The sequence below is a fragment of the Adhaeribacter swui genome (genome assembly GCF_014217805.1).
Lineage (GTDB): Bacteria > Bacteroidota > Bacteroidia > Cytophagales > Hymenobacteraceae > Adhaeribacter > Adhaeribacter swui.
Genome location: NZ_CP055156.1, coordinates 3,056,584 through 3,287,269, shown reverse-complemented (window position 1 = coordinate 3,287,269; position 230,686 = coordinate 3,056,584). Strand labels below are relative to the sequence as shown.

Below are 230,686 nucleotides of genomic sequence, written 5' to 3'. Positions count from 1 at the left end.
CAGGGTACCGCTCCCGGCCATTCCATTGTTGAAAGCCAATAAACTACTTAGTCCACTAAATCTCAAGCGCATTTACCCGGGAAGCTTCCCAGCCAATGATAACTTTTTTGCGGGTAGTGCCCCACATATAGCCGCCCAAATTACCGGAAGCCTGAATAACCCGGTGGCACGGAATTAAAAAGGCCACCGGATTGCTGCCAATAGCGGTGCCTACCGCTCGCGAAGCATGAGGCAATTCTACTTGCCGGGCAATAGAGCCGTACGTAGCCAATTGACCCAGGGGTATTTTAAGCAAGGCTTCCCATACTTTTAACTGAAAAGGCGTGCCTTTTAAATGCAGCTTTACCTGGTTTAGTTGGGTCCAGTCGTGGTTAAAAAATAACAAGGCATTTTGCTGTACTAAATCCTGATGTTGCCGGAAAGTAGCGTTCTGGAATTTTGCTTGTAGTGCCGCCAAAGACAATTTTTCGTTTTCGTGGAAAGCCATATAACAAACCCCTTTGGCCGTGGAAGCAATAATCATATTACCAAATAAAGTTGCCGCAAAGCTGTAATTAATCGTGAGGGTTTTTCCGCCGTTTTTATACTCGGCCGGAGTCATGCCTTCGATGTTTACAAATAAATCGTGCAGGCGGCTGGTGCTGGATAAACCCGTATGGTAAGCTGCATCAAAAAGCGTAACCTGGTTTTCGGTGAGCAATCTTTTGGCATAGTTTACGGTAGTATACTGCAAAAACTTTTTGGGACTGGTGCCGGCCCATTCGTTAAAAACCCGCTGAAAATGAAAAGGACTTAAATGCACCTTTTCGGCTACTTCTTCCAGGTTAGGCTGGCTTTTAAAGTTGGTTTGGATATAATCGATTGCTTCGGCAATGCGGTTATAATGTAACAGGTCTTGCGCGTTCATCTTTTCTGGATTTTATAATTTAAAATTCGGAAAATTTTAGCCAGCATAAAATCCGAAACTTGCTGATGTTAATTTCAGAATTTACCCGATCTGGAACTCTAAAATTGTGAATCAAAAATCAAAAATTTTAAAAATTCAGTTTTCGGGCAAAGCCTATTTCCATTTTAATCAAAGAAGAATACATCCCGTTTCTAGTAAACAACTTTCTGTATCAATCATCGTCGTCATCTTTTTTCTGTTCCAGCTTTACAAACCCACTGCGGCGGGGCGCCGGCATTACAGAGTCTTCGCCTTTCACCGATTTCCAGACCACTTCGTTTAAATCCAGGTCCGGGGCGGCATCTTCTTTTGTAAAGTTAAATTTTTCGGAGCGTTCGGCGCTTTTATTCCAAGCTACGTTGCGTTCTTCTAAATCTACCTGGGCGGCTTTTACCTGGTAAGGCGTAAGGGTGGGTTGAGCGGTAAAGCAATCAAACAACGGCAAAGCAGCGGCATCGTACTGGCTCATGGGCGGCAAGCCTAAAATTAATTCCATGGTACGCAGCATGCCCGAAGTAGAGTACATGGTATGGTTCACGGAATTGCGCTTGGTATAGGGGCTAATCACAAAAGCCGGTGAACGGTGGGCATCTATGTGGTCCGGACCATTCTGAGCATCATCTTCTAACACAAAAATGGCTGTTTCGGCCCAGATAGAACTTTTAGAAAGATGCTCCACCAATTGTCCCAAGGCTAAATCGTTATCGGCTACGGCAGCAATGGGCGTAAATTTACCTTTTTTCTGGCCGCTGGTATGGTCGTTGCCTAACCGGATGGTGTTGAATTGCGGCACGGCATTTTGGGCCAGTAACGAGTCAAAGTCTTGTTTCCAGATGCGTACCCGTTCAATATCTTTAATATCCATATCGAACCCCGGCGATTTTTTGCTAGTGTGGCCTTGCAGCGATTTTAAGGTAGCTTTACCATTGGCGGCAAACTCGCCGTAGCTACGGTAACTAATGCCGGCCCGCTGGCAGTAATCCCAGATATAGCCATCGCGCGGGTAAGCAATTTTGCGGCTGCCTTCGTAATCGTAAGTACCGCCCCGGCCGCCGTAGCTGGTAGGCCAGGTTTTTTCGGTGTAATCGGTGGCGTAAGCGGCCATGCTCCAATTATGGCCATCGGCGCTAACTTCGGCATCTACGTAAAAATTATCGAGTAATACGAATTCGCGGGCTAAAGCATGGTGGTTGGGTGTTACTTTCTCCGGAAAAATACACAGCGTAGAATCGCCGTTACCTTCTTTCATGTCGCCGAGAACCTGGTCGTAGGTGCGGTTTTCTTTGACTACATAAAACACGTATTTAATCGGCGACTTCTCCCCTACTTTGGTGGGCACCGGGTTACCCACTTCGCCGCGGGCTTGTACTTCCATTTGCTTGGTAAACGGACTGTTGGCGTAAACCTGCTTGGAGTAATTTTTTAATTTTTCTTCGTCGGGGCGATCGATAAAAGATAAGGTTCCTTTAAATAAACCACCAATGTATTGTACTTCCTGCTTATTAGTAACGCCCGTGTGGGAACCACTGTTATCCGAAACCTTTATGGGTTGCGGCCCACCCGGATTGGGTAACGACGAAAACCCTTTGCCATTGGCTACCAATATTTTCTTTCCCAGCGTTTTTACGTTAGTCGGGTACCAACCCGTAGGAATAAAACCCAACGAAGAACTTTTACCGGGTACCGATACGTTAAAAACCGCTACACAATTATTATCGGCGTTGGCCATGTACAAGGTTTTCTCATCCGGAGAAAGGCTTAAAGCATTGGTAGTAGAACCGGTTAGTTTGGTAGGGTAAAGCGCCGCCGAAATAGTTTCCATAACCTTGCGGGCCTTAGTATCAATTACCGAAACGGAGTTATCGTTGGCGTTGGCTACAAATAAATATTTGTTGTTTTTGGTAAGAACTAACTCGTTCGGGTGGTTTTCAGTGGCAATCTCGCCGGTTATATTGTTGCTCTGCGTATCGTAGATAACTACTTTATCGCCGCCCCAAAGTGTTATGTACAAAGTTTTTTTATCCCGGGAGAGCAAACAGGCGTAAGCTTCGTGGCCCAAATCTACCTGATGCCGGGTAGTTTTGGTTTTCAGGTCGAAAACGTACAGGCTGTTATTTTCTTTGGTAACCACGTACAGTAACTGACGGGCATCGTCGAGTTCCAGGCCGGTAGGGCCAATCTTTTCTTCTGGCCAGGCTTGGCCTAATCGTAAGGTATCAGTAGTAGTAAATTTATTATTTTGTATGCCATAAGCCAAAACTACGTTATCGTTGCCGCCCGAGGCATACAATTTTTTACTATCGGGACTAAACTTTAAGCCGTACCACGATTTCGCAATAACTTTTTCGTCGAGTAGTTTTTCATTCACCGGATCCAGGAGTTGCACTGTTTGTTTGCTTTGCCCGTTGTTAGTAACGGCCAGCAATTTACGGGAAGGAGATAATTGAATATTTAAGGGCAAATCACCTAAGGGCAAAGACTGGCCTACCGGGCTAAGCGACCAACCATTGGGTAATAAAATCTGCGCCGCTTTTGGATTGTTAGTAGGCTGTGCAATAGCCTTAAAAGCACTACTGGCGGCTAAACCCCAAATTACAACTTTCAGAAAAGTTTTCATATTAGCTTACTGGTAAAGAATAGGTGGCGAAAGTAAATCTTACTTTCTAAAACGAAGAATACAAGAAGAAACTTAACAATTATTTAAAATAATGTAAATCCGGAATAGCCGGTAAATCAAAGCAACAGAACTACTTATAAAAAACGGACAGCCCCAGAGAGAAGCTGTCCGTTTTTTAAATTTTTATATGAAGCGGTAGCTATTTACCAGAAAGTTTTATCTCCGCCACTACGGGCAAATGATCGGAAGCGTATTTTTCGGGTACTACCGTGTTTTTTATCACTTTAAACTTCTTGGCTGGGGTGTAAGCAATAAAATCAATGGCTTTGGTGGGGTTCTCTACCGGAATAGTAGGTTCGCAGGTTTGGCAAGTTCGGGTAAAATGTTGGTCCAGGGCTTTAATACTCCCCGATTCCGGCGAAGCGTTAAAGTCGCCGGCAATAATAAAGGGCAGTTTTTCGGTAGCGGCTATCCGGGCAATTTCGGCAATTTGCAACTGCCGGTTCACAGAATCTGATTGGGCATCTAAATGCGTTGACCCAAACCGGATAGTCGTGTTATTGGGTAATTTAACTTTGGCCGTGGTTAGTACGCGGGGCTCGCCATTGGTTTCGGGTTTGGTAGGCAGGCGGTGCACGGTAGTTTCGGTGAGCGGGTATTTCGAGAGAATGGCTACCCCGTAATCGCCGCCACCATGGTCAATGGCTTTCCCAAAAAAGAATTTCATGTTTAACGCTTTAGCTATTTCTTCTGCCTGGTTAAATGCCCCGGAGCGTTGGGTATTTACATCTATTTCCTGCAAAGCAACTAAGTCCGGGTTTTGCGCCTGAATAGCTTTTACAATAGCCGGTATGTCTATAAAGTCGGGCTTAGAAGGCGGGTTACAATGGTGTACATTATAAGTCATTACCCGTAGAGTTATTGACTTAGAGGCTACCGCCGTTACCGGATTTTCAGCAACGGAATTCATTGCCAATAGCTGATTGGCGAAGGCAACAGCCCACAGGGCAACCGCGGCCAGCAAATAAAAACTATATTTTTTCATGCGGGTTATATCCATTTAGTGCGTAAGTATAAAACCTATAAGCTAAATTTTAAAAAATAAAACAACTTAGAGCAAAATATAAACTATCCTATATTACCGTGGTACTATAAACAGAGCATCTTGCTTTTCTAATGTTTCTGATTTTAGGAGGTAATATGGCAGAAATACAGGCATACTTTTTATTAAAGTAAGGTATTAAACACGCAAACAATTAATCAACTTACTAAAAATAAATACGCCATGAACGCTACTTTTACTACTAATATTGCCGAAACAACTTCTTTAACTGCGGCCCATTCTTTTAAAGCGGTGGTGTTGGTTAACCCAGAAGAATCTTTGGTGCAAGTAAGTTGGTCGGAGGCTCCTGCTCCCCACGAAGTAGCAGCATGCGCCGATTACGTAGCTTCCATCATCAGCCAATATAACTTAAACCAGCTTTTACACGATGTTCGGCAAGTAGATTATGCAGCAATTGACTTACAGCGGTGCTTAACGCACGAATTTTGCCCCAAAGTAATGCAAGCCGGTATTACAAAACTGGTGCATTTAGCCAATTATACTTTACCAGAATTGTTTATCATCGACCAGATAACCGATATTGTAAAGCAGAAATACGTTAAAAACCCCAATACCCATTTCGAAATCTGCACTACCCCCGAAGGAGCCGCAGCATGGTTTAAAAATAATATTTACAGCCAAAAAGAAAAAGCCGCTAAAGCACCAGAAACCGTTAAATTACAAGCTCCGCAAGCAGCCGTTTTAAATACAGTTTCTCCGTTGCAAACCTTGGTTAAGTCGTATAAAGAAAAAGCAAACCTGCTTTATAAAATGGCATTTAAGTCTAAAAACTTATACCCTAATATTTAATACGTTACCCCAAATTCATTATAACTTCCATTAGCAATATTTAGAACATAATCCTTTCGCCCAAAAACGCACTTAAAAATTTAACCATTTAAAGTGCTATAACGTTTAATTAATCTACCAGGCAGGTTTCTAGAACAACAACCGTTGTACTAGAAACCTGCTTGATTTTTAACCAATCAGTTGCTTGTTTTCCTTATTTTTAAAATTTCGCATTAAACATTAGGGTAACCGGTAAACAGCTTATCCTTAAATTTAAACTTAACCAAAAGGATTAGATTCGCTTACTTGCTTTTTAACCTGATGGATAAATTTGGCTTTGTTTTACCGCAAATTTTCTGGCGGGCTGGTTGGTTTTTCCGGGGGTAGTTATAAAACTGAAGTACTTGGCTAAGATTAAGTAATGTATTACGGTAATCAGATACTATTCTAAGCTGTTTATAAGCGCAAAAGTGTAGCATCTAATATCTTGATACTTTTGCCAGTGAGGTTATTTACTTTTATTCTCAGTTGGTTAAAATGTAAATTTTTAAAAATTCTTAAAAGTACCGATGCATCAAATTATGTACATAAGTACCGCGGTTATTTCTGTACATGAAGCAGAACTGCAGGAAATGTTAGCCCGTTTTCGACGCAACAACGAACGGGACAATATTACCGGCATGTTGTTATACAGCGGCGAACATTATGTGCAATTAATTGAAGGAGAAGAAGCTGCTTTAAGAAAGCTATATGCTAAAATAGAAAAAGATTATTTACATACGAACATTATTAAACTAGCCGACGGCCAGATCAGCCACCGCTTGTTTAAAGATTGGAGTATGGGATTTAAAGGAGTGACCGAAGCAGCCTTAACCACTCTACCGGGTTATATTAATCCGGCTAGCCCGGTTTTTCTGAACCAACTGCCGGAGCCAGAAGAATCTGCTTCATCGGTATTACAGCAATTTGTGCGGAATAATATGATGTGCCCCTAGTAGGCAATTCCGGTATTTTGTAAAAAGTAAAAATTTAAAAAAAAGCCTCCGCTTAAAGCAGAGGCTTTATCATCAACCTAAACCTCTTTTCTTTCCTCTAAAGTTTTTAACCAAGCTTCTGCCTCCTCTAAAGTTGGCAACCCGCCTAACTCCCGACACAAAGCCCCAAATTCAGGTTCATACGCCCGGTTAATAGTAAACATTGCAATTACTTGCTGATTGGTATCCAGACATACCGGTACCCGAATAGTTTCTATGGTCTGCACTGCCATGCTTAATTTTACTTCTTTTTGTTGTTAGTTTAAGCTCTTTTACTCGTTTGCAGCCCGAAAGATATACGGAATGTTCCGGCGTAAATACTCATTTTATTTTTCAGAAATTGGCGATATTTAAAGTACAAATGTCAATTATTATTTGAAGGACCCCACCACTGTTAGATTTTACTTCTAACGCCCGCATAAATCCAAACAGAAAGCAATTTAAAACAACACTCTTACCGTATTTACACCTATATTTTATGGTATTAACACGGATTAAAAATTGCAATTTGCAATTACTACGGACAACTATTAATTAATTTAAGATAATTAAGACAAATAAGCCGAAGCTTACCTTGAGCTAAAAACCAGAGAACCAGGCGGCATTTGATTCTGTAAAAGTGTTCCCGGGTATATAAATTATGCAACAAACTTCAGCTTTAATTAATGGAGCGTTAACGAAAAGTGCTAATTCACCTTTAATTTATTAAATTTTTTTACTTTTCAAATTTTAATATTCTACTTGTTACATATTTTTCCTAATTTGAAAAAGCAAAGCCTTAAACGCGGGTTTTTGATTTTAGTTACTGTATTATTACTATAAACATTAAAATATGATTTTACCTGTACGCTACCTCCCCTGAATTTTTGTTCTTTAATGTATACGCTAAGAGCATATTGCCCTCCCGAGCTAATTGCACACACCTGATTTTTTAAATTATTTACTTTATTAATCATCCATGAAAACAAACTTTTACCCTTTTATTCCAAAAATTATTTTACTCTTTCTTGCCTTTATGCCATTCTTAACCAAGGCGCAAACCGAGCAGGATGCTTTGATGATGGGCACCCGCAAGCTTTGTATAGCTGGCTCAGTGGGTTATAATAGCTGGACAAATTACTGGGAAGGCACCTTTAAACGCGATAACGATAACCTGGGCCAGGTTTCTACTAAGTCGGCCATGCTGATGGTAAACTACGGCATTAAAGATAATTTAAACGTGATGGCTTCTTTGCCTTACGTAAAAATTCATGCCACCCAAGGCACTTTAAATGGTTTAGGCGGCTTTCAGGACCTGGGCGTATTTGTAAAATGGCGTCCCTGGCAACAACAATTTGGCTCACAAACCATTTCGCTGTTTGCCGTAGGTGGTTACTCTACGCCATCTAACAAGTATAATATCGACTTTTTACCCATGTGCATTGGTTTAGGCAGCCGGGTTTTAAGTGGCCGCTTAATTGCCGATGTAAAAGTGAATAAGCTTTTTGTAACAGTTTCGGGCGCTTACATGCACCGCAGCAACGTAGAAATAGACCGCCCGGCTTATTACACCGATCACCAGATTAATTCGCACGAAGTAGCAATGCCCGATGCCGGTAATTTTCAGTTGCGCACCGGTTACCGCACGCCCCGCCTCATCGCCGAAGTTTTCGTGGATAACATGACTACTTTCGGCGGGTTTGATATCCGGAAAAACGACATGCCTTTTGTGAGCAACCAAATGAACAGCACCAAAGTAGGCGTGGAAGCCAAACATTACCTGGCTAAAATTCCATCTTTAGGTTTTCATGCCAATGCCTGGCATACCGTAGCAGGCCGCAATGTGGGTCAGGCTACCGGTTTTATGGCCGGCGTTGATTATATTTTTAATTTATCTCCTAAATCCGCCAACAATTAATTTTTACATCCAGAATGAAAAAGGTTTTTATTTATATAAGTACTTGTTTTTGCTTGTGCTATTTAGCTTCCTGCGATAAAGAAATTGAGGAAACAAACGCCGCTTATCCGGCCTTACAGCCCTCCAAAACCGATGCGGATGCCGGCACCTGGACTACCATGATTGCTGCTTCGGCTACTGATTTTCCGGTACCTGCCCCCCAGCCTACCAGCTCTGCTGACTACCAACAAGAACTGCAGGAATTAAAAAAAGCCACCCAAAACTTAACCAGCGAGCAAAAACGCATTATTAATTTCTGGAAAGCCGGCAGCGTCCTACGCTGGAACGAAATTATGCGTGAGTTGGTAGCTAAACACAATTTACCGCCGTACCAGAACGACGATAATACCTATCCGGTACCGAGCGCCGCTAATCCTTTTGCTTACCCCATATTTCCGTTTTCCAATCCACCTTATGCTGCCCGGGCTTACGCCTACGTAAGCATTGCGCAATACGATGCTTTGGTAATGGCCCATCATTTTAAAACCGCATTTAACCGGCCAGCTCCTTACCAGGTAGATAACGCCATTCAGCCAATGGTGCCGAAAAGTGATTTGGCCGCTTACCCCTCCGAAGATGCGGTAATAGCGGGAGCCTCCATTGAAATGATGAAGTTGTTATTTCCGGCGGATTTGGAATATTTAAAAAAAATGGCCGAAGAAGAAAAAAATTACCGTTTATGGAGTGGCGCTAATGTGAAAAGCGATATTGCTGCCGGCGATTCTTTGGGCCGCTGGGTGGCCCGAAAAATTATTCAGCGCGCCAAAACCGATGGCATGGGCGCGGCTGGCGGAAACCCGGCCCTTTGGACCAAACTAGAAGATGATTGCAAAGCCAAAGGCGAAACGCCTTGGTACTCTCTGGAAACCCCAAAACGTCCGCCCATGCTGCCGTTTTTTGGCAACGTAAAACCGATCCTTTTTGGCACAGATGCCGTGCCTAGTTTACGGCCCGGCCCGCCGCCATCAGCTACTTCGGCAGAAATGAAAAAAGAATTGGACGAAGTATTGAATTATACGGAGAACCCTACCCGCGAACGGATGCGCATTGTTAACTTCTGGGCCGATGGCGTTGGCACCTACACCCCGCCCGGTCACTGGAATGCCATTGCCACCGAAGATTTTGTAAAAAAAGGCTACAGCGAAGTACGTTGGGCTCGAAATTACGCCTTATTAAATGCCTCGATGATGGATGCGGCCATTATGTGCTGGAATACCAAATACCATTACTTTAATGCCCGGCCCTGCCAGTTAAATCCTAAGATTAAAACCTTGACCGGGGTGCCTAATTTTCCGGCATATATTTCGGGCCACTCTACTTTTAGCGGAGCGGCTGCCACTATTCTGGGTTATTTAGTTCCGGAAAAAGCGGCCGAGTACAAAACCATGGCCCTGGAAGCATCTAATTCCCGCATGTACGGCGGCATCCACTATCGCTCAGATTGCCAGGCCGGCTTAGATACCGGCGGTAAAATTGGTGATTACGCCATAGCCCGGGCCAAAACCGATGGCGCTGATTAACTTATTTTTTAAAATTTTAAAATAATAAAAAAGCCAGGGCATGTCCTGGCTTTTTTATTATCCCGCTATTAGCATCGCGCTCATTTATGTTTTAAATTTTTAAAATTTAAGTGGCGCAGCTTTATTCAATGATAGTAAAAAACATTAACTTTTTGCTTCTTCGCGCTTCGCCTGCCGTTCTTCGCGTCGTTCTTCCCGGCGCTCTTTGCGTTCTTCTTTCTTTTCGGCTTTTTTCTCGTCGGCTTTTTCTTTGGCGGCATCCATTAAGGTTTTTAATTTCCCGGTAGCATTCAGGTTAATTTTACTGTCTTTAATTACGTCTGATTCCGAAGTAAGCTCGGTTTTTAATTTTACGTTGTAGTTTAAGTCTTTGCCTTCCCGAATAAAATCCAACACAGTTTTGCCCATTTCTTTAAAAGTAAGCTTTACCGGAATGGTAAAATTTGCAGATCCTTTGGCTGGTATTTTAACAATGCCGGGCTTGTTGCCTTCTACGGGTTCGTTATCTTCAATCTGCACGGTATAGGCCAGGTCTTTAAAACTAATCGGGAAAACGTTGCGGTTCCGTACGGCGGCTTCTACTTGCATGGTAGCGCCTTTCAATTTTAAATCATTCACTTTTAAATTGGTAATTTTTACATCGGGCACAGTTATTAAAGGCAGCTTTTTCTCTACTTTTAAATTAAACTCATCTTTGGGTAGTAGTTTGGTAGCAGAAAAAATGGTGGCATTTATCTGGTACTGCACACTGTCCTGGCCTTGGTTTGCTAAGCGGTCGGTTAGGTCTTTTAGTTTATCGTAGTATAAGGTAAGCGGCAAGGTAAGCTCGGTACTGTCTTTGGCTTTTAACCGCAGGGTATCGGGGTAAGTAGTGCGGGCTACTTCCTGGTCAGCAATAGAAATTGTATAATATAAACTATCGATCTTAAACCCAATGGGTGCCGGGTTATCAATAATCATCCGCATTTTCACATCGGCCCGGTTTTGGGTAAGGTTGGTAAGCTGCATTTGCCGAAACGACAACTTTGGCACAATGTAATCGGCCACTTCCTTATCTGATTTTTTAAATTTTACTACTGCAAAAATTACCGCTATGATGGCCGCCAAAATAATTAGCCCGATTATCCAGGAAGTGTTTTTCTTTTTACTATTCATCGTCGTACAAATTTTCTGGGCTGCATGCGTTGGCCTGTTTTAGTTAAAGTGCGCCAGAGCCTTTGTACTACCCTACGGGATTTTTTTGTTTTAGCTAAATAAATTATTAAAAATCAGGGCAATAAAAATCAGTTAACTCTTCTTTTTTAAAATAACCTCCGCCTTTTTACTTAGCTATATACAGCAAATAGCAGCTACCCCTGCGTATTATTTATTAAAGGAGCATTCTATTGTTTTATGGGCGAAAAGAGTGGTTGTGGTCTATATTTTCTGAAAAAATACTGAAAAAATCAGTAAAGCGGGTTTAAAACAATAATGATAAAATGCGCTCACTTTATTAAAAGAAACAACAAAGAAAACAGGCTTAAAAACAACATTTTCAGGATAGTTATTTACCCACTTCCAGTTTAAATTTTAAAAAACAAGCGATGGCCGAGCAAGTACAATACACCGTAGAACTTACCATTTCCCAGGCAAAACAGAGGAATTCAGAAAGATTATTCAAAATTTTTTAGAAGCCATTCAGAACAACGAACCTGGCACAACTGCTTTTCAGATTTACCTGAACCACGATGAAAGTAAAGCGTACCTGACAGAGAAGTTTCAAAATTCAGAAGCAATTCTAGCTCATTTCGCGCATGTTGGCCCCATGTTACCCGAGCTTTTAGCCGTTGCCCCGATTACCCGCTTTGAAGTGTTCGGCAACCTAAGCAAAGAGGCCGCGGAGGCCGTGCAACATTTAGGAGCCACTATTTTCCGCTACCATGCTGGCTTTGTTCGGGAAGCATCTTCTTCGGAAGCAAAAACAGAAGAAATGGCCCGTATGCAACAGTAAAAACAACAACGACATTCCGGCATTTTTAATTTTTAAGAAATAGCGTTGCTTTACCGGAGTAATTCTACGCGGCGGGTAATCACCCCGCCTTTACCGCTTATTCGCAAGTAATAAATGCCATTGGCTAAATTGTTTAAATTATACGGGGTAGGCCCGGTTTGGTAAGTTACCTGCGTAAATACCTGTTTACCAATAGCGTCTAGTAAAGTTACGGTTATGCCGTTGGTAGAATCAATGCCTTCGGATATGGTTATGGTTAAGTTTTGCCCCGTAGGAATGGGAAATATTAAAAAATCGGAAGCCTGCCAGGTTTGTATATAATCCGCGTATTTAATTTCTACGTTTTTGGTCAGGGAATCGACGCAGCCGTATTGGTTGGTTACGCGTAAGGTTACCGGGTAAATTCCGGGCTGCGTAAATTGCGCCGTGGGGTTTTGCTCCTGACTTTGCGTTCCGTTGCCAAAATCCCAATGCCATTGCTTTGCCAGTAATGTAGAATCAAAAAAACTGATGCGGCCTTTAACGCTGGCAGGTACCGGATCGGGCGAAAAAGCAAAATTAACGGTACTAATGGCTGGCACAATGGTGACGGGAGTTACCGCACTCTCGTACAGCGAATCCACGTTGCTGATGTAGTAGGTAGCTGCTGTTTTAACCGGAGGCATAGTAAACGTTCGCCCGGTATTTAATAGCGTGTCTTTTTCCGGATCAGCGTAAAACCGAAACTTCTGCCCTCCTGCTGGCTGGATGGTGGCGCTTGTGCCGACGCAAACCGAATCTATTTGTTTTACGAGCACGGGACCGGTTTTTATTTGCTGGTATTTATGAAGGGCCGCCCGGGCTTGTTCTTGCAGGTTCGGTAACGATTCGGCGCCTAGTATGGCAAAAGCCAAAGTGGTGCTATCGCCTGGCGCCAAGAATTGTAAGTTTGCCCCAACCACTTGCGCTACATCACTGCCTTTAGATCCCGAGTTTTGAAATTGCTTTGCTGTATTCTGGAGAGCCGTAAATTTATCTGCATCCGTAAAGCCATCGGTCAGGTTAATAGCTTCGGGGTTATCGCTGGGGTTGTTAAGGGCGTAGGTGGTAACTGGCTGCGGTGTTAGCAAGGAAATACCCGCGTAAACGTTTTTCAGGTTAGGTTGATAGGTATAACCTGTGCGGGTTACCGAATCCCACTCGGCTACGTTGTTGGCGTAGTTAGCAATATCCCAGTCGGCAAACAAGCCCGCGTGCAGGTTAGTTAAAGAATCCGGGGTAGTGTTGGTAATTTGATATTCCAGAATCACGTATTGATTATCCGGGGCATTTTGCCAGGCAAAAGCCCTTTGTTTTACTTTTACCCCAACCATCCCTTGCGCCGGATATTTATCCCGGAAAGCGCCTGCAGCTTCTTCATCGGCCCGCTTGCCTTCTTCTACAAAGTGCACCCCCGCCAAAGAGGTAAAGTTGTTGTCGGATTTTAAAGCTTCGTTACGAATGTTATCCGACACTTTTTCCGGCGAAGTACCAATCAGTAAGCCGCCTTCGCTCAGCAGGGAACCTAAATTTTTAAATTTTACCCCTTCGCCCAAACCCGGATCCAGATCGTTGTAACCAAAATTACCTTCGCTGGCTACCGTTACCTGTAAATCATTTATTTTTAAAGTAACATAGTTGGGGTTAAGATTCAGGGTAAAATACTGGTAATCGGTGTAGATGCCATCCGAATACCCGTACCGGAAAACAACGGGTTGATTAAAAGGAATATCCTTGCTAATTAAAACCTGAAAAGGCTGTTCAGAATTAGTTTTTGTACTTAACGTAGCCATAGCGCCGGCCACAAAGGTGCTCCGGATAACCGATACGTAAGGCGAAGCAGAAGATAAGGTAATAAATAAATTATTGGTAGGGCTTAATATATTTTGAAAAGTGCCGGTTATGGGCATTACATTACCAGCAAAAGCTTTTTGGTAGTCTGCGTTATGATTAGTATTCCGAACGGCTTTGGGGGCAGACGCAGTTAGAGCCCGGTACACATTTACCCGGCCGTAACCCAGTTTTTCCGGGTAGTTTTGGTTAGTGCCCGCCCCGTAATTATTATCGGCCATTACCCGCAGTTGTTCGGCTATTTGGCGAGCTGTATAATCCGGGAAATGGTGCCGGAGCAAGCTGGCCGCTGCCGCAACCACTGGCGAAGCAAAAGAAGAGCCCCCCACGGCCGCATAAGCATTATTGCTATTGTTACTGGTGGTAGTTACGGCTATACCGGGCGCCGTTAGGTCGATTTGGTAATTATAGGTTTGACTCGGGTCTTTTACATCGTTTTTGTTAACAGCACTTACCGCAAGCACATTTTCGTAGGATGCCGGATAAAAATAAGTTTCTTTGGGTGTGTTGCCGCCGGCCGCCACTACCACTGCATTTTTATTGATAACTGCGTAGTTAATTACGTCCTGCTCAAACTGCGAGTACGGGTTTTCGCCGCCCCAGGATAAGTTTATAACTTGGCAACCATGGTCTGCGGCGTACACAATGGCTTCGTAGCCTGCAAAATTCCCGTTGGGTTTAGAGGGAAAAACTTTAATGGGTAAATACCGGCAATTAAAACCTACTCCGGTAATGCCTGTGTTATTATCGGGGCTGCCAGCGGCCATACCGGTTACAAAAGTACCATGTCCGTTAGTGTCGGTTGGGTCGTTATCGTCATCGGCCAGGTCCCAGCCCGAAAAGTTATCTACAAAACCATCCTGATCATTATCCAGGCCATCTATGGGGTCGGCGTAATTATGCTTCAAGGAACTTTGCAAATCTTCATGGCTCAGGCGGTTGCCGGTATCTAAAATCCCGATAACGATCGAGGAATCTCCTTTTTCGATGTTCCAGGCTTTATACGCCTGAATTTGCTTTAAATAAAATTGCTTACCGGTAACTGAGTCGGCTAAAGGGTCGTTGGGTTGATACAAAAGCTGGGGCTGATAAACCGGTTCTACGTGGTCGATTACTCCGGTAGCTAACAGCAGTTGCCGCAGTTGCGTTAAGGTAAGATCCGGCCTTTGGTATTGCACTTGGTACCATAAAGTTAAATCTACCTGACCGGGCTTTGAATAAGACGAAGATTGAGGCCGGGGAAATTTTGGCTGAAAAGTACTGGCTTTTATTTGCGATAATACTTGCTGCAACGGATTAATAGCCTGGTTGGCTTGTCGGCTTAGATTGGCGGCTCCAGAGTAACCCGGTTTAAATTTAATTAATAGCAAACCCAGCGCTGTAGCCGATTTTGCCTGAACGGTATCAGGTACCAGTCGCTTTTGCGCGCTACTCCCATAAACTAACGCGAAAATAAAGCAGAAAAGAAGTAATCGTGTAATCATTCGCCTGACAAGAGAGCTATATGAATAACCAGAGAAGCCGCAATGCGTAGCTAAATCTGGTTATAATTTATATAACGCAAACTTAAAGCAGCGGCTTCTTAAAAGTGTATTTTTCTGTGGTAATTGCCTAATAATTATAGCGGATTTAGTAAATACAACAGAACTAGCTTTTATAAATTTTTAAAAAATTTTATTTCCAGAAAAGTTTAAAGCAGTTGATTAGTGAAAAGAATCCTTGCTGCGCCCAGTCTGTAACATGCATTTTATAACGCTATACGAAATATTTCAGAATTATTTGGGAGTTACCCCGGCACCGGTGTAGCACGGGTGCCGGGGACTAGCCGCTTAATTATCCGAAGGGTTTAGATCAATATCTTCCAGTTCGTCTACATTCTCTTCCAGGAGTTGTTTTAATTCTACGTCTACATCATTCATCACCAATAAGGCAAAAAAAATTGCTTCATCGCCTTTTACACCGGCTTGCGTTAAGTTAGCCGATATTACTTTCCAACCGGCTTTAGCCAGCGTGTTTAGTTCCGTTTCAAAAGATTCGGCGGAAATGCTTTTTACAGCTTTATATTTTTTCATGAGAGGCGTTTGGTTTAGGGTCCGATATTTTGCAGTATTCTGTACGATAAATTTATTCCGGGAGTCTAAAAGTCAAATAGCTTTCTATCAAAAAGTCCCCAACAACAATCTGCCCGGTTAAGTAACAGGCATTAACTTTTACTTACGTAGGCAAAAGTAAGCGCGCCACCTTCTCTCGGCCTGCGCAATCACCCCAGAAGCATTCACTTAGTTTTTACGGGCCTACTTTCAAATTTAGATTTTTTAAAAAACTGCAGCTTTCAGTTAAAAACTATTACTAGAAAAGTTCTAGAACTACGTATAAACGTATAGCCAAATAAAAAACAATATACTTAATATAATAGCTTAAAATTTACCTTATATTTTAAAAATTTAATCATTTTTAAAATATTACAGATAAAATTAAAAGCACAAACCCCAAATTTTAATAAAAATTAATTACTTTCACCTAATTACAAATCCATACCACCAACAGAATGAATAATGTTCGGAATTTTGAAATGTACAAAGGCATTTTTCAAGACTACCACCTAAATCCCGCTTTTCTGGATGAAGTTTTTAGCTTGGATGGAGAAGTGTTGCCGCATTATAGATTGGTGCTGGACCAGTTCAAACACTTTACCGCCGATGATTTTAAAGAATTGAATGAACTGGCTAAAGTTTCTTTCTTTAACCAAGGGGTAACGTTTGCAGTTTACTCCGATAAAGCCCGCGGCGTAGAACGCATTTTTCCGTTTGATTTATTTCCCCGCATTATTTCGGCCCAAGATTGGAGTCACCTGGAGCGAGGCGTTATTCAGCGTAACATGGCTATTAACCTGTTTATTCAGGATATTTACCACAAAAAACAAATATTGCGTGATGGCATTGTACCGCCGGAATTAATTTTTAGTTCGAGCCACTATACCAAAGCCATGCTGGGGTTTAACCCGGTAGGCAATATTTATAACCATATTTCCGGAACCGATTTAATTAAACACCGCGACGGCCAATACTACGTGCTGGAAGATAATGTGCGCTGCCCTTCGGGCGTGAGCTACGTGCTTTCGAACCGCGAAGCCATGAAAAAAACGCTTTTTAATCTTTTCCGGAAGCATAATATTTTGTCGGTGCAGGATTATCCGCAGCAATTACTGGCCATCATGCAATCGGTGGCACCCGAAAGCGATAACGAACCCAATTGCGTGGTTTTAACCCCAGGCGTTTATAACTCGGCTTACTACGAACACGCTTTTCTGGCCCTGAACATGGGCATTCCGCTGGTAGAAGGCCGCGATTTGTTTGTGGATCGCAATTACGTGTACATGAAAACCATTTACGGCCCGCAGAAAGTAGATGTCATTTACCGCCGCATCGACGACCCGTTTATCGATCCTCTGGCCTTTAATCCGGATTCGGTGCTAGGCATACCGGGTATTTTGGGCGCTTACCGCGAAGGCAACGTTACCTTGCTGAACGCCCCCGGCACCGGTGCCGCCGACGATAAAGCCGTTTACAGCTACGTACCGGCCATTATTAAATATTACCTGGACGAAGAACCTATCCTAAATAACGTGCATACCTACCGTTGCGAAATTGATTCGGATTACCACTACGTGCTGGAACACATGGAAGAGTTGGTGGTAAAACCCGTGGATGAATCGGGAGGCTACGGCATTCTGGTGGGCAGTTCTTCTACGCGGGAGCAACGCGAAGAATTAAAAAGAGCCATTAAAGCAAATCGCCGCAAGTACATTGCCCAACCCATTATGTCGCTTTCGTTACATTCTACCTTTATCGAAGACGAGAACAAGTTTGAAGGACGGCACATTGATTTACGCACTTACACCTTACTCGGCAAAGACAAGCAATTCGTGTTAAAAGGCGGATTATCCAGGGTAGCGCTTACGAAGGGCAGTTTAGTCGTTAATTCATCGCAAGGCGGCGGCTCCAAAGATACCTGGGTGTTGGCTCCTGGCCCATAGTCGATGGTCCATGGTCCACGGACCACAGTTTTGATTGTTGAGTAGGTTAATTTATAACCTTTCAACTTTACAACCTTCCAACTTTTAACCAACTTTCAAACCATCTAACCAACACATGTTATCAAGAATTGGTAATAGTTTATTCTGGCTGGGGCGCTACATAGAGCGGGCCGAACACGTGGCCCGGTACACCAAAGTGCATTACGTTTCGTCGTTGGATGCTCCCCTGGCCCAAAACAAAGAAATTGCCCTAGAGTCTATTCTGGATATGGTGGGCGTGCAAGCGGCTTATTACCAAAAACACTCCCAACTTACCGACGATGATATCTTGTATTTCATTACCCTCGACGATACCAACCCTTTTTCTATTGCGACTAACATCAACGGCATCCGTGAAAATGCCCGGGGCACCCGCGACAGTATTTCGATTGAGTTATGGGAAGTAGTAAACCGGTTTTATCATAATGTAAATAATTACAACGCGGCTAAGTTTCAGCACAAAGGAATTTTTAATTTTTCGCGCGAAGTAGAAGAGTTTTGCACTTTAGCCAAAGGCTATGTTTCTAATACCTTAATCCGGAACGAGGTCTGGATGCTGATTTCGTTGGGAATTCACCTGGAGCGCGCCATGCAGCTTTGTAAAATTATCAATACCAAGTTATACGATATTGCCAAAATTGATCCCGGTAAATTGGGTGGCCCCATCGAAAGTTACCAGTGGACCATGCTCCTGAAAAGCGCCGAATCTTTTGATATGTTCAACCGGCATTACAAAAATAGTTCTTCGCGCCGCAACATCCTGGATTTTTTAATTTTTAACCCGGCTTTCCCCAAAGCATTAACTTACAACCTTACTTATTTGCAAAACAACATTCAGGCAATCGGCTTTCAGGAAGGGGCCAATACCAAAGGCTCTCTAACTTTTAAAATAGGGAAACTTGCGACGCAACTGCAATTTTTAACGATTGAGGAAGTAGAAGAAAATGCCGCGGAATTTATGACCAAAACCCTCGATAAACTGTACAATCTGGCTCGCCTCCTGGAAGAAAAATATCTGGTGTATTAAAAATAAATCTTGCTACTGCCCCAAACTATGGCTACCGAATACCACATCAACTACCACACGCACAACAAATACGACGCCCCGGTAACCGAAGCGCTGTTTGAGTTTATAGTGGCTCCCTGCCAGGATGCCACGCAAAAAATTACCAGCTTATCTTTCTACAATTCGCTGGGGCAGGAATTATATACCCACAGCAACCCTTTTGGTTTTCAGGTATATTGCCTGCGGTCTACCAAGCATTTCAGCGATTTTAAATTTTCGATGCGGGCTACCATCGAAAAAAGCCGACCCTGGCTTAGCGTTAATTCTTTGCCTATTTCGGAAGAACAAGTCCTGCTGGCCAACCGTAACTTTTACATCGACCATCATTTATACCTGGGCTTTACCCGTTATACCAGCATTCTGGAGGCCTACCACAGCAAGCTCTTAAACCGGCCCTTAAAACAACCCGTTTTTGATTATTTAACTACCTTAAACCAGTATGTATACGAGTTGCTGGAGTTTGACCCGGTGCCTACTAACGTGCATACAACGGCCAGCGAAGTTTTTCATTTGGGCAAAGGTGTTTGCCAAGATTATACGCATTTGTTTTTGTCTATTGCCCGGCTCAACCGCATTCCATGCCGCTACGTTTCGGGTTATTTAAACCAGGGCGGTAACTTAGTAGGCTCAGCAGTGATGCACGCCTGGGTCGAAGCTTTTATACCGGGCTATGGTTGGTTCGGCTTTGACCCCACCAATAATCTTTTAGCCGGCGCAGATCATATTAAAGCCGCGCACGGTATCGATTACAGCGATTGCAGCCCGATTCGGGGAATTCTTAAAACCCAGGGTCAAAATCATACTTCTTACTACGTAGATGTATTGGTTAATCAAATGCAAGAGTCGGCGCAGCAGTAGGGAAAAGTGGGTTATTTTGGCGAAGCACCGGTTTTTGCTTTCGTCTGTTATATCTATGGTAAGGATTTACTTCTTACTGCAGTTGTTTCATTGCTGAGGGATTTGTTCTTTTTGTCTGGATATAAATACCCTTCCGCCTATGGCACCTCCCTAAAAACAGGGAAGGAGATGCGGTTATTCTGGAATAGTTATTTTGAAATACACGATAGATCCAGACGCTAAAAAACGGTGAACAACAGAACAGTTTAGCCTCATTGCTTGCACCTGGCTCAGGCTAACTATTGCATAGCGGGTGAGTAAAATTTAAAATTTTTAAAAATTTGAAATTCCGCAGCTAAGTTTTAAAAAATCACCTAATCACAAGTATAAGTTTGGGCTGGTGTGGGTAAATCTATTGGTTGCTTATCCGTGCTTTTACTTTGGACGGGTTACTTTAAAGCTAACGGCTGCTCCACTACCTTAATTATACCTTTCATGACTCGCCAGTGACCGGGGAAAGAACAGATAAAGGGATACTCGCCGGGTTTAGCCGGTGCTTTAAAATCCAGGCGAAAAGTTTTACCGGCATTTACCAGCGGGGTAGCATATAATACTTCGGGTATGGAGGGCACAAAGTTTTTTTCGTAGCCGTCTTTTAAAGTAGCCATGGCATCGGCAGCCTTTCCTACTTTCTCTGTATTGCCTGGTTTTACAATTACTACATTATGTGCCATCTGATCGCGGTTATTAAAAAGAAGGGTAATGTTTTTTCCGGCCGGAATGGTAATTGTAGTTTTGTCGAATAACATTTTTCCCGGTACAGAAGCAACCTGTATTACAAATCCCTCTGGTTTAGAGTTTGTAGGTTTAGGAGTTTTAACCGGTTGCACTTGGTCGTCTGCCGGTAATTCGGGCAAGCTCTTCCGGAACCGGGTTACTGCGGGCACATTGGCTAAAGCAGCGTAATCTTCCGGCGAAAGGGCCCGGTACGAATAGGCATGCCAGAGCGGATCATCTTTCACAAAGTATTCTGTGGCATTTAAATCTTTTTGCGAAGCCAATGGCTGCAGCAAACGAGCGGCTTTTTCGGGTTCATCGGCCAGAAATTGTTGGTTATTTTTAAACATAGCCATCCAAACAGGTTTTAAATGTTTAAAAGATTCGTTTAAAGCGTAGTTGATGTAATCGTCGGAGGGCAACGCTGTAGCGGCCAGTAAAGCTTTTACACTGGCTTCCGTATTAAAATGACTCAACCAGGCAATGGCTTCTACCCTTACCCGTGGGGCAGCATCGTGTGCCATAGCAATAAGCTTGGCCTCGGCATCTTTTATATGTTCGCGCCAATAAAACAACACCCGGGTAGCCGCCGCCCGTACGTGATAATCCGGGCTTTTTAAAAGTTCGTTCAACAGTTTTTCTTCCGGCTGATTAAACTGCTGGTAAACCCACAGCCCTTCTAGTTTATGGTACGCGTAATCTGCGTCTTTGGGGTTGAGCCCGGCAAGCCACTTGGCCAAAGCTGGCATTACTTGCTCCGCAGCAAAAGTTCTTAGCTGCATTCTGGTGCGGTACCTGGTACGGTCTTCATAAACTTTTAATTGATCCAGCAGCTGGCTCAGGTTTAGTTGGGTCAGGTCAAGGGGTTTTAAAGTGTTTTTGTTTTTGTAGGTGATGCGCCAGATACGGCCGCGGGTATGGTCCCGGAGCGAATCGCGGAAAGCTTGCTCGCCATGCTGGATAATGGCATCGTACCAATCCAATACGTACAGGGCTCCGTCGGGGCCAAATTTAATATCTACCGGCCGGAAATTAGGATCTTTGGATTGCAAAAGCGGCTCTGTTTCCTGCGCAATAATGCCGCTCCCGTCCTCGGCTAATTTATGCTGCTTAATGCCCTGAAAACCAATGAATGTATTAAAAAGAATATTACCTTGCGCGCTTTCCGGAAACTGCCGGCTCGAAATTATTTCTAAACCACATGTTTTAGGTCGTTGGGGCGAAGTAAGGAAATCTTTCATCTCCTTGTGCTTAATCGGATAGTTAATGGCTACGGTAAGCGGCGGCGCAAAATAATTCATGCCGGTAGATACATCGCCGATAATATGGGTGCCGGTGCGGGTAAATACATTGCCCCACGGATTAGCGTACGGATAAGAAACGTAGGGCTCTAATTTAAAGGTGCGGGGTTCGTAGCGCCAGGTAATGCCGTTGGCACCTCTAACCGGGCCATAAGGAGTTTCTACCTGCGAATGCAAAAAAGTACCTTCGTGCATGTATAAGGCTCCGTCGGGGCCCCAGGTGTAATTACTGATAGCATGGTGCGAATCTTCGGCTCCGAAACCCGTAAGTAAAATTTTTTTCTGGTCGGCGTGGCCGTCGTTGTTGGTATCTTTTAAGAAAACAAAATTAGGCGCCTGGGTTACGTAAGCACCGCCATCACCCAGCTCAAACCCCAACGGCAGGTACAAGCTATCGGCAAATACGGTGTGCTTATCGGCTTTCCCGTCCTGGTTGGTATCTTCCAGAATAATAATTTGGTCGTCGGGGGGACTGCCGGGGTAATAGTGCGGGTAAGCCGGCATGGTACCTAGCCACATTCTGCCCTGCGGATCAAAAGTAAACGACACCGGATTGGCTACCGGGAAATCCAACTCAGAAGCAAATAAGTTAATCTCATAACCCTCCTGTAGTATAAACTGGGATTTTGCTTTTTCCAGGGCTTCTCTTGATTCTTTCAGAGGCGTATACTGCCGGGCAAACTGAATGGCGTTTTGCACTTTTTGCATATCCGGTGCCGGGTTGCCCGATGCCCCTGCCCAGATAAGACTGTCGAGTTGCAGTACGATTTGGTCTATCTGGGGTAACTCTGCCGGCAGCGCTTGCCCGCCGGCCCACTCTCGCCGCCGGCCATAAATATACTCTTCGTTGCCAGCCCTAAACCGGTAAAAGAAATGTTGGTTCTTTATCTTGATTACTTTCCGGAGATTAGCAAAAGTAGCATCCGAATACCAGGTGCTCACCGGTAAATCCAGCGCCTGAGCCATTATTTCGCTTACTTGCCGGTAGCCCCGATCATTTAAATGAATGCCGTTGCTGGTTAAGGAATCGGCATTACTTGCCATGAGTTGGGCAGTTGGTTCGTATAAATCAATAAAAGGAATTTTTAAATTTTCGGCAACTTGCCACATTCCTTGGGTATATTTTTTCAGATTTTGGTTGTGCGCCGCGGGGTCGGGTAAAAAGCCGACCAGTTTTTCGTGCGCGATCGGCGAAACCAGAATAACCTGGGGCGTGGACCGGCCGTTGTATTTTTGCTGTTGCAAATGGCGAAGAAACTTACTTAACTGTTGCTGAAAACTTTGTAAGCTATCCGGCCCTTTAAAGGCTTCGTTTAACCCAAAACAAGCGAAAATAACATCAGCTTTTTGATTTTGCAGGTGCTGGTCCAGGGAGCCGAAATTAACCGGGCGGGGCTGCAAATTTACTTCATCGGCGCTCCAGGCCAAATTCCGGATGGTGAGGTTTTTCTCCGGAAAGCTTTTGTACAAGAAAGTTTCCAGGTAATTATTTTCTTGCAAAGCCACCGCAAAAGTATTACCCACAAAAACAATATGGCTGTTTGGCTCCGGATTTAACGGATAAACCGCGGCTTTTCTTCCGCAGGATAAAAACAAGAACAGCAGTACGCAGAGTGGGAAAAAGAATAACTTTTTGTTCATGGTGCCAGTGTTAGTACGCGCTTGGTGCAAACCGATATTTTATTCCGGTTGCAGGCTCTATTTATTTTCAGGACGAAACCAGAATAAAACCTTTTATCTGAAACTTACCGGAAAGCTAATTTTTTAAAAATTAAACCGATAATAGTTAAAATTTAAAATTTTTGCTCTATTTATTTTCTAAAACTAACGAATCTTATAGAACTGGCAGCTACTAGTAAAGCAGCATGGAGCATGTGGTCATAGGAGTTAATCGGACTACGATGACAGGTATTCTCCAGGTCAAAAACACGCATCAGGATAACAGAAGCTGATTCGCTCTAAGCTCATTTCCGCAAATTGCGTTTATCTTTTAAGAGCAGGAGTTTGCTTTTCATCTTACTGCGAATTTTGGTGATAAGGTGAAATTTCTGCTCATAGAACTGCTCAAACAAACGCGTCAGATGTTCCCGATTGCCTATGGGGCTAAGGGCTAGGTAATTTGATGTTTGCACTTCCTATTTCTATCTTTTTGGAACGTATTGACTATTTACAATGCTATTGGTGCATAAAAAAAGGAAGACGCTATACGCATCTTCCTTTTTTAATTTTATGGCCATAATCTTAAGATTACTTCGCCATTTTAGAACTAAATTTTTAAAATTTTTTACTTCCAGCCACCACCCAGCGCGGCATAGAGTTCCGTTACCGCATCGAGTCGTTGTCTTCTAACAGCGGCCAAGGTTAGTTCACTTTGCAGCACGTTGCTTTGGGCGGTAATTACTTCGAGATAATTGGCAATGCCACTTTTAAATAGCATGTTGGCGTTGGCTGTGGCTTGCCGTAGGGTTTGCACGCGCTGGATGGCAGTGGCCTCCTGGGTTTTTAACTTATCTATTTTCACCAGGGCATCCGACGTTTCGCCCACTGCTACCAGCACCGATTGGCGGAATTGCAACACGGCTTTATCGCGTTCTATTTTGGCAACTTCGTACTGGGTCCGTAATCTCCGGGACTGCAGAACCGGCTGCAACACACTCCCCGACACAATGCCAAATAATGAAGCCGGTACGTTAAACCAATTACTGCTGCTAAAAGAATTAAGCCCCCCGGTCGCCGTAATACGAAGTGCCGGATACATGTTGGCTTTGGTTACCCCAATCCGGGCGTTGGCCGCGGTCAAAGCAAGCTCATAACTTTTTACATCGGGCCGGCGACTCACCAGCGTGGCCGGAACGCCAGCCGACAACTCTTCCGGAAACGTTAATTGGTCCAGGGAAATGCTGCGTTCTACTTTATCCGGTAGTTCGCCGGACAGAATTTTTAAAAAATTCTCCTGGATAGCAATATTCTGTTCGAACTGCGGCAAAAGTTGGGTAGCTACCTGTTGCTGGGCTTCGGCTTGTTGTACCGCCAGGGCCGTTACCTGGCCGGCTTTGTATTGCAACCGGATAATAGCCAAGGTACTATCGTTTAAGGCAATGTTTTTTTGCGCAATTTTTAACTGGGCATCCAGCATTAACAAATTATAAAAGCCTTTGGAAACGGCCGCTACAATATTGGTTTGAATGGCTTTGCGGGCCTCCTGGGTTTGCAGATAAGCCGCCAGCGCTGCTTTTTGCTGATTCCGGATTTTGCCCCAGATATCCGCCTCCCAGGATAAGTTTATTCCGGCGGTATAATCGTTAATGTGTTTAATCCCTAAATCAAACTGGCTTAAGTTTAAACCGGTTATACTATTTTCAGAGGGGTTATTCGTGCTGGTACTCACCTGCAAATTTACTTCCGGCACGTAGTTCCAGCGGGTTTGTTTGAGCTGGAGATTAGCCGCTTCAATGTTTTTAACGGCCACCTGCATATCGTAATTTTTAACAATGGCGCTGTCAATCAATCTTTGCAGCGTAGCTTCGGTGAAAAAGCTTTTCCATTCTAAATCGGCAATGCTGGTGGTTTCGGTAGTGAGCGCATTCCGGAATTGCTCCGGTACCTTGGCCAGGGAACTTGTTTTGTCCTCGGATACTTTGCAGGCAGTAACAATAAGCACCGCGAGCATGAAAGGCCAACTTGTTATATATTTTTGCATGATTTTTTAAATTTTTTAAAAACCAGGCACCGGCATCCAGCAGGAAACTGGTGCCTGGCTTGATAGATTAATTTGTTATGGATTGCAGAGCATTTAGGGGAATATGTTCTTTGGTTTGCTCCGGCAGAATGCGGACCGGTTTGCCGGTAATTTTTTCCTGGAGGTGTTGGAATATCACGAACAGCACCGGAATAACAAATAAGCCCAGAATTACCCCGGATAACATACCGCCGGCGGCCCCGATACTAATGGAGTGGTTCCCTTGCGCCGAAGGCCCGGAAGCGAACATCATCGGCACTAAGCCCACCACAAAGGCCAGGGAAGTCATGATGATGGGGCGTAAACGCAATTTACTGGCTTCCATGGCGGCTTTCGCCAAAGGCAATCCCGCGTGCCGCCGTTGCAGCGCAAACTCCACAATCAGAATGGCGTTTTTCGCGAGCAAGCCCACGAGCATAATTAAGGCTACCTGCACGTAAATGTTATTCGAGATTCCGGCAAAACCAATAGCCACAAACACCCCGAATATACCGGTTGGAATAGAAAGAATAACTGACAGCGGCAACAAATAACTTTCGTACTGCGCGGAAAGCAGGAAGTACACAAAGATCAGACACAAGACAAACACCACCGCCGATTGGCCACCCGAAGAAATTTCTTCGCGGGTTTGGCCCGAAAACTCGTAGGTATACCCGTTGGGCAATTGCTTTTCGGCTACCCGCCGGATAGCGCTGATGGCATCGCCGGAACTAAAGCCGGGTTTCGGAATGGCATTAATCTGAATGGAGTTAAATAAGTTGTACCGCGATACGTTTTCGGAGCCATACACCCGGGTTAGTTTTACCAACGTATTGAGTGGCACCATGTCGCCGGTATTATTTTTCACAAATACCTGATCAATGGTCGAAGGATCGGCGCGGTTAACTTTATCGGCTTGCACAATTACCCGGTAATATTTTCCGAAGCGGTTAAAATCAGAGGCCTGGGCGCTGCCGAAATACACCTGCATGGTTTGCAGTATTTCTTTCGTGTTTACGCCTAGTTGGTCGGCTTTCTTTTCGTCGACTTCTAACTCAAACTGGGGATAATCGGCTTTAAAGGCGGTAAAGGCAAAAGCAATTTCGGGTTGTTTCATTAACTCCCCGATAAAGCCAGTAGAGATACCACTGAACTTATCTAAGCGTCCGCCGGTCTTATCCTGCAATACCAAATCCAGGGCATCTACGTTGCTGAAGCCCGGCACCGTTGGGAAAGTAAAAACAAAGAAATCGGCGCCTTTGATGGCGGCAAGCTTTTGCCTTACCTCATTCATAATGGCGTTAATATCTTTTACTTTTCCTCGTTCGGCGGTTGGCTTTAAAAGAATAAAGGCAATACCGGAAGAAGGGCTGGAAGATTGGGTTAAGATGTTAAATCCAGACAAGCCCATCAGGTATTTTTTAGATTCCAGCTTATCCAGAATAGCTTCCTGCTGCGCCATTACGGCCGTGGTGCGTTCTAAAGAAGCGCCAGAAGGCATGGTAAGTGAAATCGCAATAAAGCCCTGATCTTCGGAAGGTATAAAGCCCGTTGGCGTGCGGTTAACCATCCAGGCCGTGGCCAGCGTTACCACCACCAAACCGCCTAAAGCCAGCCATTTGGTCCGGAGTAAAAACCGGATGCTGCTTACGTAGCGCTGCGTTAAGGATTCAAAACTCGTGTTAAAGCCGGCAAAAAACTTTTCTTTAAAGCTTCTTTTCTTTTGCCCGTTAAGAGCGGGAGGGTGGTTATTTTTTAAAAATAAAGCGGTAAGCGCCGGCGTGAGCGTTAAAGCATTCACAGCGGAAATAACAATCGCGATGGCCAGGGTATAGGCAAACTGCCGGTAAAATACACCAGTAGAGCCTTCCAGAAAACCAACCGGTATAAACACCGCTGCCATTACTAAGGTTATCGAAATAAGGGCGCCGGTAATTTCCTGCATGGCTTCTACGGTAGCGGGTTTAGGGGCCAGGTGCCGGGCTTCCATTTTGGCGTGCACGGCCTCCACCACCACAATGGCATCATCCACCACAATCCCAATGGCCAGTACCAGGGCAAACAAGGTGAGCAGGTTAATGGAGAAGCCAAACAATTGCATGAAAAAGAAAGTACCAATAATGGCCACCGGCACCGCAATCGCCGGAATTAACGTAGAACGCCAGTCTTGCAAAAACAGGAATACCACAATAAATACCAGAATAAAAGCTTCGAGTAAGGTATACTGTACTTGCTTAATGGAAAGATCCAGCGAAACTTTGGTGTTGTATAAGGTCAGATATTTTACGTTTTTCGGGAAGTCTTTTTCGGCTTTTTTCATTAACTCGGCCACCGCAATCTGGATGTCGTTGGAGTTGGAACCGGATAATTGCTGTACCGCGATGTTTATGCCGGGCTTGCCGTTTACGCGGGTAAAGTTGCCGTAACTAAACGAACCAAATTCCAGGCGCGCCACATCTTTCAGCCGCAACACCGAACCATCGGCATTTGAACGAATAGCAATGTTTTCGTACTGACTGGTTTGGGTTAACTTGCCTTTGTATTTAATAACGTACTCAAAAGACTCGGCGCTGCTTTCCCCGAATTTACCAGGGGCGGCTTCCAGGTTTTTGTCCTGAATGGCGGCCATTACTTCTTTGGGAGTTACCTGGTACGCGGCCATTTGGGCCGGATTGAGCCACACCCGCATGGAGTAATCTTTATTACCGCCAAAAATAATCGATTGGGCAACACCAGGTATCCGCTTGATTTCCGGTAAAATATTGATTGCCGCGTAGTTGGCAAGGAAAGTCTGGTCGTACGTATTCGGGTCTTCCGAAAACATATCAATTACCATAATCAAACTGTTTTGCTGTTTGGAGGTGGTAATACCTTGCTGAATAACTTCGCTGGGCAACTGGCTGGTAGCCTGAGCTACCCGGTTTTGCACGTCTACGGCAGCCTGATCGGGGTCGGTGCCCAGTTTAAAATACACGGTAATTATGAGCGAGCCATCGTTACTGGCCGTGGAGCTCATGTAGGTCATGTTTTCTACCCCGTTAATGGATTCTTCCAAGGAGGGCGCCACCGACCGTAATACGGTTTCGGCGTTGGCGCCAGGGTAGTTGGCAATTACCTGAACCGCCGGCGGGGCTATTTCAGGAAATTGCTCCAGGGGTAACCGGGTTAAACCCAGAATACCCAGCAGCACCAGAATCACGGAAATTACCGTGGCTAATACGGGCCGGTCAATAAATTTTTTAATCATGGTATTATCTGATAAAAGAGGTGCGGTTTAAACTATCTTGAGTTAATTTTTCGGGCTGAATAATCTGGCCTTCCTGCAAATGGTCAAATCCATTATAAACAATGCGGTCGCCTACTTTCAAGCCATCTTTCACGAGGTAAGCACTGCCGCTTTTGCCGGCTACCTGAATGGCCTGGCGGCTCACTTTATTGCTGTCGCCGACGGCAAAAACAAACACTTTGTCCTGCAATTCTACGGTGGAGGCGGTAGGTACCAGAATGGTGTTGGGGTGGTTCAGGCTTAGCCGTATTTTACCGGTATTACCCGACCGCAGGAAACCTTCGGCGTTGGGGAAACTGGCCCTTACGGTAATCGCGCCGGTATTTTTATCAAACTGCCCATCAATCATGTCGATTTTACCCTGGCTGGCAAAAGTGCTTTGGTCGGTTAAAATTAAATCCACGGGCGGCAGCAGGCGGAGCTTTTCGTTTAAATTCCGGCCGGGGTACTGGTTTTTAAAATTAGTAAAGTCTCTTTCGCCCAGGGAAAAATAAACGTGTACCTCGTGCACATCCGAAATCTGGGCAAGGGCCTGCGGATCGGTAGGGGCCACCAGACTGCCTTGTTTCCGGAGCAAACGGCCCACGTAGCCACTTACCGGGGCTTTTACGGTGGTATAACCCAGGTTTATTTTGGCGGCGGCCACGGCGGCTCTCCCCTGCTCTACCCGGGCTTTCGCTAATTGATGAGCGGCTTGCGCGGTTTTAAGCTGAACATCCGAAACTACTTTATTCTGAACCAGTGGCTCCAGTTTATCTACTTCCAGTTGGGCGTTTACCAGTTCGGCTTCTGCGGCGTGCAAACCGGCTAAGGCCGTATTTAGTTGTTCTTTGTAAGGCAGGTCGTTTATTTTAAACAAGGGCTGGCCTTTTTTAACATAGGCGCCTTCATCTACATAAACCTGATCCAGGTAGCCGTTTACCTGCGGCCGGATTTCGATGTTGGTTAATCCTTCTACGGTAGCCGGATATTCCTGGTAAGTAGTTACGGCGTTGGCCTCCAGACTTATAACGGGCAAAGCCGGCGGTGGGGGCGGTGCAGTTTGGGCAGTTTCTTTGGAGCTGCAGGCAGATACGAATAGCAGCGTTACTAAACCAAGCACCGCAACTGAATGGGTATATGATATTTTTTTAAGTTTTTTCATGATGAAAAAGATTTTAATATAAAATGTTAAAATGTAAGTAGGCCTTTTGCCCCGAAGCTTTTCTGGGAGTAGCACCTAAAATTTAAAAGAGTCGCCGGAATAGCATCCGAACGATTACTTGTATTTGGGAATTTGTTACCCGGAATAACCTTTGGCTATTTTGGTAACTTGTTTTAAGGATTGGCTGAAAAGTTTTTAAACTTGTAAGGAGGAATTGTTCTAATAAAAGGTATTAAACATGAGATTAATTAATTTGTAAAGGTTTGTCTATATTTAAGGGTGTTGGTGAGTAAGTATTAACAATAAGTTGGTTTAGCCAGCCACTCTGACTTAGGGCGGTTATTTTTGATGGCTTTGTAACCTGCTTTATAGAAGCTTTTGATTAAAAAATGATTGATTTTGTTGGCATTAATTGTTCCCATTGTAGTAGTGTTTTTTGTAACAGATGAATAATTGACAATAGTTACAAAAAGATACTATTAATTGTTTTAAAAATAAACTATTTATTTTTTTAAGTGTTTACATATAGAGAACTTCTAATGCCGGATTATTTAATAAACAATAGCGCATTCAGGTTAAAATACCGTATAAAACCTTACTTAGCTGGTGAATGCTCTTGTTAGTAGAAGCCAGAAATTTTAAAAATTTAAAAAAATGAGAGACGATAGATTTTCGGGAGAAAGTTGCCCCATGACCCGGGCGATGGCTACTTTAGGAAGCAAATGGAAACCAATTATTATTCATACCTTAAATACCCAAAAGCTCCGCTTTGGGCAATTGAACGACTTAATACCTTTAATTACCCGCAAAGTGTTAACCGAGCATTTAAAAGAAATGGAAGAAGATGGCATTTTACTCCGGGAAGCCTTTAGTGAATTGCCCCCGCGGGTAGAATATTCTCTAACCGAAAAAGGCCTGGCGCTTTTACCCATCTTAAGATCGGTGTGCGAGTGGAACGCGCAATTCGGAAGTACCGAGGACTGCAATCTGGAAAATACCACTATCCAGACTGCCTCTAAAATAAAAAAATAGAGTACCAGGAAGGTGTAATTCTATTCACCAGCCTGGTACTCTATTTAAAAAAATATTTTACCTGAAAAACTCAGCTTCAAAGCATAAAATTATTTTATTAAACTAATTCAGGTTTGTTTAATAATGTGTGAAGCAGGTCTATTTGGCACCTTCAAACGAAAGGCCTTGTACCTGTAGGGTAAGGGTGGCAACCTGCTTGTTTGGATTGCGGCCAAACTTTATAATAGTGCCGTTGCCGCCGGCAAATACATCGGCTTCGGCACCAGGAGTAAGTTCCCCTTCGTTGCCACCAGCACTCATCAGTAACTTTCCTGCTTTGGGAATAACTTCAATGTACTCGAATGGTAAGCCCGACATTTTGTACTTCCCGGCATAGGCTTCCAGATCTTTAGCGGTAAGTTTAGGAGCAGCGCCCATAGTTGGGTGGGTACCGGCGTTTGCGGATTGGCTATTCTGAAACTCTACATTGATTACCACAAACAACGATTGACCAGCCGGGGCTTTATCATTTTTAAAAACAAAGTACACGTCATGCATACCGGAGACATTCGCCAATTTAGCTGTTATGGCGGGTGGCATGCTGGTTGGGTTGGCGGCTTCCTGGGTGGCAATAAAAGGAGTTTGACCTATCAGCTTTCCGGTGGGTGCGTCTAAGTGCACTTCAATGAAGCCACCAGCCGCATTTAATTGGGCTTTAAGCGCGGCCGCATTAAAAGCTATCAGACTGATATTGGTTAAATCTACGTTGCTAAATCCAATGCTGGAGTTATTTACAGAGGCAATGATTATGGTACCATACTTCATCACACTCTCTACTTTATCGGCTTTGCCGGCGGGTATTCGGGCATTCCGGAGCAACAACGTTTTTTCCGCGGTAATGGATGGAACTCCCGCACTGCCTTTGTCTTTGTACGCGGCCCGTACCACAAACCTACCTTCGCCTTTGTCGCCGGCCGGAATCGCCATGGTATAGCTGCCTTTTACGGGTAAAGACGGAACAGCTTGGTTTTCCTGGGCCAGACTTAAAACGTACTTCACCATTTCGGTAGCATCAGCGGAAGTTAATTGCGGATGCGCACTCATAGCTACTTCGCCCCACACTCCGCTGCCGCCCGAAATAACCTTTTTGGCCAATCGTTCGGCGGCGCCCGCATCGTTTTTGTATTTAAAGGCAACCTGCTTGTAAGCCGGGCCAATTGATTTTTTATCGATGCTGTGGCAGGCTTTGCAATCGCTGCTTTCGATTAAGCTGCGGCCTTTTACCACGCCTGCTGCAGCATCGGCACTGCGGTGGCCTTGCGCAATGGTTACGAGGTCATACCCTTCCGGCAAATAATCAATGTTCATGGCTACTGCCTCCGGCTTAATTTTACCGTTCGCTAAACTACCATCTTCCTTATCACTCACTTTTACTTCGTACTCAAATGGTTGATTCGGGAAAAAGAAAGTTTGATTACTGTTCTTTGTTTCGAAGGTTAAAACCGGTTCTTCGTTGCCCGCCATAATTTCCAGGGAACGGGAACTGCTGCCTCCTTTAGTATCGGTTACAGTAAGGGTGGCTTTATAAACACCGGCTTTATCCAGGGTAATGGTTGGGTTGGCTTCGTTATATGTTTTAGCGTTACCACCATTCTGAGGAACTACTTTCCAGGTGTATTTTAAGGCATCATTATCGGCATCCTGGGTACCTTTAGAAGAAAGCTGCGCTTTAAACGGAACAGCACCGCCTTTTTTGCTCGAGGCAATTTGTACCACGGGTTTGCGGTTACCCGCATTGTATTCAATGCGTACCAGGCGGGCATCATCGTTTTGCGTGAACCAGCCGCTGCCGTATTCCAGCATATATAAGTCTCCATCCGGGCCAAACTCCAAATCAGAGGGGTTCGAAAACTTGTAACTGGGCATAATCCGCTCCATGGAACTGTAGTTGCCGTTGGCGTCTAGGGTAACTGCCATGAGCCAGCCGCGCATCCACTCGTAGATTAAGAGCTTGCCATCGTAGTAATCGGGAAAAGAACGTTTGGCGTTTTTAAATTGGTCGGCGTAAAATACCGGTCCGGCCATGGCCGAACGACCACCCGCACCTACCAACGGAAACTCTTTAGATTCGGCGTAAGGATACCAGATAAACGCTTTTTGGGCCTGAGGCAACTGGTTTAAGCCCGTGTTATTTACGGAATTGTTAATGGGTTTTTCTGGGTTGTAAAGTTCGCCGGATTGGTTAGTAGCAAAATCATACTTGTAATATGGTTTATTATCGCCGACAAAATAAGGCCAGCCGTAGTTACCAGCTTGGCGGGCCTGGCCCACTTCGTCCTGACCGGCTGGCCCCCGTTTTTCGTTTGCCTGCGCAGCATCCGGGCCAATATCGCCCCAGTACAAATAATTGGTTTTGGGATCAATGGATATTCTAAAAGGGTTGCGGTGGCCCATGGTGTAGATTTCGGGCCGGGTTTTAGACGTTCCTTTCGGAAATAAATTGCCAACCGGGATGGTGTACGAACCATCCGCCTCCGGGTGGATGCGCAGAATTTTACCCCTTAAATCATTGGTGTTGGCCGACGTCATTTGGGCGTCAAAAGGCGAACGTCCGGGCCGTTCATCCGAAGGGCTAAAGCCGTTGGATTGCTGCGGGTTAATGTTATCGCCCGTAGAAATATACAAATTACCTTGCGCATCGAAAGCCAAAGAACCGGCAGCGTGGCCGCTAATTTCCCGTTGGGTAGGCACCTCCAGAATTACTTTTTTAGACGCCAGCACCAGCTCATTATCTTTAAACTCGTATCGGGCTAAAATATTTTTAGCCTCCCTTCCTTCGGGGGAGTAGTAGAGGTAAATCCAGTTATTTTTTAAAAAATCAGGGTCTTTGGTGATGCCTAGCAAACCGCCTTCGTCTTCGCCTACTTTGCCTTCTTTATCGGTAACTTTGGTGTTTACCGGAATTTTAGTAACAACTTTAGTTTTGCCGGTAACGGGGCTGTACATTTTTAAATTTCCACGGCGCTCCACAAACAATACCCGGTTATCCGGCAAAACCGTTAGCTCCATGGGTTCATCGAGTTTTTCTTCCAGTACCACTTTCGAGAAGCGGTTTTCTTCCGGCATTCTTTTCACCTTGGCTTTGCTGTAGTTGAGCGGTTTAGGGGCATCGCCGCCCATTACATAATGCAAACCGGCGTACAAATGTTTAAGGAAAAGCGGCTCCGCGAAAGTAGCATCGGTGTGCCCGCTCGCCGTGTAAAAAGACCGCCCTCCGTCAAACTCCTGGTACCAGGCCATGGGATGATTATCGCCGTTGGTGCCGCCACGGTAAGTTTTCTCGTCTATTTTCAATAAAACTTTTATATCGGGGCTAATATTTTTGTAGGAGTAAAACTCATCGATCCGTTCCCATTTTTCGGGTAAAAAGCTGGTCGCCGGGTGCGTTTTATCTTGCACGATAAACGTGCCTTTTTGTACGTTATCCGGGTTAGGGTGGCTTTCGAACCAGGCGCCAGCTAATTTGTTGTACCAGGGCCAACCGTATTCGGTATCGGCGGCTGCATGAATACCCAGGTAACCGCCACCCGCCTGAATGTAGCGTTCAAAGGCGTTTTGCTGAATCGGATTAAGCACATCGCCGGTGGTATTGAGGAATACGACAGCACGGTATTTTTTTAAATTTTCTTCGGTAAACCGGGCAGCATTTTCGGTAGTGTCCACGGCAAAGCCGTGTTGCTGCCCCATCTGCCGGAAAGCTTTTTGTCCGGCCTCAATAGAAGCATGCCGGAAAGCCGCGGTTTTACTGAATATTAAAATCCGAGGAGTTTCTTTAACTACCCGGTAAGACCACAGTCCTAGGGTAAACAGACAAAGGATTGCCGCTCCGAAAAATTTCCGGAGCGGTGAAAGAAATAAAGACCTCATAAATGGGTGCGATAAGAATAAAATACGCAAGAATAGATTTACTTGGCCTTTGTTCCTTGCACATTGAACATATCCATAATGCTACCGGTAACGTTGGTATCATCTTTCTTTTCCAAAGTCATGTACACATCCATTTGCTGTTCTGGGGCGATAAAATTTACCTGTAATTTATTACCTTGCTGAGAGACACTGGTAAACGGATTTGCCACTTTGTTGCTGGTCGGGTCCACAAAACCACCGCTGAGTTTTCCATCCTTTTTTTCAATCATGATAACCAAATCTTTATCCCCATCCGGTAAACCGAAAGCTTTCACGTTCCAGGTACCCACAAAATAATCTCCCGGTGTGGTTTGAGCCTGTAAACTGAATGCAAATAAGGTTAGAGTAATAAAACTTAAAAAGAACAAGGAGCTTAACTTTTTCATAATAAATAAGGGTTTAAAGGTGAATGATTAAACAATAAGAATGGAATGACTCTAAATTTTTAAAAATTTAAAAATATTATAACGTAAATTTTACGTAATAAAGATAAGCTCCTATTTTATATTCTGTATATTTTACAGAATAATTATTTTTAAATTTGTAGTATGAACACGGAAGAAGAAGTAAATGACTTTGTGCACCATGGTCACCAGGAGTACCTGACACACCTGAGCATCGATTCGGTAATATTTGGTTACCACGAGCAGCAGCTCAAGATTTTACTCCTGAAATGGAAAGGCTATGATGGATGGGGTTTGCCCGGCGGATTTATAAAAAAAAGAGAACCTTTAAGCGACGCTGCTTACCGGATTTTAAAGGAAAGAACCAACCTGAGCAATTTATTTCTGCAACAGTTTTACGTTTTCGGCGATTCGCCGTACCGGGTTAAGGAAAGAAGCCCGCACGAATTCCGGGATAAATTTAATTTACAAGTAGAGGATGATAATTGGCTGTTTAAGCGAACCCTGGCTATTGGCTATTTTGCGTTGGTCGATTATTCAAAGGTAATTGTGCAAACCGATTTTTTTACCGAATCATACCGGTGGTGGGAAGTGGATGCCATTCCCCCGCTGTTATTCGACCACAACGATGCTGTAGATAAAGCTTTGCTGACCTTACGTTTACAGATTTATCACCAGCCCATTGGCTACAACCTGTTACCCGAAAAGTTTACCCTCCCGGAAATACACTCGCTTTACGAAACCATCTTGAGCAAAGAACTGGATCAACGTAACTTCGCCAAGAAGCTGGTTACCCTGGGTTTAATTCAAAAGTTAGATGAACGCCGGTCTATTGGGGCGCACCGCTCGCCTTATTTGTACCAGTTTGTAAAAGAAAAATACGAGCAGGCTTTACAAGAAGGCATTGTGCATACCTATTAACTCAATTCAACCAAGTTTAAAGTTTAATATCTCTTTATACCTATTGATAGGTTTTTAAGGCTTCGGTTTCACCCATAGCTTGTAAAATTTTTTGCAGGCCGGTCATATTCAACCGCAAACCTTCTTCCGCGTCCGGAGCGGTATCTTCGTTGATAATGCTGATGGGTCCGGTGTACCCGCTTTCTTTTACCAGGCGCATCATTTCCTGCTCGGCGTTGCCTTGCCCCACCGGCACTACTTTGGCTCGCGGGCCTTTAACTAAACCCATTAAAGTTACCGTCATCAGGTGGGGTTTTATCAGGGGTAAAAACTGTGGGAAACGTTCTACATCGTCTTCGGCGTGGTGAAAATTGTAAACAATGCCCAGATTGGGCATTTTGAGGTAATCGATAAGCTGCACCTGGTTCTCAGGCATACCATACCAGCCGCCATGATTATACAAACCCACCGAACAGCCAATTTTAGCAGCTTGTTCGGCAATGTAACGAAGCGGTTTGGCGTGGGCAACTACTTTTTGCTCCTGCGTCATGGAGTCCAGGCCTTTGATGTTTACCAGCATACACCAGATCTGGGTTTTCACGTTGTGGCGCTGAAGTACATCCAGGATAATTTTTAAATTTTTATCTTTTTCCGGCTCCGGACCCGACATGTACCAGAACGATTGTAATTGAATGTTGTGCTTTTTCAAAGCTTCCAGCTCGGCATCGAAGGTAGAAATGTGTTTTTCGCGCCAGTCGTAAGCCAGTTTCGTAATGCCTAATTTGTTCAACATTTGCGCCCGTTCTTCCGGAGTGCGTTCTTTTACATCGTAAGGTACAATGCACCAAGCCACCAGGTTGTCGCGGGAGTAAATGCTTTTGGTTGCCCCCGCTGATTTGCTGGCGCTTTTCTCAGTTTTACACTGTATACCTAACAAGCTTACAAACACCAGCAAAGCGATCCACGAAATCTGAAATCTACTTTTAACTAATTTTTTAAAAATTCCGGAAGGCGAGAACATCGATTGGGTTTATTATTTTTAATTTTCTTTTTAGGCTACATTCTTACAAAATGACTTTGAATTTACGTATTCGGCAAAGCAAAAGCCAATATATTTGCCTGACTTACCACCATTAATTGCCGAAATAACCACCTACCTTAGAACTCAAGGGCAAGGGCAATGTAAGATAAAGCTGGTCAGAATAAATAGTAAGAATCTACTTCTGTTATTTTATTACCCACACATTCAATATAATCAGATTCTGTTAGATATTTAATAAATTAAACTATACATTAATTACCCAATAATTCAGGCATGAAAATGCCTGATTTTATTATAGAAACCGGTTAACCCTGACAAAAATTCTTCCGCACAAAGTACCGATAAGCGTATGTTACTTGTTATATCCGGTAATTGGCAGCCATACAGAGAATAAGAAAATGTATAAATCCCTGACTGAACAAGAAGTAGGAACCTATTTAAACCAAGGTAAAACTATTGAAGTCTTTCTTGGAAAAATTAGCGATGACAAAGAAATAATAAGTTGGATTGACTTACAAAAGACAAAAGGTAACCTTGTAACAGTAACTTATTATGAAGTTTTTGACGAAGGTAATTTAGATTGGTTAGACCTGTATGCTTTTTCTTTTATTGACCCAGATATGGATTTTGAAACCAAACAATTTGAATCAACAGAAAAAGCGATAAAATACGTAAAAGAAAAATATCGATTGACTGAACCAAAGTTCTTATTAAGAGGTGGAATCCAAGAAGAATACGAAAAATTAATAATTTCAGAGGGACGGCAATAAAAGTACAACTGCCAACAAGGTATAAAAATCATTGTTCGGCCGATGGCCTCACACGCTTTTTATACTAGCTGTTAGGCAAAATTTTTAAATTAAAATCGTGGTTCGATCAAAATTTATAAAAGACATTTTAACTCTACTACTGGATGGAGACGAGGAAGGAGTATTTGCTAGAAACCAACTAAATTATATAACTGAAAAGGAGGTTGAATATACAGGAGCTGGAGTTTTTATTTACTTCAAATACGCGAATGGAATTGAGAAATTTCAATTAGAAAATAGGACTCTGATTCTGGATGGAGTAAAAATTATTTCCACTGAATTAACGGCTGACGCAGATGCTACCCTGTTTTATAAGAATGGACTTATAGACTATTTAGAAGTTTGGTCTCATAACGGTGAATATCCAAAAACAGAGCTTAAGAATTACGTCCTCAAACAGGATTGGAAAAGCTCACCAAATAGAATAATAACACATAACTAAAAAGAAATACATTGTCCGACAAAAGCTGAAAGCCATTAAAATGTTTTTTAGCCCAACCATTAACAGAAATAGAGAAATCTTGAAAGGCTTACCGCAATTACATTTTTCATTAAACACAAGCCGAAATCCCCCGAGCGCACCAGCCAAATCAAAAACCAAAACATTTTAATATATCAGCGGCAAGCTGAGATTAGCAAAATTTTGGTACTCCGGCCGGTTTTGCCTATACTCGTTGTTTGTCTCCAAATTACTGCCACGGTATGCTGCTCGCTCAATTACAAAAAGTAGAGGAAATAGCCACGAGCTCTAAGGTATCCCGGTTGCTGGCGCACCCCTACCGTTACCTGAAAGCTATTGGCTACCGGCAATTTTTATATCCGTTTTTAAAAAAAGGTTGGCGGGTGCAGGCCCAAACTTTCTGGCAGGAACCTTTTTGGGTAGATTTACCGGCCGGTACGGATATTTACCTCACGGGTGGCAAGGCCGATGAATCGGAAATAAGGCTGGCCCGTTACCTGATTAAAACTTTAAAACCCTACGACACCTTTATTGATGTAGGCAGTCATTTTGGTTATTTTTCGCGGCTGGCCCTGCAAATTTTAAAAAATACCGGAAGCGTAGTGGCCGTAGAACCGTCGAAGAAAACGTTTGCTTTGCTCCAGAAAAATTTGGCCGGTTACTCCCGCGCCATTGCGGTACACTGTTTAATAGGCGCTGAAAATAGCCAGAAAACTTTTTATGAATTTCCGGTAAATTACTCCGAATACAACACCGCCTTTCCGGAGCAGTTTGCCGAACACGGTTGGTATAAAAAAGCGGCCATAGATAAGTACACCTTGGATTGTAAAACCCTGGATAGTCTGGTAGCCGAACACAACCTAAAGCCCCAGATTATTAAAATAGATACCGAAGGCTCCGAACACGAAGTTATTCTGGGGGCTCAAAAACTGCTCACCGGCAATAAAACCGTAGCTTTGGTAATGGAGTATCTTAGTAAAGCCCGCCACAACCAAGCCCACGTACAAGCTACCGCTATTTTAAAAAATTTAGGTTATTTGCCATTTGTTATTAACCCGGATAGCACTTTAACTAGCTGCCCCGATGTAGAGCAGCATCTCGAAAAAACCAAGCGCGAAAGCGATAACATCGTGTATCGCTACCAGAATTAAACAAAAGCTGCGTAACAATAAGCTAACCGTAGCCGAATCCGGAATAATCCCTTTTACAGTTTTCCCACCCTAAGTCTTTAATCCTTCATCTACCCAAAAACAGACACATAATTTCAGACCTATCAGTAGGTAAAAAGATCTTCTTTTCAGAAAATAGCTTCTTTTTTAAGGGCATTTTTTAAAATTCAGTTTATTCTTTCTAATTTTAAACCAAACGCTATAAATCTGCCGGGTACTTAGAAAATTATCTATGAAACTACTGCTTTGCTTTATTTTTTCTATCAGCCTGGTTTTAACTACGGCTATTTCCTCGGTGCTGGAAGAAATTCGAACAACAACTTCCGCATCCAACCAACCATCAACTTACCAGACAAAGGCTTTGCCCCGCATTGCCATTGCCGGTTTGGGCATTGAGTCGAGTACTTTTTCGCCGGCGCTTACCACCGAAGAAGCTTTTCATGCGCGCTACGGCACCGATGTTTTTACACCTTATCCTTTCTTTGCCACCGATTCGGTATTACGTAAAAAAGCAACCTGGCTGCCCAGTTTAGTGGGGAAATCGTTGCCCGGCGGCGCGGTAACCCGCGAGGCTTACGAATCTTTAGTAAAGCAAACGTTGGATTTTTTAAAAAAGAACGGACCTTACGATGGCTTATTCTACGATATCCACGGAGCCATGAGTGTGGTGGGGCTCGACGATCCGGAAGGTGATTTTATTACCCGCATCCGGCAAGTAATCGGCACCAAACCCGTAATTTCTACTTGTATGGATTTACACGGTAACGTTTCCTGGCGGCTGGCCCAAAACACCGATTTAATTACCTGCTACCGCATGGCTCCCCACGAAGATGCCATGCAATCAAAAAGACGGGCCGTGCAAAATTTACTCACCCGCCTGGAAAGTGGCAAGGGCAAACCGGCCTATAAAGCTTGGATTCCGGTGCCTATTTTACTACCAGGCGAAAAAACCAGCACCCGCATTGAGCCCGGCAAAAGCGTTTACCAGGCCGTTGCCCCGGCCACCGTTCAGCCCGGCATTATTGATGCGGCCATCTGGATTGGCTACGCCTGGGCCGACGAACCCCGCAACCACGGCGTAGTAATGGTTACCGGCGACGATAAAACCAAAGTAACCCAAACGGCCGAAAAACTGGCGAAAAGTTTCTGGGATGCCCGTAAACAGTTTGCCTTTGTGGCCCCTACCGGTACGTTGCAAGAATGCCTGGATAAAGCCTTTCCAGCGACAAACATCCTTTCTTTATCAGCGATTCCGGCGATAACCCCACCGCCGGCGGCGCCGGCGACGTAACCTGGACCATAACCCAAATACTAGCCCGACCAGAATTTAAAACCGAAAACGGCCCTTCGTTAATTTACGCGTCTATTCCGGGACCCGAGTTGGTACAAAAAGCCGTAGAAGTGGGGGTAGGTGGCAAAATAAGCGCTACTGCCGGCGCCCAGGTAGATGCTCGTTTTGCGCCGCCGGTAAAACTAACCGGTACCGTTACCGCCATTGAACACGGCGATAAAAACGCCGAAACTGAAGTTGTCGTAAAAGTGGGTAACGTACACGTAATTGTTACCAAAAAACGGAAACCCTACCACAAAGAAGCTGATTTTACCCGTTTGGGCCTAAACCCGCGTAAAGCCGATATTGTGGTGGTTAAAATTGGTTACCTGGAGCCGGAACTCTACGCCATGCGTGCCGATTGGCTAATGGCCTTAACCGTGGGCGGTGTTGACCAAAACCTGGAAGGATTAACTTACAAAAGAATTAAACGCCCCATGTTCCCGTTCGATAAAGATATGAAAGACCCCGACCTGACGGCAAAACTGGTACCCGCTTCGGATAAGCTGTAACCCGCAATAGAAAAGGCAGCAAATAGAAATTTTTAAAAAATTTTATTTGCTGCCTTTTCTATCATTTATTGTTTGTACCGGAAATGCTTTTATCGAACGCACGTTAAATTAAAACCTTAACTGCGCAACGAAAACCGCCGCAACCAATCTTCGGCCTTTATTATGTCGTTAAAAACCTTGGCCCGAAAAGATTTTAGGTTAGCTTTAAAAGTTGATGCCGTGGAGTCGGCAAACGATTCGGGGGTAGATACCAGGGCAAAATATTTTAAACCTGCCCGCGAAGCCCGGGGCGCCCATTCGTTTATCACCCACTCCAGCGAATGGTCCCACCCCCCTAAAATCTGACTGGTATCGTTTAACACACAATGCAACTTTGCGTCGGCCATGGTTTGGGTATAAGCCAGAACACCGGTCTTAATATTGTCTTCGGTTAAGTAGCCCGTCCAATTTACCGATACCCATTTATTTTTATGGTCTACCTCAATGGTTAGAAAAACCCGGCCGAATGCATTCTTAAGTTCTTGTTTCATCTAGGGTATTCTGGGTAAATAGCTTGCATCAATAAAAATTACCTTAAATATGCTGTAAGTTCCTCCTAAAAACCAATTAGTAAATTACTATTTAATTATCATAATATTTACTCCGTTAAAAACACCATTTTTTCTAAAATTCTACTGAATAATGCATAAATTATTTCTTTTTGATCCGCACATTAACATCTCTTATAACACGGTAACGGATATTTTGTACGCCGATTGGACGGGCAACCAAACCAAGGAAAGCGTAATAGATGGTTGCGAAAAAATCTTGTACTATCTGCAAAAAGAAAAATGCAAAAAAGTATTAAACGATAACACCCGGGTTTCCAGCATTTGGTCCGATGCGGCGGAGTGGGTAGCCGTGGATTGGTTTCCGCGCATGCACCAAGCCGGTTGCAGCTTTTTTGCCTGGGTTTACTCGCCCAATACCTACAGCCGCCTTTCTACCGACGCTACTTTAAGTTTTAACATTCGCGATGTAATGGCCATTACCTTCGACAGTTTTGAAAACGCCGAATCGTGGCTAAAAGCGGTTTAAGTTTTTTTAAAAAAGCTTATTAATCAACACTTTAAATACACCAAAATTATTTACCAGATGCTATTTGTGGATTAGTACGAATCATAAAGTATGGTTAAACCTGATTTATCCGGCTCAAGATTTTGGATACCAGCATTAAAAGCGTTTTCTTCTCTCTTTCATTTTATTTTAGTTTCAGTATCTTACCAAGTCTTTTACCTGTTCAGCACCTACAATTACGCTATGAAGAAAACGAAACTTCCCTTTCTACTTTTATTTTGCGGCAGTCTTTTCTGGGCCGGCTGTCAATCAAAAACAACCGATACGACCAATACTACCGATTCATCAACTAAAACAGCGGACGCCGTTCAGAAAAAACCTTTAAAAATTATTCTGGATAGCGATATCGGGCAGGATTGCGACGATGCCGCCGCCATGGCTTTACTGCACCAGTTTGCCGATAAAGGCGAAGTAGAAATACTGGCTACCATGTTCCCGATGCAGGACCCCATGGGCGCACCGGCCCTGGATGTAATTAACACGTATTACGGCCGCCCCGATATACCCATTGGCACCTACAAAGGAAATTTTAAATATTTGGGCGAGTTGTGGGACCATTACAATACCAAGCTGGCCAAAAATTTTCCGCACGATTTAAAATCCGGCAAAGACGCCCCGGACGCGGTTAGCTTATACCGGCAAATTTTAGCTAAGCAAGCAGATACCAGCGTGGTAATTGTAGCGGTTGGCCCGGAACGCTTACTCGCCGATTTGTTAAAAACCGGTCCGGATAGTTACAGCAATTTAAGTGGCCCTGATTTGGTGAAGCAAAAAGTAAAAATGCTGACGGTAATGGGCGCCGGTTTCCAGAAAGGCCACGAGTGGAATATTAAAATTTCGCCGGATGCCTCTAAACTGGTGGCCGAAACCTGGCCTACGCCTATCGTTTACAGCGGCTTCGAAATAGGCGAAGCCATCCGTACCGGCAACCGTTTACTCACCGAAGCTCCTAAAAATAGCCCCGTCCGGGCTTCGTTCGAAAACCATCCTTTCGTAGACTCTACCACCCACGACCGCCAGAGTTGGGACCAAACGGCCGTGCTGTACGCAGTGCGTGGCCTGCAAAATAACTGGAAACTGGAAAGCAATGGCTACAATTTTATAGATGAAACCGGCAAAAACGAATGGCGCCAGGATACCGATAAAAATCACAGTTATTTACTTTTAAACCGGCCTGCCGCCGAAGTAGCCCGAGAAATTGAAGATTTAATGGTAGCGCCCCCCATTAAAATCCACTAGCTGAAGCTAGTGGCAATTCAGGGAGAGATTTATTTTAAAAATAATCCAATTCTGCATCATTTACTCCCTGAATTGCCTCCATCTTCAGATGGAGGATTTATATGCATTGCCGCTATCTTTAGATAGCGGCTTCAAAAACCATACAAGCGTTTAAAATCTTCTTGCTCTTCTTGGTAAGATTTTAACTGATGATGGGCTTCCTGATTTTTGATATACTCCCGCACCTTGTTTACCATTGATTCGCTGACGGATACTGCAAAATATTCATCCTGCCATTCAAATTTAGCGAGGCAAAGATTATTCTGATTAATCCAAAAAGCAGATTCGCCTTTGATGAGCTGCATCACTTTAGCTACATTTTGATTCAACCCCAAGGAAACCAAACAATGGACATGATCGATATGGCCATTGATAAAGTCAATGTAAATACCCTTTTCTTGGGCGTTTTCTCTGATATGCCGAAATATCTGGGTCCTGATTTCTTTTGTTAAGTAGGGCTCCCGGTTTTTAGTAGACCATACAAAATGAATCCAAACTTTTATATAAGGCATAGGCTAATAATTTATTTTAAAATAATCTAATCCTGCATCCTACACTGCCTAAATTACCTCCATCTTTAGATGGAGGTTCTATTGATAGCGGCAATGCTTCTGCCGTTAATTTTTATACTTCAAACAGAGAAAAGCCAGTAAGGTGCAGCCCCCCATCATACCAATCATAGGATAGGCGGTGTGATTATGCAGCAAACTGAGCAAGGAAGTAATTAAAAAGGCCGACAAATAACTCATAGAACCTACAAGCGCCGAAGCCGAGCCGTTGTAAGCCGGAACTGCCGCCAAATACAAAGCCGTGGCATTGGGCAAAATAAGCCCCAACATACTCAGGAACAAAAGCAAAACGCCTACCAACGCAATTAGTGGACCTTGATAAAAAATAATGAAAAAGCCCGCTAGCCCGGCCAGCATCTGAACGATAATCCCGAACCGGGTAATGCTTTTTACCGGGAAACGCTTGAGTAAAAAAGTATTGCCAATGCCCGCCAGAATAATGCCCAGGGCCAGACCCGAAAACATAAAACCGTATTGCTTTTTACTTAAATGGTACAGTTGGGTAAACACAAACGGCGAGGCCGTAACAAACGAAAAAGCCGCACTGTTGCTGATAGCCCGCACCAAAGCGTAATTCACAAATGCCGGACTTATAATAGCTTGCCTGTACCCCAACCGGATAGTGGACCAGTGCAAACCTTTATTTTCGGCGGGTGTTTTGCCGGGAGGTAAAATAGTGTAACACCCAAGCAACGCCACCCCCGAAATTAGCGCCATAATCAAAAACAGGTATTTCCAGGTAGCCGCCTCGGCCAAAAAACCGCCAATCATGGGTGCCAGTATTGGCGAAATGCCCATAATAATTTGGAGTAAGGTAAAAACATGCGCTGCTTTTTTGTCGCCGTATAAATCATTCACCAGAGCCCGCGCAATAACCTGGCAGGCACTTCCGGCCAATCCCTGCAAAAAGCGCCAGATTAAGAAAGAGGTAAAGTTGCCCGTAAGTACGCTTGCCGTAGCGCATAAGATATATACCAGCAAGCCAGCTTTTAAAGGCCTCATCCGGCCCCACACATCCGATAAAGGACCCAGAAATAATTGCCCGAAAGCCATTCCGAAAAGAAAAATCGTAACCGAATTTTCCATGCGTACCATCGGCACATTAAAATACCGAGCCATTACCGGAAAAGCCGGCAAATACATATCAATGGATATGGAGCCTATGGCCGTAAGAATGCCTAAGGTCAGAATAATTAACAGGGTATATCTGCTGGTTGTGCTGGGAGCAGTTGCTTGGTATAACAAAATAATATTTTTAAAAAACCAGAAAATACAAACCTGCTATTACGGCTCAGGCAATAATTCTGATTTACCAGTTCTATTAAATTTTAAGAATTATAGTAACCAAAATCGTAATTACCAGCGGGCTGTTCTTTTTGCTTATTATCTGGAGAATGTCTATTTATCAGGCCGCCCAAAATAACCTTAACAGGTTAATGGTTAAGCCATTTCACTCGGTTATGAATTTAAAATTATTCTTAAACGCTCCTGTTTGCATTATTTAAGAAAAATTTTAAATTTATAGAATTACAACCTTTCTTATTAATAACTAAGTAGTTGCAAAAAATAAGTGTTTTTTAAAAGCATTTATTTTTAAGCTGCCTTCCCGACCGAGCTCATCCAGTTTTAGAAATCTTTTTGCACCCGTTGAATAAAAAGCAATTAAACTATTTATCCACTAAATTTAAAACAACCCATGAAAGCACTATTACTTCCGCTGGCTGTAGCCACTTTATTAATGGGATTTATGCCGGGCCAGGCGCATAGTCAAAGCAAGCAACCACCGCGCATTTCCGCCGCTCCGGGTGATTCGGTTTGGGTGATTGTGAATTACGTAAAGGCTGATAAACGTGCTCAATACGAACGTTTTGTGCACGAAATTTTCTGGCCGGGAGCTAATAAATTAAGCAAAGACGAACAAAAAGTTTTTCGCCAAACCCGCATTTTACATCCTACCGCCGCCGAGCCGGATGGTACCTACGCCTACTTTTTTATTATGGACCCGGTAATAAGGAAAGGTAATTACGACATTGAAAATTTACTGGTTAAAATGTTTGGCGAAACCACCGCCAGGGAACATTTTAAATTATTTACGGATGCTTTAGCCAACGATGGCAAACAATACCAATTAGTACAATCGCGGCATTAACTATTAAAAATGATGAAGGCCTTTAAAAGCTCTGGCGCGCAAGCAGCTTTTAAAGGCCTTCAGTAAAAAATTAAAAAAAGGAAGCAAGATTTTCCTTGCTATAAACCTTTACTTTTTAACTTCATAAGCCACTACTTTATTCGCGAAAAAAGTAGGTACTAACAATAAATTTTGCTCGGGAATATATTCAATATCGGCGGCATTTACTTTTTCGGCTTTGGTATCGAGCAGTTTGGTTACCTGGCCAGCCGCCGTAACGTAGTTGATTTCGCCGTTCCAGTTGGAAATTATAAAATCTTTACCGTACGGAATAATGCCATCTCCGCCGATTAAGCCTTCGGCAATTTTGCGCAGTTCTTTGGTATTTTTGTTTACTTCGTAAAAAATGCCGGCAGTCATATCAATCATGTAAAATTTGTTCTGGTGCGCCAGCAAACCGTTCGGTTTTTGGAAATGGTCTTTTTCCAGCCATACTTCGGCCTGGTTGTTATTAAGACGGTACACCCGTTTTTTATCTGAATCCGACACATACACCACGCCTTGCGCATCCACGGTAATATCGTTTAACATGCCGGCATCTTTTACCGGAATGGTACGCACCAGTTTGGCCGTTTTAACATCAATTACCACTACCTTAGTTAAATCGGCTACGTACAAAAGCCCTTTCGATAAACCCAAACCTTTCGGCGAATCCATTCCACCTACTACCCACTCTACTTTCTCGATTTTGCCGTTTAAAGCAATCCGGGCGATAGAACCATTGCCATCGGCGTTGCCCGCCGGGTTGTTAATGTTAGAAGCATAAAGCACCTTGTTGGCTTTGTCGTACAACACCGATTCCGGTTCTTTTAGAGTAGCGGGGGTCTCCCATTTTTTAACCAGGCTTACGGTTTGCGCCACCGCCAGATTGCTTATTTGCGTAAAACCCAACAACAAAGCGCCCATTAAACAAGATTTTACCAAGTGATTTTTGTTCATAGTATTTGGTAATTAGGGGTTATCAAAAATTTAAAAAGTTTAAAAATTCACTATTTTAAACAACTACTTAACCGATAATTTATACACGGTAGTAGATTGGTACGTTTCGCCGGGCCGGAGCGTGGTACTCGGGAAATTTGGGTGGTTCGGCGAATCCGGGAAATGCTGCGTTTCGAGGCACAAGCCAAAGCGTTTGGTATACGGCACGCCTTCTACCCCCTGAATTTTGCCGTTTAAATGATTGGCGGTATAAATTTGCACGCCTGGCTCGGTAGTATACATTTCTATGAAGCGGCCGCTTTGGGGCTCGTACACGGTAGCGCCTAATTTTAATTTTTTAGATTGATCGGTAAAAACCCAGCAATGGTCGTAGCCGTGGCCGTATTTAATTTGCGTATGGGTGGTGTCGTTGATGCGGTTGCCAATAACAGTAGGTTTGGTAAAATCAAAAGGCGTTCCGGCCACCGGCTTTAACTCACCCGTTGGTATTTGAGAAGCATCAGTCGGCAAAAATTGATCGGCTTTTATCTGGAGTTGTTGATTTAAAACATCACGTTTCATGCCGCTTAAATTAAAATAAGCGTGGTTGGTCAGGTTGATTATGGTTGGTTTATCGGTGGTGGCTTTAAAATCAATGCGCAGGGCATTATCTTTTTGCAGGGTGTAGGTTACATCTACGTTTAATGTGCCAGGGTAACCTTCTTCGCCGTCCGGGGAGGTGTAATGCAATTTTAAGGCGGGTTCGATTCCGTTTACCGGGGTAGCCGCCCATAATTTTTTATCGAAACCTATTTTGCCGCCGTGCATGTGGTTGCCGCTGCCATTGGTGGTTAAGGTGTATTCTTTGCCATCCAGGGTAATTTTACCTTTGGCAATGCGGTTGCCGTAACGACCAATAATGGGCCCAAACGCTGGCGTTCCTTTTACATAATCTGCGAAGGTTGGCACGCCCAGGGTAATATTTTCCTGCTTGCCTTTTTTGTCGGGAGCCGTCCAGGTTACAATGTAGCCGCCATAGTTGGTGATTTTTACTGCCATGCCCGCCGCATTAGTAAGCGTAAACAAATGCGCTTCCCGCCCGTCCGGCATCTTCCCGAAAACCGTTTGGGTAATGCCCGCTTTTTGTTTTTCCGGTAGCGGGTTAGTAAAGCTAATAAACAGAACGCAACACAAGCAAAGCAACAAGCCACCGGTTTTCATAGCGCAAGTTTTAGATAAAGACCGGGTAATATACTAATTTTTTATTAAGGATAAAGAAAGTGTTATTTCCGGAAGAAATTTAAATTATTAAGCAATTAACGTGTGTTCCAGCTAAGAAAAGAATCAAATAAAAAGAAAGCTTCCTTATTCTATTTCCGTCATCCCGGAAGAATTTAAAGAATTTCAGAGGGATTTGATCCATTATCTGCTAGTTAGATTCTTCCGGGATGACGAAAATAGACTGCAAAATTTGAGATTAAGCGTTTTTTTATTGGTTGTTTAAATAAGTTAATGCTTTTCTTTAATTAAGTTACATTATTGATTGGTTGCGTAATTTAAGTAGTCTGCTTCTTGACTGTGAATCTGCGAGCCAGGGATTTAATTATTCTACTACAAGCACATTGGTAATGGTCTGAGCGGCAACATGGTCTTCCCAACTCCATACCAGATTGTTCTTGGCATCAAATTCTACGGCGTGCGGCCCGGTGCCCTCATTACCATCGCCGAGCCAATTGGCTATAAGAATATTATTGTTACCCGGCACAACGCTATAACCGGAGAACTTTCTTAATCTGGCATTGGGATGATCGACCATTCCGCCCCAATACTTAACTATGGTGCCGGTTGGGCTGAGTTGTAGTAACTTGTTATCATCCTTACCCGCCTCGTATAAGTCTTCCACCGGCCCCATTGTAGCTCTAGTATCGCCGTTTTTTAAGCGGTTGGCTACGTAGCCTTTACCGCCATATAGCAACTGTTGCCATACAATAGCTCCGGTTGCATTTACCTCAAATACTTTAAACTTTTTATTACCGTTAGTATCGCCAGTAATCAGAGTATTACCGTTCGTTAACCGTCTGGCCAAACGGAAGGTGGTAATATTATTAATCGTAACCCGGGCAACTTCCTTACCTGCGTTGTTTACTTCCGATAATACTACTTTAGCAGGCGTGTTTCCGGAGGCTGCCCTTGACCAACCCAGCAGGGTATTGCCATTAGCTAAACGCTGCGCCGTAGAAACACCCGTGTAAGTGCTTACCGACCAGCCTTTAGCGCCCGTGGTACGGTCGTATTCAGCGGCTCCGTTGCCGTGGCTCACCAGTATCTTATTGTTAGCCACCAATTGCAGGTCGCGCGAACCATCCGGAATCGGAACGGTCCAATTTTTAGAAGGATCTTTCTGATTTAGGAAAAGAAGCTTACTAAATCCGTTATCAACCAGGTACAGCAGGTGTTTGAAGCTACCGCTACTATAATTTAGGTTATCCAGGTTTGGCCCATTATAACCAATAGTGGTTAATCGTACTTTGTTTTCTCCCGCCATTAAATACACCGATGTAGCAGAAAGAGACCATTGGGCCCAACCACCGGTGGGGACAAATGCCAGATTGGAGGCAACAGTTTCTCCATTTACCTCTAGTTTTAAGGGCCGGTTCGTAGTTCCGCCATTTGCATACCTAAACTGAAACATGAAGGAACCCGCTGTAGTAGCATTAACTGTCCATTCAATGTAATCGCCGGAAGCTTGCACGTAATCGGCAAAACCAGTGCCGGTGTAACCCTCCTGATTATTGCTTTCGACGGCCCCGTTTAAAACCGCTTTTTCCGCTTCGAGTGTTCCTGTTTGCGCCAGGTTGGCTTCTATTACCAGATGATCGATGTTTGGTCCGTTAGAACCAGTGGCGGTTAGTCTTATTTTGTTGGCTCCTACTCTTAAATCAGCATTGGCCGAAGCTATGGACCAGGTGGCCCAACCGCCAGTTGGGGTGAAATCTTGTTTAGCCGCAACGGTTAATCCATTTACCTGTAACAGGAGTGGCCGGTTGGTGGTTCCGCCATTGGCATACCGGAACTTTAGCGAATAAGAAGTAGCCACCGTAGTATTTACGGTCCATTCAATAAAATCAGTGGTGGCATTTACGTAATCGGCATAACCCGTGCCGGTATAACCCGATTGGTTTTTGGCCACTACCACCCCGCTTAAAATAGCTTGTTCGGCTTCGTAAGTATTAAGGGTAGTAAGATCGGAGCTTAACGAGTACTTACTAGTTTCGGGCACGTAGGAGAAATCTTTATCGCAACCCAAGAGCAGCAGCGTAGTTGCTGTTAGAATAAAAGAAATAAGCAGATTGGATTTAGTGCGAAAGTAATTTAAAAAGATCGAGTAGTTTTTTAGGGGTTCCATATTACTTTAATTTTAAAAATTAAAAATTATGTTGAGGATCTGAAAAACAGTAACTTGTTTACCATACAGGTAAGCCAAGGGGCGGTATCTGACGCTAAAAACTCGATCACACTAGACAAACTTAGTGCTCAGTAGATTTGGGAAGATGGTACGTGTATTTTGTTTGGAACTAAACGGTTTCAATAATTATAGCTGGCAGCAGGTAAATCTTTATAATGCCTTACACTACGTGTAAATGGCGATGTTTCTTTGCCTTACAGCATTAAACTCGCAAAAGCTCCCTCATTTTTGTTAATCCTTTATGAATTGAAATAGGAAATGGTAATCAGGTCCAAAGTAGCTTATTTCGGGTTAAGAATACCTTATTCAGCCTTCACGCATAAGGAAGCAATAAGCTATAAATTAATAATTTAGAACTACAAAATCAAGTAGAACCAGCTGCCTGCTTTAAGTAAAATATGATTAATTACTCATCCCGGATGAAGATTTCGGGTATCCTGTTTCTCTTTATAGGATAGATTTTGAAGTGCCCGCGATCATGCAGCTAACCTGCCACTAGAGGAAAGTTTAAGCTACTTAAAACAGCCGGTTTTATTCCTTATTTTTGGAGTTAAGTCGTTAAAAATTCAACCTAATGTACTTCAGGTTAGTATACTATTGTATTCTAATACCTTCGGGTTCGCGCCCATTTAAAATACACGACTATGAATGAAAATGATTTAATGCAGGATAATTTAACCGGTCAGAATCAGGAAGGAGGCAACGCCAACTGGCCCGTCCGGATTTTAACAGCCACTTCTATAATCGGGGATCAGGTAGATAATCCGCAAGGAGACAACCTCGGAAAAATTAAAGACATTATGCTGGATATTCACAAGGGTAATATTACCTACGTGGTGCTGGAACAATCCGGTATTCTGGGAATCAACGAAAAGTTATTTGCGGTGCCTTTCCAGGCCTTACAACTCGATCAGGCCAATCAGAAGTTTGTTCTGAATGCCTCAAAAGAGCAATTTGAACAAGCCCCCGGCTTCGATAAAGATCACTGGCCCGGCACCAACAGCCACGAATACTACTCGGGAGTGGGTTCTTACTGGGGCAATTTTTTAGGCCCGAATAGTGGTGCCGCCTTTACCTAAACTGTTTTTAAATAAAAATAGAATCCTGGAAATCTAAAAATTTAAAAAATTTAAAATTTTAGACCCAATCATTAATTGAATGGAGGTACCAAGCAGTACTATAAAACAGAAAAAGGCCGGTTAAAAGTAAGCAATAGGGTTTACTTTTAACCGGCCTTTTTTCAAGCTCAGTTGCTACAGGCTACACTAATTTAGGTTCCCAACCGGGTTCGTATTCCCGGCGCCACAAAGCCATGGCTTCTTTATCGTTTACAATGTGGCCGTTTTTGGGGTCGCAGTTTAATACCCGGCCGGTGCGCTGGGCAATGTTACCGAGTTGGCACAACAACACACTTTTATGCCCAATTTCAATGTCGCCGTTCGGGCGCTTGTTGTTGCGTACGCTGTCGAGGAAGTTGTTAATGTGGTAGGCATCCAGTTTATCGCCCGGACCGGCCGGATCGGTGGTGTTGGTTTTGGCTTCGTCCTGCACTTTTTTTACCACCTTGTTATCCATGTTGTAAATGGTATAATCGTTGTCGCCGGTGGTTACAATCGTGCCTTTGTCGCCGTAAAAAATAGCACCGCGGGGGCTACCTTCTACGGGATAATTGTTGCAACTACGACCTTCCCAGGTCATGGCTATGCCGCCGGGAAATTCCATATTAATTACTTGCGTATCGGGCGTTTCCCAGTCGTCTTGGTAAGCGTAGCGCCCGCCGAAAGAAGTTACCCGAGTGGGGTACTCTACCCCTAAACCCCAACGCATCACGTCAATCTCGTGGGTACCATTGTTTAAAGCTTCGCCGGTGCCCCAGTTCCAGAACCAATGCCAGTTGTAATGAATTAAATTATCCTGGTACGGTTTGCGCGGAGCGGGTCCCTGCCAAAGTTCGTAGTCGAGATTAGTGGGTACGGGCACCTGCTTGCCTTTGCCGATGGGTTTGCGGTTGTTGGTGTACCAGCCTTTCGCGAAATACGCTTTGCCAATAGCGCCGGATTTTAGCTCTTCCATGCACTCCATGATACGCGGCCAGGAGCGCCGCTGGTTGCCCATTTGCACAATGCGATCGTATTTGCGGGCGGCTTCTACCAGCAACTCGCCTTCGTAAGGGTTATGGCTGCAGGGTTTCTCGACGTACACGTGTTTGCCGGCCTGACAAGCCAAAATAGCAGCCGGCGCGTGCCAGTGGTCCGGAGTGGCAATGTATACGCCATCCAGGTTTTTATCATTTAATATAGTGCGGAAATCTTTAACGCCTTTTGGTTTCTTTTTGCTGATATTCTCTAAGCCCGCAATGGTTTTGGCCATAGCCGTGGCATCTACGTCGCAGACGTACACTACTTCGCAACCCACTTGCCGGGCAAAGTTTTTGGTCATGCCATTGCCGCGGCCGTTCACGCCCACAAAGCCCATCCGTACCCGGTCGTTGGCCCCCATAATGCTGGCGTAGCTCTTAGCGCTCATCCCGAAGGCTAAACCTACTGAGCCTAAACCTGCTTTCTTTATAAATTCCCGCCGGGAGTTATTGTTACTGTTTATCATTGCTTCTCTAAATTAAAAATTAGAAATTATGAATTAGAAATGAGAAAATGCCACTTCCACTCCTTTTTGAATCATTTTTTTTAAAAAATTCAATTAAGGAGATTGTAAAATGCAGAACCTCAAAATTCTATTATTTAAAATCAGCATGATTAATCGGCTAAATTCACTTAAAAAAATAACCGAAATACTGATTCTATTAAATATTACCAATGTGCAGTTTACAAATTTTCGGTGGCAATTGCATGCATTCCCGGCCAGAAGTTTTCGCTGATACTGAGGTACTCCCGAGCAGAAAGCAACGCTTACTCCGCAACCTGTACCACCACTTTGCCCACGGTTTTACCCCTTTGGAACAAGTGGATGGCCTGGTGCATGGCATTAAAATCAAATACGTGCCCGATATGCTGGGGCGTTAATTGCAGACTTTGCAGTTTTTGCAGGAGTTGGTGCATCAGGTCGGTTTGCTCGTAGAGGTAAATTAAATTAAAACCCATCAGGGATTTATTTTGGGTTGGTAAGCGTAGCGGATCTATTTTGGGGCGCTGTAGAAATTTCCAGAAAAGCTGCGGATAGTTAGGCCGGGCACTGTGGCTGGAGAAACTCGCGTTGCCGTATACCACCATGCGCCCCATAGGGGCCAAAGTGTTCCAGCCTTGCTGCAAGATTTTACCGCCTATGCATTCCATAATCAGGAGCAACGGCCGCTTGCCTAAGGTAAATTTCAGTTTTTTTAAAAAATTCTTATCCCGAAAAATAATGGCATCGTAGTTTTCTTTCTCTTTTAAGAATTGTACCTTATCTACTTGCCCCACGGTTCCAATGGTATAAGCGCCAACTTTTTTACAGATGCGGTTCGCCAAAATTCCAACCCCGCCCGCCGCACTGTGAATGAGTACCGTAGTATTGGGTTGTAAATTGCCCAAATCCAGCAAAGCATAATAGGCCGTGAGGCCCTGCACCAGAAAACCGGCTCCCTCGGCAAAGCTCCAGCCTTCGGGCAGCGGCACCACGTACCGGTAATGGCTATTCAGGTGCGACGCGTACCCACCGAACTTGGTTACGCCCATTACTTTATCGCCCACCTGCCAGTTGGTTACCGCCTCTCCCACCGCTATTATTTCACCAGAATATTCTAAACCCGGCACAAAAGAACCTTTGGGCGTAGCGCTGTACAATCCTTGCATGGCAAAAACATCGGCAAAGTTTAACCCAATCGCTTTTACCGCCACGCACACTTCGTCGGCTTTCGGCGAAGCCAAGGCTTCGGTTTGCAGTTTTAAATGATTGATAGACCCCGCTTGGGGCATGCGATATACCTGGCGTTGTATCATGCAGTACAGAATAAATTTTTAAAATTTTTAAATTATACTCTAATTAGAAGCGCCGGATAATATTAAATTTAAAACTTTAACCTTTCCGGAAAAAATTAGGGAATATTACCGGTTTAGATCTATTCTTTTTTTTCTAAATAAACGAGGCATGAAAACCCAAAAATGGCTGGCGGCCTGGCTGCTGATTGGTTTTAGTTTATTTTCCTGCGCCGGTCGCTCCGGTAAAAGCATTTCCGGTAACTCAGAGAATGAGTTGAAAGCCGATATTATCGTGTACGGGGGTACTTCTTCGGCAGTAGCGGCAGCGGTGCAAGCTACCCGGTTGGGCAAAAGCGTGATTGTGGTTTCGCCGGACAAGCATTTAGGCGGATTGGCGGCCGGTGGTTTAGGCTTTACCGATACCGGCAAAAAAGAAGTAATTGGCGGCATTGCCCGCGAATTTTACCAACGCATTTACCGGCATTACCAGCAACCCGAGGCTTGGGCCTGGCAGAAAAAAGAAGAGTACGGCAATAAAGGCCAGGGCACGCCCGCCATGGACGGCGCCGACCGCACCATGTGGATTTTTGAACCGCACGCGGCCGAAGCCGTTTTCGAGGATTTTGTAAAAGAAAATAAAATACCCGTTTACCGCGACGAATGGCTCGACCGGGAAAACGGCTTGGTTAAGCAAAATGGTAAAATTACTTCCATCAAAACGCTGAGCGGAAAAACGTACCAAGGTAAAATATTTATTGATGCTACCTACGAAGGCGATTTAATGGCTACAGCGGGTGTGAGTTACCACGTGGGCCGCGAAGCCAACTCGGTCTACGGCGAACAATACAACGGCATCCAGACCGGCGTGTTGCACCACGATCATTATTTTAAGAAAAACATCGACCCGTATAAAATTCCGGGTAACCCGGCAAGTGGTTTGTTGCCGTTAATATCACCGGATAGTCCGGGCGAAAAAGGGCAGGGCGATAACAAAGTGCAGGCTTATAATTTCCGGATGTGCTTGAGTAATCACCCGGATAACCGGGTTCCCTTTCCTAAACCCGACAACTACGACCCGGCGCAGTACGAATTGCTGGTGCGGGTTTTTGACTCCGGTTGGCGGGAATTGTTTCAAAAATTCGACCCGATTCCAAACCGCAAAACCGACACCAACAACCACGGCCCGGTCAGTACGGATTACATCGGCATGAACTACGACTACCCCGAAGCCAGCTACGAACGCCGCCGGGAAATAATTAAAGCCCACGAAAATTACCAGAAAGGCTTACTCTACTTTATGGCCACCGACCCAAGAATTCCGGCCGATTTGCAAAAAGAATTGAATACCTGGGGTTTGGCCAAGGATGAGTTTAAAGATAACGGCAACTGGCCGCACCAAATTTACGTGCGCGAAGCCCGCCGCATGATAAGCGACTACGTGATGACAGAAAACGAAACCATGGGTAAAAAGCCGGTAAATAACCCTGTGGGCATGGGTTCTTATTCTTTGGATTCGCACAACATCCAACGTTACGTAAAACCCGACGGCTACGTGCAAAACGAAGGCGACATTGGCGTACATTTAAAAGAGCCTTACCAGATTGGCTACGGCGCTATTGTCCCGAAAAAGCAGGAATGCCAGAACTTACTGGTGCCGGTTTGTTTATCCAGTTCGCACATTGCTTACGGCTCTATCCGTATGGAACCAGTTTTCATGATTCTGGGCCAAAGTGCCACCACCGCGGCTGCGCAGGCCATTGATAAAAAACAAGCAGTACAGGATGTGGATTATACGGTGCTTAAAGCGCGGTTAATGCAGGATAAACAGGTTTTGGCTAAGCCCGGTTCTAATTTTTAATTTTTTTAAATTTTAGCAATTGTATGACTTGGGTAAAGAATTTTATTTAACTGGCGCAATTTTGAAAACTTGGGCCCACTTATAAGTTAAAGTCTCTGACTTTACTCCGGCTAAAAGCCGGAACCCGCATCTGCTTTACGAAGCTGCTAAAGCTATTATAATAGTATTATAGGCTAGTTCTACCGTACTTACTTAGAAACTTTTTAAGTTTCTATGCTTTGGTGCTATCTAACTCGTAAGCTTTAAGTTTTGCCTCGTGGCCGGCGGGCCTCGTTTGGTTCTTTCGGGCGGTCTAAGCTTCCTTTCCTCGACTCCGTCTGCGGAATGTGGCTTTGCCACACCGGAACCTTAGAAGGCCCTCTAGAGCCAAACTGGAGTCTTTGCTTGTAGTTACTGTTTTATTTTAGGCAACTATTTTTTAAAATTTTTCCTATCCCGCTAGTGCGAGCTTGCAGCTCGTACTTTTAATTCGCAATAAACTATCATCAACTTAAGTCAGAAGTACTTGCTTTAGGTTTTTAACTGCTTCCATCTAGTTATAGACTAAGTACCTGACAAATACTAAATCAGGCTATAATCCTTTATATCAATAAACCATCATATCATTAAATTTCTCAAGCTTTAAAACCTGAACAACCAACAACTACCTACCATCCCGGTCTACCATTTTCTCGCTGGCTGCGTCGTAGCGGTTGCCGGTGTTGGGGTATTGGGCTAGTAATGCCTCGATTTGCTGCAGGTTTTGATTGGTTAATTTTACGTCAACGCTGCCGGCGTTGTCGGTTAGTTTGCCGCGTTTTTTGGTGCCCGGTATGGGGATAATGTTTTCGCCTTGCGCCAGTACCCAGGCTAGAGCCAATTGCGCGGGGGAGCAACCAATCTGGTAAGCTAAATCGGCGAAGGCAGCGGCTAGTTTTTGGTTGTTGTCCTGGTACTCTTGCTGGTAGCGCGGCAGCTTTTTACGGAAGTCCGTATCGGGTAATTCGCTTAAGTTTAAGGTATTTGTCATTAAACCCCGGGCCAGTGGGCTAAAAGGCACAAAGGTGATCCCTAACTCTTTACAGGCGGGTAATACATTATTCTCTACGTCGCGGGTTAGCAAAGAATATTCGCTTTGCACGGCACTGATCGGGTGTACCGCGTGGGCTTTTTTGATTGAACTTACCGATGCTTCGGATAAACCTAAATAACGCACCTTGCCTTCTTTTACCAGTTCGGCCATAGCGCCTACCATCTCTTCCACGGGCACGTTCGGGTCGATGCGGTGGGCGTAGTACAAGTCAATGGTATCGATTTTTAATCGTTTTAAACTGGCTTCTACGGCATGCCGCATGTATGCCGGTGAACCGTTAAAAATCATATTGCCGCTGGCATCCTGGGTAAAACCAAACTTGGTGGCAATAAAAATCTTATCCCGGTTAGGGACCAACACCTTCGAGATTAATTCCTCGTTTTTACCGCTGCCGTACACATCGGCGGTATCCCAAAAGTTAATACCTAAGTCCAGGGCGTGGTGCAGCGTGGCAACGGACTCTACATCGTCGGGCACCCCGTACGCGTGGCTCATACTCATGCAACCCAGCCCAATGGCCGATAGCTGCTCATTATTTCCTAATTTCCGGTATTGCATTGTTGTAATTTTTTAATTTTTTAAAATTTTGGTGGGCTTCGCATTTGTCTACTCACCCTTTTCCCTCCAAGCTTGTACGGTTCTAAAAATAGATAGATTGCCGTAAAAATTCAGCGTTCTATACCTGCAAAAAATTTAGAGCGGGATTATACCGGCGAAAAGTATTTTTATTGCCCGCTATAGTGTATACTTAGGGTGCGAAATAGTCTTTTGCCAAATAGTTTGCCCTTTATGCACCGAAGAAGTTTTATTAAAACCACTGCCGTTGTGGGCGGCGCTTACGCTTTAGCCAGTAAAGCCGCCCTGGCCGAAATAATGCAGCCGAAAGAATTGCCCTGGTTCGACCGCTCCATGCGTTGGGCCCAGATTGCCTTCGTGGAAACCGACCCGGAGAAATACGATCCGGATTTTTGGCTGGCTTATTTTAAAAAATTGCACCTGGATGGGGTTTTGTTAAGCGCCGGCGGCAGCGTAGCTTTTTACCCGACTCAAATTCCGCTGCATTACCGGAGCGCTTGGCTGAAAGATAAAGACATGCTCGGATACATGGTAGAGGGCTGCCGCAAAATGAACATGTCGATTATTTTGCGCACCGACCCACATGCCGCCCGGCAAAAAGTATATGAAACCCACCCCGACTGGATTCATACGAACGAGAACGGTGAAAAACGGCGGCACTGGGCCAACCCGGACTTATGGGTAACCTGCGCTCTCGGGCCTTATAATTTTGACTTTATGAAGCAGGTAAACCAGGAGATAATGACCCGCTACCAACCCGACGCTATTTTCTCGAATCGCTGGTCGGGCCACGGCATATGCTACTGCGAGCACTGCAAACCCAGCTTTAAGGCATACTCGGGCTACGACCTCCCTCCTACCATTGCGGTAAATAATAGCACCGCCATGGCTCCCGGCGACAAAAACAGTCCGGCTTACCGCAAATACATTACCTGGCGTACTGAACGCTTACGGGAACTCTGGTTTTTATGGGACAGCGAAATCCGGAAACAAAAACCCACCTCCCGTTTTATTCCGAATGGCTTCCCGGATAAGCTGGCTACCGGTAAACAATCCGATTTCTTTTTCGCCGACCAGCAGCAGCGCACCGGCTCCATTCCGCCGTGGTCGAATGGCAAACACGCTAAAGAGTTGCGGGCCACCATGGGCATGAAACACCAGGTAGGTATTTTTGGCGTGGGCATCGAAGAACAATATCGCTGGAAAGCTTCGGTGCAAGATAACAACGAAATAAAAATTTGGGTATCGGAAGGTACGGCTAATGGTTTACTGCCGTGTTTTGTAAAATTCGGCGGCGAAGTACATGATAAACGCTGGCTTACTACGGTAGAGCAATTATACCAGGGTTATTACAAAAGCGAAAAATACCTGCGCAACACCGCTCCACTGGCTCGCGTGGGCGTGGTATATTCCGAGCAAACTTCTAAGAATTACGGCGAAAAAGCCTGGCAGAAAAACTTTGCCGATCATGGCAATGGTATTTACCACGCGCTCATCGAAGACCGTCTGCCTTTTGAAATGGTGAATGACCAATTACTGGATGCTGCCACGTTAAAACCATTTAAATTACTAATTCTGTCTAACATCGCGTTTTTATCAAAAAAGCAATGCGACCAATTGCGACAATTTGTAAACAATGGCGGCAGCCTGATAGCTACTTACGAAACTTCGCTCTACGACGAAACGGGCAAAGAACAACCGGATTTTGGCCTGGCCGATGTATTTGGGGTCAGCTACGCTAAAAAAGTAGAAGGACCCATGAAAAACAGCTACCTGCGTTTAAAAAGCGATGCCACCACTGGTAAGTTTCACCCGGTTTTAAAAGACTTGGAAGATGCCTACCAAATTATAAACGGAACGCACCAGGTACAGGTAAACCCCAAAACTACCTTCCCGAGTCCGGTTACATTAGTTCCCACCTACCCCGATTTGCCCATGGAAGACTTGTACCCCCGCCAACCCGATACCGATACCCGCGAACTGTACCTGCGCGAAATAGGCCAAGGCCGCGTAGCCTACTTTCCCGGCGACATCGACCGGACCTTTTGGCAATACCTGAGCTCCGACCACGGCAAATTGCTGCGTAATACGTTCCGGTGGGCATTAAACGAAGAACCTCTGGTGGAAGTAAAGGGCCCGGGCATTATTGATGTAACTACCTGGCAGCAAAAAAGCTCTATGACCGTGCATTTAGTAAACCTTACCAACCCCATGATGCTCAAAGCACCCTTCCGAGAGCTGATACCGGTAAATGCACAGGTAAAAATCAGGGTTCCGGAAAATAAAAAATTAGCAGGAGTAAAGTTGCTTTTGAGCGGGCAAAAACCTGGGTATAAATTTAAAAATAATGTGGTGAGCTTACAGGTAAATCAATTAGCTGCCCACGAAATTATCGCCTTGGATTTAGCATAAACTCATTCACAAACAACCACTTATAACAAAACCAAAATAAATAAATTTAAAAAAAAAGACAATCTTGGTTAAGTCTTATTGTAAAGTAAACCAGAACTAAAAAATCGATATAGCATTTGCATAAAATACCAAACCAGTATTAACCAGGATGCGTAAAAATTACCAGCTTGATTTATATAAAAATTTAAATTAATTTTTGTATAATCAAAATAATTTTATATTATATTGCAGTTGTTGATTCAGCTTTGCAGACTTTATTTTTCCGGAATAATTACCCTTAAGGCTAGTATAATGTTAACCTGGCGGTTACTATTTTCTGTACGCATCTTTTTACAGAAATATGAACCAAACAATAAGCGCAATTAACAGATTACGTTTTTAGTAAATTAATTCTATTATCTAAGCTATTAAATGCTCCCTGGTAAAACTGTGGTTTAAAACAGTTTATTCTTCTGGCTGCTCCTCCTGGTACTCCGGATTTCAAGAAATCAGAAAATCTGGCAGGTTCTCATTACTTCCATTTTAAAGAACCAGAAAAGTCGGTGTCTTATTTTATTTGCCTTTGCCTGATCTGCCGGAATTACAAACCCATTCCGGATCTTAAAATTTGCTGAAGGCGCTGTGGAATAATGCCGCGGGCAACCCTAAAGTTTGTGTTTGCTTTTTCTACTTCAAAGAAAGTGGTGCTATTACAAACTTTGAAATAACGCGCTAAACCAACTTATTAGGGAAGAGTATTTTGAGTAATTCTTACGTTTAAATTAAGCTTTACCGTTATGAATAAAAATATCAATCCCCCATTCTGTTGTACTTAATTCTTAAGATACAATATTCCTGGTTAAGCATTCCGCACTCTGTATTTTCTAAATTTAAAAAATTCAAGCTCTGTTTTTTAGCTTTTCGGGCGCAAGCCGTATTTCTAAACTGCTTCTAAATTTTTAAAATTTAGCTAGCTGGTGTAAAACTGCGCCTTTTATTAAATGCGGAATTACCACTTAACCCAACTACCGCCTTTTATTATTACCTACCCTTTTGCCGAAACCGGCTATGCCGGCGGTATTCCCCTGCTTTATTTTTTAAAATTTTAGAATTGGGTTTATTAAAGATTGTGATTAAACCGTAAAAATTAAGAAGATGAAAAGACTTTATACTTTTTATTGCTTTCGTATTTTCTTTCGCGTACCAGCTATCTTTTTTCTGGTTTTACTTACTGGTCAAACCAATATACATGCGGCTCCGCTATTAACTCCTTCGCCTAACAAAGAAAGTTCTTTTAAATCAATGGCGAAAACCTTAGCTGAGGATCAGATTACCAGCTTCTCGCTAATCAATGCCGATAACGAGAGTACCATCCGAACAATTACGAACAACGCTACCATAGACCTGGCTACCTTGGCCACCAATAACCTAAACATCCGGGCTAATACCTCCCCGGCCGAAGTAGGAAGTGTGCGCTTTACTTTATCGGGGGCTGCTTCGCGTACGCACGTCGAAAGCACAGCGCCATATGCGGTTTTTGGCGAAAATGAAGGCAATTATTACTCCTGGACTCCCGAACCGGGCAAATACACCTTAACCGCTACCCCTTATTCTAACCAGGATGGTACCGGTACTGCCGGAACTTCTTTAACGCTAAACTTTACCATAAAAAGCAGTACTCCACCACCTAGCAGCTCTTTGGTAACTAACGTAAAAGCTACTACAGGCAACAGTTACAAGTTAGGCCAATTAACCAAAGGCACCGTTTTTTATACCGACCGGAATTACCAGATTACTTCGGTACCCACTACCCTGAACAATGCTTTGTTTATAAAAACCCCCAACGATGATAAGTACGTAACGGCTACTTCGGTGCTTTCTTTTTCCGTTAATAAAACGGCTACCGTTTACGTAGCCTACGATCCATTAGCCACCAAACTGCCGGCCTGGCTCAGTACTTGGGAAAAAACCGCCGATCGGATTGGTATTAACGATCCCCGCATCAGCTTTTTACAGGTCTACCAAAAAAGGTATCCGGTCGGTACCGTTAAATTAGGGGGCAACCTGGCCAGCCCGGCGGTGGGTTCTAAAAACACGTACCTGGTAGTAATTAAGCCCGGTGGTAGCGTAGTAAATAAAAGACCTTATGCGAGCGCCGTACGCCCGGCCGATGGCGCCACCAACGTGGCCCTGGACAAATCTATTTCCGTGGATTTAGAGTATCCGGGCGGCAATGCCATCAACGGAAAAACCGTAAATACTGCCACGGTAAAATTATTTAAAATAAGCAGCACCGGTTCTAAAACCCAGGTGGGTGGCACAGCTGTTAACTCTTCAGCGGCCGGCGATGCCATTACCTTATCCGCCACATTGGCCCGAAACACGGTTTACGAATTTCATATTACGGACCAGGTGAAAGATGATAAGGGTAACGCTTTTATTCCGTTTACTTCCCGATTCTCGACCAGCGGCGCCAGCCCGGGCAGTTCAGAAGGCATTGCTTTTACCGAAAAAACACTGATTACCAATTCGTTTGGCGCCAATGGTTTCACAACACTGGTGGTAGGCCCGGATCATCGCCTGTACGCCACTACCTCGGCTGGTAAAATTGAACGTTGGGATATAAAATCTGATGGTACCATTACCAATCACGTTACCATTTCTCCTTTTGGGTCGTCGCGGCGCTTGTTAATTGGGTTGTGCTTCGATCCGGCCGCAACCAGCAGCAATCTGGTAGCCTGGATCAGCCATTCGTCGCCGCTTTTTGTGAATGCTCCCGATTGGTCCGGCAAAATTTCCCGGATTGTACTCAATAAGCCCTCTAATATTTCGATAAAAGATTATGTCATTAATTTGCCGCGTTCGTACAAAGACCATTCTACCAACAGCCTTGCTTTTGGGCCCGACAAAGCCCTTTATTTTCCGCAGGGCAGCAATTCGGCCATGGGGGCAGCGGATGGTGCCTGGGGTAACCGGCCCGAAAGGTTGTTATCGGGCTCCCTGTTGCGCTTAGATATTGCCAAAGCGCAGCGGCAAAGCTTACCTATAAACGTTAAAACCCAGGATGGCGGCAATTACAACCCCTACGCCAGCAGTGCAGCTTTAACTATTTACGCTACCGGCATCCGTAACGCTTTTGACCTGGTGTGGCATACCAACGGCCAACTATACGTACCAGCCAACGGTTCGGCGGCGGGTGGTAATATTCCGGCTTTAGCATCGGGAGCCAAGCGGGCCGATGGCACTACTTACAACGGGTCTACTATTCCGGCTATTACGAATGTACGCGACACCCAAAACGATTATTTGTTCCGGGTAGTAAAAGGCGGTTATTACGGCCACCCGAATATTTTACGAAAAGAATACATTTTAAACGGCGGCAACCCCACCTCGGGCACCGATCCTGGCGAAGTAGTCTGGAAAGCCAATGGCCAAACCTTTGGTTACCGGGTAGGCACGCAAAAAGAACCGAACTACCGCGGCTGGGCTTTTGATTTTGGTTTAAATATGTCGCCGAATGGAGTAATCGAATACCGCAGCAATGCTTTTGGCGGCAAGCTTAAAGGCAGGCTCTTGGTATGCCGCTTTAGCGGAGGCGACGACATTATGGTACTGGAACCGGGCGGCACCAGCAAAAATATAGTAAAGGCAACCGAAGGTATCAAGGTTCCGGGTTTCCGGCGGCCATTTGCCAACCCCCTGGACTTAACCGAAGATCCTAAAACCGGCAACATATACTTATCGGAGTACTACGATGGCAACGGCAACGGCAAGCCCCGGATAACTTTGTTAAAACCCGTCCAAACCAGCAGTAGTGCGGCTACAGAAATGGTAGCCTCGGCAGTTACGGAGGTAAAAGAAAAATCGCTGGAGGTATATCCGAACCCCACTACCGAAGACGCTATTTTTGCGGAAGCGAAGAACTTTACCCCCCACGAAGAAATTACCCTTACTTTATACGACTTAGCCGGTTTACCTATTTACTCGGCACTTATTACTGCTAACCACGAAGGTACGGCCAGTACCGATATAAGTCCGGAAAAAAACTTAAATCCAGGTGTTTACATTTTGCGCGCTACCGCTGCTTCCGGGGAAAAACAAACCCGCTTGTTTATCCGCTAGGCTAATTTTTTAAAAATTTACAAAAAGGCTGCCTTACCAATGGTAGCCTTTTTGTATTTGCAGTAATCTCAGCTTGGTACTCCTACATAGCCTGTTCACCGGTACCTTTTTAAAGAATCAAATGGAAGAAGTTAACTTAAGTGAGATTGAAGAACTTAGGCGACTTACCAAGGACTATGGTGCAGAAAAAAGAGCTACTTTAATTATTGAAAAAAGCGTAGCAGAACGAGATTTAGGAGTGGCAAAGGCAAAAATAAATGAATTGAATAATGCGATAGAAGAGCTAAGTAATACTAAAAACTAGTTACTCGGCATATCATTAACTTTAGTATTGCTTTTAATCATTTCGGTCTTTACAGGTTTAAGAATAAAAAAAGACAAAATACAACACAGTCCCTAGTTTATGCTTCGACTACGCGTTGCTCATACTAGCAGAACACGTTTCCAGCCATTTCCGATAAACCATAGAAGCCCGGCCCTTTTTGCCAAATGACAAATCTCAAACAGACCACGATTTCTAACTTTGCCAAATGGAGAAATTTATAGAATACATTTTACAGTTTGGCAATTTAAACAAACAGCAAATTGACCTTATTAAAAGCAAGGCGACGGAAATAGAACTGCACACAGACGACTTTTATTGGGAAGCAGGAAAAACAGTTAAACAAATTGGCTTTCTTACTGATGGTGTTCTTCGTGTTTCTTATTATAACAACAAGGGCGAAGAAATTACCCGTTACTTTATCGACGAAAACCATTTGATTTTATCGGGAAATACGATCGACGAACTGTATACGCCTTCGGAATACCTGTCAGCCATTACGGATTGCAAACTGGTTGTTTTTTCAAAAAAAGACTGGAAAGAAATCTCCGAAACCATTATTGGTTGGGATACTATTCTACAAAAAATAGTAGCGAAATACCACAGCGAAAAAATAACCCGTAGAAGCGAATTAATTTCGCAAGACGGAACGGAACGCTATCTTGATTTTATTCAAAAATTTCCGACATTAATAAACCGGGTACCTTTGTCCTACATTGCTTCTTATTTGGGAATCACCCAATCTTCTTTAAGCAGAATAAGAAAAAATATCCGCTGAAATCACTTTTTGCCAAATGGCAAATGCCTTCATTTTTTATTGAACAACCTTTACGCTGTTAAACTTAAAATGAAGAAAAATGAACAAGAGAAAATTAGGAAAAAGCGAATTAGAAGTATCGGCATTGGGCTTTGGTTGTATGGGGTTAAGTTTTCCAAATGCCCCAACAAAAGAAGAAAGCATAAAGTTAATTCGTGGGGCAGTTGAACACGGCATTACGTTCTTTGACACGGCACAAGGTTATGGCGAAAACGAACTTTTAGTTGGCGAAGCGCTTGAACCCTTGCGTAAAGAAGTGGTAATTGCTACCAAGTTTGGTTTTAAAGAAGGTAATGTGCGGTTCGGCTTAGACAGTCGGCCTGAAACCATAAAAGCTGTTGCCGAAGCATCTTTAAAAAGATTGAGAACCGACGTAATTGATTTGTTTTATCAACACCGGCCCGACCCGCATGTTCCTATGCAAGACGTTGCTGGAACCGTAAAAGATTTGATCCAACAAGGAAAAGTAAAACATTTTGGACTGTCAGAAGCCAATGCCGAAACCATCCGAAAAGCACACGCTGTTTGCCCGGTAACGGCTTTGCAAAGTGAATACTCTATGTTTTACCGCGAGCCTGAAAACGAAATTATTCCAACCTTGGAAGAATCAGGAATTGGTTTTATTCCTTTCAGTCCGTTGGGTAAAGGATTTTTGACCGCAACAATCAACGCCGACGTGGAATTGGATAAAGAGGATACAAGAAATATGTTGCCCCGTTTCAGTAAAGAAAACCGAAAAGCAAACCAAGCCTTGGTGGACTTAGTAACTTCCATTGCGGCAGAAAAAAACGCTACGCCAGCACAAATTGCCTTAGGTTGGTTGTTGGCTCAAAAACCTTTTATTGTACCCATTCCGGGAACATCAAAATTACATCGCTTACAAGAAAACATTGGTGCCACCAACGTTTCATTGACAAATGATGAATTGAACAAAATAAATGAAGCATTAACGACCATCAAAATTGTAGGCGAACGCTATCCGGCCCACTTACAGGGCACTGCAGAAAGAAAATAGACAAGGGAACAACCAACAGAAATACGGCTGGTAACAAGGGCTTGGCGTTCGGGCGGTACGAAGTGCTTCGTTTAACGCTTTTTACTATATTTAAGCTTTGGTTCTTCACTTCAAGTTTAGTGCAAAAAATCCCGCCCGAACGGTTAGCAATTATTTAAAGCTCAAGCATTAATAAAGTAAGATGGAAATAAACGAGGCACTTATATTAAATTCCGGAGAGGGTAGAGAAATAAAAGTTGGTACCTCCAGGCTATTTTTAAAATTGTTTAGTGAGAGAACTAATAACAAGTTTTCAATAACCGAATATGATTTACCTCCCAACTTTCCCGGGCCTCCGTCGCATAAACACCGGAATTACGAACATGCCTGGTATGTTTTGGAAGGAGTACTTAGCGTTGAAGTAAATGGTAAAGAAATGACTTTGGTAAAAGGGGACTTTATTTTTATTCCCAAATACGTTGTCCATGCCTTTTCCAACAAAAGCGACTCGGCAGTAAGATTACTGGCAATTGATACTCCCGGAGGTTTTGAAAATTACTATGACGAATTGGAAACGGCTTTTACAGATGGAAAACCGCTCGATCCGAATACGTTCCGGGAAATTCAACTTAAGTACGACACGTATCCACCTGACTATTCGTTTGAATAGAAACCATACATAAACAACTGCTACTATGTTTTTTTTAACAACAAAAAGCCCGGTATTTTAAAATACCGGGCTTTTTGTTGCGACTTAACCTAAACTATTAATAACCAAACGAGGAAGCCGGATTATACCAACTGTTTTGGTAGGCATTGCCGTTAGAGTAACGCAAACCACCCGAAACCGAAAAGTTATCGGTTACTTTGTAGCTCGCCCGGATAGACATGCCGTTGCTGCCGCCGGGCATTAACAAATTAACCGGTCTTAAGCCAGGGTTTTTAGATAAATCGCGCCAAACGCTACCGGTTAAATTTAAACGGTCGTTTACCAGGTAATTGCCCCCAGCGTGCACGATGTAATGCTGGCTCCAGCGATTATTCAGGGCAGCAGCATTATCTTGCCCGAACCGGTTGGGGTACGTATTAAAAGCCGAAATCATACTCACGGAAGCAAAGCCGCTAAACCGCTTGGTAATGGGTACCAGCACGCTGGGCTCCAGGTAAGTAGCGGTGCCGAGCAGTGGGCTATACTGCGTACCCATAGATAAACCATAAGAAACTTTGCGGGCCGGCTTTACGGATAAATCTTTAGTAGCATTGGTAACAACAGGCGGCGTTATAACCGGAGTTTCTATTGCCGGAGGCGCACTGTTTAGTTCGGTGGGCTGCGCATTAGTTGTTTGAGCCAAACCAGCCCAACTCCAACTTAAAAAGCAAAGTAATAAAAAAGTATGTTTCATTGCGTTGATCCTAAATAAGCGATAACCCTGTGGGTATATTCGTTTAAATTTACGTAAATGGGCTTTAAAATGCTACTTTCTTAACATTATATTTGGTTTAAAGATAGCTATAACTTACTGAATCACCGCCAGGTAGCCGAATTTATAAATTTGCGTTTTACGTATTCTTTCCAGAAGAAAAGCCGAAGGAGCATGTTAAAACAAGCGTTAAAACGGCTTAAATTTTTAAAATTCAGACATTATCGCCGGTTAATCTGGACCGGGAACAGGCGGTAATCGTTTAAGTTAAGGGCGTACAAAAATCCTTCCCAATGAATGATAGGCACTAAACCGGTAGGCTGCGAGCCATTGTTATTTGCAATAGAAACCAAAGCATTGCCCATGTACGCAATACCCCGGATACCCAAACAAGCCGTAACGTGCTGCAAAAAAGCGGCCTTTTCTAAGTCGGTGGAGGTAAAGCCAATTTCGCGGGCAATCAGGTTTTCGTCGGCGTCTTCTTTGTAATAGGTAATAGTGGCAAAGGTATTGATAGAAATACTGGGTACGTTTAACTGCGGCACCGGCGCCAACCGGTTGCTTTGAAACAAAGATTCCGGCATGGCTACCGGTTTCACCAATTCCAGACTACGGTAAGTTTCCTGGTTTTGCTTGTTTTTAATAAATTTTGATTTTTCGGGCAAGCCTCCCGGTTTAGCAGACCGGTTGGCTCTGCTATTACTTTCTTCCTGCTCCTTTTGGTAAGCCTCCAGGATAATGCGGAACGTATTAATAAAATGCTCGGTATTTTGCAGGTGAAAAATTTCCAGTTCATGTACCCTTTTCTTTTCTACCAGGTACGCGTGGATTTTTTTCGTTTTTTCGTGAACGGCTTTCAGCTTAGCTTCGTGCGGCGTGCCGGTATAGCGGTTTACTAACTGGCTTAATTCGGTTAAGCGGTCGTTGGAGTTTTTAATTAGGGCTACGGCTTTTAAATCTACGTCCACTGGTGCTCCCACCACGGTCCGGTTATCCGTTGCATCTCCCCAGCTAAAAAGAGACCGCATAAATTGTATCATTTAGTAAGTATTCTTTTCAGATGCAGCGTTTCGATTTCTACCTGTATTTTTTCCGATTCTTTTAAACTTTCGAAATATGCATCTAATTTTTGAATGTACATATCCAGAATAAGGTCCTGCTCTTCCGTCAGGACGCTATTCTCTTTTTCCTCAGCACGGTATTTGGGTGCCGTTGCCATTATTCTATTTCAATTTGTTTCGATTTACCGAAACTGCCAATCACTTTGCGGTTTAGTTCTTCCTGCACGGCAGCTAATTCTTTCACGGCTTCGGTTCTTTTGCGGCTGCCTTCTTCCGAAATTTTAATAACCGCATCCAATGTTTCTACCATGTCGCGGTTTACTTTTTTCAGGGTTTCTACGTCCACAATGCCTCGTTCATTTTCCTGGGCGGCCGTTACCACGTTGGTTTTTAAAAGCTGCGCGTTTTTCAACAGCATTTCGTTGGTGGTATCGGTTACTTTTTTCTGAATTTCCAGGGCTTTACGTTGTTTTTCCAGGCCCAGCGCAATGGCTACCTGCTGCCGCCAAACCGGTATAACCGTTACAATCGAGTTCTGGATTTTCTGCGCCAGCACATCGTTGGTGGTCTGAATCATCCGGATTTGCGGCATAGATTGCGTGGCAATAGTGTGTGATAACCGGAAATCGTGTACCTTCTTCTCCAGGCGTTCTTTAAACCCGATCATGTCGCTGAGGCGCTGCACGGCAATTTCGTCCTGGTTGCTGTTTTCTACCTCGGCTTGCAGCTTCGGGATCAGCTCGGTTTCAATTTCTTCAATTTTCATGAGGCCAGCCGCAATCACTGCCCGCACTTCATAAATATAATCTACGGCCTGCTTAAACATTACTTCCAGGCTGGTAGAATCTTTGAGTACGCTCTGCCGGGTTTTTTCCAGCTTTACTACTACATCGTCTACGTTTTCGGAGATGGAGTTGTACTGGCTGGCTATTTTCTTGGTTTTATCGGCAATTTTATTCACAAAAGGTAAACGCGAGAAAAAACCGGGTTTCTCGGTTTCGTCTACCTTAATCATGTTAATTTGACCCAACAACTCGTTGATAGCTTCGCCTACGTCGCCGGAATCTTTGGCTTTTACCTTGGTAAGCAGCTCGTTGGAGTAATTACCCAGTTTGCGTTGGGTTTCTACCCCAAAGTTACTCAGGCTTTCGGGTTTAGTAGGATCAATGGTTTGCGAAAGCGCTAAGGCTTTTTGCTGGACTAATTCCTTGTTATCGGCGATTGATATATTGTTTTCTTCCATAGGTTTAAGGTCAAAGTAGGTTGTAATGTGTTAAGGTAACGGAATTTAAGTATTTTTTTATGTTTTCGTGCCTTTCGTTGGTTTCATACCACTCAATTTCGTTTAAAGGCAGGTAATCACCCAATAAACCTTGTACTTCCCGCAATAAAGCTTCTCCTTTACGGGTCCGGAATTCCGGATTTTTGTAGTAGGCACTTAAGTACTGCACTTTTACCTGGCCGCTCTGCGTAACTGCCAGTTCTTTTACTTCTACTACCAGCTCCGACGATTTTTGATTATTGTCCGAAACCACAGTTTTGTAAACTCCCCGGTTGCCTTCTTCTAAAGCCGCGACGCATCTTTCGCGTACTTCGCGCACGGCTTGCCGCAAGCGTTTCTTCGGACGGATGTGATATCCATAAATATAACCCAATAAAGCTCCTAAAATAAATAACCAAAACATACCAAATCCCATATATAAATTTCCCTTTAATGTGATACACTAAACATTCTCTATACGGGGAACGCTGTTACCCGGACGAGCATTGTTTTAAACTTCAGAATAACTATCCGCGGGTTATTTTTTTAAATTATTTCAATTTAATCATGCTTAAACCAACTTAATTTTAAACTGCTAAAAAGCTAATAGATACATTTTTAACCAACGTTTCGCGTATTTGTTCCGAATATATAAGTTCGAAAAACCGGGCACAAGTAGCAAGCAGACGACATTGCCGGAATTACCGGTAAAAAGCAGGAAAAAATCGGTAAACTTTCTGGTTATTTTTTTCGCCTGATGGAAGTTTAACAGGCTCAAGTCTGGCTATATTAATGGATATTAACGCATCAAGGCAGTTTTAGAAATTCCTGGAACCACCCACTGGTTAAAACCGGAACGGCTTGTTGTGTTTGTGAAGTTTTTATCAGTTTGTATAGTTTTAAATTCTGACTCTGGATTGAAGAAATAATTAAAATTTAAAAAATACTTTATTTACGTACATGCCATTTTTTATAGAAACTGAAAGGTTAGTTTTGAGGGAACTTTTACCCACCGATGAAGCTGGAATGTTTGCTTTAGATGCCGACCCGGAAGTACAAACTTATTTAGGCAATAAACCTATTACAAGTTGGGCGGAGGCCCAACAAACTATTGCACTAATCCGGCAGCAATACCAGGATAATGGAATTGGCCGCTGGGCCATGCTCGAAAAAGCTACCGGAAATTTTATGGGTTGGGCGGGCTTAAAGCTGATTACTACGCCCATTAACCAGCACGTGAATTATTATGACTTAGGTTACCGGCTGCTGCCAGCATACTGGCACCAAGGTTTTGCCACCGAAGCAGCCCGCGCCAGCTTGCATTACGGGTTTACTACCCTGCAACTAACCAAAATATACGCCATGGCCGATACCCGGAACCTGGCCTCCAAGAACATTTTAGAAAAAGTAGGTTTTACATGTTCCGAGACTTTTATTTACGAAGGGACACCGCATTATTGGTTTAAAATCACCAGAAAATAAATATTAACCGGTGATTATTAAACCAGTTTAAAAATTTTTAAAATTTATTCTTTCTAAGCAGCTATAACTACCTTAAACTTAAAATACAATAGTTAATCCATTTCGAAGGAAGCTTGCCGTTCCTGGTCGGTAACGGTGCCTGATTTTTTCTCTTCTTCGTTGGTTACATCCAGTACTTCCAAATCATCTTCCGTCGATTCGGCGGTTTGGTCAAAGGTAAATTCATCGCCTTGATCGTCGGTTATTGTTTTGCCTTTTTTATTTTCTTCTGCCATGGTATTCGCGTTTAAAATTTTGTATTTTTTAAATTTTACTCGTTTTCCGGGTAAAAAGTTTAAGCCATTTACCAGATTGCCTCGCTTAAATGCAGAATAAACCTAAAAGTTATAAAACAGAAAAGCCCGCTTAATAAACGGGCTTTTCTGTTTTAAATAAATATTTTTATTAACCGGCAGCGTGCAGCCAGTCTTTTTTCGCTAACAAGTCTTCCTCGCTTTCCCGGTAGTCCGGGTCATCAACGCAGCAATCTACGGGGCAAACGGCCGCACACTGCGGTTCTTCGTGAAAGCCCATACACTCGGTACATTTATCGGAAACTATGTAGTAATATTCGTCAGAAATAGCAGGTTGTGGTGCATTGCCGGCCACTACTTCGCCGCCGTCAATTTCGACTTCGGTTAAAGAAGTACCGCCTCCCCAGGTCCATTGCACACCGCCTTCGTAAATAGCGGTGTTGGGGCATTCTGGCTCGCACGCACCACAATTAATACATTCGTCGGTGATCATTATAGCCATAATCGTGTCTTCTGTTAATTTTTATATAATTTTGTAAATCTAAACGCCGGTAAAATTAGAACAATCCGTAATATCATTCAATACTTTTCCGGTTTAATTCGAAATTCGTCAATAATAAATAATAATGACTTTAGAAAATCGTTTGCAGGCTTTTATTAAATTAGGCCAGCAACTGCAATCCCTTTCGCCAGACCAGGTACAAGAGCTGGCCCAACAAGCCCGCCGGTACAATGCCTGGTTCGATGAACCCAATGTGCAACAAGCGCTTACAAGTATTGCGTCGCAGTTAAACGAGGCGCAGCTACGCGCCTGGTTAGCCAACTATCCGGTAACTACTACGGTACAACCCCGCAAAGTTGGCGTGGTTATGGCCGGCAATATTCCGTTAGTGGGTTTCCACGATTTGCTCACCGTACTTTTAAGCGGTAATTACCTCTACGCGAAACTCAGCTCCGAAGATACTTTTTTACCAAAATGGCTCGTGCAACAATTAATAAGCATAGAACCCGATTTTAAAGATTTTGTTTTGTTTGTAGATCTTTTAAAAGACGTAGATGCCGTAATTGCCACAGGCAGCGATAATACCGCCCGGTATTTTGAATATTATTTTGCTAAAAAACCGCACATTATTCGCCGGAATCGCAGCAGCGTGGCAGTTTTAACCGGTTTTGAGAGCCCCGAAGAATTAGCCAAGCTGGGCAATGATATTTTTCAGTATTATGGCTTGGGTTGCCGCAACGTATCTAAAATGCTGGTACCGGAAGGTTTTACCGTAGATACTTTATTAAAATCGCTGGAGCCATTTAAATGGGTGATGCACCACCACAAATACGCCAACAATTACGATTATAACCGCTCTATTTTGCTCGTAAACCAAACGCCACACTTTGATAACGGCTTTTTATTACTCACCGAAAACAAGCAACTGGTTTCGCCGATTTCGGTGGTGCACCTGGAGTATTACCAAGACCAGAAAGATTTAAAACAAAAGCTGGCGGCTCAGGGCGATAAAATTCAATGCGTAGTTTCGGCTTTGGGCTGGTACGAAAACAGCGTACCTTTTGGCGAGGCGCAATGCCCTACGGTAAATCAGTACGCCGATAACGTAGATACCTTGGCTTTTCTGCTGAGTCTGGACCACTTGCCGGAAGCTTCTTAAATTTTAAAAATTTAAAAAATAAGAGCCGGATTAATTATCTGGCTTTTTACTTCATTTTCAATATTTTAATCAATCGTTTATTTAAATTACTAACATTTGCAGCCTTAATCGGTATATATGTGTAACTGATTCCGGAAAATATTTAATTATTATATATTTCCATTTTCCGGAAAACGTTATCTTGATACAACCTAACACACATTAATACTGGATTATGGAAACAAGCCACCTGCACCCGCATTTAGTTGATAAAGAAGACATTCCTCAGCTAAAGTTTGCGCACGAAGATGTTCTTACGGATAAAATTGAAAAAGTAAAACGCCTGCACGATTTAAAATGGGCGGCACATTTGGGCAATGAGTACCACGGTAAAGTAAATATATTGTTTCAAACGGAAACCGGCGACGTAAAAAGGGTTGAAACTACCATTTGGGCCTACGACCAGGATTTTGTTACGTTAAAATCCGGCACAGTAATGCCGGTGCGGTGTATTATCAGCATTGAACATATTTAATTATTAATTTTTTAAAATTTTAATTTTCAGCGGTTTACTTCAACTAATAATCGCTTACATTTATCCGGTAAAAACCAACCAAGCACCAAAACAAGTAAAGCAAAAAGGGGCAACTACCGTTGCCCCTTTTTGCTTTGTATTAGCCCTATCTTTATTAATTATGCTTTGGCAATAGCGGCTATCCGATCCAGGGTTTGCACAATCATGGTTTCAATGGTTTGGTCGGCGTTGTAGTCAAACTGCTTGGTTATCCGGTTTACGATAATGGCATTGAGCGATACTACTTCATGACCCAGCATGCGACCTAAAGCGTAATAACCCGCCGTTTCCATTTCAAAGTTAGTAAGCCAGAAATCTTCTACGTTAAAGCGGTTAAAGTTATTAATCAGTTCGCTGTCTTTTAAATCCAGGCGCAGTACCCGACCTTGCGGGGCGTAAAAACCCGGACAGGTTAAGGTGTTGCCCGCCACGTAATCGTGCGCTAATTGCTCCCGCAAAATATCCGAACCCCGCACGCAGTACGGCTGAAAGCTGAGTTGCAAATTTTCCTGCAAAGCGCTGCTAATCGTGTTTTCGTAACCGGTTTGCACCAAGGGGTAAAACTGCATGAGCGTATCCAGGCCTACGGCGTACTCGCTTACCAGCAAACTACCTATTGGGATAGATTCCTGCAAAGCGCCCGAGGTACCCAACCGAATAATATTTAAAGGAATATGTTCCTCGTTTATTTCGCGGGTTACCAGATCTATATTTACCAGCGCATCTAACTCGTTCATCACAATTTCCACGTTATCGGTACCCATGCCCGTAGATAATACCGTAAGCCGTTTGCCTTTGTAGTAGCCGGTATGGGTTACAAATTCGCGTTTGGCAATTTGCACTTCAATAGAATCAAAATATTTACTGATGCGCGGCACCCGCTCCGGGTCGCCTACAGTTAAAATAGTGTCGGATATATGCTCGGGCAGCAAATTTAAATGGTACACGCTTCCATCCGGGTTCAAGATTAATTCTGATTCGGCAATAGGCATAGCTTTCTGTTTAAAGGTGTTTGTTGGGTAAAAGTACGCGCAGATGCAATTTGTGTTTATAAAAAATAAAACCCGATAACTTTTTCGGGTTACCGGGTTATTAGAATTTTAAATTTTTAAAATTTTAATTGGCTTTGGCGCGCTTTAAACCTTTGAGCGGGTTATAGCCGTTTAATTCTTTTTGGTAATATCCCGTGCCATTGTAAGGTCGTACTTTGGGGTGCTCTTTACAGGTATCAGAGCAAGCGCCGTGCATGGTTTCGCCGCAGGCTTCGCACATGGCCACGTGAATGTTACACTCCGGGTTCGCGCAGTTTACCATGCGGTCGCTGGTTGTGCCGCACACGTAGCACGTAGAAATTACCGTAGGATTTACTTTGTTTACGTCTACGGTTAAGCGGTTATCGAATACGTAGCATTTGCCTTCAAAATCTTCGCCATCGGCTTCAAAACCGTATTTAATAATGCCCCCGTGTAACTGGTACACGTTCTCGAAACCTTGGTCCAATAAAAAAGCGCTGGCTTTTTCGCATTTAATACCGCCGGTGCAGTAGGTCAGTATTTTTTTGTCTTTGTATTTTTCTTTTAACTCATCAATCTTCTCCGGAAAGTCGCGGAAGTTCTCGATGGGTAAGGTAACGGAATTTTTAAATCGACCTACCGAATGCTCATAATCCGAGCGTACATCCAGTACCACTACATCGTCCTGGTCTTTCATTTTTTTAAATTCCAGCGGTTCCAGGTGAATGCCGGTGCGTTTATTCGGGTCGATGTGGTGCAGTTTGCTGTGCACGATTTCTGGTTTGTGGCGCACGTGCAGTTTGGCAAAAGTGTGCTTATCCGAGGCATCTACTTTAAAGTCAATTCTGGCAAACCGCGGATCGGCTTTAACCGTTTCCATGTACTTTTCGCAGTCTTCCCGCAAACCCGATACCGTGCCGTTCAAGCCTTCGGCGGCTACAATAATGCGGCCCCGCAAATTTAAAGATAAGCACAGCCGGTGATGTTCTTCCCGGAAAGCTTCCGGATCAGCAATAGGAGTGTAACAGTAATACAGTAATACAGAATAATCTTTCATACAAAGCTTGGTTTCAGACCGAGTGTATTTTTTTAGATGATAGATATTAGACGTTGGATGTTAGACAAAATTTTAAAAATTTGCTTCCATCTACATCCTTTTAAATTATGCAAAGTTAAGGTGCAAACAACAGTTTTTCAAACAGCTTAACTGCTTGCGTAAACAACGGTTTTATACTTTTTGTGCCGGATTACCGAAAACAGTTTGGTTGGCGGGCACATCGGCTACTACTACGGCACCAGCACCTACACGGGCTTTTTTACCGATTTTAATACCAGCTACTATTACCGCTCCAGCCCCAATAAAGGCACCTTCTTCTACGGTTACGTCGGCACTTACAATAGCACCGGCTCCTACCTGCACGAAATCGGCCAGCTCCGCGCCGGATTCAATCAGGGCACGTGATTGAATAATGCAATAGTTATTGATGCGGGCATTGGCGTTAATTACGGCTCCGGCGTTAATTAAATTCCCGTGACCCAACCAGGCGTTTTCGGATACGGCCGTAAATTTATGGATGGCGTTTACCGGGGTAGCCTGGTATTCGTCTTTAAGTAAATTAATTAAGCTTTTGCGGGTGGCAGTTTCTTCGGCAGCTACAAACACTTCGCACTTTTTACCTAAAATTTTTAAAAATTCCGGGTCGTCGGTGGTACCCATTACTGTAATGTTGTTTACTTCGGTTTGGTGCAACTTTACTTCGTCGTCCAGGAAGCAATACACAATTACGTTGTTACTTTGAAAAATATCGAGAGCCGCGGTACCCAGTTTCTGAGCGCCGAGAATAATTACAGGATTCTGCATAGGTTACTAAAAAGTTTAATGTTGTAAGTTATACGGAAGCAAAGATTGGTTTGCACCACCTCCAACCAGTTTAACTTTCATCTGCAAAGGTACAGCTTTCCGGGGCGGCTTGCAATGCTGGTTTTAAACTGAATCTGAGATAAAACAGTGGATAAACCTTTTTCCCAGCCAGTTCATTATTTTTTGATTCAGGCCGGTTTGTAACAATACGTATAGCAAAAACGGCATAAAAGCTACTTTGTACCGGCTTACCGAACCCAGATTAGCCGTGGAATAACCAATTAAAGCCGCCACCACCAATGAATAAATAAGCAGCGAAAGCACCAGGGTAGATGGTAGCGTCGGTAGGCTTCTCCGAAAAGTAAACAAAGCCGATAGGGTTATTATTAGTACGAGTAGATTTTCCAGGCCAGCTAAAAAATAGGCTGGGGTGTTGATTTCGCCTATAAAAGGCCGGAATAAAACGCTGCTGATTGCTTTTGGGGCGTAGTAAATTAAACTTTGGTAAGTGGGTTGCAGGTCGGGTAAATGAATATAAGCTTCCCGGGTTGTCATAGCCCGGGTCATCTCGTAGCTTTTTATCATTTCTTTAAAAAAGTACTCGGGCGTAACTGCTTCGTGTAAGAACGAAGCCATAATACCTAACACCAACAAAGCAACCCCGTAAAAAACCAGCTTTTTACTTTCTGAAAAATGCATTTTTCGCCCGAAGTGCTGGAGCAAGGCAAAGCTGGCCAGCAAAGGAAAATAAGCCACCGCAAAATAAAACCTAATTTTAAAGCAAAAATAAGCCCCCACTACCAACATTAGCAGCGAGGCAAATGTTGTATTTACTTGATAAAGTAAGCGCAAGGTAGCTGCCAGGAGTAAAGCACAACTGCCCACAAGAATACTTTCTTTTAACACCCCCGAAGTCCAGAAAACAACAGTCGGAAAAAATAAAAAAGCAAAAGCCGCCGCCACTTTGGTATCCGGAAATAGTTGCGTTAAAGCTTTGGTAAGCTGCCAGCATCCCCAAAAACTAAACAGCGAAAAATAAAGGCTATTCAGGTAATAACTGTTATGCGTGATAAAATTAAAAAAATGCAGTAACAGCACTATAAAAAAAGAGTTAGAATACCCTCTAAAACGCATGGCATTGTACAAGTATTCGCTAGGATATTCGCCGGTGAAAATAAAATGCAGGTAGTTTTTAGGCTCCTGCAAGGCGTAAGCATTCAATATTTCGGCCTGCTGCTGGTATACAAACGTATCGCCACCGCTTAAATAATGCTGGTATAACCACCCTACCAGCAACCCCGCTCCTACTTTTAAAATTATGGCCGGCCAAAAGAAAATCTTTAAAAAATTAGGCTTAGCCGATCGCCATAAAACAAAAACAAGCCCGCCCAACAGCAGCAGGTTGCCCAACAGATATAGTAAATTCATTGGGCTAACGGATTTTGTTTTAAAATATAATTACCGATGCGGCAATGCAAACATTGCCGGGGCACGCAGTAATGCTGGTTTAACTGCAGCAAGGCCTGCGAATCGGCGGCTGTTTTATGGTAGAAATCTAAATCGGTGTACAAGCGGGTAATGCGGTTATCTTCCGGAGGTAACTGTTCCAGTAAAGCAATGGCTTTGTCCACGTAAACTTCGTCGTTTTTGTATCTTCCGTATGCTACCAGTAAAGGCGCTACCGCATTTATCAATAACAAGTCAATGCTGCTTTTACCCATTCCTTTTGGTGCCCGGGTAGATTCTTGGCCCGGAATAACGTGATTTTGCCAGTAAGCGGATGGTTTTGCCTCGAAATAAGCTTGCCACTCTTTAAAAGAATTAGCCGCCAGCAAATCCGAAAACAAATGCACGTGCTGATGCAACAAGGCGGCAAACTGAGCCAAACGTACCGGCGGAAAATTAGCCGGCCGCAGCCGCAAAAAATTCCAATCTGCTCGGTGCAGACCGGGAGCCAAACTGTATTTGTGCCTCAAGTATTTAAATTCCTGCTGTAACGGCCGCACGTATTCGTCTGGCGTATCTAAATTTAAAAATCCGGCTTGCCCCAAAATTAAGGCTTCGAGAGTTGGTAAGTGGTGTTGGTGGCGACGCAACACCGCATATGGTAACAGAGCGGCCAATCGCTGCATACCTACCTGGTTAATTTTAAAACCAAAGTTACTCAGCAGCCAGGCATAACAAGTTTCCTCCCAGTTATTTCCCGTTTGCGCCAGCAAGGCTAATACCCGACCGGCTTTTTCGTCGAGACGTTCCATCCGGACGCGTTCCTGCATGCTGGTTTTAATCAAACTAGGTACTTCGGGGGCAAAAGGCCGGCACGGAATTTCGTGGCGGTTAGTTAAAAATTGCTGGTAAGTATTAATTAAATGTAGCGGAACACGCCCGCGTAATGCTAACGTTGGAATTTCACTTCCATCAGCCCGATGTACCGGTTTGTCGTTATCCCAGACTACGTGTAAAACTACCTGGTTGTATTTCGGGTCGTTTTGGTGCGTGTGTTTTTCCCAGTCCGAGGCAAATACGTGTATTTCAACGCTGCCATTCCATTCTTCGGAGCCAATCCGCAGGCGGGCATTCGTAAAATCCGGGCCGGCATCAGTGTTATAATAACCGGGTTTTAGCACCACCACGGCCTTGTTTTGAGTAGTAACTAAACCGGTTTTATCAAAATATTGTTGCTGCCACACATAATGCAGAAAATCTTCTTTAAAAAGATTGGTTGATTTCACGGCAACAGCTTAAATTTTTAAAAATTGGATGTATAACCAGTTTTTACGCTACCCCAAATATTGATTTAAATAACCGGCCATTTCTTGTTGCACCAATAAAGCCGCCGAACGGGCTTGCTCGGCAAAATCAGTACCTGAGGATGCGTATATGATGTTACGCGACGAGTTAACCAATAAACCGCAATGCGGGTTCATGCCTAAGCGTGATATTTCGGCCAAACTGCCGCCCTGAGCTCCTACCCCTGGCACCAGTAAAAAGTGATGCGGCACGATGTCGCGCACGCGCTGTATAAAATCCGGGCGGGTAGCGCCTACTACGTACATAAGCTGTTCATCGGTAGCCCACGCTTTGCTGGTTTCCAGTACATTCTCGAACAGGCAGCGGGAGTAATCGGCGGTGCCGTCGTCGGTTTGCAGCAATTGAAAATCGGCACTGCCGGGGTTAGAGGTGAGCGCCAGCAAGATTACCCATTTGCCCGCTTGCAGCAAAAATGGCTTCACCGAATCTTCGCCCATGTAAGGCGCTACGGTAATCGAGTCAAAAGTTAAATTTTCAAAAAACGCCCGGGCATATAGTTCCGAAGTATTGCCGATATCGCCGCGTTTGGCATCGGCAATGGTAAATATATCTTGAGGTATATAGTTTAAGGTTTTTTCCAGACTTATCCAGCCTTTTGGGCCTAAGGCTTCATAAAAAGCAATATTGGGTTTATAGGCCACGCATAAATCGGCGGTGGCATCAATTATTTGGCGATTAAATTCAAATACCGGGTCTTCGGTATCGAGCAGGTGCGCCGGAATTCTTTTCAAATCAGTATCCAGACCCACGCATAAATACGATTGTTTTTTTTTAATCTGGGTAAATAATTCCTCTTTGGTCATGGGGGCTAAAGTTAAAATAACAGCAGGTGGACAAAACTACTAAAAATAATTTTCTGCCTTTAGCTCTAGCGCTTCAATTCCGGATATAGTTAAAATATATCCTTAGTGCTATTCTTCTCTATTGGGTTTTACTATTACCTTTACTGTTTGCAGGAACAGGTGCAGGAGAATTGATTATTTTTAAAAAGCTATTTCGGAATACAGTACTTAGCTCCTTTTTTAAATTTTGTATTTTTTAAAGTAAATGCCTTCGGAAAAACGTATACTATTCTTGTTCTTGCTGTGGTTGGGGAGCTTGCTGCCCGGCTACGCGCAAAATTCCGCTTTTAACGAGGTAGTTTTAAAAGTAGATACTACCGTTTACAGCCGCAGCCAAAACACGATTTACGCCAACGGCGAACCGCAAATGGCATTTACTTACGACAACGACGACGAAATTGCCGAAGTAAACTTATACGCCAAAAACATGGCGGCCATTTATAATCTTTCGCTGGCCAACTCCGCTGACTACAACCTTCTGGATTCGGTAGTAAACGTGAATGACCAGTATTTTAAAGTTAAGGTTAAATTTAAAAATTTAACGACTTCGCAGTTTTTAAACTTTACTTTTTCCATTCAGGATACCACTGCGGCTCCGCCCCGGGTAGAAGTAATTAAGCTTCTTCCGGTAACCAATACCACCGTGCAATTTACGAGCAACGATACCGATTTGTATGTGGGCGAAGAGAAAACTTTTGAACTAACTACCAACAATTTAAAAAACATACGGCTACAAACCGACTGGGTAAAAAGCGATGGGCTGGACTATCGTTTATCCGAAAGCAATGGTACGTTGCGCTTGCACATAATGCCCAACGCCTTAGGAAGCAAAATTTTAAATTTGCAACTACAAACCAATAAACCCACTTTAAACAAATACCAAAAGCCGCAATACCATTTGCCCGTTATTCAAAAAACGTTTACGGTAAAAGCCAGTCGCCTGAAATTTATTAACATTGATAAAAAAGAAATTACTTCTGATGAAGTAGCCCGCACCAAAGGTGTGGAAGTAATGATTGAAAATAACTGGGCCATTAACCTCCAGAAAACCTACCGCATCGAAGACCAGGAACAACCCGGCGGCGTATTAATTGCCGAATTATTTACGCGCAATACCGTTACTAATAACCGAGTGCTTTGCTGGCTGCGGGTTTATAATTATCATCGGATTTCTGAAGGGTATTTGTACATTAAAGATGGCGACCAAACTAAGTTTATTACCAACTTCTCGATAACGCCCAATACCACCGTAAAAAACATTCTGGTTCTGCACGAAGGCGGCGACTGGACAAATAACTTAACCGTAAACCCCGGCGAAATTATTAACCTGCGCATCGAAGGCGAGGGATTACACAAAGCCCGTTTTCAATTCGACGACTTAACTGATATTACTTCGGATTCGTCGCTGCGCACCGAAACCGCACGGGTGTATAAATTAGAAGTGCCCTTAAACATTAAACGCAAACGCATTGGCATTTACAACCGGGCCATTAATACCAATTTTGCCTTAACTGTGCGCGAATACCAGCGACCCCGTACTTTTGATTTTATATCCATAAACTACGGCGACCAATCGCGGGTAGTAGCCGCGGTGGTAGATGGGCCTTTGTTTCACGATCGGGTTTTAAAAGACGTGGTTTTTTCGTTTAACCCCAGCATCATCGACCGCGATGCAACTTTGTACGGTCGCCAATATTTAGACATTGATATCCGGGTAACCAATAGCCGCAACGACCTGATTGACCAGCGGCGAATTGAGGACATTGTGATTTGCCCTGGCGAAAATTCGCCGCGTTATGCTTTTTACGGCGGTAAAGATTGCACGCTCGGCGACATTAGTTTAAACAATATTCTGGGCCGAAAAACCTACGATTTAGACGAATGGTCGCGGATTGAGATTACGATCCGGCACGATAAAGACAAATACGGCGGCGAAGGCATTGTAAAAAAAATGGATTTAGTGCTTCGCCGGCGAACCAAGTTTGATATTGATGTGTCGTTTCCGGCGGGTTTACTCGTGAAGAAGCAAGGCGAATCGGGGTACGGCGATTTAGGGGGTATTTCCATGGCCATGATTGCCCAGATGAGTTTTTATCATCCGGAAAAAATTGCCCGTTACCGGCCATATAAAGTTGGCGCTGGTTTCCTGGCGCTAAACGCTTTTAACTTTAGCAGCAGCCCCGACGTAGACCGCGACATTGGCGCTGTAATTATTGGCGCCATCTACCCCACTACCCGCGATTCTAAACTTACTTTTCCGTTGTATTTGGGTGGTGGCTACTTTATTTCTAAAAAGACCGATCCTTGGTTTTACTTTCTGGGTCCAGGCATCCGGGTGCGATTTTAACGCTTCAGCTATTTATTTACCAGCTTAGCCCAATTGCAAAAAAGTACATTTATCGTAGCCGTCTAATTAAATACTATTTTCTCTTTTGCTAAATTTCGCCTTTTAACCTAATCTGATTTTACGTATGCTTACTGTTTTGGAGTTAAATCATGTGGCCCTGCACGTGCAGGATGTGGCGGTTAGTTGTCGTTTTTACGGCGAGTTACTGGGTTTTCGTGCTTTGCCCCGCCCGGCCTTTGATTTTCCAGGAGCCTGGTTTGCCTTGGGTCCGCACCAGGAATTGCATTTAATCGGCGATCGTGCATTAGCGGTGCACAGCCATCACCGGGGCAATCATTTTGCCTTAAAAGTAGCAACTATTAAAGAAACCGAAGAACACTTACGCGCTGCTGGCTTAACTTTTATGGGCCCTAAAAAACGCCCCGATGGTATGTGGCAAATTTTCCTGACCGACCCGGATGGCCATGTACTGGAATTTACCGAACTGCCGGATTGAGTTAAGACCATGTTGGTTTAATTTTTAATTTTTTAAAAAATCCGTGCGGATGGGCGTAAAAGAATCTACCAACCGTGCTTGCTCCGTTAATAATTGAATGCAATGTTTTTGGTTGGCGGGCACGTAAAATACATCGCCGGCCCGTAAATGCGCTGGTTCCTCCCCTTCTGCCATAAAAAGTACTTCGCCGGAGGCCACGTAGCAAGTTTGCTCGTGCGGGTGGGCATGAAAAGGATCAGGCTCGGTTTGTGGGCCATTGCTAAAATCAAGAATTACCGTCATTAAATGGGGCGTGTAAACCAAGCGGCGGGTTACCCCGGGCGCAATATTTTCTACGGGAGCAGTATGGTAAGTTTGTACGGGCATCAGATTCAGAAAAATTTAAAAAATCAGGTTTATCCAGAATTACTAAACTATTGGCATTTAGTTATATAAAACCGCTCTGATTTTTGTTTCAGCATAAAACCAATAGTTACTTTTAACAGTAATAAATAAACAACCAGAACCATTTACCAATTTTGGTTTGTAAATTAATAGATTATATTTTTAATTTAGTAACCGTCAATTTTTAAATTCCTCCATGCGCGCCTTTTTACGTTTTTCTTTTTTCTGTTTTTTGATTACTGGTTTTGCCGGACAAGCGCAAGCCTACGACGATGGCCTGAAAGCCCTGGAAAAGAAGAATTACGATAAAGCTTTAACAATTTTTAACCAGGCACTGGCTAAAAACCCCGACGATGTTGCGGCTTTATATGGTTTAAGCAAGTTGCTGAGTCTACCCGAATTTGCCGCCCGCGACTTAGAAAAAGCATACGTGCACATTATTGATGCCCGGGGCGCCTACCCAATGGCCAGCGATAAAACTAAAAAAAAGTTGAGCAAATTAAAAATTGATGAGCAGGCCATTGCCAACCAACAAACCCTGATCGATTCGGTAGCTTTTGTGCAGGTAGCCGAGCAAAAAGACTTGGATGCTTTGCAAGAATACATGGATGTGCATAAAACCTCGGTTTACCTCGATAAAGCAGAACAGTTAAAAGAGGACTTGGCCTTTGAAGAAACCATCCGCGAAAACACCGATAAAGCTTACAGCGAATTTTTAAAAAAATACCCTAATTCCAAGAACAAAGAAGCGGTTAAAAAAAAGTACGACAAGTTAATTTACACCAAAGCCACTGAATCGAAAGATTATAAAGCCTATAAGTTTTTTATCGATAATTACCCCGAAAGTCCTTACATAGAAGAGGCCAAGGAAAAGTACGAAGTAGCTTTATTTAAACATTTAACCGCCGACGATACCGAAACCAGCTACGAAGCTTACATTGATAACTACCCCGATAGTAAGTTCGTAAAAATTGCCGAAGACAGTATTTTTGCCAAGTACACGTCCTTTCCTTCTATTCCGGAATACGAGCGGTACATTCAAAAATACCCGAACAGTAAAAAGATATACGAAGCTTGGAACAAGATTTATATTTTATACACCGAAAGCGGCGACCCCGAAGTATACACCCAATTTTTAACCAAGTACCCCGATTACCCTTATAAAAACGACGTGCAAAACGACGTAGAGCTGGCTACTTTCGGGTTAAACATGATTTTAAATAATTTTCAGGGTTTTAAAGACGACCAGGTAGACGCCTATTTAAAATTAGCCGCTCCCACCGACCAGGCGTTAAAAGTGCTTTTGTTAAAAGTGCAACCGTTGCTGGCCCGCAACCAACGCCAAAAAGCCATTGATGTATTAGAACTACACCGGGCTGAGTTTCAAAACAAAGGCTATAAAATAGATAATGCCATTGCCACCATTAAAAAAGGCGGTAAAATCCTGGTTTCGGGCAACGTTTCGTTACGCTCCGAAGCGAATACGGCCAAAGAATAAGCAAGCTGAAGCACCTCATTCAGCTTCAGTTAAAACTACTTTCGCTGAAGAATCCGGGATAAACTTCGCCGGTTCTGTTGTTTTCCCGTAAAAAGAAAGAAAAAGCTTTTTATGGAAACGAACAAAACCGAACCCGTACAACCACCCGCAGATAACGAACTCATTACGAACACCGACGAAAGTAACGTAATTTCCAACGATCACCTGGACCCGCTGCAAAGCAACCAAACCAATACCGATGTTTTTGACCGGGAATACGAAGGAAAAGAACAGGCGGGTAACGTGGGCGCCGAAAACGAGTGGGACGCCGAACAACTGGACGGCAGCACCGCCAACAATCTCCGGACTAAATAAAACTTTTATTTAGCTTTTTAACTACCTAAAGCACCTACTGGCACTTTGATAAGAACGGGACAACAGCAATTTTTAAAATTTTGTTGCCCCGTTTTTTAATTATACTCCACTTACTTCGGCATTTTTCCTGCTTTTTTCGCCTCGTTAATTACCCTGGGGTCACGTTCATTAGATTGAACTTTAATTATACCCCATTAGGTTTAATCAAGATACTATTCTTTTTCTGGACAGTAGTTGGCATGGTTTTTACTGAATAAATAAAATATTCTGCATTAACAATATTGTTCCGGTGCAGCGTAGTATGATTACTTTAATTTTAAACCCTTATGAAAAATTTACTTTCCGTTCTCACCCTTTTAACTTTACTGGTATTTGGCGGCTGCAAAAAAGATGATGAAGTAAAGCCTATTCCAACCGGCGACATTGATCTAGGATTTTTTAAAATTTCTGCGGATCCAGCTACCGGTCAAACCACCAATACTCCCATTCAGTGTACCATTTGGATGTGGAAAACAGATAACCGGAATTTAGATTTAACTTCTTCTGGCTCTGAAATATACCTGGGCCGCATTTTAGATAAAAATACGAATAAGTATGTGAGTGCCGAATACGGCGCTATTGGCATTAACATGCGGGAAAAAGTAGAAACGGGCAAGTACCTGGTTTATGTGTTTATTAATAAATCTGATCAGAAAGGTAGCCTGGCTTATACTTACACGAACGTAGAAATTAAAGAAGATAAAAAGGTAAGCCTCCGGAAAGTATTTAGCCAGGATATTGGCACGCAACAATACGAAGCCTGGAATACGAACAAATAAGTTCTATAATATTACACGAGTAAAAAAGGTAGATTCTCTAATCTACCTTTTTTATTTGTAGATTGCCCCATGTTTCACCTGTTCTACCCTAAATTGAACCATCTACCTAAAACTATGCTTATGAGCATAGACACTTATTAGTCTATTTTTCATTTTCCAATACTTTCATCTAAGCCGGTGATTGATAAAAAATTTAAAAATTACCCTGGCTTACCAAAAAACAAGAATGTTATTTTCCGATTTACAAATAATTGAGCCTATTTTAAAAGCGCTCCAAACCGAAGGATATACGCATCCCACTCCCATTCAGGAAAGATCCATACCCGTTGTTTTAAACCAACAAGATTTGCTGGGTTGTGCCCAAACTGGCACCGGCAAAACGGCTGCGTTTGCCATTCCGATTATTCAACTGCTGCATAACCAGCAAAAGCCAACTAAAAGTTACCGGCCCATTAAAGCCTTAATTTTAACGCCTACCCGCGAGCTGGCCATTCAAATTGGCGAAAGTTTTGAAGCTTACGGCCGCCATACCAATTTGCGGCACCGGGTTATTTTTGGTGGCGTACCGCAAAAAGCCCAAACCGATGCGTTACGCGCCGGAGTGGATATTTTAATTGCTACCCCAGGCCGTTTGCTCGATTTAATGAACCAGGGTTTTATTAGTTTGCAGCATTTAACTTTGTTTGTGCTGGACGAAGCCGACCGCATGCTGGACATGGGTTTTGTGCACGACGTTAAAAAAGTAATTACCAAACTTCCAGCCAAAAGGCAATCTTTATTCTTCTCGGCCACCATGCCGCCCGAAATCACCAAATTAGCCGACACTATTCTGGTAAATCCGGTGAAAGTAGAAGTTACCCCGGTTTCGTCGACGGCACAAACCATTGAACAAGCGGTGTATTACGTCGAGAAAAACGATAAAAAGCCTTTGTTGCTGCACCTGTTAGCCGATTCTTCCATAGAAACCGCGTTGATATTTACCCGCACCAAACATGGTGCCGACCGGGTAGCCAAAGACTTAAACCGGGCTGGTATTGGCGCCGAAGCCATTCATGGCAACAAATCGCAGAATGCCCGCCAACGTGCTTTAACTAATTTTAAAAACCGCCAAACCCGGGTGTTGGTAGCTACCGATATTGCCGCCCGCGGCATCGACGTAGAAGAACTAACGCACGTAATAAACTTTGAATTACCCAACGTACCCGAAACGTACGTGCACCGGATTGGCCGTACCGGCCGGGCGGGCGCTAACGGCATTGCCTGGTCTTTCTGCGACGCCGAAGAACAACCGTATTTACGCGATATTAATAAGTTAATTGCCAAAACCATTCCGGTAGTACACGACCATCCTTACCCGATGGTACCGGCCGCCAATCCTACTTTAGCGCCGCCCACGCAAACCCGCACCGGAAACTCCCGAAACAATAACAATTTTAAAAAATCTAATCGCCGATGGGGTGCCCCGGCCAAAGCCAAAAATTAAAAATTTTAAAAAACCTGATCTTTTCAGCCATACAGCCGTCGTTACCTAAACGACGGCTTTTTTATTACCTCCGGTTTAATATTATCCTAAACTTAATTCTGTATTGGTAGCTGAGTTATTAAAAACATTTTAGCAATTTCCGGGTTAGATTAACCGTAATCTTTTCGTAAAACCATGAAAAGGTTTTCTACCCGGGGCAACTCCAGTTTTTAAAATTTAAGTAAATTACCCACTACAAACCGGCAAAATAGAGTTTAATCTTCAGTAATTTTCCGACCTTAAGCCTTACCTTTTAACTACGGCAAGCCTGGGTATTAAAAAATGAGCGGCAACTCCGTAAAATAGCTGACGCCCAGCTAAAAGAATTTTACAAAAGCGCTTAATTTTTTCTTTCAAACCACCCATTTTTCAATTGCTCCTATTATATTTAAAGGTTTATGTACTTTTAACAATAACTACTATGAAATTATATCGGCTTAAAACCGGCATCCTCATCGAAGAAGATCAAAATTTTTACCTTTCGCAGGATACCGACTGGGATAAGTTTATTAACCAGGAAAATTTGTACCAGGTATTAAAAGATGAAATCAGCCGGCTTCGCCCGGAAGCCAACGGCGCCAAATTGTTAGAAGAAGAGTTACTAGTGCCGATTGTGCGCCAGGAAATTTGGGCGGCGGGCGTTACGTATTACCGCAGCAAAAATGCGCGCATGGAAGAATCGAAAGATGCCGGAGGCGGCGATTTTTACGATAAAGTTTACGATGCCGAACGGCCCGAAATATTTTTTAAAGCTACCGCCGCCCGCACGGTAGGCCACCTAGGCACGGTACATATTCGCAAAGACTCTACCTGGGATGTGCCGGAACCCGAATTAACGCTTTTCATTAACAGCAAAGGCCAGATTGCCGGTTACACCATCGGTAACGATATGAGCTCGCGCAGCATTGAAGGCGAAAACCCCTTGTACTTGCCGCAAGCCAAAACCTACGACAACAGCGCTGCTATTGGCCCATGCTTGTACCTCACCGACACCGAGATTAATAAAGAAGGCAATATTACTTTAGAAATTCTCCGGAAAGAAAAAACTGTATTTTCCGATACCATCAGCATCAACCAAATTAAACGTTCGCACCAGGAACTTGTCGAGTTTTTATTCCGGGAGTGCAGCTTTGGTTACGGCGCGTACCTCATGACCGGTACTGGCATAGTACCACCTAACGATTTTACCTTAAAAAGTGGCGACGAGATCCGGATTAGCATTGATCCGATAGGAACTTTAGTGAATTACGTACGATAAATGAAGTAGACTTTACTGCTGCCGAATTTAAATTTTTAAAAATAAAAAAATGACAAATAACGAAATGCTGGCAGATGCTGCTTCCGCAAAGCCTAAAACTTTCCGGGGCTTTAATCCCGCCAAAGGCGAATACCTGGCGCAGGAATTTACCGAAAGCACGCCGGAAGAAATTGCGGCGGCCATAGAACAAGCCGAAAAAGCGTTTACGATCTACCGTAAAAAATCCGGTGCCGAACGCGCCGACTTTCTGCAGAAAATCGGGGAAGAAATTATGGCCTTGGGCGATCCTCTTCTAACTCTGGTGCAGGAAGAATCGGGTTTACCAGCGGCCCGGTTGCAGGGCGAACGTGGCCGTACGGTAGGTCAATTAAATTTGTTTGCCGCTTTACTCCGCGAAGGTTCCTGGGTAAATGCCACCATTGATACGGCCATCCCCGATCGGCAACCTTTACCTAAATCCGATATCCGGCGCATGAACATTGCTTTGGGCCCGGTAGGAATTTTTGGTGCCAGTAATTTCCCGTTGGCCTTTTCAGTTGCGGGCGGCGATACGGCTTCGGCATTGGCCGCGGGTTGTACAGTAGTTGTAAAGGGTCATCCGGCGCATCCGGGCACGTCGCAGTTAATCGCGGAAGCTATTTTGCGCGCCGCTAAGGCTACTAATATGCCGGACGGTGTATTTGCCATGGTACACGGCGAATCAACGGCCGTAGGGATGGCCATTGTGGAACATCCGTTAATCAAAGCCATTGGTTTTACCGGCTCTTACCGCGGTGGCAAAGCTATCTTTGATGCCGCCAACCGCCGCCCAGAACCGATTCCGGTTTACGCCGAAATGGGCAGCACCAATCCGGTATTTATTTTACCCGGCGCCCTGCAAGAGCGAGCCGATAATCTGGCCCAAGGAGTAGCCGCTTCGGTAACTTTAGGCGTAGGCCAGTTTTGCACCAATCCGGGTTTAGTAGTAGCTCAAAAATCTGCAGAAGCCGATCAATTTGTAAATAAAACCACCGAAGCTTTTTCCAGCTTAGCCTCCGGCACCATGCTCACACCGGGCATTAAAAAAGCATTCGATGCGGGAATTGCCCGGCTCACCGAAACCGCAGGTATTTCGGTATTAGCAAAAGGCATTGTAAACGATAGCGTTTGCGGCGGCACCCCGCATTTCTTACAAACCGATGCCGCTACATTTTTGGCCAACCCGGAAATTGGCGAAGAAGTATTTGGCCCGTCAACGGTTTATATTTCGGCTAACAGCAAAGACGAATTGCTAGAAATTGCGCACGGTTTGCACGGGCATTTAACCGCTACCTTGCAAGCCACACCCGCCGATTTAGAAGATTACGCCGATTTGATTCATGTTCTGGAACGGAAAGTAGGCCGTTTACTCATTAACGGTTTCCCAACAGGAGTGGAAGTTTGTGCTTCGATGGTGCACGGCGGCCCATTCCCAGCTACCACTGATTCCCGCAGCACTTCGGTGGGTACCGCCGCTATTTACCGCTTCAGCCGCCCGGTTTGTTACCAGGATTTCCCGGATACCATACTCCCGGCGGAACTGAAAAACGATAATCCTTTGGGCATCTGGCGCAACGTTAACGGAAAACAAACCCAGGAGAAAATTTAATTATATAATTTTTAAAATTTTAAAATTTTGAATAAGTGCCGTTTTAGGCAGATTTGATAGTTATGGGTAGAGTTCGCGTTAGCGGTCTCTACCCATTTTTCGTTCAGCCAATCTCCTGATTGGCCTTTATCCGAATGCCCTATCCTATTTCGCCAATCCGAGATAAGTGCTTAGAGCGCTGCGCTAACTCTAAGCACAACTAAAGGGCTAAACTGGTGTTAGCTACATTAAGCTACGACTTTCCTTTCTTCCGGATTAAACAGGAGCTACTCCCAACCGATCCCAGTTTGGCTGTTGAGCACCTGCTAGGGTTCCGGTTTTGCGCAGCAAAATTCCGCAGACGCAGTCGAGGAAAGGAAGGCTAGCGAGTGCGAAATAGCTAAACGAGGCCCGCCGGCCATGAGGCAAAACTTGAAGTCAGCAAGCTAGATAGCACCACAGCATGGAGGCTTGAAAAGGCTCCAACGAAAAACAGCAATAGCAACTGCTTCTTCCTATGTAGTATAAACACAACAAAAGAAATTTTTAAAAATTAGAAAGCCCATCCAGAGGGAATGATGATCATTGACTCTAAATGGGCTTTTAGTTTACTGCCAAAGCAACTTTAGTAAAGGCGCATTGCGACTAGTGCTTCACTCAAAAAAGAAATTTTTAAAAAATTAAGCGCTGACCCGGTGTTTTAAACGGTCGACTAAAACGGCGCCCACGATTATAAACCCGATGATAATTTCCTGCACGTAGTTGGGCAAACCAAGCATGTTGCAGCCATTGCGCAATACCGCCATAATTAAAGCGCCAATAATAGAACCTAAAGCGCTGCCTTCCCCACCGCTTAAAGATCCACCGCCAATTACTACGGCGGCAATAATATCGAGCTCCATGCCGTTTGCGGCCGTTGGGTCGCCTACTGTTAAATTACTGTACTGCATCACCGAAGCAATACCGGTAAACAAAGCGCTGATGGTATAAATCAAGGCTTTATTAAAATTTACTTTAATGCCGCAAAGCCGGGCGGTCAGTTCATTAGAGCCAATCGCGAAAATGTGCCGACCGAATACGGTATATTTTAAAATAATGGCCAGCACCGCAAATAACAGCAATGTAATCCAAACGCCCGGGGCAAAAATTAACCAGGAGGGTTCCGGGTCCAGGAGCATCAAATCCTGCAAGCCGTTGGGCGGCGAACTGATGGTTTGTTCTTTCGCAATCCATTTGGCTACGCCGCGGGCAATTTGCATCATACCCAGCGTTACAATAAAGGGTACAATGTTAAACTTTGCGATAAACGAGCCAATAATTAAGCCGCACAACGCACAAGCCGCAATTGCCGCCAAAGCCGCCATAAAAGCCACCATTCCGCTTACCTCCGTAGCATCGGGGCCTGCGCCCAGGTTTATAACCGTAGCAATTACCACGGTTCCCAAAGCAATTTGCGAACCTACACTTAAATCGATACCACCCGAAATAATAATCATGGTCATGCCGAAAGCGGCAATGCCCACAATAACGCTTTGCGTAAGAATGGTTTTTACATTGTCGAAGGAGTTAAACTGCGGCGGACAAAGAATAGTGAAGAGAATAATTACAAACAAAAGCCCGAAAAAAGGCCCGAACTTGGCTAAAACTTTATTCATTTTTTAAAAATAATAGGCACCAGTACGAAAATTCTGCGCTTGCTTGATAAGCAATTAATTAATTTTTAGGTAAGAGCAAGTTTAGTTTTACTTTACAGCTCAAGCACCCACGCCAGCTCCGGAAGTAGCGTATAACATAATGTCGTGCTCAGTCCAGGCGGGTATCGGCTTTACCTCCGACATTTGCCCGCGGTACATCACGGCTAAGGTATCGCATACGCCCAATAATTCCGGTAAATAAGAACTCACCACCACAATGGCTTTGCCAGCTGCTGCTAAAGTTTGAATCAAGCGGTAAATTTCGGCTTTACTGCCTACATCAATGCCCCGGGTAGGTTCGTCGAGGAAAAAAATATCACTGTCGTGGTGCAGTAACCGGGCAATGCATGCCTTCTGTTGGTTTCCGCCCGATAAACTACCAATGGCTTGTTTCGGATCGCGGCATTTAATGCGCATTTTCTCCGACCACTCCGCCGCCGTATCGTATTCTTTTTTTAAATTTAATATACCAAACCTGCTGTATTTTTTAAGCGCCGATAAGGTAATATTAGCCGCTACCGATAAGTTTAATGCCAGACCTTCTTCTTTCCGGTTTTCGCTGAGTAAATCCAGGTCCGAGGCCAAAGCTTTGCCCGGATTCAGGTATACTGCGTTCAATTCCGGGTGATTTTTAATTTGTACTTGTCCGTTCTTCACCAATTCTAGCCCAAAAACACTGCGGATGGTTTCGGAACGCCCCGCACCCACCAGGCCCGAAATACCCAAAATTTCGCCGCGCCGCAACGTAAACGACACTTCTTTACAATAAGGCAAGGTCACCAATTTATCTACTGTAAGTACCGGCTCGCCAATTTCGTGCGGAATTTGGGGGTACAAATCTTCGACGGAGCGGCCAATCATGTGTCGGATAATTTCCGGAATAGTTACCTCGGCCACATTACCGGACGTAATGGATTCGCCGTCCCGGATTACGGTATACCGGTCAGCAATTTCCATTACTTCTTCCAGAAAGTGGCTGATGTAGATAACTGAGATGTTATTTTCTTTTAATTTCCGGATTACGCCAAACAAAGCCTGGGCATCTTCGGCGGTTAAAGAACTGGTGGGCTCGTCCAGAATTACAATCCGGGAATCGATTACCAGAGCACGGGCAATTTCCACGAGTTGTTGTTTACCCAAACTTAACCGGCTCACCGGCATGTCCATATCCAGATGGCCTTGCCCGAGCCAGTTTAACGCTTCTTTTACCCGTTGCCGTTCTTTTTGCACAAACCCAAACGACGAGCGTTCCAGCCCCAGCATAATGTTTTCTTCGATGGATAAATGCGGCGCCAGCGTGAGTTCCTGGTAAATCATGGCAATGCCGGAATTACGGCCCGCCGCCGGGGAAGTCGGCGCATACGGCTGGCCGGCTAAATGCATGGTACCACCATCGGGCGTATAAGCGCCGCTCAAAATTTTCATGAGCGTACTTTTACCGGCCCCGTTTTCCCCGATTAAAGCGTGCACTTCGCCTTGCCCCACTTGTAAACTCACGTTTTTTAACGCCTTTACCGGACCAAAGCTTTTGCTTATATTTTCTAAAGAGAGCAGCAAGAATTTTTAAATTTTAAGTAAAAACTTACTAGAATGTTCTACACCCAAGCTAACTACCCAATTATTTTCCGTGAACCATCAGCCATGGACTATGATCTATCCCTTATTCGTTCAGCCAGGTTTTTAAATCGGGCGTAAGGAGGGCTTTAATGGCCGGGTCGTTAATGTTTTCTTTTGTTGCCATCGAAATGCCGGTATCTACCAGTTTTTCAAATTTTTCGCCTTTAATAACGGCTACTGCGGTTTTAACGCCTAAATAGCCCATGTTAAACGGATCTTGCAAGGCTAAACCCTGAATAGTGCCCTGATTAAGCGCAGATACCAAAGTTTCGTTAGAATCAAAGCCGACTAATTTAACTTTACCGACTTTACCGGCAGTTTGCAAAGCCCGCAGCATGCCTTGCGTAGACGATTCATTCGGGCAGAAAACCCCGTCTACAGTAGCAAAGCGGTTGAGTAAGTTCTGCGATGCTTGAAACGCTTTTTCCATGGTGGCACCCGCATATTGGTTCGACGAAACAATTTTAGCGTTAGGGGCATATTCTTTCATGCCGGCCAAAAAGCCTTCTTCGCGGGCGTGGGTGCTGGCGGAGCCTTCGCTGTAGCGCAACAAAATAATATTGCCTTTACCGCCGGTTAGTTCGGCCATGCGTTTGGCGCATAATTTACCACCGGCAAAGTTATCGGTAGCAATGTAGCTGGCGTAATCTTTAGCGGCCAGGTCGGAGTCGAATATCACCACCGGAATTTTTCTCTTAATGGCGGCTTTTACCGGCGGCACCAAACTACGCTCGTCCAGGGGGGCCAATACAATGCCATCAACGCCCCGGCTAATAAAATTTTGCACCACTTGTATCTGCATTTGCCGGTCGTCTTCTTTTTGCGGCCCTTGCCAGATTACCTCTACATTGCCCAGTTCTTTAGCGGCTTTCATGGCGCCGGCGTGCGCGCTTTTCCAGTACGTGTGGGTGGCCCCTTTGGGAATAACGGCTATTTTTAACTGTTCGCCCGAAGCTGCACTGGAGGCGCTACCACTTTCCTGGGTAGAAGACGAATTATTGTTACAGGCAGTAAAAGCGGTTGTAACGGCCATCAGGCCCAAAACCAGTGTTTTTTTAAAAAAATTGTTTCGATTAATGATCATTTTAAATATTAATTATTAAACCTTAGGAGCACCTTTTATAAGCCACGGGGCAGAATAGCAAAATTTTAAAAATCAGCCTTATTCCTTACAATTTTGAGCAAGATCAGAAACCATTATTTTATTAATTAAAATGGGACAGTCTTGTTTAAACCCAGCTCATCGCGTGGTGAAAATAGGAAAATAAATTTTTATTAAAACGATTCGGCCATTTTTTATTGCCGGGCAGATTGGCGCCACCAGACTTCCTAATTTTACACTCCCGCATTTTACTCGCTGGCTCGGCTTTATTTCAAAATTGGGTTAGAGCTTAATTTTTAACATACAATTTGCCGGGTTCGCGTATACGGGACAGAAAACTTAATGCGGCTTTAACATATGCGGATGGATAATGATATTCTGGTAAAATCATGGGAAGAATTACAAAACGCGCTGTTTCACGATTCCTGGGACGATAAAATAAACCGCTACCGGTCGTCTTATGTGTACCGGGGCATGTGGAATAAAGATTTCGAATTATCAACCAGTTTAATCCGGCTGGGCGGCGATTACCCGAAACTGGAACCGCACTTACTCCGCAACTTCCGGAAATACGCACACCGCGACGCGGCTCCCGGCAATTCGCTTTGGAACTGGCTAGCCGTAGCCCAACACCACGGTTTGCCCACTCGCCTCCTCGACTGGACGTACTCGCCGTTTGTAGCTTTGCATTTTGCCACCAATAACTTACTTAACTACGATACCGATGCCGTAATCTGGTGCGTAAACTACGTAAAGTCAAACGCACATCTGCCGCCGGTCTTAAAAGATGCCATATCAGCCGAAGGTTCTAACGTTTTTACGCCCGAAGTACTGGAGCCCGTATGCAGTTCTTTAAAAGAATTAACCGCTTTTCAGGAAGAAGATTACGTTTTGTTTCTGGAGCCGCCTTCTTTAGACGGCCGCATTGTGCACCAGTTTGCTTTGTTTTCGATGATGTCGAGCGCCACAGCTTTACTCAGCGATTGGTTGGAAGAACGGCCCGATTTGTATTTCCGGATAATTATTCCGGCCCGGTTAAAGTGGGAAATCCGCGATAAATTGGACCAGGCGAATATTACCGAGCGTGTATTGTTTCCGGGCTTGAATGGTTTAAGCGAATGGTTGCGCCGGCATTATACCACCATTTAAGTAAAAAGAAATAACTATCAAGATATTAGATATTGGACTTCTGCGTAATTAACGGAATGCTCATTTTTTAAATTTTAACTTTTCTAACTTGCAACCTGTAACTTGCCACCTGCAACTTAACTATGAACGAACACGAAAACCCCTGGACTACCCTATCAAGCAAGCCTATTTACGAAAACCCCTGGCTAAGCCTGCGCGAAGACCAGGTAATTAACCCTAAAGGCGGCCGCGGCATTTACGGCGTAGTAGATTTTAAAAATATGGCCATTGGCGTAGTGCCCATCGATGCGGAAGGCAATACGTATTTGGTGGGCCAATACCGCTATCCCTTAAACGAGTACTCCTGGGAAATACCGGAAGGCGGCGGCCCGCACGGCATTGATGCCCTGGAATCGGCGAAGCGGGAATTAAAAGAAGAAACCGGTTTTACCGCCGCTACCTGGACTAACCTGGGCCGCATTCACACGTCAAACTCCGTTACCAGCGAATTTGGTTATTTGTACCTAGCCCAAAATTTAACCGCTGGCGAAATGGAACACGAAGAAACCGAAGAGTTGGTAATCAAAAAAGTACCTTTAAGCGAGGCGGTACGCATGGTTATGGACGGCGAAATTACCGATGGCTTAAGTATTGCCGGCATTTTAAAAGCCGATAAAATTATTAATCAGGTGAAATAATGTAAATTGAGCCACCTATAACCGAACGAGGATTTGAGATTTACAATTATTTAAAATTTTAAAAATTGGTGTTACTGCGTTAACAGTTAATGGAAAAATACACCCCAACCGTGAACTTAAACCGAATATTTGTACTTTTGCCTTCATGAAGCTGCTGGTTAAAATAGTACGGGCAATTTACGCGGGCTGGTGTGTTATCTGGTTTGTGCTTCCGTTCTTTCTAATGTATCCTTTGTTTTGGGTATTTATCCAGAAGCCTCGCTGGTACCGGTACGCGCATAATTTAAACCGTTTCTGGTCTTTTACGCAATTGCGCATGTACGGCTTGCCCCTTACCATTATCCGTAAAACCAAGCTTAACCGCAACACGCCCTATATTTATACCCCCAATCACAGCTCCTACATCGATATTCCGTTGCTGTTAAACAGCGTGCCCGGTTATTTAAATTTTGTGGGCAAAAGCTCACTGGCCAAAGTGCCGCTATGGGGGCCTATTTACAATAAGTTGTATATCTCCGTCGATCGCAGAAGTGCCGTAAGCCGGGCTAAATCGTATATTCAATCGGGGCGCACCATTGATCAAGGTCGTTCGGTGGTAATTTTTCCGGAAGGCACCATTTCGGAAAATGCCGGCTACGATATGTTGCCCTTTAAAGACGGGCCTTTTAAATTAGCCATCGAAAAGCAGGTGCCCATTGTACCGGTTTCTATGCCTTACAATCACATTTTTTTACCCGACGTAGATGGTAAATTTATTGTGAAGTGGCACCCTTTAAAAATCACCTTTTTTGAACCGATTTCTACGGTTGGATTAACTTTGGCCGATTTAGAAAATTTAAAAAATAAAGTATTTAATATAATTCAAGCCGATTTAAGTTTACATAACCATTATGAGCACCGATATACAAACGATCCGGAAGTTAGCACATTTAGCCCGTCTGGAATTTGACCCAACCAAAGAACAGGAAATGCTGCAGGACCTGAATAAAATTCTGGATTGGATGGAAAAACTGCGCGAACTGGATACCTCGGCCGTAGAGCCGCTGCTGCACATGAGCGAAGAAGTAAATGTGTTGCGCCCCGATGTGGCAAAAACCATTATTACCCACGATGAAGGCCTGAAAAATGCGCCGCGCAAAGATTCTGACTATTTTAGAGTACCCAAAGTGTTAGACTAAGCGTTTAAATCCCTAAATGGCAGAACAAAATCTACTGGGCGGCCGGCGTAAAGGCGGCCCTTTTCTTTTATACTTACTGGTTGTTTTGAGTATAGCTGCCCTGGCAATGGCTATATTCCACTATTTTACCGGCAGCGACCGGGTTATGCCCTGGCAACCCGAAGCGGAATTGTTTCCTGTTTCGGCTACGCTCACCCGGTTTAACAGTCTTTACCAATCTTTTCAAATTCCTATCACCGGCTTTTTAGTCTCAGAACGCTTTGATGTGGGTTTGCCCGTGCTCCAACCGGAACTGGCAAGTGTTTTTCTGGCTATTCTGAGCTTAGCCTTAGCGGTATACTTTACCATTATCAGTGCCTTTTCGCGGTGGCCTTATATTATTTGTATGGCGTTGGCCATGATATACCTGGCCACCTTTAACTTTGATTTACTGCGCCTTAACCAGGAATACAATCAGATTTTATTAGTAATAGTACTGGGGGTACTGGTACTGGTGAGTTACGGGTTCCAGGCTTTTTTTACCCGGGTAAAGCTAGCCATCCGGTTTCTGGTGTTTTGCGTTCTGCTGGGTTTGATCGCAATTATTATCGGCAATCAGTCGCAGTATTCGGCAACTTTATCGGCTATGCAATTGGTAAATTACAGCAGTTTAGCAGCTTTTGTAGCCAGCGGCTTGTTTATTTTTTTAATTGCTTTTGAAAATATTCATGGCCTGCTTTGGATTAATACCCAAGGACCTTCGCCGCAACGGCGCTTTGGCTTGTGGCATTTTGTATTAATCGGGCTGTTGTACCTTGCAAACTTACTACTGCTTTATTTAAAAAACGCCGATATTATTCAACTGGATTTTTACTACGTCGATCCGTTTATTATTCTTTTGCTTTCTATTATTGCCGGCTACTGGGGCTGGCAACGGCGCGAAATACAATACCAACGGTATTTTACTTTTAAAAATGGGGTTGCCTACTTGTACCTGGTGCTGGCTATTAATTGCTTACTCACCATTGGTTATGCTTTTGCTACGGCTAATACGCCCCTCATATCGGCCTTTACCGATGTAATTGTTTACACCCACTTGGCTTACGGTTTTTTGTTTTTCCTGTACATCCTACTTAATTTTTACAAGTTAATTCAACAGCGGTTAGCGGTGTACAAAGTGGTGTTCGACCCCAAGCAAATTCCTTTTTTTACGGTGTATATTATGGGCAGCATGCTGTTGCTGGCCCTTATTTTCCGATCTACGTTTAGCGTGTACCACAAAGCCGAAGCAGGTTATTACAACTACCTGGGCGATTTTTACAAAGCCGCCAGCAACAATTTACTCGCCGAACGCTTTTACACCGAAGGTACCATTTACAGCCACCACAACGTAAAATCAACGTATGCTTTGGCCGGCCTTTACCGGGAACGCACCTACACCACCGCCGAAATTAACTTACTTAAGGATGGCTTAGCCGGCGGACCAAACGAGAAACTTTACGTCCGGATGGCGGCTACCCAAACCGATAAAAAAGATTTTTTCAACCATTTGTTTTTGCTGAATCAAGGGTTACAGGCGATTCCCAATAGCCCGGCTTTGCTTAATAATAAAGCTTTGCTCTACGAAACCACTACCCTTTCGGATTCTACGGCCTATTTTTACAATCAGGCGCTGCAAGCCGCCTCGGGTAAATACAAAGATTTGGTACAAAGTAACCGGTTAGCATTTTTTTTAAAAAACAGCGATCCCCAACAAGCTTTAGCCGTGGCTGAACAAACCGGGGAACAAAGCAATGAGCCGGCTTTAAAAAGCAATTTAACTTTACTGCAAATCTTACAGGAAAAACCGGCACCCGCCCCCACCTCAGCCGAACTAACGCTAAAAGCATTTTCGGCTTCAGAATTTGCCCTTTACTACCACCGTACATTACAAAATATAATTAAAGCTACTCCGCAAACAGTAAAACAGCTAGATCAATTAATTAAACTGCCGGGCAATGCGCCTTACCAAGAGAACTTAATTTTATTAAAAGCCCTGGCGCAATTTTATTCAGGCCAGATTTACGCAGCCCGCAACACCCTCGAGAACCAGGCATTGGCTTCGGAAAGTACGGCCGGTTACTACTATTATTTAATTGGTACCTGGCTGATGGAGCAAAAACTATATCCGGCAGCAGCCAGTTATTTTCAAAAAGCCCGCGAGCGGCGTTTACCCGAAGCGGAATTGCCTTATTTGTACGCTTTAGCACATACCCCCGATAAAAACACGGCTTATGCCGCTGCCCAAGAAGCCAGCAACAATTTAACCGATCCGGCAGAAAAAGCCCAGGCAAGTTTCCTGGCTAATGTTTTAAATTTAACTACCAGCAGTGTACTTACCGCTTCTGATTCTTTAAAAGTAGCGTACCTCACGTTGTATCGCCCCGAGCTAACCACCCCGGAATTTGAAAAGGTGATTAATACCTTATCGGCTGGTAAATTTAAAGCCTTGGCGCAAGCCGAACTGGCGCAGCATTACATTCAGACTAATAACCTAAATGCGGCGGCCCAAACTACAAAAACGGCCTTGGCCTTGGCCCAAAAAGATAAAAGCATTACCCCGGAGTTAAATCGGTTACAAGCTACCATTCTGGTTAAACAAAGAAATACGGCGGAGTTAAACAAACTAGTACCGGAGCTGCGATTGTCTTTGGCTCACCAGAACGAAAAATTGTTTTTCCAAGCCGTTGCCGCAGAAAAAATTAATCCCAAACAAGCCGCTGCTTTGTACCGGCAAGTTCCGCAAGCTTTAATTTACCAGGAAGATGCCGTTCTGGCTGCCGCCAATTACTTTAGCCAGGCTCAGAAAAACGATAATCAGGCTTACGAATTGCTTTTGAGCAGTATTAAATACAATCCGTTTTCGGCGCGTTTGTACCAGGCTTACGTTTTTACCAGCCTTAAACTAGGTTTTATTGATTTTGCGCAAACCGCCGCCGAAGAGTTAAAAAGCTTGCTAAGTCCGGAGGAGTATGCTATATTTCGCAGCAACTACGAGCAAAAACTAAAAGAAAAACAAGAGTCTTTTCCGGATTGGAACTAACCCCTTAAGGTTATTTTTTAAAATTTTAAAATCAGGAAATGAGCGGTTTAAACTACAATGCTTGCTTTTGGTTACACGTTACAGTAGCCACATGGCGTTATGTATTAGGTTAACTTCCACGATCTATGAGTATCATTATTCAAACTAAAGACATATCCCGGGTTTACCGGATGGGTAGCGAAACCATACATGCGCTAAAAAGTGTATCTATTGAGATTAACCGGGGCGAGTACGTGGCGTTTATGGGCCCTTCGGGTTCGGGTAAATCTACGCTCATGAACATTGTGGGCTGTTTAGATACGCCTTCCGGCGGCCAGTACATATTAAACGGCAAGGATGTAAGTAACATGACCGATAACGAGCTGGCGGAAATCCGGAACAAAGAAATCGGCTTTGTTTTTCAAACGTTTAACTTGCTGCCGCGCTCTACCTCTTTAGATAACGTAAGTTTACCCCTGATTTACGCGGGCTACGGCAAAAGTGCCCGGGAAGAAAAAGCCTTGCGGGCGCTGGAAAGTGTAGGTTTAGGGCCGCGGGCCAAGCATAAACCCAACGAATTATCGGGGGGGCAGCGCCAGCGGGTAGCTATTGCCCGGGCTTTGGTAAACGATCCCAGCATTATCCTGGCCGATGAGCCCACCGGTAACTTGGACACCAAAACTTCTTACGAGATTATGGAGCTTTTTGAGAACCTCCATGCTAAAGGTAATACCATTATTATGGTTACCCACGAAGAAGACATAGCCAAATACGCGCACCGGATTGTGCGCCTCCGCGACGGATTAATTGAATCGGATGAAATTAACACCGAAGTAGTTCGTCATTCCATGCCGGTTTAACGATTTAGCTTAAGGACACCTTTTCGGCCGGAATTTTAAAATTTGATCTTTTCCTCATGAAAATATACACCAAAACCGGCGACGAAGGCTTAACCAGCTTAATTGGCGGCACGCGGGTAAAAAAATCGCACCTGCGCATTGATTCTTACGGCACCGTAGATGAACTAAACTCTTACCTGGGTTTAGTGCGCGACCAGCCGGTAAACCAAAACCGCAAAGAGCTGCTGCAGGAAATACAAGACCGATTATTTACCATTGGAGCTTCGTTGGCCTCCGACCCCGACAAACCTACCCGCAAAGTGCCCGATTTACACGAAACCGATGTGCGTTTGCTGGAAGAAGAAATGGATAAAATGGATGCCGTACTTCCACCGTTGCGGGCATTTATTCTGCCCGGGGGGCATCCGGCTGTTTCGTTCTGCCACGTAGCCCGATGTGTTTGCCGCCGCGCCGAACGCCTGGTTATCTCTTTGCAGGAAGAATCGTTAGTAGAGCCTCTCATAATCAAGTACCTTAACCGGCTTTCAGATTATTTATTTGTGCTAAGTCGGCAAATGGCCCAGGATCTGCAAACTGAAGAAATTCCCTGGAAGCCGCGTTTGTAATTTTTTAAAATCTAGGCGCTTCATTCCGTTTCCTTTTTACTACTTCCGATCAGGTAATTCTGCTAAAATCAACTTATTGGCAAAAAAATTATTACTTTTGCTCCAGTTACGCGTTATATAAAGAAGAAACTATTCTTTTTAGATTTCGAATTACCGTTTTTTTAAATTTTTACTTTTTTGTTTATGCTCGATACCCAAACCATTCAGATACAGAAAACAGCTAACTCCCGGTTATCGGCCGTAGATTTTAATAATCTCGATTTTGGAGCCGTGTTTTCTGACCACATGCTCGTTATTGATTACGCTAACGGGGAGTGGCAAACGCCTACCATTGTTCCATTCGGCAACTTTAGCTTAAGCCCGGCTAATCCGGCGTTGCACTACGGCCAAGCTATTTTTGAAGGTTTAAAAGCTTACAAAAATGAGCAAGGCGACATTTCCATTTTCCGGCCGCTGGCTAATTTAGAACGGCTGAATCTATCGGCGGAACGCTTGTGCATGCCCACCTTGCCCGAAGAACTGTACATGCAAGGTCTAACGGAATTACTGCGCCTCGATGCCGATTGGATTCCTGCGGTGGCTGGTAGCGCTTTATACATTCGGCCGTTTATGTTTGCAACCGGCGAGTTTCTGGGCGTACGCCCAGCTACCGAATACCGTTTTGCCATTATTACTTGTCCGGTTAACGCCTACTATTCGGCGCCATTACGGGTTAAAGTAGAAGAAACTTACGTACGCTCCGTAGAGGGAGGCTTTGGTTTTTCTAAAGCGGCGGGCAATTACGCAGGGTCTTTGCTGCCGGCGCAAAAAGCCTTGGAAGCAGGTTACCACCAGTTACTCTGGACCGATGGTAAAACCCACGAATACTTCGAAGAATCGGGCACTATGAATTTAATGTTTGTAATTAACGGTACTTTGGTAACCCCGGCTTTAAGTACTTCCATTTTAGCAGGCATTACCCGCGACAGCATATTGCAGTTGGCCAAAGACCAGGGCATACCCGTAGAAGAGCGCAAAGTATCTGTGGCCGAAGTAATGGATGCTATTAATCAAGGTACTTTACAGGAAGCTTTTGGCTGCGGCACGGCGGCGGTAGTTTCGCAGATTGTAACTATTGGCTATCAAGGTCAGGATTTTGATTTACCGCCGGTTAGTGAGCGCAAATACTCGCCGCTGTTGGCCCAGTTGTTGGATGATATCCGGACCGGTAAAAAAACCGATACTCATCATTGGATGGTACAGCTCTAGATTTCTAGATTTTAAATAATAAGTTGTAAGCCGTAAGTTGGTAAGTAAAGGCTACCATTTACGGCTTACAACTTTTTTATGGTTCCTACCCTCGTATCTACCTTTCTTAATTTTTTAAAATTTTTCATTTTTATCCGTAAAACTTACTACCTAAAACGTTTAACTTAACCATGACCACCGAACAAATAAAAGATTTAAAGGCCCGCGTTGATGCCTTGAGGAGGTATCTTTGACTACGATACCAAGAAAGCGGAAGTAGCCGAAGCCGAAGAACAAACTACAGCCCCTGGCTTTTGGGACGATTCAAAAAAAGCCGAAGCTACCTTAAAAGAAATAAAATCCGTTAAAATCTGGACCGACCAGTTTGAGGAAGTAGCTACCCGGCTCGCTGACCTGGAAGTATTATTTGATTTTTACAAAGAAGGGGACGTTTCGCCGGAAGATATAACCCGCGAGTTTACTGATACTCAGGCTTTGGTAGAGCAACTGGAGTTTAAGCGCATGCTCAGCAACGAAGAAGACCAGCTCAGTGCCATTCTGGAAATTAACCCCGGAGCAGGTGGCACCGAAAGCCAGGATTGGGCCGAAATGTTGATGCGTATGTACATTATGTGGGCCGAAAGCCACCGCTACCAGGTACGCCAGTTAAACTATCAGGCTGGCGACGGAGCCGGTATTAAATCAGCTACTTTAGAAATAAACGGGGACTTTGCCTACGGTTATTTAAAATCTGAAATTGGGGTACACCGGTTAGTTCGCATTTCTCCTTTCGATTCCGGCGGACGGCGGCATACGTCTTTCGCCTCGGTATTTGCCTACCCCTTGGTAGATGACACCATTCAGATTGATATTAACATGGCCGATATTGAATGGGATACTTTCCGGTCGGGTGGAGCGGGCGGTCAGAACGTGAATAAAGTAGAAACTGCCGTGCGTTTAAAGCATAAACCATCCGGCATTATTATCGAGTGCCAGATAGAACGCTCGCAGCTCATGAACAAAGAACACGCTATTAACATGCTGCGCTCGCGTTTGTACCAGATAGAAGTAGATAAACGCAACGAAGAACGGGACAAACTCGAAAGCACCAAAAAACGCATTGATTTTGGCTCCCAAATTCGAAACTATGTTTTGCACCCCTATAAATTAATAAAAGACATTAGAACCGGGGTAGAACGTACCGATGTACAAACGGTTTTGGACGGCGATTTGGATGAATACATTAAAGCTTTCCTGATGCAGAGTTAAATATTTAAATAGTATTAATTAAATTCATCCCTTATTTCAATTAACTAAACTTAATCAAGCATTGGTATAGTACAAATTCAAATTTAAATTGGAAAATAGGCTTCTTCGGAAGCCTATTTTTTATAGCAATGCTAAGATGCTTGGCGGTTACAGGATATTCAATGTAGAATATATTTTTTTAAAATATTTTCAATTCTTACCCTTTTAAACGATAATATTTAAAATTTAAAAAATAAGGCAAATTTATTTTAATTAAAAAGGCAAAAAATATTTTACAATTTTTAATTTTTTTCTGCTAAGCCAAAATCTCCTTTATTTCACAAACTACTAAATTTCAGCAACTTAGAATCCTTGTTACTAGATACACGTATATAACACTGCAAACTATGGAATGTTATGATTTTGTTAATTCGTTGAAAATCTTTAAAATTGAACATAGTTTTTATATTTTTTTACAAAAAACCAAACTAAAACCAACAAAATGAAAAAAATTCTACTGATGAATTTTCTTTTTGTGCTAACACTTTTTCAAACTGTTTTAGCACAGGATAAGAGAATTTCGGGTCGGGTTATCGACGCAGCGTCGAACCAGGGCTTACCAGGCGTAACCGTACTGGTGAAAGGTACTTCAACGGGTACTGCCACCGATACGGAGGGCAATTATGCATTAGACGTACCAGCTACTGGTACGTTAGTATTTAGCTTTATTGGTTACACCACACAGGAATTGCCAATTGGAGCTTCAACAACCATTAATGTTACGTTGGCTTCTGATACCCGCCAGTTGAACGAAGTAGTGGTAACCGCTTTGGGGGTAGAAAGAACCCGTAACTCTTTACCTTATGCCGCTACCCAGGTAGAAGGTGCTGATGTTACCAAAGCACGTAACCCTAACTTTGTAAACTCTCTGGCTGGTAAAGTATCTGGCGTTAACATTAAGCAAAACAATAACCTGGGTGGTTCTACCAACGTGGTTATCCGGGGTACTAAATCTTTGTACGGTAACAACCAGGCTTTATTTGTAGTAGACGGTGTGCCAATTAGTAATGCCAACACCAATACATCTGACCAGTATACCGGCCGTGGTGGTTACGACTACGGTAACGTAGGTGCTGACGTTAACCCCGATGATATTGCCTCTGTTAGTGTTTTAAAAGGTGCTGCTGCTACCGCGTTGTATGGTTCGCGGGCATCTAACGGTGTAATTTTAATTACTACCAAAAAAGGCAGAAAAGGTAATGTAAACGTAACCCTGAATACAGGTGCTACCATGGGTTTTGTGGATAAAAGCACTTTTGTTAAATACCAGGATAAATATGGCGCTGGCTACGGTGCTTATTACGGCCCTAACGAAGACGAGTACTTCCAACAATATAACCGTCCAGGTTTCCAGCCTGGCTTGTACGTTCCATTTACCGAAGATGCTTCCTATGGAGCAGCTTTTGACCCGAATTTATTAGTTTACCAGTGGAACTCCTTAGATCCAACTTCCCCTACTTACGCTCAAAAAACTCCGTGGACAGCCGCTAAAAATGGCCCTAGCTATTTCTTGCGGGATGCAGTAGGTTTTAACAATAACGTTACCATTGATGGTGGCAGCGAAACCGGAACTTTTAAATTAGGCTATACCAATACTTCTGATAAAGGTATTCTGCCTAATAGCAAGATCAACAAAAACATGGTAAACTTTGCTGGTGCATTAAATTTAACACCAAAGTTAACTACCAGCGCTAACATTAACTTTACTAAAATTGATGGTTTAGGCCGTTATGGTACCGGTTACGACTCTTGGAACCCCATGCAGCAATTCCGTCAGTGGTTTCAAACCAACGTTGACCTAAAAGAATTAAAAGACGCTTACAACCGGAACCAACAAAATATTACCTGGAACCCACGTAGCGCTACAGATTTACGTCCAATTTACTCAGACAACCCATACTGGGTACGTTACGAAAACTACGAAAACGACGAACGTTACCACTATTTTGGTAACATTATGGCTACTTACAAATTCACCGATTGGTTTAACGTAATGGGTCGGGTTACCCTTGATTCTTACGATGAATTACAAGAAGAAAGAAACGCTGTAGGTAGCACCGGTACGGCATTTTACTCCCGCTATAACCGCACTTCCCGCGAAGCAAACTACGACCTGATTGCGAACTTCGATAAAAACATTACCGAAGATTTCAGCTTTAAAGGTTTATTAGGTGCTAACTACCGCAGACAAATGATTAACACCATTTTTGCACAAACCAATGGCGGTCTGGTAGTACCACGTATTTACTCTTTATCTAACTCAGTAAACCCATTAAACCCTCCTTTTGAAACCGATCAGAGATGGGGTGTTGATGGTTACTTTGCCAGCGCTACTTTTGGTTACAAAGAACTAGCCTTCTTAGATTTAACTGCCCGTAGAGACCAATCTTCCACTTTACCAAAAGGAAATAACATTTACTACTATCCTTCAGTAGCTGGTAGCTTTGTTTTCTCTGAATTATATAAAGATTCACCGTGGTTATCTTACGGTAAAGTACGCGTAAACTACGCAGAAGTAGGTAGCGATGCTCCGGTCTACTCTATTTACAACGTGTACGGTAAACAAGATCAGGAAATCAACAGCTCTACTCGTCCATCGGTAGGTAGCTATGGTTCTATTCCGTTGTTCTCTCTTACTAACACCAGAAACAATCCAAACCTGAAACCCGAAAGAACTAAAAGTTTTGAGGCAGGTTTAGAAATGTCTTTCTTAACAAACCGCGTTGGTTTTGATGTTACTTATTACAAAGCCTCTACTGTAGACCAGATTATTCCTATTCAGGTATCTACTACCAGCGGTTTTAACTTTGCTTACGTAAATTCCGGTGAAGTAGAAAATAAAGGCTTTGAAGTTACTGCTTTTGTTAACCCTATCAAGAATGATAACTTCTCATGGACTTTAAATGCGAACTGGACCCGTAACCGTAACCAAGTTATTTCTTTAGCCGAAGGAACAGAAAACTTAGTAATTTCTACTTACCAAGGAGGTGTTTCTTCTAACGCTACTAAAGGCCGTCCTTTTGGTATGCTTCGTGGTACTGGTTATGTTTACAATGCTAACGGCGAAAAAGTAGTTGGTTCTAACGGTTTGTATTTACAATCGCCATCTACTACCGAAATTGCTGATCCAAACCCAAGCTGGATAGGTGGTATTTCTAACACTTTAGAATATAAAGGTTTATCTTTGTACTTCCTGTTAGATGTTCGCCATGGTGGCCAATTGTTTAACCTGGATACTTACTACGGTTATGGTACTGGTATGTACCCCGAAACTGCCGGTAATAACGACTTAGGCAATCCTTCCCGTACTCCAGTGGGTGAAGGTGGTGGAATTATCTTCGACGGTGTAAAAGAAGATGGTACCCGCAATGATATCCGGATTGATAACACCGAAGGGGTATACGGCTATAACCAACCGCGCCAAATGCACGTGTACGATGCCGGATTTATTAAATTAAGAGAAGCTACTTTAACGTATTCGCTGCCTGCTAATGTTATCAGCCGCTTAAAACCGTTTAAAGGAGTTGATTTCTCTTTAACTGGTAGAAACTTATGGATCATTAAAAAACACGTACCTTATGCTGACCCAGAAGATAACTTAGGTTCTGGTAACTACGGCCAAGGCTACATGTCTGGTTCTTACCCAACTACCCGTAACATTGGTGTTAACTTAAGATTTAGATTTTAATTAAGATATAAAATGAAAAAAATACTTTTATTATGCATCCCGGCTATGATGTTCGCCACATCATGCAAAGATTTGGATGATTATGATAATTTAAACCCAAAAGCTGCCACTACGGTACCTGCCGTTAGTTTAGTAAGCAACGCCCAGCGGGTATTAGCCAATACCATTAATACACCTGATTATAACATTAACCCATTCCGGTTTTATGTGCAACATTGGGCAGCAACTACCTACCCCGACGAAAGCCAGTTTGTAATCGAAACCCGGTCTATCAACCGGTTCTTCTGGGATCCGTTGTACCGGGACGTATTAAGCGATTTAAATGAAGGTAAAAAACTGGTAACAGCAGATGCCGTTTTAGATCCAAAAGTAAAAGCGAATCAACTGGCGGCCATTGAAGTACTGGAAGTTTACGCTTGGTCGGTGTTGGTAAACACTTTTGGTGATATTCCTTACACCGAAGCTTTAAACGCAGATAACGTTTTGCCTAAATTTGACGACGATGCCGCTATTTTCGCGGATTTAACCACTCGTCTAGATAAAGCCATCGGCATGTTTGATGCATCTGCAAGTGGTTTAGGCACCGGTGATTTGTACTACAACGGCAACGTAGCAAACTGGCTAAAGTTTGCCAACTCATTGAAGTTACGCTTAGGCATGACTTTAGCCGATGTAGATGCGGCTAAAGCTAAAACAATGGTAGAAGCAGCAGCGCCTAATGTAATTACTTCCAATGCGGAAAATGCCAAGATTACTTACTTATCTGCCTTGCCAAACCGCAACCAGTTGTATGAGTCATTGGTGCAAAGTGGCCGGTCTGACTTTGTGGGCGCTAGCACCTTAATCGACCCTATGCTGGCTACCAACGACCCAAGATTACCTATTTACTTTAAGCCGGTAGCTGGTAGCTCTAACTTTAAAGGCGGAACTGCCGGTACTCCTAATAGCGCAACCAACAACTCTACCCCTGGTGCAGCCTTGGAAAATCCTACTTTACCAGGTATGTTATTAACTTACTCTGAAGTGGAGTTTCTGTTAGCAGAAGCAGTAGAAAGAGGCTTTGCCGTGGCTGGAACAGCAGAAGCACATTATAATGCTGCTGTTACTGCTTCAATCACTGAATGGGGTGGTTCTGCAGCTGATGCAGCTACTTATTTAGAAAAATCAGCGGTGGCTTACAATACCGCTGCCGGCGACTGGAAACAGAAAATCGGTACTCAAAAATGGATAGCTTTATACAGCCAGCCTACTCAGGCCTGGACCGAATGGAGAAGATTAGATGCTCCTAACCTGGTAAAACCAGCAGCTGCTATTTCCGAAATTCCATTACGCTTACCTTACCCAACTACGGAAGCAAACTTAAATACTACTAATTACGCAGCTGCAGCTTCGGCGATGGGCGGCGATGTAGTAACCTCCCGTATATTCTGGGATAAGTTATAAATCACACAAACCTATCGAGTAGAAAAGGCGAACCATGGTTCGCCTTTTTTTTTAAAAATATTACACTAATTTACTGAATTTAAACGTAATAGCAACAAAACCTTACGTACATAGTAAACTACTCAAATCAGAACACGCGTGCCTCCAAAACAAAGATACAAATCTAAAATCTTTTGTTTTCGGCCAGTTTTAAGTAAATTGTACCATAAAATTATTTTAATCACAAATTATCACAAATGAAAAGATTTTTATCACTTAGTCTTCTTCTTGTGGCCTTTTTCCAGCAGGTTATGGCGCAAGACAGGACAATCACCGGCAAAGTGACCGATGGCTCTACGAGCCAGGGACTTCCGGGCGTAACGGTTGTAGTAAAGGGCACCCAGGTTGGTACCGCTACGAATGCCGATGGAAACTATAGCTTAACGGTTCCGGCCAGCGGTACCACTTTAGTTTTCAGCTTTATTGGTTACACAACCACAGAGCGCCCCATTGGCAACTCCAACACTATTGATGTAAACTTAGCTACCGACGTAACACAGTTAAATGAGGTGGTAGTAACTGCTTTGGGGGTAGAACGGGAAAAAAGAACTTTGGGCTATGCGGCACAGAATGTTGCCCCGGAGCAAATCTTAACTTCCCGGGAGCCTAACATTGTAAACGCACTGGCGGGTAAAGTAGCCGGGGTACAGATTAACAACTCTGGCGGTCAGGCAGGATCTTCTTCCCGGATTGTAATCAGAGGAAATACCTCTTTAACCGGTAACAACCAACCGCTTTTTGTGGTAGATGGTATTCCGATTGATAACAGTACCAACCGGGGTATTGGCGAAGCCACCGAAAGCGCTTTATTTAGTGGCTATGCCGGCAACCGCGGTATCGACATTGACCCTAACATTATCGAAAACGTAACCGTTTTAAAAGGTGCTTCTGCTACTGCTTTGTATGGTTCGAGAGGCGCCTTTGGTGTTATTTTAATTACCACTAAAAAAGGGCAAAAACAGGCTAACCGGAAGTATCCCCGGGTTGATATCTCCTCGAACGTAGCTTTTGATGATGCCATTACCAAGGGTTATCAAAATAAATATTTACAAGGATTGAATGGTATGTACCGGAATGGTTTGCCTTTAGGTGAGGGTGGCTATGCACAAACGCCGAATGGCGCTACACAAGGAACAACCAGTTGGGGCCCTCACCGCGATTCCGTTGACCAAGCTGTGATTGATTCTATTGGCATGCCCCGTGTTTTTGACCCGAGAAAAGATTTTTACCGGACTGGCCGGGTATGGAATAACTCTATATCCTTAAGCGGAGGTGGCGAAAAATCTACTTACATATTAACTTACTCTAACTTAAATCAGCAGGGTATTGTGCCTAATAACACTTTTACCCGCAATAGCTTAAAAGCCAACTTTACATCGCAGGTAAGCGAAAAGTTTAATGTAAGTACTTCGGTAAACTACATTAATTCCGATAACCAAAGAATGCCCGAGGGAAATACCAAAAGATCGTACCTTTACTCTTTAAATTTTGCGCCTATCAGCTTTGACAATAAAGCCGCTTACGACGAAGCTGGCAACCGGAGCTGGACGAACGAAACTGGTTTCAACAATCCGTTTTGGCTTACCCGCAATTCTACCATGCCTACTACTGTAGACCGGATTATTGCTACCAACGAAGCTACTTTAGAGATTTTACCCTGGTTAAAACTTACCAACCGGGTTGGTTTAGATACTTACACCGAAAACCAACGCGAACACGTAAATATTGGTACTATTTCGGTACCTAACGGCCGGATGTACGAGTCGTTGATTAAAAGAACCCAGGTTAATAACGACCTCGTTTTAACCGCCAACAAAAACTTTGGCGATGATTGGGTATTAAACGCCTTAATCGGGCATAACATCAATCAACGGAAGTACACCAACCGGACCATGCAAGGTTTTAACTTAGGGCAACCCGGTTTCTACGATATAACCAATACCGAATCAAACAAACCTTTCCAAACTGATTCTGAAAGAAGATTGATCGGTCTTTATGGTAGCGCTACATTAGATTACAAAAATTATTTATTTTTAAATTTAACTGCCCGTAACGACTGGTCTTCTACTTTACCAGCCGGCAGAAACTCTTATTTCTATCCATCTGTTTCAGTAGGTTTTGTTTTCACCGAAGTTCTTGGTTTGGCTAATAACACTTACTTCCCTTACGGTAAATTGCGGGTATCTTACGCCCAGGCCGGTAACGATGCAGAAGAATACCTAACCAACCAGACTTACCTGCAAGCAAATCCGGGCGACGGCCAAAGAGGTAATATTCTCTTCCCGTACCAAGGTGTAAATGCTTTCCAGACCAATACCTTATTAACCAATAACCGATTAATTCCGGAAATTGTAACCGAGAAAGAAATTGGCGCCGATTTGAAATTTTTAAAAAATCGGTTAGGGGTAGATGTTTCTTTGTATGACAAGGTAAGTAAATCTCAGATTTTAGAACAAGAGATTAGTTCTTCTACAGGTTTTGTGAGCCGGGTAATTAACGCTGGTGAAATCCAGAACCGGGGTATTGAATTAACTGTTTTGGCTACCCCAATTACAGTAAAAGATTTTACCTGGGATATTCAATTTAACTACGGTAAAAACCGGTATAAACTTAAATCCATTGCCGAAGGGGTAGATAATATTTTCCTGGGTGGTTTTGAATCGCCACAAATCCGGGCTGATAGAAACTATGGCTATGGCGTTATCTGGGGACAAGGTTTTAAACGCAACGAAGATGGCAAACTAGTAATTGATGACGATGGATTACCCATGTTAGCCGATGAATTAGGCCCCATTGGTAATGCTACTCCCAAATGGGCAGGTGGTTTAAGAAACACCTTTACCTACAAAGGTTTATCTTTATCGGTGCTGTTTGATGCCCGTAAAGGTGGCGATATCATGAACATGGACTTATTCTATTCTACGTTCTATGGTACCGCTAAAGTTACCGAGCAAAGAAATACCACCATCGTGTATGATGGCGTGAAAGAAGATGGCTCGCCGAACACTACCCCGGTTCTACGGGATCAGGATTACTTCTTAAACTGGTACTCCTCTATTGATGAGAATTTTGTGGAAGATGGCAGCTTTATTAAACTAAGAGAAGTTACTTTAAGCTATGCCTTGCCGCAATCATTATTAGCTAAAACTCCTTTCCAAGGGCTTAGCTTCTCGGCTACCGGCCGTAACCTGTGGCGCAAAACCGATTTCAGCTACGGCGATCCCGAAGGTAATTTGTTAGGAAATACCAATGCACAAGGCTTCTACCACGCGGTAACTCCTTCTACAAAAGGCTACACTTTTGGGGTAAACATTTCATTTTAATCACCTGAGTACATCATGAAAAGAAAAATATATTTATTTCTATTTATAACGGTATTTTCTTCTACTTTTTATAGTTGTGAGAACTACTTAGACATTAACTACGACCCCAATGCCCCAAAAGAGGTAACCGAAAAATTAATGTTGCCAGCTATTTTGAGTACGTTTTCGTACGAAGTGGCGGGCGGTTTTCCGGTGCGTATTTCTGCCAACTGGACTAAATACATTGCTTATGCAGGTACTGGTCCGCACGAAGGCCAGTACCGTTTAACGCCCAACGAAACCGATAACTTCTGGCGGTATTCTTCTTACACCGATATTATGAAAACCAGTACCGAGCTTATTGCAAAAGCCAATCAGAACGGTAACCCGGCTTACAGCGCTATTGCTAAAATTATGCTGGCCTGGAACATGTCTTATGTAACAGATGCCTTTGGCGATGCCCCTTTATCCCAGGCATTTCAGGGAGAAGCAGGCGTAAACAAACCTACCTACGATAAGCAGGAAGATATTTATAAGCGCATTCAGGTGTTATTGGATGAAGCAATTACGGAAGCAGGCCAGGATACCGGACTTCAGCCCGGAGCCGAAGACTTTATTTATGGCGGGGACATGACCATGTGGCAAAAACTGGCTCGAACTTTAAAAGCTCGTTTTTATCTGCGCTTATCTAATGCTCCCGGTTATAATGCCGCTACCCAGGCCGACTTAGCCTTACAAGCATTAAATGCCGGTGCTTTAACCAGCAACAACGAAATGCCGAAGTTTAATTACGTTAATGCCCCTAACGCTGAAAACCCTTGGTACCAATACACCATCGACGGCAAATGGAGCACCGCTTACAAACCTTCTGTTTTCTACCTGGATTTATTAAATTCTAAAAATGATCCGCGCTTAGAATACCAGGTAGATCCGGTTCCGGCCGGCGCTAACGCAGGTAAATACGTGGGAGTTACCAACGATGCTACTCCTACGGCTCTTACTAACTATTCTGCTATTGGTAAATTTTATAGTGCAGCCGATGCGCCTTTATACATGTTAGTGTATGCTGAAGTTCCTTTTATCCGGGCAGAAGCCGAATTTTTAAAAGCGGGAAATACGGTAACTCCGGCCGTAATTACGGCTTATAACGAAGGTATTGCGGCTTCCATGAGCATGTATGGCATTGGTGCGGCTTCTATTGCTACTTACCAGGAAGCAAATGTATTACAGCCAGCAACTGCTTATGAGCAAATAATGACCGAAAAATACATTGCTAATTACCTGCAGTTTGAGTCTTACAACGACTTTAGAAGAACGGGTTACCCTAACCTACCTTTAAATACCGAAACCTATCCGGATACCGAATTAGAAGTAGGCCCGGTAATTGAAAGTATTCCGGTTAGATTCCCTTATCCTTCTTCCGAAAGATCGTATAACCCGGAAAATATTCCAGCTGAAGTACCAGCGGCTTTTTTACAAGCGTTACAAGTACCAGTTTGGTGGGATAAACAATAGTAAAAACTTTTATTAACAAAAAAGGCAGGTAAATTACCTGCCTTTTTTGTTAATAAAATAGTAGTGCAATTTCAAACCTTTTTAAGTGGTAGCTATCAAAAAGTTTATTCTGTAAGATGATTCTTTATTCAATCGCATCTATCCGGAACACTACCTCCAGAAACTCCTCATAGTGATCCAGCAGTTTAGTTATTTTCGTTGCTATTGCTTCAGGAGACAATAATTGACCCGTGTTTTTTAATTCCTGAAAGCGCTTGGCTTCGCTGAATTGGGTGGCATCGGCTTGGCGCAGGTGTTCCTGCATGGCGGTATCTACTACGCCCGGCGATAAAGAGAAAACCCGTACATTGCTGTTTAACAGCTTTTGTTCTTCCTGCACCGTTAACGAGAGCATATCTAAAGCAGCTTTAGAAGCGCAATAAGCCGCCCAACCATCTACCGGTCGCTTACCAGCACCCGACGAAATATTCAGAATAATTTTGGGGCAGGCTTCGGAGTGATAAGCGCTTAAAAAAGTATTAGTCAGAATAGCCGGTGCCATTACATTTACGTCGAACACGTAGGCAAAATTGTGGGTTAATTGGCTGCCCATGTAGGCCACCTCTCCTACTACTCCGGCATTATTCACCAACACTATTTTCTCGGCATCTTTTAACACCGGAAATACTTTGTGCAGGTTATTTTCCAAAGCCACAATATCCGATAAGTTAAGTGGCTGATGGTGGTAGCGCGGATGCGTAATGGAACAATTGCGCGACACACCGTACACGTAATTTTGATCGTTCTGCAGCAGTGCTTCGGCCAGGGCTTTACCAATGCCTTTACTGGTGCCTGTGATTATGTAGTAGTTCATACAGAATAAGCAAATGTTTGGGGTACATACGCAAGCAGCCTGGGTAAACGCCGAAATTTTTAAATTTTTATCGCGCGGGCCGCTTGTTGATTTAAGAAAAACTGAATGATAAACCCAAATAGTAACACCAAGCCACAACCAATTGGGTTCCACCACAAATAAGCCATATCGCTGGTAAGAGAAATAATAACAACACCCGCTTCGGCTAATAGAGCGCCCCAGAAAACCGCATTAGACTTTATATACTTTACGTAAAAAGCCGCGATAAATATTCCCAGAATAGGCCCGTAAAAGTAAGAGCCCAATAAGTTTACCGCCTGAATTAAATTCTCCAGTTGGGAAGCCAAAGTCGCAAACAAAACCCCAAGCACCGACCAGGCCGCCGTAAATATCTTGGACATAAAAACGTAGTGCCGCGAAGAAGCCTCCGGTTTAATAGTGCGTTTGTAAAAATCGATGACGGTAGTAGAACCTAAAGAATTCAGCCCCGCTGCCGTAGACGACATGCCGGCGCTAAAAATAACGGCAATTAACAACCCAATTAAACCGTGGGGCAGATAGGTAATAATAAAGGTGATAAAAACATAATCTGTATCGCGGGTTTCTCCTTTTGGGTCTACTTGCTGCAGTAATTTACCTACTTGGCCCCGAATGGCTTTGCCATTCGCTTCGGTGGTAGCCAGCGCTTGCTGGGTAGCGGCAATCCGGGCGTTGTCTTCTTTTTCAAGAGCGGTTACTAATTGGTTTACCTGCTGCTGTTTTTCTTTAAAATTAGCCGTGTACTCTTCTTTTAACTGTTTTAAAGCAGGTCCTTGCCCAGCGACTTCTATTTTATTTAATTCTACTTGATTAAAAAATACCGGCGGCTGATGAAACTGGTAAAATAAAAACACCAACACCCCGATAAATAAAATCAGGAACTGCATGGGAATTTTTAATAAACCGTTAAACAACACACTCAAACGACTCTGTGCAATAGACTCGCCCGATAAATAACGCCCTACCTGCGACTGATCGGCTCCGAAGTACGATAAAGCCACGAACAAACCACCCAACATCCCCGACCAGAAATTATAACGGTCGTCCCAATTCAGTTTAAAATCAATCAGGTTTAGTTTACCCATTTTGCCGGCTACCTGCACCGCCTTGCCGAAAGAAATATTTTCGGGCAAAAGGTACATGACCGTAACGCCCGCCAGCACCATGCCGCACAACATAATCGCCATTTGCTGCTGGTGCGTAACACTTACCGCCCGGGTACCGCCCGAAACCGTGTAAATAGTAACCAGCACGCCCATTACCAGAATGGTCATTTGTAAGTTCCAGCCCAGGATAGTAGAAAAAATAATAGAAGGCGCGTAAATGGTAATGCCCGTGGATAAGCCCCGCTGCACCAAAAACAAGAAAGCAGCCAGCAAACGGCATTTTAAATCAAAGCGGCTTTCGAGGTATTCGTAGGCGGTATAAACTTTTAGCCGGTAAAAGTTGGGGATTATGGTAGCGGCAATAATAATCATGGCCAGGGGCAAACCCAGGTAAAACTGAATAAACCGCATGCCGTCTTCGTAGGCTTGGCCGGGCGTAGAAAGAAAAGTAATGGCGCTGGCCTGCGTTGCCATAATAGAAAGCCCCATCATCCACCAGCGCTCGGTGTTATCGCCTTTTAAATAGCCTTCCATGTTTTTATCGGCTTGCCGGGTTTTCCAGACGCCAAAAATCACAATAAAAGCCAGGGTTCCGATAAGTACTATCCAGTCAATAGTACTCATTTATAATATTCGGTTAAGAAATAAAACAAAACAATTTGAAAAACTAACCCGGCCACCACCAGCCAGTACATTCCACGCCAGGATTTAAAAAAAGGAGGTTTGTTAATGGTACTTTCTGCGGGCGATTGTTCAGCCATGTATTTTTGTTTGGAATCTGATTCTAAATAAAAGGCAGTATAACTACTACGAACAAAGTAGAAGGATATTGCTTTTGCCTTAAAGGCGTTTTTTAAATTTTTACTTTTTACCTAAGGACAGCAGGTTACTGAACAAACGGTAAGCACCCGGTACGCCGGCGGGTAGTTGCCGAAACCAGGCATAGCCAGTATACACGTAATATCCTTTCCCGTATTGGGCAACCAACAGTCCCCCTTTTTGGTCGGGCTCTCCGGGATCGTGGGCGGTTAATATCGCCTCGTAATTTTTATCCCAGCTATTGGCGAAATACAAGCCCCGCTCCTGCACCCAACCTTCAAAATCTTTCGAGGTGATTTTATTGGGTGCATTTAATACCGGGTGCTGCTGATTTAAAAATTCAACGGGCGCATTTTCGTCGCTTACCCGGTCGCGGGATAAAGTTAAAGGATAAGGCCCTAATTCATTCGTTACTAAACCATTATTTACGTTGTATTGCACAATCAGCGTGCCGCCATTTTTCACGTATTCCATTAACTGGTTTTTTAAAAATTTAAGAGGGTCTTGGGTGTTAAAAGCCCGCACGCCCAATACGACGGCATCGTACTTAACCAATTCTTTCGCGTTAATATCCCGATCCTGCAACATGGTTACGCTGTAGCCGATCTGGGCTAAACTCGTTGCCACCTCGTCGCCGGCGCCCATGAGGTAGGCAATTTGCCGGCCTTTTATTTTTAAATCTAACTTGGTAACCCTTGCCGAAGCTACAGGCAAAATGGTTTGCGCCGGAATGTGGGCGTAGTTAATCTGCACTAAACTCTGCTGGTAGGTTTTGCCATCCACCAGAGCCGTTGCCCTTATTTCGCCGTCGCTTTGGTTTTTGCTGGGGTATACGGTAAAGGTAAAGTTTACTTCTTCGCCTTTTTGCGCGAGCTTAAACGGCAAGCGGGCGGGTTCTACGCGCCAACCCGCGGGTACCGCCAAAGTAGCCTCGCCGGAAATTGCAGCCTGCCCCGCTTTAACTCTTACCGTAATTGGCTTGGGCTGGTCGTCGGCAAATACAAAAACTTTTTCGCTGATGCTTACAAATACGGGTGGAGTAATCTCAAACGGGCGGTAAACTTCACCAGCAACCGGATCTGTGCGCTTGTAAATTACCGGTAAGGTAAACGTAAAAGGTTGCTTGCCAATAACTAAATCGCAAACTACCGTAGCGGCCGGCGCGTTTTCCGGACGACCGATTAAGTTAGTATCTTCTACGGTAAACATCCCGGTAGTGCCGGGTTTCTGTAACCAGTAAGGTTGTGAGTAAGGCGTATTAGCCGGAATAGTGATTTTACTTTTTAAAATTACATCCTGGTTGTTGCTTAAATTCAGATTTAAGGTAGAGTCTTTGCCAGCAGGTAAAATTTTAATTTTTTGCCACTGCACCGGAATATCCGAGCGGTTTATACCTTCTAGCGTTAATTGGAGCGTGGCTCCGGGTGTGGTGGTAGGTTCGGCGGCAACAGCTTCTAAGTACAAACCCAAACACGCTTTAATAATAACATCCAGTTCGGTTAGTTTTAAATCGCGGTAGTATGAGGCCGGTAAAGCTTGCATAGTTTGCCGCAAACTTAATAAATCTGGTACGCTGGCGGCGGGTTTGGCGGCGTTAAAGCCAGTGGTAATTTTTGTTAGTTGTTTGCTTATTTTTTCGCCGCCGGGTACCCGTTTCCAGGTCAGGTCAATGCCTTCGAATAAATCTTTGGTAGCTTTATCGCCTTTTAAATTTTCAAAATATTCTTTTTCGCTGCCGCGGGCACCACTGCTGCCAAAGCCCTGGCTTTTATGCATGCTGCGGCTCAAAGCAGACAGTTCGCCGTAAGATTTACCCAAAGCAGCATTATAACCACCCACATCCACGATTACTTTACCCGTTTCGTCGAACTTTTGATTTTGACCATAAAAGAAGGTAGAGGTGTTCCAGAGAATGCGTTTGGGCTGCCACACTTCCACTGTTTTTAATTGCTCCGGAAAACGGTTTTTATCGCCGGCTGCCGAAAAAGCTTCTACCGCCAAAATAGCCGAAGTAGTATGATGGCCGTGCGTACCACCGGGTTTCGGCGAAAACCGGGTAATGAGTACATCGGGCCGGAACTTACGGATAGTCCAGACCATATCGGATAAAACCTGTTCTTTATCCCAGATACGCATGGTTTCCTGCCAGTCTTTCGAAAAGCCAAAATCGTTGGCCCGTGAAAAAAACTGTTTACCCCCATCGATGCGCCGGGCCTGCAACAATTCCTGCGTGCGAATTACCCCGAGTTGCTCCCGGATCTCCGACCCGATCAGGTTTTGGCCGCCGTCGCCGCGGGTGAGCGATAAGTACCCGGTATTCAATAATTTCTCGTCGGCCAGCCAGGCAATCAGCCGGGTATTTTCATCGTCGGGGTGGGCGGCTACATAAAGCGCCGAACCTACTACATTTAACTTAGCAATAGCTTGCTGAATATCGGCGCCGGTATAAGTTGTTGGAGCCTGGGCCCATAAAAACGGGGTAGTAAAAACCAGAAAAAAACTACTCAGAATAGATCGAAGGTGATGCCGCTGAAACATAGAATTTTAAAAAAACAGGAAAATCTGTTCCGGGTAATTAGCCCAAACGCCTTTTACTGCAAGCCGTTCGGATTGCCCGTTCCCGTAAATCTACTTAAATAAAAGAAAAAGTAGCAACACTCCGGCATGAAAAAAGCCCGGAGGTAAGCCGGGCTTTCATTCTGAGTAAAATTTATATCATGTAATGTTATTTTGTTTTTGGCGCTTTTAAAGGATCGTGTCCCCAACTCATTAAGGTGTAACGCCAGATAGAATCGGTAATATCCCCTTCCGGACGTTCGGCTAATTTTTTCGGTATATAAGCAATTACGCGTTCCATGTGCTCGAAATTGCCTTTTGTTAACTCAATCCGCTTTTTGCGTAAGATTTTAATGGTGCGATCGCCTGCTTTTCGGGCAGAAATGTCTGATTCCATCGGCTCGGCATCTACTAATTTAGATTCTTTGGAGTAAAGAAATTTCCCTAGTTCGCCCGACCCCATATTTATTAAATCCCGGAACTCCGCGTAGATCTGATCTTTTGTTTTAACAACCGTTTTAGAAAGTTTGAGTAGATGTAACATACAACCTTAAGTTTAGTGTGGGTAAAAGAATACAATCCGATTAATTAGCAAAAGCTATTTTTCTCTTAATAGTTCAATTTTAATCATTTTTTTATCATAGCAATTATAGGCAATAATCTGGTCTAAAACTAACAAATTAAGCATTACTTCTGCAATACCAAGCATTTTTAAATCTTTTTAATATTCAACTAAAATATACCAATTACATTTATAATTATTTTAAGTTTATTAGATTTATTCTAAATACATTCCTATCGGTTTTAGCAAAAAATTTAAAAATACAAATAGAAACCGCCTAATAGGATGGAGAAATAAGGGTGTTTACCCCAAGAGTAATCTTATCTTAAAATGATTTTTACCCGCAGTAAGTTTTTAAATACCCGAAAAACCAGGTTAATAAAATTATAAAAACAAGTACGGTGTATTTTTAAACCGATTAAGTTGAACGCCGTATGCGGAATGGCTTATATTTGCCAAAGTTTAAACTTATTTTTAATTTATGAAAACCCGGATTACTGTAAATAGCAATGGTTCTTTAAAAATTCAAGGCGACGATTTTGAAATTGTAGATGCCCAGGGTAATGTGTATGATTTAGGTGGCCGCGAGTTAGTGTCTATTTGCCGCTGCGGTTTATCGAGCAATAAACCTTTCTGCGATGGTTCGCACAAAGGCCATTTTGAGCACGTAGCCGAAGCTTTTGCTTTACCACCACGCAAAGTTTAATCTGTTTATATAAAGTAAAATCCGGTACCAGATTGCCGCCTAAATTTTAAATTTTTAAAATTTACCAATTGGCAGTTTGTTTCCGGGTAATGCTTTTTTGTAATATCCGCCATGGCTTCTTCGCTTGTTTTAACCGATATTTATATCTATCCCATTAAGTCGCTGGGCGGCGTGCGCGTAGACCAGGCCACTGTAGAGCCCCAAGGCCTGCAATACGACCGGCGCTGGTTACTCGTAGACGAAAATAACCAGTTTATTACGCAACGGGTTTTCCCCAGGATGGCGCTTTTGCAGGTGCACGTGCAAGCCAGCGGTTTATTGGTAACGCATAAGCAAAAACTAACGGAGAGCTTATTTATTACTTTCGATAACCAAACCTATTCCAGAGATTCCGTAACCGTTACCATCTGGGATGACCAGGTTACAGCGGTAGAAGTAAGCCCCGAAATAAGCGCCTGGTTTAGCCGGATACTGGAAATAAACTGCCGGCTGGTATACATGCCGCCTGCTACCCAGCGCCCCGTCGATCCGAGGTATGCTCTAAACCACGATGTGGTAAGTTTTGCCGATGCGTATCCGGTTCTGGTAATTGGTCAGGCCTCTTTAAATGATTTAAATAGCCGGTTAGCCGTGCCCGTACCCATGAACCGCTTTCGGCCTAACCTGGTTTTTTCGGGCGGTGAACCGTTTGCCGAGGATACCTGGCGGGATTTTACGATTGCCAACTACCCGTTTACCGGCGTAAAACTTTGCTCCAGGTGCGTACTAACCACCGTTAATCAGGATACGGCCGAAAAAGGAACCGAACCGCTACGCACTCTGGCAACTTACCGGACCATTAACAAAAAAATAATGTTCGGCCAAAATGTATTGCCTCGCACCACCGGGCAAACCTTACGCACCGGCGACTTAATCTCGGTTCTGTCGTATCAGTAATATTAAGAACAAAAGCCCGAAGCCATGCGACAAGCACGCCAAAATTTAATTTTTTAAAATTTCCTTTATTAGGAAGTCGCTGATCTTTAATTACAACTTATTTAAAACTGTAAAAATTGATTTCTAACGCTAAAGCACCTTATTAATAAGCTTCATGAATGCTGATTCTTCCGGCAAAAGCACCGATTTTATCATCCGACCTGCCCAATTCCCCGACGACCTTCCGGCTATTTTATCTGTAGCAGAACAAACCTGGGCGCCTACGTATCAATCCATCTTGTCAGCGGAGCAGATTGCCTACATGTACCAGGAAATTTACGACCCAAGCGCTTTAGAAAAACAAGCCAGCGAAGGGCAGCAGTTTTTACTTTTACTGCATAACCAAAAACCGGCCGGCTTTGCGGCTTACTCCCGCCAAAAAGAAGCTACTGTTTTTAAGTTAAACAAAATTTACGTTTTGCCATCTTGCCAGGGACACGGTTTTGGTTACCAGCTAATAAAAGCCGTAGAAGATGCCGCGAAAAGAGCCGGGGGCACTACTTTGTTGCTGAACGTAAACCGGCACAACCCGGCCAAAGCCTTCTACGAAAATTGCGGGTACACCGTAGCCTACGAAGAAGACATCCCCATTGGGCCGTATTTTATGAACGATTACGTGATGCAGAAAGAACTGGAAGTATCGTTTGATTAATCTTCTACCACAATTTTGCGTTTTAAAAGTTTACGCACTACGGGCAACAACAAAAAATAAAAAAATAAGGTAAGCGGGGCAGCCAGCACCAGCCATAACAAAATACCAGCCAGGTTAGCCAGCCAAATAGTTTTCAGAGCCATTTGCCAGTCGCGTTTAAACAAATCGGTTATTTCGCTCAAGCTTAAGTTAAAAGTAGTTAATGGAAATACTTTTAATCCTACTTCGATAAACGGAATGTATAATACCAAATGCAAAGGTCCCATTAAATAACAGATTAAGAGTAAGGCCGGCAAATTTAACCTAAACCGCAGCGCAATGATGGTGCATAAAAAAGAAGTTAACCCAAACAAAGGCAATATACCCAGAACCACCCCCAAGGCACCCGTAATGGCTAACCTTTGGGGGGTAATCCCCATGGTAAGCAATTTGGCTAAGGGATGAACAACTTTTCTTCTAAAATAAGAAACTTTATGCGGATGCGGTTTCAAACAAAATTTTATTAATAATGGTACCGGGGCTGGCCCCTGGAACGGCATAATCCGCAGAATTTAACCAGCTTGACAAAGCTACTATTTTCAGCATAAAATGAAAGGTTTATGTTGGCGCATTCGTAAAACAAGCTAAAAATGCCTGGCCCGGTATAAAATGCAAAAACCCGGCATTTTGTTTAATTAAATAAAATGCCGCGAAAAGTTCTTACCGGATAATACTATATTTACCTTCGTCGGTTTTACTGATTTGTTATGCGGGCATGGCGGAAGCATACTTTTTAATTTTGTTTATTTTTTTAGCGGTTCTGATTTGGATGCTGGTGCGTTTGCAAAACAGAATGCAGGAAATGCAAACGGAACTGCGACAACTACGACAGGACCTTACGCGTGCCGGTCAGTCTGCCCCAGCGGCGGCCCCGCATCAAACCGTAATTGCAACAGATCAGGCGCCACTTTCTGTTTCCGATTTGTCCGATACTACCTTTGCCGCGCCAGATAAAATACCAACGCAAGCAACCAATCTATCAAAAAAACCAGGAACTCCCCGGACTGAGTTTTTCGAGCGCATTCCGGATGTAGAAAAGTTTATCGGCGAAAACCTGGTTAATAAATTAGGCATTGCCGTTTTGGTGCTGGGCATCGGGTATTTTATAAAATTTGCCATCGATCAGGAGTGGATTAATGCCTGGGGCCGGGTGCTCGTTGGTTTTGTTTGCGGCTTTGGGTTGCTAGGTTTGGCGCACCGGCTGCGCGGGCAATACGCGGCTTTTAGCTCGGTTTTGGTGGGTGGAGGTTTAGCCACGCTGTATTTTACCATTGCGCTGGCTTTCCATGAGTACCATTTATTGCCGCAAACCCTGGCCTTTATTTTAATGGTAGCAGTTACGGGCTTATCAGTGTTTATGGCTATGCTGTATAACCGGCAAGAGTTGGCGGTATTGGCCCTTTTGGGTGGTTTTGCCTCTCCCTTGCTGGCCAGCTCCGGGGGCAATAATTACCAGATATTATTTATCTATATCCTTATCCTGAACATCGGCATGCTCATTTTGGCTTTTTTTAAAAAATGGCCACTTATCACCATCATATCTTACGTAGCTACCGTAATTTTATTTGGCGGCTGGCTGGCAGCCAAGGTTATTGGGGAACAACAGGCGCCTTATCTGGGTGGCTTTGTATTTGCCGTTTTATTTTACCTGGTATTTTTTGCCATGACGGTAATTTACAACCTAAAACAACAACAAAGCTTTCGTTTATGGGAAATCATTATTCTGCTAAGTAATACCTTGTTTTTTTACTTGTGCGGACTGTATCTGCTAAGCCAGTTATCTGGGGGCGCTTACCTGGGGCTTTACTCGGGTATATTGGCCTTTTTTAATGGCGCAGTGGCCTGGCAATTGCAACGCCAAAAAACCACCGAGGCCAAACTGCGCTTCTTGCTCGGCAGTATGGGTTTGTTGCTTTTGTACCTGGCAATTTTACTCGAACTTACTTATCGTCTGGGCAGTACCACCACCGAGCTGCGTACTATTAAATATCTGGTAGTGGCGGCTTATCATTATTTGTCGGCCATTATTATTATTTGTTTTTTACTGCCAGCCCCGCAAGCCCGCTGGCCCATTTCCGAAATTTTAACTATACTGGCTTTTACTTCTTACCTTTTTCTGGTGCAGCCATTGGTGCAATCGGCCCGTAATTACTATTTATTGCAAGCAAATAGTAGCCTGGTTCCGTTTGCTTTGCATTACGCCGCTATAGTTTTATTATTGGGGCTGCTGTACCAGGTTTTTACGTATTACCACAAAGTTTACGGGCTGCGCTCCAAAAGAATGAATGGCTTTATTTGGTTTGGCTGCACGGCATTGGTATACCTGGCCAGTACGGAGTTAGATCATTTGGTGGTAATTACCCAATACGCGCCCGGCAAAAACGTAAGTGCTTTGTTGCAGCAGGAGCATAAAATTGGTTTCCCAATATTGTGGGGCTTGGCTTCTTTTGGCTTTATGCTGTTAGGGATGCGTTATCGATTAAAAACCTTACGACTGGTATCGCTTACTTTATTTTTTATTACCCTGGTTAAGCTTTTTCTGTTCGACATCCGGAACATCCCGGCCGGTGGACGCATTGCGGCGTTTATTTCGTTAGGTATTTTATTGCTGGTAGTTTCGTTTTTGTACCAAAAATTAAAAAATTTGCTCCTGGATGATGTACCAACCGAAAAAGCTAAGGAGTAAGTACTAGCTTCGCCTATTACATTTCTGGATAAAGTAATTGGCCGTTAAATTTTTAAAATTTTGAATTTACATTCTCTGTTCATATGAAAACATTCCGGTTTATTTCTATTAGTCTGGGTTTGATGAGTTGGTTGCTTTTGGCAGCTTGTTCCGGTAAATCCAACAAAGCCGATTTAGGCACCTACGAAACCCTCACGGATGCCAATGTGGTCGAGCAACTCACAAAATTTGGTCAGGAAAACCCCGAAACCAAGGTAACCATTAGCACCAGCATGGGTGTGATAAAAGTGCGCTTGTATAAAGATACGCCCTTGCACCGGGCCAACTTTGTGCGCCTCGCCAAAATGGGTTTTTATGATAATACCATCTTTTACCGCGTACTGCGCGATTTTATGATACAAGGCGGCGATACCCGAGAACGGAAAATTAAAACAGACAAGTACGGCGTACCCAGCGAAGTGAAGCCCCAGTACTTTCACAAACGTGGCGCGCTTGCCATGGCCCGTTACGACGACGAGTTTAATCCCAAGCGTTTATCGTCTTCGCATAATTTTTACCTGATCCAGGGTGTAGTACACAACCAGGAAAGTCTGGATGACATCGCGCAGAGTAAAAAAATCACTTTTTCACCGGAGCAAATTAAGGCCTACACCACCATTGGCGGCGTTCCTTCTTTAGATACCAAGTACACGGTGTTTGGGGAAGTAACCGAAGGCTTAGAAGTAATTGATAAAATTGCCAATGTACCCGTTGACCCCAACGACGTGCCCGTGCAGGATGTGTTTATGACAGTAGAAGTAGAAGAATAATTTTTTAAATTTTTGATTTTCTAGAGTCAGTTTTTTAATCTTATTTCTCGCTTTTGGCAAAAGTTTTCCAATTTCGGCTCAATCACTTCTGGCGCAAGTTTTTAAACTTGTGCCTACTGGCAAAGTAAAGTCTCTGACTTTACTCCGGCTAAAGCCCCGGAACCCTGAACTACTTTGACAAGCTGCTAAAAAGAAAATTTTAAAAAATTTAGTATTTTACTGTACTTACTTGGAGCCGGTTCCCGTCTCCATGCTCAGGTGCAATCTTATTTGAACAGTACCCAGTTTGCCTCCTGGCCGGCGGGCCTCGTTTACCCCTCCCCCCTGCGGGTACCTCCCCTAAAAACAGGGGAGGAGATGCCGTTATTCTATTCCCTGGACTACGTCTGCGGAATTTTGCTCCGCAAAACCGGAACCCTAGCAGGTGCTCAATAGCCAAACTGGTGTCTATGCGCTTAGCTACGGTTTTTAGATTAACTAAAATTTTAAAAATTATCTATATTACAAAAATGAAGAACAGAATTAGCTTAGCGGAGGCGCAGGCCGCTTTACAACAATCGGGTAAGGAGTTTAAATTGTTACTGGAACACGGCACTTTAGCAGTAGAATTGTACCACCCGCACGAAATCGACAAGCAAATGCCCCACGAACAAGATGAGGTATATGTTATTGCCACTGGCGAAAGCAAGTTTTTTTTAGAAGGCGAAATAACGCAGGTAAAGGCCGGTGATTTTCTGTTTGTACCCGCCGGAGCCGAACACCGCTTCCTGGATTTTACTCCGGATTTTAGCACCTGGGTTTTGTTCTATGGCCCGAAAGGCGGCGAACAAAGCGAGGTTAAAAATTTGACTAATCAATAAGACCCGTTTAAACAAAAGAGCTTCCTGATAATCAGGAAGCTCTTTGTAAATTTTAAATTTTTAAAAATTTACCAGATTTTAATTTGTTCAGTTGCTGGTTTCACCATTTGGTCGCCGGGTTTGCAGCCGAAAGCTTCGTAAAACTGCGGCATGTTCATCACCGGTCCGTTAGTACGGAAACGGCCTGGTGAGTGCGGATCGGTTTGCACTTGTTGGTTAAAATACTGCTCGGTAGCATTTACCCGCCAGATTTGCGCCCAGGCTAAAAAGAACCGCTGCTCCGGCGTAAAGCCCGCTATTTTCTCTTTTTTCTTGCCCGCTAAAGCTTTTTGCAAGGCGGTATAGGCAATGTTTAAACCACCAATATCGGCCAGGTTTTCGCCCAGGGTAAGTTTGCCGTTTACTTTTACGGCCGGTAAAACTTCGTACGCATCGTATTGACTTACCACCATGTCGGCACGTTTGGTAAATTGCTCGGCATCGGTTTGGGTCCACCAATCTTTCAGGTTACCTTCGGCATCGTACTGGCGGCCTTGGTCATCAAAACCGTGGGTTATTTCGTGACCAATTACCGCGCCCATACCGCCATAATTCACCGCATCATCCGCTTTGGGGTCAAAGAAAGGAGGTTGCATAATACCCGCCGGGAACACAATCTCGTTCATCGATGGATTATAATACGCGTTTACCGTAGGTGGCGTCATGCCCCACTCAGTCCGGTCGATGGGTTTGCCCAGTTTATTTACGTTGTAGTTAAATTCAAACTCGTTGGCGTGCAGCACATTTACCACGTACGAGCCGCGGGTAATAGTTAAGGCGGAATAATCTTTCCACTTATCCGGGTAGCCAATTTTTACCGCAAAAGCATCAAGTTTAACCAAGGCTTGTTTTTTGGTAGTTTCGCTCATCCAATCCAGGGTTTGCACGTGTTCCTGAAAAGCATCGCGCAGGTTTTTCACCATTTCCAGGGCGCGGGCTTTAGCTTCGGGGGTAAACGTTTTTTCGACGTATAACTGGCCCATAGCTTCGCCGATAGCGGCGTCGGTGGTGCGCAGTACGCGTTTCCAGCGGGGCTGCAAGGCTTTGGTTCCGCTTAGTACTTTGCCGTAAAAATTAAAATTTTCCTCTACAAAAGCTTTGTTCAGGTAAGGTGCCGTAGAATGAATTAAATGCCAACGCAGGTAAGTTTTCCAATCGCGCAAGGGCGTAGATTTTACGATGGAATTAAATTCTTTAAAAAAGTCGGGTTGCCCCACAATTACCTCATTAACTCCTTTGGCACCCATTTGGGCTAACAGAATGTTCCAATCCGTGGAAGGGGTTAATTTTTGGAGTTGCGCTAAGGTCATTTTGTTGTAATTGGCCTGCGGATCGCGAAGTTCCACGCGGGTACGCGAAGCTTTGGCCAACCGGGTTTCCAGCTCCATTACTTTGGCCGCATTTTTCCCGGCGGTAGTAGTGTCGTCGCCCAGCAAAGCAAATAAGTTTTTAACGTGCTTTACATATTCGGCACGGATGTCCTTGGAGCGGTCATCTTCTTTCAGGTAATAATCCCGGTCCGGTAAGCCTAAACCTCCCTGATTTAAGAAAATAGCGTATTCGGTGCTTTTTTTATCGTCCTGGCCCACATAAAAGCTAAACCCGCCACTAATTCCGGATTTTTTAAATTGCGCGACGGTAGTTAACAACGTTCTCACATCCCGGATAGCGGCTACTTTATCCAGATAAGGCTTTAATGGCGCAGCTTCTAACTTTTCAATGGCTACGGAGTCCATGCCGGAAGCGTAAAAATCACCTACTTTTTGGGCATTACTGCCTTTTGGAGCCGTACGATTGGCAGCAGCTTCTGTTAAAATAGCGTGTTGTACGGCGTAATTTTTTTCTTGTAGTTCGTTAAAACTTCCCCAGCGGCTCTCGGCGGGTGGCACCGGGTTGTTTTTAATCCAGCCTCCGTTGGCATACTGAAAAAAATCAGCGCAAGGCGATTGCGTGGTATCCAGGTTTGCCCGGTCGATGCCTACGGGTTTCGGTTTATTTTGCTTGGGAGTTTCGGTGGTAGCGGTAGTGGTAATTGCCGTAATGTGTTCGGCAGAAGTAGTGGATTGGGTAGGCGCCGTACTGCTGCAGCCAGCCAGGTAAAACCCAGCCAGTGTAAAAGCGCTTATCCAGGAAATCTGTTTTGTCATTTTAAAATTTACAATAAGTTTACAAAGTATCTTACAAATATACGGTAAGAAGTGCAGGAAAGTATACTTTAACAGTTTTCCTCTGGTAATCAGGCCAGAAACAACCCGCTACCAGGTTTTATAAACACCGCTCCATTTATCAGGCTGCTATAAAACGATGAGCAGAATTTATTTTTTTAAAAAATTCACTTTTTGCTCAATTCCGGATGATGGCCTGTTGCTGTAACGGGCCAGGTACAACTACAACAGTTCTTTGGCCGGGTTCCAGAATAGTTTTTCAAAATCGACTACTTTATCGTTTTCTACCCGTACGCCTTCGCGCTCCAGGCTGGCTTGCATGGCATCCGGCGATTCAAAATGCTGCTTGCCGGTGAGCATGCCGGTGCGGTTAACTACCCGGTACGCCGGAATGTTACTTTTCGCGTGCGAGGCAATTAGAGCCCATCCTACCATGCGGGCCGAACCTTTGCTACCCAGGTAACTGGCAATAGCCCCGTAAGAAGTTACCCGACCCGCTGGAATAAGTTTTACTACTTCGTAAACATTTTTAAAAAAATTTTCATCGTTACCTTTTGCCATTGGTGTTGCTATTTGCATGATCTGGAAAATGAATAAAATAGTTGATTTAACGGCTTAATTAAACAATCTGGGCTAAAACTTCAGAATTGAAACAGAATCAAAAGCTAAGTTGCGTTTACTTAAAAAACTTATTCGCCGGTGGCAGGTTTATCAAATACCAGTACCCACCCGGTAAAAGTTTAACAAAAATACAGCTTTGCTTTGAATCTGAAGCAGTTAAAAAAGAGTAAGTAAAGGAGTAGTTCGCACCTACGATATACCAAAACAAGTTTAACTATTTAAATAATTTAAAAATTTAATTTTTCGCGCTTGCGCCCATAACGTTTTAAAACACCCATGAAAATTAAGTATTTTGTTTATGCTTTATTAATTATCGGATTTGCCTCGCTGGTGGTTTACCGGATTTCGGCCAACAAAAAAGCGGCCGGAGGTGGACCTGGAGGTCCGGGTAGTGCAGCCGGCAAAGGCCCGGGCGGCCCGGGTGGCGCGGGTGGTGGCCGGGGCGGCACGATGCAGGTAGATGGGGTGGTAGTACAACCGCGCGAATTTGCCAACAAATTGGCCGTAACCGGATCTATTGAAGCAAACGAACAAGTACAAATCCGGGGGCAGGTATCGGGCTTAATCCGGAGCATTAGTTTTCAGGAAGGGAGCAACGTAAAAGAAGGGCAGGTATTATTAAAAATTGATGATGCTGAATTACGTGCCCAGTTAGCCCAGGCGCAAACGCGGCAGAGCTTAGCCGCCGAGAACGCCGAACGGGCCGCGCAATTATTTAAAAAAGAAGCCATCAGCCGCGAAGAATTTGATATTGCTACTGCCGACTTTAAAACCTTACAATCCCAAACGCAGTTAATTCAGGCGCAATTAGCCAAAACTACTATAACGGCTCCGTTCTCCGGGCGCATTGGTTTGCGCAACGTGTCGGTGGGCGGCTATTTAACGCCCGAAACCGTGGTGGCTAACTTAATCAGCACCGATCCGGTAAAAATAAATTTTTCGGTACCGGAAAAATACGCCAACCAGGTAAAGGTTAACACCAAGCTGCAAGTTTCGGTAGCGGGTTCATCTAAAAAATACAGTGCCACCGTTTACGCCATAGAACCGGCCGTAGAAGCTACCACCCGTACGTTACAGCTCCGCGCCCGGGCTGCAAACCCGAATAACGAACTGTTGCCAGGCTCTTTCGCCAATATTGAGTTTCCGTTGGCCTCTATCCCGGATGCTTTATTAGTGCCTACACAAGCCATTGTGCCTATCCAGAATGGTAAAAAAGTATTTGTAGCTAAAAACGGCAAAGTACAGGAAGTAAAAGTAGAAGCAACTACCCGCACCGAAAAAGAAATTTTGATTACCTCGGGCCTGCAACCAGGCGACACGGTGTTAACCACCGGAATTATGACGTTGAAACAAGATGCCCCGGTTAAAGTCCGGTTACCTAAAGCTTGATTAATTAATTAAAAATGAGTTTATCTACCACCAGCATTAAGCGGCCGGTTTTTACCATTGTAATTAACCTGATTCTGATATTATTCGGAATTATTGGTTATACGTTCCTGGGTATCCGGGAATATCCGTCCATCGACCCGGCCATTGTATCGGTGAGCACCAGCTATACTGGGGCGAATGCCGATATTATTGAATCGCAGATTACCGAACCTCTGGAAAAATCCATTAACTCCATCGATGGCATTCGCAATATTTCGTCGTCGAGTAATCAGGGCCGGAGCAACATTAACATTGAGTTTAACCTGGAGAAAAACCTGGAAGAAGCAGCCAACGACGTTCGCGACAAAGTATCGCAGGCAGTAAGATCTTTACCCCAGGACATTGATGCCCCACCGGTAGTTTCTAAAGCCGATGCTGACTCCGAACCGATTGTAACCATGACGGTGCGCAGTAAAACCCGCAGCCAACTGGAACTCAGCGATTACGCCGAAAACGTGTTATCGCAGCGTTTGCAAACCATTCCGGGCATTAGCAGCGTGCAAATCTGGGGGCAAAAAAGATACGCCATGCGCTTGTGGCTCGACCCCATGAAACTAGCTTCGTACGGCCTTACCGTAGCCGATGTGCGCACCGCGCTCAATCGCCAGAACGTAGAATTACCTTCGGGTAAAGTAACGGGTTCCAACACCGAGTTAATGGTAAAAACCTTGGGTAACCTCTCTAACGAAGAACAGTTCAACGACTTAATTGTAAAATCCGAAGGTGACCGCATTATCCGGTTCAGCGATCTAGGCAAAGCCGAATTAGGCCCCGAAAACCTGGAAACCAAAATGACCGAATCCGGCGTGCCGATGGTGGGTTTGGCCATTGTACCGCAACCGGGTTCTAATTACCTCGAAATTGCCGGTAATTTTTACGACCAATTAGATAAACTAAAAAGCGACTTACCCAAGGACTTACAACTGGATATTGTAATGGACAATACCTTGTTCATTAAAAAATCGGTAACGGAAGTGGCCGAAACCATTCTGGTGGCCCTGATACTGGTAATTTTAATTATTTACCTGTTCTTCCGCGACTGGAGCATTGCTTTCCGGCCCTTAATTGATATTCCGGTTTCTTTAATTGCTACCTTCTTTATTATGTACCTGGCAGGTTTTTCGGTAAACGTATTAACCTTGCTGGCCATTGTACTGGCTACCGGTTTAGTGGTAGACGACGGAATTGTGGTAACCGAGAATATTTTTAAAAAAGTAGAAGAAGGCATGTCGCCGATTGAAGCGGCAATTAAAGGCTCCAACGAAATTTTCCTGGCGGTAATTTCTATTTCCATTACGTTGGCAGCGGTGTTTTTACCGGTTATTTTCCTCGAAGGTTTTGTGGGCCGCTTGTTCCGCGAATTTGGGGTAGTAATTGGGGCAGCGGTACTGATATCGGCGTTTGTGTCGTTAACGCTTACGCCCATGCTCAATGCTTACCTCATGAAGAAAGGCGGGCATAAAAAATCGCGGTTTTATAATTTTACCGAACCTTATTTCGAAAGTTTAAACACGGGTTACGCACAATCGCTGGGCCGGTTTATGCAACGCAAATGGTTGGCCTTCCCGATTATTGCGGCTTGTTTGGGATTAATCGTGTTTTTCTACATCACCTTGCAAAAAGAAACCGCTCCTTACGACGACCGTAGCATGTTACGGGTAATGGTTACGGCTCCCGAAGGGTCTTCTTTTGAATACACCGACCGGTTTATGGAAGAATTAACCCGCTTAGTAAACGATTCGATTCCGGAGAAAAAAGTAGCTTTAGTAATTACTTCTCCAGGTTTTGGCGGAGCGGGTTCGGTAAATAACGGTATGATGCGGATGACTTTGGTGGACCCCAGTGAGCGGGAACGCTCGCAAGCCGAAGTAGCCGAAAGGTTAACCAAACTAACGCGGAAATACCCAGAAGCCCGTACCATTGTATCGCAGCAACCTACTATTTCGGTGAACCGGCGCGGGGGGCAGCCCATTCAGTACATTATTCAGGCGCCTAATTTTCAAAAATTGGAAGAGAAAATTCCGGAGTTTTTAGAAGAGGCCAGCAAAGACCCCACGCTATCAAACCCGGATGTAAATTTAAAATTTAATAAACCGGAGATTAACATTACCATCGATCGCGAAAAAGCGCAAAGCTTAGGTGTTTCGGTAATTGATGTGGCGCAAACCTTACAGTTATCCCTCAGTGGGCAGCGGTTTGCTTACTTTATCATGAACGGTCGTCAGTACCAGGTAATTGGCCAATTCGACCAGGCCGACCGGGATGATCCCTTGGATTTAACTTCGTTGTTTGTGCGCAGCAGCACCGGGCAATTAATTCAGTTGGATAATTTGGTAACTTTGGAAGAACGCAGCAGCCCGCCGCAGTTGTTCCACAATAACCGGTACATGTCGGCTACCATTTCAGCGGGTTTAGCGCCGGGCAAAAGTATCGGCGACGGCATTGATGCCATGGACCGGATTGCCGCCAAAGTGCTGGACCCTACTTTCTCAACGGACTTAGGTGGCGAATCGCGCGACTTCGTGGAAAGTGGTTCTAACACGGCTTTCGCCTTTGGTTTGGCTTTATTGTTAATTTATTTAATTCTGGCCGCCCAGTTCGAAAGCTTTATCGACCCATTGATTATCATTATTACCGTACCTTTAGCGGTAGCCGGAGCGATGCTGTCGTTGTGGTTATTCGGGCAAACCTGGAACATTTTCAGCCAGATTGGTACCATTATGCTCATTGGGTTGGTAACGAAAAACGGTATCTTAATCGTGGAATTTGCCAACCAGCTCAAAGAAGAAGGAAAATCCAAGGCCGAAGCCATTCTGGAGGCCGCCGAAGCCCGCTTACGCCCTATTTTAATGACTAGTTTGGCCATTGCTTTGGGTGCTTTACCGATTGCGTTGGCTTTAGGAGCCGCTGCCCAAAGCCGCATGGGGATGGGTATTGTAATTGTGGGCGGTACTTTATTCTCCTTAATCTTAACCCTGTACGTTATTCCGGCTATTTACGCTATGTGGTCGCGGGAGTTTAAACGCAATCCGGAACTCGAACAAGCCAAAAAATTTGAAAAAGAAGTTCTGGAAAGTGTGCACTAACCTTTATTTGCCAGTTACCAGTTATCGTCTAGTAATTTGATAACTGGTAACTTTATAATCTTCTAAATCCCAACCTGCAATTTGTAACCATTATTATGAAGTACATTTTTGTTTATCTGGTAACCCTGTTTACTTTTTTTATTTCGCTACCGGGTAAAGCACAAGAAACTTTAACATTAGAAGATGCGGTGCGCATTGCCCTCGAAAAAAACTATGATATTAAACTAGTCGCCAATGATTTAGCCATCGACCGGAATAACGTAAACCGGGCTAACGCCGGCATGCTGCCTAATTTAGGCGCCAATATTACTAACGGCAACAACATCCAGACCGGCCGCCAAACCCGCCAAACCGGATTACAGGAATTTAATAACGTTAAAAGCTCGAACACCAGCTACGGCACCGATTTAAACTGGACTATTTTTGATGGTTTCCGGATGTTTGCCCGCTACGAGCAATTAAAAGAATTTGCCAACCTAGGCGATGCCGAGTTAAAACAAACCATATTGACCACTCTGGGCGATGTGATCAGCACGTACTTTGAACTGGTAAACCAACAGCAACAATTACGGGCTTACGACTCGGCCATTGTTATTTCGCGCTTACGGGTACAAACGGCCCAAAACCGGTTTACTATTGGCAAAGCGGCCCGCCTGGAAGTATTAAACGCCCTCGTGGATTTAAATACCGATACCACCAACTTTGTGCAGCAACAAAACCTTTACCGCAACACCCAAATCCGTTTAAATGAATTTTTGGGCCGCGATGTAAACATTGTTTTTGAAGTGCCCAATACTTTATACATTGATAATAAACTTACTTTAGGCCCTTTATCGGATTTAGCCGTTCAGCAAAATCCGGCTTTAAAAGTAGCCCTGGTAAACAAACGCATTGCCGAACTGAATTTAAAACAAGTACGGGCCAACCGCTATCCCACGTTGGGCGTAACGAGTGGTTACACGTTTAACCGTTCCGAATCGGCCTTAGGGTTTGCCACGCAGGCCAATAACCGCGGCTTAAATTACGGACTATCGGCTTCGGTAAACATTTTTAACGGCTTTTTGCAGCGCCGCAACGAGCAAAATGCCGAAACTTTAATCCAAAGCGCGCAACTGCAATACGAAAAAGCCGACCTGAATATTAAATCGCAACTGGCCGCGGCTTACCAAACTTACGCTACCAATTTAACGCTGGTTACTTTAGAAGAAAACAACCAAAAGATTGCCAAACAAAACCTGAATATCACTTTAGATAAGTACCGCTTAGGCAGCATTGCTCCCATAGAATTTCGGGATGCGCAACTAAACTACCTGAATGCCCGGGTTCGTTTTAACAATGCGCAATATCTGGCGAAGCTGGCTGAAATCTCTTTAAAGGAAATTGCAGGTGATTTAAATTTGTAAGCTAAAAATGAAAAAAATTAAAAATTCCGGTTTTCAGGCCGGATTTTTTGTTTGTGACCATTTATAAATACCCTTTCGCCTGCATCTCCTTCCCTAAAAACAGGGAAGGAGATGCAGGTATTCTGGAATGATAGATCCAGCCGCTAAAAACTCGCTGAACAGCAGAACAGTTTCTTTGAATACCCACCAGCTTAAGCTGGTGGCAATACATTGCAGAAAAGTAAATACAACGTAAAGTATGACGACCGGCTTTGTCTTTAAGCCCAACGCGAATCAGCTTCTACATTATAGTACACTTTACTCTTGGCTTTGCTTTATTTTGAGCCAGTAATACTGCAGCGAATCGGGCGGTTGCACAGGATAAGGATTTTCTTTAATCATGGCCTGAATAGCTTGCATGCGGGATTCCAGAGGTGGGTGGGTGCTTAGAAATTCACTGGGTTGGGAGTTACCGGAGGCTTTTTCTGCTTGCTTTAACCGTTGAAACAGTTGTATCATGCCCCGCGGATTAATGTGGTTTTGCTGCAAAACACTAAAGCCAAACTTATCGGCGTCTTCTTCTAAATGGCGGCTGTATTCTAAATTTTTAAGCACGCTGGCATTTTCTACCAGAACCGCCGACACTCCCAAAATATCGCCGAACAAATAAGACACAAACAAATAGCTGCCTAAACTCCGGAATAAGGCGCGGGTAGCGTGTCGGTTTTGTACGTGCCCGGATTCGTGCCCCAGCAAAGCGACTAATTCCTCGGGATGCTGCATTTTTTCCAGGATACTGTGGTGCACTACCAAGTAGCCACCGGGCAAAGCAAAGGCATTCACGTTCTTATCCCGGATAATGGTTACCTGCAGTTGATAGGTACTGGGCACTTTTAATTGCCGCAGAAACCCTTTCACGTATTGTGTAAGTTCGGGCTCGGGTTGGGCATCTTCCAGTACTTGCTGGTACACCCTTTTGCCCACGTACTCATCCGTCGACTGCGGAATAATCCAGGCCGCTTTATCTGCCAGATACGACAATCCCCACATGTAAAAACCAAAAATAGCAGCCAGTATCCCGATCCCACTCAACCAAAACCACGTGGGTACTTTGCTTACCGGTAATACTTCGGACGGTGGCTCTGCCACTACGGGCGGGTATTGTTTTTCCAGGTAATTTTTAAAATCCGGTTCTGGTATTTCTAGTTTTTGTGTAGCGTTTTTTCCGTAAGTAAGCACGGTAATTTCGGCTGCTGCATCTGCATTTGATTCAATACGGGAGGGTTGCCAGTACACTGCAATGGGTACCGATTGATTTGGATTCTGGTAGGTGATACGTAACTGCCCAGGTTCCAGATGTACCTGGGCTTGGTAAGATTGGTCTGATTTACCATCGTAATAAGTGCCGGTAAATACCAGATTCATGGTTATTGTATTTGAATTAAGCCCAAATTTAAAATTTCTGCCTTGTTTTTGAGGTAAATATTACCCAAAAGCAGGTTTAAAAATAAAAAATCACAGATCCGGAAACAGAAGTATTTAGTTTACCAGATCTGTGATAGTGTATGTAGGGCGGAGTTAACTCGTTGTTTTATTCAGATTTCTTTTACTACATCGCCGCGGCTTTCGCTTTTTTCTTCGGCTTGCCTTTTTTTAAATTTTTACCTTTAGCGGCGGCTTTTTCTTTTACAATATTCTGAATAAAAGCTACTTCTTCGGCTTGGTATGGTTCGCCGTTGGGCCGGTAAATATCATGAAACCACAGTTCCGGCTCGCTGGCGTACACTTTTTGCCAGGAGTTCCAGGGGTAAATGGTGTTGGATTTACCGGCTACAAAACCCCAGTTAATCATGGCTACGTTGTGTTTGCTGGCTACCGGCAACGAGCGCTGAAACACACTTTTATTGCCTCTGGACATGTACTCGGTGCAGATTAATGGCCGGCCGTATTGCTGCAAATACACAATGCGTTTTTCCAGTTCAGGCGCATCGTCGTAGTTATGAAACGAAATAACATCGGAGTTTTCGACCTGAATTTTTTCAATGGGTTTTAATTTATCCGGCGTAGACCAATCGCCGGCCCAAATGCCGCAGGTTAGCGGCTGCGACGGATTACCGGCTCGTGCCCAGGTAAACACCTGCGGTAATAAATTAGTTACCAGTTCTACTTTGTTGGCGGGTTCCCACCGGAAATAGCTCGAATTATTCATATTATCGGGTTCGTTCCAAATATCCCAGGCCAGAATGCGGGCATCGTCTTTAAATTGACTCACCACGCCGGTTACATAATTTTGCAGTTGTGGATATTGGCTTTGATCTTTTAAAACATCGGCTCCCGGCCCTTGCACCCAACCCGAATTATGCAATCCTTGCACTGGCTGATGCTGCTTACCTAAACGAGGAAAAGGATCCCAGCAAGAATCGAACAACACAAACATCGGCCTAATTTTGTGTTTAGCGCAAATATCTAAAAACTGGTTGATGCGCTGCGTAAAACCGGCCTGGTCCTGGTTCCAGAGTTGATCGTGCAAAAACACCCGCATGGTATTAAAGCCTAAGTCTTCGGCTAGGGCCATTTCTTTTTCCAGGGTTGCCGGGTCAAAGGTATCGGCTTGCCACATTTCTAATTGGTTAATGGCATTTACCGGCACGTAGTTCGCACCGAGTAACCAGGGCTGCTGCGCGTACCAGGCATGGGCTTGTTCTTTGGTCCAGACGGAGCGCTGGGCAAATAAGCTGGTGGTAATAAATAAGTAAATAAAAAGAAGTACGTATTTAGTCGATCGCATGGGGTTAAAGATTTTGGGCAAATTTTAAAAATAGTCGTTAAGCTGTTATAAATTTTAATATGAAGCATTTATAAGACGCCTGCAGGATACTAAAAAATAAAAAATTTAAAAAATGGCGGTTGCCAGTACCTGTCCCATTCGCTGCTGAAGCGTTATTTTTAATATTGTTTCGGATGCAGATGATCGCCGTCGCGCATTTTTATGGTGCGTTTAAGCGGTACTTGCATGCCCCCGGAGCTTTCGAGCCAATCGTAGAGTTCGCCGGCCATTTGCTTAATTTGGTTCTGGTGCTCGGGTTGCGCAATTAAGTTGTTCATTTCCAGGGGGTCTTGCTGCAAGTCAAAAAACTCGTTGGTATCCCAAATGCCCTGGTACCGGATGTATTTATAACGGCCGTTGCGCACGGCAAAAACCGTAGGCGTTTGCGGAAAGTCGTACTCCCAGTAATATTCGTAAAAAGCTTTGTCGCGCCAGGCTATTTTTTGGCCTTGCAACAGAGGTAAAAACGATTGCCCTTGCATTTGCTTGGGCATAGGTTGGCCCGCTACCGCCAAGATAGTAGGCGCAATATCAATGTTCTGAATTACCTCTGTGATTTTAGTACCGGGCTTAATCACATCGGGGTAGCGCATTACCAAAGGCACCCGCATAGATTCTTCGTAGGCGTGCCGCTTGTCAATCAATCCGTGCTCCCCGAACGAAAAACCGTTATCGCCCATGTAAATAACCAGGGTATTTTTATCGATGCCGGCTTTTTTTAAATAATCCAGCACCGAGCCAATGCTTTCGTCTACGCTGAGTAAGGTTTCGCAGTACTGGCGGTAAAAATTATCGAACTGAATGCGGCCATGATACATGTAATCTACCCCGTGCCAGCTATAGCGTTGTTTTTTCACCCACTCTGGTATGCCAGCCAGGTTTACGATTTGCTTTAACTCCGGATTAATAGCCACCTTATTGCGTAAAGGCCAGGTATTGCTGGTATCGGTGGCAGTTAAGAACATGGAAGCCGGGTAATGAATTGGCATGTTTTTATAGCGGCCCCGGTGGCGTTTGGCCGGCTGAAATTCGGCGTGTACCCCTTTATGCGACAAGTACAGGAAGAAAGGCTTTTTCTTGTCTTGTTGCTTCATCCAATCTACGGCGTGCTGGGTAAGTAAATCGGCAATGTAGGCGCTGTCTTTGTACTCTACTTGCTTGCCATTGATGTTAAACGTAGGATTGTAGTATACGCCCTGCCCCCGGAAACTTTCCCAATGATGAAAACCCGGCTGCGGTTCGTCTTCGGTATTGCCCATGTGCCACTTCCCGAAAAACGCTGTTTGATAACCAGCTTGCTGCAAATACTGCGGGAAAAACGTTAAACCTTTCGGTAGCGGTGCCTGGTTATCCACGATGGTGTGGGTGTGGGCATACTGGCCGGTTAAAATAGACGCCCGGCTGGGCGAACATAAAGCCGTGCTCACAAAAGCATTCTGGATGTGCGCGCCTTCTTTCGCCAGACGATCCATGTTGGGCGTTTGCAGACCAGGTACTTTGCCGGTAAAGCCCATAAAATCGTAACGGTGGTCATCGGCCAGAATAAAAATAACGTTTTGCGGTTTGGCTGTTCCGGATTTGTTACCCGCTTTTTGCGCCCAGATGCACTCACTCGTTAAGCAAATCAACAAGAGCAAAATGCTCCTCAATAATCTATTCATAGGGTAAGTAAGTTGCCGTTAATAATGGGTGATGAAACAAATAAAATATGAGGCTCCCCAAAATGAAAAATTTTAAAAAATCGGGTTAGTGCCGGACGTAATTACTAAAGTTTAGTTATTTATGGAAGCGGGTAGCGTAATTTTTAAAATTTTAAATGTTTAGCTGCAGTTAAGAAGTGACAAAGATTACTATTCAAATTTTTGTTCTTTAATTTTAGCCACTATGCTTCCTACTCCAATTAATTTATCATGATTATTCACACATAATAACCATTCGTACTTTTTGGAAATCAGATAGTATTCAAAGCTGTAATGATTTTGCAGGATTTTTTTAATGGACTTGATATATCCTTGAAAGAGCCAGAATTTACTGAAGTCCCGGTAAGAATCACAAGCCACAAACCATATTTTTTCCTTTTCATCAATCAATTGAGGTAAGTATTCAAAAGGCTTCGTATCACCTGCATTTACTCCGAAGGGTTCACCTTTTAAATGTTCCCACCACCAGTTAAATTTTGTATTAGAATTCTTTTTGATGATAAAAGTAGCCTCAATTTTCTTCATGATCGAGGGCCATTCATGAATTCCAATTGGGGCAAATTCATCAACCGGAATGGCTAACATATTTGCCAGTTTAATTAGATTATCTTGAAAGCCGTTCATTTCTATTAATTTATAAACTGCTTATTTCAAAGCATCCAACACTTTGTACATTTTAGGCACCAAAGTACCAGCCGAGCCATTGTAATTGTTTACCAGAAAAGAAAACAGGTACTGATGGCCATCCCGACCTGTATGGTAACCACAAAATCCTTTAGCGCCGTGCAGCGTACCACTTTTCATTTTTAAATTATTTAACTGCGGCAAAGAGGCGTAGAAGCCCGAGAACCAGGGTTGTTGTAGGGCATATTGTAAAACCCGAACCTGGGCCTGCGTAGTTACGCGGTTTAAGGGCGAAAGCCCGGAACCATCTACCATATTTAACTCCGAATTAGGGATGCCGTTCTTTTTCCAGAAATCGCGGATAAATTCCAGGCCCTGACTGGTGGAACCAGTTCCTTCTTTTTTTACTGCCAAAGTTTTAACTAAAGCTTCCCCGTACAGATTAATGCTTTTGCGGTTTAACCAGTAAATCACACTATCCAGCGGTGGCGAAGATAGCGTTAACAAGGTGGTATAACCAACCGGTAAGGTCTCCTTGGTAATCCGGACGGGCGCATTTTTTAAAATTTTGACGCCGTTACGAGCCAAAGTATCGAGTAAGGTGCGGGCAAATTGCTGCATGGGGTCCGGCATGGCTCCCGAAATTTTAAATTTAGGCTGATTTACCGGAATGGTACCCCGGATAGTTCCGGAAGCGGCCTGTAGCGGGAAATAGATGTAGGCCTGATCGCCGGAATTAGCCGCCGCAGCGGTTAGTTCGGATTTTAAGGTATAGTTGTAAATAGCCGGCGAAATGCGCACAATGCTTACCGGACTTTTTAACTGACTGCCCGATTTTAAAATAACATCAAACTGATTTTCGCGCCAGTTTAGCGGGCTCCAGCCGGCCCCGTAGTAATTGCCCAAATCCTGCCAGATCCAACCATCCGGTATAGTACCTTCTTCCCGGTTTTTAGTTTGAATAATAAACTCGTTAATGGTAGTAATACCGGCTTTTTGAACCGCTTGGCTGATTTTTTTAATTATTTCATTTTCGGAGGTAGCAACCCAGCGCCAGCTGCCCAAAGTAGGATCGCCGCTAGGCAAAATAAGAAGCGAAGCCTTGTTTTTGGCGTAGGCGAAACTAGTCTGAAATTTAAAATTTTTACCCAGTAAGGCGTAAGCGCTCGCGCTGGTAATTACTTTTTGCGTAGACGCCGGCACCAAACCAATTTTACTGTTCTTCTCAAAAATAACTTTACCGGTAGTAGCATCCAGCACACACACCGACGACAAGCTGCTTTGCAGTTGGGCATCGGTGGTAAAAACCTGGTAGGCCGTAGCCAGCTTAGCGGCTACATTTTGAGGCCAGGCTAGGCCGGGTAAACAAACAATTATACAGAAAAACAATATTCGAATAGCCGCCACAAACACGCACGTAAAAAAGGTAAAAACAGAAGCAGTAAGTTTAGCGGAAAATACGGTTTTTTAAAAATTTGCTTTTTCAAGACATCAACTCTTTGCTTGATTCTGCCTTTAGCGCTTACATAGTTTCGTTAGAGGTGCTAACCAGATAAAGCTTGCGAATGATACTGATTTGACCACGGTGGTAAATTTCGTCTTCTACCATGTGGTATAATGCCCAGGCCAGGTTGCAACCGGTATCCGGATCGTACTCTTCGATCTTTTGCGTGAATTGCTCAAAGGTTAGTTCTTGCAAAGCAGCTAAAAGCATCTGCCGGGCTTCGGTTAGCTCTTTCTGGTACGTTTCCGGGGGGTGATTCTTGATTAACTGCGGCAGGTAAGGCCCCATGTCCAGGGCGGGTAGCCATTTTTGGTTTTCTTCTGCGGTTAGCTTCCGGCCTTCTACAAACTCAATCCGGAAATAATGCTCTAAAGCGGTGATATGCGCTAACAAGGCGCCAATGGTATTCCAGCCCGGTTGGTATTGCCAATCCAGCGCCGCGGGTGGTATTTTGGCGATAGTCTGTAAAGTGGTAATCCGGGCATCTTCCAGAATGCCGATGAGGTAATCGAGGGCATGATCCGAAGCTCGCCCAAAATCAATAGTAAACTTTCTTTTTAAAATCAAGGCGGTGCAGGCTAAGGGAAAATTTAAAAATTTAGGCTGTTTAAAAGAAAACCTGGTTGATGATTGCTTTTTGTTTTCCCCAGGAATTGTCAAAATTAAAAAAGCTTTGCGTTTACCAGACTAAACAATAATCCAGTAACCACAAAGCTTTATTTTTTAATTAAATCTAGCAAGAGAACTGATATAGCTAAAACATAACATCTGCTCTGAAATAGGGCAATTTGTTTTAAGGATTTCTTAAGATGTCTCTTGTTTCCATCAACGCAAACCCAAGTAAATTAAGGCCCTCCCACTTTTCGGGCTTGCTGGCTCTTTCATCATCGGCGGCAAGCCCTATCCCCCAAATGCTGTCGACTGGGCTCGCTTCTACTAACACTCTTTCCTTCGTGTTCAATAAAAACGCCTTTAAGTCCGGATGTTGCTGAAACTTGGCCAGATTTCCGTTCACTACTATCGGGTACCGCTCCTTCTCCCAGATTGCCTGATCAAAGTTTTTAACTTTTCTTCCGAGCGCTTTGGCCTCGCCTGGTGATTTACTCTGAACTATCTTATCGTGAATTTGTTCGTCACCAAACAAAAGTGCCTTCTGAGCCATCATCCAATGTTCGGCTGTTTTGTAAGTAGTATTAGCTACTACAAAAGGAGCTTCCCACCACTGGCTAAAGCAGGAAGAGGTAATTTGACCATTCTTGCTTGGCCGATGGCCCCAAAAGTATAGGAACTTAATATCCTTTCCTGCTTCTAAACTTTGAATTAGCCAGCTACAGTTGTACTTTATCATCGCTAATTTACCCGAGCAAACAGGTTAACTTATCTACTTAAAAGATTTATTATAAGAACCTGTCTTTAAATTCTAGACTGCTCCTGTTAACAGCGGAATATTACGACTAATTTTAAACGTTTAACCGTTTAAATTATAGTAGTTGTTTTATTTAATGCGATTCTACGTATTTTTTAAAATTATCCAGAATGGCCTGCCAGCCGCTCTTTTGCATTTCTTCCGAATTTTCACCTTCAGCTTCAAAGGTTTCTGTTACTTTGGTTTCGTTGCCGTTACCGGTAAAGTTAATTTCTACTTTACGGCCATCGGTTAAAGTATAGGCAATCCGTTCGTGTTCTTTTACGTCGTCGTAGGTGCCTTCAAAGTTAAAACCAAAACTGCCGTCGCGGGCTTCCATCCGCGACAGGAATTTACCACCTACCCGCAAATCGTTTTCGTTGGTGGGGGTATACCAGTCTTCGGAAGCGTTGTTCCAGTTAACGATGTGTTCGGGGGTGCTCCATAGTTCCCAAACTTTTTCAACGGGAGCCTGCACGGTAGCTTCTATGGTAATTTTGGTTTTGTTTTCTGTTGCCATCTGCTAGTTCTTTAGTTTATAAGGTTAATAATAACTGGATTATCTTTTTCTTTAACTAATTAACGTTAAGTATTTTTCCCGGTTATCTGTATTATCAAAAGTCCGGTAACTCCAAATGGAAGCCAGTAAGATTTGGGTTTAAAGAATTACATTGTTTCCTTTAAACCGCGCTCTAATTTCATTTCCAGAATAGGGTAATCTTTCCCGGTGGCATCTTTTTCGGTGCGGTTAAAAGGTACAAAATTAAAATTACGGTAAAACTGTACGGCTGCGGTATTTTGTTCATTCACGTCGACGCGGTTTACCTGGAGTTTTTGTAAAGCAAAAAGCATCAGCTTTTTACCGAATCCCTGGCCAATATAATCCGGATCTAAAAACAACATTTCCAGTTTACCATCGGCTACACCTAAAAAACCTAAAACCCTATCGCCCTGCATCAGGCAATAAACCTGAAAAGTCGTAAAATCAGTATTTTTTAAAATTTCTTTATAAAAAGCAATATCGCCGGGTTTTAAGAAATGGTGGGTAGCCTTTACTGATTTTTCCCATATGGTAATTAGCTGATTTTTAAATTTTTCGTGGTACGGAGCTATGGCAACCGGTAAATTTTGCACGGAATTCTTGGATAATTAATGATAAACTTAAAATAAGGTATTTATAAAAACAGCATTGCCTGAACACCCGAAGTAAAAGAATAAACTACTTACAATGTTAAAATAAACGTAGCGAACCTAAAAGGTGCACGCAGCAAACAATTAATCAACGTTAAAAGTAATACCCAGCATTTCTTCGGTTAAATCCCACAGGCGCTTGGCATTAGTTTCATCTACCGCATACGGTTTTACCCCATCGCTTATTCCTTCCGCGGTAGCTAAGCCGGCAACGTCAGCATCTTCGCAATACACGCCGCCCAGGTTGTTGAGCAAGGGGCTGGTAGCGCACCAAATAGTGGTTGCAGCTCCTTGCGGAATAGTTTTAAGGGAGGCGGCAAATTCCGGTAAAAAATCACCCTTTTCATCGCTTAAGCCCAGTTGATGAAATATCTCGGGAGAAGCTTCGCGGGCTAATTCGGTACCCATTATGTTACCGGGATGCAAGGAGTAAGCTCTTACCTGAAAATCTTTGGCCCGATTATCTAATTCCAACGAAAACAAATTTATAGCGGTTTTGGATTGTCCGTAACCCGCTAAAGTTTCGTACTCCCGGTTTTCAAAATTCGGGTCTTCAAAATCAAAAGGGGCAAACTGGTGCCCGAGCGAAGATACATTTACTACTCTGGCGCCATTCGCTTTTTTAAGGCCGGCCATAACCTGGCCGTTAATTGAAAAGGCGCTAAATAATTGGTTACCAGCTGCGATTCAAAACCCCGGTTATCACGACGTAGCGGCACAAACATAATACCGGCGTTATTTATAAGTAAATGCAAGGGCCTACCCGAAGCCAAAAATTCAGCGGCAAACCGATCTATGGAAGTATGGTCCATTAAATCCATTTCGGCTAACTCCACGTTGGCTATGCCGGCTAAATTTTGCTGGGCTTTTTGCATACTTCGGGCGGGCACAATTACAGTGGCGCCGGCTGCCGCCAGCGTTTGGGTGGTTTCTAAACCAATACCGGTGTAACCGCCAGTTACAATCGCAACTTTCCCGGTCAGGTCAATTCCCTGGATTACTTCGCTGGCCGTTGATTTGGCATGAAAGCCGGAGCCCAGTGGTTTTTGCCAGGCTCCGTTATAATTATTATTTTCCATGTTAATGCTATTTATTTAGGTGAATAAGAATGATAAATTCCTGATTTTAAAAATATTAACTTTTAGGTTTGAGAAAATTTTTATTAACCTAAATTAACGTGAGTTCGATTTAAGTACATTTTAGGTTTTCCTTATCCATTTTGGTCATCCTGAAAGGATCTAACCAGTAGATAACCGATTAGATCCTTTCAGGATGACGTATTTAAGAATGAATAGCCCTGTTTTCTTTTCTTATCTCGAACTCACGTTAAATTATTTCATCAAACTGATATTGGTGAGACCACCGTCTGATAGAATTTCGGTACCCACAATAAAAGCGGAATCGTCCGAAGCCAGAAACACCGCCGCATTGCCTATATCCGAAGGAAGTCCTTGCCGGCCCACCGGGGTAATATCTACCCACAATTGTTTTACTTGCTCCAGTTGTTCCGGGGGTACTATTTTCCCGAAAACCGGCGTATCAATAGAACCCGGCGACAAAGTGTTTACCCGGATTTTTCTGGGTAACAAATCCAGCGACAATCCTTTGGCTAATGAAATAATAGCGGCTTTGGCTGCTCCGTAAATGGCCATTCCGGGAGCAGCCCGGTGCGCTGCACTCGACCCAATGAGGATAATGGAGGCCCCGTCGTTTAAATAGGGCAGCGATTTTTGTACCGTGAAATAGACGCTTTTTAAATTTAAATCCATGTAGCGGTCGTAATTGTCTTCCGTTACACTGGTAATAGCGGCCAGGGGCATACCGTCTACAATACCGCCGGCATTTACTACCAATGCATCAATCTTCCCGAATTGCTCAAAGGTCTTTCGGAAAATATTTTCTAAATCATGGAAGTTGGTTACATCACCTTTAATACCGATAAAGTTTGTTCCTAACGCTTCTATTGCTTGGTTTAAGGTTGCCTCGTTTCTGCCGGTAATGGTGCCCACGGCTCCTTCTTTCTCGAACGCTTCGGCAATACCGAAACCAATGCCGCTATTACCGCCGGTAATAACCACTACCTTGTTATGTAATTTGCTCATTTTTTTAAATTTTTTGATTTTATAAACCGTAAATACCGCCCGAAACAGAGATCTTCTCGCCGGTAATCCAGGCTGCCTCCTCGGAGGCCAGAAACACCGCTACTTTGGCAATATCTTCGGGCTGACCGGTACGGCCGAGCGGCGTGTTGGCTACTAATTTTGCTTCGAACGCACTCCCGATAAAGCCGGCACTGTGCGAACCTTCGGTTTCTACCACCCCGGGCAGAATAGAATTAATGCGGATATTTCGGCCGGCAAATTCTTTCGACAAAGCAACGGTAAAGGCATCTAAAGCCGTTTTGGTAGCAGAATAAACCGACCCGGTGGGCAAAGGCGTATTACTGGCCCCGGAACTAATGTTAATAATATTGCCGCCTTTATCGCCAAACAGTTTTAACGCGGCCTGAATAGTTAGAATAGACCCTAAAACATTGATGTTAAATTGTTGATGAAAAGTTTCTGCGGATACCTGTTCAATGGGTTCGTATAGGTAAACGCCGGCATTGTTTACCAAAACATCTAAAGTACCAAAAACAGCTTTTGTTTCTTCAAACAGCCTGCTTACATCGGCTTCTTTCGATACATCACCTTGCACCGCAATGGCCGTTCCGCCATTATCCGTAATGGCTTTCACTACATGCTCTGCCGCTTCTTTACTCGACGCGTAATTTACGACCACCTTGGCACCTTCGGCGGCAAAGTATTTGGCAATACTGGCACCTATTCCTTTGGAAGCCCCCGTTACCACGGCTACTTTATTTTTTAATTTGCTCATTTTATTTGCTATTTTTTTCTGTTAGCGAGACAAAGTTAGGTGAGCATAATTTATTTTGGTAACTTTGTAACAAAAAGTAACTATAACCTCTAAGTAACTCAGTAACCTTTAAGAAACCAAGTATCATGATGGAGTGCCAGGTAAAAGAATTTCAAAAGGAACATAAAAAAGAAATGCGGGCGATCCAGGATTCGATGGACGTGCTCAATGGGAAATGGAAAATAGCCGTTATCTCCTCTATTTGTTATTATAACAAAAGACGATTTTCCGACATTTTAAATGATGTAGCCGGTATTTCGAACAAAATGCTGAGCAAGGAATTAAAGGAATTGGAAGTAAATAAATTGATAAAACGTACTGTTCTGGATACGCAACCTATTACCGTGCAGTATGAGCTCACCGAACACGGCAAAACGTTGCAGACGATTATTAATAATCTTACCGCCTGGGGAATAGAACACCGCAAGAAAATTATCGGGGAATAAGTTCTGCTGTAGGTACTTACAATTAAGAACGACCGAGTTTTGCCAACTTGACGATGTTAGGGTGCTAGGAAAAACCTATTTGGTCATCGGGTTAATACCGGGACAAATGTCAGCGTGGAGGGACCAGAACCCCACTAAAATCCCGAATGTATTTCTGCCCACAAGCAGACTCGTATAAAGATGGTTCAGCAGCCTTTAACTAGCCAGCACGGAAGTTATTTTGTTTACTTTTCCAGGAGGAAATACAAAAAGAACTCTTGCGGATTACTGGTGGCCATGTTGCTGCTCTTCATTTCCCAACCCCGATCCTGGTATTCTTTCACAATTTTAAGTACCCCCGAGTAATCATACATTTCCTCACTCTTAATCAATCTTTGCCGTCTGCTAGTACTCGCATCTACGGAAACGGAAAAGTTAACGAGTTTATCCTTGCCCCTATTGGTAGCCATAATGGTAATTATCTCCTTCGTATCAGCCTTTTGCTCATACTGCTTAAAACTGAATAATGCCGCTGCAGCTATCAGCAAAATTACTACGATGAAACTGTTGAGTCTTTTTACCAATGTTTTTTTAGTTTAGCAATTAGAATATGTAAAGGCTAGGTTATTGGCCATGGCTTATGCACTTATTTGAATAGTCGTTAATTTTCAGTGATAAACAAACCTTTGTTTTCTCTGATGAACTGAATCTTTTTCTGTTTTAAATATGCTGCAAGCTTAAGCCTTTCCGCATCATATTCTTTATCTAAATCATCAAAGTCTTTGGTGTTTTTTGTAATAAAATATTCCTCTGCTATATTCCAATTGTGAGGCACGCCCATAAATTCTTCTATTTCTCCGCGTTTTCTCATTTTTAGATAAGTTCCCAGGCATTGCTCCAGTACTTCTACCATCTTCCTATTGTCCATTAGTCGATAGCCATTGAGGGTATCAACAGCAAAAGCTCCGTTATTCTGGTAAAAGAAGTCCCAATAGCTACCATTAAGACTTAGGTCACTTTCAAAAAGATGTGTGGCAAATACGGCTTGTACGCCAGTTGGTAGAGTTTGCAAAACTGACCGTTCCCATTCCATCAGGTTCTTGCCCTTAGGTGGCTTGCCTGCTTCCTTAAACCTGTTGTAAACGTAATATACTATATTTTGCTCTAGCTCTTCGTCAGCCCATTTGTTAATTTGCTGGGTATTTATGTTTGTGATTTGATGTATTTTCTGATCTAATTCCGACAGAAACATTAAAACAGGATCAGATTTTTTCTGTTCCTGCTTATATTCCTTTTTTAACTCTTGTCTTCTTTTTTTATCCACTTTTAAAATGTTGCACCTCGTTGGACGTATGGGTGATGGTTGAGTATTAAAAAAACGTCAGCCAAAATTTGCACAAGAGTTCAATAGAATTACCAATGTTGCGTTTATAACTGCCGGCCCCACTATTGCCGTACGTTATTGTAAACAGTTTTTATCTTATCATACTTTTTTAAGTTCCATAAGAATAGACTGTAAGGTGTTAATCCCCCAATGCTCCAGGTATTTTCCGTCTTTCAGCCTTACTATGTCAATTACGTCAATTTTAATTTGTTTGCCGGTAGGTTCTATTCCCATCAGCACACCTTGGTGTGTTCCAACAATTGCTTTTCGAGTGGTAACTTTATCGTTCTCTGCAATTTGGTCATAGATTTCTACTTTCAAGTCAGGAAAGGCAGGTCTCAAAATATTATAAAAAGTATTCCACATTCCGTCGGCACCATTAGCGGTTGGCGGTGCGGTTTGGTTTATGAAATCAGGATCTATAAGGGTATTGAACGTTTCCCGATTGCCTTGTTCAATAACTTCCTTGTTGAATTGCCTTACTACTGATTTGTTTTGTTCTAAAATATCCATTTAATAATTAATTGTTTAATTGCTTTGTCGTGTGCAGTTTATAGATGTGCCTGCCTATATACAATTGTCCTGTTTTTTATCGTTTCGCTGTCTTTCTAAATTGCCTTCAACGTACTGGGCTATGGCACGCTTTAGTATACTTTAGGTGTTGTTGTGCAAAGTTTTCACCCCGTAATGTAATTGAAATGCTTTTCAGGATTTTGGCAAATATCTACTAACCTTTCATAGTCGGTATGTGTTGCATAATATTGGTCTCGACTTATTTTTGAAAATGAAAATTTAAAATTTTCATAATTGTGGTCTTCTTTTTTGTCTTGAATCTCTTTTACATTTTCATTTAAATAACTTGCAATAAACTTTATATGATGAAATTGTTGAATCTTTGAGTTGGAGCAGTTGGCAATTACATCGTCTTCTATTTTATCTATAAACATAATTATTGCATTAAGTCTTTTTGCAAAAATTGAAAAGTTTGTCAAATTTCTTGCCTGGTCTGCATGAAGGAAGCCATCCTCTGAAATTTTAGGATAATACTTAGGTGGAGGCGTAGAGTTTTTAATTAAACTTATGAGATTAGATAGTTTTTTATTTGTTTTTCTTTCTTCTATACTCCTATCGACTACTGCTTTAAGGTAAATAGCTATTATACCAAGCAGGAAGGCTATACAGGGACCTATCGCAGAACCATAATCTTTGAAAAATTCTTTCATACAAAATTTGCACAACGGACTTGGTTAAACGACGGGCTAGGCCATCGGCCGCTAACTGACGTTTAGGTGTTGTGCGTGTTGCACAACAAGTTGAAGATATGCGTAAAAGCAGATATTAGCAAATCTTTAGCAAGATGCAGGGTAGAAAGAAATTGGAAGATGAGAAAGAGCTGCATTTTTTACTTTCCGCACATGTACCGGCCCATAACTTTTACCGTTGGCTAAAAGCGCGATTGAATCTTAATTTTCTTTATGAGTTGACGGCTACTTATTATGGCCGTGGTGGGCAGCAGTCGATTGATCCGGTGGTGTTCTTCAAGCTCTGTTTAATTGGCACCAGGAGAACATCATCTCGGATAGGAGACTGATCGAACCTTGTAGTCTGCGGTAAAGGGATGTTGCTGGCGGCTATGGCTTATAATCTCCAGAAATTACAGCATTTTACCGCTAAAATGTGGCAAACTGCTGTAATAGCCTTCCTCCAACCTCTTGAAATTTATTTTAGCTGTTTTTGGAGCAGAAAATAATAAGAACTTGGAAAACGGGCAAAAGCAAATTGGGTAGAACTCTGTTATTCGTAAGTTGTGCAACAGCTACCATTGTTAGGTGCATGCCTTTTCAGATTTGTCTGTTTAAAGATAATTTTTAAATTTGTCGGTATGAGAATGACCGTAATGTTATAAGTATCCTCTCCGAGCTTAGTTCTTAAGCAATGCGCTATATCTATACATGGCGTACCTAATTCTTTTATTCATTTCATTTATTAAAAAACAATAACCCAAGTCCACTGGTCAACAAGAATCTGTTGCCCTGAGGTTGGTTTTCAGTAACAAAAAATCATGTCAGACTTTTTAAGTAAAAAGGAAATAGAGCAATTTATTCAGGACGGTTATGTGCGCCTGGATAGCGCCTTTACTAAGGAAATTGCTAATGCTGCTTTAGATATTCTATGGAATGACCTGCCTTGCGACAGGTCAAATCCATCGACCTGGACGGAGCCCGTTATTCGTTTGGGGATGTACACCCAGGAACCTTTTGTGGAGTCCGTAAATACGCTGAAGCTGCATAATGCTTTTAACCAATTAATTGGTAAAGACAGATGGCTTCCTTGTCGGAATGTAGGAACGTTTCCAATTAGGTTTCCATCGGATAAACAGCCTAATGACACCGGCAAACACGTAGATGCCAGTTTTCCGGGTAATGACCCGAACAACTATTTTGAATGGCGGGTCAATGTCAAATCAAAAGGCCGGGCCTTATTAATGTTAATTTTGTATTCGGATGTTAGCGAAAATGATGCCCCAACAATCATTTATAAAGGCTCTCACTTGGACATGGCAAAACTATTGTCTAAAGAGGGTGATTTAGGCCTTTCTTTTATGGAACTGGCAAACAAGTTAGATGCATTGCCCCAAAGAGAGGAAGTTTATGCCACTGGTAAGGCGGGAACGGTTTACCTATGCCACCCATTTCTGGTTCATGCTGCTCAACCGCACAAAGGAAGTACTCCTAAGTTTATGGCCCAACCACCCTTGTTGTTAAGGGGTGAATTATCAATTTCAGATTCTGAAGTCGGCTATACTCCCGTGGAAAAGGCTATTCGCTTAGCGTTAGATTAACCGGAAGAATGTTGAATCTGAAAAGAGGTTGTTTTTAGCAACCTCTTTTTTTGGGTTGTACATAACGGACCTGGCTATGCGGCTGCGGAGCTGCCGTATAGGTGTTGTTATCTACAGGGCTTTTCTTGGTTAAACATTCCACGTTTATACGCTTCTTGATATAGTTCTGAAAGCCTTTTCCTGTCTCTCTTTCTTAGTCTTTCTTCCTTTCTCGGGGTTACAAAATCATAAATAGCATCGGGAAGCAGAATTATTTCAAAATAGTCACAGTCACCAGTTAGTTCAATTTCTTCGGGATACATACCTATCCAACCAATCGTAAAGGTTTGAATATTAGCTAGAACTTCCAATTCAAATATTCCATCTTGGTCAGCAGTTCCTAACTTTATAGAGTCATTACCAATTACCACTGCGTTAGGTGCCTTCCAAAATTCATGTTCAGCTATATTATTCTCTGATGGAAAATTTGAATTGATAACCTTACCTCTGATTAATTTTGTTTGTCCATAGGTGGCAAGACTAAGAAACATGAACCAAAAAGTTAAAAAGTAATTCATATTCATTTGTTCTTTGCCTTGTAGATAACTACCGGATAAACAGAGTTGTCCCGGTTATCTGCATAATATTATACTCTACTACTCCGTATATCCGCCCAAAAACAACCGATAACCGGAACTTTGCAATATACAACTTTTTAGATATTATCTCACCCCCTGAATACTTCGGTAACAGCTTTAACTAAAGGTAAAAAAAGCAAAACCGCACTTCCCCTTTTGTAAAAAGGAAAAGTGCGGCTCATGTCAAAAATTTTAAATTTTTAAAAATTAAAATAATTCTTGGCGTTGTAGTAGCAGATATCCTGGATTACTTTACCGATCCAGGGCAGGTCATTGGGGAGTTCGCCGTTTTCTACGTCGTCTCCGAACAGGTTGCACAAGATACGGCGGAAGTACTCGTGGCGGGGGAATGACAGGAAACTGCGCGAATCGGTGAGCATGCCCACGAAGCGGCTGAGCAAGCCCATGTTGGAAAGCGCGTTGATTTGTTTGATCATGCCGTCTTTCTGGTCCAGGAACCACCAGCCGGAGCCAAACTGAATTTTACCGGGCACGGAACCGTCGTTAAAATTGCCCACCATGGTCGCCATAAGTTCGTTGTCGGCGGGGTTCAGGTTATACAGAATGGTTTTAGCCAGCCGGTCTTCGCTGTCGAGGCGGGCCAGAAATTTAGATAAAGCCTGGGCTTGCCGGAAATCGCCGATAGAATCCCAGCCGGTATCGGGGCCTAATTGGCGTAACATGCGCGGATTGTTGTTGCGCAAAGCGCCTAAATGGTATTGCTGCACCCAGCCTTTCTCGTGGTCCCAGAGGGCAAACTGAAACAACATATCCGACTTAAACTGCAGTATTTCTTGCGGCGTAAGCGCCTGCTGGTTTTTAATTTTTTTAAAAATTTGCGCTATTTCCGCAGCGGTATACTCTTCGGCGTACAGTTGCTCCAAACCGTGATCGGATACTTTACACCCATTCTGGGCAAAATAATCGTGGCGTTGTTTTAAAGCCGTCAGGTACGCATCGTACGAATCAATATTGGTGTTGGTGAGCGCTTCCAGCCTTTGAATGTAAGCCGCAAGGGCGGGTACATCTTCGGCCTGCATGGCTTTATCGGGCCGGAAAGCGGGCAATACTTTTATCTCGAAGTTGTCTTGTTTTATTTGCTGGTGGTATTCCAGGGAGTCCAGCGGGTCGTCGGTGGTGCATACGGTTTCTACGTTCATGCGGCGCAAGAGTGGGCGCACCGCGTATTCCGGGGTTTGCAGTTGGGCGGTACAGGTTTCGTAAATTTCGCGGGCGTTTTGCTCCGATAAAACATCGTGCACGTTAAAATAGCGCTGCAGCTCCAGATGCGTCCAGTGGTACAGGGGGTTGCGCAGCGTGTACGGCACGGTAGCGGCCCATTTTTCAAATTTTTCGTAATCTGTTTTATCGCCGGTAACAAACGCCTCGGGCACGCCGTTGGTGCGCATGGCCCGCCACTTGTAATGGTCGCCGTACAGCCAGATTTGCGTTAGATTTTGAAACTGGTGATTGCGGGCAATTTGCTCGGGCGGCAAGTGGTTGTGGTAATCAATAATGGGCATATCCCGGGCAAACTCGTGGTACAGGCGTTGGGCCGTTTTGGTTTGCAATAAAAAATTCTCGTCTAAAAACTTTTTCCCGTTTTTAATTGCTTCCGGAGAAGCCGCGAAGGATGCCTGGTTCATGCTTTTTACGGTAAAATTTTAAATTTTTAAAAATTGATAGCGCCGGCAACTTTAGTTGCCGGCAATGCAATGGGTGATTAAATACTTAGAAGTGGTTTTACATTTTTAAAATATGAATTCAGGTTGATCTTCCGGCGGGTTTTCACCGCCCCCGACTTGGGCGCACAACTGGTTGGTGAGAACACCAACCAGGGCAAATTTTTTAAAATTATAATCTGGCAACTAAAGTTGTCGGCAATGCAAAGAGTGATTCGTAATTGAAATTCATTATTTACGAAACAACTGCTTTCTTAGAGACTACCTGTTGCAGCACCGCTTCTACGCCTTTCTCTTCTATTTGAATTAAGTAGTTTGTAACGGCGGCGGCAAAACCGGGTAAAGTTGTTAAATCTATGCCCCATAGTTCTGGGTTTTGTAAAACGTTTCTGGTTACTGCCGCTGGAGTTTCTTGTTGCCAATACTCTTGTAAAAGCGCCGCTTGGTCATCGTTTATCAGGTATTCTTCCTCAGCTAGCTTACCGTAATACTTATTGTTCTCTACTCGGGTTGCCCGCATAAAGTGCAGGTAAGCCGCAAAACCAAAAGCTATTTGCTCTGGTACCTGGTTAAACCGTTCGTAATACTTTAGTAAAACCGGAATGACCCGCATTTTCAATTTGGCGGTATAGTTCATGGTTATACTGAGCCACTGGTGTTCCAGGTGCGGATTCCGGAAGCGGTCGAGTACTTTCGTGGCAAAATCCAGAGCCACCCGCGGCTCTATCAGGTACGGAATGGCCGGGGCAATTTCGTTTTGCATTAAACCGCCGATAAAACCCGCCACTAACTCGTGCGCCATGGCTTGTTTTACGGTTTCCAGTCCGGCCAGAAAAGCTACGCCGCAGCTTAAGGTGTGCGTGCCGTTTAAAAGCCGTAATTTTAACTCCCGGTAAATATCAATATCGGGCGCAATAATTACCCCGGCATCTACGGGAGCAAAAGATAGAACTTGCTGCACTTTTTCGTCGCCCGCAATGGCCCACAACCGATATACTTCCGACATGGTGAGCAGTTCGTCGTGGTAGCCTAGTTCTTGTTCCAAGCCCGCTAATTTTTCCGGATCGGGTTTGCCCGGCACAATGCGGTCCACGAGGGTATTACAGAAAATTGTGCTGGTATTTAGCCAATCCAGAAAACCCGGTTCAGTTACTTGCTCTTCTGCGAGTTGGTACACGATTTCTTTTAATTTCGAGCCATTATCCGGAATCAGTTCGGTGGGTACAATCACCAAACCTTTACTCGGGTCACCGGCAAATGCCTGGTAGCGGGCCCACAATACCGCCAGCAATTTACCGGGGAAAGAAACCGGCGGCTGCCCCTGAATATTATCTTTTACCAGTTGAATGCCTACTTCGGTGGTGTTGGAAATGATTACGCTTAAATCCGAGCTAGCCGCAAATTTTAAAATTTCGGGCCACTGCGAACCTGCCGAAACTACCCGGCTAATGGCCGAGCAAATGATATTTTCTTCTACCGTTTGTCCGTTTTCGATGCCCCGCACGCAAATTGTGTACAAGTTATCCTGCTCGTCAAAAGCCACCGTATCGCCGCGGTCCGTGGATTTCACGACGACTACCCGGCCGTTGAAAATACCCGCCTGGTTAGCCTGGTGAATGAAGTAATCGGGTAAACCACGTAGCAAAACGCCGGTTCCGAACTGCAAAACTTTTTCGGGCAAATGCAGGGTTTCGGGTTTGGGTACCTGCACCTGGCTGGTAATAATATTTTTTAAATTTTCCTGATTTAGGAGCATCGTGCATTTCTATTTAAATGAATACCGGAGAATAAAACCACCTGCTTCGTTCCGGACGGGGCTGAATTCGAGGCAAAAATTTAAAAATTATCGGTTAAATGTCACCTTAAACTAAATCTTAAGAATGCAACGTAAAGCCGATTGAATTGGATAAAAACCGCCGTTAATTCGCTAATATAGATGATTATACTTTTGGAAAGCAGTAAAAAAGTTGCATTTTTTACCGGTAACGATACCGATTAAACCGGCAACGATGCCGGAAATACTACTTTGCGATGTAGTGCGTCGCCTTTTATCAAGTTTGATTTTGAAAGACTTCACCGTTATCTGTTTGCGGAGGAAATAGCTTTACTGGTAGCTGAAAATAGAATTACCCGCGGCTTGATCAACCGTGGGTATTTTTCTAAAAAATAAAATTAGCTTTTCTCCTATCGCGAGCGTCCACGTTCGTGATGATTATCGTTCGGCCACAGGCCAGTAGGAATTTGTTGCCAATTGGCTTTTTGATTAATGTTTAGCTGTTTGCCTGCTGGCTAGCTGCCGTTTAATAACCTTAAAAATTACTTCTGGTCATCACGAGCTCGTCGAGGGAACTAAAGGGACCGTCATGAACGGTAGTATTTAGATTCTTCGCCGGGCTTAGAATGACCGGGAACTAAGGATTTTTAAGATAACATGCCTATTAGCTTTTCCGGGTAGTACTCTTAATCAGACTTTTGGAAAGAAATTTTCCTGCCTAATCTCTTTTAGAAAAAGCTTATTCGCTCGCCCGGCCAGAGGGCTACCGGATAGTAGGCACGAGCGTTGACGCTCGCGCCAGGAAAAGTTATTTTTTAAAAATTACCTAAATCGCTTTACTAAAAACCGGGCTTGTAGCTGGTTGGCTGTTGCGGAGTTTGCCATCGAACACCATGGCGATATTGCGAATAAAGGCTTTACCCCGACTGGTAACCCGCAGCTGATCGGCTTTATTTTGAATTAATCCTTCGGCTTCCATTTGGTTTAACTCAGCAAACGCCTCGTCGGGCAGCAAAGAAATTAATTCTCTGGTCCAGGTTAATTTGCCGGTACAGGTAATGGCCAGGATGGCTTCTTTTAAAATTAAATCTTCCGGACTCAATAAATGGCCTTTAAAAATAGCTAAGCTATTATTGGTAAGGGTAGCTTTATAATCTTCTACTTTTTTCTGGTTTTGCAAATAAGCGTAGCGGGCATCGCTGATGGAGGACGCACCCAGGCCAATGAGTAGATCGGTGTGGCAGGTGGTGTAGCCCATAAAGTTACGGTGCAGGGTGTTATTTTGCCAGGCGTGGTACAGCGGGTCGTGGGGTAAGGCAAAATGGTCCATCCCGATGTCGGTGTAACCCAAAGCCGTTAGTTGTTGCTTACCTAATTCGTACAGAGCACGTTTTGCGTCGTTGTCGGGTAAGTCTTTTTCGGTGTAGCTGCGCTGGCCGGGCTTTACCCAGGGCACGTGGGCGTAGGAGTAAAAAGCAATGCGGTCGGGGCGTAAGGTGGCTACCTGGGCAATGGTAGCGGTAATAGTTTCGGGGGTTTGGTAAGGTAAGCCGTATATTAAATCAAAATTCACCGACTCGTACCCGATTTCGCGCGCTTGTTCGGTTACTCTTAGTACGTTTTCGTAGGGCTGCAAGCGGTTAATGGTTTTCTGCACCCGTAAGTCAAAATCCTGGATACCGAAACTCACGCGCCGGAAACCGCAATCATACAATACCTGTAAGTGCGCTGCTGTGGTATTGTTGGGGTGGCCCTCGAAACTAAATTCCCGCTCCGGATGAATAATTGCGTCCTGGGTAATGCCGTCGAGCAACATTTTTAAATTTTCGGGACTAAAGAAAGTAGGCGTGCCGCCGCCCAGGTGTAATTCCCGAATTATGGGCTTTTCCGGAAACTCGTTCAGGTACATGTACCATTCCTGTAAAACCGCCTGAATGTAGCCCAGCTCGACTCCGTGATTTTTGGTAATACGGGTATTGCAACCGCAATACGTGCACAAAGCTTCGCAGAATGGCAAGTGAATGTACAAGCTTATTCCTTTGGCGGTGTTCGATTCCGTAAACGTACGATTCACGACGGTAAACCATTGTTCCGCGGTGGGCGCTTCTTTATCCCAGAAAGGCACCGTGGGGTAGCTGGTATACCGGGGAGCCGGCACATTGTATTTTTGAATCAACCAGGAAGGCAGCGTTTCCATTTTTTTAAATTTTTTATTTTTTGGTATGCTCGAATAGGCCTAATTCCCTATTTCCAGACAAATTATTTTTTTACAACTGGATTGTTACGGGTTCAGCCGCCGCATGCTGTTTCTTACAGAAGCTGCAATTGCCGGCGCAGGATTTCTTTTTAGCCTGGTACAGGTTCAGCAGCGGAATGGTATGGTTACAGGCCAGGTATTGGGAATAATCTGATTTTAAATACTGATTCGCCAGGTAGGTGTCGCGGGTAGCCACCACGAACAAGTCTATGGGGTTATCCTGAATAAATTCGTCCAAGCCTTTTACCAGGTTTTCTTCTTCTTTCAGGAAATAAGGGGTGCCGGCCGGGGTAATGTAGCGGTGCAGCAAATCGCCTTCTTTTTTTATTTGCGGTACCTTGGCCCGGTCTTTCGGTGCGTAAAAATGGAGTAAGGATACCTCGGCTTTAAAAATACCGGCAAACCGTTTTACCTGCTCAATGGTGCCGGGGTCCTGGTCGGTAAAATCGGTGATAAAGGCCAAATTACGGATGGTTTGATAATTGGCTTTTTCGGGTATCCATAGCAGCGGGTATTGCTCCAGTAATTCCAAAGCCAAAGTTTTTCCCTGAACTTCCAATTGATCCAGTAGGCCGGAACCCGCAATAATTAAATCGGGTTGGTGCACGTTCACCAGCAACGGCAAAGCTTCGGGCCAAGGGTCGTTGGCAATCAAACACTCGGGTTGCAAATTGCTTCCTTCGGTGCCTGAAAAACAAACGTAGCGGTTAGCAAAACTTTGCAGTTTTTGGGCTTGCTGCAAATGGTTGGGCAGTGACAAAGCTATGCCGTTGGTGCTGTAAACCAGTTTAATGGTAGCCTGAACCTGACCAGCCAACTGAACGGCGTATTGATAGGCATTGGCACTGTTTTCCGTTAAATCTGTTAAAACTAAAAGCGTTTGCATGATTCCTATTTTTATATTTTTAAGTCCCAGCCGAGATTAAACCCAAACCAGAATTCTTGATTTTTTAAATTTTAATGACAGTGCGCGGGTGCTGCGGCCGTAGTGGTTTGGCTTTGCCCCAAGACGGGGCTCACGTACGGAATCCCTAAGTTTAAACCGCGCAGAATAAATAATAAGGCTAAAAAGCTGGCGGCATATGGCACCGCCCGATTGAAGAAATGGCGGATGCGGGGTTGCATAAACTTGCCGGTTAAAGAGATTACCAGCATCAGCGGAAAAGTACCCAGGCCAAATAAAAACATATACCCCATAGCGGTGGGTACCGTGGGCATACTTAGCGCCCCGGCCAAAGCAAAATACACAAAGCCACAGGGCAGCAAACCGTTTAATAAGCCCACCACTCCCAAAGACCAGATATTGTTTTTACCAAAAAAGTAGCCGATGCTTTTTTTGATGTATTGCAGGAGTTTGCCTAGGCCGGTAAGTCCCCGGAACTTGGCAAATATGGTAAGCGGCAGCACCAATACCAGCAAAATCAGCACTCCGGATACTACCGATAAGGTTTGCTGAAATACGGCTATCTGCAGGCTTTTCCCGATTAATCCGGCTAAAGTACCCAACAGCGTGTAAGTGGTAATGCGACCCAGATTGTACAGGAGCCGGCCAGCCACATACGACCAGCCAGTGCCCCTGCCCACCGGCAGTGCCAAAGCAATCGGGCCGCACATCCCTACGCAATGGAAACTGCCTAAAATCCCGAAAACAAATCCTGCCCAAATCATGCTATTCCAGGGTTATTTCTTTTTGAAAATAATATGCTTTATCACCAGCCTGCCAGTTTATCTGTACCCGCCACAAACCTTTCTTTAGTTGGCTGGTAGCAATGTGCTGCTGGCGATCAGCGTTTAGTTGCACTGGTAGTTCAAAGTCGAGTTTAGCGCTGGAGGGCCGGAAGAAATGAATGGTGCCGGTTACTTTCTGGTGGGCGAAAGTTTCCGGAAAATCCAGGCTTAACTGCCCGGCCGCCGGCGCCAGCACAAACGTCAGCGGCGCACTTAATGCATTGGTTTCTTTTACCTGGTTGATGTGCTGCTGGTAAGCAATTTCTTTTTTGTAATAATCCTGGCTCACCAGATCCACGTCGGTTTGCATGGCCTGGCGCACCATGTAGCCGATGAAGAAAGCAAACAAAATAAAAGTCGCGATGATGAATTTGGGCCACCAACTGGTGTTGTTTTTATGAATAGTTGCTGTGTTCATTTTCTTGTTTTTTATGGAGTAGTTGCTTTTTGTTAATGCAACTCATAACTCTAAACTTTTAACTTTTAACTAACTTTCCGGTCTCCCCGGCCGACGGGCCGCGTTTGGGCTGTTCGGACGGGCTAAGGAATCTTTCCTCGTTTCACTGCGGAATGCCTCGTTCCTCAGCACCGAATCCTTAGCAGGTCCTCTCAACCCAAACTGGAAAAGCTTTTATTGCAAAATGTTAATAGGAAATAATTTTAAATTTTTCTCTTTTTTCTATTTCTGGCGCGAGCACGTCTCGCTCGTGTCTCACTGTCGTCCGGCCTCTAGCCGTTGGATTTTTTAAATTTTTCATTTTCTACGCTTCCCTCCTTGGCTAAGGAGGGGTTGGGGGTGGTTGCTTTTACTGCCCCGGACCCAGGAACTTGGTTTTTTCGGTGGTTATTAACTTATCGCCGCTGTACACGCCAATCTTAATTTCGGTGCTGGTGCCGTGTAACGCTTTCTGGTCAATTTCCGCAAAAAATACGCCTTCGGTTAAGCCTTGCTCGGGTAATACCAGGTTGTCGCGCACCAGCTTGATATTGCCTTGCGGCTCCAGGAGCCGGAGCGTTATCGGCATTTTCTGCTGGGTTTTGTTGATGATGGAAATGTTGTACAGGTTGCTAATCTGGTTATTTTCTTTTTTCTGGTACAACATGCCCGGCGTGCGCAAAATAGTGGCATCTACGTTGCTGCGGGTTACCAGTAAGCTTACAAAGCCACCCAGTAATAACACCAGTACCGCGCTGATGCTTTTCATGCGGCCGGTTACCCGGAAAGGTTTGTTCTCGGCAATGTTTTCTTCGGAGGCGTATTTAATCAAATCTTTCGGCTTGCCAATCATTTCCATGATGTTGTTGCAGGCATCGATGCAGGCGGTGCAGTTAATGCATTCCATTTGCTGCGCACCGTTCCGGATATCAATGCCGGTAGGGCACACCTGCACGCACTGATGGCAATCTATGCAATCACCGGCCGTACGCACCTGATTTTTGCGGAGCTTTTCGCGGGGTTCGCCGCGCACGTAATCATAGGCAATTACGGTGGTTTTTTTATCCATCATTACGCCCTGCAAGCGACCATAAGGGCACACAATGGTACACACTTGCTCCCGGAAACGGGCAAATACCCAGTAAAAAATACCGGTAAAAACCAGCAAAGAACTTAAGCCACCAATATGGTTTTTCGGGGAGTCGGTAACGATTTCTTTTAAAGCATCTACGCCAATAATGTAGGCCAGGAAGGTATTGGCGATTACAAACGAGATGAGCAGAAAAATGCTGTGTTTGGCCGATTTTTTTAAAATTTTCTCTTGATTCCAGTCGGCTTTATCCAAAGCTTTTTGCTTCATGTGGTCGCCTTCAATCCAGTATTCGATGCGCCGGAAAACCATTTCCAGGAAAATAGTCTGCGGGCAAACCCAACCGCAGAATAAGCGCCCGTACACAATCGTGAACAGGATGATAAATACCACAAAAGCCAAAAACCCGAGCAGCAGCAGAAAGAAATCCTGGGGCCAGAAAATCATCCCGAAAATGATAAACTTCCGTTCCGGGAAGTTCAGCATGAGCAAGGGTAAATTGTTTATTTTTAAAAAGGGCCCAGTAAATAATAAGGCCAGAAAGCCGTAACTGACTAACTTGCGGTACTCATAAAATTTTCCGCTGGGCTTTTTGGGGTACACCCAAACGCGTTTTCCTTCTTTATCTACGGTGGCAATCGAATCCCGAAAGGCTTCTTTATCCACTACTGCCTGACTCATTGTGCTAAATTTTAAATGTGCGGTTTAAAATTTTTCGGCCATGTTTATCGCTTGGCTTCGTTACAAAATTCTGGTTTTTGCTTCCGGATAAAGATGACGGGGATCATGTTGTTTAGTGATTGTTCTCAGAGGAGAACGGGTAGTTTCCCGTTCTCCTGAAGGGCTTTCGCAATTTCAAGAGTATTGTGATTGCTTGTATTTGGTGCAAGTTTTCAAATCCTCGCTGGTTCAAGTTTTCAAACTTGGACCTATCTATAATGTAAAGTCTGTGACTTTACTCCGGCTTTAAGCCGGAACCTGAATCTGCTTTCGTAAGCTGCTGAAAGTCTAATATTTGCGGCTTTTAGAAAGATCAAGGAATGATCGTTTTTTACTGCTTGCTTTTAGAAAGATTTCATCTTTCTATGTAGAAGTTCCATCTTATTTGAACGGGCAGAGTTTGCCTCGTGGCCGGCGGGCCTCGTTTGGCTCTTTCGGGCTGGTCTAAGCTTCCTTTCCTCGACTTCGTCTGCGGAATTTTGCTGCGCAAAACCGGAACCTTAGAAGGCCCTCAATAGCCAAACTGGTGTCAGTTGCTCTTAGCTACTGTTGATCTATGCTCAAACATTATAGTTAGAATGCGCTTATAACAATCTTTTTGACACAACTATGGCGCGGAAGTTACTTCCGTGACTTTCTCTCGCTAGCTTTTTTAAACACCCAACCCTAGCGCAAGTCTTAGCGGAAGGAGACTTGAGACTTATGGCCAAATGCTAGTCTCCCGCCTGGCGAATTGTAAACCATTTTACTTCAGTCAGGAGGCTGACCTGAGCTCTTATGCACAAGTAACGCTTTGCTTAACACCTGCGCGAGCAAATGTTGGATTTGCACAGCTGATACAATACAGCTTATTTACCAGGCAAAGAGGAGATGAAAACCAATCAAAATTTTAAAATTTAATTTTTTGGGAGCAAAGGATGGTTGCAGTATAAACAGAAAAAGGTGAGGGAAACCCTCACCTCTTAGATTTATGAATAATTAAACTACTTTTCTTTTTCACCTTGCGGGGCCTTCGCGTTGGGCGGGTTGGTGCCTTTTACGCTCAGGATATAACTGGCTACTTCCAGAATCTGGTCGTCGGAAAGTTTGCCTTGCCAGGCCACCATGCCTTTGCTGGTTACCCCGTATTTAATGGTTTTAAAAACCGCGTTCACGTCGCCGCCATGCAACCAGTATTCGTCAGTTAAGTTAGGGCCTACTATACCTTCCGCTTTTTGACCGTGACAGGCGGCGCAGTTTTGGGTAAAAGTTGCGTGACCGGCTTCCAGTCGGGGAGCTTCGATTAAAGGTTTATAATCGGTTTTTTCGTTGGCATTTCCCGTTAAATCTCCCGGATGCAGCAAGGCGGCTTGTTGCATTTCGGTTTCGTATTCCTGAATCTGCAATTGTCCGTTCTGGAAAACGTGGTAGTTAAACAGGTAAATCACCCCAAATACCGCCGTAGCATAGAACATGGCCTTCCACCAGGGCGGCAAATCGTTATCGAATTCGTGAATGCCATCGTAGGAATGGTCTTCCATTAAAATATCGTGGGCTTTACCGGTGAAAGTGGTCGTGTCGCCGCGGAACAAACCGATGAACCGGGCCATGGCCGTATTTTGCCTAGCCGGATGGTCGTAGAAATGAAACAACAAGGGCAAAGCCTGAATAAAAACCGCTGCCATAAAACCCACAACCACCAGGAACAGAAATACCATTAACACCAGGGGAAGCAAAGTACTGGCCGGTAATTGCGCTGTTTTTTCAGCTGCTTTCGTCGCCTCCTGGGCGTGGGCGAAGTGAGAAAGTACCAGCAAACTACCCAGCAAAGTTGTTCTTAACCGGTGATTAACAAAAAAATTAAAATTTTTCATGACGCCAGCTCTCCTATTCCGCCCTGCGGATTATTCTCGTTTACTAAAGGCATTTCGCTCATGGCCGCCACGTGCTTTTTATCCACGAAGATGACGTAAAGCGTTAAGCCCAGAAAAAAAACAAAGAAGATGACAAAGGAGATCAAAGGATAAATCTCGATGCCAGCGATGGATTGTAATACGTTTTTATACATGATTCTTTTGGGTTGCAGGTTGCAGGTTGTATTGATTTCAGGTTACAGGTGGCAGATTGGTAGTTTTTTTGTCCCCCTTAGGAGGGGGCAGAGGGAGGATTCTTTAGCCGTTACTTTCCACTACAGCTAATCTACTTTCAACCACCCCCAACCCCTCCTTAGCCAAAGAGGGGAGCTTGCGCGAAGGCAATGTTCTTCTTTTAAAAGTATGCTGGCTGAAATTTTTCCGGGCCTTTATCCTTCCCCTACCCCCTCCAAAGGGGGACTTTTTTCTTTATTGCCAGTCTTCGCTCACTTTCTGCTATGGTTCAACCTCTGTCTGATTATTTTTTTAAATTTTTCATTTTTCCCAGCTCCCCTCCTTGGCTAAGGAGGGGTTGGGGGTGGTTGATTTTATTTGTTTAAGATGTGAAGAACTCTAGTTCAAGCTTCTGCTGCCTCTCCTCCCCTGTTCTTAGGGGAGGTGCCGCAGGCGGAGGGGTTGATCAATTGGTTTCTTTCACTTTTATATCTGTTCCCAGGCGTTGCAGGTAGGCAATCAGGGCGACGATTTCTTTATCTGGTTTAACCTCTATTTTTTCCAGGGCTAGTTCTGCGGCTATTTTTTCGGCTTGTTTTTGCAGGTCGGCGTTGGCCTGTTTTTCGTAGCCTTCCGGATACGGGGTGCCTAGTTTACGGAGCGCGTTTATTTTGGCTTCGGTAGTCGAGATATCCAGGGTTTGATCAAACAACCACGGGTATGGCGGCATAATAGAGCCCGGTGACATACTAGTGGGGTCGAGCATATGGTGGTAGTGCCAGCTATGCGGGTACTTGCCGCCTACCCGGTGCAAATCCGGACCGGTACGTTTCGAGCCCCACAAGAACGGACGATCGTACACGAACTCGCCGGCTTTGGAGTATTCCCCGTAGCGCTCGGTTTCGGAGCGGAACGGCCGTACCATTTGGGTGTGGCAGTTCACGCAGCCTTCCCGGATATACACGTCGCGACCTTGTAATTCCAGCGACGTATAAGGCTTCACGGCGGCAATGGTGGGTACGTTCGAGTCGATCAGGAAAGTCGGGATCATTTCCACGGCTCCGCCAATCAGGATGGCAACGGTTGCCCAAACAGCCAGTTGTATCGGACGGCGCTCAATCCAGCGGTGCCAGTGCCCATCGTGGTGCGGACCTTTTACGGCTGGCATTAACGGCGCAGCGTGCGCTTCTTCGTTGGCTAATAATTTACCGGCTTTCACGGTTTTTACCACGTTGTAAATCATGATAAACACGCCGGCTAAGTACAACACGCCACCAATACCGCGCATGTAATACATGGGTACCAGTTGCAGCACGGTTTCCAGGAAGTTAGAGTATTGCAGCAATCCTTCTTTGGTAAACTGTTTCCACATCAAACCTTGCGTGAAACCGGCCCAGTACATCGGGATGGCGTAAAACAATATACCCAGGGTGCCTAACCAGAAGTGGGTATTGGCTAATTTTTTAGAATATAATTTCGTCTGGAAAATGCGGGGCAACAACCAATAGAGAATACCAAATGTCAGGAAACCGTTCCAGCCCAGGGCGCCTACGTGTACGTGGGCCACAATCCAGTCGGTGAAGTGGGCAATAGCGTTTACGTTTTTCAAAGAAAGCATCGGGCCTTCGAAAGTCGCCATACCGTAAGCCGTAATAGCAACTACCATAAACTTCAGCACCGGTTCTTCGCGTACTTTATCCCAGGCACCGCGCAGGGTTAACAACCCGTTAATCATCCCGCCCCAGCTTGGCGCAATCAGCATCACCGAGAAAACGACACCTAAACTTTGCGCCCAGTCCGGTAAAGCAGTATATAACAAGTGGTGCGGACCGGCCCAGATGTAAATAAAGATCAAGGACCAGAAGTGAATAATAGATAAGCGGTAGGAATATACCGGGCGGTTAGCGGCTTTGGGTAAGAAGTAGTACATCATGCCCAGGTAAGGCGTGGTTAAGAAAAAGGCCACCGCGTTGTGGCCGTACCACCACTGCACCAGCGCGTCCTGCACCCCGGCGTAAGCCGAATAACTTTTTAAGAAAGTAACCGGCATTTCGAAAGAGTTTACAATGTGCAGCACCGCTACGGTTAAAAAAGTAGCAATGTAAAACCAGATACCCACGTACAAGTGGCGTTCGCGGCGTTGCAGAATAGTACCAAACATGTTCCAGCCGAATACGACCCACACCAGCGTAATGGCAATATCAATGGGCCACTCCAGCTCGGCGTATTCTTTAGAGGTGGTGTACCCAAGCGGCAAGGTAATTACCGCCGACACAATAATGAGCTGCCAGGCCCAGAAATGGATTTTACTGAGTGTATCCGAGTACATCCGGGTTTTGCAGAGGCGTTGCAGGGAGTAATACACTCCCATAAAAATACCGTTGCCCACAAAGGCGAAAATTACCGCGTTGGTATGCAGGGGCCGTACGCGGCCGAACGTGGTATATTGGGTACCCATATTTAGTTCGGGGCGGGCCAGCTGAAAGGCTATAATGACCCCGATGAGCATACCGGCCACCCCCCAAAAAAGGGTGGCATAACCGAAGTCGCGGACAATCTTGTTATCGTAAAAGAATTTATCCAGCAAACTGTCCTGCTCGGCGTAAAGCGGCTGATTGGGAAGAGTAATTGTTTGCGTTAACATGTGCGTGTTAGTTTTAGAACACCACAAATATCCGCAAGAGGCTTAGGCTAAAAGATGACGTACGTCAGTTTAGGGGGTGATTGTTGTCAGGGGGAGATTATAAAAAAGCTTAGCGATTCTAGAGTTTTCAGTAATTAGACTGTTTTAGGATTAGGTATACAATACATTTAATTCAATGTATTTATAAAATTTTATATACTGCATCTAAAAATCCTTTTAAATTTATAAATTAAGAAGCAAAAAATATTTACAAGCTATTTTCCCTTATTAGAAAATTTTATGATCGAGAACAATTGGTGGGATCCTTTATTAAGTAGTAAAGAAGCTGATTCTGAAATAATCTCAGCAGCTCAAAAAAGAGAAATAAAAAATATTTTAAAATCCTACGTAGGAATGTATGATTCGTTTTCTGAATTAATACAAAATGCTATGGATGCCGTCGATAAACGGGCTGCATTAAAACTGGATTCTAATTATTTTAAAAAGATTTGGCTAACAATAGATTTATCGGAAAATTCTTTTTCTATAACAGATAATGGAATTGGTTTCAATGAAAAAGAATTTAAATCTTTTTTAGCGCCTAATATTTCCTTTAAAGGAGATAGTGAATCAAGGGGTAACAAAGGTGTTGGCGCAACATATATTGGATATGGATTTGATTATTTGCAGTTTGGAACTAAGGGTAATGGTCATACTTATTCAGGTGAATTGATAGGGGGAAGAGATTGGGTTGAAGATTACAGAGGTATCAAAACTAGACCGATTGTTAAACCTGTTAAGATAAATAACGAGGATTTTGATAAAATTGAAAGAGGGTCTACTTTTAAAATAAAGTTTGGTGGAGAAAATACTAGACCCAAAGACCTTTCCTGGTACACGGCCACCACTCCAGACCAGTGGATGTATTTATTATTAGTTAAAACCCCACTAGGAAGTATCGATTACCTAACTGGTGGCAATTCATGTATTAAGTTTGATTTAAAGGTAATAATGAAAAGCGGTGAAGAAAATACCTTAACAGACATAGAAGCTAAATATTTATACCCCCACCTTAAAATCAAAGCAAGTGTTAATTTAAAGGAAGTTTTAACAGCTCAACAGACACTTATAAAACAAGGAAAGGATGCATCAAAGATCCCTCAAAAATTCTCTAAATCTAATGGCCTTTATGAATTTTTCACTACTGAGGAGTTAAAAGAATTAAGAAATGGCGAAAAGGAATTTGAAAATCATATAGAAGAATATAAAATTGAGGCATATGGCTATTTTACCTATTCAACTTCTGTATGGGACCAATTCAATGATTCAATTGCCAAATTAAGAAGAGGGTATAGAGTACTAAAAGGAGGGCTTCAATTGGCTAATAATCATATGCCTCAAGGAGAACTTATTGCAATCCCTTTAACTTCCAATATTGGATACCAGAATCAATGCCACGTAATTGTTCATTTCAAGGATGCGGATCCAGATTTAGGGAGGAAGGGCTTTCAACCTGAATTAAAAGAAACTGCCGAAAAGATTTCAGTTTCAATTGTAAATAGATTTAAAAAATGGAAAGATTTATTAAAAACAGACACAGGTGTAAAACCGGACATTGTTAAAGAAGTTGAATTGCATGAATGGATAAAGCAGCAAGAATACCACGAGAGTACTAAGCCCCTGATTTTAAATAATAAGAATTTTTTTGCACCAATTAATGAAATTTCTATTACATCGGAACCTCAGTCTGAACAAGATGTAATTGTTTTATTTAATCAATTAATTGCTGGTGGCGTAATAAGAGGAATTAAGCTTTTAGCAACAAGTCAGACAAAACAATATGATGGAGTATACAAATTTGTAGTAAAGGAACCAATATCTAATCACGTGTTTGATAAAGAACTTAATCCTTTAGGAGTCGAAGAATTACATTTTAAAACTGAACATACTAGTCCTCCAAAAATATTGGAATACAAATATAATCTTGACGCTCTTATTCATGAATTTGAAAGTGGATATAAAAATGAAAAAGATATTCATTTAGTAATTACTTGGGAAATGGGAACTGAATGGAGAAAAAACTATGAAGCAATTTCATTTCTTGATTTAGATAATTTGCATCAACGGGACTTTCATGGGCTTACTCATGTACTCAATTCCGGTAATACTAATTTTTATGTCATTGCATTAAAAGAACTTATAATATTTCTGAATGATGTAGATAATGTACAAAGCTATCACAGAGAATTATATGGAGAGAATATTTTCTTATAGAAATCAAGATAACCTTCAGCTAGTAGTTTTCTCAATTATGCATAGGGTCCGAGTTAGCGGCTCCATGCATAACTGAGGAAAGCCAATTTCCTGATTAGGACAAACCAAAAGTATAAAGCAAACAGTAAAACGCCTGCCAAAACGAGCCTGCCTGCTTGATCAGCGGAAACTAAGACCCTCCTTATTCTTTTTTCTACTTGGCTTTTTCTCTTCTTAGAAACTTGGCTTGACTACCATTCACCGTTATTATGAGTGCTTTCTATCCTATTATTCTATAATTAGCCATGGAGGTAACTTCCACACCATAGTTTGGTGCTATCCCCAAATTTCCTCATCTTAAAAGTTACTCTCCAAATTAAAACCCATAAGTTTGTGTACCTAAAACACGCTTATGGAATTACTGCACGAAGAAGAGACTTTTGATAAAATTGATTTTTTGGGGAAGAAGCTGGCGGGTATCGAGTTTAATGCCTGTACGTTTAAAAACTGCAATTTTGCCGAAAGCTCTTTTTCCGGGGCTTTGTTTATTGATTGTACTTTCGAGACCTGTAACCTGGGTTTGGCGAACCTGGACCAGGCCAAACTGCAAACCGTGGCTTTCCGAAATTCCAAGTTGCTGGGTTTAAACTTTAGCCGCTGCGATAATTTTTTGTTTGCCGTTTCTTTTTACCACAGCAACCTGGATTTTACCAGATACGTGGGCAAAAAATTAAAAAAAACCCTCTTCGATACCTGCAGCATTAAAGAGGCCAACTTTGCCGAATGCGATTTGAGCGAAGCAGCATTTCTAAATTGCGATTTATACCAAACCTTGTTCAACCGCACTAATCTCACCAAAACCGATTTCCGGACGGCTTATAATTACGCCATTGATTTAGAGTTAAACACCGCAAAAAAAACAAAATTCTCGTCGGCGGGCTTAAGCGGCTTACTCGCCAAATACGACCTGGTGATTGAGTAAAATTTAGAATTACGCGAGCGTCCACGCTCGTGTTGCTCATCGTCCGGCCTCTGGCCGATAGTAATTTAACTCCAAGTCTTTTAATATATGTACATGGGTTATCCCGGCCAGAGGCCTCCCCGATAATCTTCACGAGCGTAGACGCTCGCGAAAGTGGTATTTATCAATACTTAAAACTCTACGTCCGAAGAGGTACTTTTTACTTATTTTGCAAAAGCCTATTTTGTTCTAAATAAAAGCCTGCTCCAGAACTAGGAGCAGGCTTTTCGGTTTTTAAAGATCGGCCGGGGCGTATCCTTCTACAAAAATGGGTTTCCCGGTTTGTGAACCTTCTACGGCTGCCAAATAAGCTTCGGCGGTTTTCGCGGCGTTGGGCCAAGGCGTAGGGTCCATACCGAGTTGCTCCGCCGTTTCGGCTACCCAAGGCGGGTGCACAATAACAATCCGGCGACCTTCGGTAAAATCCAGAGCGGCCGCTTTGGCAAAACCTTCCAGACCGGCATTTACCATGGCAATCATGCTGGTTTGCGGCGCGGGGGCGTACGCCAGAAAACCGCCGGTAATTACCGCCACTCCATTCGGGCGCAGTTTGGGTAATCCGTGGCGCACCAGATTAATCTGCCCCATCAGTTTACTCGTTAAACTCAACTGAATTTGTTCTTCGGTTAAATCTTGTAGCGCCACAAATGCCGCGCTTCCCGCCGCACTCACAATGGCATCTACCTCGCCTACTTGCTCAAAAAAAGCCGGAATACTGGCCGGATTTTCAATATCTACCGCTGGCTCCGAAGAACGGGAAACGGCAATTACTTCATGGCCTTTTTCCCGAAACAACTCCGCTACGGCTTTGCCAATGGTACCGGTGGCACCCAAAACAACTATTCTCATCAGGTCTGTTTTAAATAAGTTAGTTTTATAGTTTGTTATTGGCTTACTAGATAAGATTTAAATCAGGTTCGGCAAAACAATTTTATTTATAAAACTACAGAACAGGTTCCTGCCATCAGAATTCAGGGTCGCACCAATGTTCTTCTAATCCTTTTATGATGCTTATGGCTACCTTTGTTTTTTAATTATTATTGGGCGCGGGTACCTGGCTAAGCAAATAGTTTAATAAATCGGTACCCGCTTCAAAATTCTGGTACTCGGCCGGCAGCCGGCGGCCATCGGTGTACTCGTTGTAGAGCCAGGGATCGCCTACGGCAAACACGGTACCTTTGCCTACCTTAGCCACCGCCATTACTACGTCGCCTTTGTGATCCAGAACAGATTTGGCGGGCGCTTTCAGGGTTAAAGTACTAATGTCTTTCATAAAAAGCTGACGACCTGTTTTGAAAATGGAATGATTGGCCGGCACCACAATTTTTCCCATTTCAAACTGATTGCCTACCACTTTGTTTTTAGTTTCTTTTTTGAATTCTATCCCGAATGCCTGAGCCAAAGTATTAAACCGGTCGAATTCAGCATTGGGTAAATCGTTGCCCATGAGTAACAGCACGCCCCCGTTTTTCACCCAATCCGAAATAACTTTTACGTGCGCCGGTTCTACATAATTGGGCTGGGCTGTTTCTTTTTCGGTATCTGGGTCCACGATAATGTAAACACTGGCTTTTTTTAAATTTTCGGTGGTGGGCGCTTGTTTTAGTTCTAAAGTTTGGGCACCCCGGTAGCGGGCGTGGTCGCCTAGTAAAGAAAAGCCGTTATTCCCTTGCTCTTCCCACTTGTAATGAAACGGAATGGTTTGGCCGCTGGCATCTTTCATAAACTCGTTATTAAAATACCCGTCCAGTAAAATGGTTTTTCCTTTGCCCACCGCAGGAATAACCCGCAGCTCCATTTCATTAGCGGCTAGTAAGAAAGCGCCCACGCCTTTGGGATCATTGACTACCCGCTTTTCACTGCGTAAAAAATCAGAACTTTCGTCGCGGTAAGGACTTCCGCCTGGATCCGCAACTTTAACGGTACCATGCAGATTTACCTGACCCGCTTCATCGGTTTTAACAAATTCTTTCGTAATTCCGGCGTAGCCTTTTTGCGCCACCGCTTCGTATTTGATCGGTAAAAATCCCAATCTCACCCCTTTGGCCAGGGTATAAACCAGCATATTAGACGCCGAAGCTTCCGGAAAGTTGTGGGGAGCCGTGGGTTTATCTAAAATATGGTACCATAATCCTGATTGGGGGTCCTGTACTTTTTCTACGGCCGCGGCAAAACGCCCCAGCATTTGCAGTAAAGCGGCCCGTTGTGGGTGATTCGTCGGAAAATACTCCAGCACATCTACCAAGCCCATGCCGAACCAGCCCATGCCGCGGCCCCAGAAATCCGAAGCTGCATTACTGCTTTTATCCGTGCCCGTTTGCTTTCTCGATTCGTCCCAACCAGGATGTAATAAGCCGGTCTTGGTATCCCGCACGTGTTGCTCTAGGTTAATAAACTGGTTCGCAATGTCATCGAAAGCCTCCGGCCGATTAAAGGTGGCCGCGTACTCGGCGTAAAAAGGCTGTGCCAGGTACAAATCTTCGAGCCAGGTTTGATAAGGATATAATTTCTGGTGCCAGAAGCTACCTTCTTTGGTGCGGGGCTGGGTGGATAATTGTTGACGTAGTAAAGTGGCTGCCTGGTAGTATTTATTCTGCAGGGTTACTTTATGCAGGGTTAATAAAATCCGGCCATTTTTTAAATTATTTAGTTGCTGCTCCGCGGGGTTGTACCGGGCAATAGAGCCGTCGTTTTGCACAAATCGGTTCATACTGGTCTGCATGAACTTAAAATATTCGCCTTTAGCGGTTCTTCGCCAAATGTTTGTAAAACCTTCCAGCACCAATCCTTCGTCGGAGTTCCAGGTAACTGGTTTACCAGGCTGTACTACCAGCGAATCTTTCCAGATCGTCATGGCTGTAGTGGCCATTTTATCGGACCAGGCAGGGCCTGGCGTCTGGCTGTAAGACAATGATACCGGCACACAATGGCCGGCTATTACTAACACCAAGAATATATACTTTTTCATACTGTTTGCATTTAACTTAAACCGTAAATTCAAATGATTTTTTAAAAAACCAGGCTGAGTTGTTTCCTCATAGCTTAGTCCAGCATCCGGTTAGCTTCCACAGAAGTTTGTTTAAATGATGGCACAGAAACTATTTTACTCTAACTCAGATAATATACTGCTGCAGAATTTGAAACAGAGCCTGAAGCTACAAAGGTAAGCCCCTTCGCTACCTTATCGCTTCCGCTAAAGTTGGTTTACTTCGCTAGCAGCAGCTTTAATTGTTGTTTTTTAGTAGCCGATTGCAGTTGCAGAAAATATAAACCCGCTGCTTTTTTACTTGCCTGCCAGTTTAATTCATAGGTTTGATGGGCTTTTGCTTCTCCCTGGAACAAGGTGGCGATGGCTCTACCCTGGCTATCATAGATAAGTACAGTGGCAGGTTGGGTTTCGGGTAAAGTAAAGCTAATGGCTAATTGGTCGCCAAATGGATTTGGATAAGCGTTTAATTGCATGGGCGGTGCTTCACCTACTTCTTCTACCGAGCTAATTTCCCGGCTGGCTACAATGGAACTGGAAACCGGGGCTATTTTCACGAGCCAATAATCGGTACCTCCCTGGCTGGGCTGGGTTCTATCGCCACTCTCGCCAGAGTCGGAGCGGCCGCCCAGTAAGTACCCACCATCGGTGGTAGGTACTACCGCCCGCAACTCTTCTTTGGCACTGCCTCCAAAGCGCTGATCCCATTCTTTCTCTCCTTTATTGTTGGTTTGCAGTAACCAGTAATCACTCGCTCCCTGACTATCTTGACTTTTATTGCCATTTGCTCCGGAAGTAGAACTACCACCTAACAAGTAACCGCCAGCGGCGGTAAGTCGGATCGTGCGTAATTCATCATCGCCGCTACCTCCATAACGATTATCCCACATTTTTTTACCGGTGTCAAAAACCTGGAGTATCCAGTAATCTTTCCCACCCTGGTTCGGCTGGCTCTTGTCTCCGCTTTTACCCGAGCTGCTCGTACCGCCTAAAATGTAGTTACCGGTGGTTGCTCCCGTACTAGCCAAAGCCATGAGTTTGTCTTCGCCGCTACCGCCATAGGTTTTATCCCATACTTTCTGGCCAGTATCACTGATTCGTACCAGCCAGTAATCGCTGCCTCCCTTACTGTTTTCGCTTTTGTCTCCGCTGTTGTTAGAATCAGAAGATCCTCCTAAAAGAAAGCCTCCGTCTTGGGTTAACACTATACTTTCCAAAGTTTCATCCGCACTTCCGCCAAAGCGCTTGTTCCAAAGGTGCGTGCCCGCAGAATTAATCTTGATCACCCAGTAATCTTGTTTGCCTAAGCTGGGCTGCGAAATGTCGCCGGTAGCAGGAGAGTTGGTGGTGCCGGCCAATACGTAAGCGCCAGATGATAATTGCAGGACTTGTTTCAGTTCGTCGCTGCCGCTGCCGCCATAACGTTTGTCCCACTCTTTGGTGCCTTGTTGATCTACTTTTACTACCCAATAGTCCCGGTCGCCTCTACTGGTCTGGCTTTTATCGCCACTCTTTCCGGAATACGTGGAACCGGCTAGTAAGTACCCGCCGTCCGCGGTTTGAATTATCTTGTTTAAGTAATCATCTTCCTGGCCCCCGAAGCTTTTTTCCCAGAGTTTTTTCCCGTTTTTATCTGATTTCACGATCCAGTAATCGTTTTTACCCTGGCTCGCCTGGCTTTTATCTCCGCTCGCTCCTGATGTGGTAAATCCGCCAAATAAATAACCGCCGTCTTTTGTTCTAATAGCAGTTGTAAAGTTGTCTTTTCCCGAACCGCCGTAGCGCATATTCCATTGAGCTGTTACCAGGGTAGTTAGTTTCACTACCCAGAAATCAAATCCGCCTTTAGAATCTTCGGTTTTATCCTGGCTTTTCCCGGAAGAAGAAACACCTCCCAGAATGTACCCACCATCGTTTGCCTGGATTAGAGCAGATAAATAGCTTTCGCCGTTACCACCCATGGTTTTATCCCATTCTTTACTCCCATCCGCTCTTAATTTTACTACCCAGAAATCGCTAGTTCCTATACTGGCCTGGCTTTTATCACCGCCTTTTTCTGATTTAGAGCTTCCTCCCAGCAGATACCCGCCACTAGTAGTTTGTTGGAGAGAATACAAATAATCATTATTCTGGCCCCCGAAAGTTTTGTCCCAGACTTTGTTGCCGTTGTTATTTAGCTTTATTATCCAATAATCATTTTCACCTTCACCGGCACTTGTTTTGTCGCCGCTTTTTTCAGAACGGGAGTGACCACCGAGAATAAACCCACCATCCTGGGTTTGTTGTAAAGTTCTTAACCGGTCAGCAGCATTGCCGCCGTAAGTTTTATCCCAGGCTTTAGAGCCATCTTGGTTTAGTTTCACTACCCAATAATCCGTGGTAATACACTCGAAATTGCCACAATCGCCTTTATTGCTTTGCGTTTTGTCCCCGGTTTTGCCCGAAGCGGAAGTGCCACCCAAAATATAACCTCCATCGTTGGTCTGCTGAAGAGCGTACAATAAATCGCTATTGTTGCCGCCAAAACTTTTATCCCATTCTTTGGTACCATCGGCCTTTATCTTCACTACCCAAAAATCAAAGCTTCCTTTAGATTCCTGAGATTTATCGCCGCTTTTTCCCGATGAAGAATATCCACCTAGAATAAACCCACCATCGCGGGTTTGTTGAATAGCGGTTAGATAGTTTTCTGCATTTCCGCCGAAAGATTTATCCCAATCTTTACTTCCATCCGCTTTTAACTTCACTACCCAGTAATCATTATGACCTTGGTTGCTTTGGGTTTTATCGCCGCTTTTGCCCGAAAAAGAAGTACCGCCCAGAATATACCCGCCATCCTGAGTTTGACGCAACATAGCTAAATCATCGCTGAAATTACCGCCGATGGTTTTATCCCATTGTTGGTTGCCATTAGCATTTAGTTTTACTACCCAGTAATCATGATATCCTTTACTGGATTCTGATTTATTACCGCTTTTACCGGAAGCAGAATAACCACCCAAAATAAACCCACCATCCAGGGTTTGTTGGAGCGAGTATAAATCGTCGTAACTATCGCTCCCAATAGTCTTATCCCATAATTTAGTTTGAGCAAAAATAGCTACCGGCAAAACTCCTTGAAGAAGCAAGCTAACAAAGAAGCAACGCCAACTTTGCTTCCGGTTCCAGCATAAATAGCTCCGGTAAAAACGATGTAATCGTAAATACATAATTCTTGGATTTTAAATTGTTTGATCAACAAAATGGAAGAAAGGATTGTGGCAACGGAATATTTAAAGGTAAATGGCACTTGAATTCCGCTGGCCCGAAAGAAGAGTCTTTAAAAATAGATAATTATAAATGATAATACAAAAATATATTTACTAAATACAAATTTGCCATTACCAAAATGCTTCTATCTTTTTTGCAATGGATCTGCCTGAAAGGCTATCGAATTTTGCAGTAGAATGCCCTTTTAGCTTAGCCCGAAACGGAAATTAAAAGGATTTAATCCTGTTTTTTCAATCAAGTTCCCCTTCGCCCAATAAGGTACATCCCGCTATTTACCCGGATTAAACCCGTATTTACCGCCTCAACTCCCGGAGCATTCGTCCGTTAAATTCTTAGATGAGTTACAATAAATCCATCGTTACATCGGGCAAACGTGAAACTTAAGGTAAGTTATCGCTTCTTATTTGCTTTCCTGCTGGTAGCAATTAGTCGTGTTTCAGCTATTGGGCAAGGCTTAACCGCCGAGGTGTTTGCCGGTACTTCCTGGAGCTTGCCTACCCCGTTGCGCATCGAACAACCCGGCCAGGACGCGATCCGGTTGCGGGCCCGCTACCATACCCGCCCCTGGCACGGCTCGCCGTATTATGCCTACCGGGTAGGTTACCAAAAATGGAGCGCCGAACTGGTGCACCACAAAGTGTATCTGCAAAATCCCACCCCCGACATCCAGCATTTTGAAGTATCGCACGGCTACAATCTAGCCATAATTAGCCACACTTTACCTTTTAGAAACTCACCCAGTATATTTCGGGTAGGTTTGGGCCTAGTGATTGGGCACCCCGAAGGACGCATCCGCGGCCAGGCCATTAACCCGGTTAAAAGCTTTTTGGGTGGCGGTTATCATATTTCTGGTATATGCGTGCAAGCGGCAGTTGGTCCGCCTTTAAGCGTAGCCGAGCATTGGTTCTTCCGGCCCGAAGTAAAACTCACTGCCGCCTGGGCCCGCATGCCTTTGCTGGATGGCGGCACCGCTACAGTGCCCAACATTGCCCTGCATACTTTGTTCGGTTTTGGTTATCGGGGCAAATAGGGTACGAGCTGCAAACCTTATCCTGTACCATAAGTTTTCTGTTGAGCGAGTTTATACCCGTGACACATGCTGGTGAAAATATGCCAAGCTCTCCAGATGGTTTTTTCTCCGGGTAATGGCTGCTTTTTAGAGGGAGTAAACCCCGCCAGAGCCGCAATGGTGATCAGAGCTACCTTCACGGAAAGTTTCTTTTGGGCTGTTTGCTTTTCCAATAGCTCCACTTGCAAGGGCTCAAAGACTTGCTCGGCCTTCATGTCCGGGCTTTGCCCCGCCAGTTGCTTGAGCCACAGCAACTGCCAGGCAACAATCGAGAGCAGGGCAATAGCCTGGGACAGGCGTTGAAAGGTGTTAAACTGCAGCCGCTCCACCTGTAGTCCGTCCTTTAAAACCAAGTGCCAGCGCTCAATAATCCACCGTTTGCGGTAGTAGTCGAGCAATAGTAGCGCCGTGGCTTCATCCCCTACGTTACTGGTGGTGAGCAGATACCAGGCCACCGGCTCCTCTCCCGGTGGCGGGGCTACTTCGATCGCCTTCACTAGCCACAGCACTATTGCTGCTCCTTTTTTATCCCAGGAGGGCGGGCAAACCAACTCGCCCCAACTCACCTGCAACTGGGCAGTGCGCTCCTGCCGCTGCTTGGTTGCAGGTAACAAAACAGACCGGCTAACCGCATTACGACAACTTACCTGCCCCAGTGGCAGGCGCTCTGCTTGGTAATAAACATACCGCTGCAGGTGGTGCACCCGATACAGCAACTCCACGTTGGCCGACCGGGGGGCGGATAGATACTCGTAGAAGTCCGACTCGCTGTCGGAAACCAGCACCACCTGCTGCTGGGCACAGCGTTGCGCCGTTTGCCGGTAATGGCCACAACTGAGGTCTACCTCCTCTTTGGAGAAGATGCGCCAGGCGGCCCGGCGCAAATTACTACCGGCCGCACTGCTAAAAGCCAGCTCGGGATGCGCTAGCAACCGATCGGCTAACAAAGACAGGCTGTGGGCTTCTCTTCTATCTTCCACGGCACAATCTTGGAACTCTCTGCTACCCCAACTCTCTTCCATATTTCTAGCTTTCTTTCTGCTTTCTTTGTTTCTACGTTTTTTATGGAACAAGATAAGGCGAAGACGCTCGCGCCAGCGGAGAACCAACAGGAATAAGTTTAAATTTTTAAATTTCTGCTGGATTTAGTGTCCCCACTACTGAAAAAACCAGGGTAAAGTCTTAAACTTAGCCCATAATACTATTACTTGCCACTAAATACATCATTCTTAATTTTACTTCATGAATTTTAAATTTTTAAAATTTTGGCTTGTTCTACTGGCTATCACTTGCCAAATAAATCCGGCTTTAGCGCAAAACAGCGGAGCTCTAATCTGGTTGAAATCCGGGAACGCTTTTGTGCAGCAGGAAGAAGGGAATCTGGTAAAATTTACGTTGCCGGCGCGCGAAAAACAGGTAATGCTAGCAAAAGAAAAGTTAATCCCGACGGGCCAAACTACTCCCCTGGCTTTCCGCAGCTTTTCTTTTTCGCCGGATGAGCAGAAGATTTTGCTTTTTACCAATACCCGCAAAGTGTGGCGGGCACATACCCGGGGCGATTACTGGGTGTATGATTTAAAAAACCAAAGCTTAGCGCAAGTAGGTAAAAACCAGCCAACGGCCAGTTTAATGTTCGCGCAGTTTTCGCCTGATGGCAACCTAGTAGCCTACGTGAGTCAGCACAACATCTACGTGGAAGATTTATCCGCCAAAACTACCAAGGCTCTTACTACCGATGGCACCCGTAAGTTGATTAACGGTACTTTTGATTGGGCCTACGAAGAAGAGTTTTTCTGCCGCAATGGTTTCCGGTGGAGTCCCGATGGGAAAAAGATTGCTTACTGGCAAATCGATGCCAACCAGGTAAAAGATTACTTTATGTTCAACCTCACGGATTCGGTGTACTCCCAGATCCAGCCCGTGGAATACCCCGTTGCCGGCGAAGCGCCGTCCCCTTACAAAATTGGGATTGTAGACGTAGCCTCGTCCAAAACCACCTGGCTGCAAATCCCCGGCGACCCGCGCCAGCATTACGTGCCGCGCCTGGAATGGACCGCTAACCCGAACGAGGTTATTTTGCAGCAACTCAATCGCAAACAAAACACCAGTCGTTTGTTTATTGGTCAGGCTGGCACCGGCAAGGTTACTCCAATTTACGAGGAACACGATGCCGCCTGGATTGATATTTTACCTTCCTGGGATCAGAAATACGCCACCGGCGGTTGGGATTGGCTCAGTAAAGGCCAGGAGTTTTTGTGGGCCAGCGAGAAAGACGGCTGGCGCCACTTGTACCGGATCAGTCGCGATGGTAAAAAAGAAACCCTGGTTACCCGGGGCAATTACGACGTTATGGAAATTGTAAAAATAGCGGAGCCCGAGGGAATGGTGTATTTTATGGCTTCGCCCGAAAATGCCACGCAAGCGTATTTGTACCGTACCCGCCTGAACGGTAAAGGCCAGGCCCAACGCCTCTCGCCCGCTACCCAACCCGGTACGCACGACTACGTGTTATCACCCAACGCCCAATTTGCCCGGCACCAGCTTAGCAACTACTACACGCCTTTGGCTACCGAATGGGTAAGCCTGCCCGACCATAAACCGCTGGATAAAACCAGCGCCGTAGCCGATGCCTTGGCCAAAGCTGACAAAGCAAAAACCAACCTGGAATTTTTAAAAATTAAAACCAGCGAAGGCGTAGAAATGGATGCCTGGATGCTTAAACCCGCTAATCTGGATAAAACTAAAAAATACCCGGTAATATTTTACGTGTACACCGAACCTTGGGGCCAGATTGTGAAAGACGAGTACGGCATTGGCAGCAACCGTTTGTACCGTGGCAATATGGCCCAGGACGGCTACGTGTATGTAGGTATGGATAACCGCGGTACACCGGTGCCCAAAGGCCGGGAATGGCGCAAAAGCGTTTACCGCAAAATTGGCTTAATCAACATTAAAGACCAAGCCCTGGCGGCAAAAGAAATTTTGAAAATGCCGTTTGTGGATACCTCGCGGGTGGCGGTTTGGGGTTGGAGCGGCGGTGGCTCGGCTACGTTAAACTTGTTATTCCAGTACCCGCAGATTTATAAAACCGGCATAGCAGTAGCCGCCGTGGGTAACCAGCTTACCTACGACAATATTTACCAGGAACGTTACATGGGCTTGCCCCAGGAAAACAAAGAAGATTTTGTAAAAGGCTCCCCCATAACTTACGCCAAAAACCTGCGCGGCAATTTACTTTACATCCACGGTACCGGTGACGACAACGTGCATTACAACAACGCCGAGCAACTGATTAACGAGCTGATTAAACACAACAAGCAATTTCAGGTGATGCCCTACCCCAACCGCTCGCACAGCATTTCGGAAGGTATCGGCACCCAGGAACATTTATCTACGTTGTACACCAATTATTTAAAACAACATTGTCCGCCGGGGGGAAGGTAAAAAAGAGAAAAATTTAAAAATTTTGATTTGTCGGAGATAGAAACAAAAAAGCCAGGCGTTTTAAGTCTGGCTTTTCTTTTTACTAAAGCATTTCTACCTTAGTTCGTTTACACTATGTTTATACGGAGCTACTTTCTAGCAGGTTACAGGCAACAGAATAAAATTTATCTAGTTATTGATTTTTCAATTTGCCTTACCATTTCCTGTAAGAGCTATTTCTCTTGATGAGATATTATCTTCTTTTATTTATAAGCATAAACTTGTTAAACGTTATTCTTTGGAGCCTTTTCAGGGCTCCAGGCTCAGGTGCTATCTAGTTTGAGATTTCAAGTTTTGCCTCGTGGCCGGCGGGCCTCGTTTGGCTCTCTCGCACTTGCTAGCCTTCCTTTCCTCGACTCCGTCTGCGGAATTTTGCTGCGCAAAACCAGAACCCTAGCAGGTGCTCAACAGCCAAACTGGTGTCAGTGGCGCTTAGTTACCGTTTTTAGGGCGCACAATAGTTTAGATTAATAATCTGTTAAGATTTATGACTGAAGTTTTTAATGTTTACGATTGGACCAACCTATTGCTCAATAATTAAAAAGTCCTGTTGAGCCTGTCGAAACACCTAATACATACCATTTTATAGGCCCGATAAATCAAGGCAGTATGCTTTGGATTTCTCGTCAGACTCGAAAAGACACGATGTTCTAGAAAAATAAGTTAGTAAAATGGTAGAATTTCCAATGCTAAGCGCAAAGACACCAGTTTGGCTATTGAGCACCTGCTAGGGTTCTGGTTTTGCGCAGCAAAATTCCGCAGCGGAGCGAGGAAAGGAAGGCTAGCAAGTGCGAGAGAGCCAAATGAGGCCCGCCGGCCATGAGGCAAAACTTGAAATCTCAAACTAGATAGCACCTGAGCCTGGAGCCCTGAAAAGGCTCCAAACAACAACCCGCCAACTACATAAAACTATCCGAAACAAAAACATGATAAAAATCATGTTCCCAAAAGATTCGTATCATATATAAAACATACCGCCGAATTTAGTTTTGTAACTAACCGGTAAAAGCAGTTACAGCTTTCCAGTTTTTTTAAAATTTTAAAAATTCACTTAACTGATAAAGCGATGAAAACAATTCTGGTACCAACCGACTTTTCTGAAAACGCCCAACACGCTTTACAATACGCTGCTGGTTTAGCGCAGGAACTCGCCGGAAAAATAATTTTGGCGCACGTCATTGCCCGGCCCATAACGCCCCTGGATGGCAACCTCACCATGCCCGTAGACTGGAACCTGCCGGAAGATTATACCGCTGAGTTAAACCAAATTTCCGAAAATTTAAAAAAACAATACCCAGGGATCAACATTACTACCATTTGCCAGCACGGTTACCTGTTCACGGACCTGAACGAGCTGGTGAAAGTTAACCAGGTAGATTTAGTTATAATGGGCACTAAAGATGCCGGCGATTTTGTCACCAATTTAATTGGCACCAATACCTTCGGGTTTATGCAGGAAGCGCACTGCCCGGTTTTAGCAATCCCCATGGGAGTAACTTATAAGGGCATTAAAAACATTGCCTATGCCTCCAGCTTCGAAAACACCGAAAAAAATTACCTGCAACAACTATTTGGGGTAGCCGCAACTTTTCAAGCGCAAGTATCTATCGTAAACATTAAATCAGAGCGCCAGTTAGATCTGGTAGATGATGCGCAAATAATTAAAGAAATTCAAAAACAATTCCCGACAAATGCTTTTTGCGTGGCACAGAAAAAACAAAACAACATTAAAGCAGGTATTCAGGAATTTATACAGGAAACGCAGGCCGATGTTTTAGCCGTGGCTATGCAGGAACGTCCTTTTCTGGAAAAATTATTTCATAAAAGTCTTACCAAACAATTATTGCATCAAACTTCCTTGCCGCTACTAAGCCTGCCGGCAAAACCGTATCGGATACCCGTAACTAACCCCGCCTAGCATGGCCGGAGTAATCTCTTAAGTTATCCTTTCGGAGAAGTGCTGGTACTTTTAACCCATATTAATTAAGTAACGATCACTAACAGGTGGCTAATTTTTAAATTTTAAAGCCAATAAAGGCTTTTTACTACCACCTTTTTATTGAAAACGTAAAAGCAAGGTGTTTATCTTTGTACATAAGAACTCTTGCTAAAAACCTGAACTTTGGAGCAAAACATAGATGATAAAACGCGGTTGCAAGCTATTATCAACACGGCCATCGATGGCATTATTACCATCGACCGCCGCGGCATCATAGAAACTGTAAACCCGGCGGCAGCGCGTATTTTTGGGTACGAACCATCCGAAATAATCGGGCAAAATGTAAAAATGCTGATGCCGGAACCCGACCGCAGCCAGCACGATAGTTACCTTGAAAACTACCACCACACCGGAATAGCTCAAATAATAGGAAAAGGCCGCGAAGTACTGGGCCGCCGCAAAGACGGCACCGTGTTTCCGTTTTTACTCAGCATCAGTGAAGTAAACCTCCAGGATAAGCAAATTTTTACGGGCATTATTCACGACATCAGTAATTTAAAAAAAGCCGAAGCTGCCCTGCGCGAAAGCGAAAACAAAATCACCTCTATAATTCAGGCGGCGGTAGATGGCATTATCACCATTGATATCCGGGGCATGATCGAAATGGTAAACCCTTCGGCGGCCCGCTTGTTTGGCTACGAAGCCCAGGAGTTGCTGGGGAAAAGCATTAACGTGCTCATGCCGGAACCCGACCATTCCCGCCACGACGGCTACATGCACAATTACCACACAACCGGCCGCAAAAAAATCATTGGGATTGGTCGCGAAGTAACCGGTTTACGCAAAGACGGCACCACCTTTCCTTTTTACTTAAGCATCAGCGAAGTAGAACTAGCCGACCGCAAAGTATACACCGGCTTTATTCACGACATTACCCAGCAAAAACTCAACGAAGAAAAACTGCGCCGGTACGCCGCCGAGCTGGAGCGCAGCAACCTGGAACTCCAGGATTTTGCCTACGTTTCGTCTCACGACTTGCAGGAACCTTTGCGTAAAATTCAGGCCTTCGGCGACCGCTTGCTTACTCGCGAGCACGCCAACCTCAGCGACCAGGGCAAAGATTACCTGGAACGCATGCTCAATGCCGCCTCGCGCATGCAAAACTTAATTAACGATTTGCTGGCTTTTTCGCGGGTTACCACCAAAAGCAAACCTTTTGTGCGGGTAAGTCTGGATAAAATTGTAACCGAAGTACTGTCGGATTTAGAAATAACGATTGAGCAAACAAACACCGACATTCAAAGAACCGCGTTACCCGAAATTGAAGCTGAACCCACGCAAATGCGGCAATTGTTTCAAAATTTAATCAGCAACGCCATTAAATTCCGGAAAGAGAACACGCAGCCGGTGGTAAAAATATATTGGCGCTCGTTGCAACGGCAGGCCCATTTAACCGCTACGCCCGGCGACGAACAAGTAGAAATTTCGATTGAAGACAACGGCATTGGGTTCGACGAAAAGTACCTCGACCGGATTTTTAATATTTTTCAGCGCCTGGAAGGCCAGAAATACGAAGGTTCCGGCATTGGTTTAGCCATTTGCCGTAAAATTGCCATCCGGCACGGCGGCGACATTACCGCCCGCAGCCAGGTGGGGGTTGGCACCCGTTTTATTATTACTCTAGCCACTAAACAACCTCAGGAATAAAAATTAGACGATGAGCGCCCGCAAAAAAAGTATTGTTATTTTAATTGCCGACGATGATGCCGAAGACCGGATGTTGCTGAAAGAAGCCTTAGAAGAAAACCGGTTGAAGAACACCATGCAGTTCGTAGAAAATGGCGAAGAATTAATGGACTACCTGCATAACCGCGGCAAATACACCGACAAAGACCAGTATACCACGCCCGGCTTGATTTTACTGGACTTAAACATGCCCAAAAAAGACGGTCGCGAAGCTTTAAAAGAAATAAAAGAAGATGCCCATTTGCGCTGCATCCCGGTGGTGGTATTAACCACTTCGAAAGCCGAAGAAGACATCCTGAACACTTACGATTTAGGCGTCAGTTCTTTCATCACCAAACCTGTCACGTTTAACTCCCTGGTAGATACTATGAAAAAGCTGACGCAATACTGGTTTGATATCGTGGAGCTGCCGGTGATTAAGTAGTTGCTGGTTGTTGGTTATTCGTTGATGGTTTTTGGTTATAAGTTAATGAAGATGGTGCATTAAAAAAATCAACCACCCCCAACCCCTCCTTATCCAAGGCGGGGAGCTTTTTCCAATTACCATTTACCAAGTACCAATGACCATAATATTTTCGGGGGAGATTGATCCTCCCCCCTCCAAAGATGGACTTTATATTCTTAACCTGTTTCGAACTCTCGCGAGCGTCCACGCTCGTGATGATTATCGTCCGGCCTCTGGCCGGTTGGAATTTGTTGCTGATTAGCTTTTAAGGAAAAGTTGATTGGTTTGCCCGGCCAGAGGCCTAGCAGATAGTAGACACGAGCGAGACGCTCGCGCCAGCATAAATTAACACAAAGAAATTTTTAAAAATTTTAAATTCTGAAATTATACTATGCAACAAGTAGCCGTTCCAGGTGCAGAAAGTGACGCTAAACTGTTTGAGCGGTCAGCGAGTTTTTAGCGTCTTGACTTTTTTGGTTCTTTTTGTGTCAAGACAAAAAGAACAGAACTTCAGCAATGAAACAACTCCACTTAGATATTACAACTAAAATCGTAGCTATGCAAACGAGAACTTTTTAAGTTAACTTGATTCGAAAGGCACGGAAGTAAATCCACGCAAATTAAGCGAATAGTAATTTTTCAGTTTTACCTTAACAGATGTCTGAAAAAATAAAAATATTACTGGTAGACGACGATGAAGACGACTTTATCATCACCCAGGATATCATAAACGATATTCCCGGCAACCCCTACCACCTCGACTGGACCGCTTCTTTTACTGAAGCGTTAACGTTGATTCAAGAGCAAAAACACCAAGTATATCTAGTAGACTACCGCCTCGGAGCCCACGACGGATTAGAGTTAATTGCCATGGCGATACAAAGCGGGAGTCTGGCTCCATTTATTTTACTAACTGGCCAGAGCAACCGCGAAACCGACGAAAAAGCCATGCACATTGGCGCTTCGGATTATCTGGTAAAAGGCACCTTCACTCCTTTCGACCTGGAACGCTCCGTACGGTACAGCCTGGAGCACGCTAAAAATTTGGCCGAAATTCAAAAGCTAAATACCGAACTAGAGCAACGGGTAATGGTGCGCACCCAGGAACTGGCCGAGGCCGTGATCAAACTGGAAGAAACCAACAAAAGCTTATTTGAGGCCCAGCAGGAAATTAAAAAAGCGCTGCAAAAAGAAAAAGAACTCAACGAACTCAAATCCCGGTTCGTTACCATTGCCTCCCACGAGTTCCGCACGCCACTGAGTACCGTGTTATCATCGGCCTCGCTGATTGGTAAATACAAACTTACCGAAGACGATGAGAAACGCCAGAAACACGTGAACCGGATCAAATCAGCGGTCAGTAATTTAACGGGTATTTTAAACGATTTCCTGTCGCTGAGCCGCATCGAAGAAGGCAAGATTTACAACGTACCTACCAGTTTTGCTTTAGAGCCTTTTGCCGCCGGCATTGTAGAAGAAATGCAAGGATACCTGAAGGTGGGCCAGCAAATCCACTTTCAGCACCAGGGCCAGCCCGACCAGGTAACGCTGGACAAGCAATTACTCAAAAACATATTGCTCAACCTGCTCTCCAACGCCAGCAAATATTCCGCCGAAGGCAAAAACATTTATTTAACTACCACTATAACTCCGGAAACTATTATTTTGCGGGTGCAGGACGAAGGCATTGGTATTCCGGAAGCAGATCAAACGCATTTATTTACGCCGTTTTTCCGGGCGCAGAACGCTACCAATTACGAGGGTACCGGTTTAGGGTTGAATATCGTAAAACGCTACGTAGACATCATGCAAGGCACTTTGACCTACGAAAGTATTTTGCAAGTGGGCACCACATTTACCGTTCAATTTGGGAGAAACACAACACGATGAAGAAAATTTTACTGATAGAAGACAATCCGGAGATCCGGGAAAACATAGCCGAAATTTTAGCGCTGGCCGATTATGAAGTAGTACAAGCCGAGCACGGCAAGGCCGGCGTAGTGCTGGCCCAAACCGAAAAACCCGATTTAATTATTTGCGATATCATGATGCCGCAACTGGATGGCTACGGCGTACTGCACCTGTTAAGTAAAAACCCGGCCACCTCGGGCATTCCGTTTATATTTTTAACGGCCAAATCCGAGAAAGAAGATTTCCGGAAAGGCATGAATTTAGGCGCCGATGATTACTTAATCAAACCTTTCGACGATTTAGAGCTGCTGGACGCCGTGGAAATGCGCCTGAAAAAGAATAGCATTGTAAAAGCCGAATTCCAGAAAAACGCTGAAGGCTTGCAGGATTTTATTCAGGAAGCAAAAGGTTTGCAGGAGCTCAATAACTTAATCGCCAACGAGCGCAAGCTTACCCATTACCAGAAAAAACAGCAATTGTTTACTGAAGGCCAGTACCCGCAGGCTTTGTATTTTTTAAATAAAGGTAAAATAAAGACCTACAAAACCAACGAAGAAGGCCGCGAGTACATCACCAACCTGTACAAAGAAGGCGATTTTATCGGTTACCTGGATTTACTCGAAGATAAAACCTACCGCGAATCGGCAGAGGCCCTGGAAGATGCGGAGGTTTGTTTGATTCACAAAGAAGAGTTTTTTTCGTTGTTGTACCACAACCGCGATGTAGCGAATAAATTCATAAAAATTTTATCGGATAACCTGGCCGACCGCGAAGAACGTTTACTGAAGCTGGCCTATAACTCCGTGCGCAAGCGGGTAGCCGAAGCCTTATTGCTGGTCGAGAAACAATACCAAAAAGACAAAGGCAAAAACTACCAGGTAACCATGTCGCGCGAAGATCTGGCCAATATTGTGGGTGCCTCCAAAGAAACCGTGATCCGCACCTTGTCGGATTTTAAAGACGAAAAACTGATTGACATTAACGGCGGCAAAATTACCATTGTAAACTCCGATAAGCTGGCCCGCATGCGTAATTAAGTAGTTACGAGATGCTAGACGCTAGACTTTAGACACTAGACTTTAGCTACTGGATACCATAACGGTGAAGCATTTTCGTAATTTAAATTTTTAAAATTTCAGAATACGACGGAATTAATTATTCAGGCGCTTTTGGTGGTGTCTTCACTACCAGCAATGTGGCTTCTATCTGGGTGATAACAATCTCCGGAAAGGATGATTTTTGTCATATTGAGAGCCGCAACTATTCCGGAATTTTGCATAGTAAACTTACCGCTATGCCAAACCAGTTTCGAGCCATTTCTTTATCCTACAAAAATGCACCCATTGCCATCCGGGAGATGGTGGCTTTAAACGAGATGGCTTGTAAAAATCTACTGCAGAAAATAAAAGAATACACACCGGTTTCCGAAGCCTTGGTGCTTTCTACCTGCAACCGCACGGAGGTGTATTATACGGCCGATCAGGAGGTAGCCCAGGATATTATTAAACTGCTCGCCATCGAGAAAGGATTTATTGCCGCCAAAGAAATCGAGCCTTATTTTACCCGGTTACCAGAACCAGACCAAGCCATACAGCACTTGTTTCACGTAGCTTTAGGCTTAGAATCGCAGGTAATCGGCGATTTCCAGATTTTAAACCAGGTAAAAAATGCGTATCAATGGTCCGCCGACGCCGAAATGGCTGGTCCATTTTTGCACCGCTTGCTGCACACCATTTTCTTCACGAATAAACGAGTAACCAACGAAACAACTTTTCGCGATGGAGCAGCTTCGGTAGCGTACGCTACCGTGGAATTGGTAGAAGAAATTACCCAGTTTATCAAAAATCCGCGGGTACTTCTGATTGGGCTCGGCGAAATGGGAGCCAATGTGTGCCTCAATTTTAAAAAATCTAAAATCAATAACCTGGTGATCGCCAACCGCACGCCACAAAAGGCCATAGAACTAGCCGAGCGCACCCAGTTTGAGGCAGTTGCCTGGGAAGACCTACCTGCGGCCATATCAACTGCCGATGTAGTTATCTCCTCGGTGCCGGGCGATTGTTTTTACATCAGCCAAAAAGAGGTGGGCAGCCTGGGTCCCATCCGGCACAAGTATTTCGTCGATTTATCAATGCCACGTAGCGTAGATGATACGATAGCTACTATACCGGGCGTAGAAGTTTATAATATTGATACGATTAATAACCGGGCTACCGAGGCTTTAACCAAACGACTGGCAGCTATCCCCCAAGTACAAGCTATGGTGGCCGAAGCCCAGCAGGAATTTAAAAACTGGCGGCGCGAAACCGCTATTTCTCCCGCTATTCAGCAGTTTAAAAACCAACTAGAGCAAATCCGGCAGCAGGAAGTCGCGCGGTATGTAAAAAAACTGAATTCCGATGAACAGCAACTTGTGGAGGCTATTACTCAGAATATTCTGAATAAGATTGTAAAACTGCCGGTTCTGGAATTAAAAGCAGCCTGTCAGCGGGGAGAATCCGATGCTTTACTTTCGGGTTTGACGGCGTTGTTTGGTTTGGAGAAGCAAGAAGCGTAGTTTTTTAATAAAAAACGTTGTCAATTCACAGCCATTCTGTAGAGCCTGTTTCTATCTCTATGCTCATTCTCTGGCGCAAGTTTTTTAACTTGTGCCTACCAATATGGTAAAGTCTGTGACTTTACTCCGGCTTTCAGCCGGAACCTGCATCGGCTGAAGCAAGCTGCTAAAAAGTAAATTTTTAAAAATTTAGTAATTTACTGTACTTACTTGGAGCCTTTTCAAGTCTCCAGGCTTTGGTGCTATCTAGTTTGAGATTTCAAGTTTTGCCTCATGGCCGGCAGGCCTCGTTTAGCTCTTTCGGACGGTCTAAGCTTCCTTTCCTCGCTCCGCTGCGGAATTTTGCTGTGCAAAACCAGAACCCTAGCAGGTGCTCAATAGCCAAACTGGTATCAATCGCGTTTAGCTACTGCTATTCATTTTGCTATCAATCTTGAATTATGGCACAGGAGCTATGGCGCGGAAGTTACTTCCGAGACTTAAACTTCAACTTTCCTCGAGTAAAATTATAAGCAAAAAAAGGCACGGAAGTAACTTCCGCCCTATAATTAATTTTTATCTTAAAATTTTTAAGGCTTATTATATATAAAATTAGGTTTAGCAGACTAAGAAATACAGTGATTATAAATTAATCTTCCTGGCTTTTAACAGTGGGGATGGCGGGTTGACGGCCTTGGATGATTTCGATTTTGTTGGAGAAAATACGGGCGATGTTGGCGGCGCGTATTTTGGCCTCGTCGGCGATAGGGCCACTGAAGTTCTCGTTTACGGTTTGGTAAAACAAGTGCAGCCACTGGGCAAAATGCGTGGGGTTTACCGGCAAAAAAGCGTGCTTCGGAAAAGGTTGTCCGGCGTAGGTAAAGGTGCCTAACAAAATAGAACTCCAAAACTGGTACATTTTGGGTAAATGTTTTTCCCAGTCAACTTTTGCAAAATCGTTAAAGATAGGCGACAGCATAGCATCCTGGTTTACCTTTTCGTAAAAGCGATCGACGAGGGTTTTAATATCGTCCTCGGTAGTAATATCAACTAAAGCTTTTTGCATTATTTTTAAAATTTGCGAAACGGTTTGGTATTACGACCTTACTCCCGTTCCTGTTATTTCCTTTGTATAAAAGTTAAATTCTCGACTTACTTGATTGATTAACAAACTTATCCAGCTATAAATGCTTCTATAACAGGATTTTTTAAAAATTCACATTTTCAGCAGTCTCCAAAACTAATTTTATGGGTAAATTTTCATGAAGTTGCCAAGTTAAATTAATGCCTAATTTCTAATTACAAAAAACCCTAGTTCATTACGGCTTGTCTTCGGGCGGGTGCAGGTACAAATTGGTAATGGTAAACCGCCGAAGCTGCGCCGAGGAGCAGTCCTAATTTAAAAATTTCGAGGGTTACGTACACCAGGTGAAAGTAACTTGGTTGCGGTATTCTACCGGCCATTATCTGCAACGCCCGCGCATCCAGAGCGGGTAAAAGCCAGGTGGTTTGCAGCATTAAAACACCCAACAACAGTAGTACCGGCAACCAAATCCGGAATGGTGGGCGATTAAAAAACAACCCAAATACCACTAAGGCTCCCAAAACCAGTTCCACCTTATTCAGCCAGCTAAACACTAAACGGCCAATACCTAAACCAATCGCCAGAGTTACTTGCGGCGCGGTAAACTTTAGCGGCGCTTCCAGAAACGAAATACCCGCTACCATGCCGGCCCACAGTAAAAGGGCAAACAAACTTAACTGGTTAAACCGAAGATCCACATCATTCCGTAAAGTGCGATTCATGGCTTTAAAAATTTATTTTTTTAAAAATTGATCTGCTTACATTCCTTTGCAAACACTGCAAAAACCTTTTTTTATCCCTAACATTTTCACAGAGGTTATTCAGGAGGAAACTATTCAGGTACGTAGCCAAATAGCTTCCTCCTGAAAGTCAAACATTTGGTTCGAGCTTTTTTTATTGCTATATAACTAAACCGAAAGCTGCGCTTCCATTATCTCTGAAATTTAAGCCTATTCTACAATTCGGGCGCGGTATAGGTAAAAATCCGCCGGATTTTATCGGCCAAGGATTGCGCTACATTGGCGGTAGGTCCGGTAAAATGTTCTTCTACGGTTTCGTGAAACAGGTAAATCCATTCTTTTACCTGCGCTTGCTCGGCGGGTAAAAAGGCGTGCAAAATAAGCGGGTGCCCGGTAAAAGAAGCAGATTTGAGCAACACCGAATTCCAGAAGTTTTTCATCTGAAAAAGGTGTTGGGTCCAATCTCTAGGACTTAGCTGATCGAACAAAGCGCACAAATAAGGCTGAGCTTTTATTTTCTGATAAAAGGCTTCTACCAGTTCGTTAATATCTTGGGTGGTAACTATATCGTTTTTTAAAGTTTTCATAACAGTAGTACTAATAAGGTTTGGTTAGATTGGTCAGCAACCCGGCCATTTTTTTAGTTTTTAGCTTGCCTGCGGGTTAAATCCGACTTAGTAGATTTATTGACCGGCACAAATATGTAGTCCTGGCTTTTTAATCCGCATGAGATAAATCAATGCGGCCCATGACTTCTATCATCTGTAACGCTCCTGCCAGCAGATAATTTTGTAAAAGACTAACAGAAGAACCTACCATGCTGGAAACCGCACATCCCCTGGTAAAAGAACAGTGTTACCACTGCGGCGACGATTGTACCCGGACGCCCATTTATGCCGACGAAAAAGTTTTTTGCTGTACTGGTTGCAAATCGGTGTACGAATTGTTGTATGCCAACAACTTATGTACCTATTATAACCTCGATGCTACTGAGAAACCGGGCCTAACCCAAAAAGCCGAAGAGGTGCAAGCGGGTCAGTTTACGTACCTCGATCAGCCGGAATTTAAAAATCAATTGCTCCAGTTCCAGAGCGAAACACGGGATAAAGTTTTATTCCGGATACCTAATATGCACTGCAGTTCCTGCATCTGGCTGCTCGAAAATTTGTTTAAACTCGACCAGGGTATATTGGAGTCACGGGTAAACTTTCCGAGGAAAGAAGTAACCATTTCGTACCATCCGTCAAAAACCAAGCTAAGCGCTGTGGTTACCCTGCTCCATAAAATCGGCTACGGCCCTACGCTTAATCTGGAGAATTTAACGAAGGAGAAATCGAAGCGGAGCTTTGGTATAAATTTAAAATTAGGTCTGGCGGGTTTTTGCTTCGGCAATACCATGCTGCTGAGTTTCCCGGAGTATTTTGCCTTTACCGACGAGATTAAACAAGAATTTGGCTCTTTTTTCGGTTACCTGAGCATTGCGCTGGCTTTGCCGGTATTTTTGTACAGCGCCCGCGGCTTTTTTACTTCGGCGTGGCAATCGTTAAAACAACGGCACATTAACCTGGATACGCCCATTAGTCTGGGTCTACTGTCGTTGTTTGGCTTGAGTTTGTTCGATATTTTAACCGGATCCGGTCCCGGCTACCTCGATTCGTTTACCGGTTTGGTGTTTTTCATGCTGATTGGCAAATACGTGCAGCAAACCACTTACTATGCGTTAACCTTCGACCGCGATTACAAAGCGTATTTTCCTATTTCGGTTACCGTGCTGGAAAAAGGCCAGGAACGGGTAATAGCTGTGAAAGAACTGGTGCCCACCCAGCGCATCCGCATCCGCAACCAGGAACTCATTCCGGCCGATGCAATTTTGCTGCGCGGTGAAGCTTTTATAGATTATTCGTTTGTTTCCGGCGAATCGGTGCCGGTACCTAAAGTTGCCGGCGAAATTATATACGCCGGAGGCCGCCAGATGGGCGAAAGCATTGAGCTGGAAGTAGTAAAAGATGTATCGCAAAGCTACCTCACGCAATTGTGGAACAATACCGTTTTCGAGAAAGAAAAAAGTTATTTTGGGGTGGGCACCTACGCCGATAAGGTAGGCAGTTACTTTATTACAGTTACCTTACTCATTGCCCTGGGCTCGCTGGTGTACTGGGTTCCGCGCGACACCGACATGGCCATAAAAGCTTTTACTTCGGTGCTGGTAATTGCCTGCCCTTGTGCTTTGTCGTTGAGTACACCGTTTACCTTATCCAACACGCTTAAAATATTCGGGAAACATAAATTTTATTTAAAAAACGGCGACGTAGCCGAAACTTTAGCCAAAGCCGACACCCTTGTTTTTGACAAAACCGGCACCTTAACCGAAAGCGCCCAGACGGATATTACCTACCAGGGTTCAGCGTTGAGTGCCGAAGATGAAAGTAAAATTAAATCGGTGTTGCAGCACTCTACCCACCCGCTCAGCCAAAGCTTGTATCAATCGATAATTGCTCCGGTACAAGCGGTTACGCAATTTCAGGAATTATCCGGGAAAGGCGTGCAAGGATTGGTGGCTGGCGAGCTAATCCGCATTGGCTCGGCGGAGTTTACGGGCATTGCCAGCGCCCATACCATCGAAACGTTGGCTACCCGGGTGTACGTGCAGTTAGGCCAAAAGCAATACGGCTATTTTACTTTCCAAAACCATTACCGCGAGGGTCTGAAACCTTTACTCACCGAACTGCAACAGCAAGGCAAAAAATTAGCGGTATTATCCGGCGATAATGCCTCAGAAAAAGAAAACCTGCACCAGTATTTTGGCAAAGCCGCCGAACTCCGGTTTAATCAATCGCCGGCAGATAAACTGGCGTACGTAGCAGGTTTAAAACAACAAGGCCACCGCGTTATTATGGTGGGCGACGGCCTCAACGATGCGGGTGCTTTAAAAATGAGCGATGCCGGTATATCGGTAACCAATTCCGTCAACAACTTTTCGCCGGGTTGTGATGCCATTCTGGATGCCGGTAGTTTTACGCAACTGGCTAAATTTTTAAAATTTTCGCGTTACAGCCTTTACGTTATTCTGGGTTCTTTTGGGGTGTCGTTCGGGTACAATATTATTGGCTTGTCGCTGGCCGTCATGGGTCAGTTTTCGCCGGTAGCGTCGGCTATTCTTATGCCAATCAGTTCGTTGAGTGTGATTCTGTGTTCGGTGTTGGGTGTAAGGTTAGTGGCGTGGCGGATGGGGTTGAACCGGGGTTCTGAATAATTTTTTTGATGTAACTAGCTGTTTTGTTTTTTGTACTATGGCTTCTACTATGGCGCGGATTTACTTCCGTGACTTGCAAATTCTCGTTCGCATAGCTTCTGTTTTAGCTTTGGTTGTTTAGTGAAGTTGTTTCATTGCTCAGGTCTTGTTCTTTTTGTCTTGACACAAAAAGAACCAAAAAAGTCAAGACGCTAAAAACTCGCTGAACGCTCGGACAGTTTAGCGTCAATGCTTGCACCTGGCTAACGCTTTCTGTTGCATAGCATACATGAGGTTAGTTTACTGCACTTGGCTACTGTTGTTTGTTGCATAGCTTGTGTGGGAATTAGTTTAGTTCTATTATCGCCCTGGTTGGTGTCTTCACCAACCAGCTATGTTCCAAGTCTGACGGCTTGCTGTTGGAAGCATACAGGAAGAAAAACGGCATACCATATTTCTTAAATGAATAATACGAAGTAGCTTTTGGGTTTACTGGAATCAGCCCGCAGGCTGATTTTTTAAAAATTTTAAATTTTTATCTCTTTCAATCATGACTATTATATTTCTTTTAATCGGGATTAGCTTAACGGTGGCGGTATTGTTTTTGGGTTCTTTTATCTGGGCAGTACGGTCCGGACAGTACGACGACGATTATACACCTTCTGTCCGTATTTTATTTGAGGAAGAAACTAAGGTAAAGGAAAATACCCCGTCTTAACTTTTACCAAATTTGAAATTTTTAAAAGTTCAGCTGAAATTTATGGCTCGGGCTTACTAAACGCCAACTCCAGGTACTTCATTATTGGTTATTGCTGTTTTAAAACGGGCATTTTAGATTAATCCGTAATAAAAAAATACCCAACCCGTCAACCATTCAGGTAAAATGCAGTAGGTATTCGTACCGAAAACTTATTCCTGCATTATGGCGGCTTCTAAAGTTCCTTTATATAGTGCCCTAGCGGCTAATTTGGCAATTGCAATTACGAAGTTTATTGCGGCCGGTGTAACGGGCAGTTCTGCCATGATTTCGGAAGGCATTCATTCGGTAGTAGATACCGCCAACGAAGTACTGCTGCTCTATGGTATTCACCGGAGCAATAAACCCGCCGATGCTCGCCGGCCGTTCGGCTACGGCAAAGAATTGTACTTCTGGGCCTTTATTGTTTCTATTTTAATTTTTGGTATTGGTGGGGGCATTTCTTTTTACGAAGGTATTTCGCACCTGCAACACCCCAATTTAATTGAAGACCCCAAATGGAATTACATTGTACTGGGTTTTGCCTTTTTGTTCGATGGCGCTTCGTACATTACCGCGCAACGCGAATTTACCCGGCAACGTGCCGGCACTCCTTTCTGGCGAGCCGTGCGGCAGAGTAAAGATCCATCAACTTTCGTGGTTTTGTTTGAAGATGCCGCCGATTTACTAGGTTTAACCGTAGCTTTCCTGGGCGTTTTTTTGGGCCATTATTACCAAAACCCGTACTTCGATGCCATGGCTTCCATTATTATTGGCCTTATACTTACCACCATTTCGGCTTTGTTGCTTCGCGAAAGCCGCAGTTTACTGATGGGCGAAACGGCCGACGAAACTTTACTGGCGCAAGTAGTGCAACTCGCCCTGGAAAATCCGGCAGTAGTGCGGGTAGATAAACCGCTTTCCATGCACATGGGGCCCGAAGAAATCATTGTGTTAGTACCACTTACCTTTCAGGAAGATATTTTGAGCCGGGAAATTACCGTTGCCATCAAAGATATCCGCCAATCCATCCAAAGTCAGTTACCCAACATTACCCAACTATACATCGAACCCCAAATAGATGATTGATGCGTTATTTTTGCGGCAGCTAAAAAAGTAAATTTTTAAAAAAATAAATTCTGACGTCAGAAAAAAATACGCTTCTCCCCCAATCGCTAAAACAAACAATTTTTTTCGGTAGACATAAAATAAATTCCGGAGAATAGTTTCTAACTTCTCCTTCCGGATTTTAAAATATTTTAAAAATTTACATCTCTCTGATTTTTAGCGCTATACTTGCCAATCACTTACTTATTATAACGTGAGTTCGACATAAGGATGGAAAAAATAAAAAGAAAGCCTTCTTCTTCTATTTCCGTCATCCCGGAGGGATCTAATCCATTACCTGCTGGTTAGATCCCTTCGGGATGACTCTGATAGACAGCAAAAAACTGCAAAATCATAGTTTCACTGTTATTCGGAGTACTCCTGCCGGCTGCTTGAATAAGAATCGCTTATGTCGAACTCACGTTATTATAATTATAAAACAGCCCCAGCAACTTTTACCGGGGCTGTTCTTTTTTATAAAAAAGCAGGCTGTTTTAAATTCCTGATTTCCCAAACAAAGGCAACCTTAAAGGCCAGTATGCTGGATTAATTTTAGAAAGTTTTAAATAAAAGCTTTAATAATTTGCTTGATTAATTACTACATTTAAAACTTTTAAAATTATAAAATTCCAAGCAATCAGCTATTGCGCTTGATTTTAAAATAAAAAACAAAAAATTTTAACCCCGGAATCCAGGTTGGGCAACGCGGATTTTGTACCTAAAAGCTTAAAAGCATTTTCCGCATACGGTTATTAATGTACGTTTTACCTGTATTGTATAAAAGTAGATGGATGTTTTAAAAAGAAATAATGTTAAAGTAATTGGTCAGGGCAAAACGCCTATGCTCCTGGCGCATGGCTACGGCTGCGACCAAAACATGTGGCGGTACATTACGCCGGCGTTTATTAACGATTACCAGATTATTCTTTTTGATCACGTTGGGTTTGGCCAGTCCGATGTTTCGGGGTATACGCCGGCCAGATACCAGTCGCTTCAGGCCTACGCCGACGATATACTGGAGATTTGCGCTGCCCTGCACCTGCAAGATGTGGTATTTGTGGGCCACTCGGTAAGCGCCATGCTGGGCATACTGGCCGCCATTAAGGCTCCGGATCTGTTCCAGAATTTAATCTTAATTACGCCTTCGCCGTGCTACATCAACGAGCCGGGTTATACGGGTGGTTTTGCCGAAGCCGATATCAATGGCCTGCTGGACTCGCTGGATAGTAATTACCTGACCTGGGCGGCGGCCATAGCGCCCGTGATTATGGGCAATGCCGATCGGCCGGAACTAGGCGCAGAACTGGTAAAAAGCTTTTGCCAAAGCAACCAGGAAATAGCCCGGAATTTTGCCCATCTTACTTTCCGGTCGGATAACCGGGCCGATTTAAAAAAACTTTTAAAAAAATCCTTGATTTTGCAATGCCAGGAAGACGTTATTGCCCCTTTAGAAGTGGGCCAGTATATGCACGACAATCTTTCCGGAAGCACGCTGGTAACTTTAAATGCCACGGGGCATTGCCCTAATCTAAGCGCCCCCGACCAAACCATTAAAGCCATTAAGAATTTTCTTGCCGATGATACGGTAAATCTTTAAACAATAAGTATAGCCCGTTTTTTACGCTGCGTACCATACCACTACATGGATAAAAAAGAATTAAAAAAAGCCAACGGTGATCTGTTTTTTGAAGCAGAACGAAAAGCTGCTAATTCTTTTATTTATGTTAACTGGATTGGTATTCAGTCGCTCGAAACCATTATGCTGGGTGCCAACCAAATTTTAAGTATTCTGCGGCAAAATCCGTGTCCGGCTATTCTGAACAGCAACAAAGAACTCATTGGCCCCTGGGACGACGGCGCTTTATTTATGGGGGGCAAATGGGTGCTGGAGGCCAATATGTTAGGCGTAGTTCATTTCGCGCATGTATTAGCGCCGGGCATTTACGGCCAGCGTTCTTTTCAAAAATTTTACGATCTGGCTCAGGATTACCTGCAAATAGAAACTTTTAAGAACGACGTAGAAGCCGAAGCCTGGTTGCTAAGTTAAACTTCCCGTATCTATCAACTTTCATCTGTATGTGCTTGCCGGTACCTGACAAGCGGGCGGGGTAAATGCAAAATTTTTAAAAATCAGAATTTCTCGCCTACCAACTCCCTCCGCCTTTTAAACCATTCCAGCTCGCTCCGTTCCTTCCCAGTTCGTCCGGGTATAGTTGCATTAATTTATCGGATTGCCAAACTTCCTTGGTATCCATATCCATTACAGAAAGGCAACCCGTAAAAGCCGCTCCGGTATCCATCAAAATTAAATTACCCATTACTAAAGGCAAAGTTTGTTTTTTATTTAAACTGATGGTTGGGGTATGCCCCACGTACACTTCTTTGTAATGAGGCACCGGAGCTAGCTCTTTCGCGAACAATTGGCTTTTGTTTTTATGGTAAGCGGCGTATTGTTTCTGAATAAAATTGCGGTTCCAGATTAAGTATTCGGTATTGGTATTCTGGATGGGAGTTTCCGGATCAAAACCGGCATGCACCAGCAAAATATTGTCCGGGGTAATGTGGTACGGTTTGGCTTTTAACAAAAACTGCAAATGCTCGGGCGGCATGTCGGTTTGCACCCCGTACGATTTTAACGTAGCAAGTCCGCCTTGAAAAAGCCAGGCATCCAGCTCTGTTTCGTATTCCGAATCTGTCTCGTAAAATTCGCCGGTGTAGTATTTAATTGCCCATTGATCGTGGTTGCCCAGTAAATAAACTAAGTTCGGGATAGTTAATAAATAAGCAATACTTGCCTTGGTTTCTGACCAGCCATCTACCACATCGCCGATAAAAAACAGTTGATCTTGCGCCGGGTTAAATTTGCACCGCTCCAGGCACTGCAAAATAGCCTTATATCCCCCGTGACTATCCGACATTACAAACCGCTTCATGCCCCCTTATCTGTTTTAAACCATTCACGACCTACCAAACCCTTATACTAAATTAGAAATACAAAGTTAATAAAGGAGCACCAGCAGAACCGGGAAGCAGCCGGTAACCTACTCGTATAAAAACGGGGCCGGACTAAAACTAAGAATAAAAATAACTACGGTAATCCAGCCCAGAACTTTGCGGCCCGTAGAAAGAGGCGCTTCGTTGGGCGCCGGCGGGTGAAACACGCCTAATAAACGCGACAAAAGCAAGCCAAATACCAACCAGCCCGGGTAGCCTTTTATTCCCGGAATCAGATAAGCCAGGCCCAGGTGTATGCAAAAAACAATTGCGGCTAAGCCCAGAGCCATGCGGGGGCTGGGCAATACTTTTTCGAAGACTACGAACAAATAACCCGCGTACAACAAATATTGCCAATAGCGTTCATCGGGGGGGGTATGTGGGCCGATAATGCCTAAACCCGCGTAAAAAATAAAGCCCACAAAAAATACAGGCGAAAGCCGGTTAAAATTACGATAGCCAATTAAGCCGTACAAAATATGCCCGCCATCTAATTGCCCGATGGGCAGCAGGTTCATGGCGGTAAAAAACAATGATAAAAACCCCGCAAACAAAAACGGGTAGTGCATTAGTTCGTAGCGGTTGGGTACTAAAGCCGGGTCTGGCGCCACAAATTTTTCAAAAAATAAAAATAACAGGTTCTTGCCTAAAGCCATAGAACCCTCCGGATTGGCATAAGCAGTTTTGGCGTAGTCGAGGCCCAGTTTTTTGTACTCCGGGTGAATGGTAAAAATATGTTCGGGAGCGGGTAAATGCGTAAAACCGTACCAAAGCAACGGAATAGCCACCACAAAACCTGCCAATGGCCCGGCAATGCCCACATCAAAATATTCTTTTTTTGAAAAAATACGGTCCCGGATTTTTATTACGGCGCCCATGGTGCCAATGGTGGGCAGCAACGGAAACCAAAACGGAATGTAGTACGGCAGCGTAACCCGGATGCGGTAATAACGCGCCACAAAATAATGCCCGAATTCGTGGGCTGTTAATACGCCTAAAAACGGCAGCGAGTAATATAAACCGCTTAAAACCTGCGGTTTGGTGAGTAGCCGAATAACTTGCCAATCGGTGGTAACTACCAGCAAAGGTTTAGCGGCCATCCATTCGGCCCCCGCAATGGTAGTGGTAATTAAAGCAAAGCAAAATAAAACAAAATGAAACAGGTATTCCCTGATAGTTGGGCTAGCGTGCATTCCGGAAAAATTCGTTGATCGTAAGCGGTGGCTGCAGGTGCAGCGTTTGCAGGCCCACCTTCTGGGCACCTTCAATGTGCTGAATACTATCGTCGATAAATAAAGTTTCGTCGGCCACCAGGTTGTTTTCTTTTAAAATCCGTTCAAATACAGGGGCGTGCGGTTTGCGCAAACCTACCAAATGCGAGTAATACGTTTTTTCAAATAAACTATCGAGGCTAGGCAAACCCGAAACTTCCTGTACGGTTTTGTTAAACCGCTCGGCATGAATGGCATTGGTATTACTGAGTAAAAATAACCGGTATTTCGTACTTAGTTTTTGCAGCAGCTCAATCCGTTCGGCCGGAATATCCAGCAGCATGGCATTCCAGGCTTCGTCCAGGGCCTGGTCTTCGCCCACAATGCCGTAGGTGTCGCGTAATCCTTGCCGGAATGCTTCGGAAGTTATTTGTCCGGTTTCGTATAAGTCAAAAAACTCGGATTGCACCTTGGGCGTAAAATCAATGGCGCGTTGCTCTATGCTTAATAAGCGCAAAGCCTCTACTGAATTTTGAAAAGCCAGGTTGATGATAACGCCACCCAGGTCGAAAATAATATTTTTTATGCGCGATAAATCCACGGGATTTTTTTTAATACTATTTGGAAAATGCGCTGCAAATATGTAAAATTGCACTCCCAAAATCAAAAAGTAGCAAAACTCTTTTTGACGGGCCTATAGCTCATTCGGTTAGAGCAACTGACTCATAATCAGTAGGTGCCTGGTTCGATTCCAGGTGGGCCCACTTCAGTATCAAGCACTTACACAGAGAAATCTGGTAAGTGCTTTTTTATTTGCACACAATTTGATAAACATTGTGGGTTTAGGAAAAGTAAGTAGTTAATGTGAATTATTAATTTGATTAGGTCTTAGGATAAAGATTTCTGTACAGAGAATATTAAAATCTTTAGTAAACCCTTCAGCAATCTATTCAGTAGCATTAGGTTTCGGGATCCATCTTGCAAAGATGGAATTGCTGGTACTACAAAATCCGGTTATTGAAGTATTATCGACCAAAAATATCTTTGCATATGACGCTACTCGAAGATCCCCATTAAATAAAACGGCAACTAGCCGAAGTTCAAGCGCAGCAGCAACACTGCTTCAAAACAGTACTGTTTTTTCCAGCGTATAGACCCCAACTATACGGGTGTGATAAGGGGCAAATCGATACCTAATTTTAAGTATGTAGTGGGTTAAAACATTCTATTCAAAAAATATTTAATAAGATGGATATTAAACAAATTTTTAAAAACAATGAAAAATGGGTGCAAACAAAGCTTAGCACCGAGCCCAATTACTTCCGGGATCTCTCCAAAGGACAAAAGCCCGGTATCCTTTACATTGGCTGTTCCGATAGCCGGGTAACTGCCGAAGAACTGATGGGGGTTTCACCGGGGGAAGTATTTGTGCTTAGAAACATCGCGAATATGGTTCCCAATACAGATCTCGGGGTCATGTCCGTGGTGAACTATGCCGTGTTACACCTGCAGGTAGACCATATAGTGGTTTGCGGTCATTATTATTGTGGAGGCGTTCAAGCTGCTATGAAATCAGAAGATTTGGGGATATTAAATCCCTGGTTGCGAAATATTCGGGACGTATACCGAATGCATAAGGATGAATTAAACGGGATTGAAGACGAAGAACTACGCTATAAAAGATTAGTAGAACTGAATGTTGAAGAACAATGTATCAATATCCTCAAAACGGCCGAAGTACAAAGAGCTCGACGGGATCGTGATCTTACGGTTCACGGCTGGGTTTTTGATGTCCATTCGGGAAAATTGATCGACTTGCGCATTGACTTTATAAAGCTATTAGAAAACATAAAGGAAATTTATCATCTCGATTAAAATAGAACGGAAACGTGTTTGGCTGATTACTTACCTAAAACCTGGCTGGGGGAAAGAAAGCTTCCCACAAAAAAAACATGGAAACTTTCTTTTCCTTCACTGTTAGGTTGGTCTTCTTCTAATTTCACTAACCAGTAATCATAAACTTTTTCCCATTTTATCACCGCTTACGTCAGAATCGGAAAATATTACTCTGTTAAGGTAAAACCAACTTCCTGCACGTCGCGGGAGTTGGTGCCGACAAAAACTTTAAAATCGCCGGGTTCATACCCGTACTGCAGTTGATTGTTGTAAAACTTAAGATCTTCGCTGGTAATTTTGAAAGTAACGGTACGGGTTTCGCCTTTTTTGAGGAATATTTTCTGAAAGTTTTTTAATTCTTTTACCGGACGGGTTACCGAGCCAACCAAATCCTGAATGTATAATTGCACCACTTCTTCCCCGTCGAAATTGCCGGTATTTTTAACATCAACTTTTACCTCCACAGGCTCATTGGGCCGAAAGGTTGTTTTATTTAGTTGCGGTTTGGAATAATTAAAAGTGGTATAACTCAAGCCAAAACCAAAGGGGAACAACGGTTCGTTAGATACATCCAGGTACCGGGATTTGTATTTATCCAATAGCTCCCCACCGTAAGGCCGCCCGGTGGTTTTATGGCTGTAGTAAATAGGCACCTGCCCTACTACTTGCGGAAAAGTAGCCGTAATTTTTCCGGAAGGATTGTAGTCACCAAAAAGAACATCGGCAATGGCATTGCCGGCTTCGGTGCCGGCAAACCAGGTTTCCAGAATAGCATCGGCATTATTTTGTTCCCAGGGCAGAGTTAATGGCCGACCGTTCATCAGAACCACTACCAAGGGTTTACCGGTTTGTTTTAATGCTTTTAATAAATCGAGTTGCCGACCGGGTAAACCTATATCGGCGCGGCTCGCGGCTTCGCCGGTCATGCCCTGCGATTCGCCCACTACGGCTACTACCACATCGGCAGTAAGGGCCACTTTTACGGCTTCCTGAATCATTTCCTCCGGTGCTCGTTTATCTATTTTCAACTCGCCCCCGTGGGCATTCAACCGCCGGATAAGTAAGGTATCGTCGGTAAAGTTAGCGCCTTTGGCATAGGCGATGTTCACTTTGCCGCCGGTTACAGTTTTAATGCCTTGCTCTACCGAAACGGCTCTTTTCCAGTCGCCGGCAGCGCTCCAGTTACCAATCATATCGCGCTGGTTCCGGGCTAATGGTCCAATCAGGGCAATAGTGCCGGATTTTTTCAGGGGCAATACGTTCTTTTCGTTTTTAAGTAAAACCATACTCTTACGGGCAATGTCGCGGGCATCCGAGATAAACGCCTTTTTTAAAATTGTCGCTTTTGCGCGTTTCTCATTGGCGTAGCGATACGGGTCGGTAAATAAACCCAACTTGTACTTAGCTTCTAAAACCCGCTGACAAGCCGCATCTATTTGCGCAGTACTTAGCTTACCGTCTTTTACCAGTTTGCCCAAGTTTTTCAGGTACACCTCGCCCACCATATCCATATCAGAACCAGCAGCTAGGGCTTGTTGCCCCACTTCGTATTCGTTTTTACCAATGCCGTGCGCTACCAATTCGTTAATGGCGGTATAATCTGTTACTACCAAGCCCTTAAAACCCCATTGTTTGCGGAGCAAGTCATTTAACAGCCAGGGGTTTGCGGTAGCGGGCACGCCGTTTATTTCGTTAAAAGAAGTCATAACGCTACCTACGCCGGCATCAATGGCCGCTTTGTAGGGCGGCAAATATTCCTGAAACATGCGTTGCAAACTCATATCTACGGTGTTATAATCGCGGCCTGCTTCGGCGGCACCGTACAAAGCAAAATGTTTCACGCAGGCCATTACGGTATTATCGCGGGCTAAATCGTTTTCCTGGTAACCTTTTACCATGGCTTTGGCGACTTGTGCGCCGTACCAGGTATCTTCGCCGGAACCTTCGGCAATGCGGCCCCAGCGCGGATCGCGGGCAATATCTACCATGGGCGAGTATACCCAGTTTAAACCGTCGGCACTGGATTCTTCGGCGGCTATGCGGGCACTGCGCTCAATGGCTGCCATATCCCAGGTAGCCGCTAAACCCAGCGGAATGGGCAATATGGTTTTATGGCCGTGCACCACATCGTAACCAAACAAAAGGGGAATGTGCAAGCGGGTTTGCTTAACGGCCAGTTCCTGCAGTTTACGCACCGCGACCGGGGTAAACGTATTAAAAACGCCGCCCACTAAACCTTTCCGGATATTTTCTTCTACGTTCTGGCTCACAATCGGCCCGGTTACATCAAAACCCACCGAAACTAAATTGAGTTGGCCAATTTTTTCTTCCAGCGTCATTTTGGCCATTAAATCGCGCACAAAGGCATTCATGGCCTGTTCCGGGTTAGCAGCGGTGGTTGGTTTCTTTTTCTGGGCTTCAGCAGAAAAAACGAGAAGGATACAGGATAATAGAAGAAACGAAAAAGACAGTTTCATAAGCCGCACATTTAAATAATAGAAATACCGGTTAAACCGGTATTCTTTATACCGATTTTAAACTGGCGGAGGTTATGCGGCTTTTGTTTTTATGGTATGGATTTGCTGATTTATTCTTTTAGATTATCGGGCAGTTCTTTAATGGCAATGTTGCGGAAGCGGTGGGTAGCGCCCGGTGCCCAGGAATCCAAAATATTCCAACCAACTACCGTAGACGAATACAAGGCGGTCCAGTGCGATTGTAGCCCAATCATTCCCTGCGTAGCGCCGGCAATAAAATCATTTTTAGGTTGGGTAACGTCCCACATTTGCACGCCATTAATCCACAAAGTAATATGCGGCACCTCCCCTACCATCCGGATCCGGAACGAGTTCCAGTCATTGGCCCGCCATACTTTTTCGCGTCCGGCAGTTTTTGCTCCGCGACTAACCGGCATACGCTCGCCGAGCAAATTACCGGTGCTGCCAGCGCTTTCGTCTAGCTCAATCTGGTAGGCAATTCCGCTTTCGGAAGAACGGATAAAAATGCCCCCATTGGTAAACGAATCAATCTTAGCTTCGAGGTACAAATCAAAATTTTTAAATTTTTTATCGGAGAGCAACACGCCGCCCTGCCCATACGGATTCTGCCGGATTACAATTGCGCCTTCTTCTACCCGTATATCAGGGGTAGTGCCCTGGTGCGTGGTGCGACTGATATGCCAGCCTTGTAAGTCTTTCCCGTTAAAGATAGACTTATAACCCGCTGGTACTTGCGCCCAGCTATCCGGCATTAGAAAAGTTGTTAAAACCAGGATTAGGATACTTTTTATTTGCATGATTTATTTAGTACAGTTTTAGAAACTTAAAATATTGCTTCAGAATAGAATCAGAATGAATGTTTTGTGGAAATCTATCAGCAACTTCCGCCAGTTACAAACTGGCAACTATATGTAGACACCAGTTACGCTCCGCTAAACTGGCGCCAGAGAAAGTCAGATAAATTAATATTTTAAAAATTTTAAATGTAAGACGCCAATACTCCCACTTAATCCTTAGTCCAAACATTCAGTAATTCCAAACTTTTAACTTATAACTTTTAACTCATAACTTTTAACTCATAACTCTTAACTCATCAACGTTTTTCCATTACCAACCGCACTCCTACGTCAAAACCATTGCCGGGTCCGGCGGCATGGGTCATGTACGTGGCGTTTTTAACATCGCCGGTAAAAGAGGCGCCTTTCAAAACGTGTTCTTTTCCGGACTTAGGAGGTACTGGGTCGGCAAATATTTTCTCGTTGTAGTAATCCTGCACCCACTCCCACACGTTGCCGAGCATGTCGTAAACTCCCCAGGCATTTGGCTTTTTCTGCCCAATCGGGCTGGTGGTGGTACCGCCTAAAACCGCTAGTTGGTTAATATCGGACCAGGCAATATCTTCTTCAGCTCCGGCTCGTGCGGCGTATTCCCATTCAAATTCGGTGGGCAAGCGGTAGGTGTGCTGCTTATCCAAAGCATTTAATTTTTTAACGAATGCCTGAGCATCCTGCCAGGTAATGTTTTCGACGGGGTGCCTGGCGGCATCATCTTTTACTTTATCTTTTTTAAAAAAAGCCGGGTTACTGCCCATTATTTTCTGCCATTGCTCTTGGGTTACTTCAAACTTACCGATGTAATAAGGCTTATTTAGCTGAACCGTAAAGCCCGGCATTGCTGCTTTTTGCGACATTTCGGCGGCTGTTTTATACGCGCTTGGTGGCAAGGTCGGGCGGTTTAATTTCTCTTTAGGCGGCTCCCCTACTCCCGGCTGAAACTTACCCACTACCATACTGCCCGGCTTTATCAACACGAACTCCATTCCGAACTTATTCGTGAAAGTAGCGGGTTGGGCCAGGAGTTTTATTGGTAACAAGAGAAGGATTAAACCAACTTTAATTACCGGTTTGATTAAGAAGTTAGATTTGATTGATGAAGTAAGACAACGCATTTGTAATTTTTAAAATGATTTAACTCTAAGCTCCCCTCCTAGGATTAGGAGGGGCAGGGGTGGTTGACTTTTCTCTATTTTACTCGGAGCATTTGTCAAGTTCCCGGATACAGTACTATCTAATTTGCTTTCCTTTGATTCACTGTTATTCACTGGCGCAAGTTTTTAAACTTGGGCCTACCTATAATGTAAAGTCTGTGACTTTACTCCGGCTTTAGCCGGAACCCGCATCGGCTTAAGCAAGCTGCGAAAAGTAATTTTTTAAAAATTCAGTCTTTTACCTTTATTACTTAGAGCCTTTTCAAGTCTCCAGGCTTAGGTGCTATCTAACTTGCTGGATACAAGTTTTGCCTCGTGGCCGGCGGGCCTCGTTTGGCTCTTTCGGGCGGTCTAAGCTTCCTTTCCTCGACTCCGTCTGCGGAATGTGGCTTTGCGCCACACCGGAACCTTAGAAGGCCCTCAATAGCCAAACTGGTGTCGGTTGCACTTAGCTACAGCTTTTAATTACTATTACTTTCGATATAATTAATTATTAAATTTTACAAAGTGCTACAGACTTAACTATTACCATCTCCTTTCAGGTCTAGTGCTGTTTAGAATCTTAAAAATAAATTAGCTAGCTCCCTTGCCCTGGTTGGTGTCTTCACCAACCAGCCATGCTTTTAAGTCGGACTACTTGCTGGTTAGTGAAGACACTAACCAGGGCGAAATAGCTTTGGAGCTTGAATTACCACACATTCATTTTTTGAAATTTAAAAATTGGATTCGGGATAATAAACCTTTGCCTTTTCCCAACAACCTAAAACCTACAACTCAAAACCCATAACCTACAACTTGCAACTTGCAACTTGCAACCTGTAGCCTGCAACTCCTACTTCGCCCAGTTGGTGTTTTCGTTGCGGCCTAGTTTAAAGATTTCGAGCATTTGCAGGGTCATGCCTTCGGGAATTTTGGGGGTGTTGGCGCGCACTTTTTTCACTTCTTCGGCGGTTACGACGGAGGCATTATTCCCGATTTCGCCACTGTTCCGCACGTAGCTCAGCACCGAGGCAATCCATTCGTCGTCGTTATGGCCCATGGCCGGCATAATGTCCGGATAGGTTTTGCCGTCTACCGGCCCTTTTAAGCCGTTTAATAATAATTGAATCAGCAGAATTTTATCGCCTTTTACCCGCGGTGAACCCGCTAATGGCGGAGCGGGCATTTGGCCGCCACCCAAAGACCGGCCTTTACCATCCGGACCGTGGCAACTGGAGCAAAGTTGTTTGAAAATTACCGAGCCTTTGGCTACTAATTGCCGGTCTGCGGGGCTCAAGTTTTTAGACCTGGCTTTTTCGGCGGCTATGGATTTCTGCGACTCCATAAAAGTGGTGTAGGAATATTGCATTAACTCGTTGTTCGGGTTAGCCGCAATTAAATTTTTAACCGTAGTTTGCGCCGCTTCAGTTTTATTTGTCCGCAGGGATAAGGCCAGTTGAATCCGGACATCAGCGCTGGGGTCGTCTTTCAGGGTGCTTAATTTTTGAATTACTTCCGGATCGTTTTTCGCCAGGAATTTCTCACTGATCCAAACGGCAGCTTTTCTTACCTGCGGTTCTTCGTCGGCCAAAGCCTGAAACAATGTGGCTTTATCTATCGCATTTAAACCTTCTAACGTCCACAGGGCATGAATGCGGGCCAGGTGGTTGGATTGTTCTTTAGCCGAGGCCATTTTCTTTAAAGCCGGTACTACCGATTGATCGTTGCGCACAATCAATGAAATCTGCGCATTATCGCGCCACCAACCGTTCGGGTGATTTAAGTATTTTACCAGTTGGCTACTCGGTTCGTTTAACATTTTCGGCAGGTTGGTATCGGGTTTAAAATCTTTGTGTACCACGCGGTAAATGCGGCCCATGCCCCGGTTTTTATCTAAGCCTTTTTCGGCAATTACACCACCTAAGTAAGACCCAGGACCCGACCACTCGCTTTCCTGAATAATGCCGTGGTACATATCTACAATATAAAAACAACCATCCGGACCCGTATTGGTATTAACCGGTCGAAAATTCATATCGGCGGAAGCCAGCCAATCTTTTTTCTCGTAGGCATCTTTGATGTAAATCTTACCCTCTTTGTTCGATACTTTACCGCGTTTAATTACCCGGCCTACCGGTTCCGGGATAAAGTAATCGCCTTGCATGTCGGCGGGTAAACGATCGCCCCGGAAAATAGATTGGCCGCAACCGGAGGTAAAATGGTTAAGCGTATTATCTTCGGGCCGCAAGGCTTCTTTTCCGCCTTGCGCATCTACCGTACCAATAATCGGCCACGGAATCGCAAATTCAGGCGTATATTGATCTTTAAAATTTAACGCGCCATACGCCGGCATTTGTTGAATTTGCACGGCGGGTAAACCTGGTCCGGCTTCGGAGTAAAACAAACGTCCATAATTATCGGCGGTAAGTCCCCATTGGCCAATCATGTTATCTACCAGGGTATCGGCGATTAACTTTCCGTTCTGGTACTTGTAACGCAAATTGTCGCGGGTGGGGTAAATCCAGTTGTCGAGGTTCCAGAGCAAGCCTCCATTTTGGTGTTCCAGGTTCCGCACGTCTTGTACATCATTCCGGAAAACCATTTTCTTTTCATCGGCTTTGCCATCATTATTGGTGTCGCGGTAACTCCAGATGTGCTGCACGTTGGTTTCCTGCACCAGCAACTGATCGCCAATTGGCAGTACTACCCGGGGCAAAAGCAGACTATCAATAAAGATGGTATATTTATCCATTTTGCCGTCGCCGTCGGTATCTTCCAGGCGTTTGATACGGCTGGTACGATCGTACTGCCCAGAGCCCAGAGCGTCCTTCATGTACGTATTCATTTCGGCCACGTACAAGCGGCCGTTTCCGTCCCAGGCCATGGCTACCGGCTCCTGCACCATCGGTTCACTCGCCACTAATTCCAAGCTATAACCGGGCGGCAACTGTACTTTTTTCATGCTTTCTTCCGGCGACAACGGAGCTACCGGCGGATCTTTATCTACCACCACACGCTCGAACGGCGGCTCGGGCGTTGCCTGGCTTTTAGTAACTGAATCTTTACTACCCGAAGAACAGCCGTTTCCCCAAAAACTTAGGGCTATTATCACCGCAAAAAAAGACTTAGGCGCGATATATTTTTTAAATTTTAAAAATACGGACATACCAAAATTTACTAATTTAATAATTTACCAACGTTTTAAGGCTTAAACCTTATATGAATTGGATTATATTTCGAGATTTAGACAAAAATGTATATAAACTATTTGCTGCTTAAAGGGATAGCATGGAAATTTAACTTATGAACAAAAAATGCAATATTGGGCAATGAATATTTTAATAATCTGAATTTAGTTTGTTCATCAATCTTGAATTTATTATTACCAAACTATTGATTGCAGGCTGAAGTATTTCTATTTGGTTTGGATGATAACCTTTCTCTCCATGGAACAAATTACAACGTAAATTATATAAAATAATTAGTAAGGATTTAAGTTGTTCAAAAGCATCAAAAGAATTTAGGCCATATAATAAATCTAAATCTTTTGCTCTTTGTGGTTCTCCATAATATAAATCAATATAAAATTTTTCTTCTTTAATAATACTCTTAAAAGTGTTTATCTCTAATTTCAAATCATTGATTATCAATTCAGTTTAATCTTTCAAATAATAAGCAATGCATATAGTTGCTGCTTGATTATCCAAAACTTTTTTTCTTTTTTTATCGATTAGCCCGAGACTTTTTAATTCAACAAGCTTTCCTTCTTCATTGAGAATAACTTCTACTACATTGTAAACTCTATTATAAATAACAAAAAGTGAGAAAAACTTATCAAATACATCATTAAGATTTTGAGTTGTATATGAATTAAGTTTTTCATTCCACCTTTCATAGAATTGTTGTAATTCAAATATTTTTATCACTATCATAAACATCCATTTAATTAGCTATTTGTCCTGTTAAAAATAAGGTGCTGCTATTTTTTTTCTAATCTTACTTCAACTCCGGACTTTGAAAACCTAACTTTTTCAGACCTTGCTGCACATCCGGCGAACTCATAAATAATTTCCAGATTAAACCGGTGCGGTAGTTTTCAATCATCACGATAATGGGGCCCTGATCAATAGCTAAGTGCGATTTGGCGTACCAATTTTCGGTTTCGTTAAAAGCATCCACAAAGCCGTATTTGCTCCAGATTTTATCGCCTAAATCGTTGTAAAAATGTTTGAGCGCCTGCATGGAATACTCCGGCGTGTACGGGAAAGCTGAAAGCGCAGCGGTAGGCGTTATTACGCCTAAATCTTCGGTAGGCGAATGCGCTCCGTAGCCTTGATGGTTGTCGCTGGCGGTTAAACCCCAACTGTTGGGGCCGTAGCCTTTAAACTTTTTCGGGTTCTCGAGGCAATAGGCCCGGTTAATTAAGGTATGATTTAAATTTTGCTGCCAGTAATCGGCGTATTGATCTTTTAATCCTTTCGGGTTGAGTCCCAGAAATGAATAATGTGTAAAGAACAATGGCCCGCCGTAATCAAAGCCGAGTGGCAGTTTAATACCCAGAAACTCCCGGTCGTTGCGGAAGAAATTACTGCTCGTCCAACCCTGGTGGTAAACTTTTGGATCGATGGGGTACTTAGGAGACGAAGCCGCCAACACGTAGGTAATTAAACATTCGTTCCAGCCCCGGATCTGGTGGTTCATGCTCCAGCCCTGGTTGGGGCTCCAGTGCCAATACAACACATTCTGTCCGCCCTGCGTGTGCCAGTTCCATTCTACGCCTTCCCACATCCACAGAATTTTATTGCGCAGTTGGCTTTCGGTGGGGTTATTTTGGGTGAAGTACTGGCGGGCGCAAATGAGGCCTTGGAATAAAAACGACGTTTCTACTAAATCGCCCCCATCATCTTTCTGGCTAAACCGAATTACTTTGCCAGTAGCCCCATCGAGCCAATGCGGAAACACGCCGTGAAATTGATCGGCTTTCCAGAGAAAATTTACTATTTTTAAAGTACGTTCGGCGGCTTGCTGGCGCGTAATCCAGCCCCGCTCGGCAGCCACAATAATCGCCATTAACCCGAAGCCCGTTCCGCCGGTGGTTACTACTTCGTCGCCGTAATCAAAAGATTTATTGCTGCGTTCGCGGGCCATGCCGCTTACCGGGTGCGCAAAATCCCAGAAATAAGCAAAAGTTTGTTTCTGCACTATATCCAGTAATTGCTCATCCGATAGGTTTTTAGGTCGGGAGCTGTCGAAAATATTGGTTGTATTTTTAGATTTATTTTTTTGCGCCAGGAGCAAGCCCGGCATTGTTAAAAAACAGATTAGAACTAGAAAAACGTTTTTCATAAACTGATTTTTTAAATTTTTAAAATTTAGTGCAGGTAAACGGCTAATATTTTCTCGCCGGCCGCACTACTGAGTTTTAAAGTATATTTTCCGGCCGGTACGTTTTCGCCAAAATTAACGGGGTATAAACCGGGGCCTTTTTGTTCTGTTTGCCAGATTGTTTCCGCCATTGAGCCATCTTCTTTTTCTAAAGTTAAAGTAAAGTTTCCGGCTGCTTGTATTGCTACATCTATCGGGTATTGGTTTTGGTCGGGGTGTTTTAACAAGTCGTATACACCGGATCTGATTTCCGGAATGGCCAGATAAAAGCCGGTCTCGGAATTTGGTTGCTTTATGTTGGCTTTTGTTAAACCGGTTTGTATTTCGGGTATTTGATGAAATAAATCCCAGAGTAATCCGCTCCGGTAATTTTCAATCATTATCACAATTGGCCCCTGGTCAATGGCCAGATAATCTTTGGCGACCCAGCCCCGGGGTTTGTTATAAGCATCGTAAAAGCCGTATTTGCCATAAACCTGGTTATTTAAAGTGGTGTACATATAGCGCAGCACCTGCATGGAATAATAGGGTGTGTAAGGCATAGAACTGATAGCCGCTGTTGGGGAAACAGTACCATTATCATCCATCGGCTGATGTGCTTTGTACCCCTCTGGGTCGTCGGAAGCCGTGAGTCCCCATAGACCAGCTTGATAACCGTAAGCCTTTGGCGCTTCGTATAAACAATAAGCGCGATTAATGAGCGTATGCTTTACATTGTGCTGCCAATAGTTGGTGTACTGGTCCTGCATCTGGCGTGGGTCTAATCCTAAAAATGAATAATGCGCGAAAAATAAAGGTCCGCCATAACTGGTGCCGATATTTAACGCATAACCCTGATATACCTGGCTGTTGACAAAACCTGATCCTTGAAAAGTATTTTGATAAACGGCCGGCGAAATGGCGTGCGTAGGAGAACTTAAAGCCAGGATGTAGGTAATCAAACATTCGTTCCAGCCCCGGATGGGCAGGTTCATCTCCCAGTTGTATTCCGGACTCCAGTGCCAGTATAATTGGCCGTCGCCACGCGAAGCGTACCAATCCCATTCTACGGTTTCCCACAGTTGGGTAATCTTTTGGCGCAGTTCTGTTTCTTTCGCATCGGCCCCGTTAAAGTAAGCCCGGGCCGTTAATAAGCCATTGATTAAAAAAGATGTCTCTACTAAATCGCCCCCGTTATCTTTGGGGCTAAAAGCAATTGCTTTTCCGGTACTGCCATCCAACCAATGGCTCCAAGCGCCATGAAAACGGTCAGCATTTTTTAAAAATTCGCACATTTTAGTGAGGCGATCTACGGCTTCCGCACGATTAATCCAACCGCGGTTTACCCCTACAATTAAAGCCGAAATGCCAAACCCGGTGCCGCCACTGGTAACTAAATCACCAGAACCGGTGCGTTCGCGGGCCATGCCCGATACCGGGTGCGCGTATTCCCAAAAATATTGCAGGGTAGCTTGTTGTACCTTGTCCAGTATTTCTTTATCCGGGGTAGTCGGAGTTACCACCGGGGGTAACACGGGCAGAGTTACAACTTCTTCTTCCTTTGCCTTGCAGGAAATTAAGGTAATTATGAATAACAGGTATAAATAAGGCAAGCGGGAGTAAGTCATTCTTTACTGGTATAAGGGCTTTTAGAATAAAAATCAGGAAGCCAAATAGATTGACTTCCTGATTTTTTAAATTTTTAAAATTTTAGAATTCTAGTAACCTGGGTTTTGAGTAAGGGTACCGCCGCTTAAAGTAATTTGGGTTTGCGGAATCGGAAATAACTCGTTTTTACCCGGCACAAAAGTTTTTCCGATGTTTTGGAAAACCTGTTGAGCTTTGCCTTCACGCACTATATCAAAAAAGCGGTCGCCGTTTTCGAGGGCTAATTCTACCCGGCGCTCATGCCAGATTTTTTCTCTTAAATCTTCTTTGGTAGTAAAGGTTACCGGATCTAACTTGGCTCTTTGCCGCACTTGGTTTAAGGAATTTAGCGCTTTATCGGTTTGACCTAGTTCGTTGGCAGCTTCGGCGTGCATTAACAAAACATCAGCTAAACGAAGTATCCGTACGTTCTGGTCTCGGCCATAACCGCAATCCTGGGTTACGGTGCTGGGCACGTAAGCTTTTTGGTTGTATCGCGGGTTTGGAGCCGTTGCTTTAATCTGGTCTCCTTCGGGGGTTAACTCACCCCGGTAAAGAATGGTAGCGTCTTTTCTTACATCGCCTGGTTCAAAGGCTTTTTCTAGATCTTCGGTCGGGATAGAGAATCCCCAGCCAAATTGCTCTCTTACGCCTTGTACTTCGGCCCACTGGCTATTGGCGGCACCGCAATTTCCGGCTAAAGTCTGCGATTGAATTTCAAAAATAGACTCGCTGTTGTTTTCGCCGGAAATTCTAAATATCTGGTTAAAATCCGGTGTTAACGAATAGCCTAAACCTTGCACTTGTTCTGTCAGGTTTACGACATCGGCCCAGGCACCCTGGTATAGTTTTACTTTGGCCAACATAGCTAAGGCAGCGCCTTTGGTAGCACGGCCGCGGTTTGCAGCATCGTAGGTGGCCGGCAAAACCTGAGAAGCCTGGGTTAAATCTTCCGTGATAAAAGCATAAACTTCTTCTTTGGAGGCACGCACCGGATTTAATTCTTCGGCTGTTTCGGGTTCTTTGGTAACTAAAGGTACGCCACCAAAAGTCCGCACCAGATTAAAGTAATGATAAGCCCGGATAAATCTAGCTTCGGCCAACAGACGGGTTTTTAGATTTTCGTCCATGGAAATGGCCGGTATTTTATTCAGGGTTTGGTTACACAAGTTAATGCCTTGGTACTGCCCCGACCAATACCCATTGAGAGTACCTTCGGTGGAAGTAAAAGTTAAGTTATCGTATAAATCTAAGAAACCAGCATCCCCGGGTACGCTGCCTTTCTCAGCATCGTCGGAGCTAATGGTAGTTACCGCCAAATGGGCAAAGGCTATTACATTCCATTCGCGCAAATTGCCATAAATAGCATTAACCGATTGCAAGGCGTGCTCCTGCGTGATGAAGAATGTTTCCGTAACGGCTTGACCTTCGGGGGGAACATCCAGAAAAGATTCTTTACAAGAATATAATCCTCCAACGGTAAGCGCACTGATTAAAATAAATGATTTACGTTTTGTATTATAAAATATATTTTTCATAAACAGGTTTCCTAATAATTAAAAAGTAACATTAACACCTAAGTTATAGGTAGCTGATAGCGGATACACGTTGCGATCGATACCGGCACTAATCGGCGTTCCACCTACTTCGGGCGAGAAACCATTGTACTTAAAGATGGTAACCGGATTTTGGGAGTTTAAGAAAATACGTAAGGCTTGCACTTTCCATTGCTTCATTAAGCCGGCAGGTAAATTATATCCTAACTGTAAGTTCCGGATCCGGACATAATCGCCTTTTTCCACGTAAAAACTGTTAGGATCTAAGTTCGTACCGGTTAAATCGGCGGAAGGATAATTGGTGGAAGTACCTGGTCCGTGCCAACGGTTTTCGAAGAAATCCTGTGAGTAGTTTTCGTTTCCGTACCGCACGTTGCGGTTACCGTTATATAAATCTACATCAGCTACCCCTTGAATATCTAGTTGTAAATCGAAGCTTTTGTACGAAAAACCAGTGGTAATACCATAAATAAAACCAGGATTAGGATTACCAATAATGGTTTTATCATTAGCGTCTATCTTATTATCACCGTTTAAATCGCGGTAACGGAACGAACCTGGTTTAGCACCGGTTTGTGCCGAGGCTGCTACTTCTTGCTCGTTCTGGAAAATACCATCAACTACGTAGCCGTAATAAGAACCAATCGGATCGCCTACCCGCGAAATGGTTACTTGGTAGCCGCCCACCGGCAAGTTACCATTGTACAATACCGAGTTGCCCGTAGCCAGACTTACTACCTGGTTTTTGTTTCTGGAAAAATTGAAACCTACATTATACCGGAATTCTGATCCTACTTCGTCGTTCCAGCGGGCAGCAAACTCAAAACCCCGGTTACGGAAAGTAGCGTAGTTGCCTAAAGTAGTACTGCTGGAGGTTCCTTGCGAACCCAGAATTGGCACTTCAAAAATGGCGTTTTCTGTTTTCTTATCGTACCAATCGGCTTCCACGTTTAAGCGGTTATCCAGGAAAGCAAATTCAGCACCTAAGTCGGTTTCTTTTACTACTTCCCACAATAAGGTGGGCGGCACTACGGTAGTAATACTGGCCCCCACGTAAGGTATGCCTCCGTAGAAAGCGGTATAACGCGGATCGCGGTTTACGGTTTGCGTGTAAATGTTAGACGGAATGTTGTTGTTACCTAATTTTCCCCAACTGGCTCTAAGCTTAAAATAATCAAAGATTTGCTGTTCTTTCATGAAAGATTCTTCCGAAACAATCCAGCCTAAACCCGCCGATGGAAAGTAATCGCGCCGGTCGCCCCTCGGGAACTTAGAGGAACCATCGTAGCGCAACGTAGCCGTTAATAGATAACGGTTTTTAAACGTGTAGTTAATCCTACCAAAATAAGAATTAAAAGTAGACCGATCGCCGGTATTTACAATATTATAGGTTTCCGGATCACCTAGGCCTAAATAAAGATTCGCTTCGGTTTCATAAACCACGTCGTTTACCGAACCGGTAAAAACTTCTGAACGGTCTTCCTGCGACGAAGTACCTAATAAAGCAGTCACGTCGTGATCGCCAAAAGTACGCTGGTAGGTTAAGGTATTTTCCCAAAGCCAACTGGTAAATTTGCTCCGGAATTTTTCTAAGCGGCTGCGGCGGGCAATTTGGGTTGTGGTTAAAGAGTCTTTGGATAAATAATTCCGGTACTCATTCATGCCATAGTTTAAACCCAGGCTAGTCCGGAAAGTAAAATTTTTAAAAAAATTCCATTCCCCGAAAACGTTACTGGTTAACCGCTGGCCATTTGATTTTTGGTTAAACCAATCCAAAGAAGCTTGCGGGTTAGAAAAGTTACCTAAACCTACATCGGCCGGATCGCCGTAATTACCATCAGCCCGCCGCACCTGGAGCACGGGTGGGGCCACAAAAGCCTGGTAAAAAATATCACCCGGAATATCTTTAGACTTATAATTATTAAAAATGGCGTTATAACCTACTTTAATGCGGTTACTCAATTTTACATCGGTTTGTAAACGGGCGGTAATTCTTTCGTAATCATTGCCTTTTACAATACCTTGCTGGTTTAAATAACCTCCGCTAACGCTAAAGGTTACCCGTTCTGAACCGCCCGAAACGGTTGCCTGGTGGTTGTGGATTTGCGCCGTCCGTAAAACCTGGTCGTACCAATCAGTAGTGGGTAAATTAAGCGGCACTGTATTGGCACCGGTTTTTTCGTTTACTAAAGTGGCATAATCCTGCGAGTTCGTCATTTCGAGTTTGTTAGTCACTTTTTGAATACCGGCAAAGCCGTTATAATTTAAAGTAACCTGACCTGCTTTACCTCTTTTGGTGGTAACGAGCACTACCCCGTTAGCGGCCCGTAAACCGTAGATAGAAGCGCTGGAAGCATCTTTCAGGATTTCCATGGATTCAATATCGGCCGGGTTTAAAAAACTTAAATCCGATACGAAAGTACCATCTACTACATATAGCGGCTCTACCCCACCTTGGGCCGAGCCAGCTCCCCGGATCCGGATTTGCGGCGAAGCTCCGGGCGCACCGGAGTTAGTAATTTGCACCCCAGCAACCCGCCCCTGTAAAGAGCTCACCGGGTTTTGCGACGATTGCCGCACAATTTCCTCGCTTTTTACCGAGGCAATAGAGCCCGTTACATCGCGCTTTTGCTGGGTACCATAACCCACTACTACTACTTCGTTTAATTGGGTAGCATCGGTGGCTAACTGAACGTTAATGGTGGTGCGGTTATTAACCGGTACTTCTTGTTGCTGGTAACCAATGTAGCTAAATACGAGAGTGGCATTGGCAGGGGCATTTACGGTAAAGTTACCGTCTACATCTGTTTGAGCGCCAGAAGTGGTTCCTTTCACTAAAACGCTTACCGCAATTAAAGCTTCGCCCGTTTTGGCATCAGTAACCCGACCCGAAATAGGCGCAGCATCTTGGGCATAAAGCAATGGAACACTAAACAGATAAAATAACAGTAAAAGGTATTTTTTCATACTATTGTTTTAAGATGGAAACAGATATTTTATACCTCCTGTATACGCCCATTTTAAATTTTGATAACCGGAAAACTTAGTTTTTTTGCGTTTTAAACAAAAACAAACGTTTTCTTCTTGTCGATCAGGACTTTTTATTTCAGAATTTTTAAAAAATTGTTTTGTGGGAGACCTCAGATATTTACTCTGGGGCAGAAAATACAAAAGCCTCCCACGGGAGGCTTTTGCACGATAAGCGTTTTACTTTAATTAAAGCGGCGCTTTTTCTCAGCTAATTAACTCTTAAAGCTATAGCCCTTTAAATAACAATTTTTAAAATTTTAAATTTTCAACCTGCAACTTGTAACATACAACCTAGAATGGTGGCTCTTCGGTGTCGAAGCTGGATTTTGGTAAGGAGTCGCCGTTCATTTTGCTGGGTAAGCGCACGGCGTTGCCGCCGCCAAACGGATCATCAAAATTGCTCGGTGGTAAAGCATTGCCCCCAAACGGATCCGCGCCAAAATCGCCTTCTAAATCACCGAACTTGGTAAACTTACCGATAAATTTAAGCGGCACTGTAGCCAAAGAACCATTCCGGTGCTTGGCAATAATTACTTCGCCCACACCTTGGGTTGGGTTACCTAATTCATCTTCGGTAATACCGTAATATTCAGGACGGTACAAGAAAATTACCATATCGGCGTCCTGCTCAATAGACCCGGATTCCCGTAAGTCGGAAAGCTGCGGTTTTTTATCGCCGCCGCGGGTTTCCACGGCCCGGCTTAGCTGCGAGAGTGCAATAACTGGTACGCTTAGTTCTTTGGCTAGCATTTTTAAAGCCCGCGAAATCGAAGCAATTTCCTGCTCCCGGTTACCACCACCGCCTTTGCCTTCGTTCCCGGTCATCAACTGCAAGTAGTCAATGATAATCATCTGGATGTCGTGCTGGGCTTTTAAGCGGCGGCATTTGGTACGCAATTCCCGGATAGATAAACCCGGGGTATCGTCGATAAAAATAGGCGCTTCGGAAAGTTTGGAAATTTTATGATTGAGCTGCGCCCATTCGTAATCAGCCAGGTTCCCTTTTTTAATTTTTTCACTTTCCAGCTCCGCTTCCGCCGAAATTAATCGGTTTACCAACTGCAAAGACGACATCTCTAGGGAAAAAATAGCTACCGGTTTACTAAAATCCACGGCCGCATTACGCATCGCCGATACTACGAACGCCGTTTTACCCATCGCGGGGCGGGCGGCCAAAATTACTAAATCCGAAGGTTGCCAGCCCGAAGTTACCCGGTCCAAAGCAGTAAAGCCACTGGGTACGCCGGTTAAACCTTCTTTCTGGTTTTTCTTTTCTTCGAGTTCCTTAATGGCTTTGTGCATTAAAGAACGCATATCGTCGAAGTTTTTGCGGATGTTGGCTTCTGATACTTCAAACAACGATTTTTCGGCGTAATCGAGCAAGTCAAACACGTCGGTGGTATCTTCGAAAGCGCGTTTTTCTACTTCGCTGGAAATCGAAATTAAGTCGCGTTTAATGGAGTTCTCGGTAATAATCCGGGCGTGAAATTCTACGTTGGCCGCCGAGTTAATCCGGGTAGTTAAGTTCATGACGTAGTACGGGCCACCCACAAACTCCAGTTCCCCGTCTTCGCGCAATTGCTGCGTTACCGTTAAAATATCAATCGGTTCTGATTTATCAAAAAGCGCCAGAATAGCTTTAAAAATTTTCTGGTGCGCATCTTTGTAAAAGCTTTGGGGCTTTAAAATATCAATAACCGTGGTTAAAGCGTCTTTCTCGAGCATTAAAGCCCCCAATACGGCTTCCTCTAAATCCAAAGATTGCGGCGGCACTTTGCCTAAACCAACAGCAAAGCCACTTTTGCCATTGCTATTTCCATTCCAACGGGCGGTTTTCCCATCGCGCGAAAACTTTACTTTACTTTCCTCCATACACAAATCTAACAAAGTTCTCGATTGGCTTATTAACAATTTATAAACGTTTTCGTCCACAAAGCTTTGGAGGCTGGTACTGAACGAATAATAATTTTTTAAAAATTCATCTTAAACCAACCGCTTATTTCCCGGATTTTTCTAAAGAAGCGAGACTGAAAAAAATTTGTACATTTGTTTTCTGACTTACCCCGATTACATGCAAACAACGCAATTGCAACGCATTCATTTAATAGCTGTAGGCGGCAGCATTATGCATAATCTCGCGCTGGCGCTTCACCAGAAAGGACTCGATATTAGTGGTTCCGACGACGAAATTTTTAATCCGGCCCACGACCGCTTGCAGGCAGCCCGAATATTACCCGCCGAAATGGGCTGGTTTCCCGAGAAAATTACGCCCGAGTTAGATGCCGTTATTCTGGGTATGCACGCCCGCGCCGATAACCCGGAATTGCTTCGTGCCCAGGAATTAAACATTCCAATTTATTCTTTCCCGGAGTTTATTTACCAGCAATCCATCAACAAACAACGTATTGTTATTGGGGGCAGCCACGGCAAAACTTCTATTACCGCCATTATCCTGCACGTACTAAAATACCACAACCGGTTATTTGACTATGCCGTGGGCGCGCAACTGGAAGGCTTTGATTTAATGGTGAAGTTAACCGAAGAGGCGCCCATTATTATTATCGAGGGCGACGAGTATTTAGCTTCCCCAATTCAACGGGTACCTAAGTTTCATTTATACCATCACCACATTGGGGTAATCAGCGGCATTAGCTGGGATCACATCAATGTGTTTCCGGACCCGAAGATGTACCGCGAACAGTTCCGGATTTTTGCCGAAATGACTCCTAAAGCTGGTACGCTTATTTACAACCAAGACGACGAACAAGTACTGCACGTGGCCGTGCCGCGTAGCGAAGTAGTAAAATACATTGGCTACACCGTACACGAGCATCAGGTACACAATGGCATAACTTACCTGCAAACCAAAAAAGACGATGTTCCATTACAGATTTTCGGGGAGCACAACTTACGGAATATTTCAGCGGCCAAAGAAGTTTGCAAACAATTAGGCATTAAACCGCAATCTTTTTACGAAGCTTTAAAAACATTTAAAGGAGCAGCGCGGCGGCTCGAATTTTTAGGCGGCAATCATAGTGCCCGGGTGTATAAAGATTTTGCCCACGCTCCATCTAAAGTAAAGGCTACCACCGAGGCTTTGAAAAATCAGTTCCCGAACCGCAAACTGGTAGCCTGCCTGGAATTGCATACTTTTAGCAGCTTAAACAAAGAATTTTTACCGCAATACAAAGGCGCTTTTGGCCGGGCCGATGTACCTATTGTTTATTTCAACCCCAAAACCCTGGAGCATAAACGCATGCCTGCCTTGCTGCCCGAAGATATCAAGCAAGCCTTCGGCAACCAAGACATTCAGGTTTTTAACGACAGCCAGCAATTAACGGATTATTTAAAATCGCTTAACTGGACCAACCAGAATTTACTATTAATGAGTTCGGGTACTTACGACAACCTGGACCTGCAAGCGCTTACGACCCACATCTGCCAGCAATAACCCGACTATGAAACTGAACCTGCGTAAACCACTTGTTTTCTTTGATCTGGAAACTACCGGGGTAGATATTTGCCGCGACCGCATCGTGGAAATTTGCCTGTTAAAAATAATGCCTTCCGGCGAAGAAATAATTCGTACCATGCGGATTAACCCAACCATTCCTATTCCGCTGGAATCCAGTTTAATTCATAACATTTACGACGACGACGTAAAAGACGCCCCTACTTTCGCCAAAGTGGCACACCAAGTAGATGCTTTTTTAAAAGGCTGCGATTTAGCGGGTTATAATTTAATAAAATTTGATATTCCGGTACTGGCCGAAGAGTTTTTACGGGTAGATATTGATTTTGACATAACCAACCGCTCTATTGTAGATGTTTGCCGGATTTTCCACCAGATGGAGCAGCGTACTTTATCGGCCGCTTACAAGTTTTACTGCAACAAACCACTGGAACACGCGCATACCGCCGAAGCCGATACTATTGCCACTTACGATATTTTAAAAGCGCAACTGGATAGGTACGAACATGTAACCGTTACCACGCCCGATTGCAAAGAAGAACACCCCGTAACTAACGATATTCCGAAGCTGCATAAGTTTACTTTTCAGAACACCGCCGATTTATCGGGTAGGATTTTATTTAATGCGGCTGGTCAGGAAGTATTTAATTTTGGCAAGCATAAAAACGTACCCGTGGAAGAAATTTTTGCCAAAGATCCGCATTATTACGATTGGCTCATGAAAGGCGATTTTCCGCTGCAAACCAAAAAAGTGTTCACCCGCATTAAACTCCGCAGCTTTAAAGGCAGCTTTAAGATTGGGTGAGGTTAGTTAAAAGGTTTAAAAGTTGGAAGGTTGAAAAGTTTAGAAAGTTGGATTTCTAAAAATTGATTTAAATAATTGAATCAGAAACTTATAAATTCAAATTTTAAAGTGTATTAGATCAAAACTTTTCAACTTTCCAACCTTTCAACTATTTCGCTTTATCTGATTTCAACACCAAGGCCAGCGTAAGTGCGGCAATCCAAAACAATTTCTTTTTCATAAATTTTAAAAATTAAAAAAGCCTGGTTGTTTATACGCAACCAGGCTTTGTATTTATACACGTAAGCTGTTATTGTTTTTTATAATACTTCATGGCATCCGGTAAATGCCTTTGAATATCGGCAATCCGGGTTTGGTCAGAAGGGTGGGTAGATAAAAATTCCGGTGGAGCTTGTCCGCCTTTACCGGCCGCCATTCTTTCCCAGAAAGGCACGGCTTGCTGCGGATCATAACCCGCCATCGCCATAAAAATCAATCCCAACTCATCCGCTTCCGATTCCTGCTTCCGGCCATAAGCTAATAAACCTAGTTGCGAACCGGCGCCGTAAGCGGTTAAAAACAAGTTATTGGTTAAACTCGGGTTAGAGCCCATAGCCGCTTGCAAAGTTGCGCCGCCCAACTGCTGCAATAACCCCTGACTCATGCGCTCATCACCGTGCTTGGCAATGGCGTGGGCAATTTCGTGCCCCATAACTACGGCTAAACCAGTTTCGTCGCGGGTAACCGGAAGAATGCCGGTATAAACAGCCACTTTACCACCCGGCATACACCAGGCATTTACCTGCGGATCCTGAATTAAATTAAATTCCCAGGCGTAACCGGCCAGTTGATCACTTAAATTATTCTGCGCCATGTATTGCTCCACGGCTCTTTGAATACGGCCACCCACCCGTTTTACCATGGCGGTATTCTGCGAACTATTAACAACCTTTGCTGTATCCAGCACCTGTTTGTACGATGCATAACTCATTTGCTGCATTTCAGCGGAGGGCACTAAAGATAGTTGCCGACGGCCGGTAATTGGCACGGTAGCGCAACCCAGTACCAGTAAAAAACTGCTGTAAAGAAATATTTTTTTTAACATACACTTAGCGAATTATAGGTAATCTTTTTTGGTGTTACAACGATGTATCTGCTAACGCAAATACATAAACCGTTTTTTTAAAATAAGCATAATACATGCCAGTTGGCTTTATACGTCGGGGTAAGCCCGAAATGTTCTGCCTTTGTTCTGGTTTTATTTTAGCTTTTTCTTAGCCCGCAAATTTACTTTTTCTCAGTGCCGCTCGGCATTTTAGAGTAAAACTATCCGGTTTTTTTCGCCGGAAACTTCTCTAAAAAAATTATTCAGCTAATTTTGAGTAAAACTACTTGCCGCATGAAAATACTTTGCATTGGCCGAAATTACGCCGACCACATTGCTGAATTGCATAACGAAGTACCCGACGAACCCGTTATTTTTTTAAAACCCGACACGGCCTTACTCAAAAATAACGACCCTTTTTATTATCCGGATTTTACGCAGGATATACATCACGAACTGGAAATTATTTTGCGCATCAGCAAAGAAGGCAAAAACATTCAGCCCCAATTTGCCAAAAATTATTTCGATGCCATTGGTCTGGGTATTGATTTTACTGCCCGCGATTTGCAAAGTAAAGCCAAAAGCAAAGGCTTACCCTGGGATTTGGCCAAAGGGTTTAACGGTTCCGCCCCCGTATCTGAATTTTTACCTTTAGCCGATTACCCGGATTTAAAAAACATAAACTTTACTTTGCGCTTAAATCAGGAAATAAAACAACAGGGCAATACCAGTTTTATGTTGCATCCGTTCGAAAATATAATCAGTTATATTTCGCAGTTTATTCTTTTAAAGAAGGGCGATATTATTTTTACTGGTACCCCCAAAGGAGTTGGTCCGGTGCAAGTGGGCGACCGCTTGGAAGGATTTTTAGAAGACAAAAAAGTTTTAGATTTTGAGATTAAGTAAGTTTTTTCTTTTCAGTACCTTTACTAGTTTGTTTTTTTCGGGTGCTTCTGCCCAAAACCCCGAAGAAGCGGAAGGTTACTTTTTATTTCCGATTCACCCGGGCCGTCAGAATTTTTTATCCGGCAGCATGGGCGAAATCCGGCCCAACCATTTTCACGGGGGCATTGATATTAAAACCGATCAGGTAACCGGCTTACCGGTTTACGCTGCCGCCGACGGGTACATTTCTAAAATCGAGGTTTCGAGTTATGGCTACGGGTACATGTTGTACCTTACCCACCCCAATGGTTTAACCACCACCTACGCCCACCTCGAAAGTTTTGCCCCGGCCATTGCCCAGTATGTTCTGGAAATGCAATACGCCAAGCAATCTTTCGATGTAAAACTAACGCCGGCCAAAGATCAGTTTGTTTTTAAACGCGGCGATGTGATTGCGAAATCGGGCAATACGGGAGGTTCGGCGGGGCCGCATTTGCACTTCGAAGTACGCGATGCCAAAAATAACCTGCAAAACCCGTTAAAATACGGCTTTAAAGAAATTCAGGACGATGTAGCGCCCGAAGTACAAGCCGTGGCTTTAAAAACCATGAGTATTGATGCCCGCATTAATCAATTGTTTGGCCGCCAGGAATTTGCCGTTTTAAAAACCGGGCCCAATGCGTATACTTTAAAAGATACTATTCGGGCGAATGGCTTATTAGGTTTAGAATTTAACGCCTTCGACCGGTACACCGGCGCCTGGAATAAAAACGGCGTGCAGCAGGTAGATGTTTTAGTAGGTGGCAAACCGCATTACACCCATCTACTTGATAACATTCCGTTTGATTACCAGCGCATGGTATCGTGGCACGTAAACTACGAAAATTTAAAATTAACCGGTAAAAGCTTCCAGAAATGCTACATCGACGATGGCAACACCTTGCCTCTGTATAATACCGGCGCGCACAAAGGGAAATTAAAAATTAACCCGGGCGCCAGTTACCCCATTACCATGTTGTTTAAAGATTCTTACAACAATACAACCACGCTGCAATTTGTTATTCAAGGAGAACAACCCGTAAGCAATCATACATTTGCGGATCTTGTTAAAAAGAAAAAAATTAATGTAGAAGTAGCCGAAGATATTTTAAAAATTTCGGCAGCGGATACGGGTAGCACGCCCAAAAACATTAATTTGTTTATCCGGAACAAGCGCTACGATTTAATTCCGAGCTACACGGTGCAATCTACGTCGGTGTATTTGTATGATTTGCGCGGTGGTTTACCTGATTCCATTATTTACAACGGCACTACTCAAAAATTTAATTTCCGGCAGGCCATACCCAATAATACCGATTATTCTTACGCCGATAATAACTTAGCGCTGCAATTTTACCCTTTTACTTTGTTCGATACCCTATATTTACGCTCGAACTACGAGAATGGTGTCTGGACGATAAACGATGTTACTACTCCCCTGTTTCAACCATTACGAGTAACGATAAAGCCCGAAGTGCCAATAACTGATAAAACCACCGCCGGAGCGGTTTGGCTGGGTTGGGGCAAAAGCCGGGCTTTCATTAACGGCGTCTGGAAAGACGATCAGTTTACTTTTACTACCCGAAATTTGGGCAAGTACACCATCATGAACGATACCAAACCGCCTACCGTGCGTTTGATTTCTAAATCTCCGGCCATGGTGCGCTTTAAAGTGGGCGATGATTTATCGGGCTTAGCTTCTTACCGGGCCGAGATTAACGGGCAGTTTTTGTTATTAAAGTACGAACACAAAGCGGCCATGCTGTACTCCGAAAAATTAGATAAATCGGTACCCTTAAAAGGCGATCTAACGGTGTGGGTGAAAGACGCAGTGGGTCACGAAACTATCTTTAAAACAAAAATTTAAAAATTTATCATTTCCTTATAAAAGAAGTAATTATATCTGTATTATTGTAAAAAATACAATAAGTATTTTATCCAAAAACTATGAATTTACAAATCGGCGACGAAGCCCCGGATTTTGCCATTCCTGATCAGGACGGCATTGTGCATAAACTATCCGATTATCAGGGCCGCAAACTGGTTATTTACTTTTACCCCAAAGACGATACCCCCGGCTGCACCGCCCAGGCCTGCAACCTCCGCGACAATTATTACGACCTGCGCCAGAAAGGTTATGAAGTAATTGGCGTGAGCGTAGACAGTGAAAAGTCGCACCAGAAGTTTATTAAAAAATTTGAATTGCCTTTCACGCTTCTATCCGATATCGACAAGAAAATGGTAGAAGCTTACGGCGTATGGCAGGAAAAAAGCATGTACGGCCGCAAATACATGGGCACCATGCGTTATACCTTCATCATCGACGAAAAAGGCATCATTCAAGACATCATCACCAAAGTAGATACCAAAGACCACGCGAGCCAACTTGTTGGCTAGTTAAAAGTTAAGAGTTATAAGTTATGAGTTGGTAAACACCTTAGAGAGAGTAAATCGCATTCAAATAAGCTTTACCAACTTTTAACCTTCTAACTTTTCAACCTTTTAACTTTTCAACCTTCAAACCAACAACTCATAACTTTCAACTCTTAACTCTTATAATGAACCCATTTAACAAGAATAAAGTAGAATTAACCACCATTGCGGCGCAGGTGCGTCGGGATATTTTACGGATGGTGCACGCGGTAAATTCCGGGCACCCGGGCGGCTCTTTGGGTTGTACCGAGTTTTTTGTATCGCTTTATTTTAAAATAATGGATCACGATCCAAAATTTAACATGAGCGGCGCCAACGAAGATATTTTCTTTTTATCCAACGGTCATATTTCGCCGGTTTGGTACAGCGTTTTAGCCCGGTCGGGTTATTTTGAAGTAAGCGAGCTAGCTACTTTCCGGAAATTAAATTCGCGGCTGCAAGGCCACCCGGCTACGCACGAGCATTTACCCGGCATCCGGATTGCTTCCGGCTCTTTGGGCCAAGGTTTATCGGTAGCGATTGGCGCCGCGCAAGCTAAAAAGTTAAACGGCGACGATAAACTGGTTTACGTACTCATGGGCGACGGTGAATTAGACGAAGGTCAGATTTGGGAAGCTGCCATGTACGCCCCGCACCACAAAGTAGATAACTTAATTGCCACCGTAGATTACAACGGCCAGCAAATTGACGGCCCGACCGATGCCATTATGAACCTGGGTAACTTGCGGGCCAAGTGGGAATCTTTCGGCTGGAAAGTTTTAAACTGTACCGATGGAAATAATTTCGACGAATTACTGCCGGTATTGGAAGAAGCCAAATCATTAACTGGTCAGGGTCAACCGATCATTATTTTAATG

General features: G+C 44.0%; 178 protein-coding genes, 1 tRNA gene and 4 pseudogenes (1 of these 183 cut by a window edge). 85 read left to right on the top strand and 98 right to left on the bottom strand.

Annotated features, from left to right (window positions below; all coding sequences use genetic code 11):
• Positions 1–55: 55 nt before the first annotated feature.
• The 3 genes from HUW51_RS13920 to HUW51_RS13910 all read right to left on the bottom strand — a co-directional run bounded on the left by HUW51_RS13920 (position 56) and on the right by HUW51_RS13910 (position 4,608).
• Positions 56–907, bottom strand: a complete 852-nt coding sequence (locus tag HUW51_RS13920; protein WP_185270245.1) for a bifunctional helix-turn-helix domain-containing protein/methylated-DNA--[protein]-cysteine S-methyltransferase — start codon at positions 905–907, stop codon at positions 56–58.
• A gap of 211 nt (positions 908–1,118) precedes the next feature.
• Complete coding sequence (locus tag HUW51_RS13915) at positions 1,119–3,563, bottom strand: bifunctional YncE family protein/alkaline phosphatase family protein (protein ID WP_185270244.1); 2,445 nt, start codon at positions 3,561–3,563, stop codon at positions 1,119–1,121.
• A gap of 199 nt (positions 3,564–3,762) precedes the next feature.
• Complete coding sequence (locus tag HUW51_RS13910; RefSeq protein WP_228466625.1) at positions 3,763–4,608, bottom strand: endonuclease/exonuclease/phosphatase family protein; 846 nt, start codon at positions 4,606–4,608, stop codon at positions 3,763–3,765.
• A 240-nt stretch (positions 4,609–4,848) separates the two neighbouring features.
• On the opposite strand from HUW51_RS13910, the gene HUW51_RS13905 reads away from it, so the two are divergent.
• On the top strand, positions 4,849–5,475 hold the full coding sequence (locus HUW51_RS13905) for a hypothetical protein (protein WP_185270243.1): 627 nt from the start codon (positions 4,849–4,851) through the stop codon (positions 5,473–5,475).
• Positions 5,476–6,035: 560 nt separating this feature from the next.
• On the top strand, positions 6,036–6,449 hold the full coding sequence (locus HUW51_RS13900; protein WP_185270242.1) for a BLUF domain-containing protein: 414 nt from the start codon (positions 6,036–6,038) through the stop codon (positions 6,447–6,449).
• Between the two features lie 77 nt (positions 6,450–6,526).
• Here HUW51_RS13900 and HUW51_RS13895 read toward each other — a convergent pair whose 3' ends face one another.
• On the bottom strand, positions 6,527–6,721 hold the full coding sequence (locus HUW51_RS13895) for a hypothetical protein (RefSeq protein ID WP_185270241.1): 195 nt from the start codon (positions 6,719–6,721) through the stop codon (positions 6,527–6,529).
• A gap of 725 nt (positions 6,722–7,446) precedes the next feature.
• On the opposite strand from HUW51_RS13895, the gene HUW51_RS13890 reads away from it, so the two are divergent.
• Complete coding sequence (locus tag HUW51_RS13890) at positions 7,447–8,385, top strand: hypothetical protein (protein WP_185270240.1); 939 nt, start codon at positions 7,447–7,449, stop codon at positions 8,383–8,385.
• 14 nt (positions 8,386–8,399) lie between these two features.
• A complete protein-coding gene (locus HUW51_RS13885) occupies positions 8,400–9,944 on the top strand; it encodes a phosphatase PAP2 family protein (RefSeq protein WP_185270239.1) in 1,545 nt (514 codons plus the stop codon).
• 144 nt (positions 9,945–10,088) lie between these two features.
• Here the strand turns inward: HUW51_RS13885 and HUW51_RS13880 are convergent, their stop codons facing one another.
• Entirely contained in the window at positions 10,089–11,099 is a 1,011-nt protein-coding gene (locus HUW51_RS13880) for an NDR1/HIN1-like protein (RefSeq protein WP_185270238.1), read from the bottom strand.
• 445 nt (positions 11,100–11,544) lie between these two features.
• Between HUW51_RS13880 and HUW51_RS24920 the strand changes: the two are divergent.
• Positions 11,545–11,724, top strand: a pseudogene (locus tag HUW51_RS24920) (antibiotic biosynthesis monooxygenase); the annotation flags it as partial.
• 24 nt (positions 11,725–11,748) lie between these two features.
• The gene (locus tag HUW51_RS24590) at positions 11,749–11,934 is read left to right on the top strand and encodes a hypothetical protein (RefSeq protein WP_228466623.1); all 186 of its coding nucleotides are present in this window, start codon (positions 11,749–11,751) and stop codon (positions 11,932–11,934) included.
• Between the two features lie 50 nt (positions 11,935–11,984).
• On the opposite strand, the gene HUW51_RS13870 is transcribed toward HUW51_RS24590, so the two are convergent.
• A complete protein-coding gene (locus HUW51_RS13870; RefSeq protein ID WP_185270237.1) occupies positions 11,985–15,287 on the bottom strand; it encodes a S8 family serine peptidase in 3,303 nt (1,100 codons plus the stop codon).
• A 345-nt stretch (positions 15,288–15,632) separates the two neighbouring features.
• Complete coding sequence (locus tag HUW51_RS13865; protein ID WP_185270236.1) at positions 15,633–15,875, bottom strand: hypothetical protein; 243 nt, start codon at positions 15,873–15,875, stop codon at positions 15,633–15,635.
• Between the two features lie 476 nt (positions 15,876–16,351).
• On the opposite strand from HUW51_RS13865, the gene HUW51_RS13860 reads away from it, so the two are divergent.
• The 3 genes from HUW51_RS13860 to HUW51_RS13850 all read left to right on the top strand — a co-directional run bounded on the left by HUW51_RS13860 (position 16,352) and on the right by HUW51_RS13850 (position 19,802).
• Positions 16,352–17,839 (top strand): circularly permuted type 2 ATP-grasp protein, encoded by a 1,488-nt coding sequence (locus HUW51_RS13860; RefSeq protein ID WP_228466622.1) that lies wholly within the window; start codon positions 16,352–16,354, stop codon positions 17,837–17,839.
• 115 nt (positions 17,840–17,954) lie between these two features.
• The gene (locus tag HUW51_RS13855) at positions 17,955–18,905 is read left to right on the top strand and encodes an alpha-E domain-containing protein (RefSeq protein WP_185270235.1); all 951 of its coding nucleotides are present in this window, start codon (positions 17,955–17,957) and stop codon (positions 18,903–18,905) included.
• 27 nt (positions 18,906–18,932) lie between these two features.
• Positions 18,933–19,802, top strand: coding sequence for a transglutaminase-like domain-containing protein (locus tag HUW51_RS13850; RefSeq protein ID WP_185270234.1), 870 nt, complete (start codon positions 18,933–18,935; stop codon positions 19,800–19,802).
• A gap of 428 nt (positions 19,803–20,230) precedes the next feature.
• On the opposite strand, the gene HUW51_RS13845 is transcribed toward HUW51_RS13850, so the two are convergent.
• The 5 genes and pseudogenes from HUW51_RS13845 to HUW51_RS13830 all read right to left on the bottom strand — a co-directional run bounded on the left by HUW51_RS13845 (position 20,231) and on the right by HUW51_RS13830 (position 30,007).
• A complete protein-coding gene (locus HUW51_RS13845; protein WP_185270233.1) occupies positions 20,231–23,500 on the bottom strand; it encodes a PVC-type heme-binding CxxCH protein in 3,270 nt (1,089 codons plus the stop codon).
• Between the two features lie 221 nt (positions 23,501–23,721).
• Positions 23,722–23,955 (bottom strand): annotated as a pseudogene (locus tag HUW51_RS24975) (transposase); the annotation flags it as partial.
• A gap of 188 nt (positions 23,956–24,143) precedes the next feature.
• Positions 24,144–25,559, bottom strand: coding sequence for an efflux transporter outer membrane subunit (locus HUW51_RS13840; protein ID WP_185270232.1), 1,416 nt, complete (start codon positions 25,557–25,559; stop codon positions 24,144–24,146).
• A gap of 67 nt (positions 25,560–25,626) precedes the next feature.
• Positions 25,627–28,824, bottom strand: coding sequence for an efflux RND transporter permease subunit (locus tag HUW51_RS13835; protein WP_185270231.1), 3,198 nt, complete (start codon positions 28,822–28,824; stop codon positions 25,627–25,629).
• 4 nt (positions 28,825–28,828) lie between these two features.
• Entirely contained in the window at positions 28,829–30,007 is a 1,179-nt protein-coding gene (locus tag HUW51_RS13830; protein ID WP_185270230.1) for an efflux RND transporter periplasmic adaptor subunit, read from the bottom strand.
• A gap of 654 nt (positions 30,008–30,661) precedes the next feature.
• Here HUW51_RS13830 and HUW51_RS13825 point away from each other — a divergent pair.
• Positions 30,662–31,039 (top strand): winged helix-turn-helix transcriptional regulator, encoded by a 378-nt coding sequence (locus tag HUW51_RS13825; protein ID WP_185270229.1) that lies wholly within the window; start codon positions 30,662–30,664, stop codon positions 31,037–31,039.
• 138 nt (positions 31,040–31,177) lie between these two features.
• Here HUW51_RS13825 and HUW51_RS13820 read toward each other — a convergent pair whose 3' ends face one another.
• Positions 31,178–34,945 carry a ThuA domain-containing protein gene (locus HUW51_RS13820; RefSeq protein ID WP_185270228.1) on the bottom strand — a complete coding sequence of 1,256 codons (3,768 nt, stop codon included), beginning with the start codon at positions 34,943–34,945 and terminating at the stop codon, positions 31,178–31,180.
• A gap of 38 nt (positions 34,946–34,983) precedes the next feature.
• Complete coding sequence (locus tag HUW51_RS13815) at positions 34,984–35,370, bottom strand: hypothetical protein (protein ID WP_185270227.1); 387 nt, start codon at positions 35,368–35,370, stop codon at positions 34,984–34,986.
• Positions 35,371–35,532: 162 nt separating this feature from the next.
• Between HUW51_RS13815 and HUW51_RS13810 the strand changes: the two genes are divergently transcribed.
• Complete coding sequence (locus HUW51_RS13810) at positions 35,533–36,309, top strand: NUDIX hydrolase (RefSeq protein WP_185270226.1); 777 nt, start codon at positions 35,533–35,535, stop codon at positions 36,307–36,309.
• 40 nt (positions 36,310–36,349) lie between these two features.
• Here the strand turns inward: HUW51_RS13810 and HUW51_RS13805 are convergent, their stop codons facing one another.
• The gene (locus HUW51_RS13805; protein WP_185270225.1) at positions 36,350–37,309 is read right to left on the bottom strand and encodes a sugar phosphate isomerase/epimerase family protein; all 960 of its coding nucleotides are present in this window, start codon (positions 37,307–37,309) and stop codon (positions 36,350–36,352) included.
• Positions 37,310–37,728: 419 nt separating this feature from the next.
• Here HUW51_RS13805 and HUW51_RS13800 point away from each other — a divergent pair, with 419 nt between their 5' ends.
• The 4 genes and pseudogenes from HUW51_RS13800 (at position 37,729) to HUW51_RS13785 (ending at position 41,610) form a co-directional block, all read left to right on the top strand.
• Positions 37,729–38,100 (top strand): hypothetical protein, encoded by a 372-nt coding sequence (locus HUW51_RS13800; protein WP_185270224.1) that lies wholly within the window; start codon positions 37,729–37,731, stop codon positions 38,098–38,100.
• A 97-nt stretch (positions 38,101–38,197) separates the two neighbouring features.
• Entirely contained in the window at positions 38,198–38,581 is a 384-nt protein-coding gene (locus HUW51_RS13795; RefSeq protein WP_185270223.1) for a hypothetical protein, read from the top strand.
• A gap of 260 nt (positions 38,582–38,841) precedes the next feature.
• A complete protein-coding gene (locus tag HUW51_RS13790; protein ID WP_185270222.1) occupies positions 38,842–39,750 on the top strand; it encodes an FkbM family methyltransferase in 909 nt (302 codons plus the stop codon).
• A gap of 250 nt (positions 39,751–40,000) precedes the next feature.
• Positions 40,001–41,610: pseudogene (locus HUW51_RS13785) on the top strand (M81 family metallopeptidase).
• Positions 41,611–41,726: 116 nt separating this feature from the next.
• On the opposite strand, the gene HUW51_RS13780 reads toward HUW51_RS13785, so the two are convergent.
• The gene (locus HUW51_RS13780) at positions 41,727–42,140 is read right to left on the bottom strand and encodes an STAS/SEC14 domain-containing protein (protein ID WP_185270221.1); all 414 of its coding nucleotides are present in this window, start codon (positions 42,138–42,140) and stop codon (positions 41,727–41,729) included.
• 151 nt (positions 42,141–42,291) lie between these two features.
• Here HUW51_RS13780 and HUW51_RS13775 point away from each other — a divergent pair, with 151 nt between their 5' ends.
• Entirely contained in the window at positions 42,292–42,687 is a 396-nt protein-coding gene (locus HUW51_RS13775; protein ID WP_185270220.1) for a hypothetical protein, read from the top strand.
• 222 nt (positions 42,688–42,909) lie between these two features.
• On the top strand, positions 42,910–43,965 hold the full coding sequence (locus HUW51_RS13770) for a nucleoside hydrolase (RefSeq protein WP_185270219.1): 1,056 nt from the start codon (positions 42,910–42,912) through the stop codon (positions 43,963–43,965).
• A 131-nt stretch (positions 43,966–44,096) separates the two neighbouring features.
• Here the strand turns inward: HUW51_RS13770 and tnpA are convergent, their stop codons facing one another.
• Together tnpA and HUW51_RS13760 are read right to left on the bottom strand one after the other, a co-directional pair.
• Entirely contained in the window at positions 44,097–44,516 is a 420-nt protein-coding gene (tnpA, locus tag HUW51_RS13765; RefSeq protein ID WP_185270218.1) for an IS200/IS605 family transposase, read from the bottom strand.
• A gap of 105 nt (positions 44,517–44,621) precedes the next feature.
• Positions 44,622–45,818 (bottom strand): multidrug effflux MFS transporter, encoded by a 1,197-nt coding sequence (locus HUW51_RS13760; RefSeq protein ID WP_185270217.1) that lies wholly within the window; start codon positions 45,816–45,818, stop codon positions 44,622–44,624.
• A 451-nt stretch (positions 45,819–46,269) separates the two neighbouring features.
• On the opposite strand from HUW51_RS13760, the gene HUW51_RS13755 reads away from it, so the two are divergent.
• Positions 46,270–46,722, top strand: coding sequence for a hypothetical protein (locus HUW51_RS13755; RefSeq protein ID WP_228466620.1), 453 nt, complete (start codon positions 46,270–46,272; stop codon positions 46,720–46,722).
• A gap of 108 nt (positions 46,723–46,830) precedes the next feature.
• Here the strand turns inward: HUW51_RS13755 and HUW51_RS13750 are convergent, their stop codons facing one another.
• The 3 genes from HUW51_RS13750 to HUW51_RS13740 form a co-directional block, all read right to left on the bottom strand.
• Entirely contained in the window at positions 46,831–47,700 is an 870-nt protein-coding gene (locus tag HUW51_RS13750; RefSeq protein ID WP_185270216.1) for an SMP-30/gluconolactonase/LRE family protein, read from the bottom strand.
• Between the two features lie 63 nt (positions 47,701–47,763).
• Positions 47,764–48,900: an aldose epimerase family protein gene (locus tag HUW51_RS13745; RefSeq protein WP_185270215.1), complete on the bottom strand. Its 1,137-nt coding sequence runs from the start codon at positions 48,898–48,900 to the stop codon at positions 47,764–47,766.
• Between the two features lie 382 nt (positions 48,901–49,282).
• Complete coding sequence (locus HUW51_RS13740; RefSeq protein ID WP_185270214.1) at positions 49,283–51,085, bottom strand: carbohydrate-binding protein; 1,803 nt, start codon at positions 51,083–51,085, stop codon at positions 49,283–49,285.
• A gap of 704 nt (positions 51,086–51,789) precedes the next feature.
• Between HUW51_RS13740 and HUW51_RS13735 the strand changes: the two genes are divergently transcribed.
• Positions 51,790–52,224, top strand: coding sequence for a PRC-barrel domain-containing protein (locus HUW51_RS13735; RefSeq protein ID WP_185270213.1), 435 nt, complete (start codon positions 51,790–51,792; stop codon positions 52,222–52,224).
• Between the two features lie 181 nt (positions 52,225–52,405).
• Here the strand turns inward: HUW51_RS13735 and HUW51_RS13730 are convergent, their stop codons facing one another.
• Both HUW51_RS13730 and HUW51_RS13725 read right to left on the bottom strand, forming a co-directional pair.
• On the bottom strand, positions 52,406–53,749 hold the full coding sequence (locus HUW51_RS13730) for a Gfo/Idh/MocA family protein (protein ID WP_185270212.1): 1,344 nt from the start codon (positions 53,747–53,749) through the stop codon (positions 52,406–52,408).
• A gap of 302 nt (positions 53,750–54,051) precedes the next feature.
• Positions 54,052–55,080 carry an alcohol dehydrogenase catalytic domain-containing protein gene (locus HUW51_RS13725; RefSeq protein WP_185270211.1) on the bottom strand — a complete coding sequence of 343 codons (1,029 nt, stop codon included), beginning with the start codon at positions 55,078–55,080 and terminating at the stop codon, positions 54,052–54,054.
• A 148-nt stretch (positions 55,081–55,228) separates the two neighbouring features.
• Between HUW51_RS13725 and HUW51_RS13720 the strand changes: the two genes are divergently transcribed.
• The gene (locus tag HUW51_RS13720) at positions 55,229–56,917 is read left to right on the top strand and encodes an FAD-dependent oxidoreductase (protein ID WP_185270210.1); all 1,689 of its coding nucleotides are present in this window, start codon (positions 55,229–55,231) and stop codon (positions 56,915–56,917) included.
• A 643-nt stretch (positions 56,918–57,560) separates the two neighbouring features.
• Here the strand turns inward: HUW51_RS13720 and HUW51_RS13715 are convergent.
• Complete coding sequence (locus HUW51_RS13715) at positions 57,561–58,547, bottom strand: aldo/keto reductase (protein WP_185270209.1); 987 nt, start codon at positions 58,545–58,547, stop codon at positions 57,561–57,563.
• A 231-nt stretch (positions 58,548–58,778) separates the two neighbouring features.
• Here HUW51_RS13715 and HUW51_RS13710 point away from each other — a divergent pair, with 231 nt between their 5' ends.
• The 6 genes from HUW51_RS13710 (at position 58,779) to HUW51_RS13685 (ending at position 67,881) form a co-directional block, all read left to right on the top strand.
• Positions 58,779–60,977, top strand: a complete 2,199-nt coding sequence (locus HUW51_RS13710) for an alpha-amylase family protein (protein ID WP_185270208.1) — start codon at positions 58,779–58,781, stop codon at positions 60,975–60,977.
• Positions 60,978–62,111: 1,134 nt separating this feature from the next.
• Positions 62,112–65,078 (top strand): Ig-like domain-containing protein, encoded by a 2,967-nt coding sequence (locus HUW51_RS13705; protein ID WP_185270207.1) that lies wholly within the window; start codon positions 62,112–62,114, stop codon positions 65,076–65,078.
• A 121-nt stretch (positions 65,079–65,199) separates the two neighbouring features.
• Positions 65,200–65,382 (top strand): hypothetical protein, encoded by a 183-nt coding sequence (locus HUW51_RS13700; protein ID WP_185270206.1) that lies wholly within the window; start codon positions 65,200–65,202, stop codon positions 65,380–65,382.
• Positions 65,383–65,608: 226 nt separating this feature from the next.
• Positions 65,609–66,178, top strand: coding sequence for a Crp/Fnr family transcriptional regulator (locus tag HUW51_RS13695; RefSeq protein ID WP_185270205.1), 570 nt, complete (start codon positions 65,609–65,611; stop codon positions 66,176–66,178).
• A 79-nt stretch (positions 66,179–66,257) separates the two neighbouring features.
• Entirely contained in the window at positions 66,258–67,232 is a 975-nt protein-coding gene (locus HUW51_RS13690; protein ID WP_185270204.1) for an aldo/keto reductase, read from the top strand.
• Positions 67,233–67,413: 181 nt separating this feature from the next.
• A complete protein-coding gene (locus HUW51_RS13685; protein ID WP_185270203.1) occupies positions 67,414–67,881 on the top strand; it encodes a cupin domain-containing protein in 468 nt (155 codons plus the stop codon).
• A 97-nt stretch (positions 67,882–67,978) separates the two neighbouring features.
• Here the strand turns inward: HUW51_RS13685 and HUW51_RS13680 are convergent, their stop codons facing one another.
• The 5 genes from HUW51_RS13680 to HUW51_RS13660 form a co-directional block, all read right to left on the bottom strand.
• Positions 67,979–68,614 carry a porin family protein gene (locus HUW51_RS13680; RefSeq protein WP_185270202.1) on the bottom strand — a complete coding sequence of 212 codons (636 nt, stop codon included), beginning with the start codon at positions 68,612–68,614 and terminating at the stop codon, positions 67,979–67,981.
• 239 nt (positions 68,615–68,853) lie between these two features.
• The gene (locus HUW51_RS13675) at positions 68,854–69,672 is read right to left on the bottom strand and encodes a hypothetical protein (protein ID WP_185270201.1); all 819 of its coding nucleotides are present in this window, start codon (positions 69,670–69,672) and stop codon (positions 68,854–68,856) included.
• A complete protein-coding gene (locus tag HUW51_RS13670; RefSeq protein WP_185270200.1) occupies positions 69,669–69,851 on the bottom strand; it encodes a hypothetical protein in 183 nt (60 codons plus the stop codon). The genes HUW51_RS13675 and HUW51_RS13670 overlap by 4 nt, the downstream gene beginning before the upstream one ends.
• Positions 69,851–70,936: a toxic anion resistance protein gene (locus HUW51_RS13665; RefSeq protein WP_185270199.1), complete on the bottom strand. Its 1,086-nt coding sequence runs from the start codon at positions 70,934–70,936 to the stop codon at positions 69,851–69,853. Before HUW51_RS13665 ends, HUW51_RS13670 begins: the two co-directional genes overlap by 1 nt.
• A gap of 10 nt (positions 70,937–70,946) precedes the next feature.
• A complete protein-coding gene (locus tag HUW51_RS13660; RefSeq protein ID WP_185270198.1) occupies positions 70,947–71,378 on the bottom strand; it encodes a hypothetical protein in 432 nt (143 codons plus the stop codon).
• A gap of 569 nt (positions 71,379–71,947) precedes the next feature.
• On the opposite strand from HUW51_RS13660, the gene HUW51_RS13655 reads away from it, so the two are divergent.
• The gene (locus tag HUW51_RS13655; RefSeq protein WP_262891280.1) at positions 71,948–72,436 is read left to right on the top strand and encodes a GNAT family N-acetyltransferase; all 489 of its coding nucleotides are present in this window, start codon (positions 71,948–71,950) and stop codon (positions 72,434–72,436) included.
• 92 nt (positions 72,437–72,528) lie between these two features.
• Here the strand turns inward: HUW51_RS13655 and HUW51_RS13650 are convergent, their stop codons facing one another.
• Positions 72,529–72,711, bottom strand: a complete 183-nt coding sequence (locus HUW51_RS13650) for a hypothetical protein (protein WP_185270196.1) — start codon at positions 72,709–72,711, stop codon at positions 72,529–72,531.
• 169 nt (positions 72,712–72,880) lie between these two features.
• Positions 72,881–73,231, bottom strand: coding sequence for a 4Fe-4S dicluster domain-containing protein (locus HUW51_RS13645; RefSeq protein WP_185270195.1), 351 nt, complete (start codon positions 73,229–73,231; stop codon positions 72,881–72,883).
• Positions 73,232–73,355: 124 nt separating this feature from the next.
• Here HUW51_RS13645 and HUW51_RS13640 point away from each other — a divergent pair, with 124 nt between their 5' ends.
• Together HUW51_RS13640 and HUW51_RS13635 are read left to right on the top strand one after the other, a co-directional pair.
• Positions 73,356–74,390, top strand: a complete 1,035-nt coding sequence (locus HUW51_RS13640; RefSeq protein WP_185270194.1) for an acyl-CoA reductase — start codon at positions 73,356–73,358, stop codon at positions 74,388–74,390.
• A 214-nt stretch (positions 74,391–74,604) separates the two neighbouring features.
• The gene (locus tag HUW51_RS13635; protein ID WP_185270193.1) at positions 74,605–74,904 is read left to right on the top strand and encodes a hypothetical protein; all 300 of its coding nucleotides are present in this window, start codon (positions 74,605–74,607) and stop codon (positions 74,902–74,904) included.
• A gap of 158 nt (positions 74,905–75,062) precedes the next feature.
• On the opposite strand, the gene HUW51_RS13630 is transcribed toward HUW51_RS13635, so the two are convergent.
• The 6 genes from HUW51_RS13630 to pyrF all read right to left on the bottom strand — a co-directional run bounded on the left by HUW51_RS13630 (position 75,063) and on the right by pyrF (position 81,431).
• The gene (locus HUW51_RS13630) at positions 75,063–75,935 is read right to left on the bottom strand and encodes a nucleoside phosphorylase (protein ID WP_185270192.1); all 873 of its coding nucleotides are present in this window, start codon (positions 75,933–75,935) and stop codon (positions 75,063–75,065) included.
• A gap of 124 nt (positions 75,936–76,059) precedes the next feature.
• The gene (gene trhO / locus HUW51_RS13625; protein WP_185270191.1) at positions 76,060–77,013 is read right to left on the bottom strand and encodes an oxygen-dependent tRNA uridine(34) hydroxylase TrhO; all 954 of its coding nucleotides are present in this window, start codon (positions 77,011–77,013) and stop codon (positions 76,060–76,062) included.
• A 171-nt stretch (positions 77,014–77,184) separates the two neighbouring features.
• The gene (locus HUW51_RS13620) at positions 77,185–77,817 is read right to left on the bottom strand and encodes a NeuD/PglB/VioB family sugar acetyltransferase (RefSeq protein WP_185270190.1); all 633 of its coding nucleotides are present in this window, start codon (positions 77,815–77,817) and stop codon (positions 77,185–77,187) included.
• 123 nt (positions 77,818–77,940) lie between these two features.
• On the bottom strand, positions 77,941–79,245 hold the full coding sequence (locus HUW51_RS13615; RefSeq protein WP_185270189.1) for a hypothetical protein: 1,305 nt from the start codon (positions 79,243–79,245) through the stop codon (positions 77,941–77,943).
• Entirely contained in the window at positions 79,242–80,549 is a 1,308-nt protein-coding gene (locus HUW51_RS13610) for a DUF2851 family protein (protein ID WP_185270188.1), read from the bottom strand. The genes HUW51_RS13615 and HUW51_RS13610 overlap by 4 nt, the downstream gene beginning before the upstream one ends.
• 48 nt (positions 80,550–80,597) lie before the next feature.
• On the bottom strand, positions 80,598–81,431 hold the full coding sequence (pyrF, locus tag HUW51_RS13605; protein ID WP_185270187.1) for an orotidine-5'-phosphate decarboxylase: 834 nt from the start codon (positions 81,429–81,431) through the stop codon (positions 80,598–80,600).
• A 244-nt stretch (positions 81,432–81,675) separates the two neighbouring features.
• Between pyrF and HUW51_RS13600 the strand changes: the two genes are divergently transcribed.
• Together HUW51_RS13600 and HUW51_RS13595 are read left to right on the top strand one after the other, a co-directional pair.
• Entirely contained in the window at positions 81,676–83,817 is a 2,142-nt protein-coding gene (locus tag HUW51_RS13600) for a hypothetical protein (protein WP_185270186.1), read from the top strand.
• 124 nt (positions 83,818–83,941) lie between these two features.
• A complete protein-coding gene (locus HUW51_RS13595; RefSeq protein WP_185270185.1) occupies positions 83,942–84,313 on the top strand; it encodes a VOC family protein in 372 nt (123 codons plus the stop codon).
• A 24-nt stretch (positions 84,314–84,337) separates the two neighbouring features.
• Here the strand turns inward: HUW51_RS13595 and HUW51_RS13590 are convergent, their stop codons facing one another.
• A complete protein-coding gene (locus HUW51_RS13590; RefSeq protein WP_185270184.1) occupies positions 84,338–84,679 on the bottom strand; it encodes a cupin domain-containing protein in 342 nt (113 codons plus the stop codon).
• Positions 84,680–84,893: 214 nt separating this feature from the next.
• Between HUW51_RS13590 and HUW51_RS13585 the strand changes: the two genes are divergently transcribed.
• The 6 genes from HUW51_RS13585 (at position 84,894) to HUW51_RS13560 (ending at position 91,774) form a co-directional block, all read left to right on the top strand.
• The gene (locus HUW51_RS13585) at positions 84,894–86,195 is read left to right on the top strand and encodes an outer membrane protein assembly factor BamD (protein WP_185270183.1); all 1,302 of its coding nucleotides are present in this window, start codon (positions 84,894–84,896) and stop codon (positions 86,193–86,195) included.
• 111 nt (positions 86,196–86,306) lie between these two features.
• The gene (locus HUW51_RS13580) at positions 86,307–86,549 is read left to right on the top strand and encodes a hypothetical protein (protein WP_185270182.1); all 243 of its coding nucleotides are present in this window, start codon (positions 86,307–86,309) and stop codon (positions 86,547–86,549) included.
• Between the two features lie 326 nt (positions 86,550–86,875).
• On the top strand, positions 86,876–87,367 hold the full coding sequence (locus HUW51_RS13575; RefSeq protein WP_185270181.1) for a hypothetical protein: 492 nt from the start codon (positions 86,876–86,878) through the stop codon (positions 87,365–87,367).
• A gap of 226 nt (positions 87,368–87,593) precedes the next feature.
• Positions 87,594–88,850 (top strand): DEAD/DEAH box helicase, encoded by a 1,257-nt coding sequence (locus HUW51_RS13570; RefSeq protein WP_185270180.1) that lies wholly within the window; start codon positions 87,594–87,596, stop codon positions 88,848–88,850.
• 460 nt (positions 88,851–89,310) lie between these two features.
• Entirely contained in the window at positions 89,311–90,147 is an 837-nt protein-coding gene (locus tag HUW51_RS13565; RefSeq protein ID WP_185270179.1) for a fumarylacetoacetate hydrolase family protein, read from the top strand.
• A gap of 49 nt (positions 90,148–90,196) precedes the next feature.
• Complete coding sequence (locus HUW51_RS13560; protein WP_228466618.1) at positions 90,197–91,774, top strand: aldehyde dehydrogenase (NADP(+)); 1,578 nt, start codon at positions 90,197–90,199, stop codon at positions 91,772–91,774.
• Between the two features lie 659 nt (positions 91,775–92,433).
• Here HUW51_RS13560 and HUW51_RS13555 read toward each other — a convergent pair.
• The 3 genes from HUW51_RS13555 to HUW51_RS13545 form a co-directional block, all read right to left on the bottom strand.
• Positions 92,434–93,408 carry an ABC transporter permease gene (locus HUW51_RS13555; RefSeq protein ID WP_185270178.1) on the bottom strand — a complete coding sequence of 325 codons (975 nt, stop codon included), beginning with the start codon at positions 93,406–93,408 and terminating at the stop codon, positions 92,434–92,436.
• Positions 93,409–93,507: 99 nt separating this feature from the next.
• Positions 93,508–95,004: a sugar ABC transporter ATP-binding protein gene (locus HUW51_RS13550; protein WP_185270177.1), complete on the bottom strand. Its 1,497-nt coding sequence runs from the start codon at positions 95,002–95,004 to the stop codon at positions 93,508–93,510.
• A 103-nt stretch (positions 95,005–95,107) separates the two neighbouring features.
• Entirely contained in the window at positions 95,108–96,097 is a 990-nt protein-coding gene (locus HUW51_RS13545) for an ABC transporter substrate-binding protein (protein WP_185270176.1), read from the bottom strand.
• 426 nt (positions 96,098–96,523) lie between these two features.
• Here HUW51_RS13545 and HUW51_RS13540 point away from each other — a divergent pair, with 426 nt between their 5' ends.
• The 13 genes from HUW51_RS13540 (at position 96,524) to HUW51_RS13480 (ending at position 116,197) form a co-directional block, all read left to right on the top strand.
• Positions 96,524–97,315: an FRG domain-containing protein gene (locus HUW51_RS13540; RefSeq protein ID WP_228466616.1), complete on the top strand. Its 792-nt coding sequence runs from the start codon at positions 96,524–96,526 to the stop codon at positions 97,313–97,315.
• Positions 97,316–97,437: 122 nt separating this feature from the next.
• Positions 97,438–97,992 (top strand): NUDIX domain-containing protein, encoded by a 555-nt coding sequence (locus HUW51_RS13535; RefSeq protein WP_185270175.1) that lies wholly within the window; start codon positions 97,438–97,440, stop codon positions 97,990–97,992.
• A 145-nt stretch (positions 97,993–98,137) separates the two neighbouring features.
• A complete protein-coding gene (locus HUW51_RS13530) occupies positions 98,138–98,941 on the top strand; it encodes a lysophospholipid acyltransferase family protein (protein ID WP_185270174.1) in 804 nt (267 codons plus the stop codon).
• A complete protein-coding gene (gene gatC, locus HUW51_RS13525) occupies positions 98,883–99,170 on the top strand; it encodes an Asp-tRNA(Asn)/Glu-tRNA(Gln) amidotransferase subunit GatC (protein ID WP_185270173.1) in 288 nt (95 codons plus the stop codon). The genes HUW51_RS13530 and gatC overlap by 59 nt, the downstream gene beginning before the upstream one ends.
• Before the next feature lie 16 nt (positions 99,171–99,186).
• On the top strand, positions 99,187–102,231 hold the full coding sequence (locus HUW51_RS13520) for a hypothetical protein (RefSeq protein ID WP_185270172.1): 3,045 nt from the start codon (positions 99,187–99,189) through the stop codon (positions 102,229–102,231).
• 125 nt (positions 102,232–102,356) lie between these two features.
• Complete coding sequence (locus tag HUW51_RS13515; RefSeq protein ID WP_317175600.1) at positions 102,357–103,070, top strand: ABC transporter ATP-binding protein; 714 nt, start codon at positions 102,357–102,359, stop codon at positions 103,068–103,070.
• Positions 103,071–103,126: 56 nt separating this feature from the next.
• The gene (locus tag HUW51_RS13510; protein ID WP_185270171.1) at positions 103,127–103,675 is read left to right on the top strand and encodes a cob(I)yrinic acid a,c-diamide adenosyltransferase; all 549 of its coding nucleotides are present in this window, start codon (positions 103,127–103,129) and stop codon (positions 103,673–103,675) included.
• 183 nt (positions 103,676–103,858) lie between these two features.
• Positions 103,859–104,923 (top strand): branched-chain amino acid aminotransferase, encoded by a 1,065-nt coding sequence (locus tag HUW51_RS13505; RefSeq protein ID WP_185270170.1) that lies wholly within the window; start codon positions 103,859–103,861, stop codon positions 104,921–104,923.
• Between the two features lie 170 nt (positions 104,924–105,093).
• Positions 105,094–106,171 (top strand): peptide chain release factor 2 gene (gene prfB, locus HUW51_RS13500; RefSeq protein ID WP_185270169.1). Its coding sequence is split into 2 segments (ribosomal slippage): positions 105,094–105,153 and positions 105,155–106,171, totalling 1,077 coding nucleotides; the frame shifts between segments, so codons are not numbered across the junction.
• A gap of 481 nt (positions 106,172–106,652) precedes the next feature.
• Entirely contained in the window at positions 106,653–109,898 is a 3,246-nt protein-coding gene (locus HUW51_RS13495; RefSeq protein ID WP_185270168.1) for a SusC/RagA family TonB-linked outer membrane protein, read from the top strand.
• A gap of 12 nt (positions 109,899–109,910) precedes the next feature.
• On the top strand, positions 109,911–111,341 hold the full coding sequence (locus HUW51_RS13490; RefSeq protein ID WP_185270167.1) for a SusD/RagB family nutrient-binding outer membrane lipoprotein: 1,431 nt from the start codon (positions 109,911–109,913) through the stop codon (positions 111,339–111,341).
• 236 nt (positions 111,342–111,577) lie between these two features.
• The gene (locus HUW51_RS13485; RefSeq protein ID WP_185270166.1) at positions 111,578–114,703 is read left to right on the top strand and encodes a SusC/RagA family TonB-linked outer membrane protein; all 3,126 of its coding nucleotides are present in this window, start codon (positions 111,578–111,580) and stop codon (positions 114,701–114,703) included.
• A 15-nt stretch (positions 114,704–114,718) separates the two neighbouring features.
• Complete coding sequence (locus HUW51_RS13480; protein ID WP_185270165.1) at positions 114,719–116,197, top strand: SusD/RagB family nutrient-binding outer membrane lipoprotein; 1,479 nt, start codon at positions 114,719–114,721, stop codon at positions 116,195–116,197.
• A 124-nt stretch (positions 116,198–116,321) separates the two neighbouring features.
• Here the strand turns inward: HUW51_RS13480 and HUW51_RS13475 are convergent, their stop codons facing one another.
• From HUW51_RS13475 to HUW51_RS13460, 4 genes are all read right to left on the bottom strand, one after another.
• Positions 116,322–117,050 carry an SDR family NAD(P)-dependent oxidoreductase gene (locus HUW51_RS13475; RefSeq protein WP_185270164.1) on the bottom strand — a complete coding sequence of 243 codons (729 nt, stop codon included), beginning with the start codon at positions 117,048–117,050 and terminating at the stop codon, positions 116,322–116,324.
• Positions 117,051–117,109: 59 nt separating this feature from the next.
• Positions 117,110–118,819, bottom strand: a complete 1,710-nt coding sequence (locus HUW51_RS13470) for a sodium:solute symporter family transporter (RefSeq protein ID WP_185270163.1) — start codon at positions 118,817–118,819, stop codon at positions 117,110–117,112.
• Positions 118,820–119,056: 237 nt separating this feature from the next.
• Positions 119,057–121,552 carry a PIG-L family deacetylase gene (locus HUW51_RS13465; RefSeq protein WP_185270162.1) on the bottom strand — a complete coding sequence of 832 codons (2,496 nt, stop codon included), beginning with the start codon at positions 121,550–121,552 and terminating at the stop codon, positions 119,057–119,059.
• Between the two features lie 187 nt (positions 121,553–121,739).
• Entirely contained in the window at positions 121,740–122,114 is a 375-nt protein-coding gene (locus HUW51_RS13460; protein WP_185270161.1) for a DUF3140 domain-containing protein, read from the bottom strand.
• Between the two features lie 499 nt (positions 122,115–122,613).
• On the opposite strand from HUW51_RS13460, the gene HUW51_RS13455 reads away from it, so the two are divergent.
• The 3 genes from HUW51_RS13455 to HUW51_RS13445 all read left to right on the top strand — a co-directional run bounded on the left by HUW51_RS13455 (position 122,614) and on the right by HUW51_RS13445 (position 124,465).
• The gene (locus HUW51_RS13455; RefSeq protein WP_185270160.1) at positions 122,614–122,838 is read left to right on the top strand and encodes a CDGSH iron-sulfur domain-containing protein; all 225 of its coding nucleotides are present in this window, start codon (positions 122,614–122,616) and stop codon (positions 122,836–122,838) included.
• A 111-nt stretch (positions 122,839–122,949) separates the two neighbouring features.
• The gene (locus tag HUW51_RS13450) at positions 122,950–123,774 is read left to right on the top strand and encodes an MOSC domain-containing protein (RefSeq protein ID WP_185270159.1); all 825 of its coding nucleotides are present in this window, start codon (positions 122,950–122,952) and stop codon (positions 123,772–123,774) included.
• 154 nt (positions 123,775–123,928) lie between these two features.
• Complete coding sequence (locus tag HUW51_RS13445) at positions 123,929–124,465, top strand: GNAT family N-acetyltransferase (RefSeq protein ID WP_185270158.1); 537 nt, start codon at positions 123,929–123,931, stop codon at positions 124,463–124,465.
• Here the strand turns inward: HUW51_RS13445 and HUW51_RS13440 are convergent.
• Positions 124,462–124,956: a DUF2062 domain-containing protein gene (locus tag HUW51_RS13440; RefSeq protein WP_185270157.1), complete on the bottom strand. Its 495-nt coding sequence runs from the start codon at positions 124,954–124,956 to the stop codon at positions 124,462–124,464. The two genes, HUW51_RS13445 and HUW51_RS13440, sit on opposite strands and share 4 nt — an antisense overlap.
• A 263-nt stretch (positions 124,957–125,219) precedes the next feature.
• Here HUW51_RS13440 and HUW51_RS13435 point away from each other — a divergent pair, with 263 nt between their 5' ends.
• The 3 genes from HUW51_RS13435 (at position 125,220) to HUW51_RS13425 (ending at position 128,859) form a co-directional block, all read left to right on the top strand.
• Positions 125,220–127,190 carry a DUF2339 domain-containing protein gene (locus HUW51_RS13435; RefSeq protein WP_185270156.1) on the top strand — a complete coding sequence of 657 codons (1,971 nt, stop codon included), beginning with the start codon at positions 125,220–125,222 and terminating at the stop codon, positions 127,188–127,190.
• An 83-nt stretch (positions 127,191–127,273) separates the two neighbouring features.
• The gene (locus HUW51_RS13430; RefSeq protein ID WP_185270155.1) at positions 127,274–127,999 is read left to right on the top strand and encodes a peptidylprolyl isomerase; all 726 of its coding nucleotides are present in this window, start codon (positions 127,274–127,276) and stop codon (positions 127,997–127,999) included.
• 509 nt (positions 128,000–128,508) lie between these two features.
• Positions 128,509–128,859 (top strand): cupin domain-containing protein, encoded by a 351-nt coding sequence (locus HUW51_RS13425; RefSeq protein ID WP_185270154.1) that lies wholly within the window; start codon positions 128,509–128,511, stop codon positions 128,857–128,859.
• Positions 128,860–128,927: 68 nt separating this feature from the next.
• Here the strand turns inward: HUW51_RS13425 and HUW51_RS13420 are convergent, their stop codons facing one another.
• Together HUW51_RS13420 and HUW51_RS13415 are read right to left on the bottom strand one after the other, a co-directional pair.
• Positions 128,928–131,045, bottom strand: coding sequence for a M13 family metallopeptidase (locus tag HUW51_RS13420; protein ID WP_185270153.1), 2,118 nt, complete (start codon positions 131,043–131,045; stop codon positions 128,928–128,930).
• A gap of 240 nt (positions 131,046–131,285) precedes the next feature.
• Positions 131,286–131,624 (bottom strand): MGMT family protein, encoded by a 339-nt coding sequence (locus tag HUW51_RS13415; protein WP_185270152.1) that lies wholly within the window; start codon positions 131,622–131,624, stop codon positions 131,286–131,288.
• Between the two features lie 336 nt (positions 131,625–131,960).
• Here HUW51_RS13415 and HUW51_RS13410 point away from each other — a divergent pair, with 336 nt between their 5' ends.
• From HUW51_RS13410 to HUW51_RS13400, 3 genes are all read left to right on the top strand, one after another.
• Positions 131,961–133,073, top strand: coding sequence for an efflux RND transporter periplasmic adaptor subunit (locus tag HUW51_RS13410; RefSeq protein ID WP_185270151.1), 1,113 nt, complete (start codon positions 131,961–131,963; stop codon positions 133,071–133,073).
• Positions 133,074–133,087: 14 nt separating this feature from the next.
• Positions 133,088–136,198, top strand: a complete 3,111-nt coding sequence (locus HUW51_RS13405) for an efflux RND transporter permease subunit (RefSeq protein ID WP_185270150.1) — start codon at positions 133,088–133,090, stop codon at positions 136,196–136,198.
• Positions 136,199–136,293: 95 nt separating this feature from the next.
• Positions 136,294–137,601, top strand: coding sequence for a TolC family protein (locus HUW51_RS13400; RefSeq protein WP_185270149.1), 1,308 nt, complete (start codon positions 136,294–136,296; stop codon positions 137,599–137,601).
• A 297-nt stretch (positions 137,602–137,898) separates the two neighbouring features.
• Here HUW51_RS13400 and HUW51_RS13395 read toward each other — a convergent pair whose 3' ends face one another.
• The 13 genes from HUW51_RS13395 to HUW51_RS13340 all read right to left on the bottom strand — a co-directional run bounded on the left by HUW51_RS13395 (position 137,899) and on the right by HUW51_RS13340 (position 149,708).
• The gene (locus HUW51_RS13395) at positions 137,899–139,005 is read right to left on the bottom strand and encodes a M48 family metallopeptidase (RefSeq protein ID WP_185270148.1); all 1,107 of its coding nucleotides are present in this window, start codon (positions 139,003–139,005) and stop codon (positions 137,899–137,901) included.
• Between the two features lie 184 nt (positions 139,006–139,189).
• On the bottom strand, positions 139,190–140,368 hold the full coding sequence (locus HUW51_RS13390; RefSeq protein WP_185270147.1) for a glycoside hydrolase 5 family protein: 1,179 nt from the start codon (positions 140,366–140,368) through the stop codon (positions 139,190–139,192).
• 158 nt (positions 140,369–140,526) lie between these two features.
• Positions 140,527–142,068, bottom strand: coding sequence for a sulfatase family protein (locus HUW51_RS13385; protein WP_185270146.1), 1,542 nt, complete (start codon positions 142,066–142,068; stop codon positions 140,527–140,529).
• A gap of 189 nt (positions 142,069–142,257) precedes the next feature.
• On the bottom strand, positions 142,258–142,731 hold the full coding sequence (locus tag HUW51_RS13380; protein ID WP_185270145.1) for a DUF6756 family protein: 474 nt from the start codon (positions 142,729–142,731) through the stop codon (positions 142,258–142,260).
• A gap of 21 nt (positions 142,732–142,752) precedes the next feature.
• Positions 142,753–144,138: a D-alanyl-D-alanine carboxypeptidase/D-alanyl-D-alanine endopeptidase gene (gene dacB, locus HUW51_RS13375; protein WP_228466614.1), complete on the bottom strand. Its 1,386-nt coding sequence runs from the start codon at positions 144,136–144,138 to the stop codon at positions 142,753–142,755.
• A gap of 115 nt (positions 144,139–144,253) precedes the next feature.
• A complete protein-coding gene (locus tag HUW51_RS13370; protein ID WP_185270143.1) occupies positions 144,254–144,802 on the bottom strand; it encodes a DinB family protein in 549 nt (182 codons plus the stop codon).
• Positions 144,803–145,028: 226 nt separating this feature from the next.
• Positions 145,029–145,583, bottom strand: coding sequence for an NADAR family protein (locus HUW51_RS13365; protein WP_185270142.1), 555 nt, complete (start codon positions 145,581–145,583; stop codon positions 145,029–145,031).
• 151 nt (positions 145,584–145,734) lie between these two features.
• Positions 145,735–146,160, bottom strand: a complete 426-nt coding sequence (locus HUW51_RS13360) for an SRPBCC family protein (RefSeq protein ID WP_185270141.1) — start codon at positions 146,158–146,160, stop codon at positions 145,735–145,737.
• A 146-nt stretch (positions 146,161–146,306) separates the two neighbouring features.
• Entirely contained in the window at positions 146,307–146,774 is a 468-nt protein-coding gene (locus HUW51_RS13355) for a GNAT family N-acetyltransferase (protein ID WP_185270140.1), read from the bottom strand.
• A gap of 141 nt (positions 146,775–146,915) precedes the next feature.
• Entirely contained in the window at positions 146,916–147,467 is a 552-nt protein-coding gene (locus HUW51_RS24585; RefSeq protein WP_228466613.1) for an SDR family NAD(P)-dependent oxidoreductase, read from the bottom strand.
• Positions 147,431–147,910 (bottom strand): SDR family NAD(P)-dependent oxidoreductase, encoded by a 480-nt coding sequence (locus HUW51_RS24580; RefSeq protein ID WP_228466611.1) that lies wholly within the window; start codon positions 147,908–147,910, stop codon positions 147,431–147,433. Before HUW51_RS24580 ends, HUW51_RS24585 begins: the two co-directional genes overlap by 37 nt.
• A gap of 252 nt (positions 147,911–148,162) precedes the next feature.
• Positions 148,163–148,933, bottom strand: a complete 771-nt coding sequence (locus HUW51_RS13345; RefSeq protein WP_185270139.1) for an SDR family oxidoreductase — start codon at positions 148,931–148,933, stop codon at positions 148,163–148,165.
• A gap of 19 nt (positions 148,934–148,952) precedes the next feature.
• Complete coding sequence (locus tag HUW51_RS13340; RefSeq protein WP_185270138.1) at positions 148,953–149,708, bottom strand: SDR family NAD(P)-dependent oxidoreductase; 756 nt, start codon at positions 149,706–149,708, stop codon at positions 148,953–148,955.
• Positions 149,709–149,833: 125 nt separating this feature from the next.
• Between HUW51_RS13340 and HUW51_RS13335 the strand changes: the two genes are divergently transcribed.
• Complete coding sequence (locus HUW51_RS13335; protein WP_228466609.1) at positions 149,834–150,193, top strand: winged helix-turn-helix transcriptional regulator; 360 nt, start codon at positions 149,834–149,836, stop codon at positions 150,191–150,193.
• A 224-nt stretch (positions 150,194–150,417) separates the two neighbouring features.
• Here HUW51_RS13335 and HUW51_RS13330 read toward each other — a convergent pair whose 3' ends face one another.
• From HUW51_RS13330 to HUW51_RS13315, 4 genes are all read right to left on the bottom strand, one after another.
• Positions 150,418–150,642 (bottom strand): hypothetical protein, encoded by a 225-nt coding sequence (locus HUW51_RS13330; protein WP_185270137.1) that lies wholly within the window; start codon positions 150,640–150,642, stop codon positions 150,418–150,420.
• Positions 150,643–150,833: 191 nt separating this feature from the next.
• Positions 150,834–151,496 (bottom strand): DMP19 family protein, encoded by a 663-nt coding sequence (locus HUW51_RS13325; RefSeq protein WP_185270136.1) that lies wholly within the window; start codon positions 151,494–151,496, stop codon positions 150,834–150,836.
• Positions 151,497–151,655: 159 nt separating this feature from the next.
• Entirely contained in the window at positions 151,656–152,069 is a 414-nt protein-coding gene (locus HUW51_RS13320; protein ID WP_185270135.1) for an ester cyclase, read from the bottom strand.
• Between the two features lie 164 nt (positions 152,070–152,233).
• Positions 152,234–152,779 carry a hypothetical protein gene (locus tag HUW51_RS13315; RefSeq protein ID WP_185270134.1) on the bottom strand — a complete coding sequence of 182 codons (546 nt, stop codon included), beginning with the start codon at positions 152,777–152,779 and terminating at the stop codon, positions 152,234–152,236.
• Positions 152,780–152,913: 134 nt separating this feature from the next.
• Here HUW51_RS13315 and HUW51_RS24970 point away from each other — a divergent pair.
• Positions 152,914–153,167: pseudogene (locus HUW51_RS24970) on the top strand (transposase); the annotation flags it as partial.
• A gap of 451 nt (positions 153,168–153,618) precedes the next feature.
• Positions 153,619–154,398: a phytanoyl-CoA dioxygenase family protein gene (locus HUW51_RS13310; protein ID WP_185270133.1), complete on the top strand. Its 780-nt coding sequence runs from the start codon at positions 153,619–153,621 to the stop codon at positions 154,396–154,398.
• Between the two features lie 107 nt (positions 154,399–154,505).
• On the opposite strand, the gene HUW51_RS13305 is transcribed toward HUW51_RS13310, so the two are convergent.
• The 11 genes from HUW51_RS13305 to ccoN all read right to left on the bottom strand — a co-directional run bounded on the left by HUW51_RS13305 (position 154,506) and on the right by ccoN (position 169,412).
• Positions 154,506–154,928 carry a hypothetical protein gene (locus tag HUW51_RS13305; protein ID WP_185270132.1) on the bottom strand — a complete coding sequence of 141 codons (423 nt, stop codon included), beginning with the start codon at positions 154,926–154,928 and terminating at the stop codon, positions 154,506–154,508.
• A 287-nt stretch (positions 154,929–155,215) separates the two neighbouring features.
• On the bottom strand, positions 155,216–156,661 hold the full coding sequence (uxaC, locus tag HUW51_RS13300) for a glucuronate isomerase (RefSeq protein ID WP_185270131.1): 1,446 nt from the start codon (positions 156,659–156,661) through the stop codon (positions 155,216–155,218).
• A 271-nt stretch (positions 156,662–156,932) separates the two neighbouring features.
• On the bottom strand, positions 156,933–158,453 hold the full coding sequence (locus HUW51_RS13295) for a tagaturonate reductase (protein ID WP_185270130.1): 1,521 nt from the start codon (positions 158,451–158,453) through the stop codon (positions 156,933–156,935).
• An 844-nt stretch (positions 158,454–159,297) separates the two neighbouring features.
• Entirely contained in the window at positions 159,298–160,668 is a 1,371-nt protein-coding gene (gene hemN, locus HUW51_RS13290; RefSeq protein ID WP_185270129.1) for an oxygen-independent coproporphyrinogen III oxidase, read from the bottom strand.
• Positions 160,669–160,738: 70 nt separating this feature from the next.
• Positions 160,739–161,614 (bottom strand): universal stress protein, encoded by an 876-nt coding sequence (locus HUW51_RS13285; RefSeq protein WP_185270128.1) that lies wholly within the window; start codon positions 161,612–161,614, stop codon positions 160,739–160,741.
• 71 nt (positions 161,615–161,685) lie between these two features.
• Positions 161,686–162,396, bottom strand: coding sequence for a sulfite exporter TauE/SafE family protein (locus tag HUW51_RS13280; protein WP_185270127.1), 711 nt, complete (start codon positions 162,394–162,396; stop codon positions 161,686–161,688).
• 1 nt (position 162,397) lies between these two features.
• Positions 162,398–162,874, bottom strand: a complete 477-nt coding sequence (locus tag HUW51_RS13275) for a FixH family protein (protein ID WP_185270126.1) — start codon at positions 162,872–162,874, stop codon at positions 162,398–162,400.
• A gap of 388 nt (positions 162,875–163,262) precedes the next feature.
• Positions 163,263–164,663: a cytochrome c oxidase accessory protein CcoG gene (gene ccoG / locus HUW51_RS13270; protein WP_185270125.1), complete on the bottom strand. Its 1,401-nt coding sequence runs from the start codon at positions 164,661–164,663 to the stop codon at positions 163,263–163,265.
• Positions 164,664–165,685: 1,022 nt separating this feature from the next.
• Positions 165,686–166,555 carry a cbb3-type cytochrome c oxidase N-terminal domain-containing protein gene (locus HUW51_RS13265; protein WP_185270124.1) on the bottom strand — a complete coding sequence of 290 codons (870 nt, stop codon included), beginning with the start codon at positions 166,553–166,555 and terminating at the stop codon, positions 165,686–165,688.
• Positions 166,552–166,749 carry a hypothetical protein gene (locus HUW51_RS13260; protein ID WP_185270123.1) on the bottom strand — a complete coding sequence of 66 codons (198 nt, stop codon included), beginning with the start codon at positions 166,747–166,749 and terminating at the stop codon, positions 166,552–166,554. Before HUW51_RS13260 ends, HUW51_RS13265 begins: the two co-directional genes overlap by 4 nt.
• Before the next feature lie 485 nt (positions 166,750–167,234).
• The gene (ccoN, locus tag HUW51_RS13255; RefSeq protein WP_185270122.1) at positions 167,235–169,412 is read right to left on the bottom strand and encodes a cytochrome-c oxidase, cbb3-type subunit I; all 2,178 of its coding nucleotides are present in this window, start codon (positions 169,410–169,412) and stop codon (positions 167,235–167,237) included.
• Positions 169,413–169,691: 279 nt separating this feature from the next.
• On the opposite strand from ccoN, the gene HUW51_RS13250 reads away from it, so the two are divergent.
• A complete protein-coding gene (locus HUW51_RS13250) occupies positions 169,692–171,665 on the top strand; it encodes an ATP-binding protein (protein ID WP_185270121.1) in 1,974 nt (657 codons plus the stop codon).
• 391 nt (positions 171,666–172,056) lie between these two features.
• Positions 172,057–172,626, top strand: a complete 570-nt coding sequence (locus tag HUW51_RS13245; RefSeq protein WP_185270120.1) for a pentapeptide repeat-containing protein — start codon at positions 172,057–172,059, stop codon at positions 172,624–172,626.
• A gap of 273 nt (positions 172,627–172,899) precedes the next feature.
• On the opposite strand, the gene HUW51_RS13240 is transcribed toward HUW51_RS13245, so the two are convergent.
• The 3 genes from HUW51_RS13240 to HUW51_RS13230 all read right to left on the bottom strand — a co-directional run bounded on the left by HUW51_RS13240 (position 172,900) and on the right by HUW51_RS13230 (position 178,860).
• Positions 172,900–173,514, bottom strand: a complete 615-nt coding sequence (locus HUW51_RS13240) for a short chain dehydrogenase (RefSeq protein ID WP_185270119.1) — start codon at positions 173,512–173,514, stop codon at positions 172,900–172,902.
• Positions 173,515–173,695: 181 nt separating this feature from the next.
• Complete coding sequence (locus tag HUW51_RS13235; protein ID WP_185270118.1) at positions 173,696–175,633, bottom strand: glycoside hydrolase family 88/105 protein; 1,938 nt, start codon at positions 175,631–175,633, stop codon at positions 173,696–173,698.
• 236 nt (positions 175,634–175,869) lie between these two features.
• A complete protein-coding gene (locus HUW51_RS13230; protein ID WP_185270117.1) occupies positions 175,870–178,860 on the bottom strand; it encodes a T9SS type A sorting domain-containing protein in 2,991 nt (996 codons plus the stop codon).
• A 434-nt stretch (positions 178,861–179,294) separates the two neighbouring features.
• Between HUW51_RS13230 and HUW51_RS13225 the strand changes: the two genes are divergently transcribed.
• A complete protein-coding gene (locus tag HUW51_RS13225; protein ID WP_185270116.1) occupies positions 179,295–179,951 on the top strand; it encodes a hypothetical protein in 657 nt (218 codons plus the stop codon).
• A gap of 17 nt (positions 179,952–179,968) precedes the next feature.
• Here HUW51_RS13225 and HUW51_RS13220 read toward each other — a convergent pair whose 3' ends face one another.
• Positions 179,969–181,063 (bottom strand): IS4 family transposase, encoded by a 1,095-nt coding sequence (locus HUW51_RS13220; RefSeq protein ID WP_185270115.1) that lies wholly within the window; start codon positions 181,061–181,063, stop codon positions 179,969–179,971.
• Positions 181,064–181,232: 169 nt separating this feature from the next.
• Between HUW51_RS13220 and HUW51_RS13215 the strand changes: the two genes are divergently transcribed.
• The 7 genes from HUW51_RS13215 to hemA all read left to right on the top strand — a co-directional run bounded on the left by HUW51_RS13215 (position 181,233) and on the right by hemA (position 192,071).
• Positions 181,233–183,434, top strand: coding sequence for a S9 family peptidase (locus tag HUW51_RS13215; protein ID WP_185270114.1), 2,202 nt, complete (start codon positions 181,233–181,235; stop codon positions 183,432–183,434).
• A 1,105-nt stretch (positions 183,435–184,539) separates the two neighbouring features.
• On the top strand, positions 184,540–185,391 hold the full coding sequence (locus tag HUW51_RS13210; RefSeq protein ID WP_185270113.1) for a universal stress protein: 852 nt from the start codon (positions 184,540–184,542) through the stop codon (positions 185,389–185,391).
• Between the two features lie 204 nt (positions 185,392–185,595).
• A complete protein-coding gene (locus HUW51_RS13205; protein WP_185270112.1) occupies positions 185,596–187,119 on the top strand; it encodes a sensor histidine kinase in 1,524 nt (507 codons plus the stop codon).
• A 10-nt stretch (positions 187,120–187,129) separates the two neighbouring features.
• Entirely contained in the window at positions 187,130–187,582 is a 453-nt protein-coding gene (locus tag HUW51_RS13200) for a response regulator (RefSeq protein WP_185270111.1), read from the top strand.
• A gap of 678 nt (positions 187,583–188,260) precedes the next feature.
• On the top strand, positions 188,261–189,493 hold the full coding sequence (locus tag HUW51_RS13195) for a hybrid sensor histidine kinase/response regulator (RefSeq protein ID WP_185270110.1): 1,233 nt from the start codon (positions 188,261–188,263) through the stop codon (positions 189,491–189,493).
• Positions 189,490–190,551: a response regulator gene (locus HUW51_RS13190; protein WP_185270109.1), complete on the top strand. Its 1,062-nt coding sequence runs from the start codon at positions 189,490–189,492 to the stop codon at positions 190,549–190,551. Before HUW51_RS13195 ends, HUW51_RS13190 begins: the two co-directional genes overlap by 4 nt.
• 257 nt (positions 190,552–190,808) lie before the next feature.
• Positions 190,809–192,071: a glutamyl-tRNA reductase gene (hemA, locus tag HUW51_RS13185; RefSeq protein WP_185270108.1), complete on the top strand. Its 1,263-nt coding sequence runs from the start codon at positions 190,809–190,811 to the stop codon at positions 192,069–192,071.
• 628 nt (positions 192,072–192,699) lie between these two features.
• On the opposite strand, the gene HUW51_RS13180 is transcribed toward hemA, so the two are convergent.
• The 3 genes from HUW51_RS13180 to HUW51_RS13170 all read right to left on the bottom strand — a co-directional run bounded on the left by HUW51_RS13180 (position 192,700) and on the right by HUW51_RS13170 (position 194,461).
• Positions 192,700–193,116, bottom strand: coding sequence for a group III truncated hemoglobin (locus HUW51_RS13180; protein ID WP_185270107.1), 417 nt, complete (start codon positions 193,114–193,116; stop codon positions 192,700–192,702).
• Between the two features lie 245 nt (positions 193,117–193,361).
• Positions 193,362–193,856, bottom strand: coding sequence for a hypothetical protein (locus tag HUW51_RS13175; protein WP_185270106.1), 495 nt, complete (start codon positions 193,854–193,856; stop codon positions 193,362–193,364).
• Positions 193,857–194,089: 233 nt separating this feature from the next.
• The gene (locus HUW51_RS13170; RefSeq protein WP_185270105.1) at positions 194,090–194,461 is read right to left on the bottom strand and encodes a group III truncated hemoglobin; all 372 of its coding nucleotides are present in this window, start codon (positions 194,459–194,461) and stop codon (positions 194,090–194,092) included.
• A gap of 230 nt (positions 194,462–194,691) precedes the next feature.
• On the opposite strand from HUW51_RS13170, the gene HUW51_RS13165 reads away from it, so the two are divergent.
• From HUW51_RS13165 to HUW51_RS13145, 5 genes are all read left to right on the top strand, one after another.
• A complete protein-coding gene (locus HUW51_RS13165; RefSeq protein WP_185270104.1) occupies positions 194,692–197,127 on the top strand; it encodes a heavy metal translocating P-type ATPase in 2,436 nt (811 codons plus the stop codon).
• 529 nt (positions 197,128–197,656) lie between these two features.
• A complete protein-coding gene (ccoS, locus tag HUW51_RS13160; RefSeq protein ID WP_185270103.1) occupies positions 197,657–197,824 on the top strand; it encodes a cbb3-type cytochrome oxidase assembly protein CcoS in 168 nt (55 codons plus the stop codon).
• Between the two features lie 204 nt (positions 197,825–198,028).
• The gene (locus HUW51_RS13155; RefSeq protein ID WP_185270102.1) at positions 198,029–198,931 is read left to right on the top strand and encodes a cation diffusion facilitator family transporter; all 903 of its coding nucleotides are present in this window, start codon (positions 198,029–198,031) and stop codon (positions 198,929–198,931) included.
• Between the two features lie 805 nt (positions 198,932–199,736).
• Positions 199,737–200,546 carry an alpha/beta fold hydrolase gene (locus HUW51_RS13150; RefSeq protein ID WP_185270101.1) on the top strand — a complete coding sequence of 270 codons (810 nt, stop codon included), beginning with the start codon at positions 199,737–199,739 and terminating at the stop codon, positions 200,544–200,546.
• Between the two features lie 45 nt (positions 200,547–200,591).
• Entirely contained in the window at positions 200,592–200,996 is a 405-nt protein-coding gene (locus HUW51_RS13145) for a hypothetical protein (protein ID WP_185270100.1), read from the top strand.
• A 97-nt stretch (positions 200,997–201,093) separates the two neighbouring features.
• Here the strand turns inward: HUW51_RS13145 and HUW51_RS13140 are convergent, their stop codons facing one another.
• The 3 genes from HUW51_RS13140 to HUW51_RS13130 form a co-directional block, all read right to left on the bottom strand.
• A complete protein-coding gene (locus HUW51_RS13140; protein ID WP_185270099.1) occupies positions 201,094–201,882 on the bottom strand; it encodes a metallophosphoesterase in 789 nt (262 codons plus the stop codon).
• Positions 201,883–201,990: 108 nt separating this feature from the next.
• The gene (locus HUW51_RS13135; RefSeq protein WP_185270098.1) at positions 201,991–203,136 is read right to left on the bottom strand and encodes a site-2 protease family protein; all 1,146 of its coding nucleotides are present in this window, start codon (positions 203,134–203,136) and stop codon (positions 201,991–201,993) included.
• Positions 203,126–203,755, bottom strand: coding sequence for an HAD family hydrolase (locus tag HUW51_RS13130; RefSeq protein ID WP_185270097.1), 630 nt, complete (start codon positions 203,753–203,755; stop codon positions 203,126–203,128). The genes HUW51_RS13135 and HUW51_RS13130 overlap by 11 nt, the downstream gene beginning before the upstream one ends.
• An 89-nt stretch (positions 203,756–203,844) precedes the next feature.
• Here HUW51_RS13130 and HUW51_RS13125 point away from each other — a divergent pair.
• A tRNA-Ile gene (locus HUW51_RS13125) sits at positions 203,845–203,918 on the top strand.
• Between the two features lie 484 nt (positions 203,919–204,402).
• Complete coding sequence (locus HUW51_RS13120) at positions 204,403–205,029, top strand: carbonic anhydrase (protein ID WP_185270096.1); 627 nt, start codon at positions 204,403–204,405, stop codon at positions 205,027–205,029.
• 188 nt (positions 205,030–205,217) lie between these two features.
• On the opposite strand, the gene bglX is transcribed toward HUW51_RS13120, so the two are convergent.
• The 11 genes from bglX to dnaB form a co-directional block, all read right to left on the bottom strand.
• A complete protein-coding gene (gene bglX, locus HUW51_RS13115) occupies positions 205,218–207,527 on the bottom strand; it encodes a beta-glucosidase BglX (protein ID WP_185270095.1) in 2,310 nt (769 codons plus the stop codon).
• A 110-nt stretch (positions 207,528–207,637) separates the two neighbouring features.
• A complete protein-coding gene (locus HUW51_RS13110) occupies positions 207,638–208,300 on the bottom strand; it encodes a 3-keto-disaccharide hydrolase (protein ID WP_228466607.1) in 663 nt (220 codons plus the stop codon).
• A gap of 341 nt (positions 208,301–208,641) precedes the next feature.
• A complete protein-coding gene (locus tag HUW51_RS13105; RefSeq protein WP_228466605.1) occupies positions 208,642–209,421 on the bottom strand; it encodes a formylglycine-generating enzyme family protein in 780 nt (259 codons plus the stop codon).
• A gap of 946 nt (positions 209,422–210,367) precedes the next feature.
• A complete protein-coding gene (locus tag HUW51_RS13100; RefSeq protein ID WP_185270093.1) occupies positions 210,368–212,680 on the bottom strand; it encodes a DUF7133 domain-containing protein in 2,313 nt (770 codons plus the stop codon).
• A gap of 172 nt (positions 212,681–212,852) precedes the next feature.
• Positions 212,853–213,149 carry a hypothetical protein gene (locus tag HUW51_RS13095; RefSeq protein WP_185270092.1) on the bottom strand — a complete coding sequence of 99 codons (297 nt, stop codon included), beginning with the start codon at positions 213,147–213,149 and terminating at the stop codon, positions 212,853–212,855.
• A 21-nt stretch (positions 213,150–213,170) separates the two neighbouring features.
• Positions 213,171–213,446, bottom strand: coding sequence for a hypothetical protein (locus tag HUW51_RS13090; protein ID WP_185270091.1), 276 nt, complete (start codon positions 213,444–213,446; stop codon positions 213,171–213,173).
• 64 nt (positions 213,447–213,510) lie between these two features.
• Entirely contained in the window at positions 213,511–214,860 is a 1,350-nt protein-coding gene (locus HUW51_RS13085) for a glucoamylase family protein (RefSeq protein ID WP_185270090.1), read from the bottom strand.
• A gap of 26 nt (positions 214,861–214,886) precedes the next feature.
• The gene (locus HUW51_RS13080) at positions 214,887–216,506 is read right to left on the bottom strand and encodes a glucoamylase family protein (protein ID WP_185270089.1); all 1,620 of its coding nucleotides are present in this window, start codon (positions 216,504–216,506) and stop codon (positions 214,887–214,889) included.
• A 90-nt stretch (positions 216,507–216,596) separates the two neighbouring features.
• Positions 216,597–218,063: a RagB/SusD family nutrient uptake outer membrane protein gene (locus HUW51_RS13075; protein WP_185270088.1), complete on the bottom strand. Its 1,467-nt coding sequence runs from the start codon at positions 218,061–218,063 to the stop codon at positions 216,597–216,599.
• Positions 218,064–218,081: 18 nt separating this feature from the next.
• Entirely contained in the window at positions 218,082–221,048 is a 2,967-nt protein-coding gene (locus HUW51_RS13070; protein ID WP_185270087.1) for a SusC/RagA family TonB-linked outer membrane protein, read from the bottom strand.
• A gap of 354 nt (positions 221,049–221,402) precedes the next feature.
• Entirely contained in the window at positions 221,403–222,983 is a 1,581-nt protein-coding gene (gene dnaB / locus HUW51_RS13065; protein ID WP_185270086.1) for a replicative DNA helicase, read from the bottom strand.
• A gap of 199 nt (positions 222,984–223,182) precedes the next feature.
• On the opposite strand from dnaB, the gene HUW51_RS13060 reads away from it, so the two are divergent.
• Together HUW51_RS13060 and HUW51_RS13055 are read left to right on the top strand one after the other, a co-directional pair.
• On the top strand, positions 223,183–224,562 hold the full coding sequence (locus HUW51_RS13060) for a UDP-N-acetylmuramate--L-alanine ligase (protein WP_185270085.1): 1,380 nt from the start codon (positions 223,183–223,185) through the stop codon (positions 224,560–224,562).
• 7 nt (positions 224,563–224,569) lie between these two features.
• Positions 224,570–225,388: a 3'-5' exonuclease gene (locus HUW51_RS13055; RefSeq protein WP_185270084.1), complete on the top strand. Its 819-nt coding sequence runs from the start codon at positions 224,570–224,572 to the stop codon at positions 225,386–225,388.
• Between the two features lie 289 nt (positions 225,389–225,677).
• On the opposite strand, the gene HUW51_RS13050 is transcribed toward HUW51_RS13055, so the two are convergent.
• Positions 225,678–226,472, bottom strand: a complete 795-nt coding sequence (locus HUW51_RS13050; protein ID WP_185270083.1) for a M48 family metallopeptidase — start codon at positions 226,470–226,472, stop codon at positions 225,678–225,680.
• Between the two features lie 294 nt (positions 226,473–226,766).
• On the opposite strand from HUW51_RS13050, the gene HUW51_RS13045 reads away from it, so the two are divergent.
• From HUW51_RS13045 to HUW51_RS13030, 4 genes are all read left to right on the top strand, one after another.
• Positions 226,767–227,378, top strand: coding sequence for a fumarylacetoacetate hydrolase family protein (locus HUW51_RS13045; protein ID WP_185270082.1), 612 nt, complete (start codon positions 226,767–226,769; stop codon positions 227,376–227,378).
• A complete protein-coding gene (locus tag HUW51_RS13040; RefSeq protein ID WP_228466603.1) occupies positions 227,365–229,263 on the top strand; it encodes a M23 family metallopeptidase in 1,899 nt (632 codons plus the stop codon). Before HUW51_RS13045 ends, HUW51_RS13040 begins: the two co-directional genes overlap by 14 nt.
• An 80-nt stretch (positions 229,264–229,343) precedes the next feature.
• The gene (bcp, locus tag HUW51_RS13035) at positions 229,344–229,793 is read left to right on the top strand and encodes a thioredoxin-dependent thiol peroxidase (RefSeq protein WP_185270081.1); all 450 of its coding nucleotides are present in this window, start codon (positions 229,344–229,346) and stop codon (positions 229,791–229,793) included.
• A gap of 161 nt (positions 229,794–229,954) precedes the next feature.
• Positions 229,955–230,686: the 5' portion of a transketolase gene (locus tag HUW51_RS13030; protein WP_185270080.1), read on the top strand. Its footprint extends 126 nt past the window's final position; only the first 732 of its 858 coding nucleotides appear in the window; its start codon is at positions 229,955–229,957; the stop codon falls past the right edge of the window.

Bases quoted from the DNA above. Each gene is read 5' to 3' on its own strand.
- HUW51_RS13240 (WP_185270119.1), bottom strand. From the start codon at position 173,514: ATGAGAATAGTTGTTTTGGGTGCCACCGGTACCATTGGCAAAGCCGTA.
- HUW51_RS13495 (WP_185270168.1), top strand. From the start codon at position 106,653: ATGAAAAAAATTCTACTGATGAATTTTCTTTTTGTGCTAACACTTTTT.
- HUW51_RS13480 (WP_185270165.1), top strand. From the start codon at position 114,719: ATGAAAAGAAAAATATATTTATTTCTATTTATAACGGTATTTTCTTCT.
- HUW51_RS13380 (WP_185270145.1), bottom strand. From the start codon at position 142,731: ATGAACGGCTTTCAAGATAATCTAATTAAACTGGCAAATATGTTAGCC.
- HUW51_RS13660 (WP_185270198.1), bottom strand. From the start codon at position 71,378: ATGTTTTGGTTATTTATTTTAGGAGCTTTATTGGGTTATATTTATGGA.
- HUW51_RS13730 (WP_185270212.1), bottom strand. From the start codon at position 53,749: ATGATAAACAGTAACAATAACTCCCGGCGGGAATTTATAAAGAAAGCA.
- HUW51_RS13460 (WP_185270161.1), bottom strand. From the start codon at position 122,114: ATGTTACATCTACTCAAACTTTCTAAAACGGTTGTTAAAACAAAAGAT.
- HUW51_RS13470 (WP_185270163.1), bottom strand. From the start codon at position 118,819: ATGAGTACTATTGACTGGATAGTACTTATCGGAACCCTGGCTTTTATT.
- HUW51_RS13230 (WP_185270117.1), bottom strand. From the start codon at position 178,860: ATGTATTTACGATTACATCGTTTTTACCGGAGCTATTTATGCTGGAAC.
- HUW51_RS13640 (WP_185270194.1), top strand. From the start codon at position 73,356: ATGACTTTAGAAAATCGTTTGCAGGCTTTTATTAAATTAGGCCAGCAA.
- HUW51_RS13890 (WP_185270240.1), top strand. From the start codon at position 7,447: ATGAAAACAAACTTTTACCCTTTTATTCCAAAAATTATTTTACTCTTT.
- HUW51_RS13075 (WP_185270088.1), bottom strand. From the start codon at position 218,063: ATGAAAAATATATTTTATAATACAAAACGTAAATCATTTATTTTAATC.
- HUW51_RS13735 (WP_185270213.1), top strand. From the start codon at position 51,790: ATGAATGAAAATGATTTAATGCAGGATAATTTAACCGGTCAGAATCAG.
- HUW51_RS13100 (WP_185270093.1), bottom strand. From the start codon at position 212,680: ATGTCCGTATTTTTAAAATTTAAAAAATATATCGCGCCTAAGTCTTTT.
- HUW51_RS13045 (WP_185270082.1), top strand. From the start codon at position 226,767: ATGAAAATACTTTGCATTGGCCGAAATTACGCCGACCACATTGCTGAA.
- HUW51_RS13675 (WP_185270201.1), bottom strand. From the start codon at position 69,672: ATGATACAATTTATGCGGTCTCTTTTTAGCTGGGGAGATGCAACGGAT.
- HUW51_RS13775 (WP_185270220.1), top strand. From the start codon at position 42,292: ATGCATAAATTATTTCTTTTTGATCCGCACATTAACATCTCTTATAAC.
- HUW51_RS13140 (WP_185270099.1), bottom strand. From the start codon at position 201,882: ATGAAGCGGTTTGTAATGTCGGATAGTCACGGGGGATATAAGGCTATT.
- HUW51_RS13690 (WP_185270204.1), top strand. From the start codon at position 66,258: ATGAACAAGAGAAAATTAGGAAAAAGCGAATTAGAAGTATCGGCATTG.
- HUW51_RS13070 (WP_185270087.1), bottom strand. From the start codon at position 221,048: ATGAAAAAATACCTTTTACTGTTATTTTATCTGTTTAGTGTTCCATTG.
- HUW51_RS13250 (WP_185270121.1), top strand. From the start codon at position 169,692: ATGATCGAGAACAATTGGTGGGATCCTTTATTAAGTAGTAAAGAAGCT.
- HUW51_RS13340 (WP_185270138.1), bottom strand. From the start codon at position 149,708: ATGAGCAAATTAAAAAATAAAGTAGCCGTGGTAACGGGGGCTTCCAAA.
- HUW51_RS13780 (WP_185270221.1), bottom strand. From the start codon at position 42,140: ATGAAACAAGAACTTAAGAATGCATTCGGCCGGGTTTTTCTAACCATT.
- HUW51_RS13845 (WP_185270233.1), bottom strand. From the start codon at position 23,500: ATGAACAAAAAGTTATTCTTTTTCCCACTCTGCGTACTGCTGTTCTTG.
- HUW51_RS13510 (WP_185270171.1), top strand. From the start codon at position 103,127: ATGAAAATATACACCAAAACCGGCGACGAAGGCTTAACCAGCTTAATT.
- HUW51_RS13870 (WP_185270237.1), bottom strand. From the start codon at position 15,287: ATGATTACACGATTACTTCTTTTCTGCTTTATTTTCGCGTTAGTTTAT.
- HUW51_RS13575 (WP_185270181.1), top strand. From the start codon at position 86,876: ATGAAAAATTTACTTTCCGTTCTCACCCTTTTAACTTTACTGGTATTT.
- HUW51_RS13750 (WP_185270216.1), bottom strand. From the start codon at position 47,700: ATGAACAAAAATCACTTGGTAAAATCTTGTTTAATGGGCGCTTTGTTG.
- HUW51_RS13335 (WP_228466609.1), top strand. From the start codon at position 149,834: ATGATGGAGTGCCAGGTAAAAGAATTTCAAAAGGAACATAAAAAAGAA.
- HUW51_RS13820 (WP_185270228.1), bottom strand. From the start codon at position 34,945: ATGAGGTCTTTATTTCTTTCACCGCTCCGGAAATTTTTCGGAGCGGCA.
- HUW51_RS13810 (WP_185270226.1), top strand. From the start codon at position 35,533: ATGAACACGGAAGAAGAAGTAAATGACTTTGTGCACCATGGTCACCAG.
- bglX (WP_185270095.1), bottom strand. From the start codon at position 207,527: ATGAAACTGTCTTTTTCGTTTCTTCTATTATCCTGTATCCTTCTCGTT.
- HUW51_RS13365 (WP_185270142.1), bottom strand. From the start codon at position 145,583: ATGATAAAGTACAACTGTAGCTGGCTAATTCAAAGTTTAGAAGCAGGA.
- HUW51_RS13085 (WP_185270090.1), bottom strand. From the start codon at position 214,860: ATGAAAAACGTTTTTCTAGTTCTAATCTGTTTTTTAACAATGCCGGGC.
- HUW51_RS13695 (WP_185270205.1), top strand. From the start codon at position 65,609: ATGGAGAAATTTATAGAATACATTTTACAGTTTGGCAATTTAAACAAA.
- HUW51_RS13865 (WP_185270236.1), bottom strand. From the start codon at position 15,875: ATGAAAAAATATAAAGCTGTAAAAAGCATTTCCGCCGAATCTTTTGAA.
- gatC (WP_185270173.1), top strand. From the start codon at position 98,883: ATGAGCACCGATATACAAACGATCCGGAAGTTAGCACATTTAGCCCGT.
- HUW51_RS13445 (WP_185270158.1), top strand. From the start codon at position 123,929: ATGAATGCTGATTCTTCCGGCAAAAGCACCGATTTTATCATCCGACCT.
- HUW51_RS13815 (WP_185270227.1), bottom strand. From the start codon at position 35,370: ATGAAAAAGTTAAGCTCCTTGTTCTTTTTAAGTTTTATTACTCTAACC.
- HUW51_RS13485 (WP_185270166.1), top strand. From the start codon at position 111,578: ATGAAAAGATTTTTATCACTTAGTCTTCTTCTTGTGGCCTTTTTCCAG.
- HUW51_RS13545 (WP_185270176.1), bottom strand. From the start codon at position 96,097: ATGGCCGTTACAACCGCTTTTACTGCCTGTAACAATAATTCGTCTTCT.
- HUW51_RS13715 (WP_185270209.1), bottom strand. From the start codon at position 58,547: ATGCAATACCGGAAATTAGGAAATAATGAGCAGCTATCGGCCATTGGG.
- HUW51_RS13170 (WP_185270105.1), bottom strand. From the start codon at position 194,461: ATGAAAACTTTAAAAAACGATATAGTTACCACCCAAGATATTAACGAA.
- HUW51_RS13860 (WP_228466622.1), top strand. From the start codon at position 16,352: ATGAATAATGTTCGGAATTTTGAAATGTACAAAGGCATTTTTCAAGAC.
- HUW51_RS13905 (WP_185270243.1), top strand. From the start codon at position 4,849: ATGAACGCTACTTTTACTACTAATATTGCCGAAACAACTTCTTTAACT.
- HUW51_RS13900 (WP_185270242.1), top strand. From the start codon at position 6,036: ATGTACATAAGTACCGCGGTTATTTCTGTACATGAAGCAGAACTGCAG.
- HUW51_RS13330 (WP_185270137.1), bottom strand. From the start codon at position 150,642: ATGGCTACCAATAGGGGCAAGGATAAACTCGTTAACTTTTCCGTTTCC.
- HUW51_RS13410 (WP_185270151.1), top strand. From the start codon at position 131,961: ATGAAAATTAAGTATTTTGTTTATGCTTTATTAATTATCGGATTTGCC.
- tnpA (WP_185270218.1), bottom strand. From the start codon at position 44,516: ATGCCTTATATAAAAGTTTGGATTCATTTTGTATGGTCTACTAAAAAC.
- HUW51_RS13385 (WP_185270146.1), bottom strand. From the start codon at position 142,068: ATGAATAGATTATTGAGGAGCATTTTGCTCTTGTTGATTTGCTTAACG.
- HUW51_RS13145 (WP_185270100.1), top strand. From the start codon at position 200,592: ATGGATAAAAAAGAATTAAAAAAAGCCAACGGTGATCTGTTTTTTGAA.
- HUW51_RS13850 (WP_185270234.1), top strand. From the start codon at position 18,933: ATGGCTACCGAATACCACATCAACTACCACACGCACAACAAATACGAC.
- HUW51_RS13190 (WP_185270109.1), top strand. From the start codon at position 189,490: ATGAAGAAAATTTTACTGATAGAAGACAATCCGGAGATCCGGGAAAAC.
- HUW51_RS13050 (WP_185270083.1), bottom strand. From the start codon at position 226,472: ATGTTAAAAAAAATATTTCTTTACAGCAGTTTTTTACTGGTACTGGGT.
- hemA (WP_185270108.1), top strand. From the start codon at position 190,809: ATGCCAAACCAGTTTCGAGCCATTTCTTTATCCTACAAAAATGCACCC.
- HUW51_RS13090 (WP_185270091.1), bottom strand. From the start codon at position 213,446: ATGATAGTGATAAAAATATTTGAATTACAACAATTCTATGAAAGGTGG.
- HUW51_RS13055 (WP_185270084.1), top strand. From the start codon at position 224,570: ATGAAACTGAACCTGCGTAAACCACTTGTTTTCTTTGATCTGGAAACT.
- uxaC (WP_185270131.1), bottom strand. From the start codon at position 156,661: ATGAACCAGGCATCCTTCGCGGCTTCTCCGGAAGCAATTAAAAACGGG.
- HUW51_RS13280 (WP_185270127.1), bottom strand. From the start codon at position 162,396: ATGATTTGGGCAGGATTTGTTTTCGGGATTTTAGGCAGTTTCCATTGC.
- HUW51_RS13245 (WP_185270120.1), top strand. From the start codon at position 172,057: ATGGAATTACTGCACGAAGAAGAGACTTTTGATAAAATTGATTTTTTG.
- HUW51_RS13175 (WP_185270106.1), bottom strand. From the start codon at position 193,856: ATGAATCGCACTTTACGGAATGATGTGGATCTTCGGTTTAACCAGTTA.
- ccoS (WP_185270103.1), top strand. From the start codon at position 197,657: ATGACTATTATATTTCTTTTAATCGGGATTAGCTTAACGGTGGCGGTA.
- HUW51_RS13080 (WP_185270089.1), bottom strand. From the start codon at position 216,506: ATGACTTACTCCCGCTTGCCTTATTTATACCTGTTATTCATAATTACC.
- HUW51_RS13635 (WP_185270193.1), top strand. From the start codon at position 74,605: ATGGAAACAAGCCACCTGCACCCGCATTTAGTTGATAAAGAAGACATT.
- HUW51_RS13165 (WP_185270104.1), top strand. From the start codon at position 194,692: ATGCTGGAAACCGCACATCCCCTGGTAAAAGAACAGTGTTACCACTGC.
- HUW51_RS13180 (WP_185270107.1), bottom strand. From the start codon at position 193,116: ATGCAAAAAGCTTTAGTTGATATTACTACCGAGGACGATATTAAAACC.
- HUW51_RS13805 (WP_185270225.1), bottom strand. From the start codon at position 37,309: ATGTTCTCGCCTTCCGGAATTTTTAAAAAATTAGTTAAAAGTAGATTT.
- HUW51_RS13920 (WP_185270245.1), bottom strand. From the start codon at position 907: ATGAACGCGCAAGACCTGTTACATTATAACCGCATTGCCGAAGCAATC.
- HUW51_RS13345 (WP_185270139.1), bottom strand. From the start codon at position 148,933: ATGAGCAAATTACATAACAAGGTAGTGGTTATTACCGGCGGTAATAGC.
- HUW51_RS13475 (WP_185270164.1), bottom strand. From the start codon at position 117,050: ATGAACTACTACATAATCACAGGCACCAGTAAAGGCATTGGTAAAGCC.
- HUW51_RS13650 (WP_185270196.1), bottom strand. From the start codon at position 72,711: ATGGCAGAAGAAAATAAAAAAGGCAAAACAATAACCGACGATCAAGGC.
- HUW51_RS13720 (WP_185270210.1), top strand. From the start codon at position 55,229: ATGAAAACCCAAAAATGGCTGGCGGCCTGGCTGCTGATTGGTTTTAGT.
- HUW51_RS13120 (WP_185270096.1), top strand. From the start codon at position 204,403: ATGGATATTAAACAAATTTTTAAAAACAATGAAAAATGGGTGCAAACA.
- HUW51_RS13915 (WP_185270244.1), bottom strand. From the start codon at position 3,563: ATGAAAACTTTTCTGAAAGTTGTAATTTGGGGTTTAGCCGCCAGTAGT.
- HUW51_RS13855 (WP_185270235.1), top strand. From the start codon at position 17,955: ATGTTATCAAGAATTGGTAATAGTTTATTCTGGCTGGGGCGCTACATA.
- HUW51_RS13560 (WP_228466618.1), top strand. From the start codon at position 90,197: ATGACAAATAACGAAATGCTGGCAGATGCTGCTTCCGCAAAGCCTAAA.
- HUW51_RS13745 (WP_185270215.1), bottom strand. From the start codon at position 48,900: ATGAAAACCGGTGGCTTGTTGCTTTGCTTGTGTTGCGTTCTGTTTATT.
- HUW51_RS13450 (WP_185270159.1), top strand. From the start codon at position 122,950: ATGGCTTCTTCGCTTGTTTTAACCGATATTTATATCTATCCCATTAAG.
- HUW51_RS13755 (WP_228466620.1), top strand. From the start codon at position 46,270: ATGAAAGCACTATTACTTCCGCTGGCTGTAGCCACTTTATTAATGGGA.
- trhO (WP_185270191.1), bottom strand. From the start codon at position 77,013: ATGAAAGATTATTCTGTATTACTGTATTACTGTTACACTCCTATTGCT.
- HUW51_RS13910 (WP_228466625.1), bottom strand. From the start codon at position 4,608: ATGAAAAAATATAGTTTTTATTTGCTGGCCGCGGTTGCCCTGTGGGCT.
- HUW51_RS13645 (WP_185270195.1), bottom strand. From the start codon at position 73,231: ATGGCTATAATGATCACCGACGAATGTATTAATTGTGGTGCGTGCGAG.
- HUW51_RS13295 (WP_185270130.1), bottom strand. From the start codon at position 158,453: ATGCTCCTAAATCAGGAAAATTTAAAAAATATTATTACCAGCCAGGTG.
- HUW51_RS13405 (WP_185270150.1), top strand. From the start codon at position 133,088: ATGAGTTTATCTACCACCAGCATTAAGCGGCCGGTTTTTACCATTGTA.
- HUW51_RS13465 (WP_185270162.1), bottom strand. From the start codon at position 121,552: ATGTTTCAGCGGCATCACCTTCGATCTATTCTGAGTAGTTTTTTTCTG.
- HUW51_RS13110 (WP_228466607.1), bottom strand. From the start codon at position 208,300: ATGCCGGATAGCTGGGCGCAAGTACCAGCGGGTTATAAGTCTATCTTT.
- HUW51_RS13825 (WP_185270229.1), top strand. From the start codon at position 30,662: ATGAGAGACGATAGATTTTCGGGAGAAAGTTGCCCCATGACCCGGGCG.
- HUW51_RS13235 (WP_185270118.1), bottom strand. From the start codon at position 175,633: ATGAAAAAGTATATATTCTTGGTGTTAGTAATAGCCGGCCATTGTGTG.
- HUW51_RS13790 (WP_185270222.1), top strand. From the start codon at position 38,842: ATGCTGCTCGCTCAATTACAAAAAGTAGAGGAAATAGCCACGAGCTCT.
- ccoG (WP_185270125.1), bottom strand. From the start codon at position 164,663: ATGAGTCAGGCAGTAGTGGATAAAGAAGCCTTTCGGGATTCGATTGCC.
- HUW51_RS13155 (WP_185270102.1), top strand. From the start codon at position 198,029: ATGGCGGCTTCTAAAGTTCCTTTATATAGTGCCCTAGCGGCTAATTTG.
- HUW51_RS13740 (WP_185270214.1), bottom strand. From the start codon at position 51,085: ATGGAACCCCTAAAAAACTACTCGATCTTTTTAAATTACTTTCGCACT.
- HUW51_RS13710 (WP_185270208.1), top strand. From the start codon at position 58,779: ATGCACCGAAGAAGTTTTATTAAAACCACTGCCGTTGTGGGCGGCGCT.
- HUW51_RS13395 (WP_185270148.1), bottom strand. From the start codon at position 139,005: ATGAATCTGGTATTTACCGGCACTTATTACGATGGTAAATCAGACCAA.
- HUW51_RS13455 (WP_185270160.1), top strand. From the start codon at position 122,614: ATGAAAACCCGGATTACTGTAAATAGCAATGGTTCTTTAAAAATTCAA.
- HUW51_RS13670 (WP_185270200.1), bottom strand. From the start codon at position 69,851: ATGGCAACGGCACCCAAATACCGTGCTGAGGAAAAAGAGAATAGCGTC.
- HUW51_RS13430 (WP_185270155.1), top strand. From the start codon at position 127,274: ATGAAAACATTCCGGTTTATTTCTATTAGTCTGGGTTTGATGAGTTGG.
- HUW51_RS13195 (WP_185270110.1), top strand. From the start codon at position 188,261: ATGTCTGAAAAAATAAAAATATTACTGGTAGACGACGATGAAGACGAC.
- HUW51_RS13265 (WP_185270124.1), bottom strand. From the start codon at position 166,555: ATGAAAAATTTTAATTTTTTTGTTAATCACCGGTTAAGAACAACTTTG.
- HUW51_RS13150 (WP_185270101.1), top strand. From the start codon at position 199,737: ATGGATGTTTTAAAAAGAAATAATGTTAAAGTAATTGGTCAGGGCAAA.
- HUW51_RS13620 (WP_185270190.1), bottom strand. From the start codon at position 77,817: ATGCAGAATCCTGTAATTATTCTCGGCGCTCAGAAACTGGGTACCGCG.
- HUW51_RS13535 (WP_185270175.1), top strand. From the start codon at position 97,438: ATGAACGAACACGAAAACCCCTGGACTACCCTATCAAGCAAGCCTATT.
- HUW51_RS13570 (WP_185270180.1), top strand. From the start codon at position 87,594: ATGTTATTTTCCGATTTACAAATAATTGAGCCTATTTTAAAAGCGCTC.
- HUW51_RS13665 (WP_185270199.1), bottom strand. From the start codon at position 70,936: ATGGAAGAAAACAATATATCAATCGCCGATAACAAGGAATTAGTCCAG.
- HUW51_RS13425 (WP_185270154.1), top strand. From the start codon at position 128,509: ATGAAGAACAGAATTAGCTTAGCGGAGGCGCAGGCCGCTTTACAACAA.
- HUW51_RS13285 (WP_185270128.1), bottom strand. From the start codon at position 161,614: ATGCAAACGCTTTTAGTTTTAACAGATTTAACGGAAAACAGTGCCAAT.
- HUW51_RS13540 (WP_228466616.1), top strand. From the start codon at position 96,524: ATGCGGATGGATAATGATATTCTGGTAAAATCATGGGAAGAATTACAA.
- HUW51_RS13260 (WP_185270123.1), bottom strand. From the start codon at position 166,749: ATGTATAAAAACGTATTACAATCCATCGCTGGCATCGAGATTTATCCT.
- HUW51_RS13135 (WP_185270098.1), bottom strand. From the start codon at position 203,136: ATGCACGCTAGCCCAACTATCAGGGAATACCTGTTTCATTTTGTTTTA.
- ccoN (WP_185270122.1), bottom strand. From the start codon at position 169,412: ATGTTAACGCAAACAATTACTCTTCCCAATCAGCCGCTTTACGCCGAG.
- HUW51_RS13360 (WP_185270141.1), bottom strand. From the start codon at position 146,160: ATGGCAACAGAAAACAAAACCAAAATTACCATAGAAGCTACCGTGCAG.
- HUW51_RS13800 (WP_185270224.1), top strand. From the start codon at position 37,729: ATGTATAAATCCCTGACTGAACAAGAAGTAGGAACCTATTTAAACCAA.
- dnaB (WP_185270086.1), bottom strand. From the start codon at position 222,983: ATGGAGGAAAGTAAAGTAAAGTTTTCGCGCGATGGGAAAACCGCCCGT.
- HUW51_RS13885 (WP_185270239.1), top strand. From the start codon at position 8,400: ATGAAAAAGGTTTTTATTTATATAAGTACTTGTTTTTGCTTGTGCTAT.
- hemN (WP_185270129.1), bottom strand. From the start codon at position 160,668: ATGGAAACGCTGCCTTCCTGGTTGATTCAAAAATACAATGTGCCGGCT.
- HUW51_RS13835 (WP_185270231.1), bottom strand. From the start codon at position 28,824: ATGATTAAAAAATTTATTGACCGGCCCGTATTAGCCACGGTAATTTCC.
- HUW51_RS13315 (WP_185270134.1), bottom strand. From the start codon at position 152,779: ATGAAAGAATTTTTCAAAGATTATGGTTCTGCGATAGGTCCCTGTATA.
- pyrF (WP_185270187.1), bottom strand. From the start codon at position 81,431: ATGACCAAAGAGGAATTATTTACCCAGATTAAAAAAAAACAATCGTAT.
- HUW51_RS13400 (WP_185270149.1), top strand. From the start codon at position 136,294: ATGAAGTACATTTTTGTTTATCTGGTAACCCTGTTTACTTTTTTTATT.
- HUW51_RS13565 (WP_185270179.1), top strand. From the start codon at position 89,311: ATGAAATTATATCGGCTTAAAACCGGCATCCTCATCGAAGAAGATCAA.
- HUW51_RS13530 (WP_185270174.1), top strand. From the start codon at position 98,138: ATGAAGCTGCTGGTTAAAATAGTACGGGCAATTTACGCGGGCTGGTGT.
- bcp (WP_185270081.1), top strand. From the start codon at position 229,344: ATGAATTTACAAATCGGCGACGAAGCCCCGGATTTTGCCATTCCTGAT.
- HUW51_RS13725 (WP_185270211.1), bottom strand. From the start codon at position 55,080: ATGATACAACGCCAGGTATATCGCATGCCCCAAGCGGGGTCTATCAAT.
- HUW51_RS13580 (WP_185270182.1), top strand. From the start codon at position 86,307: ATGGAAACGAACAAAACCGAACCCGTACAACCACCCGCAGATAACGAA.
- HUW51_RS13505 (WP_185270170.1), top strand. From the start codon at position 103,859: ATGCTCGATACCCAAACCATTCAGATACAGAAAACAGCTAACTCCCGG.
- HUW51_RS13420 (WP_185270153.1), bottom strand. From the start codon at position 131,045: ATGACAAAACAGATTTCCTGGATAAGCGCTTTTACACTGGCTGGGTTT.
- HUW51_RS13210 (WP_185270113.1), top strand. From the start codon at position 184,540: ATGAAAACAATTCTGGTACCAACCGACTTTTCTGAAAACGCCCAACAC.
- HUW51_RS13880 (WP_185270238.1), bottom strand. From the start codon at position 11,099: ATGAATAGTAAAAAGAAAAACACTTCCTGGATAATCGGGCTAATTATT.
- HUW51_RS13895 (WP_185270241.1), bottom strand. From the start codon at position 6,721: ATGGCAGTGCAGACCATAGAAACTATTCGGGTACCGGTATGTCTGGAT.
- HUW51_RS24580 (WP_228466611.1), bottom strand. From the start codon at position 147,910: ATGGAAAATAATAATTATAACGGAGCCTGGCAAAAACCACTGGGCTCC.
- HUW51_RS13590 (WP_185270184.1), bottom strand. From the start codon at position 84,679: ATGCCCGTACAAACTTACCATACTGCTCCCGTAGAAAATATTGCGCCC.
- HUW51_RS24585 (WP_228466613.1), bottom strand. From the start codon at position 147,467: ATGGCCGGCCTTAAAAAAGCGAATGGCGCCAGAGTAGTAAATGTATCT.
- HUW51_RS13275 (WP_185270126.1), bottom strand. From the start codon at position 162,874: ATGAACACAGCAACTATTCATAAAAACAACACCAGTTGGTGGCCCAAA.
- HUW51_RS13310 (WP_185270133.1), top strand. From the start codon at position 153,619: ATGTCAGACTTTTTAAGTAAAAAGGAAATAGAGCAATTTATTCAGGAC.
- HUW51_RS13680 (WP_185270202.1), bottom strand. From the start codon at position 68,614: ATGAAACATACTTTTTTATTACTTTGCTTTTTAAGTTGGAGTTGGGCT.
- HUW51_RS13215 (WP_185270114.1), top strand. From the start codon at position 181,233: ATGAATTTTAAATTTTTAAAATTTTGGCTTGTTCTACTGGCTATCACT.
- HUW51_RS13415 (WP_185270152.1), bottom strand. From the start codon at position 131,624: ATGGCAAAAGGTAACGATGAAAATTTTTTTAAAAATGTTTACGAAGTA.
- HUW51_RS24590 (WP_228466623.1), top strand. From the start codon at position 11,749: ATGTTACCCGAGCTTTTAGCCGTTGCCCCGATTACCCGCTTTGAAGTG.
- HUW51_RS13490 (WP_185270167.1), top strand. From the start codon at position 109,911: ATGAAAAAAATACTTTTATTATGCATCCCGGCTATGATGTTCGCCACA.
- HUW51_RS13390 (WP_185270147.1), bottom strand. From the start codon at position 140,368: ATGCGATCGACTAAATACGTACTTCTTTTTATTTACTTATTTATTACC.
- HUW51_RS13520 (WP_185270172.1), top strand. From the start codon at position 99,187: ATGGCAGAACAAAATCTACTGGGCGGCCGGCGTAAAGGCGGCCCTTTT.
- HUW51_RS13060 (WP_185270085.1), top strand. From the start codon at position 223,183: ATGCAAACAACGCAATTGCAACGCATTCATTTAATAGCTGTAGGCGGC.
- HUW51_RS13630 (WP_185270192.1), bottom strand. From the start codon at position 75,935: ATGCCTATTGCCGAATCAGAATTAATCTTGAACCCGGATGGAAGCGTG.
- HUW51_RS13830 (WP_185270230.1), bottom strand. From the start codon at position 30,007: ATGAAAAAACTTAAAAAAATATCATATACCCATTCAGTTGCGGTGCTT.
- HUW51_RS13705 (WP_185270207.1), top strand. From the start codon at position 62,112: ATGAAAAGACTTTATACTTTTTATTGCTTTCGTATTTTCTTTCGCGTA.
- HUW51_RS13320 (WP_185270135.1), bottom strand. From the start codon at position 152,069: ATGGATATTTTAGAACAAAACAAATCAGTAGTAAGGCAATTCAACAAG.
- HUW51_RS13200 (WP_185270111.1), top strand. From the start codon at position 187,130: ATGAGCGCCCGCAAAAAAAGTATTGTTATTTTAATTGCCGACGATGAT.
- HUW51_RS13600 (WP_185270186.1), top strand. From the start codon at position 81,676: ATGCCTTCGGAAAAACGTATACTATTCTTGTTCTTGCTGTGGTTGGGG.
- HUW51_RS13435 (WP_185270156.1), top strand. From the start codon at position 125,220: ATGGCGGAAGCATACTTTTTAATTTTGTTTATTTTTTTAGCGGTTCTG.
- HUW51_RS13700 (WP_185270206.1), top strand. From the start codon at position 65,200: ATGGAAGAAGTTAACTTAAGTGAGATTGAAGAACTTAGGCGACTTACC.
- HUW51_RS13615 (WP_185270189.1), bottom strand. From the start codon at position 79,245: ATGAATTTACTATATCTGTTGGGCAACCTGCTGCTGTTGGGCGGGCTT.
- HUW51_RS13595 (WP_185270185.1), top strand. From the start codon at position 83,942: ATGCTTACTGTTTTGGAGTTAAATCATGTGGCCCTGCACGTGCAGGAT.
- HUW51_RS13305 (WP_185270132.1), bottom strand. From the start codon at position 154,928: ATGTTTCTTAGTCTTGCCACCTATGGACAAACAAAATTAATCAGAGGT.
- HUW51_RS13585 (WP_185270183.1), top strand. From the start codon at position 84,894: ATGCGCGCCTTTTTACGTTTTTCTTTTTTCTGTTTTTTGATTACTGGT.
- HUW51_RS13555 (WP_185270178.1), bottom strand. From the start codon at position 93,408: ATGAATAAAGTTTTAGCCAAGTTCGGGCCTTTTTTCGGGCTTTTGTTT.
- HUW51_RS13770 (WP_185270219.1), top strand. From the start codon at position 42,910: ATGAAGAAAACGAAACTTCCCTTTCTACTTTTATTTTGCGGCAGTCTT.
- HUW51_RS13515 (WP_317175600.1), top strand. From the start codon at position 102,357: ATGAGTATCATTATTCAAACTAAAGACATATCCCGGGTTTACCGGATG.
- HUW51_RS13840 (WP_185270232.1), bottom strand. From the start codon at position 25,559: ATGCAAAAATATATAACAAGTTGGCCTTTCATGCTCGCGGTGCTTATT.
- HUW51_RS13685 (WP_185270203.1), top strand. From the start codon at position 67,414: ATGGAAATAAACGAGGCACTTATATTAAATTCCGGAGAGGGTAGAGAA.